Here is a 230,686-nt window from a genome sequence, read left to right as displayed (position 1 = left end):
CATTAACTAGATCCACGTTCTTTCTAGGTACCATCGCCTCAGTGCCAACTTCCGCCTCCATTTCATTTTGGGTTGAATTATCGAGCTTCCCCCTCTTTTCAATAGCTGCAAGCTCATTATACAAATTTTCTCCAGAGCAAAAATGTGAGATCTCGGCACTCAAGCTTTTTTCAACGTCTTCTAATCGTTTATTCTCTGCCTTTAATCGTTCTACGCTGCTCAATAATATAATCCTTTCTGACGTGAGTTCCTCAATTTGTTCTTCCATTATATCTATCTTTTCTATCAACTCTTGTTGTTCTATCTCTCCATGATGCTTACCATCTGATTGGGTAATTTCTCCAGATTTGCTTGTGTCCTCTGTTTGTATAGCAATACTTTTCGTTTCGTTTGCTCTTAAAATGTAGTCGTCACGCTTGTTTAACTCATCGTTTTCCCATTTTAATTGCTCGTTTTCTGCAATCAACTTATTTTTATCTTTCTCTCTTTCTTCTATCGAAGCATACAGCCTATCTCTTTCCTCGAGTACGCCACGTAGTTGATTCTCAATCAAATTGTTTCTATTGAGAAGAACTTTGTTCTTTTCTACAAGTTTAAGGTTTTCTTCGATCAATAATTCATTTCTTTGATCTAGAGAACAATTCATTTTTCCTTGTATTTCCAATTTAGATTTAAGTCTGCAAATTTGTTGTAAAAAATCCCCAGATGAATTTTCGAAATTGCCTCCGGGCTCATTCTTTAGGCATTTTTTGCCACTTTCACTGATAAGTTCTTCTACAACATTGAAAAAATCTTGAAAATACATCTTCAGCTCTGCTAACTCCCTACTTAATGACGTAAAATTTTGTTGTTTTAGTATTTCCTCCACTTTGTTCAACCTATCTACAATTAGTTTCATAGGTTCAACCATTCTACTTGCACCACTTAAATTCATCTTGCCACTAAGATCTGCTTCATTAAACGGATCTTCACCAGTAGAAGTGTGGTTAGATTGACCGATCTGTTTAATCGGAGTACTCGAATTAATCAAATTTATATCAAAGCCAGAAGGTACACTCATATCACTTAAAACATTAATTGAGCTATCCAGAGAAGATATGCCACTATTTTCAATTAATTCACTATTATTGGAAGCTTTCTGATCTTGTCTCTGATCAACAGCAGTGTCTGTTAGACTAGCACAATCTTTCTGATCTTCTTCACTGCTTTCGCTCATAAAGCGCTTCACTCCCATTACTGTTCTAACATTCTCTCCAAGTTCTCCTCTTTCAATTACAATATGAGATTCGTTTTTTTCGTAGTTAATTTTGTCATATAATTGTTCACATTCTTTGTAGGATAATATTGGTTGTAGCGTCTTCTTCTTTACTTCTTCATCGTAGAAAGCTCTAAGCTTATCATTTGATAATATTGCTATAGCTTCTTTTACATCAGGATGCAATTGAGAATGCCCATTTTTGCATGAATTAACACGGTTCAGTAGAAAAATCTTAACAGAGTGTTGCTTGTATTCCCTAAGCTTCTCTAATGTAATCCCCATAACTTTTTCTTGTGATTCTATGTATCTCAGAGCGTCTTCAAAGTCTTGCCTGTTAGAGGTAAGAGGTTGAGCTTTTTTAAATTTTTTAATCTCACTCTCTTTTGGGTGCACAACATCAACTTCAATAACAGGACTAACACTTGCAGAGTCAATTGCATTTAACACAATACCGCGATCATCTTGATTTTTTAGGAAAGCTTTTAGCTGTTTTTTAAAGTTCAATAAATTACTTAATTTATCTTCATTAGTTTTAGATTTTTTGATTTGATCATAAACGTTTCTGGCTGCTTGGTTGTTCTCTTTATCAGTCCTTATTTTACTTTCTAACTTACCAAGGAGTTTGCTCAGTGGTTTTCTAAGTTTCTTATAATCGTTAACAAGCAGCTCTCTTATCCGTCTTTCAAAATCTCCTTTTCCTTTGAATCTCAAAACAGTATATAGATCATCTTCAGCCCTCTGCTGATCGAATTTTGTATTTACAACCATACCCTTACCTAACCACAAATGGAACAGAGCAGATACTGCTGAACAGAACTTAATGGCGAAGTTAAAACCCACTTAGTTAAAGCCATCAGTACTTCTCCAATTAATCTTACTAATATTCTTCTGGAAAACAACATATCTACTGACCTTATTCTTGGGAATATAAATAGGGTAATGTTAAAAAGTGCATCACCTATAGTCTCCAGAAAACCTGGTGTTAGCTGTCAAATCAAGATTTCTAGAAAATACTCAATAATTCCAGACAGATTTCTCTAGGTAGTGTCGACATTTATTTCAACCAAAGAAAAATGCCAGCAATGTGAACAAAAGACAGAAAAGCTATGGCCAATTTGTCGTAGCGTGTAGCAACTCTGCGGAAGTGCTTGATTTTGTTGAACATCCTTTCGATTAAGTTTCTCTCTTTATACAATTCTTTGTCATATTCTCTTGGTGTTTTTCTATTGGAACGCGGTGGGATTACTGGCTCAGCATTTACAGCTTCTGCAGCCTCAATCATATAATTTGCGTCATACCCTTTATCGGCAATAAGTGCCTCCATGTTCTTGCCTTCTATCAGGTCTAAAGCTTTTACGTAATCCGATCTTTGCCCTGCAGTAACAAAAAATCTCAGTGGGTTGCCCAAAGCATCACAAGCAGCGTGTAATTTGCTTGAAAATCCTCCTTTGCACCGTCCCAGCTCTTGTTCTTGTCTACCAGTTTCCACATTTTTTTCTTGCACCAGCAGCATGTTGATGTGCCCTGATTATTGTTGAGTCTATCATGAGCCACTCTGTGTCTCCATTAACAGCTAATGTGTTGAAAATCATCTGCCAAACACCAGATTTTGCCCACCTTATAAAACGTTTATGTACACTTGACCATTTTCCATACTCAGCAGGCAATGCTCTCCATGTTGCTCCTGTTCTACCTATCCACATTATTGCAGCTACGAATCTCCTGTTATCTTTTGCGCTTCTTCCTCTATCTCCTTCCTTACCTGGCAGACTGTTTTTTATTCCATACGCGTCAAGTTAAGGAAATAAAGGTATGAAAGAGATAGAATAATAAGGTATAAGTTCTCCCAGATATACTTTTAGTGAGAGAACCAATGAATAAAATAACTTGCTTATCAAAAAAGCTCAAAGAATTTTTTAATGAAAAAGCAGACAAAATCTCAATTACAACAAGGTTTATAAAAAGAAAGAGAAAGCTAAAAGGCTCATCATTCGTAAAAGCCATAGTCTTGGGTAATATAGGGGTTGATAATTGTAGCGTAGAAACAATGTGTCAATTACTAAACGAGAGATATAACAAAACAAGGTTTGGATTTTAGATTTACTGAAGAAGCAGTGGAATTTATGAAAAGGATGTATAATGAATCTGTGGTTCTCTTTAAAAATATCTTGCAAGTTGATTGCAAAATCTTACAGCAATTTAATAGTGTTAAATTATTGGACAGTAGCTATATTACTCTACCTAACAGTATGGAAGAGATGTATAAAGGTTATGGTACTAGCTACAGTGGCTATGAAAGCAATACTAAGTCTGGAATAAAGTTACAATTAGTTTTCGATTACATGAATCAGATAATAGACCAACTTAATTTAACGGAGGGAATAAGATCAGACCAGGGATATAGGAAACATTTAAGTAATATATCAAGCAATGATTTGCTAATATCTGATCTCGGTTATTTTGTGCCAAGTTCTTTTAAACAAATCAATGAAATAGGAGCTTATTTCATAAGTCGTCGATACCAACGTATATGATGTAGAAACAAATCAAAAAATGGAGTTATTAGAATGTTTAGAGATTTTTAGAAAACGAGGTATTGTTAGGAAAAGAAGCAAAAATTAGAGTAAGAATTATATGTCAGAAACTAACTGAAGAACAGTCTATAGCCAGAAGAAGGAAAGCTAATAGATTAGCAAGATCGCAGGATCCTCTAAAAGAAATCAAAAATTGTTGAACTGGTCAATATTTATAACTAATGTTCCAGAAAATAAAATTAGTGCTGAGCAAGTATTAACGATTTACAGAGTAAGGTGGCAAATTATTTAAATTGTATAAAAGCCATATCAGACTTGATAAGCTAAAAGGAAAGCCATGCAGAGTATTATGTGAACTATATGCTAAATTGTGCGCAATTCTTATATTTCACGGCATAGTTGGTTGCACAGAAGTGAAAAAGAATACAGAACTTAGCTTAACAAAGGCATTTATTGAGCTAAAAAGACGGGTTAGAGAGTTATTTTTAGTATTAACCAAGATTAATAGTTTAAAAGCATTTCTTAAAAAACTCACTATAACTTGGTCGCGATTTTCATTAAAAGACAAACGTAGAAGGGCTAGAGTATCCACTTTAACCTCTCTAAATTTGCTCACAATCTCTTAACTTGACGCGTATGGTCTTTCAAATATTGCCATAAACGCTCTACTAGATTTAACTCTGGTGAATATGGAGGTAAATAGATTAAGGTAATATTTTGTGGTATTTTTAAACCTTTGGATCTATGCCATCCTGCACAATCCACAACAAGAAATGCTTCCCTTGTTCCTAAATATTGTGACATCTGCTCAAGGAATATATTCATACAATCAGTATTGACGTTTGAGCTAGAACTCTCTCCATTTCTAGGATTAACTGCACTATAGAGATAAAAGTTTTGCCTACCTAATTTTACCTTAACCTGTGTCCTAATGCCTTTTTTAAACCACCCGTTTTGAATGTGTGCCAAACCGCGACTCATCGAAGAAAAATAGCTCTTTTTCGGGATACGTGACAATAGTTTCATTAAGATTTTTTTTTAAACTCTTCTTGTTTATTTTTATCCTGTTTATTGTGCACAGGCCTTGGGGTAATATACGAAAAACCTAACTTTTGCATCAGTCTATGTGCTGTAGACTTACTTACCTCAATAGAAAATATTTTCTCAATTATGATTTTTAATTTCTTAGCCGTTAGGTTGGCTCCTTCTTCTGCTATGACATTTTTAATTTCTTCTTGCTGCTTGTAGCTCAACTTCGGCTTTACTCCACGTCCTGGTTATATTTTAAACGCATTGACTCCTCCTTCCTTAAATCTTGTAATCCACTTCATCAATTTAGTTCTAGTAATTCGGTATAAACTTTTGTTATTCGATATTCTTTTGCAGATATTATTGCCTGTAATCTTCTTCCTATCTCTCCTCTTATACCGTGCTTCTTTAATTCCAGGTTACACTTATTATATAATTCTTCTCCTATTGCTTTACTTTTTCCTGCCATAACTCCCCTCTCATTCTTAAATTATTCTATTTTAGAAATTTTTCTTTATTCGTCTATTTATTTTTAGGAATTGGTATTACTGAAACTTCTAGACAGGTCAAGCTGATGAAAGGCTTTAAAATAGTTTGACGTGAAGAAAAATTCTCCATACAATCTGGCAAGTTTGCACGCAATGGAGGTATGATAGTCTATGAATGAAGAGGAAAAAAAGTTTATAAATTCAGTTTCGGAAAGTGAAAAGAGCTATGCTGTAAAGCGCTTTCAGATTAGGGAGTGGTACAAGCCATTTGGGAGGAAGATCCTAACGAGTTCAGATCTCTCTTATATTTCTAAAGAGCTAAATAATTTCTCAGATGAAAAATATTGGACGAAAAGAGAATATGGGGACCCTATTCTTAATAGGGCATCTGTTTTAAAAGAATTACTTAGCATAAAAAAAGTAGGCGGTGAAAGTTTATTGAATGACTATAAGAGTTACAAAGTTAAATGTTGGCTTTGCTCAGAGGAAAGTATACGTGGCACTTTTTCATCGCTAGGTGAATACAAGGGTGATTCAGAGTCGGAAGAGGAGTTTATTACAGACACACTTAGTAGATACTCTAGACTTATGGAGTTCTGGTCACATTATATCCATGTTGTAGATGAGGAAGGTAAATATAAGGCCAAACCTAACAAGGGGGTTTTAGATAATCTTAAAGAGTTGATAGCAAAATATAATAAGAATTATCGTAAAAACTTAGACTGTGGAAGCCAAGTTGATTTATGGAAATATGGGTTTGAATGCGCAAAAGAGGAAGGGTGTATAGAAGCTCTTGAGTTCTTTTGTAATAAGTTAGAAGAAACAAAAGAAAGTGAACTTGCTCAAATCTTAATTGACACAGCGCTTTATGCTACTTCATCTGGTAGTTTCAGCCTCAGGCATAGCAATGCTAATGTCATAGATTTTTGTCTTGCTAACCTCAGTGTTGATAATTATGAGGTGCTTCTACAGAAGGATTTTGGGATTCATGGCTGTTATTCTATATTAGATAGGCTGGAAAATGGGTATTTGTTTGGGTATGTCGAGAAGTTAATTGATTGTTTGGAACCTGAGAGTATTTCACGTAAAGAATTTGAGAATCACCTTGTTTGTGGAATGGGTTCTAGGGTTGGTGCTGCACCTAGTAGGGAGTTGATGAGAATCGGAGCTGATTTTTTAGTCTGGGTCTGGGAAGCGGAAGGGTTTAAAAATCTTAGAGGGCTCTGTCTCGATGATTTGAGTAGAGGTAGGTCTGGATTAATCGATACGTTATTAGACCTTGCTATGGTAGGTGCATTTGAGCCTCTGGAGAAGATACTAAATTCTGCGAGTAAGATGGGGCGTGAGAAAATAGCTGAATCATTTCGTAATTCAAGCAAAGCATGTTGTGCTTTGTATATTCAAGGTGGAAAAGATCTGTTGATTAAGGTTCTTGGTGATACTAAGTACAGTAGCGATTTTGTAAGAGCTATAGAAGAGATTCTGAAGCACAATCCTTCCTACAAAGAGAAATGGAATGAAGCATCTGAGCTACACAAGGAATTTAGGATAAGGGAATCGATGATAAAAATTTCTGAATTATTGTCAGATGATGGTTTGCGTGATGATATAAAGAATAAAATAAATCAGTTTCAGCAATATGATCATGCTGAACCTAGAGCTAGGTCCAAGTCACTTTCCGACATTGTAGCTCCTATTAGAGAAGATCGACCTGGAACCAGAGCTTATGATGATTGTGCATTACCTTCCTTTAGTGGTGAGCGGTCTCCCGTCCAAAAACGTAGATCCAGGGCTATCGGGGCTTATGGTAGGTATGTACAGTCGTCTCTAAGTGGCATGAGTCATCTTACCAAGAAAGATGGAACTGAGATTACTAGTAAGGCTGCTGGTAATTTTGTACCATCGTCTTTGAGTGATATACAGTCTACTCGCTCTATTGAAAAAGAAGTATCTAAATAGGATCTGATGTGAAAGAAGAATTAATACAGTATCTGTTCAATGCAAGCAGTGGTGGTAGAAGTTTTCAAGAAAGATTTCAGTAGTTCTTAGATCAAATACCAAAACCGAGTGGGGCCTCTGCTGTGCCAGAAAAGGAAGGGTTTTTTATAAATTTCTTTGCTGGTATGTTTGCTAGCTTAAGAAGTACAGAACTTGCTGAAAAGCTTAAAATAAAAGATTTGCACTTTCGCTTACTTAAAAAGGAGTTACATATCATCGCAGAGATTGGAGAAGAAAAGAAAAAACATCTATTTATTTTTTCAGAAAGTGGAAACAAAAAGTCTAATGATGACTTGGAAGCAGAAATAAAGAATATAGGTAAAGGGTTAAGTGCAACTAAGGTTTTAATAGGTAGAGAGGAACTTGAAGGAGGGGATGGAAAATGGAAGTTTAAAGTCTTAGTAGAACATAAAACAGGTAACGATACACCTGAAATCAGAGGTTTCAAAACAATCGGTTGCAAAGTAGGTGAAAATTTAGAAAGCAGAGTAGCTGACTTAGCTACGGGTAATTTCGAAGATAGTAGAGGGGGTATTAAAGAAATAATCAAAGAGGCCAAAGGGCTTTACTCTGATCTTAAGGAAAAAAATCTCATACAAAATAGTGATAAAGAAGCAGCACAGCATGGGTTTATTAGTGGTATGTTGATGAACTTCCGTTATCGCTATAACTTAAGGTTATACTTGGAACTATTAACAGGGAGAGGTTATAGCGATATTGTGTTCCTTGTGAGAGGAGGAGGTCGCTCTTGGAAGGCTGTTCCGGTAATAATGGAATTGAAACCAAAGGGTAGTGTAGAAAATGCATTATCAGAAGCATCGAGTTATGCTAGAGGATTACTTCGTAACAAAATGCGCTTATTAACGAACTCCGAGCATGTTATTTGTATGGGTGTTAACCTTAATGATCAGGGAGATTCATATATAATTTCTGACCAGCCATCTCAAATAAAAAGAAATGAAAAGCCTGTTATGCAGTCCTTAATGCAGTCCTTACTTGATATAGTTTGTAGTAATGAAAAGTGCAAGGATAAGGAAAGTCAAGTAAAAGATCTGTTAGGGGAATTATACTATACATTTCCTTCAGAGCAATATACAAGAGATTACTTAAGTCGTTTTTTACTTGGTCAATTACCTTTATTAAACAAGCCTGAGGAAGCAAAAAGTATAAGTGTGTACTTATTTAACCATTCAGAAGAAAGGATAGGAGGAAAAGATATAAAGGGACATCTGACCACATATATAGTTGTTGTCGAGGGAAAAGATAATCGAAACAGGGTGCTTATTTTTCATATACAGGAAGCTGGTACAGACAAATTTCAGTATAACAAATATTCGTTTTGTAAAGAAGTATTAAGTGACATTGGCTTAACAAAAGTTAATGATCAAGATTTAATTGAGGTATATATAGATGGCTATAAAAAAGTTGGACCTGTTCAGTCAGCGCCTTCACCTGGTTCTTTTTTTAAGGATCAAGGCTTAGTAAATATTAGGAAAGGTTATATCCAACAGTTTAAAGGGCATTATGGTGAAATAGGAAGCACAGGATCTGATTCAACTGAAGAGAAGCAGTTCAAAGGAGAAGTGGAATCTATTGCTCTGGATGCTGGTTTGGCTGGTAAGTTTCAAAAAGTAATAAATTATCAACAGAAAGAGTTAAGAAAAAAAATTGAGGAAAAGAGAAAGAGTGGAGAGTTAAGAAGGGATACAAATAAACTCGAGCTAGGTGCATATAAAGACTTCTTCGATACGATCAAAGGGTTAATGTGTAATGAACGTGGGGAACCTAAGCAAGGCTTTGTGTCAATGATTAATAGTGAAAACAGGTTTAAAGCTTTTTTAGATGGGTTACTTACCGGATTGAGTGATTTAGATAAAGATAGGGTAATTGCTGTACTTACAGAGTTTCAAGTGGGAGAGGGTAAGAGAATTGATATTATGATACAGGTTGTGGATAACAATAATCCTAATGATGAAGACAAGATAAAAGAGTTAAAAGAATCTGTATCTATGGGGTTTGAGCTAAAATTCTCCAATACGACTAAGAATGAAGCTAGCAAAAAGCTAAGAGCAGCAGATAGTCAGATAGAAGGGTACGCAAGATGTAAAAATATCGGATCAATAACAGAGGGTGGTAATGTGGCGTTTATTGGTGTATCTTTTAATCAAGGCGTTGGCAGTAAAGATGAGTTGATACTATTAAGTGAAAATCTCATTGTTGCTGGTGTTCCACACAGCTCGACAGATGTCAGTATTAGCAGTAAACCGGGATTATCATTGCCATCAACATCAATACTATATCCTCAGCCAAGTACATCTAAAGGAGGAAATGGTTGTAGTCGGGTATAGGAATGTTAAAGATACACACTTTGATTGAATAATGGAGAAATATCCTTCTTTAACTATAAGGTGGCCGCGGATTTAATATAGTATTTCTTCCTATATCAAATAAATTCGTGCGGTATTACTTGCAGCGACTCTACGCTTTTTCTTAAAATTAAGGTAAATATGTCAATAAAAATGGAAGTGTGAGTAGGGTTATCCCTCTCTTAACGCGAATTCTGGATTAAGGAAGGAGGTATAGGAAATAGAAGGCTTTTTGGATTTGATGGAATAGGAAATGAGAGTAGAAAAGATATGAACCAAAAAATTAACAGGGGGTCTATGGCAAGTGTGTTCAATTTCTAGTCTATTTTTTAGGTAACCAAAAACAGTTTCAACGATAGACCTTTTTCTCAGTAAAATCTTCTCATTTAGAGAAATTAATGTATTTTTCATACCTTCTTCACCTTGGTAACAAGTTTCAAACCTCGGTCAAACAGCTTCTGAAAAAGCTCTTTTGCAATATAACCTTTATCGCCAACCTATTAATTTTTCTGTCAGAACTGATCGACATTAGACTTCTTTCAAAATTGTTAGAGGGAGTGTAAGATGAAGTATTTGAAAGCATGAAATATAAGGAAATAGAAAAATTAGAGGGAGAAAAGTTTCGACGTTTAACAGGGGTAAAAAAAGCAACATTTGAGCGAATGGTAGAAATTCTAGAAGTGGAGGATAAAAGAAAAAAAGCTAGAAGTGGAAGAAAAAGTAAACTTTGCATAGAAGAAAGGCTACTTATGGCACTGGAATATATAAGAGAATATCGTACATATTTTCATATTGGGCAAAGCTATGGCATGAGTGAAAGTAACAGTTTTAAAATAATAAGATGGGTAGAAGACATATTAATAAAACATCCAGATTTTGCATTACCAGGAAAAAAAGAGCTATCAAAGAGTGATGTAGAATATGAAGTTTTAGTAATAGATGGAACTGAAACGCCAGTAGAGAGACCAAAAAAAAGCAAAAGCCCTTCTACTCTGGAAAGAAAAAAAGGCATACTATAAAAACACAAATAGTAACAGAGAGGAAGAGTAAAAAAGTCATATGCACATCTTTCTCGAATGGTAGAAAACACGATTTTCGGATGTTTAGAGAATCAAAGGTAGCAGTATTGCCGCAAACTAAAATCTTAGCTGATGCCGGCTATAGGGGAATGCAGAAGATACACAAAAATGTTGTATTACCGCACAGGAAAACGAAAAAGAATCCGTTAAACAAAGAACAAAAAAAAGAGAACACATCACTTTTAATTAGACCCTTGTCTCTCAATGCATTCAGACCCTGAGCAACTGAATCAAAAAAGCAATCTCCCTTACCTATAGCTGCTCCTATCTTGAAATTCTTAGGAAGCTCTTTCCTTAATTTGCCTCAAAGTTCCTTATGTTTTTCCTTCTTATTCCCTTCTCTTATTTGTTTGAAAATGTGAACAGGATCACTAGTAAGTGAAACACTTTCACCAATTGCAGGTTCTGATAATCCATTTGAAGAATACCCTACCTTTGCCTCTAACATAAAACTCCTTGTTCCTGTTGTTTATGATTACCATTATAGTATATACGTTCAGAAAAGCAAGTCTATTACACATTTGAATATGATGCTTCTTTAATAGCCTAAAATTAACTCAATGCTGTAGTAAGAAATAATTGATTAAGATCTAGTTATATTAAAATTTTAGTCATTCTTTCTTTGTACGTTGTCTTTCATCACTCCATTCTCCTTTTCGATATCTTATATTTACAAAGAACTCTTATCACCACAACCAGGATAAGTAAAATAATACAAGCGTAAAAAAACTTTTCCATCTGGACTAAAGACACCTCATGCTGCCTTATATCCCCCCTTAATACGGAAGAATTTCCACATATTTCTACCTGCCTTCTTGTAAAGTATGATACATCATCTGGAAGATCAGTTAAAAGACCCTTTTTCTCCAAATACTCCATCTCTTCTAAAGCTCCCTCTAAATCAGACACAACACCCCCTCCACCAATACATAAAATAAAAATCGCAGTAATTAAAAGAGAAAAAATAATTATAAAAAAACTACTTATCCTTCTAATGATTATATACCTGTTGATTAACTTACACACTTTGATAACTCAATCTTTAGATTGCATTTTGTTTAACAGTTTATCCTTCTTGTATAGTATTCTTAATTTAAAAGTCATAGACCAAATAATCATTCTCTTTATAGGGATTATAACATTAATTCTAGTAAGCAACCCGAAATGCTCCAAAGAATTTGGGAAACACACTAGTCCACTAAAATCTTACTTGTTCCAGTCATTTCCTCTGTGCTTTGACCCTTCTTTAACCTACTAACCTCATAACGAAAGTCTAAGAGACACATCCTCATCGCGAGAAACACCACAGCTGATAATGACATTAGACCGAGCACTGACTTAACGAAGCTAGAAGACACACATAAAAGCCCCTCAAAAGAGTATCTTGGAGTGTAACACAAACGTGGTATATTTGCAAGCATGTGCGTAAATGGACTCTCTTGAATTTTGTCGCTATTTTAAAGTAAATCATTGCTTATTTAATAGTAAATTATATTAATAAATTAAATAATACAACCATTTCCAGCGCTCAAAATCAAGGAACGTGAGAAGTGTTTTTCTTGGGATGCGTTGGTCTACCGCTAGATCCGTGCGAACTTTTATTTATAATAATTTTACTATATCGCAAAGTCAGCTATTTTAGCCTACTTTTGCCACATTTAGGTACGAACTGATTTGCCTAACTTTGTTGTAACAATTTTACGCTTTTATTTTTGAAACACCCCTTTTACGTAAAAAGCTCTCACAAATATACGTACTATTTTATGTTTTTAGAAAAAGTCAATAATTAGATTTTTTGTGATGCTAATTGGCTTACATTTTTATTGAAAATATTTTTTAAAAAAGTGGTTGACTTATAGTTTAGCTGTCTTATGATAGCGTTAGCATTAGTATGTTTATTATGTAATGTTTATATGTTACATGATAGTATTAATATGGAGGGTAAAATGGACTTTTCTCAATATGTCGAAGGTGACGCTTTAGCATTATCTCACACCACAATAAATACAAGCGAATTGGTAATCTTTTTACGGAGTAGGACATACATTACAAAGCTTTCTTTACGGTATTGCAATATTGATGACACAGATGCAGAGGTCTTAGCTGGTGGGAATCTTTCACATCTTACTTTACTTAACTTAAGTAGTAACAATATTGGTGACAGAGGTGCAGAGAACTTAGCTAAAGATAATCTTTTAAATCTTACTTCACTTGACTTACAGTTTAACAAAATTAGTGACGGAGGTGCAGAGGCCTTAGCTGACGGTAATCTTTCAAATCTTACTTCACTTAACTTACAGTCTAACAATATTGGTGACGGAGGTGCAGAGGCCTTAGCTGATGGTAATCTTTCAAATCTTACTTCACTTAACTTACAGTCTAACAATATTGGTGACGGAGGTGCAGAGGCCTTAGCTGATGGTAATCTTTCAAATCTTACTTCACTTAACTTACAGTCTAACAATATTGGTGACGGAGGTGCAGAGGCCTTAGCTAATGGGAATCTTTCAAATCTTACTTCACTTAACTTAAGTGGTAACAATATTGGTGACGAAGGTGCAGAGGCCTTAGCTAACAGTAAGCTTTTAGGTTGTACTAAAATTAACTTAGATGGTAACAATATTGGTGACAAAGGTGTAGAGGCCTTAGCTAACAGTAAGCTTTTAGGTTATACTAAAATTAACTTAGATGGTAATATTGGTGGCCAAGGTCCAAATGGCTTAGTAGAGTTCTTAGCTGGCGGTAAGGCTTTAACTCTTGCTTTACTTAACTCAGATGGTAACAATATTAGTAACAATATGAAGGACTTAGTTAACGTACCAAGAAATAGACAGGGATGGACTTCTTTACATTATGCTGTTAAAAATGGCAATGTAGGTAAAATAAATGATCTAATAAAAGGAGGAAAAAATGTTGATGCACAAGATGAACAGGGAAGGACTCCTTTACATTTGGCTGCTACCGGAAGTTATACAAAGGTAGTAAATGCTCAAATGTACGGGGATGATATTCATGCTAGAGAAACCGGAAGTGAGGAACCTATATATATTAAAGCATGCAAAAATATTATAGAGTCTTTCCTAGACAAACTATTAAACATTAAAGTAGTAGGAGCTTTAATAAAAGGAAAAGCAGAGATTAATGCAAAAGATAATCAGGGAATGGCTCCTTTACATTGGGCTGTTAAAGTTGGTCATATAAATGTAGTAAATGGTCTAATAAAAGGAAAAGCAGAGATTAATGCAAAAGATAATCAGGGAAGGACTCCTTTACATTGGGCTGCTCTAATTGATCGTACAAGTGCAGTAAAAGCTCTAATAAAAGGAAAAGCAGAGATTAATGCAAAAGATAATCAGGAAAGGACTCCTTTACATTTGAGTATTCAAATTGGCAGGACAGATGTAGTAAATACTCTAATAGACAAAAAAGCAGAGATTAATGCAAAAGATAGACAGGGAAGGACTCCTTTACATTTGAGTGTTCAAATTGGCAGGACAGATGTAGTAAATACTCTAATAGACAAAAAAGCAGAGATTAATGCAAAAGATAATCAGGGAAGGACTCCTTTACATTTGAGTATTCAAATTGGCAGGACAGATGTAGTAAATACTCTAATAGACAAAAAAGCAGAGATTAATGCAAAAGATAATCAGGGAAGGACTCCTTTACATTTGAGTATTCAAATTGGCAGGACAGATGTAGTAAATACTCTAATAGACAAAAAAGCAGAGATTAATGCAAAAGATAGACAGGGAAGGACTCCTTTACATTGGGCTGCTAGCAAAGGTGGTATAGAGGTAGTAAATGCTCTAATAGAAAAAGGGGCAGATGTTAATGCAGTGAATAAGTATGGAGATGCACCTCTGCGTTTTGCTGCTCGAGATGGCCATATAGATATAGTGAAAGCTCTAATACAAGGAGGTGCTAATGTTAACGCAAGAAATAGTGACGGTACTCCATTACATACAGCTTATGGCCATGAAGAGATAGTAAAACTTCTAATAGAAAAAGGGGCAGATGTTAATGCAGTGAATAGTAATGGAGATACACCTCTGCGTTTTGCTGATCGAAATGGCCATATAGATACAGTGAAAGCTCTAATAAATTACGTAACAAAACTAGAAGCTGCTGATCTGTATGTTAGTCAAAAGAACTTAGAAGAAAAGAATAGATTGATAGGTGATTTGCACGATCTACACAGTAGTTATCCACAACATCTTCAAAACTGTAAAAAAGAAGTCAAAAAGATTGAAAAAGAAAGTCAGGAACTACATTCCTTTTTGAAAAAAAGTGATATTAATGAACTAATTAGTGTGTGGGAAAGGAATGCAGACATACAGAATCGGATTGATAATCACGATAACCTAAAAGAGCAATATCCAGAATACGCTCATATTTTAATTAATAAAGCTAATGAAGTGAAAAAAGAAATTTTTCTGCACAATCATAAGCCGCTAATTGATGCTTTATCAGCACATTATAAATGTGATATAAAAACAATGACATTTGCTGGTATAGAAAACTTTTTTAAAGTTGTTCACAGGGATGATTTTAAAGAAAAGCTAGGAAATGGAGGAATAACTCTGAAAAACTTTGTAGATTTAAAAAATGTTGAAAAGAGAGATGATGTTCCTAAGTTAGGAGTAATTGCATTTAAGCATGGGTGTCAATTAAGTGAACCAAGGGTAACAAGAGTAATTGATCAGGCTCTTTCTCTCTAATAGGATCATTGAGCAAACTGTGGGTTCATGGTAGGAAAAAATTGACCTTACCCAAGAGAAGAAGAAAGAAAAATTTTCATAATAAAAGTGTTTTTTTAGAAGGAGCAGTAATGACACAAGGAAATTGGGACTCTGACAAAAATTTTGCAGGGTAGCTTGTTATATAGCTAAAAAGAACCAAATAGCAGGTTCACAATGTCAGTGAAGTTTATGAAGTTAGAATGGGTATAGAAGGAAAGAAAACACAGATCTCTAAAAAATATCAAAGTTAGAAAAATTATTCTTGCATTAGTTTTTATTTGTGCTATGTGCTGTACATAATATCTTTGTAGAATGGGGGGAGTATGTTAACTAGAGATATTTCAAGGCCTGAGCAGGTTTTTAGTGGAGCAGAAATAAGCGAAAAAAAAGAGCTATTAAAAAAGCTAGAAGAGAAATCAAATACTCGACAAGGGCAGTCAGAAATAGGCGGATCGTTTGATGATCAATATGAGTTGATTATAGAATATCTGTTGCAGATTCCACCATCTAATGATCGGTTAGAAATTTTACGAAAGCAAGGACATTCACAGAGTGACATAGATGAAATGTTTAGTCAGGGGGATTCTTGGTATACTCAATCAACCATATCGTCATTTCGAAGTTATAATAGTCCACCGTCTTTAATGGATAGTAAATATTCACTGAGTAAACAGGTATCTGTTTGGTCCGCTTTAGATCATAATCTCACAGAAAGTCAAAAGAAGTTAAACATAGAGTTACTAAATGTTTTAAAGTATCTAGAATGGCATGATGAAGGTGCTCTTTTTGATTATGATAATGGTCAGGTCGATGAGCTTGAAGAATTTTTAAAAAATAATAGAGGCAATCCAGATCTAAAAGCCGTTCTAAATGTCAAAAGAGGAGAATCTGGGTCAACAGTATTGCATGCGATTGCGGGAGCTCATATAGGTGCATCTTACCGTCAAGAAGACCGACCTATAAATTTACTCTTAGAAGCAGGAGCCAGTCCAAATATACAGGATGATAAAGGAGAAACACCTTTGCATCGCGCTTCTGCTATGGGCTATGATAAAAATATATATTCTCTCTTAAGGGGAAATGCTGACCCCAATATATGTGATGGACAAGGGAAAACTCCACAACAAACTGCAGTTGATAATCATAATTACCATGTTGAAAGGTGTTTTTTTACTGACAATCAAAAAAAGTTGCGAAAAGAATTAAATAATATACTTAATGAACATCGCTACAAAGAAGGCAATTTAGGCTATATTGTTACACTCACTCTATTTCAGTTTCTCGAAGATCTAGAGGAGTTTTTACATGAACATAAGAATAATAAAGACCTAAAAGTAGTTTTAAATACTCGGGACATAGCAGGAAAGTCAGAAGTGCTGGAACATGTAAAAAATGCTTTTTCCGGCTTTCAAGCTGCTGATGAAATAAAGAAATTACTTTTGGAAGCGGGAGCAAAAGAGTTCACGTATGAAAGGAAAAAATGCTTACCTAAATCTGGGGTTTTGTGGGGTAATATAATACCAGCTCAGAAGGAAAAGCTAAGTAGATCCTTAGGTATTTTATCTGAAATTCAAGACATAAATCAATTGGAAAAATTCGTGAAGATAGCTATCAAGTCTGGAGTGCGACTTAATTATCGTTTCACCGTTCCTTCACCTTTTGAAGGTTATAGTTTCACAGATTATGTGATAAAAAGAATTAGTGAATTAGAAAAGTATCCTAAAGTTGCTAGTGGTATAATATGTCAATTGGTATCAAAAGGAGCAGTGTTTGGTAGCCCAGAGAGCATTGATGTAATTGATGAACTGGGATTAGAATGCAAAGATCACAAAGCCAATATGATAAAAGCTTTTGAAGGTTACATTAATGATGCCCATAGGTTTATTAAAGTTGCGAAAAGTGCAACCACTAGTAAATTGAATGATATAGCAATAGGTAATACTACTCTTTACTTAGAATATTCGGAGGAGAGCAAAATAGATATTGCAAAGATCACCGATGGAGCGAGAAGTTTATGGTTAACTCATGAAAATGCAGGATATGAAAGAAATATAGTAAAGATTGGTGAAAGTGAGGTGGAAATTATAACGCAAAATGGTAAAAGGCATTACACAGACCTTACAGCCAATAGTAATATAGCATTGATTTTCTGTACCTCTTTTGGAGAATTAGAAGTTAGATTGTATTCTGATAAGCAAAATGAAAACAGGATTAGGGTAGAAGCAAGAGATCAAGGGATGTTGAAAAAATTAAAAGATTGTGGAGAAGAAATAGGAAAAAATTGCTCACTTGGTTATCACTCAGTTTATGATGCTATTGAACGTGGGTACTTCGAAAAGCCTGCTCCATCTTCAAGAATTGTCCAGGAAGAAAAATTACAAAATGGTAAATGGGCAGATCAAGTACGATATACAAGAAAAAATGGAGCACAAATTGGATAGTACTAAGCTTTGTAGACAAAAACGTTGGTATGGTTTTTACTGCTTCAAAAAGGTTTTACTTTATTTTTTTTATTTTAATAATAATATTTTTAGGAGGGTTTATGCACACATCTAAACTTACTGCAGCAGAGAAAGATTTAAATAGCAAGCTATTTTATGCTGTAGAACAAAATAACCTTGATAAGGTTAAAGAGCTTATTAGAAATGGGGCTGATATTCATGCTAGAGAAATTAGTAGTAAAAAAGCTATACACATTGCTGTTAAGAAAGGGAACAAAAATATCGTAGAGTTTTTCTTAAATGAAGGGATAAGCGTTAACGATACCAATAACAGCGGTTGGACACCTCTACACTATGCTGCCTTTGGTGGTGAGTTGGAAATAGCAAAACTTTTGGTTGCTAATGGGGCTAATGTTCGTGCTGAAAACGCTTATGGTCAAAAGCCTATAGATTTAATTCATTATGGTAAAGATGATGGATATAAAGGCATTATGGAACTTCTTCTAAATAAAGGAGGAGGAAAGGTTAATGATATTGATAAAGAGGGTTGGACACTCCTACACTATGCTGCCTTTAATGGTAATTTGGAAACTGTAAAGTTTTTAATTGACAAAGGAGCTAGCATTCATACTAAAAACAATGGACGTGAAACGCCTTTAGATCTCGCTAGAGAAGGAGGAAGTACGGAAGTTGTAAATATGTTAAGCAGTATAAATACAAAAGTGACAGATGTATCGGTATCTCAACTCTCTATACCAAGAAAAAGGACTGTATGAATTGATATAAGCAAAAAAGGGAGGATGTTTCTATAGGTTATACACGTCAAGTTATTGTTAAAAATAGCAGCAGGACTAACGGAGGTAATTCTTAGTTAATAGTTTAAGAAATCTTCTAAAGAAGTTATCTTGTTGTTTATGATTTTTTGAGCATAGCCTTTTATGCTAGATTCAAAGAAGACTGAATAGGCTGCTCCACACTTTCCACTTTTTCTAGCTTTGTGCTGGGCTTTAGCACATTATACAACGCAAAGCTCAGACACACCAATCCAGCTATTCCCACAACCGCTGCTATTACAGGCATTTTCATGATATACAATGCAACACCGCTTGCCAATAACACTGCACCAACAACACCAGCTACAATTGGTTGAATTGCCTTTTTTGATGATTTTTCGTCTACAGAATTTCCTTTACTATCAAAATATAGTTCAGTTGGAGATGGGATATCAGGCTCTTCTTCTGTTAAAGCATTTTGAGCTTTCTCACTGGTTTCAAATATTAGCTCGCTATCTTTATTAATATCTCCACGCAATTGAGCTGTAGCTTTACTTTCCCATGTTAAATTATCTGTCAACTTCTCTCTTGATTCTGTATCAGTTTTGATTAATTTTCTTTTATGCTTTATTTCTGTTAATGATTTTCCGTTCTCAGCACTTCTAGATTTGCTATGAGAGCACGATTGCGTTTGATCTCTTTTCACAACTTCAGTAAAAGTGGTTGTAGAAATACTGGAACTTTGTGTCTGATCTATATCATCTTTTGTTAAAATATTTTTAGCTTCTTCACTGCTTGCAAGCATAGGTTCATGTATTTCAAGATCTTCACAGTCTTTATTGATATCTTCACAGCTAGTTTCAGCATTACCACTTACAGGTTTAACTTCTATATTAAGACTTTCTTTAAATTCCTTGAGAGTTGCTACAATTTCTTTACAATTTTGTTTATTAGCATAATCAATTAGTGTATAGCTTATCTTCTGGCTATTTGCTTTTTCTTTTATCATTTTCTGGTCGAGGATTTCTTTCAAAATACCGTTTTCTTTAGAAACTTCTAAAACTGCCCTAACAGCTTTGCTATTTTTCTCTGAAATACAGTATGCTAGTACCGTGTAGGTTGTTTTTTGAACACCCAGAATTTCTCCGGTTAATTCGTCATTCAGAAGATCTTTTAAAAATTTTCGTTTTGCTGCTTCTTGTAAAAACGTCTCAAAAGCTTGATTATTCTTAAGAGATATAGCATAACACGGTAGCGTAAATACTCCTTTCCTCCCTTCTTCACTATAAGGTATTTTTGTTGTTAAAATTTTCTGTAATGTATCATCATTAAATTTTTCAGCAATGCTATTCTCATTTTTCGTCCTTCTCCAGAACATAAAGGACTTTTTTTTTCCCTAGATTTTCTATTTCTTGCTTCAGAGTATCAAACTTACCTTTCTCTTTTTCTGTTAATCCACATAATTTATCAGTACGCTCTTTTTTCTTTACTGGCATAGTATTTCCCTTCGTATAATGTTTGTTTTATAAGTTAGTTGCGTTAATAACGTATTAATTGTGTGATTTTTAAGACGCTAATTTGTAAAATTTTTCCATTTGCTCACTCCATAGCATCGGTATTTCCCTTAAATCAACTAACCGCAAATTACTCGGTTGTCTCCCATTTACTATGTCTTCTTTGATCTTTGGTGCTAAATAATTTAATCTTAAAATTTGTTGTATACGTCTTGTACCTATATTAATTTTAATGCTCAGCTCTTTCACACTTCTATATTTTCCTTCCTCTAGTTGACGTTTCCAAAGATGGGCTCTTACCACTGCTTTCAGTAGCGCATTGTTTGTTTTTCCTTCTGGTTCCACTACTGTGCATTTGTTTCCTTTCTTCTTTAAATTCATTGGTATAAATTTTTCCTCTGACTCAGAACACACCTCTATTCCATCTTCTCTTACCCACACTGTTTTTATTAATTTCTTCACTGCTTCTTTCTGTTTTCCAAAACTTAAATTTTCCCATTTTTCTTTTTTTGCCCCTTTTTCCCAATTCTCATATAAGCATTCCGCTCTCTTCATTACTTCTTTTTCCACTTCTCCGGCTACTACTGTTCGGTTCATCGACTTGCAACCTTTTCCTCTTAAATGGTTATTGCATATATAATATCGATACCTTTTATTTTCTTTTTTTGAGTATGTCAGCGTCATGTTTACTTTGCAGCATCTGCATCTTATCATCCCCTTTAGTAGCGCCTCTTCATATTTTTTGCCTCGATATGGCTGATTCTTTATTAATTCCTGTGCCTTTTGCCATTTTTCTTCTTCTATTATTGCCTCATGCTTTCCTTTATACTGCTTCTCATAATGCCGTATTTTTCCCATATATATCGGATTTGTTATTATTCTCCTCACTGTGGCCTTTTTAAAGATATCTGATTTTGCTTTCGTTCGATATCCTTCTCTGTTTAACTCTCTTGCCAATTCTGCCATTGATCTCAGCTCCATATATCTCTCAAATATATGCTTTATTACTTTTGCTTCTTTTTCATTTATTATTAATTCCTTCTCTTTTACATCATACCCTAGTGGCACATTCCCTCCCATCCATAATCCTTCCTCTTTCGATGTTGCTATTTTATTTTTTACTCTCTCTACTATCATTTCTCTTTCTAGCTGTGCCGCTCCTGATAACACTGTTTGTACAAATTTTCCCATTGGTGTGTTGTTATCAAATATTTGCGTCACTGCTACAAAACTTATCCGGTGCCTTCTAAAAAATGACGTTACTTCTATGCAATCCTTCGTTTCCCTTGATAACCTGTCCAACGTGTATACTACCACGCAGTCTACCTCTCCGGCTTTTACATCTTCAAATAATTCCTTTATCGCTGGTCTATTTAAATTACTTCCTGAATAGCCTCCATCATCATACCTTTTGGCTAATGCTACCCACCCTTCTCGGCTTTTTATATATTTTTTACATGCTACTCGCTGTGCATCAAGACTATTAAACTTCTGCTCTAGCCCGTCTTCATTTGATTTTCTCGTATATATCGCACACCTTACCTCTTTTAGCATTCTCAACTTACCTTTTTATCACGCATCCCAAATAATAAAGGACCGTTGTAGCTCATTCCCATTATTTTTCCGGCTACCGCTGATAATGACGTAAAAAATTCTTCTCTGTAGATTAAACCCTTATCTGTTACCATCACTGCATGCGTTTCTTCACCTCTTTCTAATATCAACTCCGTTCCTACTGCTGGCAGTTTATCGCTACTTATCCTTTTTCCCTGTTCTAGCCGATCTGCCAGGTATTTTAGTCTTTTTGCTCCTTTTCTTGATATTTCTCCATACGCTTTCTCCTGCAACCTATACGCCAATCTTGGTATCAAATATTTCTTTGAGTTTCTAGGCGCTTCTTCCACAAAGACCTTCCTCCATATTTTTCTCAGCTCTTCCAACGCTTTTTTCTCTAAATTCAATACTTTCTTTTCTATTCCTTCCATCCTAGCTTCTGAATTTAAAAAAAAGTTGCGGCTCATAGCACTTTTTCATCCATAGTTTCTAGCTCTTTCACCTCTTCTTTTGCTACTATCACACCTGCTGCTGTACTTTCCGATACAACTCTTATTCTTTCTATAAATTCCCTCTGTTTATTTGCCATTTTTACGTTCTCTAACACTTCTTTTATCTCTTTATTATTTCTCACATAATCCATTGGGGTCTTGCCAAATTTATCTTTTTGTTCCACATTCCCTCCCGCTTTTACTAGCTCTTCTACTATTTTTATCTCTGCTACCATGCACGCAAGGTGTAACGCGGCAAATTTGCTACTTCGTTCCACTGCGTTTACATCGACTCCTGCCTTTATCAGCTCTTTTGTATTTTCTAGACGTTGCCCCATCACTGCTAGGTGTAGTGGTCTATATTTCCCGGCATCTGCTGCATCTACATCTGCTCCCTTTTTGATTAATAATTTCACTTTTTTCGGATCTGGCATTCCCACCGCGTAATGTAGTATCGTCCTTCCTTTTGTGTCTTTTTTGTTAATATTTTCTATTGAGTTATCTAATACTTCTTTCCACGACTTATTAAATTCTTCTCTTTCTTTCTTACTAAATTTTACCATAAGTTCCTCAGCTATTAATGCAATATAAAGTGGCTCCAATTTGGCTCACTTTAGCGCTTAGCAAACTTTGTTTGTTTACCAGCTACTTTTTCACTTAGGGCTGTTTTGGCATAAAAAGCAAGTTTTTTTTACAAAATATACACATTTTTTCAGCATATTATATTAAGATATAAATCTATATATTTAATCTGTTAAATAATAGCAATTCCTCTCCTGCTGTTGCCAGCTTTTCTCTTCTATTTTTTCCATATATTTAGCCTCTTATTTCCTCACAAAAAGTCTGCAAACATCTACAGCCCTTTCCTCCACATCATTTAGCTTCTTTCCACCATTTACCACCTGCTTTTCCGATACCTTACTTATTTTTTCCATTAACTCCCTCTGTTTGTTCACTATTTTTCCTCCTTTTTTCTTTAATACCTCCCTTGTCTCTTCATCACTTGCGTAATACATTGGGCTAAATCCTGATATACTTACCAGGTTTATTTCTGCCCCTGCTTTTATTAACTCTTCTACTATCTTTTTTCCACCTACCATACACGCTAGATGTAGTGCCGTATTTCCATCTTCTTCGGTTGCGTTTATATCTGCTCTGGCTTCTATTAATTCTTTTACGTTTTCCAGACGCATTCCAAGCGCTGCTGAGTGCAGTGGTGTATAACCTTCGTTATCTCTTGCATCTACATCTGCTCCTTCCCATATCAGCCAGTTTACTTTTTTTCTCGTCGACATTTTTGCTGCTCGGTGCAACATTGTTTCACCGTTTTCATTTTTTCTATTTATATGCTTTTTAGACAATTTGCCTGCAAGCAACTCTTGAAATAATTCATTAAAATCATCCCTTTCTTCTTGACTAATCCACATGATGTACCTCACTATAAAACTTCCTAACTTCTAGCGTTTGGTAAATCTTTTTTGTTTACCTACACCTACCTAATTTATAGCTGTTTTGGCATGGAAAAGCAACTTCTTTTTTTCAAAAAACACACATTTTTACCGAATATTAATGTAGTGTATGAAGATATAAGTATATGTATTTAACTCATTAAACATACGACCTGTTTTTCTTCCCAACTTCTGTTCAAATGTCGATGTTCGTGCCATGTTAGTACACCTGGGTAAAACACTAAAATGTACCTTTCTAACTCATGTATTGAATCCTTTTGCTCTGAATCTAAATCGCTTTCAAAATGAACATTGTGTTCTGCTAAACCAAATCTTATAACTTTCTGGTTGGTAAAATCTTCTACCTTGTAGTGGTGAGTAACGCTAAACCTTTCTAAAACTGGTTTATATTTTAAATTCCACAGTTGTTCAGATAGTTTGCTACTTCCCAATAAAAATTTATCCCCTTCCTCTTCTATACTAGTAACCGGAAAACATGCGTTTATTTCCCCTAAGTTCCAGCTATCTGATAATACTATTTGTGCCTTAGCAAACTTAATTGCCGGTAATAAGCTCTGTGGTAGCGGATATAGCGCTTTGAAGTTATACCACACATGATTCCTTTCATAAATACCGTTATAGTTCTTAGTATGAGGCTCGGTTTCTCCAAGTATTGCTACATCTAGGCGATATATATCATTGCTCAAAGCTTGTTCATAATGATTGCGTAGATAGTTCTCTATAATCCTAACAACTGGACCACTAGACCTGAAAAAATTTACTCTCCCAAATGATAACACTGGTCCATCTTTTTCGATCTTTGTACCAGAGTAGTCTGATAATAAGCTGCCAAAAAAGCTTTCATCTAAAATAAATCTTCCAATATTATAGTGGTCATTGAAAAGCCTCATTAGCCTCGATCTTGCTGGCAATGATAGTTTTGCTAGTTCTACTACTGCATCCACGAAGAAGTCGTTCGGAACATCTCTTATCCCTACCTGCAACTCAAAAAAGTGTTTACCGGGTGGCTCTTCAATGATCGTAATATCTTCTATATTTGCCCACTTTAATGCTATTTTCAGTGAGGCAGGTGTGCCACGCAGTCTTTGAAATTTTATTCCTTCTCTTATCGCCTTTCCTTTGTCTTTTACCCAACGCAGAATTTCCCCCAATCCATATTCTTCTATTATCCACGGTAGTATTTCATCTTTAGAATTAAACTTAAATCCTTTTATCCTGCTTGGATCAACTTTGTAATCGATAGCCTCTACTATGGCTCTTTCTTCTTTTGTGCTATTAGGTGGAAGTAACATTAGCTTTTGCCCATTAATTCGATTTCTAGCTTGCCTAAACAAACGCACTCATTCCCCAGTACCACAACATCTTTTCTTGGCTCTATTAATTCCACGTTTTCTACCCCTTCTACAAATAGATTTGCTATGATCCATGATTTTGTCACCTTCCATCCCAATCTTTTCGTTGCTTCAAATTTTTCGATAAATTTCTTCTTCACCGTTTCAATAATATCCGGTCTTTTAATGCTAATTTTGCTGTGGATATCTATTTCAATAATATTGCAACCAACTACTGTTATCGTATCTGTCAATACCCTTATATCATCCCTGGTGACTCGCTTTCTTACAATATCAAGTAGTTCTTCAGATGCTATGCCATTTGTGGATAACTCCGTGGATAAAATCGAGATCTCTACACTCCCTGGCACTTTTGATTCAACCAGCGCATCCTTTACTCTTCTATCTGCTGAGAGTGCATGATATCGATAATGTTCTTTACTTCCTCCAGTTGACCAGCCTTTTATTTTTGCCTTGATTCTTTTTCTAAATCGTTCATCTTCTTCTCCATCTTGCCTCTCTGCTCCATAAAACTCAGCTAAATTATCAAGTTCTTCCCCCCTTGCAAACTTCAGTAAGTTGCTCCTTGCCGCTTCGTTTATTCTTTCTCTCAGCAAAAGTTCTCGCCATGCTGCTACCTCTAAAATCTTTATTGCTGGGTCACTTTCTACTAATGCCGTAAAACTTTCATCACGACTTACTAATTCTTCTTTCATCCGGGAAAAAATCTCTTCAAAGTTCAGTGGTTCGATAATATTTGGCTGCTCCATCTCTATACCATAATCCCATCAAAATGAATATTTTTCCCATTTGGTAGATAAATACCATCTAATGAAATATTGACCTTTCCTTCTTTCACTTCTGTAATTTTTACTTTTTCTAACTTAAATCTTTGCTCCAACTTTTGTAGAGCTTCTGCTACTGCTGCATAGATTTCCAAAGTTAAATCCCTATTAATTGGCTTATCTACTAATTCAAGTAGTCTTGACCCATAATCCCTTCGCATAACACGTGATCCTATCGGCGTGGTCAGTATGTCAACTATCGATTGCTTTAGATGGTTTAATCCTTCCAATTCCTTTCCCGTGCTAGCATTCATGCCTCTCATTCTGCAAATACATTTTTGCTATCACCCATCACATGAAAACCACACGATACCAAGTCACCTGTTCTTGTTATGCCAATATCATTAACAAATACGCTATTTGATCCCTGAGTTAGTTTCTCCCCTAGAGTTAAGATATCTCCTTTTCGACACACAGATCTACCGTTTACAAAAACATCGCTGCTTCCACTCATACAAACATGTGCTGGTATTCCACTGCAATAATCCCCTATACAAACCACAGCTTTAGCCATACTTAATTAAGGTCGATTCTCTTTGCTTTGAGTTTTATGCCTCTCTTGGTAATCTTCATACTTGATTCTCCTACTTTCAACGTTATTTTATCCACTACATCTATCTTAAGATGGTGCTTTTCTTGCTCATATGATAACTTTGTCCCATCTTGAAATTTTACACTATTTATTTCCTTTTTATTCTCCGGAGGGGGATATTTCTCCTGATATATTGCTGGTAATACTACCCCTAATGACAACTCTCCATATGGCGATAATACTATTACTTGCTCATCAATATTCGGCGCAAACCAACTTCTATCTTCTCCTGCTCTTGCCGTTACCCACGGAAGCCAATCCGTTAAAAATTCCCCTATTTTTACCCGCACTCTTGCTTTTTCATAATCTACTTCTTTAACTAGACCTATACGAATAATGTTCGCTAACTTCCTATTCAGCTCTGAAATTGCAAAATTATGCTCTAACATTTTCGCCAACACTTATTGTATGTGGTATGATACCAGTTTCTAACCACATTGATTGACCTGTATGTAGCTCGTGAACCCATTCGACCAACCACACCAAATATGCATCCAACTCTGGTTTAAAATCATCCCCTCCTGCTGATATAAATTCACCTGCTGAAACATTTTCCACGTCCCAAGTATTCTTATTCACTACCCTTGCAATTTCCGCTGCCAGTGACCTTACCACTACCTGAGAATCCTCAACTGTTCCATCAACTACCACTCTTACCTCAAATCTTGCCCTCAACGCTAATTCCTCAGTCCCCGGATCTTTCCCTGGTTCTAAACTTGCAAGCTCTACAAATGCTGCTGGCGCTATTATTTCCCTACGTATTGCTGGATACACTTCGCACGTTTGTATTGCTGGGATTTCTTCTTTTAGCGTTTTACAAATCTTCTGATGTAGATCTCTCCAAAACATACGCTCTTAAATAAAATTAAGTTCATGGTCAAAATACTTCTCAAATACTCTCTCTACTTCATTAGAGACTAACTCTTTCATTGTTTCCCGAGCATGGGTATTTATTTTAATTTCATCTATTGGCAAAGACGTGGTATACCTTCGTCTGAAGATTCCTATATGACCATTTTTCATTGTTGCTATAAATGCTCCTTCATACGTACGGCTTCCTACTTTTGCTCCTATCTTTGTCTGTTTTATACTCCCAAGTTTTGCTACTCCTATCCACTGCGAACTGAGCTTTACTACTGACCATAAGCGCTTTCTATTTGCTTTATCCACACTTAACTTTTTTCTCATTGCTTTTTTTGGTATTTGTTTTTCTTCGCTAACTTGTTTGACAGTTTGTGACCTTACCCATAGTGCTGTTTTGTTTAGTGCCCTCACCGTTGCTTTTTCCACTTTTTTCCTTTCAGCATCTATACTTTGTATAATACTACCGGTGACTTCGATGTTAATACGCATCTACACCCCTGACGCTTGAATTTTCCATAGCATTCCCGAATTGTCCCTAAGTGGTGGTGAATATACTTTGTACTTACGCTTATCAATAATAAAGATATCTCCTTGTATCTTGTCAAAAGCATCTGATGTTTTAAGCTTAAGCATTAGGTGGAGAAGGGAAGAACTTTGAATATCTCCTTAGATATAAAATCTGTGTGGTAGACAAGAGTTCCCTTCTCAAAAGTATAGGCTGAACGGTATCGTAGAAAGACCTAAATGGTTATAATTCTGTATCCACAAGGTTAGCCTTACTTTTCATTTTAATAGTAACGTATGGAGTTATATATGATCAACAACTTTTTGGGTATAGACATATCAAAAGATCGCTTTGATGTTTCTCTTTCATTCATAAGCAACAAAGGAAAACGTGAAACCAGGAAAAGGAGTTTCAAGAATAATGATCATGGGTTTCAAGGTTTACTGAGCTTTCTACAAAAGCATAATGTAGAACAAGTAAAAGCCTGCATGGAAGCTACTGGTTGTTATAGTGAAGCCTTAGCTGAATTTCTACACAATACTGGACATTTTGTGAGTGTTGTTAATCCAGCTTGTATAAGATTTTATGCAAAAAGTAAGCTTATACGACAAAAGAATGATCAGACTGATGCAGAGATAATTGCCGATTATTGCCAAAGACAGGAACCTATTCGTTGGGCACCACCTTCTCCTGAGTTAAAGAAATTAAAGCATCTTTATCGTTGCTCGGCTGCGTTAAAAGATGAATTGACATTAGTAAATAACCACTTAGAAAAAAAAGAGAGACTGCCTAAAGAAGTTGCAAATGCTTGGGAAGACCTTGCAATGAACATAAAACAAAAAATAGAAAGAATAAAAAACTCCTTACGTGAACTATTAAATAAACACAAAGAATTGTTGGAAAATTTTCAACTTCTATTGACCATTCCAGGAATAGGAGAAGAATCAGCAGTAGCTATTTTGGCTGAAGTTCCTAACATAAAAGCTTTCAAGGATGCCAGGCAATTGGCAGCATATGCTGGAGCTATACCACGAAATATAACGTCAGGTACGTCTGTACATGCCAAGCCCAGATTAAGTAAATCCGGTTCACGAACATTATGTAAGGCAATGTACTTTCCTGCCATAGTAGCTAAGAATCATAATCCTACTATTATGACTTTTTGCAAAAGGTTAAAAGAGAAAGGCAAGCATAACATGGCCATTGTGGGAGCTGCAATGCGTAAGTTACTCCATATTGTTTTTGGTGTTTTAAGGTCAAAGAAGGCTTTTGATCCAGATCATATCAAAAACTACAGAGCTAGGAGTTTGGCTGAAAGTTTAGTGCTTTAAAATCAAAAAACGCTCCAATTATGTAAAATAGTATCTTACACAAATTTTGTAACTGGTTAGTGAATATGTTGATAAGTAAATTAATTTTATACGTACAAAAAAGCGGAAATTTACTTATCAACATATTCACTAACTATAATCTGTGTACCGTTACACAAAATGTGAATTGGAAGTATTTTTTAATTTTATGATACAGCTTGAACAATTTTTGTAATTTTTTTGTTGACTTGCAAGACGGTATCTACTACTGGCTGCAATACATCGAATATACTCACCTCCAAAATCAATATCTCCCCTACAAATTGTCCTTCACCAATCTCGTATAATTTATCTGGCTGTTGTTTTAATATTTGCACCATATATGACTTATCCTTTGATTCATACAACGCTTGCTGCCCTAGATGTGCAAAACAATCTGCAAATAATCTTTTAATATCTCTAAACATAATTTTTTAGTTGCTTTTTATTCTTTAGTTGATATAATGCTTCCTGTTCGGGGTATTAAAAACAATCTGCACTTAGCTTTACCTCACCTGTTATGCAGCAAGTTTTACAAGTATACCTGGGCGATGGCACATTGGTAGAGGGTTTGATTGGGTATGAAGGTCAGTCCCTCTATCAAATCTTCTTGGCTCTTGTTTTGCATAGAGCGGTTGTCCTAGTGTATTTACCGTTTCATTAAAGTCCGCTGGCGCAAAGTAAGTAGTAAATGTGCTTGCTGTACCAAGTGGAAAACAGTGACCTGTATCTTTCTCAATAAATCTTCTCACGGTTCCTTCAGGATCAGTTGCTTGTCCTCTGTATTCCTCAAATGTTATTCCACAAAACGTAAATCCTGATCTCATATCATTCCGAAGCGCTGCTCCTTCTTGCCATCTTTCATATGCTTCTTTTACTTTACTATGCGAAGTTAATGCATCAAAAAATTCAGGGCTTACCAAAGCATGTACTCCTGTCATATATTCACCACTTAGATTATCTTCTATATGCCGGAGTACTTCCATACACTTACGCTTTACATCTGTTGTTGCTATTCCCAGTGCAAAATTTACTACTTTTGGCGTAATTTCAAATTCGTTGTAAAGATTTAACAATTCACTGCCATCAGCGTCCAGAATAATCCCTTTCAACGCCCCCATTCGCAAATGTTCTAACGTTATCGCGTGCTTGTTCCTCATCAATTCCAGATGATCTGTTACCACGTTAGCCAACGCTTTCAGTTCATTCTCTGACCCAAATGCCCTTATCCCTTGCACTTCCTCAGGTAACACTACGTCATCATGGGGAATATGTGGTATCGTAAACGTTCTTATTTTTCGTTTTCCACGTTTTCCCACTGTTGCTGGTGCTCCGGGAACTTGCGTTGGTAATAGGCTCAAAACACCGTTTTGCTCTTCTATCGTAATATGTCGGAATCTTACCGATCTACTTGGAAATAAATTTAAGCTTTCTGTTCGACCATAATTTATCGGCAATATGTTTATTGCTTTAGTTAATTCCGTCATACTAAATGCTGAATTTGTAAATGGATTTTGCATGTTTTTTCCCCTTTAATGCTGTAGATGTTTGTTGGCTTTTAAGCCCTTTGCGAATGATTAAGATGTTTGCTGGGCTTCTAAACCCCTTTGCGGATAATGATGCCTCGTGCTTCAAGTTGCTTTATTGCTGCAGCTTTCTGCTCTTCTGTTATATTTGCTGGCCACACAACTGCATGATCTGCTAGCATTGCTATACGTGTAATGATTACTGCTTTGGTATTTTCTTTCACGTTTACATCACTTGCTATCACTCCTATAGCTGTTTGCGTACCATCTGTTGCAGTTGGATTGATAATCTTAATTACATTATCTTCAATATTACAGCCAACTACAGTACCCAAGCTTAGGTTTTGCCCCTTTGCTACTGTTATTTGGTCTCTTGAGTATAGATTTGATGCCTCATACTTTAATAGGTCACCAAGGTTATTTTGTTCGGTTATACAACTCATAAATGTTTCTCCTATGATTGTTGTCAATAAGAAATTTCATATTTTGTAAAATCTTTGAAAATCCAGTTGTTTTTAAGAGTATAGAAAATAGTTGTGAGAAACTTCCTAGCAGTAGCAATAATAGCCTTAGCAGAACCACGCTTTTTTTCACACGCTCGTAAAAACTTTTCAGATAAGGACTATAACGTATAGCAATCCAAGTACACTGTACTAAAGAAGTACGCCCAATTTTTGATCCACGTTTAGTAATTCTTCCAATTGTGCATTGTTGATTGGATTGAGAAACTCGCGGTACAACTCCAAAATAAGCTGTAAGTTTTTCAGGATTACTAAAATCATTAATATCACCAATTGTTGCAACAAAAACTGCTGCAGAAATCGCACCAATACCTTTAATGCTGATGAGATTATTAAATCCAGGAAGCTGCTGAGCAAAAGCTATAATTTCCTTTTCAAGTTTTTTGAGACTTTCTCGAATGACTTCCAGATTACTGCTAATCACTTCAATCTCAACCTTTTCCAAGTGACTCCAATCATGTTTACCAAGAGAGCATTCAAATCCCGCTTTGATTGTCAGTACTTCCTTTTTAATCTTTATTCCGTGGTAATTGAAAAGTCCATGTATTTTATTGATTAAAGATACCCGTGATTTTACTAACTGATCTCTTGTTTTAAGAAGAGAAGCTAACTGTTGGCATTGTTTGCTCTTGCATTTTGCTTCAGGCAACATATCTTTGCTGAGAAAAAAAGCAATAGCTCTTGCATCATGTTTATCTGTTTTGTTCACAGAACGACGAATAACTTCAAATTGCAAGGGAGCAACCACAACAACGCGCTTAACGTAAGGTGACACTTCATCATAAAAGAAACAGCTATTTCCCGTTGCCTCTAAGGCTACTTCATCTGTTTCTTGAAGATTTTTGATAAAATTACCTAAATCCTGTAAGCGAAACGTTTTAATATACTCTGGTTTTTCCTGTTCTAAGTAGCAAGCAGTGAAACTATTAGTATGTAAATCAACACCTATGTAACGCATAAATCTTCTCCCTTATTGAATACTCCAACATATCAGAGTAGAATATTACCGGTTGGTCCATTCTCCTATACGCGGTCACTAAATTTTATAGGCCGCACGATGGTTTTCGGTGGCAGGGGCGATTAATCTCCTTCACGAGGTCTTTTTCCTATACTGCAAAAAGCAGAAAGGGCCTCACAAACATTTTCAATCTGCCACCTATCCACTCTGAGAAGGTATTATCTTCTCATGCTTCCAACCAAGCAATAACTATTCATACCATCTCCTTAATTGTTTTACCGCCGCTTTTGTTAGTGTTATATACGGCGGTTACAAGATTTGTTTACCGCGGTGTTTAAAGTTGCTATACGTCGCGGTGAAAACTTTATAATTGGCTATTCTGGCGGACTTGTTTACCGCGGCATTTGTAATTGCTGGTACCTAAATTTCTCAAATGCCAGATTGCGCTCGAGTTCTTGCTACCTGCATCATTAAATCTTCTGATGAACTTTGTGGTATTGTGCTCAGTATCTCTGTCTTCTTCGTTCTCTCCGCCAGTATCGACATTAATATCTCTTGGGCTTGTTTTGCGTTTACATCCTGCTCAATAAATTCTCCTATCTTCTCTGGCATCTTTGACAAATTACACAATCTTATTACCTCTAATACTTCCTTGCGGCACCTCTCATAACCTATTCGTTTTGATTCTTCCATTAACTCATCAGCATCGATGGTGTGGCCCTTATAGTTAAATTCAGCTTTACTCATATTGTTTCTCCTATCTATAAATTCAGAATATGTTATCACTTCATCAGCAAGTCCAATCTCTATTGCTTTCTCACCAAAATATAGCCCTGCTTCCGTTGATTTGATTTTTTCCGTGGAAAGATTCCTATTTCTTGCTACAAGCTCGACAAACATCTCATATAGGCGGTCTACTTCATCTTGTAAGCTTTCCACACTTTCTGATGTTATCGGCTCATGCGGATTTAAATCGTTTTTTCTCTTTCCTGCAAATACTGTGGTATATTTTATCCCCTGTTTTTCATCAAACCCACTTTGATCTATATGACTTGCTATTACTCCTATGCTTCCAACTCCTGAAGTCCTCGTTACCAATACTTTTTCAGCACTTGACGCTATTGCATACGCCGCAGAATACGCATCATCATTTGCTATTGCTACGATCTTTTTTAATCCCCTTGCTTCGTAAATAAAATCAGAAAGGTCGAATAAACCGTTTACTTCCCCTCCAGGGCTGTCTATGTCCAAAATTATTGTTTCTACTTCTTCATCTATTAAAGCTTTTTCTATCTCTTCACGTATCTTCTCATATGATGTCATTCCCAACATGTCATCAAAAGCTCCTGGTTTCTTGGTCAAAATTCCATGTATTGGTATTATTGCTATTTTTTCTACGTTGTTTTCTGCAGTGTGTTTTATGTTTTTAAACGTAGGGTGTTTTCCAGCATGTAATGACAATAATTCAAAACTCCTTTGCTCTATCATCATCGGCTTATTCATCCAATTTATTTGTGTCGTCATATGTTTTTAAAATTTTTTATTTGTGTCTGGGGCAATAAAAACCCATTTGTCATAGAAATAGAATTTTATATCATTTCAGCATTAGAATTCACATCAGAATCAAAACTTAAGCCCAGTTCACTCGCACGTCTTTGATCCTCAGCAATTTCTTGGTCTATTTCTTCTACATCATAACCTAGTTCTGAAACCACTTCCGATCGACTCTTAAATCCATTTCTTACTGCCATTTGCTGTGCTTGCTGGTCTTTTAGTGGATCTACGTAAGCACACCCTTGCGGTATCCATTTTACCTCTTTTGCTGTTTCTTTTGCCCAATTTTCACCTATGTCCAGTTCTCCAGAGAGTAGTGCTAATTCTAGCCACCTATTCCATACTGGCCGGCAAAGCTGAAATACTACCACGTTATGCTGTAACATCGCGCACTTCCTACGAAACTCTATTAACCCAGCTCTTATTGATGAATAATTGACACCACTTAGATCTCCTGTTAGCTGCTCGTAAGTTATCCCTGTGCCTACTGCTATTGCCCTAAGCTGCTGTTTCATGAATGCTTCATAACTTCCCCCAACGTCTGATGGTTCCGAGAACTTAATATCTTCTCCGGGATCAAGTAATTGCATAGTCCCAGGTTCTAAGCCAGACAGCGCTACTCCATGTTCATTACTCTCTCCTTCTCCCATGATGTTTGCTTCAGGATCAAGTCTGGTAATAAATCCCGCAAACATTGCTGCAGTCTTTTTTCTGACTAATTCCGCATCATCGTATTGATCAAGTTCATAGAGCTTTAACAGTACACTGGACAACCATGGTACTCCTCGAATCTGCCCAGGTCTTAGTGGTCTATAGATATGTAAAACATCGTTTGCTGGCACTCTAACTGATTCTCCAAACGAGCCTTCACCCGGATGTTCTCGAAAAAGGTAATACGCTTCTCTTTGCCCAAGTCGGTTAAATTCAATCCCGTTTCTAATTACATTACCATTGGCAAGGGTTTGATTGCTCTTATTGTCTAAATGCTCTGACTCAAGTACTTGTAATTGCAACGGCACACAAAGACCATCTTCTCGTTTTCTTGTTCGAAGTCTTACAAAACATTCTCCTCCTTCTATCATGCTCCTACAAACCAAAGCTTGTAACCCATAAAATCACTTACTCCACTACTGTCTGCTTCATCTGTCCATCTCAGCCATAATTCTTGCACTTTTTTCCGAAATTCTCCATCCTTGGCTTTTGATTGCGGTTTTATTCCCGTTCCAACGCAATTACTCACTATCGTATCGATTATGTTTGCCGCATAGGAGTTCTTTCTTACCATGTCACGTGACCGACTACGCAGGTGTTCAAGGCTCTGGGAAAGTAAGCTATTTATACTTCCTACTTCTGGTTGAAAGTGCAATAATCTTCTTCCTGAGCCTGACGCATCCCAGGCTGAGCTCTTGATTTTTGGTTTGCGGAATAATTGTTTGAATGATTTGAGTAACATTTAGACTATTAATTGGGCAATAAATTGTTGCGCTATTTAAAATTACGTCAAGCTGCTGGAGAAAACAAGCTGTTGACATTTTCTATTTATGCAAGAGATTCCTGCACAAATGTCTTTTCTTAATGTTTTAGTAGATCTAATATTGCCTGCTTGTAAATGTTGTCCCTGTGTCCTATTGAAACAATAGTTACTTTACGTTCTGCAGTATTTACACGATAGACGACACGATAATCATCAACTCTTATTCTTCTGTGTCCTTTTAATCTATTACGTAGCAATACACCATTACCAATGGGATCAGTTGCAAGATACTCTCTTATTGCATCTTTAATTTTTGGCTTTATAGCTTCTGGTAAGGAGGGCAAATTCCTTTTAAGAACATGCTTAAGGTATTTTATAGTGTACCGCTTATTTCCAGATGTCTTCACTATCCTCTACTTCTTCTGAATCGTCAGCATCAAGCTCCCTAACAATTTTGGAAAACGCAATGTCTTCTGCTTCAAGCTCAATTGCTTCTTTGATTAGCTTTTCTGTTAATTTTTGAACAGACTGCTTAGTTGCTTTAGCTAGTTCAATAAGATGCTGTGAAGTTTTTGGATTGAAGGTTACATTAACTCTTGAGTTTACCATATGTTTAACCAAACCTAGATGTTACACTAATTATACAGTATCTCTTTTAATTTTTCAATAAGTATTTCTTTATACAATCCCTTTGTTCGTCGAAATCACAACTCTCCTCTTTACGTCCCGGATCTCCTTTAAATACTTAACAATTGGTTAACCAATTTCCTCAGCTTTTTTCCGTTAGGATAATTTTTTCCGCATTCAATTTAAACCATTAGATGTAGTCTCCCTGCCATAACATGCTCTATAGTAACGTCTGTTAAAAACGTACTCACTTGCTCATTAAAGCTTTCTCGATCATAAGGAATATCTTGTCTTCTACCCAATTCTTCTGATGTTCTTCCTCCAGCACTCCTAATAGCACCTTCTAATTCTCTAAATGCATTGTTATTTATTCTCGGCCTTTCATTTATTCTTGGATTATTACCTTGACTGTCAAACATAATTGCACAATCTAAAGCTGTAAACTGCCTGCCATCAAGAGTCATAATAGTATCATTAATGTGATCTTCTCCTAATTGATTGACAATCTCTAATGCCCTTGTATTACTACTCCCCAAAGAAATAGACCCCATTTCTTCAAGTAGTTCTCTTTGCAATCTTTCTACATTTCCTATCATGTTACCCCTATATTTATAAATTATCTAACGTACAGTATTACATTTTCACTTGTCAATTCCTTTATTCGTTGAAATAACAATCTTTCTCTTCACACCTGCAACTTTCAGCTCAGCTTTAATGCGTTGTCTTAAGCTCAAGAGGTCATTTATCTGCACTTCTCCGTACCTAACCACGTGATCGCCATATGCAATCGATACTACTCTTTCCCCGCTCTGTAGCTTCTTTATCGCTTCTTTTACTTGAGTTAAATATTCTTGGTTGTACATCAACTTTTCTCACTCAACCATTGACTTCTTCTCACTTTTTTTGACTTTTTAGCTTTTTCACCTACTAAACTCTCCCACTTACTCTCTGGCCAACGATCAATCCCCAGGGCAATAGACGCTGCTCTTGCGTAAACTCTGCAATCTAATACTTCATTTCGGTCTCTTATCTTTTGCCACTCTTGTTTGGTATATCCTTTTACTACTTTGGTAATTAGTTGCTCTGCGGTTAGCTGCTTAAAATATTCAGGTGGATATTCGGGAAAATGACAATATCCCGGCGCCCCTTCTGTTAAAACATTCAGCAACTGAAACAATTCTGACTTTAATATCGATACTCCAACTGGCCAGAGCTTTATTCCTCTTTTTAGCTTTTGTCCGCCAACTGTTACATCTACTCTACTTGGGCTGTTAAGCGGCACTAGGGCTTTGTTTACCCCTTTCACTGCCATTACTCTTCCCGATCCTTGATGACTTCTTACCCAATTGTATACCTCCTGTGTTGCATACCCAGCATCTACCGCCATCATACTTATCATGTATTCAAGCCCATTTTCACCGATAAAATGATGATTCAAGAGCTCTGACAGTTTCCCCCATACTTCTCCACTTCCAGTATCACCTTCTAATACCTGATAGTCTATTGACCAACTCTCACGACCCATACCCCATGCTACTACTTCTGCTTCTAAGCGGTCTTTTTGTACATCAACCCCTGCCGTTAACACTATTTTTCCACCTTTTGGCACCATGCCTATCGGAAAATTTTCTCGACGCTCAAATAGTTGCTTCCAGTCTGGTACTTCTCCCTTATCTACCCAGGTTTCTCCGAGTGTTGTATTTATCCAAACTTTTAGTAATTGTTCATTTTCCTTTGCATGCAGATAATCTTCCACTGCTTGTTTCCAACTATACCAACCAACTGGGCTATACAAGCTCGATAAATGAAACCCTATTTTTGCCTCTTTTTTTCCCTCCTCCCTAGTTGCTCTCCATTCACCTCTAGCTAGCATCTCTGTTTTTTGATGGTTTTCTATTTTGCCGCTGCATTCTATACACACATAATGGGCTGTTGAGGGATCTTTATCTTTCCACTTTATCTGTGGCCATTTCAGCACCTGATAGTGATCACAATGTGGACAAGGTACAAAAAAGTATCGTTTGTCTGAACTCTCAAATTCCTTCTCTATTCTGCTTATTCCGTGAACCGTTGGTGTTGAAACTAAGAATATTTTTCTCCGCGTAAATGTATTAGTTCGGGCTATGCTGAGTAAAACTGGATCTCCTTCTCCTCCTGAATCTCCTGGATATGCATCTACTTCATCTAAAAAAAGATATCTTACCGGCATTGAACGTAAACCCACTGGACTGTTGGCACCTGTTACTACTACCGTTCCTCCGGGAAATTCCTTACTTTGTACAGTGTTGCCTGAATCTCTCGACCTTGGGTCTTTTATTTTACTCCTTAAACATGGCGTATCTTCAATGAGCGGCGCAAATCTTCCCTTTGACCAACGCTTGCCCATTTCTACTGTTGGCTGTACTACCAGCATAGGGCCTGGTGTTTGGTCGATTATATATCCTATCCAGTTATTCCCAGCTTCTGTTCCGCCTATCTGCGCTCCTTTCATGAATACCACTTTTTCGGCCGGTGAAGACGAAGATAGTGAATCCATTATTTCCTTAAGGTACGGCGTTCTCTCTGTTCTCCATTTCCCCGGCTCTGATGATGCTATCGTTGAAAGTTGACGATTTCTATCTGCCCACTCTGATACTTTGAGCAGTGGATCTGGCTTTAACCCTGTATAAAAGCTACTGCTATATATCATAATGCCATCTGCTGCAATTTTTATACTTTTACACAGCTAAGAGAAAAAGGTATTTTCCCTCTACAATAAGTATCTGCTGACGCTTTACTTAAAATCATTATTGCAACTAATATGTGAATTAGGCTCACCAAGGCGATAAGACGCTTTTTCAGTAATTTATATGTAGTCATTAAAATACACTTTGTGTCAGCTCTTCTAAAGCTGTTCTGATTTCCTCAGTCAGTGTCTCATGGATCTTCTCTGTGTCATTTATCGATGCTAGTAACGCTGAAACCCTATCTGGAATGTTAAGCAAATTATTACGGACAACTCTTGCAACATTAAATGCTTCAGTCTTTACTTCTTCTACTGAGATAAGTTCACCAATCTCAGCTTTTGCTTTTGCCTCGAGCAGTCTTCCCCGCTCCATCTCATTTTTTATCCGCGTTTTTAGCAACATCATGGAAAGTTTATTATTTCCCACTTCTTCACCTTCTGGATTTTTTCTCCTCAGTGGTTGACTTGGATCTCGTATTGCTGCCACCGCTTCATTTGCTTGTTCTCGGTCAATCAAACCATCCTCCAGCTCAACTATTCCTTTCTTTACTAAGTAACAGACGTATTGCTTTGAAACTCCTAGTTCTCTTGCCCATTCCGTCTGCGTGATTTTTCCTCCTTCCACTTTTTTCTCCCTTCTTTTACCGTTTTTCTTCTTGAATTTGGGCAAAGGTTTTGCCAGTATTGGAAAGTATCGCTTCTCTTCCCGTGTATACTTGCCAACGTTTTATGGTCACATCTACAAACGTAGGATCTAGCTCTATCGTTCTACAGATTCTTCCTGTCCTCTCACATGCAATCAACGTACTCCCAGACCCGCTAAATGGATCAAGAACTATGTCCCCTGGTCTACTGCTGTTTACTATCGCTCTCTCCATTAACTCCACTGGTTTCATCGTTGGGTGCAGTGAGTTGTACGTTGGCTTATCGTAAAACCAGAGATCACTTTGATTACGTCCTCCATGCCACTCACGCTTATTGCCATTTTTCCAACCGTAGAGTATTGTTTCGTATTGTCTTTGATAATCAGATCTTCCTAGCGTAAAATGATTCTTTGCCCAAATTATAAATGTCGACCAACGACCACCTGCTTCTTCAAATACCTTTTGCAGCGTTGCCAGCTCGGATGATGATGCACAGATGTAAATTGCACCTTTGGTGTACGCTAAAACGTGAGAACAAATGTCATACAGAAAAAGTTCGTATTTTTCACCTTGATCATCGTTTAGTATTTTTTTGTCTTCTCTTTCCTGACTGTCACCATATGCTACGTTATACGGAGGGTCACACACGGTAATATCTGCCATTTTATCGTCTAATACCGCTTTAAATGATTCAACCAGACAACTATCACCACAGTAGATTCGATGACCACCTAAAATCCATAGATCCCCTGGTTTTGTTATTTTTACCTTTTTGCTATCACCGGCTAAGTCGGAAAAATCTTCTTTTTCACTGTTTTCTCCATCTAAATCATCAAGAAAACGTTGAACCTTTTCCAGCTCAAATCCAGTCATTTTTAGGTCAAACTGCAAATCTTCTAACTCTTGAATTTCCAACTTCAAAAGATCATCGTCCCACTTTGCCCAGTTAGCTGATTGATTTGCTAGTAACCGAAAAGCTTTGGTTTGGGCTTCACTTAAGTTATCACTGAGGACTACTGGAATACTTTCCATACCCAGTTTTCTTGCTGCTTTGAGGCGTAAATGACCATCAACCACAGTGCCATCGCTTTTTGCAACTATTGGAATACGAAACCCAAATTCCCGAATAGAGGCGCACATTCTGTTTACTACATCGTCATTCTTGCGAGGGTTGCGATCATATTCGACAAGATTTTCAATAGGATAGTAGTGTGTTGCTAAGTTCATATTAGTGTATTAAATTGCTATGTTTAAATTCTTAACAAAAAGTTAATAATTAAAAAACGTCTGACGCTGGAGAAGGTCCGGGGTTTCGCTCCCAAATCAGCCTTGCTGGCGGGAAGGACCCACTTCCTATGTGCTATCTAGCATGTTAAAATCTTTACTAAAATTATTAACATAGAACATCAACGCCAAAGCATCCCCCTCATTGTCATCTTGAGGAATAAACCCTTTTCCCTTCACAGCTTCAATAACTTCACTTTTACTTGCATTACCCTTACCGGTGATAAAGCGTTTTATCGTCTTGACAGGTACACCTTGATAAGGTATATTGTTTTCCTCGCACCAAGCTGTTAAATGAGCTAGAAAGCCTCCGTAGCAATGAGCAGCATCAGTTCCAAGGTGTCTTCTTACTTCTTCAAAATACACTGCTTCAATATCTGAAAATCTTTCCCTCATCTCATTGAGCCACCTACGAAAATTTAAGAAGTGCATTCCACCTGGCTTTGTTGCATCGCTAGCTATGATGGATTAAAGATAAAAAAGATAGGGAATATCAGTAGCTTATTATTCTGGTATTTATAACAAGAACGGTCAGTGAATACCTAAATTTGAGTAAAAGAAATTTCACTACCACTCACTAATCTGGCTAAAATTCAAGAATTTCAATGCTTTAGCTATTTTCAATAGAATTAAATTTATTAATATAAATAACAAATTACTATTCTTAAATTTGATCAGATTGATTGCAAAAAAACAAGATTTTCAATAGGTTGCTTATAATCCTAACTATAGTTAGCCTTTCATAAGTAGCGATGCAACAAAGCCATTCCACCTCCGCTGAAACGATTACCATGAAAACTTTCACTCCCACTTTGAATTACTCCATCTGTAAGAATAGCCCAGCCGGTTTGTTTGCCGAGGTCGAGTGTGAGGATTGACATTTGCTATTATTTAAAACTATAAGTAGCGCTAAATATCGTCTGGTTCCTTCAAAATACGCTATGAATGGGTTTTTGTTGGCCAATGACAAGAATCTTATGCTACCTACCTTAGTTAGGACTTGGTATTATATATATTCACCGATTTTACAAAAACTGTTCACTTTTTTTTAATTTTTCTTTGCAAAGCGTAAAAAACGTGCTAAACTCACCCGTGAGTTTGCTATACAATAATAGAATTGCTAAGAATGCCATTTATTCGAGTTCTAAGGGGTATTATATGCGTTCTTTGGTAATAGTAGTATTTGTACCCTAAAGTTGCATCTAGCCTTAAAACAAAGTTTTTACCTCATCTAAAAAAATACAAATTCTCAATTACGTAACTTACCAAAAGCCTAAATTTCTTTTGCTTCCTTCAATCTTTTCTACTCTGTTTATTTGCCGACTTTTGTGTTTGAAGCACATCTACACTCAATGCCCCTATACTCCGGATTTCTCACCACTTTTTCCGGGATTTTCTGAAAAAAAGTTAAAATAATTTGAATGCAGCTCAGAAATTAAAGAGAGCCTAAACTTTAAGAACCCGCTAAACGGAAGTCCGACCTCCTAGACACCTTACTATTTGAGTTGTTTCCATTTTGGAAATAACTGTTTACTGGAGCTGAGAAGAGGTCACATGAATTTTTGATAAAACAGATATTCCCCTCTATCCAGCTCATTAATAAGTTATAATAGCCCTCTAAAGACGTTTTAAAGAATTTAGTTGCAGTAGAGACAATTAATTGGTTAAATTCCTATTGATGATCAATGGTTTGTTTGTAAGTTATAGGAGATAGATAATGGATGAGAATAAGATTGTATTTTATACTACTCCAGGTGGAAATATAGAAATTGAAGTTTTATGCAGAGATGAAAATCTTTGGCTTACGCAAAAAAGGATGGCTGAATTATTTGATGTACAACTGCCAGCTATTAGTAAGCATATCAAGAACATATTTGAATCTGGTGAATTACAGGAAAAAGAAGTTGTTTCCACTTTTGAGGCAACCGCTGCAGACGGTAAAAATTACCCAACACAACTTTACAATTTAGATACAATTATAGCTGTTGGTTATCGAGTTAATTCTAAAAAAGCAACATTATTCAGAGTATGGGCTACAAAAGTTTTGAAGGATTTTATTATCAAAGGATTTGCTTTAGATAGTGAACGACTAAAAAACGGGAAAAAGTTTGGCAAAGACTACTTCAATGAATTACTTGAAAAAATCAGGGAAATACGAGCATCCGAACGTAGATTTTACCAGAAGATTACCGACATTTATGCCGAATGTTCTGCAGATTACGATCCAAATTCAGAAATAACAAAACAATTTTACGCAAAAGTACAAAACAAATTATATTGGGCAATTTATGGTTTAACTGCAGCAGAGTTGATATGTTCTCGGGTTGATCACAAAAAACCACATATGGGGCTAACTACATGGAAAGATGGTCCAGGTAAAAAAATTCACAAGAGTGATGTAAGTATTGCGAAAAATTACTTAACTGAAGAAGAACTAAGTGAACTAAACCACATTGTTTCGATGTATCTAGATTATGCAGAACTTCAAGCAAAAAAGAATCGGCTGATGAAAATGCAAGACTGGGCTGAAAAATTGGATGCATTTCTATTATTCAATGATTATGAAGTACTTAAAGATGCCGGTAAAGTTAGTGCTGAAGTTGCAAAAGCCCTGGCTGAAGGAGAATACGAAAAGTACAGAGTTATACAGGACAAATTACATGAATCTGATTTTGATGAATTAATTAAAGCAAGTAAAGAAAGTGAGAAAATAACTATCTAACTACAACAAAAACCAGCTTGTAGTTGAGTTATCTGTGTTTGACATCTTGTTTACCACCTTTTGTTTTAATTTTAAGGGGGGTGAAAAATTGTGTGCGCCAAGAAGTGCGTAAGGAACAGTTGGTGAAAATCCAACACGGGTAAAGCTTAGCCGGCAACCTGGAACAAACCATTATGCTGCGTAAGGTAACGAGCGTAGTAAAGCTAATGGAATGGACAACATAGGGTGCAACGAAAGTGAAGGTATTGAGTCCCGTAATTCACGCGTCATGGGGGCTGACACTTTACATTTGGTGGAAGGCAACATGGGTAATAACGCTAAGGCAAGATATTACTCACCTCATCGGGATCGAAGGCCGCGTCATGTGTTGAGATGGACCTTACGTGAACTTGGGAGATCCTTTGTATTCCTGTAAGGGTACTCTGGAACAAGTCAATAAAGGCGAGGACTGGAGGAAGATGCAAAGGAAGTCGGACTAACTGATAGTACTCGGAGTGTGGGAAAGCCACATACAAGGGGAAGCGGTTAGCAATATAGTGACTGGTATAGGGATTGCTATACCAATACAACAGAGATTGGAGGAGTATGCAAGGAAAACTAAACCAGATAGCAGTAAGGGCTAAGCAAGATAAGCGAGTAAAATTTACATCATTAGTTCATTTGATTAATGAAGAGAATCTTGCAGAGTGTTATAAGGAACTAAAACGCAACAAGGCTTGTGGTATAGATCGTGTGACAGTGGAAGCTTATGGAGAAAATCTAGAAGAGAAACTTAAAACACTAGTGGATAGTATGAAGAGAAAACAATATCAACCGCTACCAGTGAAAAGGGTATACATACCCAAAGCCGGGAGCAAAGAGAAGCGCGGTCTCGGAATACCATCAACGGAAGATAAGTTGGTACAGGTAATGCTAAAGAAGATATTAGAAAATATTTATGAAGCAAACTTTATGGACAGCTCGTATGGATTTCGACCAGGAAGAAATTGTCATCAGGCGATAAACGCTCTAGATAAAGCAGTTATGCACAAACCAATTAACTATATTGTAGAAGTGGATATCAAGAAGTTCTTTGATAATGTTCAACATAAATGGCTAATGAATTGTCTAAGGGAACGAATAGCTGACCCAAATTTATTGTGGTTAATAAAACGATTTCTAAAGGCAGGAATAGTCGAAGTTGGATGTTATAAAGCAACCGATCAAGGCACACCACAAGGTGGTATAGTAAGCCCTGTATTAGCTAATATATACTTACACTATGTGCTGGACTTATGGTTTGAAAAGAAATTTAAGCCAAAAGCCAGAGGATATTTACAGCTAATAAGGTTTTGCGACGATTTTGTAGTTGGCTGCGAGAGGGAAGAAGACGCAAAAGAATTTCTAGAATTACTGAAACAAAGACTAAGTAAATTTGGGTTGGAAATAGCTGAAAATAAAACAAAAATAGTAAAGTTTGGTAAGAAAGAATGGTATCAAGCAGAAAGAGAGAAACGTAGGACGGCTAGCTTCAACTTTCTAGGATTTACACATTATTGTGGAAAAAGTCGTAATGGTAAACTTATGATGAAGCAGAAAACTTCAAAAATAAGCCTAGCCAGAAAGATTAAAGAAATCAAAGAATGGTTGAAGATGGTACGAAGTCGTATCTGTCTCAAAGATTGGTGGCAGAAACTTAAAGCCAAACTAACAGGACACTATAGCTACTTCGGAGTTAGCGGAAATTATCGGTGTTTGATTCAATTCTATCGACCGGTAACAAAGTTAGCATTTAAGTGGATAAACCGACGTAGTCAAAAGAAAAGTATGGATTGGGAACAATTTATACACTATTTAAAAGTAAATCCATTACCAAAACCAAAGGTATATGTTTCTTTATACACAGGAGCACTAGTGTGAACGCTGTATTGTGGAGCCGTGTGCGGGAAATCCGCAAGCACGGTTCTTTTGGGGAGACTATGGTTATGAGACCAAATCGCTGGTTTCAAGGTCATGAGTCTCTACCAGACTACTACAATTAGTGCAGAAAACAGAATTTCAGGACTTTACATCAAGCTAATCCATAACTGAGGTATAAAGAACAAGGATATGAGTAAGTTTGTATGGAACTTCTATATTATAATCTATTACACTAATAAAAGGATTTGGATGCTGTTGAAAAAACATTACTCAGTAGTTTCTAGTGGCATTTTCACTATATACACAACATTCGAGCCGCAATTGCTGGGTTTTCATCTATTATAAAGGTTAATCTAGGTAGTGTCGACATTTATTTCAACCAAAGAAAAATGCCAGCAATGTGAACAAAAGACAGAAAAGCTATGGCCAATTTGTCGTAGCGTGTAGCAACTCTGCGGAAGTGCTTGATTTTGTTGAACATCCTTTCGATTAAGTTTCTCTCTTTATACAATTCTTTGTCATATTCTCTTGGTGTTTTTCTATTGGAACGCGGTGGGATTACTGGCTCAGCATTTACAGCTTCTGCAGCCTCAATCATATAATTTGCGTCATACCCTTTATCGGCAATAAGTGCCTCCATGTTCTTGCCTTCTATCAGGTCTAAAGCTTTTACGTAATCCGATCTTTGCCCTGCAGTAACAAAAAATCTCAGTGGGTTGCCCAAAGCATCACAAGCAGCGTGTAATTTGCTTGAAAATCCTCCTTTGCACCGTCCCAGCTCTTGTTCTTGTCTACCAGTTTCCACATTTTTTTCTTGCACCAGCAGCATGTTGATGTGCCCTGATTATTGTTGAGTCTATCATGAGCCACTCTGTGTCTCCATTAACAGCTAATGTGTTGAAAATCATCTGCCAAACACCAGATTTTGCCCACCTTATAAAACGTTTATGTACACTTGACCATTTTCCATACTCAGCAGGCAATGCTCTCCATGTTGCTCCTGTTCTACCTATCCACATTATTGCAGCTACGAATCTCCTGTTATCTTTTGCGCTTCTTCCTCTATCTCCTTCCTTACCTGGCAGACTGTTTTTTATTCTCTCCCATTGCTCATCTTTTAAATCATATAGCATTCTCTTTACCTATTAATAAAGAGTACTCTATATCACTATTTTTTTATGTCGACAAGACCTAGACACCCAAAGAGCTTAAGTCTTTGACTTCGTTAACTGTAAGACCGGTAGTTTCAGTTATGATATCAATAGAAACCCCTGCTTTAAGTAGATTCTTTGCGACTGCTATTTTAGCTTGCTTTTCTCCCTCTTTTCTGCCTTTTTCATGTCCGATTTTGATGCCTTCTTGCCTACCTTTTGCATGACCTAATCTAATACCTTCATCAAATTTTTCAGCAAAAGCCGCAATCTCATCCATTATACGTTTTTTCATTTGTTCATATGCTAGTAACTCTTCTTCTGACCAATTAAACTTATTCATCTCTTCATAAGCTCGTTTTATTATTACGTCACTACCAACTATCTTATCTAGATCCTCTTCCCTTGTTTCTGCTGCATATCGGAAAAAATAACACCATTTTTCTACTATATTTTCTAGTTGGTCTTCTTTTGTCTTTGTAAATTTAGGTAGTTCTATGAATACGAAGTAAAAATCCTTTAAGTCATGTTCAAAGCTATTTTGATCTAAAATGACATGATTAGATTTGTACTCAGTCTTATCTGGAAAAATAATACAATCAGCAACAGCTATGAAGATAATTTCCTTGAGATTATGATAATTATCACCTTGATCAGCTTGACTTGAGTAGGCTTTAGCAGCATAATATTGAGCACGTTTTTCGAAGCCTTTGGTCTTAGTGAACTGGTTAGGTAAGGAAGTAGTATTGCTACTACTCCCTCCCTTAGAAACGCAGCATGCAGGTTTCCCCACACTACGCTTGAGCCCCTTATCTAAGTCCTTCTTTTCTCGAACCGGCTTGTCCTTCATGATTCCTCAGAAAACATCATTCTTAATGGTGACACCAACAGTAGAGAACCTTCTCTTGAGAAAGAGCTTGCTAACATTTTTGTTTGTTTCACTCTTTCATCAAAATACTTTTTCCATTTTAAGTCAAGTGGATTTGCATCCGCCCTGATTTTAACATGTCGTCTGATAGGTATATCAATCAACCTAAGCAGTCTTAAATACCTTATCTCTTTCGGTTTGTTCTTGCATATGGGTGCAGCAAAGACCCATTGGCGTTGTTTCATTACCTTGAAGTAACGATTCTTTATCCAACGTAATCCTTTACGAGGATGTCTTTTCTTTGCCCATTTCCATAGAGCACACATAATTTCATGGTCTATTTTGTTAAAAGCTCTTTTCGCACACACATGGCTGTAGTAATTTCCCCATCCCCTTAATAGGGAATTGAGCAACTTGATTAGTACGGCCTGAGTGTTCGCTATGTTTGCCTTTATCAATGTACGTGCTTTATTAAGAAGTTTCTTAATACTTTCTTTTGAAGGTTTTATAATTAACTTCTTATTATACCTGCGTACATTACAACCAAGAAAGTCAAACCCTGTTGTAATAGATGTAATTTTTGTTTTCTCTTCGGAAAGGATAAGACCTCTCTCCTGAAGAAAGGACGATACTAGAGGTTTTACTTCATTTTCCAGTACTTCACGTGTGATTCCTGAAATGATAAAGTCATCTGCGTACCTGATTACATTTACTCCACTTCTGATTTTGCTTCTTCTTTTACTGCCAAGTTTACCAAATTGACTTTCCAATGATTTTTCAAGTCCATTTAGGGCTAGATTTGCTAGTATTGGAGAGATGATACTACCTTGTGGGGTACCTGCAGTTGTGGAATACAGAGTTTTTGATTCTAGGAAGCCAGCTTTTAACCAGCTATGAAGAATTTTCTTCTCCATAGGAATATGCTTCATGAGCCATTCATGGTTAATGTTATCAAAACACCCTTTAATATCACCTTCGAGTATCCATTGTAGTTGGTTACGGCTTGCCAGTAACAAGTGACAAGCCACAGTAGCGTCTGCGCAGGATCTTTTTGGTCTAAAACCATAAGAGTGACGATCACTGATCGTTTCAGCTATCGGTTCCAAAGCAAACAAGTATAATGCTTGCATGGCTCTATCTTTTATCGTAGGGATTCCAAGAGGTCTTCTTTTGCCATTAGACTTACTGATGTATATCCGTTTTAGCGGAGAAGGTTTGTATCCTCTTTGTTTTAATAGCTTTATTCCTTGAAATTTTGTGTTGCAAGTCGACCATATTTGACGATCTACACCTGCTGTGTTTTTTCCTTGGTTTTCAGTTACTCTCTTAACCGCCAAAGCTTTGCCGCTAAAAGAGCGTGTGAGAAGGTGTTGTAAAGTTTTCACCTTACCCCATCTGCCTTGTTGGACAGCCTTAACAATACGCCTCTGTAGCCTCATAACAACTTTTTGGCATTTCTTCCAGGGTAACTGGTTCCATGCTTCGGAGTTATTGGTAGGTGCACTTACAGTTGTACTTGTAATCATCTGCTTTCCTACCTTAAGTGGTTAACAAAGTTTCTTGTCATGAGGGACCAAATGGAAGTCTGCTCGTTTTCACGCGAATTAATGTTACAAATTCTATCCATTTCGTTACAAAATGGCATTCGCTTTCTCCATTATCCTTTACCTGCACATCCATCAGCATTCCTTGCGGGTTGCCTGCCATATAGGCGAAAATACAGGCTTATCCTGTTCCTTTTGTCATACAATAGTGGGTTAGGTGGCTTCTCTATACCGGTGGAATTATTATTTGCGTACATCCAGAAATGAAAAATGTAACTCATCCACATTACCTTTTGGTCGGAGCTTATCAGCATCTTTAGCTCTTTAATCGTTACGATACTTATGAAGCTTCACTTACGTTCACCATACCACTAAGCCTAGCCCTCCAACCACATGATGCTTGTAGTTTATGCTTTCTCTCACGATTGAGCATCTTCTTTATCAAGAGGAGGTTCATTGTCCGCGTCGCTCGGCACCAACTGGTTACCCAATTCGCACTGATGCGTAGACTCAGATGGCAAAACATCTGGTTCAATAAGCTTTAGAATCCTTTCAGTTTCTTTCTGAATGAATTCCTCTCCTTTTAAACAATATGACCGAAGGCTTTCAGGTCGCACCATTTCTGCTATATATCTATTTCCGTGAGAATCCTTGCAGAGAACATCAACAATACTTTGTTTATCAGAGGCAACTTCGGGATCCATAATAGTGCTAAGAAACTCAACTTCTTGTATTGCATTTATCTCAGTAAACCCTAAAATATCGTTCAAAAAGTGGATCAGGATATTCTTATTTTTTTCCGTTCCAAAGATTTTTTTGAAACACAAATCATTGCGAGGATCGAGAAATTTTGAAAGAGCCATGGCAAAAATGCTTGAAAATATTAATAATTATACACTATTATTAACAATTATTCAACCATATTTTTGAAGATAGCTAGTTTCTGTATTTATTTTAAATTGAAGAAAGCTCAAATGAAAGATCGTGCTTTGCTAAAAATCACAGAATGCAGTCTGGTTACAAATAAACTATTTTGACAGTTAATGGGGTCTAGTTTTGATGTATGGACTATCCAAAGAAAAGGGTGGTATCATAACTTCAAAAACTTTTATGCTTTCTTCATTCAGAAATTCATACTTACCCTGCATTATTCCTGACGGTACATTTAAGTATGTTCCACTTGTGTATTTAAATACCTCTCCAGATTTTATCACAGGCTGTTCTCCGATAACACCAACTCCGGCAATTTCATTTACTTTGCCCTTATAATCTATTATTTGCCAATGACGACTTAACAATTGAATAGTTGATTGGCTTTTGTTTTTTATCTTAACGTTATACATCCATACATAGCAATTTTCATAAGGAATGGATTGCTCTTCAATGTAAATTGGTAAAACTGTAACTTCAACAAAGTTGGTAGTCAATGTGTATTCTAGAATCATTATAGAATATTCATGATAAAAAGATAATATTCTAATTATATGCTTTTTTCATAGATTTTTCAAGTATACTTTAATTAGGAAATATCAATTTATAGTATGAACGAACCAGATGCGCTTAGCAAAAAAGTAATAGGAATAATAGGTGGTGGACAATTAGGTAAAATGACTGCTATCGCTGCAACAAAACTTGGACAAAAAACACATGTTTTTGCCAGTGCTAAAGACGATCCGGCTTGCTCTGTTGCTGATGATTTCACAATAGCAGATTTCTCTGATAAGAAAGCTCTTGAATCTTTTGCACAGAGTGTGGATTTAGTTACTATTGAGTCTGAAAATATTCCATGTAGTGCAATTGATATCGATGTAAATTTTTATCCGGGTAAAAAAGCGTTACACATTTCGCAGAACAGACTGAGAGAAAAGGATTTTATTAAAAACTTGGGTATAAAAACTGCTAACTATAAGAGTATACAAAATTATAATGAGCTACTGAAAAGCAGTAGAGCTTTTGGCTATCCAATAAGGCTGAAAACAACAGAAATGGGTTACGATGGAAAAGGACAATATGTGCTTGAGAATGATTCTGAAGTGAAGCAATTTGCTTCCTTTGATTGGAATACAGAGTACATTCTTGAAGCAAGTGTTGATTTACTGAAAGAGGTTTCAATAGTCGTTGCAAGAGATAAAAACTGTAAAGTAGCTTTTTTTCCTATAGCAGAAAATTACCACGTTGATGGAATACTTGATACTTCAACAGTGCCAGCTAAAATAGATAGCAAATTAACTCAAGAGGTACAACGAGCTGCAAAGAAAATAGCAAATGCGCTTGATGTAATAGGAATTCTGGCTATTGAATTTTTTGTTACTAAAGATAACGAATTGTTAGTTAATGAACTAGCTCCCAGACCTCACAATTCTTGCCACTGGAGCTTGGATGCATGTAACGTTAGTCAATTTGAACAGCTAGTTAGGATAATATGCGGGTTACCTATGCAGGAAGTAGTATTACGCTTTCCTTGTATGACGAAAAATATAATAGGTAATGATATATATGATTCTCATAAGTATTTGAGCAACGAAAAAGCTAGTTTAACCATATATGGGAAAAAAGAGGTTAGGGATAAGCGTAAAATGGGACATGTCAATATAGATTTAAGTTAACAGTTTTTCTACGTCATACCGCCACAACTGTACGAACATTGTGATATGATGAGATGTTACATAGTAAACGGTGTCATTCTAGCACCTCTTTTCCCGTCATCCCGCTGCTTGTTAGCGGGATCTCATTTCACTTTGTGAAGGTGTCATCCGAGTAGCCTGACTACTTGGATCCAGGAATTTTATTAAGTTGGTAAGCATAAAAGTGGCTGATCTTATGTTAAAACACAACGTTCTTGATGAGATTACAGCAAGGCTGGGTTCCAGCGTCAGCTACTTGAATGACAGCAGTCCTACGTCATGCCGCCGCGGTATCTCTAGATCCCGCTAACAAGTAGCGGGATGACGATTGTCGTTTAGCCATAAATATTAAGAAATTTACCAAATAAAAAAAAAGGCAAAAGAAGCCCCGTGGTGGTTGGCTATTTACTATGTACTAAAATATCGGCGTTTTTTTTATTCTAAAACGCTTGATTAAGAGCGATTTAGCTGCTTTTAACTTGCAACTAACCTACACCGCAAGTGTTTAAGAAATTTACTAAGCAGGAAAAAAGGCAAAGAAACCCCGTAGTAGCTAGCATTCAAATTCTCCCTTGTCAATTTGACGTTTTTTGCTGTCTTAAACGCTTTGTAAGCGCGTTTCGGCTTATATAGGTAAAAACCTAAAAATTTTTAAAGACATGCGATGCACGTAGTGCGAAAAATTAAACATGAGACGCCAAATACCCTAAGTTTTTTGTCATTAACCTGCACAGATTGCGAAGATAAATAAATAGCTTCAGTTTCATGATAAGGGGACTGGCGAAGGGTGTCAAGTAAGTTTTTTCGTTTCTATTCCCAATAAAAGTTTGTATGCAATAACACAGAAGCATGCACTGCTATTCCTTCATTTCTTCCAATATAACCTAATTTCTCTGCAGTGGTTGCTTTGATATTTACAAATTCATCATCAATTTCTAATGCTTTTGATATGAATTTCTTCATTTCTACTTTGTAAGGCGATATTTTAGGCTCTTCACAAACTATAGTAATATCTAAATTAGACACGCTGTACCCTTTTTCTTTTGCTTTTTTAGCAGCAAAGTCAAGAAAGTGAGATGAATTGCAATCTTTCCATTCAGAGGAACTAGGAGGAAAGTGCTCTCCTATGTCGCCACATCCCAGTGCTCCGAGTATTGCATCAACGATTGCATGTATTGCAACATCACCATCAGAGTGCGCTTCTATTGCCATGTTGTGTTCAATTTTCACACCGCAAATTTTTATAAAGCTTTCAGCACCATTTTGAACTTTAATGAACTTATGTATATCATAACCGGCTCCGACACGAAATTTTGGCTCTTCAAAAAGAAGCTTTGCCATATTGATATCCTCTTTTGTGGTTAACTTAAAATTGCTTTTCTCACCTTTAATAATCGCAACATGTTTTTTGTGCTCTACCATTAGTGATGAATCGTCAGTAAATTCTTTGACTGATTGATGGCATGATAATAATTCTTTGAAATTAAAAATTTGAGGGGTTTGTATGGCTCTGAGCTTTCCTCTTGAAATCGTAGATTCAATAAAACTATTACTCACCAATGACATAGTGTCTTCAACTTCTATTGCTGGAACTACTCCTGTATATTGATCATTAATCATAGATTCAACCAAGTTATCTATCAGAACATCTGACACAAAAGGCCTACAAGCATCGTGTATAACTACAAAATCTGGGTTAACTTTTTGTAAGCTTTCAAGCCCTAGTTTAACTGAACTTTGCCTGTTTTCTCCTCCGTATACAGGGCTTAGTAATTTAGTGTCTGTAATTAGTGATATAGCTTTCTCATAGAAACTTTCATGGTCTCTATTAATTGCTATTCTTATGTAATCTATATATTGGTTAGCCAGAAATCTTTTAATTGTATGAAATAAAACAGATTTACCTGCCAGTTTTATATATTGCTTAGGAATCGTAGAATTGCATCTACTGCCTACTCCCGCTGCAACTATTAATGCTGCTATTTTGTATTTCTTAGCGCACATATTTCTTTTTGTAGAAGCTTTCCTCTCTATCCAAGATTCTTTCCGAAAAATAAAATTTCTGACATCATATAAAAGTTACTTCCCCTATTAACTAGCATAATTATAATAGCAAAAGAGATATTTAGAGAGCTCAAAATCTATCTTTGCCTGCGGATTAAACAACTAAATTTTAGTAAAAAACGATAGTATTACAAATCGTAAAATACTTTCAACATAGGAAAAATAAATTGCATATTTTTCAGTAAATTAGCTATGCTAAACACATGCAAAAACGTCATATAACTATTTGTTTCATACTGCTTTTTATAATAGGGATGTTATTCCTGATGCGTACTATGATTTTTCCATGTTTAATATCTATTATTATTGCATATTTGTTTAATCCGCTAGTAATTAAGTTTGAAAAGTATAGAATACCACGTTCATGTTCTGTAATTTTTATAATACTTGTTTTATTAATAGCTTTTATACTAGTCATAACATTTGTTTTACCTATTATATATGTTCAAATTACTTCAATATTAAATTTCTTAGTGAGTAAAGTGCCTTCATTAGAGCTTAAAGTAATCCCCTCTGTATTAGAATTTCTTAATATAAAAATCGAGGATAGCTTATTTGATCACTTATCTAAAAATCTAGCAGAAAATTACAGCAACTATGTATCTTATTTCATGAATGCTCTTGATATTGCTAGTAACTTTATAATCCAAGTGTTAAGTTCAAGCTTTAACACGGTATCATTAATGGTGATTACTCCTGTAGTGTTTTTCTATATATTACGTGATTGGCCTTTAATTATAGAAAAAGCTAATAAATTAATCCCTATTCCTTACAGGGGAAAAATTGCAGATTATTTTTTCAAAGTGGATTTCATTATATCTAATTATCTAAAGGGGCAGGTAAATGTATGTATTGTCATGATGATCTTTTACTCTGTAAGCCTGAGCATAATCGGATTGAAACACTCTATTGTTATTGGAATTTTATCAGGAATGTTAACGTTCATACCTTACGTAGGGCCATTATTATATACCATTATTGGGTTTTTGAGCGCTATCACTCAATTTAGTGGATGGTTTGAAAGTGCTGCTGTTTTGCTATTATTTGGTGTTGGGCAATTAATAGATTCAAACATATTAGTTCCTTTATTAATAGGAAAAAAAGTTCATATACATCCAACTGTAATTATTCTGGGAATTACTATATGCGCTTCATATTTTGGATTTATAGGTATATTACTTTTTATTCCAATAATAGCAATGTTCAATGTATCAGTAGAATATGCAATCAATAAATATTTTAAAAGTGAGCTTTATAAAAACGGCTAACAGACCTTTTGCATAATCAATTTATGGTAAGAGGAGAAATGAGCCCAGAATACCTGACACATTTGAGGAGCGTAAGTAAATTTCTGCGCAAAAATTACTACCAGAAAGAGGTTACGTAAGAGGTTCAACGTGCAATTAAATTTATTTAACAACAATCAAGCTGATTATAGTCGGCAGAATTACATCGTCTTAGATGAAAATAAGCACGTGTATAATTCGGTAGTTAATGATTTATCTTGGAAATGTCTGATTCTTTTTGGACCTAAAAACTCCGGTAAAACTCATCTTGCTCATATTTGGCAATCAATAGACGATGCAATTTTTATCAATGTGAATAACTTCGTAAGCGAGATTAGGTATAGCGATGCTTTTATTTTAGAAGACGTACAAAACATTAAAGATGAAGCAATGTTATTACATTGTTACAATTACATGAAAGAAAGTGACAAGAGGCTGCTAATCACTTCTTCAATTTCACCAAAAAAGCTTAACTTCAAATTAAGAGATTTAAGTTCTCGAATATTATCAACTATCAGCGTAAAAATTTTGCCTGCAAGCGAGGAATTATTAAGAATTATGCTAATAAAACGATTTTCAGATAAACAGTTAAAAATTGATTTAAAAGTGATTAATTATATTTTAGCAAGAATAGAACGTTCTTTCTATAGCATTGATAAAATTATAGAGAAGATAGATAATGAATCTATAGGGTCGAATGTGACCGTTCCTTTTATTAGCACTTTATTAAAAAAAGATGCCATTTGATTTCTTCTTTTGTAAAGGTGTATATTAAAAATTTATTAACACCCATAACACTAACGTAATTGAAATCTCTATCTGTCCATGTTAGAATTATAATCAATGTTATGTTATAATAAATATAGATAGATACAGCTAAGAAGTATTCTATATTTATAGTAGAGCTCACTTTATAAGGTGTTTTTTATAGATTTAACGTTATAATTTAACTATGATAAGAGTAAGATTAAATTTAAGAAAAAGGTTAAAGCAAAAGTTTGTGATGTTCACTCTATTGATAAATGCTTTATTTGTCTCATATTTTCTCATAAGAAACACAGGGAACACTTCTAATCAAATTATAGCCAAAGAAATAAATATAGGAGCTGATAATGAAAAATAAACAGTCGCAAAATAAAAAAGAAAATCTTTACATAACATATTACATAGATGCTTTAGCTTCAGAGAGGTCCGCTACACAAAATACTCTGGAAAGTTATCGTTCGGATTTACACCAGTTTGAAGAATTTTTATTGGAAAGCGGCACTACCTTGGTTGGTGTAAACAAAACCAATATTAAAGATTATGTGAAATCTTTATGTACACAAAAAAAATATAAAAGTAGCTCTATATCAAGAAAAATATCCGCTATGAAAAATTTCTATAAGTGTCTATTTAATGACGGAATAATAGATTTTAATCCAGCGCCGGCTAATGATGCTGAATTAAAGAATCCAAAAGTTTCTCGTCCTTTGCCTAAGTATTTAAGTGTCGAAGAAATATTTTTGCTAATGGACGCAGTGAGAAAATCAGCAAGCGAATCGAATAAAGAGATAAGCAGTAAAAGGCTATGTGCGATTTTAGATATCCTTTACTCTTCTGGAATGCGTGTTTCTGAACTAATTAGTATGAAATTATGTGAAGTGTCGCATTTAATAAACAGTAATAACAAAGAATGCTATATAATAATAAAAGGAAAAAGTGGTAGAGAGAGGCAAATTCTTTTTAATGAACAAGCATTGCAGAGCCTTAGAAATTATTTATCAGTTCGTGACAATCTGCTCTCTAACAGAAAGGAGTCTGATTGGCTATTCCCAGGTGGTAAACCTAATAAACCAATTACAAGGCAGAGGGTCGGTCAATTAATGAAGGAGTTAGCAAGAAAATGCAATATTGATGAAAATAAGATCTTTCCACACGTGATTAGGCATTCTTTTGCTACCCATCTACTGGATAGCGGAGCAAATATTGTGTTGATACAGAAAGTTCTTGGCCATACTAACCTTTCTACAACACAAATATATACTCATATTGCTAACGAAAAGTTAAAGGACAAATTAGCTGATTCGCATCCTATTACTCAGATGATCAATAATTAAATTTATTGTTTTTAATTTGTAATAAAGTTAAATTTAAATAAATTTATGTGAGTTTGTGATTTCAAGTTTATTGTTTAATTTCTTTCTTATATTATGGGAGGTATTCTATACTTTCATTACTCTCCCTGTAATTTTCTTTTCTGAGTGTGTAATAACCATTTTCCTCGTCTGTTCGGTGAGAGTTGTATTATTCATGCTGCGTTTATTATGTGGCATTAAATATGAAGTGAGGGGAATGGAAAACATCCCTAAGCAACCTTTTATCATTGCATCTAAACACCAATCTCCATTTGAAACATTTATTTTTATACTACTATTTAGAAAAGCGGTTTTTATTTTAAAACGTGAATTGAAATGGATTCCATTCATTGGTTTGCATCTTATAGCGCTGAAAATGATTTTTATTAACCGTTCAGATGGTATCAGTTCTATACGCCATATAATCAAACTAGCAAAAATGCGTATAAAAGAAAATAGAAGCATAATAATATTTCCTGAAGGTACAAGAACAACTATAAACCAAAATATAAAATATCAACCAGGTATTGCTGCTTTATATAGCGTATTATCTGTTCCTGTGTTACCGGTTGCTTTAAACACTGGTTTGTTTTGGCCAAAAAGCATACTTTCTCTGAGAAAAAATCCCGGAAAGGCAGTAATAGAAATATTGCCCCCAATATATTCTGGGTTAAACAAAAATGAATTCTTGCAAAGTTTAGAAAAAATTATTGAAGAGAGAAGCAGTAGATTAACCATAGAAAAAACTGATATTGCAAATTAACAAAAAAACTTTATAATTAAAAGGAAAGTACAGTATTTTAGGTATTAATATATGGCAAATCATAAGAGTGCTAAAAAAATGATAAAGGTAATAGCAAAACGCACTTTAATAAATAAGATGCGGAAAAGTAAAACTCGCACCGCTATTAGAAAATTGGTTGATATAATCAAGTCTGGCGACAAAGAAAATGTTGTTCTGGCATTTCGGAATGCTGAATCTAATTTACACAAGTGTGTGAATAAAGGTGTTATTCATAGGAATACTGCTGCGCGTAAAATAAGTCGCTTAAATGCAAAAGTAAAAGCATTGATGACCGCTTAATACGGTTAATGTAAAGTTAACTGTATTAATATATACTCCTCAGTTTGTATATTCTGTATAAAATTTAAGTAGCTTAAGTGATGGATAAAAAAGTGCTATTAGAACTAAGTAATGGATTAAAAATCGAGCTACCTGTATTAAGCGGAACAACAGGTCCTGATGTGTTAAATATCAAGGATTTATATAAGATGACAGGATTATTCACTTACGATCCAGGGTTTGTTTCTACAGCTTCATGCTCTTCTACAATTACATTCATTGATGGAGATGAAGGAGTTCTTAAATATAGGGGACATAATATAGCTGATTTGGCAGAGAATAATAATTTTACTGCTGTGATTTATTTATTGCTCTATGGTGAATTACCCAGTTCAGAGCAACACAAAAAATTTCTTCTCAAAATACAAGAATCATCCAAAGTATCAGAGCAAGTTACAAATGTAATTAAAGCATTTCCAAAAACTGCTCACCCTATGTCAATCTTAGTTGCATGTTTTGCAAGTTTGTCAGCATCTTACCATGAAAAGCATGGCAACAATATCAATGGTGAAGATCTAGATTTTGGAATTTCTGCAATAGCGCAAGTTTCCACAATTATTGCAATGATTTATAGGCATATCAACAATCAGGAATTCATAAATGCTAACAATGAATTAAGTTACAGTGAAAATTTCTTAAAGATGATATTTGGCGATGCTGTTGATAATGATAAAAGCACCCTTTTTGCAAAAGCTCTGGATAAAATATTTACTCTCCATGCTGATCATGAACAGAATGCTTCTACGGCGGCTGTCAGATTGGTGGGATCGGCTGGTTCTAATCTGTTTGCAAGCCTCTCTGCAGGAGTTGCTACACTTTGGGGACCAGCACATGGTGGAGCTAATGAGGCAGTTATAAATATGCTAAAAGAGGTAGAGCAAAGTGGAGATATAGATAAATTCATCGAAAAAGCTAAAGATGATAAAGATCCATTTAAATTGATGGGATTTGGACATCGTGTTTATAAAAATTATGATCCGCGCGCGCGTATATTGAAAGGCGCTTGCCATGAGGTTCTAAGTAAACTAGAACAAAATAATGAACTGCTTAAAATTGCAAAAAAACTTGAAGAAATAGCTTTAAAGGATGAATATTTTATTGTGCGTAAGTTATATCCAAATGTTGATTTTTACTCAGGTATAATAATGAATGCTATCGATATTCCCTCAAATATGTTCACGCCTATTTTTGCACTTGCAAGAACCACTGGTTGGGTTACTCAGTGGTATGAAATGATAAATGATAAAGAAACTAAGATCTGTAGACCAAGGCAACTCTATTTTGGTAAATAAATTTATTTTCACTTCATTAGACTTCTTGCATAACCCAAACTAAGTAGAAAAAAGGTGTCATCCGAGTAGCTGACACTGGTTCCTTTACGACGGAAGTGTCCAGAGGTGTCATTCCAGTCTGGAATCCAAAAAAAAGGATGGTGTCATTCCGTATCCGTTCAGCCAATGGCGTCAACTTAAGAACTTTCATTAGCAAACTCTCCTAAAGACATGATGGCGTTTAGGCTTATCTACTTTATTGCGGCTGTCCCGGTCGGATTTTAACTTTAGCGCGTATACTTAAAAAGGGCTTGAAAGTTTTTTGGTGCAATAAGTACCTGATAGAGTTTCTGTCTCATTACACTAAATAAAACTGAAAAATTTAAACGATACTCAGAGGTTGTCCGGAAACTAGTAAATTCAAGCATATTCCCTCTTTAACATAACCCTACTCATAGCTAGGTATATGAAATTCTCAGTGGATGTTGTGAGTAAATCATACTCCTTCGATAGCCTTCTATTCCTATTAACCCAAGCAAAAGTCCTTTCTACAACCCATCTTCTTGGCTGTACTTTAAACCCTTGTTCTCTTGTTGGTAGTAGCTCAGGTGGCGTATCTTTGTGCACCCAAAATCTACATGGAGGCCTTGTAACAATTTCAATATCTATGTCATATTCTTCCTTTATGTGATTCTTTAAATTTCTTCCTTGGTATCCCATGTCAGCCCACATTTTTTTAACTTTAGTATATTTTGTTCTCATATTGTTTAATGCTATTTTAATACCATCTCTATCATTTTCGTTAGCAGCGCCTACGTAACAACCTAGTATAAAACCCTGAGTGTCTGTAATTATATGCCTTTTTCTACCCTTTACTTTTTTACTTCCATCATAGCCTTTGATCCCCCCTTTTCTGTAGTCTTTACAGATTGACTATCTACTATACAGGCACTCGGCTGCTCATTCCTTCCTATTTTTCTTCTACTATATTTTGTAATTTCATAATTCATTTTCTCAAAAATTCCCTGCTTCTTCCATTGCCTGAACTGCTCATACACAGTCTTCCATAGCGGAAAATCATTTGGTAAATACCGCCATTGACACCCTGTACGCAATACATAGAAAATTGCTTCTAATATTTCTCTTTTGCTATACTTTGGCGGCCTTCCTCCTTTCTTGTATGATACTCTGAAGTGTTTTTCTATTCTTGCCCATTCCCTTTCGCTTAGATCTGTTGGATACTTTTTTCTCATCTTTACCCCGTACTAAAATTTCAGATATTATAGCCTTTTACTTGTTTCCGGACAACCTCTGATACCAATTCCCATTACAGGGCAAACAGATGGACAATGATGGAAGAAAAGCCATACTGAAGTAAGTAAAATAGCGAGGTTTAAATGGCATTAAGATCAAAATTATTGGATGAAAAAGTAGTAGAATCAGCAAAAGAAATGCTGAAGAAAGTAAGGAATAATGCATATGTTTCAAAAAAACTAAATGCTGTAATTGCAGCAAAAAAGTACAGTATAACGGCTGTAGCAAAAATATATTGCATTTCAAGAAGCGCACTAACTTCGTGGGTAAAACTCTTGAAAATTGGCAGAGAAGAAAAACTGTTTGCTCCTTCACAACGTCGTAGAAAAACTAAATTAAATCAGGCTCAACTACAGCAAATTGAAGAGTGGATAGAAGAAAATCCTAATATCACCATTAAAGAAATGAGAATAAGAATCCAGGAAAAGTTCGGATTAAATATCAGCAAATCTACAGTACACCGCCATATGCAAAAGATGAAATTCTCATATATTACACCAAGACCAGTTCATAATGGACAAGATAAAAGCAAACAAGAGGAATTCAAAAAAAAATCTCAATGGAGCTATTAGCAAGTATCCAGAAAAAGAGCTATTTTTCTTTGATGAATCATGGTTTGGCACACATTCAAAAGTTGGACATGGGTGGTTTAAAAAGGGGATTAGAACACAGGTTAAAACAAAATTAGGTAGGCAAAATTTCTATCTCTATAGTGCAGTTAATCCTAGAAATCGAGAGAGTTCTAGCTTATTTGCACCAAATGTCAACACTGATTGCATGAACATATTTCTTGAGCAAATTTCGCAATATCTAGAAACACGAGAGGCTTTTCTCGTTATGGACTGTGCTAGTTGGCATAGGTCAAAAAATTTAAAGGTACCTAAAAATATCGACATTATATACCTACCTCCATACTCACCTGAGCTAAATCCTGTTGAGAGGCTTTGGTTATATATAAAACAGAACATTTTGCGCAATAAAATATACGATACAATTGCTCTACTTGAGGGTGCTTTGTGCAAATTTATTACTTCTCTTGCCAGCTCCACAATTAAACAACTCTGCAATGTTTCCTATTTGACTGGACAACAATGAGAATTGGTATCAGTAATTTGATCTGGGTTCCAAGGCCCTTGTGCATCACACATATGAAGCGATAATATATTGCACATGACCAAGTTTGCCCAAAATTCTTGTAATACAGCCTCTCCAGAAAAATTCTCTAACTCTGCTCCTACTTTGAGTCGTTTCCTCTATGTGCCACCTTAACACATAAGCTTTGCTCCAAAGTCTCGGTCAAAAACTCTGTTTCTCAGTTGGCTAATGTCAGCACTATAACTCTTACTTTCTGTCCTTTCATTTTATTTTTTAGCTTTTCATTTTCTAATATAAAATCAAAATCTAATTCGCCAGCGTTCCCATAGCTTAGAGGTTGTCCACAAACCAGTAAATCAAGCATATTCCCTACTTAACATAACTTTACTCATAGCCAGATATATGAAACTTTCAGTAGATGTTGTAAGTAAATCGTACTCCTTCGATAGCCTTCTATTCCTATTAACCCAAGCAAAAGTCCTCTCTACCACCCACCTTCTCGGCTGTACTGAAAATCCAGGATCCCGTTGTGGCAATAGTTCTAGTGGTGTATCTTTATGCACCCAAAACCTACATGGAGGCCTTTTGACAATTTCAATATCTATCCCATATTCTCTCTTTACGTAATCCTTTAAATCTTTTCCTTGGTATCCCATATCAGCCCACATTTTCTTAATATTGCTGTATTTTTCCTTCATATTGTCCAATGCCATCTTCACCCCATCTCTGTCATTTTCGCTTGCAGCTCCTACATAGCAACCAAGCACAAATCCTTGAGTATCTGTGATTATATGTCTTTTTCTCCCCTTTACCTTTTTCGCACCATCATAACCTTTGCCCCCCTTTTTCCGTGGTTTTTACCGATTGACTGTCCACTATGCATGCGCTCGGCTTCCCATTTTTGACCTACTATATTTAGTGATATCATAGTTCATTTTCTCAAAAATTCCCTGCTTTTTCCATCTTCTAAACTGCTCATACACAGTCTTCCATAGCGGAAAATCATTTGGTAAATACCGCCATTGACATCCTGTGCGCAGTATATAAAGAATTGCATTTACTATCTCACACTTACTGTATTTTGGTGGCCTTCCTCCTTTCTTGTATGATACTCTGAAGTGTTTTTCTATTCTTGCCCATTCCCTTTCGCTTAGATCTGTTGGATATTTTTTCCTCATCTCTTACCTCAATATTCTTTCTTTATATACTACGTATTCCTTGGTTTGTGGACAACCTCTTAGAGGTTGTCCGGAAACAAGTAAAAGGCTATAATATCTGAAATTTTAGTACGGGGTAAAGATGAGAAAAAAGTATCCAACAGATCTAAGCGAAAGGGAATGGGCAAGAATAGAAAAACACTTCAGAGTATCATACAAGAAAGGAGGAAGGCCGCCAAAGTATAGCAAAAGAGAAATATTAGAAGCAATTTTCTATGTATTGCGTACAGGGTGTCAATGGCGGTATTTACCAAATGATTTTCCGCTATGGAAGACTGTGTATGAGCAGTTCAGGCAATGGAAGAAGCAGGGAATTTTTGAGAAAATGAATTATGAAATTACAAAATATAGTAGAAGAAAAATAGGAAGGAATGAGCAGCCGAGTGCCTGTATAGTAGATAGTCAATCTGTAAAGACTACAGAAAAGGGGGGATCAAAGGCTATGATGGAAGTAAAAAAGTAAAGGGTAGAAAAAGGCATATAATTACAGACACTCAGGGTTTTATACTAGGTTGTTACGTAGGCGCTGCTAACGAAAATGATAGAGATGGTATTAAAATAGCATTAAACAATATGAGAACAAAATATACTAAAGTTAAAAAAATGTGGGCTGACATGGGATACCAAGGAAGAAATTTAAAGAATCACATAAAGGAAGAATATGACATAGATATTGAAATTGTTACAAGGCCTCCATGTAGATTTTGGGTGCACAAAGATACGCCACCTGAGCTACTACCAACAAGAGAACAAGGGTTTAAAGTACAGCCAAGAAGATGGGTTGTAGAAAGGACTTTTGCTTGGGTTAATAGGAATAGAAGGCTATCGAAGGAGTATGATTTACTCACAACATCCACTGAGAATTTCATATACCTAGCTATGAGTAGGGTTATGTTAAAGAGGGAATATGCTTGAATTTACTAGTTTCCGGACAACCTCTAAGCAACTTATTGAAAATCTTGTTTTTTTTGCAATCAATCTGATCAAATTTAAGAATAGTAATTTGTTATTTATATTAATAAATTTAATTCTATTGAAAATAGCTAAAGCATTGAAATTCTTGAATTTTAGCCGGATTAGTGAGTGGTAGTGAAATTTCTTTTACTCAAATTTAGGTATTCACTGACCGTTCTTGTTATAAATACCAGAATAATAAGCTACTGATATTCTCCACCTTTTTTATCTTTAATCCATCATAGCTAGCGATGCAACAAAGCCCACTGGGATGGCTTTGTTGCATCGCTCTTCGGATAGTAGGTAACGTACAATAAATTCATGAAGCTATCTCAAACTTAGCCATGCCTATTTCAGTAAATTTGTTAAGCAAATAACACTTGAGTAGCAGTTCCTTCTCACGATTAATTTCAGATTTGCTCCTAAAACTAAACCCAAATATTCGCTTCAACCTTGAGAAAAATCCTTCAATATACGATCTTTTTCCGTAATTTACTTCTTCTTTCCATCTTTTTATACCATTCTCACCATGTAATTTCATTAACTGAATAGCGGCATTTCTATCAAGCATATAATCCAATTTTGGATGCTCTGCTGCGTTGTTTTTCGGAGGAATTTTCGTTTTTATACCATATTGATTACACAGCTTATAGAGCTTTTCTCTGTCATATGCCCTATCTGCATATAGTACTTTTATGACATACTGAAAATCGACTTCTTTTAGCAAATCACAAGCTCCATAGTGATCAGACCGTTACTGTATTTTACAGCTATGGCTTTTTTGCTGTTTGTATTCAACATTACATGCAATTTTCTTGTCTGTTCATAGCTGCGATACTTTCTATCTTCGCTATTTTCTTTGCTATGACCAGGAGTGTTGTTGTATATACTAATTCCTGTACTGTCTATAGCAATTTCGATATCTTCCATATTATTTTTATCAATTCTGCAATCATTGATCTTAATATTGAGTTTCTTAAACCTTCTTGATGATTGTGAATAGCTGATAACTTGCAAATTTTTCCCAATTTGCTCAAGGTATCCTGCTATAAACCCAACTGTTTGCCTCAGGCCTATTCTAAATAAACAAGTTATTATGTGCACCAAAATTACAACTTTATCGCTATAAATATTGTTGCCACCTGGTATTTTTGGACCATTCTCGTACCACTTTTCTATGGCTTCGTTGATATAATGAAAAATATTTCCTCTTTTTTCTAGAAATTTGTTATATTCGCTATGGTTACTGACCCTCATTTTTTGTGGCATATTTTTTCTTTCAAGGTTAAATGGCTATTTTATAATGAATTTTGTCAGTAGCCACCAGATTTTTCAGTTGCTATGCAACAAAGCCATCCCAGTGTCAAGCACTGGGATGACAAGAGGGGAGCTACTTGAATGACAAGAAAATGGTACTGGCATAATAAGAAAGAAACACTGAGATGGTGAAAGAAAGAATATACGCGAGCAGCACCCATAGGGTAGCGCGTGACGCTGGAATCCAGTTTTTTCCTATTACCACAAACCGTAGCTTCATTAGTTAGAATAGCATAACTAGCGAGTACGAAACGGAGAAGTTTTAATTTGAACTACAGTTTCAGTGCTATTTAACATATATGCCTTCATACGCAAAAATGCCAGTATATGATATTATGCCAATCAATATATAATTGAATTATGGTAGAAAAGCTCTCTAATATTAAAGGCTCAAATACTCCTTTGCTTGGTCAGTTAAAACGCGTCCTCTTGGTGTGCGCTTTACAAAACTAATTTTGATTAAATAAGGTTCTACTGTTTCTTCAATATTGCCAACATCCTCAGATAGTGCAATAGATATAGTGTCAATTCCAACAGGTCCTGAGGTGTTGAATAAAAATCTTAGATAATTCATATCAAGTTTATTGAGTCCCATTTTATCTACACCCAATTTTAGTAATACAGAATCAGCGACTTCATAAGTGATTTTTTTATCATCTTTCACTTCAACAAAATCCCTTATTCTTCTGAGTAACCTCAAAGCAATTCTTGGAGTGCCGCGCGCACGGCAGGCAATTTCCCGTGCTGCATCCTCTTCAATTTCAGCAGAAAGAACTCTTGCGCCTCTTTTTATAATATTAACCAGCTCCTCAAAGGAATAAAACTCAAGATGCAAAGGAATGCCAAAACGATCTCTGAGTGGCGCAGAAAGTAATCCAAGCCGTGTTGTTGCTCCAATTAGCGTAAATGGTGGTAGATCTATCCTTAAAGTGCGAGTAGATGGGCCTTCACCTACTAATATGTCCAGGCAGAAATCTTCCATAGCAGTATATAAAACTTCTTCAATGCTGCGATTTAATCTATGGATTTCGTCGATAAATAGGACATCTTTTGCATTTAAAGTGGTAAGCACTGCGGCCAAGTCTCCAGCTTTACTAAGTAAAGGACCAGAAGTTGCGCGAAAGCTAACTCTTAATTCTTTAGAAACAATTTGTGCTAAAGTTGTTTTGCCAAGCCCTGGAGGACCGTACAATAAGACGTGATCTAAAGCTTCAGTTCTCGTCTGTGCAGCGTTTATAAACACTTTTAAATTTTGTATTAAGTCTTTTTGTCCGACAAAATCATCAAGTTGTTCAGGTCTGATGTTGATATTGCGCGCATCTTCAGTATATTCTTTACCGCACGATATTGATTTCATAATGTTGAGAGCTCCTTAAGCGCCATGCGAATAATATCCTTAGTGTCCAGATTTGGCCTGTATTTTTTTATCGTATCATAAGCTTTCATTTTTTCATACCCAAGATTGATCAATGCTGAAAGGGCATCTTCATTGATTGGATGAAAATTATTGTTATTTATTTCTAGTTTACTCACTTTGCCACTCAATTCAGTGATGATTCGATTTATGAGTTTCAGGCCAAGTCCACTCATCTTGAGTGTTACTTTATCCTCATTCATAATTGCCAAAAATAGCTGTTCTGGAGTTAATTTGCCCAAAATTGACATTGCAGTTTTATAGCTAACGCCGCTTACTTTGACAAGCAACCTCAAGCACTGCTGTTCTTCTTCGCTTATAAAACCATATAGCTGAGCGACATTTTCTCTGTTATTTGCATAGGTTTCGATAAGTAATTTAACTCTACTTCCGATGGAACATGCATTTAAAGTTTTGGCAGAAAGGTGCACTATATAGCCAACATCATTCACGTTCAGGATTATGTGATCACTGCGCACTTCATCAACTATTCCGCTTAGATTTCCTATCATTTTTAGCACTGTATAGGGTTCAGTTTAAATACTCCTGGATCTTAGGTCAAGCAAACGAACATTATAACAGGGAAACGTGGCTAAAAAACCACTTGACAAACTCCGCCAGCCCCCTTATCATAAACACTGAAGCTATTTATTTATCTTCTCTGTACAGATTAAATGACAAAAAAACTCACGTATCTGGCGTATCATGTTTAATTTTTTGCACTATGTGCACCTTATGTCTTATAAAATTTCTACCTACATAAGCTGAAACGCGCTTATAAAGCGTTTAAAACATAAAAAAACGCCAACTTAAAAAATGGATAGTGAATAACTAGCTACCCTAGGGTTTCTTTTGCCTTTTTTTCTGTTTAGTAAATTTCTTAACGTTTATAATTTAGATTAGTTGCGGTTTAAAAGTAGCTGAATCGCGGTTATTAAGTGTTTAGAATAAAAAAACGCCATACTTGAAAGTATAATGTAAGTAATTAGCCAATCATGGGGCTTTTTTTGCCTTTTTTTTCGTTTGGTAAATTTCTTAATGTTTATAGCTAAACGACAACCGTCATCCCGCTGCTTGTTAGCGGGATCTATGCTAAGAGATACCGCGGATGAATCGCGCGGTATGACGGTTCGTGGTGGCATCTCGTCATCCCGCTACGTGTTAGCGGCTAATACCAATTCCCATTACAGGGCAAACAGATGGACAATGATGGAAGAAAAGCCATACTGAAGTAAGTAAAATAGCGAGGTTTAAATGGCATTAAGATCAAAATTATTGGATGAAAAAGTAGTAGAATCAGCAAAAGAAATGCTGAAGAAAGTAAGGAATAATGCATATGTTTCAAAAAAACTAAATGCTGTAATTGCAGCAAAAAAGTACAGTATAACGGCTGTAGCAAAAATATATTGCATTTCAAGAAGCGCACTAACTTCGTGGGTAAAACTCTTGAAAATTGGCAGAGAAGAAAAACTGTTTGCTCCTTCACAACGTCGTAGAAAAACTAAATTAAATCAGGCTCAACTACAGCAAATTGAAGAGTGGATAGAAGAAAATCCTAATATCACCATTAAAGAAATGAGAATAAGAATCCAGGAAAAGTTCGGATTAAATATCAGCAAATCTACAGTACACCGCCATATGCAAAAGATGAAATTCTCATATATTACACCAAGACCAGTTCATAATGGACAAGATAAAAGCAAACAAGAGGAATTCAAAAAAAAATCTCAATGGAGCTATTAGCAAGTATCCAGAAAAAGAGCTATTTTTCTTTGATGAATCATGGTTTGGCACACATTCAAAAGTTGGACATGGGTGGTTTAAAAAGGGGATTAGAACACAGGTTAAAACAAAATTAGGTAGGCAAAATTTCTATCTCTATAGTGCAGTTAATCCTAGAAATCGAGAGAGTTCTAGCTTATTTGCACCAAATGTCAACACTGATTGCATGAACATATTTCTTGAGCAAATTTCGCAATATCTAGAAACACGAGAGGCTTTTCTCGTTATGGACTGTGCTAGTTGGCATAGGTCAAAAAATTTAAAGGTACCTAAAAATATCGACATTATATACCTACCTCCATACTCACCTGAGCTAAATCCTGTTGAGAGGCTTTGGTTATATATAAAACAGAACATTTTGCGCAATAAAATATACGATACAATTGCTCTACTTGAGGGTGCTTTGTGCAAATTTATTACTTCTCTTGCCAGCTCCACAATTAAACAACTCTGCAATGTTTCCTATTTGACTGGACAACAATGAGAATTGGTATTATAATCCTAATTATAGTTAGCCTTTCATAAGTAGCGATGCAACAAAGCCCACTGGGATCCAGAAATTCTTAAACTGAATTCTATATAGAACCTCAGAACAAAAATAAAAAATGGGTAGCACAATACTGCCAAGAAATTTCTACGAACGCCCAACTTTGGTTGTAGCCGGGGAGTTACTAGGAAAGATGCTGAAATTTTCTAACTTTAGTGGAATAATAACCGAAGTTGAAGCCTATATAGGAATGAATGACCCAGCTTGTCATGCGGCAAGAGGCTATACTAATCGAACCTCAGTAATGTTTGGTGTGCCGGGGTTTTCGTACGTATATTTTATATATGGAATGTACTACTGTTTAAACATTGTAACAGAAGCAGAAGGGTTCCCAGCAGCAGTGTTAATACGGGGATTAAAGCTTATTGAACCACTTGAAGCAAATTTAGGTGGACCAGGAATATTGTGCAAAAGATTAAATATTACAAAAGAACATAACAAACAGGACCTTACTATAAGCCACGAATTTTGTGTTTATGAATCCCACCTCAAACCAGGTTATATTTGCACTCCGAGAATCGGAATTAGTAAAGGCCAAGAGAAATTTTGGCGGTTTAAGATTTTCTAAACTTAAGACCTTGCGTAGACTATTTGCCAATCGGATAATCACCAGTGAAACAAGCATCACAATATTGTGGTGTAGCATTGTTACGCACCTCTCCTTTAACAGCCTGATATAGTCCATCAATACTCAAGAAGGCTAGGCTATCTACTCCTATAATTTCCTTAATTTCCTCTACAGATTTATTTGCAGCAATTAAATCTTTGCACTCTGGCGTATCTATTCCATAAAAACAAGAATGCTTAATTGGTGGGCTTGAAATTTTGAGGTGAATCTCTTTTACTCCTGCATCCTTTAGCATAACTATTATATTTGTTAACGTACTACCACGCACTATACTATCATCTATTAAAATTATGTTTTTACCTTTCAAAGTGTGCTTATTAGCATTGAATTTTAATTTTATTCTAACTTTACGTACTTCAGCGGTTGGTTGTATAAAAGTTCTTCCTATGTAATGATTACGAATTATTCCCAGTTCCATAGGTAACCCTGAATGCTTTGCATATCCAATAGCTGCAGGTATTCCAGAATCAGGTATTGGTACAATCATATCCACATTGTTTTTTGGTGGACTTTCCTTCGCAAGTATTCTTCCTATTTCTTTTCTTGTATCGTATATAGACCTATTCTCCATTATGCTGTCTGGTCTCGAAAAGTAAACGTATTCAAAAATACAAAAACTTGATTTTTGCTGTGGGAAAGGAAACATTGAGGCTAGCTTACTATCCAAACTGATGGTAACTAATTCGCCTGGTTCTATTTCTCTAACAAACTCTGCATTTACTATATCAAGAGCACAAGTTTCAGATGCAAGAACGTAAGAACCGTTTAACTTTCCTAAAACAAGAGGCCTGATTCCAGATGGATCACGTACTCCAATAACTACTTCTTGATTGATTGCCACAAAAGAATAAGCACCTTGTATTTGCTTTAATGCATATATAAAACTCTCTAAGAAGCTATCTTTTTCACCGCTTGCTGTCAGATGTACTACTACTTCTGTGTCAATATCTGACTGAAAAACACACTCTTGTTTAATTAATTGTTCGCGTATCGGAGAAATATTAATTAAATTACCATTATGTGCTATGGCAAAATCCCCAAATTTGCCACTTTTGCCAAACATGGGCTGCACTCCAAATTTACTACCACTTGTTGAGTATCGAACATGACCTATTGCACAATCTCCAGGTAAGGATTTCTTTATTTCATCTATATCATCAAATACGCTGCTCACTTGACCTTGAAAGTGATAAGAGTGCAGCTTATCGTTGTTACTGGTTGCTACGCCAAAAGACTCTTGACCTCTATGCTGCAAAGCGTGGAGAGCAAGTATAGAGTTAAAAGCAGCACTTTGGTTGCAACTTATACCAAATACCCCACACTCCTCACGCATTTCATCTAGCATAAAAACTATTAAGTAAAATTTAATTTTACTTTAGCATAGGTAAAATACAAGCATTTTGTTGTTCATCTGCTTTTATTGCCAGCAATAATCCTATGCATATTAAGCTTGCGGCAGTTGTACTTCCTCCATAGGACAGAAATGGCAATGGGTCGCCTATCACAGGTAAGAGGCCCATTGTCATTCCGATGTTTATAAAGAAATGAGCACTAAAAAAGGAGAAAATGCCGATAGATACCGACTTAGAAAAATAATTTTTCGACCTATAAGCGATAGAGAAAATTATTCCAAGTAATGAGGTATAAAGCAAAATTAAAGCCATGCTACCTAAAAAGCCCCACTCCTCACTCAGCACTGCAAAAGCAAAATCCGTACGTTTCTCCGGCAAAAATCCAAGTTGAGTTTGACTTCCGTTAACAAAGCCCTTACCAAGTAAACCTCCTGAACCAATAGCTATCTGAGATTGCTGCGCATTATAACCTATTCCAAGTGGATCCACTGATGAATCCAAAAATGACAATATCCTTTGCTTGTGATAAGGACGTAAAAAAGGCCAAATAGCTGGTACTGCAAAAATGCCAAGCGTTCCACATATTATCGAATGAGATCTTTTTATTATTGCTGTGAATATAATTGACATCCCTATAAATAACATTATCATAGCTGTGCCTAAATTAGGTTGCTTTAACACCAAGAACACGGGTAAGAAAATAATTATAAGTGCCTTAAGCAATCTTTTAAATTCCATCATTTTATATACACTCTGCTTATCAAAATAGCGAGCAAGCGCAAGTATTAAGCCTACTTTTGCAAATTCTGATGGTTGCAAACTAATTGATCCAATTCTTATCCACCTTGTTGCACCCATTATGTGTGAGCCAAAAAAATTTACTGCTAATAGTGAAATCGCTGCTGCTATATAAAAAAAGTAGGCGTACTTCAAATAAAAATCTAGCTCTATGAATGACATAGCTATAGCGAGTAGGAAAAAGAAGGAAAATATGACCAGTTGGTGAATCGCAAATGGCACCCACTTTCCTCCAGCAGAAGAGTATTGAACAACAATGCCAACGCAAAACAGCGCTATCACGTTAATGACTAATAACCAATGAATCTTCTTCAGCCTACCCACAATAAAGACCTTATAACCTTAAAGTATAGTAAAATATGAAACAAAGATAAAAATCAAAAAACCAACTTCTCAACTACTAACCGAATTGGAGTGCTATATATTCCAGTTACTACTGTTAAAGCTGCCATAAACAATAGACAGAAAAGCATAGGAAATGGCACATCATTAATTTTGCCTAGTGTCATTCTAGTGCGTGACGTTGCATCATTTTCAAAATACATTTTCTCTACCATCTTCCACATGTATATTAGTGCAAGAAAAGAACCGGCAGCAAAAGCTATCAGGGAAATCCACGCGCGAGATTCGATAATTGCTTTCATTATATACCACTTGCTTACAAAGCCATTTGTTAAAGGCACACCGATTAATGCTAAACTGAGTAGAGTGAACGCAAGTGCTGTATAAGGCATTGATTTCTTGAGTCCCGATAAATTCTCTATTTTTGTTGTATCAAATTTGTAAGAAATACATCCTGCAGCCATAAATAAAGATGTTTTTATTATGCTGTGGTTTACTATGTGAAGAATTGCTGCAAATACACCTGTTTTTGAGTTAAAACTCAGTGCTAAAATTATATAACCAATTTGGCTAATACTAGAGTGAGCAAGCAGTCTTTTTATGTCTTTTGCGGTTATTGCAAATATCGACCCAAATACAATAGCGCAAAGTGCGAGGATAATTATCACATTGTCCAGTAGCGGCTTAAACAAGAAAAAATTTTGATGAAAAACAGTATAAAAGATTCTGATGAAAACATATATCATCACTTTTGTCACTGTGCCTGAAAAGAATATGCTAATGAAACTTGGCGCCTCACTATATGCATTAACCAGCCACCTGCTTAATGGAAACAGTGCCATTTTGATTGAGAGACCAACAAAAATGAACAACGTGCCAAGTTTTATGATGTTGTTATCGTATAATGGAACTATTCTTTCAGCCATGTCAGACATATTGAGCGTTCCAGTCATTGAATACAAGAGCCCGATGCCAAATAAATAAAATGTTGCACCTATTGTTCCACTAATTAGATATTCAAATGCTGCAACCAAGGCTTTTTTATCCCTTCCCATTGAAACTAATACATAAGAAGAAAGAGATGAAATTTCCAAGAAAACGTAAAGGTTAAATATGTCGTTTGTTACTAGAATCCCGAGCAGTCCGCTTAAGCACAGTAGAAATAGAGAGTAAAAACCAGTGATTTTGTTTTTGCTAATCTCTTTTTCGTTAATATAAAAGCTATAAAGCACACTAATCAGCGCTATAAAATTCACTAGGGTTAGAATTAAGGAATTTAACACGTCGATTCTTAACTCTATTCCATACGGAGGAGCCCAATTTCCAAGGTGATAAGTTATAATTTCACCTTTATATGTTTTAATGAGTAGTATTGATGAAATGATAAGAGTGATTGTTGTTGCAATAAAAGAAATAAACCAAGATACCTTGTGTTTCTTGGCAAGAAAGCAAAACATTGATGCAATTATTGGGATAATAACTTGTAAGATTGGTAATTGCATTAAATTGTTGTTAATATATCGTTAAAGTATTAGTATATATAATACTTTTTGTTTTAATACCCTTATGTTGTCTAAAATTTGTAATGCAATAAAACGCCTATTACGAAGAGAAGATAAATTTGTAGGAAGAGATGAAAATGGAAATTCTTACTATGAATCAAGTAAAGGAAAAAGGTGGGTTATGTATAGCAGTGTTTCTGAGCCTACAACAGTGCCTCCGGAATGGCATATATGGCTTCACTATACTGATAATGTAGTACCAGTTAATAATAAAAAAAGAAAAGTAAAACATACTCCTAATTTAACGGGTACAAAAAATGCATACTATCCAAACCAAAAAGTGAAAAATTACTATAAAAGCTGGAGTCCTGATAACTAAAGATGCGAAGGTCAAATATACTTGAAATAACCGCTGGATTATTTGTATTAATTTTTACTATTTTTCTGATTTTCTTTGCTATTGATAAGCTATCTTACATAAAGAAAAACTATAAGGATTGCTATAAAATATATGGTCTTTTTGCTAACGCTAACGGTATAGGAGTTGGTGATAGTGTCAAGATCTCTGGTGTAGATGTTGGAAGCATAACTGGTGTATCACTTGACAAAGCTACCTACGTAGCACGAATCGATATGTGTATAAGCAAAGACATAAAATTGCCAATTGATAGTTCAGCTCTGATCACTAGCAGTGGAGTTGTTGGCAGTAAATTTGTTAATATATCACCTGGATCAGATATTAAACTAATCTTGCATGGTGGTAAAATAGAGTATACTCAAGCTGAAGCAAATATGGGTGGAATAATGGACAGAATTCTTGGTATGTTTATAAAGTGAAAATGGCAGGATTCCAAGTATATCCGTTCAGGTAAAGCCTCCTGTAGTTCTAAAGTATTTAAGGAGTTTGCCTTATTTCTTGCCTTTTCTACCGCTTGCTTTGGGGTTTATAGTATAGAAAGTGCCTTAACAGTTGCAGTGCATGTCTATTAATGATAAAATGAAGATTAATTCATTTTGATATTATGATTGGTTTACTGTTTGCCGTACTATTGTTCCTCTGTGGTAGTGATGCACTTGCAAAACAGGAGCCACGTTCAATAGCTGGAGATAATCACATAAAGGTAATAAATTATAACCCACAGGCTATACATAAGTATACGGGTTTTTATGGTTATCAGTCCAGTATATTGTTTGAACCAGGGGAGGTAATACAAAACCTTTCAATGGGTGATTCAACTGGTTGGCAACTCCTTCCTCAAGGTAACAGATTGTTTATTAAGCCTATAGATGATATTGCCGATACCAACGCAACTATAATTACCAATAAAAGAGTTTATTACTTTGAACTTCATGCTGAAGAAGCAACTGGACTAGATGATCCAAGATTAGCATATGAAGTAAGGTTTCTTTATCCACTATTTAGCAGTGATGAGATTTACACAACAAATAACGGTGATATCCTCGAACAAGCTAGTCATACCATTATTCCTGATATAAACGATATTGAAGTTGTAAAGAAGGGTTTAAATTTTAATTATTCCATCTCGCACGTTAAAGGCAGTCAGTCAATAATACCAATCAAGGTTTTTGATGATGGAAAATTTACATATCTACAATTCAATAAAATAAACTCTGATTTCCCGGCAGTTTTTATGGTTGATTCTGCAGGATATGAGTCTTTAGTAAATTTCCGTACAGTTGACACCTATCTGATAATCGAAAGGGTAAGTTCAGTATTTACCTTAAGGAATGGATCGAGTACAGTTTGCCTATTTAATGAAAACATGCCTTTCAAAAAAGGTAAGTGATTACTATCTAAAGGCTATAATGCCCGAGATATGGGTGCAAAGTTTTTTCTATGATGTTCTGTAATTCCATAAAGGCCAATAGCGTTAAGGTGCTCTTTTGTCCCATATCCTTTATTTTTATACCAATTATATTCAGGATGCTTATTGTGCAATTCTTGCATAAGCCGATCTCTCATAACTTTTGCAACGATTGAAGCTGCTGCAATTGATGTACTCAAATTATCACCATTTACTATGGATTTCACTTGCCATTTCACTTCAGGTGGTTGATTACCATCAACTAGCACATAATCTAACTCTAGGTCCAAGTCTATCAACGCACGTTTCATTGAAAGTTTTGTTGCTTGCAAGATATTGTATGAATTTATTTCTTCTACGCTTGCCATTCCTATACCAAATTTTGCAACGGATATTATTTTTTCATATAGGACTTGCCTACATTGAGGAGTCAACTTTTTCGAGTCGTTGATTCCATCAATAATTGTATTTCTATCAATAAACACTACGGCTGCGGATATTACTGGACCAGCTAGCGGACCTCTTCCAACTTCATCCACTCCTGCTATCACTCCTGATAATTTATTTTCTAATGTAAAGTCTGGGTATTTCATAGGTTTTTATAATAAGAAAGTTATAGTAAAAACTGAACAGATAATAGAAATTATCCAAAATTTCATAACGATTGCATTTTCTGACCATCCCTTCTTCTCAAAGTGATGATGTATTGGTGCCATAAGAAAAACTCTTTTTCCTTCTCCATATTTAAACTTTGTATATTTAAAATATGATATCTGAATAATAACAGATAGAGTCTCTATTACAAAGATTATTCCAATAATGGCAAAAAGCATTTCTCTTTTAATTAGGACACTAGTTAACCCTAAAGCCGCACCTACCGACAAGCTACCAACATCACCCATAAATATTTTTGCTGGATGTGTGTTAAACCACAAGAAACTTAGAATAGCTCCTATAAATGCAATGCAGAATAAAGTAATATTCATATCTGCCTGAGTTATATATGCAATTAGCCCCAAAAAAGCAAAGGAAGTGATAACTTGAGTTGCAGCAAGGCCATCCAAACCATCTGTGAGATTCACAGCATTAGAAGAGCCGACAATTACAAACGCAGCAAACGGAACATATAGATAGCCAAAATCTATTATTACTCCTTTAAATAGGGACGTTTTTGTAAAACCTTCAGCAGAGTATAGCTTAAGTATAAACACACCAACCAGAGCAACAATAAACTGAATAAGTATTTTGGTTTTTGCACTTAAACCTCGATAGTGATTTGTCTTCAATTTTAAATAATCATCAATAAATCCAAGTAGAGCAAAAAATAGAGTTATCAATATCAGCAGCAAAATTTCTGGTGTTAACTGAGCCCAGAGTAAAATTGGTAATAAAGAAGAAATCAGTATTATTATTCCGCCCATAGGTGGTACATTCTTTTTTGTTATTAAATGACTTTCTGGTCCACATGATCTAATTGGTTGCCCATCTTTGCTTATTTTTTTTAGAAGCTTTATAAAATAGGGAAAAAGAATAAACCCAAAAACAAATGAGGTAAAAAATACTTTTGTAGCTAAGATCATCTGCTTACTTAAATTGACTAAGTGTCATACCACCTATAGCTAATAAAGTCAACTTCTGTCATCCTATAGCCTGACCCACAACTGTACGAACATTGTGATTTGGGCCCATCAGTAGGGTGTCATCCCAGTCTGGAATCCACAACTGTACGAACGTTGTAGTTTGGACCACCAGTGGGGTGTCATCCCAGTGCCCAGACACTGTTTCTATGCAACTTAATTAAAAACGTTTGTTTTAGTGTAAGACAATTACCTTTAGCTTATCAGCTCAGTTATAAGCAAAATTTCTGGATTACAGACTGGAATGACACCATTTGCTGTGCAATTTACCTTCAAAAATGAATGTTCGTACAGTTGTGAACCTGTGGCAGGTATTACATAAGAGCATTTCCCTCTTCTAAATTAAAACGCACTTTTGCCTCCTTTGCAGTCTATACTTTAGATGTATTTAATTTACAAATACTAATTATTTATTAATAATGGTGATATGTAAATATAGTTATAAAATAATTGTTACACTTGAATTCCTTCCTGGTTTCTGTTGTTATCAGAACATTTAAAACACTTTAAGAAAGCTGCTTAGTTAAATTAACTTAGACAAGTAAATAGCAGTTTTGCAGCCTGTTTTTATGAATGATGATAAAATGTTGTAGCCAAATGCGCTTTCAGCATTGTGCTGAATTGCAATATCTTTGTGCTCTAACTCCTCGTCGCGAAATTTACTTATAGTTTCTCTTAATTCCCCATCTTCTAAATGTGAAACTTGCTCTTTGTAGTGCTCCCCGATAACTTCTTCAACTGCAGCAGTGCAAGCCATAGCAGCTTTTTTGCCCATAATGGCAGTTGCAACGCCAAGCGACACTCCTAAAACACGCCAAACAGGCAACAAAACAGTAGGACGAACTTTTTGCTCTTTGATTTTCTCATTAAAATAGTGAAAATGCTTTTTTTCCTGCTCTTCCATTTCAATTATTTCATTGATTATAGAAGATTTCTTAAGAATAAATTTTTGACCAGAATAAATGCAAATAGCTCCATATTCTCCAGCGTGATCTACTCTAATTGCCTGTTGCAAGAACTGATTGTTGCTGTACCTTAAATTATTTAGATTTCTTTCTTTCTCCACAATACACCTTACCTGATACGAACAGAGCTACTATGAGATAAATTAGATTCCATGTTGCTAAGGAAACACCTAGAACGTAATGAGGTCTGTCACAAGATGGAGAGTAATTAGGATTTAGTAGATTATTTCTGAGCTCTTCTATACTAACGTTACCACTTGCTTGCTCTGTACAACCTAAAACATCATGAAATAAGTGGAGTTCAAGACCTACATGATAAAAAGATATTACTGCACCTATGAGGTAGCTGCAAAACATTGCATAGATTAGAATTTTGTTGTCTTTAAGCATGCACGCTACTGCAAGTAATCCGGCGATATAGTAAACTATTCGCTCGTATGTACATAACTTGCATGGCAGCATGTTGAAAAAATATTCTAGCACATATGCAAAAATTAGAGCAGCGGCACTCGACAGCAGAAAGATTGCAGGAATTCTGGAATTATTACACATAACTTTAAGTAAATTACCCCTGAAAGTATAAAGCAGAGTATTCATTTTACATAGGGATTTTTATTTTTTTTCAAAAGCAATCTAACTGGCACACCGTCTGCAAAGAAATTTTTTCTGAGATCGTTAATTAAATAGCGTTTGTAACTTTCATCAACACTTTCAGGTATGTTACATATCAAAGAAAAAGCTGGAGGTTTAGTACCAATTTGAGCGATATACTTCATTTTAACTGCTTTGCCTTTTACAAGAGGGTGAGAATGTTTTCCTACAGCATCTATGAGCCACTTATTCAGTTTTGCAGTGCTGATCTTCTTGTTCAAGGATTCACTCACTTCAAGACACTTATCTATCACATCACCGCAGCGCATGCCTTTTAACGCAGAAATTGTTATAGTTGACACTTCCAAGAATAACCTGGTTACTTCCTGTTGTTTGACAAATTTTATTAACCTGCTTCTGTCATCCTTACCTATTAAATCCCACTTATTTAAAACAACAATAATCCCTTTCCCTCCCTTAATTGCAGCTTCACCAATTGATAAATCCTGCTGCTCAATACCAACTAGGGAGTCTAGCATTAAAACTACCACATGAGAGCGCTTGATTGATTCCATGCTTTTCTCAACAAATCTTGATTCTAAGCCATCTACAACATTCGCCTTTCTGCGGATTCCGGCAGTGTCAATTAGAGTAATTAACTCTCCATCATGATCATATGTAATATCCACAGAATCACGTGTGGTACCTGGCTCTGAACTTGTTATTAGTCTGTTTTCTGCAAGTAAACCATTTAAAAAAGTTGATTTTCCAACATTCGGACGGCCGATGATCGCGATCCTCAGCCTACTCAGTTCATTGTTAGGTAACTCAGTGTTCTCGTTAAAATTTTCAATAACACCAGCTAATGCATCATAAAGATCAACCATGCCAAGATTATGCTCGGCAGAGATATACACCGGGCCAAGAAAATCAAAAAACTGCAAATAATCAACATTTTCGGATTTATGACTCTCGCATTTATTTGCTACTAGTATTACAGGTTTATTTATTTTTCTCTTCAGCCACTTTGCAAACTCTTCATTTCGCTCATTTTGCACTTTTGCATCAACAAGAAAGAAAATTATGTTTGAATTGGATAAAGAAAATTCGATTTGTTCAATAACTTGTAGTGAAAAATTAGTTTGGTCGTTCCATCCTCCTGTATCTATAACTTTAAACTCCAAATCGCTAATTCTCCCCATTCCCTCTCGCCTATCCCTTGTCACTCCTGGAATGTTACTCACTACTGCTGCTTTTCTTCCTACTAATCTGTTGAATAGGGTCGATTTTCCAGCATTTGGTAGGCCTACTATGGCGATTTTTAGCATAATTCAAGGGCATGTTCTATATGAAGTAAATTATAACCGAAACTTTTCAATTTAACTATTGACTTCGTAGATTATATAAGCATACTACAGTTAGAATTTTTTATTTCGTTATGTAAAATATGGGGTAGTTATGCTAGTGTCAGAGCAAATAGAGAGTGTAGATAGAGAAGAATTAAAGCAACAAAATCATATACATAAAGATACAGAGTGTTCGGAAGAGACGACAATATATGGGCATATTAATCAACATATGGAAAAAAACATCTCAAATACATTGCATGAAATATATGATGCTCTTATGTCATATAACGAATCGGAACAGTCAATGACGTCAACTTAAGAACTTTCATTAGCAAACTCTCCTAAAGACATGATGGCGTTTAGGCTTATCTACTTTATTGCGGCTGTCCCGGTCGGATTTTAACTTTAGCGCGTATACTTAAAAAGGGCTTGAAAGTTTTTTGGTGCAATAAGTACCTGATAGAGTTTCTGTCTCATTACACTAAATAAAACTGAAAAATTTAAACGATACTCAGTAATTTGATCTGGGTTCCAAGGCCCTTGTGCATCACATATATGAAGCGATAATATATTGCACATGACCAAGTTTGCCCAAAATTCTTGTAATACAGCCTCTCCAGAAAAATTCTCTAACTCTGCTCCTACTTTGAGTCGTTTCCTCTATGTGCCACCTTAACACATAAGCTTTGCTCCAAAGTCTCGGTCAAAAACTCTGTTTCTCAGTTGGCTAATGTCAGCACTATAACTCTTACTTTCTGTCCTTTCATTTTATTTTTTAGCTTTTCATTTTCTAATATAAAATCAAAATCTAATTCGCCAGCGTTCCCATAGCTTACTATAATTTCTTTTTTGCAAGCGAAAAATAAAATCTACTTCCAAATCATAATGCTGCTGAATGAATTTTACTGAAGACGATCATAGATAAATAATAATTTCTCTTGATTTAATAAACGCATTTGAGTGATAACTTCGGGTAATTGCTCTGCCGCCAACGTTTGTTCACCTATATTCCAAGCTGCAAGACGAGCACTACAAATCAGCGAAGTACACAAATCAACAAACAAATTGCCAATGGTGCCTGTTGTTCCATTTGGTTCAAACTCGGATACAATTTCCCCAGAGCTGGGTAATCTCATACCAGAACCATCTGCTGCAATAAGTCTATAGCCTCTCCAACTCAGGTTCATCCTGATAGGCTGTTTGGATGCTTAAATTCTTGAAAGCCTGTATGGCAAATCTTATACCTTGCTTTAGAAAAAGCTTGCTTTGAGGGTACATGTCAATGGCTCCATAAGTTCACATTCTATTCCCAAACTTTTTTTAACTAAGAGGTTGTCCGGAAACTAGTAAATTCAAGCATATTCCCTCTTTAACATAACCCTACTCATAGCTAGGTATATGAAATTCTCAGTGGATGTTGTGAGTAAATCATACTCCTTCGATAGCCTTCTATTCCTATTAACCCAAGCAAAAGTCCTTTCTACAACCCATCTTCTTGGCTGTACTTTAAACCCTTGTTCTCTTGTTGGTAGTAGCTCAGGTGGCGTATCTTTGTGCACCCAAAATCTACATGGAGGCCTTGTAACAATTTCAATATCTATGTCATATTCTTCCTTTATGTGATTCTTTAAATTTCTTCCTTGGTATCCCATGTCAGCCCACATTTTTTTAACTTTAGTATATTTTGTTCTCATATTGTTTAATGCTATTTTAATACCATCTCTATCATTTTCGTTAGCAGCGCCTACGTAACAACCTAGTATAAAACCCTGAGTGTCTGTAATTATATGCCTTTTTCTACCCTTTACTTTTTTACTTCCATCATAGCCTTTGATCCCCCCTTTTCTGTAGTCTTTACAGATTGACTATCTACTATACAGGCACTCGGCTGCTCATTCCTTCCTATTTTTCTTCTACTATATTTTGTAATTTCATAATTCATTTTCTCAAAAATTCCCTGCTTCTTCCATTGCCTGAACTGCTCATACACAGTCTTCCATAGCGGAAAATCATTTGGTAAATACCGCCATTGACACCCTGTACGCAATACATAGAAAATTGCTTCTAATATTTCTCTTTTGCTATACTTTGGCGGCCTTCCTCCTTTCTTGTATGATACTCTGAAGTGTTTTTCTATTCTTGCCCATTCCCTTTCGCTTAGATCTGTTGGATACTTTTTTCTCATCTTTACCCCGTACTAAAATTTCAGATATTATAGCCTTTTACTTGTTTCCGGACAACCTCTAATACCAATTCTCATTGTTGTCCAGTCAAATAGGAAACATTGCAGAGTTGTTTAATTGTGGAGCTGGCAAGAGAAGTAATAAATTTGCACAAAGCACCCTCAAGTAGAGCAATTGTATCGTATATTTTATTGCGCAAAATGTTCTGTTTTATATATAACCAAAGCCTCTCAACAGGATTTAGCTCAGGTGAGTATGGAGGTAGGTATATAATGTCGATATTTTTAGGTACCTTTAAATTTTTTGACCTATGCCAACTAGCACAGTCCATAACGAGAAAAGCCTCTCGTGTTTCTAGATATTGCGAAATTTGCTCAAGAAATATGTTCATGCAATCAGTGTTGACATTTGGTGCAAATAAGCTAGAACTCTCTCGATTTCTAGGATTAACTGCACTATAGAGATAGAAATTTTGCCTACCTAATTTTGTTTTAACCTGTGTTCTAATCCCCTTTTTAAACCACCCATGTCCAACTTTTGAATGTGTGCCAAACCATGATTCATCAAAGAAAAATAGCTCTTTTTCTGGATACTTGCTAATAGCTCCATTGAGATTTTTTTTTGAATTCCTCTTGTTTGCTTTTATCTTGTCCATTATGAACTGGTCTTGGTGTAATATATGAGAATTTCATCTTTTGCATATGGCGGTGTACTGTAGATTTGCTGATATTTAATCCGAACTTTTCCTGGATTCTTATTCTCATTTCTTTAATGGTGATATTAGGATTTTCTTCTATCCACTCTTCAATTTGCTGTAGTTGAGCCTGATTTAATTTAGTTTTTCTACGACGTTGTGAAGGAGCAAACAGTTTTTCTTCTCTGCCAATTTTCAAGAGTTTTACCCACGAAGTTAGTGCGCTTCTTGAAATGCAATATATTTTTGCTACAGCCGTTATACTGTACTTTTTTGCTGCAATTACAGCATTTAGTTTTTTTGAAACATATGCATTATTCCTTACTTTCTTCAGCATTTCTTTTGCTGATTCTACTACTTTTTCATCCAATAATTTTGATCTTAATGCCATTTAAACCTCGCTATTTTACTTACTTCAGTATGGCTTTTCTTCCATCATTGTCCATCTGTTTGCCCTGTAATGGGAATTGGTATTAGGTTCTCTAATTGCACATAAGTCAACAATAATTTTCACACAAATCAAAACAGCATATCTTCTCCATAATCCTTGGTAATTTTACATAAGTTAAAAGTAGCATATGGTTCTCTCCGCGGTCTGAGATGACAATAAATTTGTCAAGCCGCATTATACTTGTTAGGCGGAAGTGGACGGCAACATATTTACCACGAAGTCTAACTAAGTTCTTGCTTGTCCCTTCCATCGGCATTGCTATCTTTATTTTCAATAAAATTATTGTCCTATGCTCTTTTGATGTTTATTGATAATAAAATTCTGTTTTATCAACCAACATCCTATGCATAATTATAGCTCTTTTTACAATAATCCGAACAGACCGTAATATGCTACTGGCCTGCTATAGCCATAAACACATATCTTATCGCATTCGGACTATTATAAGAAAGGCTATACAGCTAATTTTCTTGCTACTGCTACAATTGCTTTTTTCATTCCTTTTTTCTTCGCAACCCCAGTTTTTTAATTTAAATGTCCTCTTGGTAACTGTAAGCATTGTTTGTGCAGCTTCATATAACATACTTCTACATTCCGCTGGTCCCATCTTTGATATGCTGCCATGCCGATCAACTTCTCCAGAAGAATATTGCCTTGGTGTCAACCCTATATACCCCAGTTGCGGATTAGCCAACGAAGTAAAGCTTAGAAATGCAGCGGCTGCATGGAATATGAAACAAGCGTAGAAAAAATGTGTACCAAAAAATTTATCGGTGATCTGTGGCGAGTATGCTCAATCTCAAATTTGTTTTTCAGAGAGCCAAAAACTGTCTCAATAATCGATCTTTTTCTTAACAAAATCTTCTCATTTAGCGCCATTAATGAGTTTTTCATACCCTTTTTTATACTGGTTACAAGCTTTAACCCTCTATCGAATAATTCGTGAAAAAGATCTTTTTTGATATATCCTTTATCTCCAAACAATAATCCAGTCAATTTCTTAGTTAAATTTGGCACAGGTATCAACGTTGCCTTTTATCACCGTAACCCCTTGAATTTCGCCAGTTTCATTGATTACTAGATGTACCGAAAAACCACCCATAAGTAGTCTTTCCAATCTTTGCCAACCCTTTGAAAACTTTGTTTCTCGAGGTCCTTTTTGGATGGCAAACAGCGATAGATGTTGCATCTATGTACGAAATCCCTGTCACTTTTGACTGTTCGCAAAACCATTGCATTAAGAGCGCTAAATACCATAAAACCCGCGATTTTAGCCTGATAAACCTACTATAGGATGGCAATTTTGGAAACGCTGATTCGTATAATAATTTCAAATAATGCACATAGAAAATTTTAAAATTGTCGCACTTGATATAGCAATATTATGGTAAAAATCTCTGAATGCGTAATCTCTGGCGTCCTGGTTGGTTTTTTGCCACTTGGTAGAAGTTTTTCTGCAAAATTTTCATCGACTGTATTGCAAAAATCATCGACTATACAAAAGATTTCTGTTACTTTCTCTTTCATTGGTAACCTCCTATTTTAGGAATGAATATCAAATACCTCGGAGTTTACCCTATTTCCTTACCTTTTCTATTTTTTCTAATTTACAACTGGGGTTAGCAGTGCTGTGAGAATGGTTGAAAGCGCAAAAGAAAACCTCTCGGAAGTTAAAAATATACTGGTCGATGCAGGTTATACAGGAGAAAATTTTGCAACTCAAATAAAAACGATTATTGGAGCAACTGTAGAAGTAATAAAACGAAGTGAATTACATTCCTTTGCTGTATTGCCACAAAGATGGGTTGTAGAGCGATCTTTCGCTTGGTTAGAAAAATGCAGACGATTGTGGAAAAATTGCGAGCGAAAACTTAACACTAGCCTACAAATGGTCGTTCTTTCCTTCATTTCTCTTCTATTGAGAAGATTTTAAACAGGTTCTAAATCTTTATTTTAAAAATGTCATATTGACCACCGGTACCTGAAAATACTATTCCAATTGATCAGAGCTATCCATTTCCTTAATTTTTGTAACGTTGTCATAGGAGTACTATAACTTTAGTATCAACTATGTTTTATTGTTTTTGCATCTAAAAAAATTTAGCTTATTCAAGCAGCATTTTGCCTTTTTTTGGATGTAGGGATTTTTTAGGAATTGTCTTCTTGAATTCTATGGTATTTTGTTTAACATTGAAACAAGATTCCAGTGTCAGCTACTTGCATGACATTGTTGGTTAATGTTTTATGGCTTTACGATAGCTATACAACTTATCTTAAAAGCAATATAGTGTTTACTATACAATGAATCAAAGATAGTAAGTAAAGTCTATGGAATTTCAAATCGCTACACATTTTCAACCGGCTGGGGATCAACCACAGGCAATCGATAGCTTAATTGCAGGGCTAAATAGCAATAAAAGAGATCAGGTTTTGCTTGGAGTTACTGGTTCTGGGAAAACTTTTACTATGGCAAATGTTATTGCAAGGACAAACAGGCCTGCATTAATTATGGCACACAATAAAACTTTAGCAGCACAGCTTTATGAGGAAATGAAAGGATTGTTTCCCCATAATGCTGTTGAATACTTCATTTCTTATTATGATTATTATCAACCTGAAGCCTATTTACCACAAACTGATACTTATATCGAAAAAGATTCTGCAATTAACGAAAGAATTGAGATGCTGCGTTATTCCACCGTCTGCTCCCTTTTGGAGCGCAGGGATACGATCGTAGTTGCCAGTGTTTCCTGCATATACGGTCTTGGTTCGCCTGAGAGCTACCGCAGCATGATCATACCGCTTAGTGTTGGAAATAAAATTCGTATTAATGATTTCCTGAGCAACTTAACTGATCTTCAATACAAGCGCTCTGATGCCAGGTTTGAGAGAGGATATTTCAGAGTGCGCGGCGATATTGTTGATATATTTCCTTCCCATTATGAAAATAAAGCTTGGCGTTTATCGTTATTTGGCGATGAAATAGAAGAAATTTCTGAAGTTGATGCTATAACGGGCAATGTTACCAAAGGCGTAAATAAAATCACCATTTTTCCAAATAGCTATTACATAACCCCGCGTGAGGCTTTGTTGCAGGCAATTGAACTAGTCAAAAAAGAGCTGCATGAACGCTTGGATTATTACTACTCGCAAAACAAGATTGTTGAAGCAAAGCGCCTCGAGCAACGCACTAATTTTGATATCGAAATGATGAGAACAACAGGAATATGTAAAGGTATTGAAAATTATTCGCGTTATCTCTATGGAATGGAAGCTGGGGATCCACCGCCTACTTTGTTTGAATATTTACCCAAAGAAGTAATTTTATTTGTTGATGAGAGTCATGTCACCGTTCCTCAGGTTGGTGCGATGTACAGTGGTAATGAGGCGCGTAAAAAGAAATTGATTGACTATGGCTTCAGGCTCCCTTCCGCTTTTGATAATCGTCCATTAAAATTTGAAGAGTGGGAGGGAGTTAGGCCGCAGACTGTTTACATTTCAGCCACTCCAGGAAAGTATGAGTTGGCAAAGACCAGTAATGTATTTATAGAGCAAGTTATCCGTCCAACAGGGCTTACGGACCCAATCTGCATTGTAAAACCAATAGAGAGTCAAATTGATGATGTAATTCATGAGGCACAAGTGACAATAGGGAAGGGATTTTGTGTTTTAATCACTACATTGACGAAAAAAATGGCTGAAAATTTAGCTGAATATATGAGTGAATTGAATATGAAAGTGAGTTATTTGCATTCTGATATTGGTGCGCTGGAGAGAATAGAAATTATATGTAAATTAAGATCTAAAGAAATCGATGTTTTAGTAGGTGTTAACTTGCTGAGGGAAGGTCTTGATATTCCAGAGTGTGGGTTGGTTGCAATTTTGGATGCTGATAAAGAAGGATTTTTGCGATCGGAAACTTCATTAATTCAAACGATCGGTCGTGCTGCGCGTAATGCTGAAGGTAGAGTAATTTTGTATGCAGATAAAATCACTGGTTCTCTGGATCGTGCGTTAAAAGAGACCGAAAGAAGAAGAAAAAAACAAGAAGAACATAATATATTGCACAATATTGTCCCAAAGACTATAATAAAACCTATATCAAACACCTTACAGGAGAGGGCAATAGCAGAACCGAAAGTAAATACTAATAAGGATGATTTGAGAAAGCAAATGATAGAGCATGCTGAAAATTTAGAATTTGAAGAAGCAGCAAGAATAAAAAAATTATTGTAAGGTTAAATAACACATGATGTAATGTGCATAGTATAAAAATGTAAATAATTTGTATCCGTTCAGGAGAGTGGTTTAAGAAACAATAGATAGGAGATTTTGGAAAGGATTGAGACCCCTTTGTTTCCAAGTTAAGTATAATGAAATTATCCGCTCAAGGAATGTATTTCCCCGCTTTGATTGTGTAAAATATGAGTTTTTGCGATAAACGACATAATGCCGAATTTGCCGTTCAGCGTGGTTATTTGTCAGCGGAATATTTTCTGGGTCATCTAAAAATTTCCACATCATTCTTTCAGATCTCAGAACATTTTTTGCAACTCGAGAGGCTCCAATTGCTTCAGGTAAACGAGATATCTCCTTCAAGTAATACTTTGTACGTTTTCTTAATTTTCTGGCACGTCTGACAAACCTCAAAACATCTATCTCACTTTTTAGTAAAGCTTTTTTTAGTGCAAATAATTCAGTGGCCACGTTTCTCAAGTAACAACCCAGAACTTTAACTTCAATATTCCAACTATGTGCTAATCTTTCAAAATCTCTTGATAAATGTGCCCAACAGATTTGCCTGTTTTTATCGGCAAAATAATTGTATGCTGCATACCTGTCAGTTATTACCAAGCTATTGCGATTGCAGAATTTACTATTTTGTAAAACTTTCATTCCTCTTGACTCTGTAAATTTTACAAAACTTGCCGTATTGCTTGCAAACATCCAACACCAAGCGAGTTTACCTTTGTTATAATGGCTCGTTTCATCAATATGTAGAACTTTACTCCTACTTATCTCTTGTTCGATCTGCTCATACATTTTTTTGCATTTTGAAGCAACTCTATGTTCACTATTTGATATGCTACCGACGCTTATGTTCAAATTGAAGATATCATTTACGACACTCGCTATTTCGCGTTTTGAATTTTTGTAGAATCCGCTGAACGCTGCAATTATTGACTTAACCCTTGGACCAAATGTATCTGGCGTAACACCTTCCGGTAACTTGCTACTTCTTCTCTTTCCGCATCTCCGACAACGGCCATGTTCTAACTGATATTCCACTACATAAGGCTTGATTTCTGGAAGATCAACTTTCTGATGAATATATGGTTTTTCACATATTGCAATTTCTCCTCCGCATTCGCAAGTATTAGGCAACTCTATCTTTACTACTTTATCTGCATCCATGTTGGCGCGAAAACTTCCTTTATGACCAACCTGACCGCCAATATTCCTTTCGCTTTTCGGCTTATTCTTTTTTATTTTATACAACTCTTTGGAACTTGGTATTGATGAATTTTTTGAGCTTAAACCGAGTCTTTCTCTTAACTCAGCATTTTCTATCTTTAAAGCCTTATTTTCTGCTTTTAAACTTTCATTCTCTTTTTCCAATCTTTCTATTTTTGCTTCTAACCTTTCTATTTTTTGCTGTAAATTTTTGCAAAGTTCTAAAAGGTTTACCATATTATTTCACTTTTGCTCTATGATTATCTTTTTAGATCACCTTGTCTACCTTATTCTGCCACTCCGCTGAACGGATACAATAATTTTATTGATATCTTTATATTAATACTTTTTAAATATTTAGTACCGTGCAATATCTGCAATGGATGAGAAAAATTAACACCAGTGCTTTCAGGGTCAGGGATTTTGGCTCCAACCCTAATAAAACACTTGGGTGGATATCTAAAAACCTAAATTTATTTTCTCAAAGCCTCTGATACAGGCTCTACCTCACACTCTTTAACCTCTGAAGGGACACTTTCCTTTGAAGGGACACTTCCCTTATGTTGCGCAGCAGGAGAACCCATAGAACAAAAACCACTATCTCTATCAACTTTTTTAGAACTAGAGTTATCAGGTGACGATAACTGTGCTTCTGCAAGTCGCCGTAACTGTGATTCTTCACTCTCACATAGAGATCTGCTTAGCTCCCTTTTCCCCTCAGGAGTACGCGTCAAATATAAATGCTGCTCCTTCCCAGGGGAGAAAGAGTTGGAGTCTAGCTTCTTTTGTTCCTCAGGAGAAAGAAATGGGTGTAGTTCCTCTCTCTGATCAGGATTAAGACGTTGTTGCCACTCTGATCCACCTTCATGCGTAGGAGAAGTCACTTCTGAGGGTGGATTACTTTCTGCTCTTATTCTACCTGGGAATGAAGAAGATGACTTAGACACAGGTGGTTTTTCAGTTACAGGAGTTACAGGAGCACTTACACTCGAAGATATCGAACACACCGAACTACGTTCTCTGTTATTTCGCTCAAGAGAAGGTAGCACATTGCCTTTTAGTTTTGACCACACACTACCTATAAACGAATTACTACACAAAGGACCACCCCCATGTTTCTTCTCCGGAGATTCACTCTCTTGTGACTTTGCTTCAGAACACTCATCACTACTTTTTCGATCACTTTTATCAGTAACTTGCTGTTTTTCAGGTTCCTCATTAGAAACCCCAGGATTTAAGAATATTGAATTATCCCATGCTCTAGGAGAAGGAATCGATGATGGCCTATATCTCACTTGCTGACCCCGAATCTCTATTAGCATACTTTCATAAGCACCTAAAGATAGCTGTGATTGATCACAAGTGGATTGACTTGGATCTATTTCCCCCAGCACCCCCCGAAAAGGCTCTGTTTCTTCCTCTTTTTTTGATCTTCGCCTGGGATGCTTCTCTAACCCTTCACCACGACTTCGCTTGGGAAACTCCCGTGTCGGTGATGCTTCAGCTAATAGCGTTCGAGGAAGCTCATGGTCAATGGACAGTTCATGTTTTGCATTGATTACAGAGCTTTCTATAATTTTAGTTATCATACAGTGAGAAATTTCTTTATTAGAAAAGTCTATGCCATATACCCCACTGCTTCCATTTACTTTGAATGTTGCTTGAGTTTTATCACTCATATCATCAAGTACAGGATTATTAAATTTATGATTTATATCACGTGCTTCTTCCTTTGTTAAAAACCTAGTTCCTCTATTACTTAGTATAACAGGTATAAGAATTGAGGTTTCCTCTCTATTCAAAGGAGAGGCACACAAAAAGGCACTTGTCACCACACGTGTTGATGGATCAAGAACTTCTATTATCAAATCTTTAAATGCCCTTACATCACTACGACTTTTGCTATCAGCTTGAAGATCACGGCCTATAAGCCATGCGGCACGCCGTGTTACACTATCAATAAAACGAGCGTCATCAAAAACGTCCCTGATATATACACTATTGTCTCCACCCCCCAGAGGGTTCTTAGGAGCATTCTCATATCTTTCCCTCATCCTTGATAAAAACTCACGCTCAAATTCCTTGCGTAATTTTTTATTAGGAAATTTAGAATGACACAAATATTTTTCCTTGTTGAATGAGTTAGTAACTATGCTACAAGTTGGCATATCTTCTAAAACATCCTTTACAAGTGAAGAAGCCAAATGAGACTTCAAATTAAAAATTACACCTTGATCTATAGGTGCTACAAACTCAATCCTACCTTGTTTACCTACAGACCAGTCTCCTTTATAGTCGTTAAATGGAAAAGATTTAACATCAAAAATTAACTTGGCTGTATTTAACACTACCTCATCCGTATCTCCTTCTTCAATACCGTAGAACTCACCTACTATCTTCCTTTTTATATTGTAAAGATATTCGCTACACTGATAATCCTCCATACCTTTATCAAATGAGACTACGATACAGTCCTTCCCGTACCTGCTTTGCAGCGTAAAATTAGTTTTAACTGTATTACGAGCATAATTATGTACATTAAAAGCACTAACCAATGCTCTTACTGTTTTTGTATTAGGCATACCAACCTCCCCATTTTTAAATTACAACAGCTACTCTTTACTTAACGTCTAGGACCACCGGGATTATTTTTTTGCTCAGACTGACGCCTCCTTTCTTCTATCTCCTTGGCTTTTTCACGATGATCATCAAGCCTTGCTCCTTTAACTCCCAGCAATTGTCCACCACCTGGTCCCTTATTCCGCTCATCCCATTCTTTTTCTCCCTTGAACCTTTCCTTACCATTATCATTTAGCATATTGCCCTCCAGTAAAAATATTATGTAATTAATATACTAAAAATAAAATTAAGTGCAAGCACTTTTTTATATTTTTTTTTAAAAAATTTTATTCACTCTTTTTCATAAAATTCAGTTTTCTAGATTCCAGCGTCACGCGCTGGAATGACAAGAAAGAGGTACCAAAAAGAGTAAAATTCCTTTTTCTTGTCGCCTTAGTAGCCATTCTAACATAGAATGGCATCCCAACTAAGAAGGGTGTCATCCCAGTGCCCAGACACTGGGATCTAGTCTTTTTGTCATCTAAAGCTACACTAGTATCCCCTTGATGGTGCTCTTTCTGGTGCCTTTCCCATTGAATCCACATGATTATTAACTTTTACATTACTACATTCGCTTGCTGGCTGAGCATTACTTACAGAACCTTCATTCTCAGCATCATTCCAAACACCAACTGTAAAATCGTATTCATAATCAGCAACAGAACTTTTGACAGATTGATTCGGAGCTCTTCTGTTAGCTTGATTAGATTGCTCTGGGACTTCTCTGTTAGAAGCAGATTCCCGAGCAGATTGTCCTGAAGCACTTCCGCTAGGAATAGAACTCTCAGCAGATTGATTCGAAGCTTCTTTGCTGGAAATAGAGCTTTGAGCAGGCCGGCTTGGAGTGCTTCCGTGGGTCTCTAGGTTTTTTCTTATTTGCCAATCACTATCGCATCTTTGCACTCTCCGATTTTGTACCTTCCCCGTCGTATTCGTTGCAGTCTTTGGATCAGGTGGACACACCCCTTTCTTCGGCTTCGCTTTTTTGTCTTCTTTATTTACTTCTTGTTTTGGCAAATTCTCAATATCCTCCTTACCTCTATCATGTGTTTGCACAAAAGGCACTCGATCTTTCAGAGAATTCGACAAAAGATCAAGCTCTGGTTTGCTCAGAGGAATTGGCCTTACAAATCCTGGTGAAATTTCAAAAAGGAAAACTGGCACTTTAGGCTTTTCTCTTTCATCTACCTTGATTTCTACGTCTTTATGAACTTCTTTAATTGCTTCTTCCTTTAATGATGTTTTTTCTGCTTTTTTATCTTCTTTTTCTGTAGATGCCTCTACCGCAGCCGCCAACTCAACTCCAAACATTTCTGCGAACATTGTAACAATCCATCCGACAACAGCCATTTGTAACCTGAGTTTCAGATCTTGCAATGCAGTTAATCTTTCTAACGCCCTTGCAAACTCTTCTTCTGATAACTCACCACTGCCTAATTTCTCTTGTAATTCTTTTATCTCTTTGTCCAACCTCTGATCGAAACTTAAATCGCGTGCAAAAATCTTCTTGATTAACTCCTTAAGCTTATCACGCAAAAACTTAATTATCGAAAGAAGCCAATTTTTTTCTTTCTTCTCCTTGAGCATTTGGTAGATTTTCGGATCATCTACATCTACTTCAAAAAGGTTGAAGAGAGATTCAAAGAAATTCCAGAAATCTCCGAGTACTCTTCCTTTTTCACCAGTGAAGTAATCCTCATCATCACCTTTTCCGATATGTAGCTCTGCTTGAGATGATATTTCATCGATACAACTAGAAGCCTGACGCTCACACTCGAGCCTCCTGAGCAAATCTTGTATGGTGAGCTCCTCTATGGCTGCTTTTAGTTCATTTGACTTCTGCTCTGCAGAGAAATCTTGCTCCCTGATTTTTCCTTGGAAGATCGAGCTACCGTTTCCGTTATTATCTGAAAAATTTTCCATTATTTTTGCTCCCTCAATAAAATTACTATCTTTATTATTATCTGAAAAGCTTTCCACCATTTTTACTTCCTTCATAAAACTTAATAATTTAATTCTACAGTACTAAATATTTAAGAACTATTAATGTAAAGATGTCAATAAAATTATTTACATTTTTACACTATATATATATTATATCATGTGCTATTTAACCTTTCAATAATATTTTTTATTTTTACTGCTTCTTCAAACTCTAGCATGCGCTTTTCTTAAATTATCCTTATTAATATTTGCTTTTGCCTCTATCCCACTTTTTCTTGTAAAGTATTTGATATAGATTTTATTATACTCTTTGGCATAACATTTGCAACATACTTTACCTATAAATGGAAATTATTATACTTGCAGCTAGACACAATTTGAAATAATTTACACTATAAAGTTAAGGAACGAGATCCCAGATACAAGATACAAGTGTCTGGGCACTGGGATGACAGGAGGGGGGGTTGGAATGACACCAGTATGGTTATTAATTGAATAAATAACCTCCTTATTTTCAGAAATCATTGGCAAACAAATGTGATGCCATATGTTTTTTGGCTTAGATAAGAGGTGCCCAGTTAAGTCTTCCAGGTGGAGCCTATGCATCACAAGCACAATTACTCCTTTTTTTCTATCGTTGAGTCTCGTTACTAAAGTCTGATCGAACCAGTTTGTGGCACGTTTTCTAAATGTTTCACTCAAAGTTTGAGCAGGGTTAAGCGGATCATCCACAATAATAAAGTCACCACCTTCACCGGTTAATGTTCCTCCAACTGATGTTGCGATTCTAAATCCTCTCTGCACTGTTTGGAATTTATATTTAGTGTTCTGGTCTTTGGATAGTTCTACCTCTGGAAATAGTTCTTTATACCAATCAGATTGCATTATGCACCTGGTATCGAGCGAATGTTTTTCACTAAGCAACTTAGAATAACTTGCAACTATTATTCTTGCAGTTGGCTGATTTCCCAGTATCCATGCGGGCCACGCAACACTCATACATATGGACTTCATTGAACGCGGAGGCATATTGAATATTATGCGCCTTACTTCGCCAGCATTCGCTGCTTCCAGCCTGTCTGCTATGACTTTTATGTACTGATAATCATTATACTCACATCCCGGCACCACTGTTTGAAAGCACAGTTCAATGAATTTTAGAAAGTTCATGTTAGACCTCCTATAGTATCACCCAAGTAACCCCTATGGTGTTATCCAAGTGGCCGACACTGGTTCCTTTATGACGGCGTCATGCAAGTAGCTGACACTGGAATGACATCCTTTGATTTTTTATATGGTTATGCAAGAAATCTAGTGTAGATTTTTATTTATTTTATAAGATTGAAGTGTTACAGTAGCGAGCTTACAACACTACTGTTTTGTAAATTTAGTGAATAAAATTACTTCTTTAACTTTATTGAAGCGAAAAATTGATTTCCATTGCGGTAAATGAGCAACATTATTGAATCTTTACCGTTTTTCTTTACTGCTAAATCAACTTGTTTTTGAAAATCGTTAGTATTTTCTATATCAGTTCCATCCAATTGGATAATGATGTCCCCTTTTTTAATACCACGCAGCGTGGCATTACTGTTACTATCTACATTGGTAACTATCACACCTTTTGTAGGTACATTATTTTTACTTTCTTTTGATTCTTTTGGCAGATTTGAAACAGTTAAACCGGTTACATAATCAGATGTTGATTTATTTTCTTCTTGATTGTTATCTTGGCCATCATTTGTAGATTCTCCGATCACAACTTTAATATTAACCTCTTTGCTCTTTCTAAGTAACTTAACTTGCACTTTTTTCTCAGGTCCAGCTCTTGAAACCATTTGAGGTAATTGTGTCATTCTATCGATTTTTTTACCGTCAAATTCTAATAATATATCACCTACTTTAATCCCACCTTTTTCTGCAGGACTATCCTTTACTATACTTGCAACCAATGCGCCTTTTATATCTTTTAAACCCAAGGACTCAGCAAATTCTTTCGTTATAGGCTGAACTTGCACACCAAGCCAACCATGTTTTATTTTTTTGCCACTTTTTAATGTGTCAATAATTGACATAGCTAAATTAGATGGTATGGCAAAACCTATACCCACGTTGCCGCCAGACTCAGATGGAGAATAGATAGCAGTATTAATACCTATAACTTTTCCATTTAAATCAAATAACGGTCCTCCAGAGTTACCCCTATTAATTGCAGCATCAGTTTGAATAAATTCATTCATAGTGCCAATACTAATGTCCCTGGACCTTGCAGATATAATTCCTGTGCTTACAGAGCCACCCAAACCAAATGGGTTACCTATTGCCATAACCGTATCACCAACCCTTGCTTTATCAGAATCACCAAATGCAACAGAAGAAAGATCTTTATCAGAATTAATCTTAAGCACAGCAAGATCAGTTCTTGCATCATAGCCTAAAACTTCTGCTTTGAAATAAGTATTATCGTTCATAGTAACTGTGATATCTTTGGCGTTTTTAATAACGTGATAATTGGTTACTATAGTTCCACCTTTATCTATAATAAACCCAGAACCAAGCAACACCACCTCTTTGTTAACACTAGGGCCCCTATCCATAAAAAACTGATCAAAATGCTCAAAAAACTCTCTAAAATCATCAAAAAAATTATTTCCTGGCATAGATGGAACTCTAGTTCTGCTGTTATTTTCTTGTTTGATGATTTGTTCGCTTGAAATATTTACAACCGCAGGAATGAGTTCTTCCACTAAATCGGCAAGTCCTTGATTACAGTTGCATGCAGTAGTGCTAGCATCAACGACCTTTTTTGCATTCCAATCAAACATATTAGCATACGAAGAAAACGCAATTAGAAAATATGCAAATATAGATAAAATAAATGCCTTACTTTTCATAAATTATTTCCATCCTTTATTTAAAATATCTAAAAAGTTATTGTTTGGTGAAAGTACAAATTTAGTATTATTTTCGGCAAATGATTTACTGTAAGCGCTCATAGAGCGATAAAAGTTAAAGAACTCTTCATCAACCTTAAATGCCTCATTATAAATTCTAGTTGCTTCAGCATAACCACGGCCCCTTATTTCGTACGATTCTTTTACTGCACTGGAGATAATTTCCCTTTTTAATTTATCAGCTTTTGATCTAACTTCCTGCCCAGCTTGCTCTCCTTCTGCTCTGATTTCTTTTGCTTCTTTTTCCCTTTCAGTTTGCATACGGCGAAATATTGCAGAACTATTTTCTTCTGGTAAATCTGCTCTCTTAATTCTTACGTCTATTATTTCTATGCCAAATTTTTCAGCTTCAGAATAAACTCCACGCTGAATCAATTGCATAACCTCTGATCTTTTTTCATTCAACAAGCTAATCAACGAAAATCTGCCTATATTTTCTCTTATGTGAGCTTCTATAACCGGATATAATCTTCTAACCAGACCTGATTCATTCCTCACAGCCTGGTAAAAAGTAACAGGATTTGTTATTTTATATTTTGCATACGCATCTACTATAATACGTTTTTGATCCGCTGTTATCACTTCCCTTGGGATCTTATCAGGACTTAAATCTAAAACTCTTTTATCAAGAAACTCTACACTATTTATGAATGGTAACTTAAAATATAAGCCACTTTCCCTAACATCCCTTACAACTTTACCCAGTTGTATAACTATTGCTTGCTTTGTTTCTTGCACAACAAATATTGAATTAGATAAAACAATCAATAAAACAACAAATACAGAAACAAAAACAATTTTAATATTACTACTCATGGTTATTTTCCTAAATTTGTAAGAGGTAAATAAGAAAACATACCTTTCAGATCATCAGTTACAACAACTTTGTCTACCTTACTGAAAATATTTTCCATAGTTTCAAGATAAATACGATTCTTAACGAGAGAAGGATTCTGTCTATATTCCTCATAAAGAGATAAAAAGCGATTTGCATTACCTTTTGCTTCATTTATTACTTCATTTTCATATGCTTGTGCATCTAATTTTATCTTTATCGCTTCACCCTTTGCTCGAGGTATAATATCATTATTATAAGCATATGCTTCGTTTATAGTACGCTCTTTGTCTGCACGAGCACTTTGTACATCTCTAAACGAACTGATTACTTTTTCTGGTGGATCAATTTTTTTCATTTGAACAGATAAAATCTCTATGCCCATTTGGTATCCATCAAGAATCTGCTGCAATAGAATTCTAGTATCTCTAGAAATTTCTGGTCTGCCTTGACCAAGTGCAAAAGAGATCGTGTTTTTACCTATTATTTCTCTCATGGCACTTTCAGCAGCATTTTTAACACTGAAACCGGGTTTGTAATCCCGCACTTTGAATAAATAGTCCTTAGCATCTCTAACGCGCCATTGAACCTCGAAGTTAACGTTGACTATATTTTCATCTCCAGTTAGCATCACGCCTTCACCGCGATCTGTATCTCGCCCATAAGAACTACTTACCCCAATTTCTTCACGATTTACTTCCTTAACGTTCACTTTAAAAACCTTGCCAATAGGGTAGGGGAAGTGATAACGCAAACCAGGTGTTTCTGTATTAGAATATTTACCAAAGGTAAGTTCTATACTTTCTTCACTAGGATGGACAATATAAAAGCCAGTGCAAGCATAGAACAGCAAAATAATGAAAATGATGAAATAAGGTTTTTTGCCCCTGTTTCTGGTTAATCCATTAAGAAAGAACCTTATATCAGATACAGCTTTACTTAAAATATCTTCATTATTAGGAGTTTTGTTCCCTACCGGTTTCTTTCCCAGATTCCAAGGATTATTATCATCAAACATAATGATTGATTCTATAATTAATACGCTAATATTACTTCTTTAATAAGAAAATGCAAACATAAATTGCTATTTTATTTACAAATTAATCATCAGGATGGAAAACATGATCGTACACTTCCTTTTCTCTATGTAATATGGTCGACTCTATGGAATTTTCTGGCTTTTTTTTGAATTCTTTGTTGTCACTCTTTAAGTGCACTACGTCTTTGTGAAAATGGGAATTATACCTAAATAGTAAAGCTATTATTATTAAAGTTATAACAGCCAAAAAGATGAGTGTTCTTTTTCTATACTTCATAAATGCTGCAGCTTCTTGACCTAATTTTCCACACTATCAAAAAACACGTCAAGCGAAATTATTTGAAGACAAATAAATACTGGCAATCAATTTAACACTAACTTAAGAATCAAGGAATACAATTATAATATATTTAATTAATAGTGAGGTTAAAAATGTTACCTAATAAAAAAAGTTTAAATTCTGTTGAAACTGAAATAGGCCTACAACAAGAAGGTAGTCTTGATTTGAATAAAACTATGCAAAATCTATCAAATTCAGATATTGCTAATGATCACAAGAAGCTAAAAGAAAGAATGACTGACCTGTTAAAAGGAGATACAGAATTCTCTAAGATGAAACAAGGAGATAAGATTCTTGTAGTAAGTACAGCAAGTGGGTTATTTACGGCAGTACTACCACTTTTGGCAGTTGGTGCAACACTTGCTATACCGGGTGCTATAGTTGGTCTTGCTTTATATTTCGCTGTAAAAGTCGCTGTAAAAGCAGTTCAATCTGGATATAAAGGGCTCAAGTGGTCAGCAGAAAAAACAGTTGATGGGGCGAAATATACTGCTGGGAAAGTTAAGGACGCATCAACATACGCTGCCGGAAAAGTTAGAGATGGTGCTATGCATGTTAAAGATAAGGTGAAAGAAGGTTATGAACATTCAGTAGATTCACTGAAAAAAGGCGCTAGTTTTGTAGGCGAAGGAGTGGCAAATAAGTTCCATAAGGCATCTGGTGAGACGGACTATTTAGATAAGGTAAAAAGGTTTACTCCAGATGCAATTAAGAAATCTGACGAAATAAGAAATGATATGAAAGCAATTTTTGCTGATAAAGGAAATAATTCTGGGTTAGTGAAAAATATACTTTCTGGAATATCGTCAGAAATTGATTTAAAAATGGCAGAGAAGGCAAAATCAGGGGAGATTGAACATACTTCTGGATGGCAAGTACAGAAAGAATTCATTAATAATTTAAATGAAAAAAGCTTGCATAACTTGTTAACACAAAGGTCATTACCTAAAGGTAGTTATTTCATCGACAGTGTTTTCTCTGAACATCACGATGAAATTAAGAAGGTTATTAAAGAATGTAGAGAAAATCATTTGTACTCAAGCGTAAGCAATATGTTTGACAGAGCAGAGAAAAAAGCTAACAGGCCTTCTGTCAAAAGTTTAACTAGGTCTGTGTCATCATCATTCTCTTCACTGGGAAGAAAAGGCTCTGAACAATCTAACAGCTTGTCAAAAAGCAATTCACTAAATTCTATAGGAACTGAAAGTACTGCTACTGTCTCTGATTCAGATTCTCAGAACTTTGCAACAGTCCGTAGAAGCAATTCATCTAGTAGCTTAACTCCTAAGCTTACTCCAGTTGCTCCACCAGAACTACCTAGAAGCGCCTCATTGACTAACTTAAATGGACAAAGTTCTTTCAGTGAAGATGTTCTCAGTGATCCTATTGTGGAGCAAAACCTGGATAGTTTGAGTAACAGAACTCTCACTCACAGTAATTCTACTGATAGTGGAATGGGTTCTGGTTCTTCTACGCTAACAAGAAAACAAGTTCTTCCTTTAAAAGAAGAATTTGACAGAGAACTCGAAGAAAAGTTGGCAAAACGACGCGCATCTCTAGATCAACCTAGTGCAGAACCTGTCAACTCAAGAGCTACAGCAACTCCAGGAACAGTGTAATAAGTAAAACTTCTACCTTCTCCAAAAGGATGTTACTCAATGAGTAACGTCCTTTTTTTGTTTTTAAACTATAGAAAAATCCTAGATCCCAGCGGTATGCGTACAACCGTATGAACATTGTGATTTCTCTGCTAGGAAAGGTGTCATCCGAGTAGCTGACACTGGGATGGCTTTGTTGCATCGCTACTTATGAAAGGCTAACTATAATTAGGATTATAAGCAACTTATTGAAAATCTTGTTTTTTTGCAATCAATCTGATCAAATTTAAGAATAGTAATTTGTTATTTATATTAATAAATTTAATTCTATTGAAAATAGCTAAAGCATTGAAATTCTTGAATTTTAGCCGGATTGGTAAATGGTAGTGAAATTTCTTTTACTCAAATTTAGGTATTCATTGACCGTTCTTGTTATAAATACCAGAATAATAAGCTACTGATATTCCCTATCTTTTTTATCTTTAATCCATCATAGCTAGCGATGCAACAAAGCCCACTGGGATCCAGGAAAGTTTGCTTGTTTACAAGCAAACTAGCATAGAAAGTGGTTACAACGTTTTCGATGAGATTATATGGAAAACTGGATTCCAGTGTCAAGCACTGGAATGACATCACAGGGGCACTGGGATGACACCTTTACGTTTGAGGCAAACTAGCTATAACACTTAACATACTACCTTTGCAAACAAATGTTCATACAGTACGCGCTGGCGTTATTTTCTCTTGATGAATAAATCTCGGTAGAGTATAGTAGCAATGCATTTATGTAGCTACTAATGAATAATTTAGTTTTGGTTTATACAACTTTTTCAAATTTTGAGGAGGCTAAAACTGTTTCTGAAGAATTGTTAAACGAGAAATTAATTGTATGTGTAAATATATTTCCCGAAGTGAATTCTCTGTATTTATGGGAAGGTAAAATTAGTAATAGTTGTGAAGTAGTGGCAATTATGAAGAGCAGGAATGATCAAGTTGATAAAATTGTAGAAAAAATCGAAGCAATGCATTCTTATGATCAGCCAGCTATTGCTGTGATGCCCATAGAACAAGCAAATAAATCTTTTACTAATTGGGCTAATAGTGTTATTGATGTAAGTAGTATTGGGGTGTAGCCAAGTGGTAAGGCAGCGGTTTTTGATACCGCCACGCGAAGGTTCGAATCCTTCCACCCCAGCCATATTGAAGTGGGTGTGAAATGATATCACTTTTCTATAAATTAAGATTATTGAATTATATATTAGGTAGTCTCAAAGATATAATTGTGAAACTGTTTCTCTTCACAATGTATCTTTACACATTCAGCATTGTGCTCATGTTTCTCAGCAATGGTTTTTGGTATGCTGTAGAATTTTGCTCTTTCAAAAATGCGTTTTACCGTTTGTTTCAATATTGCAAGTGGTATTATGAAAATAGGGAAGATCTCGGTTACGGAATTTCTATTCGAATATTAGTGGCGTTTCTTACTCCGCATTTTCTCTATAAATTATTACTTGGCACAGGCTGGAAGTCCTTTTTAAAGGAAAAGATAATACAGATACTCAACACAAGAAGAAAAAAGGGTAGTGAGTTCAGTAACAGTAGCAAACCAAGTGGCAGTAGTTATAGTGATAAGAATAATTACAGCAATAACAGTGGTAACAATGAGCGTCAAGCTCAAGATGCAAAGCGAAAAGTAAACATGATAAAGCAGCTATTAATCAAAGATATAGAGGCAACTATAGATAGGAGATTGAATTATATTTTTTTCGGTAAAAGGAGTAAACCTCATTAAGTATATAAAAAGGCTTTATCTAGTAAGGCTTTTTAAGGTTGGCTGTATTTTATTTTTTACGTATACCGGATCACAATCAGCCAATATACATGTGTGCACAAAATCTTGACTAAAGTCTGATAACCAAGAAATTGCCTTACGTTTTTCTACCAAGCTTTCTGTTTTTTTGCAGTGACTTGCTGCATCAATCATTGCCTGCGCTATTACTGATTTCCACAGCAAATAATACCTTTGTATATCATCTGACGTACTATTTGTTTCATAGTGGTTAAAAAATTCTTTAAAATTGAAGTTGTTTGACATAATGATACCTCTTTGGATTGAAATTTGAAATGATTTGAGTTTATGTCGCCACAGCAGATTCCGCTAACAAGCAGCGGGATGACGAGCTTATCGTCATCCCGCCACGAACCGTCATACCGCGATTCATTCGCGGTATCTCTAGATCCCGCTAACAAGCAGCGGGATGACGGTTGTCAGGCCAGCGCCCCTATGATGTCATTCAAGTAGCTGACACTGGTTCCTTTATGACGGCAGTGCCCCTATGGTGTCATCCCAGTGCTTGACACTGGGATCCAGGAATTTTGATTGGACACTGGGTTGGTAAGCATAAAAGTGTTATGTAAAATACAACGTTCTTGATGGGATTGCATGAAATGCTGGATCCCAGTGTCAAGCACTGGGATGACACCATAGGAGGCTGCTTGGATGACAAAAAAAGGAGCACTGGAATGACAGCAATCTACGTCATACCGCGATTCATTCGCGGTATCTCAGCCGCTAACAAGAGATCCCGCTAACAAGCAGCGGGATGACGGTTGTCGTTTAGCCATAAACATTAAGAAATTTACCAAATGAAAAAAAAGGCAAAAGAAGCCCTGGGGTTATTATCCGCTTTAAAATATTGGCGTTTTTTATGTTTTAAACGCTTGACAAGCAAGATTAAGCTGCTTTTAATTGCAACTAACTTACGCTGCAAATGTTTAAGAAGTTTACTAAGCAGAAAAAAAGACAAAGAATCCCCGAGTTAGCTAGTCTTTTACTATCTCTGTCGAGTATTGGCATTTTTTGATGTCTTGTAACGCTTTATAAGCGCGTTCAGCTTATTTAGATAAAAATCTAGATGTAGATGAAGTTTTGTAAAGACATACAGTATCTATATACTGCAAAAAATTGAACATAAGACGCCGATACATTAAGTAATCCTTACCTTTTAATCTGCAGATTGGCGAAAGCAAATACAATAGCTTCAGTTTCATGATAAGGGGGTTGGCGAAGGGTGTCAAGTAAGTTTTTTTGTTTCTGCGGGCTACCTGGTTTTTCTACTGAAATTTTGAAAAATGTAATCTACTCCTATATTCAAATATATCAAGCAGTAATTCAAAATCAGCCATTGCGCCTTTTGCGTTATTATACGCGAGATTGAGCAGCTCTTTGTCCTGATATAAATCAGCAAATTTAAATTCCATACATCCTGATTGTTTTGTGCCTAAAATATCTCCACTGCCTCTTAGCATCATATCCCTTTCAGCAATGTAAAATCCATCTTGTGACTCACACATGATCTTTAACTTTGAAGATGAGCTTTTACTTAAATTATCGTATAATAATACACAAAAAGATGGCTTGTTTCCTCGCCCTACTCTGCCTCTTAACTGATGCAATTGTGATAACCCAAATTGCTCTGCATTTTCTATAATCATGATGGTTGCATCTGGCACATCTATACCAACTTCTATCACAGTGGTTGCAACAAGCAGAGAAAATTCATTCCTTTTGAAGGAAAACATAACTTGATCTTTCTGCTCCTGAGTCAATTTTCCGTGTATTATCCCGACTTTATCAAGAAATGTTTTTTGTAATTCCTGAAAACGCATCTCTGCTGCAGCAATATTGGTCTCTTCGTTTTCTTCTATATATGGACAAATCCAATATGCTTTTTCGCCCCTGTTTATAGCACCTTTTAGCTTTTCAATAACATCTGGCACCCTACTAATGTTCATAGTTACAGTTTTTATTGGCAATCTGGATTTTGGTTTTTCTTTCAAAATTGAACATTCAACATCACCATACATAGCTTGCTGCAAGGTTCTTGGAATGGGAGTTGCAGTAACGAAAAGTATATCGGCATTTTCTCCTTTTCCTACCAAGCGATTTCTCTGCATCACTCCAAATCGCTGTTGCTCGTCTATGACTGCAAGCCCTAAATTTTTAAATGTAACGTTAGCTTGAAATAGTGCATGAGTGCCAATCACTATATTTAAAACACCACTTGCAAGTTCGTTCATGATAATCTTTCTTTCCTTGCGCGAAGTTTTACCAGTAAGCAGCGCAACTTTTATATCGGTACAGGATAAAACTTCCTCAATCCAATTATAATGTTGCTCCGCCAAGATAGTAGTCGGTGCCATTAGAGCTGCCTGCATGTTGTTTTCTACCACATTTATCATTGCAAAAAGTGCAACTACGGTTTTGCCACTACCAACATCACCTTGCAGCAAGCTTATCATGCGATACTTGGATTTTTGTCTCTCTGAGATCTCATCTATTGCACGAGTTTGATCATTTGTTAATTGAAACGACAATTCATTTAAAACTTGCTCTTTGTATTTACTCAATATTATAAATTCTCTTCCCCTTTCTTTCACATGATTTTTTCTTGCAAGTTTCAGCGCTAGCTGATACGCAAACAATTCATCATAAGCAAGCCTTTTTCTACAAACCTCAGCTTCCGCCAATGAGCTTGGTCTGTGCAACTTTATGATGCTTTCCCTCCAACTTAACCATTTTTTTTGCTTGATTAATGTATCATCTATCCACTCTGGTAAATCAGGCAATTCCTTTAGATTAGAGCTTATTATGTTCCCAATGCGCTTATTGGTAATGCCACGGCATAATTGGTAAACTGGCTCTATGCAAGCTATTTCTTTAAATTGGTTGATGTCAAGCGACACGTAATCTGGATGAGTAATTTGCCAATGTTCAGCAAATTTTTCGAGTTTGCCACTGATGATCACATTCGCTCCAATTGGAAATAGTTTATATAAATACTTAACTGAGTAATTAAAAAAGACTATGAATATATACTGACTCTCACTTTCAACGACTATTTTATATGGTCTACCTCTAAAAGTGGGCGACTGATGTTCATAAACTTTTGCAATGAAAGTTGTAAATTCTCCAACTCGAGCATCAGATAGTAACTTGCTTCTATCCACATAACTAAGTGGCTTATAAAACAGCAGATCCACCACCTTGTCCCCACCACAAAGTTTAGGTAATATTGCGGAATGAAATTTAGGTATATTCTCCAGCCTGCTATTTAGAAAAATCTGATTGCTCATTGAGATTCATACATGTGTAAAACTGTTATAGAGCCTTTTTAAAATCTTGTCACCTTATGGTCAGGTATGCACTATAGCTAGCACAGCTCTCTAACGTTATACCGCGATTCATTCGCGGTATCTCAGCCGCTAACACGTAACGGAATGACGAATTTGTTGTTTTTAAAATCGTCGGTAAGCCTAAGTTACCCCTAACTATATTTGCTATCATAGGGCTTATAGTAGGTATTTTATTAACTTATTAATCATTTTTATGTGTTATTATACCATTAGCAGTCTATATCAAGGTATTAATGATGAACAGCTCTACACCAAAAGAAAAGGAAAACCCAGTAGTTACATTAAGAGCTCAAGCAGAAAAGTTTGGTTTTAGCAAGTTAAGAGCTGGTAAAGACAATGCTGAAGCGAATTCTGGTAATACAGCGTTCTTAGATTTTCAGAGAATGGATTTTGTTATTAACGGCAAAAGTATAAGTAGAGATTTGATTGCCGAGCTATACAAAGAACATGATAGTTTACTGCCAAAAAGTGAAGGTAAAAATGAAGACTACCGCCCATTTGCAAGAAAAGTTTTTAAGGAGATGTTCAAATACGCTAAGGCAGAAGTTCCAAGTGACTCTATCTTGGAAGAATTAGTTATCAATTGTAATCAAGCAGGATATGAAGCTGGTGTACATATAGAGTTTCAAGGTGCACTTAGCCAGCATTCATTCATAATAGAAAGCCCTGAAAAAGTGATAAGTATTGACTGTGTTAGCCAAAATAATGTGAGTGTTAAATCTGATATGACATTACCAATATTTTTCCAAAGGAGTGACGGTACATTCGGTGACAAGGTGTGTGATCTATCCAGCTCACTAGAATTCACGCTTAAGTCTCAAGATGATAAAAATGTAACATACACAAATGGTAACTTGTCACTTACTGTTCCTGAGAGACTGAAGGACTATAATATAGGTGATAAAAGCTTATTTGACATTATAAAAGAATACTTTCAGAAATTGTGCGAGAGGCTTGGATTTTTTAAAATAAAAATAGAGCATGGTTTAGGCGATCCACTAGAAGTAAGCGACCATCTGGAAAATATGGAACCCCCTATTCGTAGTAATGAGCACGGCCTGAATTAAAATATCTTGAGCTTGTTTGCACAATCAATCACTTCAGCATTTAGAAATTGTTTTTTAAACCAGGTATACTGACGTTTCGCGTAGTGTCTTGTGTTTGTTTGAGCAATTTGTATCGCTTCGTCTAAAGTAATCTCACCTTTCAAGTACTTTATAATTTCTGGCACTCCGTGTGCTTTCATAGCTGGCAAATGTGGGGCTAGGTTCATGCTAAGTAGCTTTTTTACTTCATCAATTGCTCCATTTTCAATCATTGTAATGAAACGAGAATTTATTTTTCGGTATACATCTTCACGTTTAGGCAGAATTGTATATATCTTAAAATTATTGAATAAAGGAGGCTGTCTATTCTCTTGCCATACAAAAATTGACTTGCCAGTTTCAGTGATAACTTCAAGTGCCCTTGAAAGGCGGTGCGAGTCATTCATGAACACTTTACCTTGAATCCTTGGATCTTTGCTTAGCGCTAATTTGTAAAACTCCTCTTTACTTAAATTTTTCCTGAGCTCACTTACGTTTTTTCTCACTTTCTGACTTATTTGTGGCATTGATGATAAGCCTTTGATTAAACTGCTGATGTAAAGCCCGCTTCCTCCAGTGATGATAGGTATTTGAGCATTTTCTAATGCGTGATTAACTTCTTTTTCTAAATCTTCTAACCATAGACCCACGGAATAATTTTCTTTTGCTGAAACATAACCATATAGTTTATAAAATACTTCTTGCTTTGGTGGTTGAGCAGTAATTATGGGAATTTCTTCATATACCTGCTTTGAATCACAATTTATTATACTAATATTTCCATATTTTTCTATCAGGTTATCGCATAATTCTGATTTACCTGAGGCCGTAATTCCTGTAATAATTACTATATTATTTTTCATTTATATTAATTTAATTAACATATGATAAAGTGTAGTAAAAGCTTGGATTCTACAATCTAAAGTTTGGAGATTTTTATGGCAGAAAACAACGACAATAATTCATTTACTAAGCGTTTCACAAACAGGACTCCTGGCGGTACAGGGGAAGGTTTTTCCAGTAAGTATTCGTCTCAAAACACCAAAGAACGGGCATTAGGGGAAAAAGGAAAAATTTCTGAATTAGCAGGCAAAAAAACCGAATCCAAGGAAGCTTTTTCTGAAAGTGGCGGCATAAAAAGTAAAAGCAGAACTGTCAATGAAAGATCTTTTGCTGATGCAACAAAAAGAAGTAGGTCAGATCTTATATACTTAGTCCGTGGTAAAGATCGTGGAAAATCAGCGTGGCATTATGTATTAGTTGATAAAGAGAAAAGAGAAATGTTTCTAGCAAAAAGCAGAACTGGCTCTATAGATGTTGCAGACTATGGAGAGATTTTGTATTCAGGATGGGGAGAGGATCCACCACAGGCAATAATTGATAAAGTCAATGAAGAGTTTGGGTTGTAGCAAATCTGCATAACAAATGGTAAGCTGCGTTGCATTACGTTTACAAAAACTAGCAGTTACTATATAAGATACAGTGCAACAAAACTGATCTAGTTGTTATGAATAAGTTTTTAGCTATATGGTATCTAAAATAATAAATGCAATACAGAACAATTTATTAGTGTGTTTTCCAACAGAAACAGTGTATGCTCTTGCTTGTAATGCACTAGATAATGAATCTATAGGAAAAATATATCAGATAAAGAAACGCTCTCAAAATAAACCACTGTCTATATTTGTTAGTGATATTTACAATTTGACAAAAATAGCAAAGGTAAAGGAAAGATATATTGATTTAATAAACCACTTTTCTCCTGGACCAATTACCTATATTTTACCACTTAAAAACAACAACATATTGCCAAACGAATTCTTTAAAGATAGTATAGGTATCAGAATTCCTGAGCATCCTATTGCAATTTCAATACTAAACAAACTGAAAGTTCCAATAGTTGCAACTAGTACAAATATTTCAGGAAAAGAAAGTGTATGTAAGGCAAACGATATACCACAATCCATTAAGCAACATTTATCTGTAGTGATTGAAGATGACGAACTAGTTTCTGGTATAGAATCTACTATTATTGACTTAACCGAAGATAAGATTAAGGTTTTAAGGGAAGGTGCAATTTCATTACAAACAGTAAACAACGCATTTTCAAACTAAAATCTATAGGAGAAAGAATGAAAAAAGTAATAGGCCACAACCAAGCCAAAAAAAAAATAATGAACAACTTATCTGTTCAGTCTTGGCTGATCTGTGGTAAAAAAGGTATAGGAAAAGCAACACTTGCAAAATCCTTCTCCAATTGGTTACTCATAAAAAACTATAATGAAGTAGCATTGGACTTACACATTGTTGAAGGTGATACTATCGGAATAGAAAAAGTCAGAGAAATGAAAAACTTTCTACACTTAAGTCCCATTCAATCAGAACACAAAATAGCTATAATAGATAGCTTAGAGGCAATGACTAATAACGCTAAAAACGCAATATTGAAAATATTAGAAGAGCCGCCAAAAAATTCTAAGATATTTATAATTAGCCATAAGCCATATGATATACAAACCACTATCTTGTGTAGGTGCTTTCAGCTAAATTTACTCCCATTAACTTATGATGAAACAAAGCAAGTTGCTTCATCTCAATGTAAATTTGATAATCAAACGTTTGACGAAATGATTACTTTATTTCCTGGAATGCCAGGAATGATAATAAATACAATAAGTAGTGATGCTTATGAAGCATACAAATGCTTTTATAAATTTCTTCATGATTTAAAGAATCCCAATATGATTAATAAAGTAATTAATAGCGAAATCGAACTAGAACTAGCATCATATATAATTCAGGCCTTCATTTTAGAAAGCATAAAGAGAGAGGTAAATGGTGTTGAAATTCTGCTAAGTCAGTGGAAAAAAATAGATGAACTTTTCGTTGTTGCTAAGCAACTTCACTTAGATAAAAAGCATGTTTTAGCTAATGTAGTTAATATCATGACATAAGTTTACGAAGTATAATACTTTTAACATAAATTCATGATAAAATTCTGTTAATTTAATACTCGAAGTATATAATTTGACTGATAATAAATTAACTGTATGGCAATCAATAGAAGTTTTGACGAAAGCCATATTGAACATGCAGAAAAAATTAAGCTTAATTAAGAATATAGCTTCAGATCAAGACGTAACCCTAGAAAAAGGAAAGGAGTTGTTAAGTGGCATTTATGAAGCAAATTTTAAGCTAAACAAGACAATCAATATAGCTACTTTGCCAAAAATTGGCTATCATATGCTAAATGGTGAGCTTGTTGTACGTAATCATATTACGGAAGAGGAAGTAAAGATTCCTGGAGATTTTCATTACCTTAAAGTCGTTAAATCCGATCATGATAATTATAAATTAACGTTTTGTAATTTTTTAGGTAATGAGTTTTTTGAATATAAAAAGTATGATCCACAATATTCTGGCGTTTCAGATGAATATAAATTTGTGGATTTTGGTAGTGTAAAAAAGACTCATAATCTAAAATTTAAGGAATATGTTGGTCATGCACCTAAGTTTTTTGCTGCAGAAGGTCCTATTGAGCCTGGATCTCAAAACCATGCAATTGATCTATTTAGGCTAGTCAAAGATGGTAAAGGTAGCAAAGTGGGAACCCTCGCTGATGAATTTGGTTATTTTGATGATCAAAATAAATTACATTATTATAATTATCACAAAAGTGCTGAAAGTAATATTTACAATCCTGAAAATTTCAGTATAAAAATGATAAATATAGATGTGAGCAAAATCGACAAATTCTACCTTATTGCGGAACAAGGTGATATAATCATTCATCCTATTTTGGAAAATTTAGACATATTTTAAAGTTTTTTAGAGTATCTAATCTTGTTGTTATTATAATTGGATTTGGTAGCATTGTGTTATGGAAGATAAATTGCTTGAATCAGTAAAAAACAAAAGTTATTTCAGTAAAGCAGTCGAATGGTACTGCCATAGGTATCTGTTTTGTGTAGCAGAAAGATCTTGGATGGCATTAATAGTATCGCTTCTCCTAGTATGCTTATGTTTATTAACATTAAACATATACCTGTTATTTCCTATTAAAAAAGATTTAAATTTTGTGAAGTATATGAACCACACAGAAGATGAGTTCTCTGCAATGCATAAGCTTAGTTTCAGTAAAAAGGAAGATGAATACACTTCCACAGCGAGGTACTTAATAAGTAAATACATTGAAATATACGAGTCCATTAAGATCGTTGAACCGAAGTACCAAGAAAATTTTATAAGAAACAATTCTATACATAAAATCTATCAATGCTTTCAGGAAAAAACGAATAATGAAGCTGGTAATTTGTCTTTATCTAAAAGAAAAATCGCCAACATAAATGTAATAACATTATCTATTGATCGATCGACCAAGGACTTAGTTACATTTGCTGGAAATGCTACTGTAGTTTTTACAACCGAGCAAAATAAGGAGGATACTGTGGAGATTAGCTTCACTTTGTCGAATATAAAAGCAACTCTGGCTGGTATAATACCATTTAAATTTATTGTTAATGGTTATAAATACAGATTTTAAAATATTACTTGGTAGCTAAAAAAAATAACCAAAGTGCACATAGCAGTAATAACTAGAGGTAAAACTAGAAGAATTGGTGTTTTTTTAATAAAGTAATTCTGAGAAGGTTTTAAGAAAAAGGCATTGTAAATTATCGGTAAAAAGTACAGAGCGTTGAGTATAGTACTAACAATTAACACTAGAGTTACAAACACAGAAAGTATTACATTGCCAGAGTTGAAAACAGCTTGAAAAATGAGAAATTTACCCCAAAAAGTCGGAGCAGGCGGCACCCCTATCATAGACAATGCACCTATAGCAAATGCTGTCATGCTAATTGGCATACTGCGTCCTATACCGTAAATCTTATCTATATATTTCTCACCTGCTCTCGTTATTATTGCTCCGGCAACGAAAAACAAAGTGATTTTTGCAAATGCGTGGCAAACTAATTGAAAAATTGCAACCCTCATGCTGAGATCACTAAAAATTGAAGCGAATAATATAATATACGACAATTGAGAGATGGTAGAGTAAGCAAGCAACTTCTTTAATTTTTTTTGCTTTAGTGCAATCAATGATGCAGTAATAATAGTAAATCCAGCAGCGTACGGAAGCCACCCTCCAGCAAACCAATTTTGCTGCACAAAACGTTGCATATTATCGACGCCGAAAGTGTATAATATAACTTTTATGATGATGAAAACTCCGGATTTCACAACAGCAACAGCATGCAGTAGTGCACTCACAGGAGTTGGTGCAACCATTGCTTTTGGTAACCAAAAATGCATTGGCATTAATGCAGCTTTTCCTATTCCGTAAATTAGCATAGCAAAACACACTGCAATAAAAGTGATGAGTGAAGTATCAAATTTGAATATTCCACCACTTACAAAGTCTAAAGTATGAAATTCATTATATAAAAGGCCTATTGCAGGAAAAAATAATACCAAAGAAGAGAAAAATAGCACGCCAAAGTAATAGCGTCCTGCAATCATTGATTCATTTGTTGAGTTGTAAGTAACCAGAGGGTATGTACTAATAGTTAGAAGCTCATAAAAGACAAATGTAGTGAGCAAATCTCCAGAAAAAGCAATAAACATTGCACAGCTAATCGATATTGAAAAAAAGCATAGAAAACTTGAGTGATTGCTATCAGCATAGTTATTCTGCATATAACATATTGCATATACACTGGTTAGTATCCATAAAAACGATATCAATAAACTGAATATTACTCCGGTAGACTCTAGCTTTAAACTAATGTGCAAATTATTACCAAAATCCATGAGGATAAATTGAGAATGATCACCGTACACCCAATATAAAGTGCACAGACACGTATACGCAAATAGAAGTACAGAAGAAGTGACAGTGATACTATTGTTCACTCTGGGCCATTTACCAGTAAAAAAAATAACTAACGCACTTAAAAGTGGAATCAACGCAGTAATTAATAAATAATTCTCGGTAATTGAAAATGGTAAGGAAAGAGACGTTAAAACACAGTCCATTAAATAATTCATCTTTTTGTTTAGGTAAAGCTAGAATTATACTAAAATCATAGAAAAACCGCTATGTTTTTTTAGTTGTTTGTGTATGCTATAGCTATACTGCGATTCATTCCACAACTGTACGAACATTTGTTTTTGTTAAACACAACAAAGATGTCATCCCAGTGCCCTGACTACTTGGATCCAGGAAAGTTTGCTTGTGAGCAAGCAAACTAGCATAGAAAAACGTTTTCGATGAGATTGCAGAAAGCCAGTGTCTGGGCACTGGGATGACAAAGGAGGACAGTGTCAAGCACTGACCATTTGCTGTGCAGTTTACCTTTAAAAATGAATGTTCATACAGTAAGCCATAGGATGACAAAAGAGTAAACTTTATCTGTGTGAGCTATAGACGCAAATTACAACAAATGCAGTAGCGTAATCTCCATCGTCACTTAGAGAAAGATGAATTTTGGAGATAAAATCCTTGCTAACGGTAAGATATGGCTTGCCTCTTACATCATTGTATATTTCTATATCTTTCATTATAATACCCTGACCACTACCTCGTGCTTTAACAAAAGCCTCCTTTGCTGCAAAGCGTTTAGCAAAATACCTTGCTCGCATTTCTTGACTATTATACTTTCTACTTAGCTCTATTTCTTTTTCAGTGTAGATTCTATTGAGAAATTTTTCCCCGTATTTTTGTAATATCCTCGATACTCTTGGTATATATACTATGTCAGTGCCGATACCGTGTATCATTTTGTGCTAAAGTGATTTATTGCTTCTTCAATCTGCATTTCCTTTACCTCTCCAGTTGCTCTATTTTTTACTTCAACTATCTTTTCATCTATTGCCTTTTTTCCGACAATTATTTGCCACGGCAAGCCTATCAGATCCATTCTAGAAAATTTTACTCCTACACTCCCTTCCGTATCATCGTAAAGCACTTCATCGCTTTTCAAAGCTTTATATATTTTATCTGCAGCCTCCGTTACTTTCGGTTGTAAATTGATTAAACCAATTCTGAAAGGAGCTACCGATTCTGGCCAGATAATTCCTTTATCATCATGAAAAGCTTCTATTATTGCACCAACAAGTCTTGAAACCCCAATGCCATACGAACCCATATGTATATTGACATTTTTTCCATCTTGAGAAGTAACACTTGCCTTCATAGGCTTCGAATATTTATCACCAAAATAAAAAATATGCCCTATTTCAATACCCTTACTAACATTTAACTGTTCTTGTGATATAGGGCAAGTCTCAGGATCATGCATATCATCTGCAACTGCATATATACTCTTTAAACTTTCAATATCTTCACTCTCTAGTAGTTCAGAAAATTTATTGTCATAATATAAAGTGCTCTCACCAGTGTTTGCCAATATATGAAACTCGTGGCTCAAATTTCCTCCAATTGGCCCCGTATCAGCTCGAACTCCAATTGGAGTAAATCCCATGCGTTTGAAGATTTTTATGTAAGTTTTGTACATCAAATTATATGAATTCAGTGCACCTTCGTAATCTACATCAAAACTGTATGCATCCTTCATCAAAAATTCCCTGCCCCTCATAACACCATAACGTGGTCTTACCTCATCACGGAATTTCCATTGAATTTGGTATAAACAAAGTGGCAAATCTTTGTAACTTTTTACCACATCTCTAATTAAATCAGTTGCTATCTCCTCATGCGTTGGACCAAAAAGCATATCTTCCTCATGCCTATCCTTTATGCGTAGCATTTCCTTACCGTAATCATCGTAACGCCCTGATTCTCGCCAAAGACTTGCTGGTTGCACACAAGGCATTAATGCTTCAATAGCACCGGATTTGTTCATTTCATCTCTGATAATATCTTCAATATTCTTAAGCACTAAGAGACCAAGTGGTAACCACGTATAGATGCCAGATGCTATCTGCTTTATTAAACCTGCACGCAAAGAATATTGATGGGAGATAATTTTAGCATGGGCAGGCTTTTCCTTTAGAGTTGGCAGGTAATATTTGGATAAACGCATATAATAGATCTGATTGTATTAAGTAATCTTAATACAATCAGACCTGTAGGTAAACTTATTTTGAAAAGGAAGGAAAGTGCATGGCTGACCATTTCATAGTTATCATAGTCCTTGTACAACATTTTCCTTTTGGCATCGCAACGCTTTTCCACCAAACTGTGCTATGCGATCCTCAACAGAAAGAGGAGGTGAATCTTGCACCTCATTATCCACTGAGTCAACATTATTTACTTGTGGTGAATCAACACACGAACTTGGCGGTACCGGTGACTCCTCTGTTTCTTGTTCAGGATGTATCGGAGATGTGGCTCTAGATCCTATACCACTGTCAAGACCCCCGCTTCCTTCTTCCTTGCTTGATGGGGAATTTGTGTGTTTTGTCTGCTCCTCTTTTTCCTGCTCTATCTCTTTTTGTTTGTCTTTGCTTTCATCTGTAGTCCAATCTGAATCGCTAATAGAATCAGAATGCTCACTTTCACTATCTGAGAATTGCATGACTGCTACTCTCTCCTTAAGTCTCTTTGTCTAATCTGAATCATTATCATCCGACTTCTTTCTCTCTGCTTGCTCCCTATCTATTCTTGCAGCAAACTCTTCTGGTGTTTCTTTTTTGTCAGTGCCCCCACTACTTTCTAATTTTGCTTTCAATTCATTTGTAAAATTTTGTTGCTGCCCACTCTTTTTAACGTAGTACCTCCTCTTATCTGTTCAAACAGAGTAGAATGATTATTATTCTCAGGTTCACCAGCCTTCTTCGGTGCATCATTCTTAGGTTGCTCCGTACGCTTGGAAGCTGTAAAAAAATGCGGAGGCGGAGGTGGTAGTGCAGCATCTTGTGGCAATGGAGGAGGTGGCGGCGGTGGTACACTGACACTTGGATTTGGTTGTGTTCCAAACGTTACTGGAGGTGATTGAGGAGTAGGTACATTTGATTTATTCTCCAGATTAGTACAATTTTTACACACAAATTTTTGTGGTTCTTGAGATGGAGTATGGCCGAATTTCTGTCCATTAAGACCTACTTCTTTCTTATTATCATCTCTAGAAATAGCCAGTTTAACAAGATATGTCACTGAAATAAGTGCAACAACCGTAGAAACAGCAAAAATTGCTAAAGGAACTGCTGCAATAGGACCAGAACCAGAAACTGCTATAATAACATAAGGAAGATATTGACCAGATATGAAACTAAGAGGTTGTCCGGAAACAAGTAAAAGGCTATAATATCTGAAATTTTAGTACGGGGTAAAGATGAGAAAAAAGTATCCAACAGATCTAAGCGAAAGGGAATGGGCAAGAATAGAAAAACACTTCAGAGTATCATACAAGAAAGGAGGAAGGCCGCCAAAGTATAGCAAAAGAGAAATATTAGAAGCAATTTTCTATGTATTGCGTACAGGGTGTCAATGGCGGTATTTACCAAATGATTTTCCGCTATGGAAGACTGTGTATGAGCAGTTCAGGCAATGGAAGAAGCAGGGAATTTTTGAGAAAATGAACTATGATATCACTAAATATAGTAGGTCAAAAATGGGAAGCCGAGCGCATGCATAGTGGACAGTCAATCGGTAAAAACCACGGAAAAAGGGGGGGCAAAGGTTATGATGGTGCGAAAAAGGTAAAGGGGAGAAAAAGACATATAATCACAGATACTCAAGGATTTGTGCTTGGTTGCTATGTAGGAGCTGCAAGCGAAAATGACAGAGATGGGGTGAAGATGGCATTGGACAATATGAAGGAAAAATACAGCAATATTAAGAAAATGTGGGCTGATATGGGATACCAAGGAAAAGATTTAAAGGATTACGTAAAGAGAGAATATGGGATAGATATTGAAATTGTCAAAAGGCCTCCATGTAGGTTTTGGGTGCATAAAGATACACCACCTGAGCTACTACCAACAAGAGAACAAGGGTTTAAAGTACAGCCAAGAAGATGGGTTGTAGAAAGGACTTTTGCTTGGGTTAATAGGAATAGAAGGCTATCGAAGGAGTATGATTTACTCACAACATCCACTGAGAATTTCATATACCTAGCTATGAGTAGGGTTATGTTAAAGAGGGAATATGCTTGAATTTACTAGTTTCCGGACAACCTCTAAATATAGATAATAATGAAACAGCAATTAAAGGTTTCCATATAGTCTGCTTAGTTTTAGTAAGCTCCTGACTATCTTTTAGCAATGAAGAATTATTGGATATCATCATTTCTTTGCCTCACTTGTTAACGATAATTTAATAATAACCCAATTAATAATTTCTGTCAATAATTAATTATGAAAAACAAAGTTGCAATTTGAATAGATAAGCTATAAGTAATATACGACCAGCAATAGCCATACAATAGACTTCTTGTATAACCCACACTAAGTAGAAAAAAGGTGTCATCCAAGTAGCTGACACTGCTCTCCTTTGTCATTCCAGTGCTTGACACTGGTTTCCATCCAAAATGGTGTCATTCCAGTGCTTGACACTGGAATGACACCGAAGGGGCTACTGCCGTCTTGGATGGAAACCAGCGTCAGAACTAGTTAACCATGGGGCTTCTTTTGCCTTTTTTTCCATTTGGTAAATTTCTTAAATATTTATGGCTAACATGAAGCTAAGTACGAACTTTGTTAAACATAACAAATGGTGCCATTCCAGTGCTCCTTTTTTTGTCATCCCAGTGCTTGACACTGGGATCCAGTTTTCCATATAATCTCATCGAAAATGTTGTAACCACTTTCTGTGCTAGTTTGCTTGCTTACAAGCAAACTTTCCTGGATCCCAGTGTCTGGGCACTGGGATGACATCATAGGGACACTGGGATTACACCCTGACAATCGTCATCCAGCTACTTGTTAGCGGCTAAGAGATACCGCGAATGAATCGCGGTATGACGGTTCGTGGCGGCATGACGATAACCTCGTCTCACTGCCATTAAGTTAAGGAAAAAAGATAGATTTTATGGGATAATGATGTATACCAATAAGTTTAAAGGTAGTATGAGTAAAAAAGGCAGTAATAAAATTTATTCAAAATGAATTTGCAAGTCTAGAATTTATAGAATCCCATAAATCATCTTCAAAAGATTTTATGAGAAAGAGGAAGTTATCTTTTATTGACATATTTATCTTAATTTTAAGAAAAAGTGTAAAGTCGCTGCAAGTAATACTAAACGAATTTATTTTATATAGGAAAAAAGACTATACCGTTACTGCTAGTGCTTTTAGTCAAGCAAGAAAAAAAATGAAACACAGTGCATTTTCAGAAATTAACGAAGGTGTGGTTTCCTTGTACTACCAAGACCAAAAATTTAAAACTTGTTTTGGCTTTAGAGTGTTAGCTCTTGATGCCTCCAAAATCATTTTACCAACAAGCGTTGAAATAAAAAATGAATTTGGCTCAAGAAAAATACGTAACCAAAAACCAAAAGATTTAGGTGATTATGCAAGTGCAACCTTTGCGGTTTGTTAAGATGTGCTAAATAATGTTGCCATAAGGTCAGTGTTAGATAGAGGTAACACTCATGAAATTAACTTAGCAGATGAAATGCTTAAAGTTGTAAATACTAATGACTTACTGATTTGTATATTTATCTTATAAATTTCTTTCTAGCCTTACAAAAAGAAAAATTGCTTATGTCATTCGATGTCCCAGATCATCTTTTAATGAAGTGAATGCTATGTTTGAAGAAAAAAGCCCATCTAGTGTTGAGGTTACCATATGTGCTCAGCGTAAGATAAAACAAGAAAATAGTGGAATAACGCTTCAAAGTGGTACTGCCATCTGGTGAAATTGAAGTGTTAGCTACATCATTAATGGATGAACAAAAGTTTCAAACTGGAGGATTTAAGGAGTTATATTTTTTACGCTGGGGAGTTGAGACATTTTTTGCAAAACTCAAAGGAAGACTAAGTCTAGAAAATTTTACAGGAAAAAGTGTTGAGTCTGTTAAACAGGATTTTTGGTCAGCTATCTTTATTAGCAACCTAGAAAGTGTTATGACAGAAGATGTAGAAGAAGCGTTGAATATGGACTTAACCGATGATAAGCTTAAGAGGAGCATTAACAAATCTGTCTCATTTAACGCGATCAAAAACTTGGCTTTCGACATTTTTGCTACGGAATCAGATACTGACTGCATTATGGATCAATTATCAAAGCTATTTTTGATGAACACTTTGGCGGTAAGAAAGGGAAGGAAAGTTGATCGTCATAAGGTACCTTATCTTCGTTCGTTCAATTACCAAAAAAGGGTTAGAAAACACATATTTTGACTAGAGGTAGTATTCATATCTTCTGATAATAACTGGGTAGCTTATTGCCATAGCTCCTGTAAAATGACTTCTAAACAAACTATTTCTTAAGTAATTTACACTTCAGAGTTTATCTGCTTTAAAGTTTACTCTATTCTGTTTCAGTATTTGTCATAAATCCTTAATTATTTCTGACTTTTTAGTTCAGTTTTTAACCATTCTTTCCTTAACTTAATGGCAGTGAACCTCGTCATCCCGCTACTTGTTAGCGGGATCTCTTGTTAGCGGCTGAGATACCGCGAATGAATCGCGGTATGACGGTTCGCGGCGGTATGGACGTAGGAAAACCTTTCTTGGGTCAGCTATAGAGACTCTCATCTTTAGCGAGCTTCAAGGTAATTGGTTGCTATTTGCGAAAATATTCGCATAATTTAAGTAACATTACTTAATAAAAATTAACTATGGAGCTTAATAAGATTGCAGCATCGATTTTACTTTCTGGGCTAATCATTATGATAGTTAGTAATGTAGTTGATATGCTTTACAGTCCAGAAGAATATAAGATTGAACACCAAACGATAGTAGCTGCTGGCAGCAATGAGTTCCAGCAAAAAATCGAGCAAGTGGCGCTTGATATTGGAGCGCTCATGCAGAATGCTAGCTTTGAGAAAGGTAAATCAGCAGCAAAAAAATGTATAGCCTGCCATAGTTTTGAGAAAGGTGGAATGAATAAAGTAGGACCAAACTTATGGAACATAGTTGGAAATAAAAAGGCCCATCTTGGTAACTCATTCAATTACTCAAAAGCAGTGCTTGAAAGAGGTGGAAAATGGGGGTATGAGGAGCTATTTGCCTTTTTAAAGAACCCAAAAGCCTATATAAAAGGTACACGTATGGCATTTGCAGGTATTTCCAATCCACAAGAAATTGCAGATCTAGTTAGTTATTTGCATCAATTGAGTGATAGCCCGGTTGCTTTGCCAAAGTAGTATGGATTATTGTAAATTGTTTGATGGAAATAATGGTCACATAGCATATCGAAAGCTACAAGGAAAGAAAGCTTCTGTAGTTTTTTTCGGTGGATTTGCATCCAATATGGATGGAACTAAAGCAACTGCTATTTACAAATTTTGCCAAGAAAATGACGTAGCACTTGTGCTATTTGATTATTTTGGTCACGGTCATTCAAGTGGTAATTTTATTGATTACACGATAAGTGATTGGCAAAAAAATTGTGCTAAAGTAATGAGTGAATTAACTAGCGATAAACAAATAATTATAGGTTCAAGTATGGGAGGATGGCTGATGTTGCTCACTGCCCTTCAATTTCCAGAAAAAATTGCAGCACTAATTGGTATATCGTCTGCTCCCGATTTTACTGAAGATTTGATATTCAAGCAATTGTCAGGCAAGCAAAAAGAAGAACTAGATTCTAAAGGTGTAATAGATTTTACTTCAGAGCATTGTACATACAAAATAACTAAAAATTTGATCGAAGATGGCAGAAAGAACCTTCTTTTAAACAAAAAGACAATAGAGATAAACTGTCCTGTGCGCTTGCTGCATAGCATTAATGATAAAGATGTTCCTTATCAAACTTCATTGAATTTAGCTGAAAAAATTAAGTCAACCGATGTTGAAGTACACTTAATAAAATCAGCAGAGCACAATATGTCTGACAATCATTCACTGGAAGTTTTATTTAAGACCATTAGAGAATTTTGTAACCAGACTGCATTCTGTGATTTTTAGCAAAACACGATTTTTCATTTGAGCTTTCTTCAACTTAAAATAAATACAGAAAATTGCTGCCTATAGCTAAACTGACTTAGATTTACCGACAATTTGAAAAACCGTCATCCCGCTACGTGTTAGCGGCTGAGATACCGCGGCGGTATGACGGTTCGCACCATCACACTTTGGAACCTTACAGATATTGAGCAAATCCAATAATATCCTTGATTTCTTTTATATTATGGGTTGCAATTTCTGCTGCTTTCTTTGTGCCTTTTTTTAATATTTCATGTAAATGGAATTGGTCTTTTAAAAGATCATTCATTTTCTCACGTATGGGTGATATAACACTGATAATTAAATCAGCTAACTCTTTTTTGAAGTGCTTCATGTCATGTTTGTTCACTTCTTCACATACTTTTTCCGCATTTACATTACTAAGCACTGAATAAATGTTTATCAAATTGCTTATTTCTGGTCGGCACTTTAAAGTAGCAAAGCCTAGAATTGAATCTGTTTTTGCTTTTTCTATTTTTTTGACAATTAAGTCATCCGTATCATCAAGGTTAATGCACGAATGTTCTGAAGGATCAGATTTACTCATCTTGCTTGTGCCATCCCTTAAGCTCATTATCCTTGATGTGCAATCCAAAGTTAAGATTTCAGGTACGATGAAATAATCCAGCTTATAATGATTGTTAAAAGCTGATGCAATATCACGTGCAAGCTCCAAATGCTGTTTTTGATCATCACCAACAGGAACGTATTTAGTTTGATACAACAATATATCTGCAGCCATAAGTACTGGATAACTATATAATCCAAGAGAGGCTTTTTGTTTATCGCTGCCAGCTTTATCTTTAAATTGAGTCATGCGATTAAGCCAACCAATTGGTGTATAGCATCCAAGCAGCCAGCCCAGTTCTGCATGACCACTAACTGTGGACTGACTAAAAATAATGGACTTTTCTGGATCTATTCCGCATGCAATATAAGCTGCTGCTGTTTTGAAAATATTACTTTTTAATTCACTTGCGGGAAGCTTATTTGCTGTGATTGCGTGTAGGTCGACAATACAAAAAAGAGATTTGTATTTATCCTGTAAGTCTATCCACTGTTTGATTGCACCAAGATAATTACCTAAATGTAGTACGCCACTTGGCTGGATACCTGAAAAGACAATACTTGTCATTATACATTTACCTCATGCTAATCGCTTCCACAATCAGCAGATTTCTTAGAAAGAATAACCATTGCAGGACGGAGCAACCTATTTTTGATAGTATAACCAGTTTGTAGTACTTCTACAATGGTGCCAGGCTTTTTTTCATTGTCTTCTCTTTCCACAACAGCTTGGTGTAAATTACTATCAAAAAGCTCACCAAGTGGATCTACTTCCTCTATTCCATGTTTTTTTAGATCATTTATAATTTTTTGATAAGCTACTTTAATCCCCTCATGAACAGGATCACCGTCTTTCAAAATTTCCATTACTCTTTTTAAATTGTCGCACGAGTCGATCATATCACGTGCAAGTTTTGTGACTGCGTAGTCACTTGCATCGCTAATTTGCTTTTGCATTATACGTTTGACGTTTTCATTATCTGCAACAGCACGGCGTAAATGATCTTCAAGCTGAACTGCACGTTCTTTTAATGTATTGAGATCTTCATTTAAATCATCAGTTTGCTTATGGTTATCACTTTGTTGGTCGTCACCTTTCTGCCTACTTACCATATCAGCAAACTTCTTCTTTTTCTCCTTACTGCTATCTGACATATCATTACCCTTAAGAATCTAATAAATATATAACAATTAATCTGAAAATATCAAGCGCCAGCTACATTCGTCTTTCTATGCTCGCATTTAAAAAGTTAATTAAAGTAGTTTTATAAAAAGAATCAGAAAAAGTACTAATATCATTTTGTGCCATATTAATGTAGTGTCTAGCTTTTTCCATAGAAAGCTGAATGGCATTATGGTGATTAATATAGTGTAATGCTTGGTCAAAATTGTGTCTAGCTGAAGAAAAGCATTTTTCCCAGAATGTTTGCTCTGCTGGACTGCCCTTTTCGTATGCTATAATAGCAGGTAAGGTGACTTTACCTTCGAAAAAGTCTTTTCCGACTTGTTTTCCAGAAGTGCCTTGATTAGCAGTATAATCGAGCATATCATCAACTATTTGAAATGCCATACCAAAATTAAAACCAAAATTCTTTAGCCTCTCTGTTTCGTCATTTGTTGCACCAGATACTGTTGATGCAGCTTCACAGCATGCAGAAAATAAAGATGCTGTCTTTTCTCCAATGATATCAAAATAATTTTCCCTGACTGTGTGGGGGTCAAAGCGTGCTGTCATCTGCTTTATTTCACCCTTCACAAGTAAATGCGATGCTTTAGATAAAATAGAGAGAATATTTAAATTTCCACACTCTATAAGCCATCTAAATGCTAGAGTCAACAATAGATCACCAACTAAAATGCTTGATTTATTTCCCCAAATCTTATTCGCTGTTTTAACTCCATGGCGTGCCTCACTTTCATCGAGCACATCATCATGAAGTAAAGTAGCATTGTGTATAAACTCTACCGATGCAGCAACGTTGATCCTATTCTCCCCAGAATAGTTTAGCATTTTACATATAATAAAAACTAGTTTAGGCCTTATTTTTTTTCCACCTGACCTAACAAGATGAGATATAATATCAGTAGCAAGCTTAGCATCTTCATCATTGACATTTTTGAAGACAAAGTCATTCATAGCTGACAAATCAGAAGATACAATATCGTCTAATTTATCGCTGTTTGTTAAATCAGTATTTAGCATTTTAAGAGACTTATGCCTCTTGCCCTTGTGCTTTCTCGTTCTCTACTTTCTTCTTTTCTGTTTTCTTTGGTTCTGTTTCTAAAGTTACTATGCCTTTTTTGATAAACCACAGTACTCTTTCAGTTGCCTGCGCGCCTACACTTAGCCAATGTTTTAATCTATCAGCTTTCACCACAACACGATTTTTATTGTCTTTTGGTAACATTGGATCATATTGTCCTATTTTCTCAATAAAACGCCCATCTCTTGGTGCTCGTGAATCAGCTACAACTATCCTATAAAAAGGGCGTTTCTTTGCGCCAAACCTCGCCAACCTTATTTTAACTGCCATGTTAACCTTTATTCATATATTAGCCACAATTTTATACAATGAGCCGTTTTAAGTCAAATGAATTATACAACTTTTGCACCTTATAATATAATTACCAATAATGTAGGGCAGTGCCGGGTGTACAGCTATACGAACATTCATTTGTGAAGGTAAATTGCACAGCAAATGGTGTCATTCCAGTGCTTGACACTGGAATCCAGCCTTTTTTTAATCATTAAAACGTTGTATTTTAACATAAAACGGCTACTTTTATGCTTACCAACTTAATAAAATTCCTGGATCCCAGTGTCTGGGCACTGGGATGACATCCTTTCTAGTGAAGATTGCTCTCAAATCGCAATGTTCGTACAGTTGTGTGTCTGGGCACTGGATGCGTTTGAAGCAACTTATAAGATTTTTGATTATATATCATCAAGTATAGCGTGATTAACTTCGACTTTATACTTTGATTCCAGATAGCTAATTAATTGCTCTTTTAGCGATATCATCACACGTTTTCCGGTGTCAAGCATGTTTAATTTGCCATTTGATGAATGCATTTCTTTTAGAACACCTATTATAATTTCATTATTGTATTGAATAGGATCTGTCACTGAACCAGTTGTTTTCATATTGAAAATCTCTTCTACAAAAGAAAAGGGGTAGTTTTGTTGATCCACTTTATTGCGGTGCATCTGCTGACCTTTAACTAATTCCACACCTTGAATTTCTTCCAAATCTGTTTTTTCTCTTAGTTGAACTGCAACCTCTTGCCCGAATTTAAACATTCTTTCTTTTATAAACTCACTACGCCAAAGCTCTACCGCTAATGCCTTGCCTTCTTCAAAACTTTGCAATTTGGGTGGAACGATATCGACGATTTTTACACTAACAACAGCGTCCCCAACGCCCTTAAAATAACCTTTCTGATCCTTTTCTCGCGAAAAAATGAAAGAAATCAAATCACCAGAATCTCCTACGTTATTACCGCTTTGATCTTTTCCACTCGCATCTACTGGACCAATAGTTTGTATAGGTAAATTATATTCACTCAATATTTCTTCAATTTCTGAACCATTGTATATCTTATAGTTCACTTGGTTTATGAAATCATTGACTCTTTCAAAAGACTTTTGGTTAGTTAGAACTGACTTTATGTCTTTTTTTAAATCAACTAAGTCTTCATCAGAGATTTGATGCGCACTTTCCACTTTTACTATGTGCCAACCAAAACTGCTTGCTAAAACTTCACTTACTTCACCTACTTTAAGAGCAAATACCTTCTCTCTCACGTCTTCTGGTAAAAAATCCTTAGTTATATTATTTACTCTAGTTTCCTCAAGTTTTGCTTTGCCAAACTCTTCTACTATCTGTTCAAAGCTTGTTTTACCCTCCTCAAATGCTCTTCTTGCTGTCTCAGCTTCTTCTTTGGTAGAAAATATTGCATTGAATATATCTCTTTGATTTTTAAGTTCTTGTTGTTCTATTATACCATCAACTTCTTCATCTGAGATCTTGATTTGATCTTCAAAATACTTTTGGCCTAGGGAAATATATTGCGCAGTTCGATACTCAGGATAATAAAAATGGGATTTATTTCTTTCGTACAAATCAAGTAAGGCTTGATCATCTGGTTCAGGAATGTTTGTAACTGCATCTTCAGTTATTTTAACAATATCAACTACTCTAGTTTGGTAGCGACTTTTGTATATCTGCTCATCAATTTTCTCGCCAAAAGTTACTGGATAATTATCTTTAAATAATGAAGTCATGAACATCATTGCAGGCAGGACTTTCTCTAGCTTTGCTATATACTCTTTCTCTGTCATATGCAGGTCATTTAGCGTTTCATAGAATTTATTTTTGTCAAATTCACCTTTATCATTTTGAAAGTATTTGGTGTTTTTAATATGGTTTTTTATAGATTCTTCTCCAACTGTCAACCCCAGCTCACTAGTTAGGTTAAACAATAGTTTTTGCTCTATAAGTGCGTTAAGCAAATCATATTTCAGCTTTTTTACTTGTTCTCTACTCGCATCAGATCCAGAAATTTGCTTTTCATAATTTTGATATAGTGATTTATACTCATCTGACGTTATAACTTCTTTTCCAACCCTAGCTACCTCTTCTTTTTCATCATCACCTGATAAAAGGTTGCCAATTCCCATGAAGATTAACAAGCAAGCTAAAAGGACAACGGTTACTTTAGTGAAAAAATTTTTAACATTCATTTTAAACCCAGTTAATTAATGATTAATTATAGAATAGTGATAATTTAATGCTTGTAAACCTGTTGCTTTATTAGCTAATATATATAATATTACAATATATTAACTTAAAATTTAACTCTCTAATCTTAAATAGGAACATATGTTTAACTGAGTTATACTATACCTTAGGAAGGGGAAATATTTTGTTTGAAATATGCTTAAAGGTAAGCGCATTTAATTAACTTAAGAGGTGGGAAGTGACAAACAAAAAGTTATTGAATGACAAAATTAATGCTTTTTTAGTTTTAATAGTTTATATTTTAGCTCTGTATAACAGTAAGGGATACTTTAAATGGGAGATGCTTTTTTGATGTCAATGGAATCTTCTAAGGGCAATAACGATAGAAATAAACAGTTTCTAGTGCAAATAGCTGCTTGGTTAGTAGACAACACTGGTTTAACTTTTAATCAAATAGCACAATGTTGCAGATTGGCCCTTGAAGAAGTACAAGACATAGCTGATGAGGAAATAGAAGTAGAAAAATATAACCCTATTATTTCTGGAATAATTACTGAAAAAGAAATCGATGATTGCAAAAAAAATCCAAATCGTGTACCAAATTTGATTATAAAAAATATAAAAAAAAGGAGTAAAGCGATTGGTAGCATTCTTGGCTTTGCCTCTACGGCAAGACGTAGAGATAAACCTGATGCGATTTATTATTTAGTAAAAAAATTTCCTATCTTGGACGATAACGTTATAGCTAAATTAATTAGTACAACAAATTACACAGTTGAGCAGGTAAGAGATGGATCTCATCATAACATGCAAAATATAAAACCCCAAGATCCTGTACTACTCGGCTTATGTAGTCAAGAAAATTTAGAAGCAGAAGTGGAAAAAGCAAAAGTAGAAGAGGAGAAGCAAGAAAGGTTAAAAAAATATAAAGAATAGCTATTGAAAATCCTCAAATTTTTGTGTTTTGTTAACATTAAATTAACTTGACTTGCTAGTGTTTATTAGTATAATGTAAGTAAAGTACGGGGTTTAATGATAATTAAGCTTAATACGCACTGAAACTAACTCAGCCTAATTTATTATCTTATAGTCACATTTTAGGTTAGTAAGCATCAATTAAAATTTTTGGAGGATTATGACAACAATCAATGAAGATGTTTTGGCAAAAGGAAAGGTTACAGCTCAACCTGAAAAAAGTGAGCAAATTTACAATAACGATACAGTAAAACAGATGGTTAATGAAGGTACTGAGAAAAACAGAAAAACATTAGATCTGAGCGAATTAAAAGAGAAAACAGCAGAAGAATTGTTAGAGTTAGCTGAAGAAAGAAAAATTTCAACTAACGGTAAAAGCAATGGTAGAATGCTAAAGCAGGAAATAATATTCAGCTTAATGAAAAAAATGAGTGAAGAAGGAGGCATAACCACAGGGAGTGGAATAGTGGAAATATTGCCTGATGGTTTTGGTTTCTTACGTTCAGCAAGTGCAAATTATGCCCCAAGTACCGATGATGTTTATATTTCTAACGGGCAAATAAAGAAGTTTAATTTACGTACAGGAGATATGGCATATGGAGAAATAAGGCCACCTGGTGATAAAGAGAGATATTTTACTTTAACTAAGGTTCAAAGTATAAACTCTACTGAAGTAAGTGAATTAAGAAAGTACGTCCATTTTGATAATTTGCTTCCTCTTTATCCTGAGGAAAGCATAGTACTTGAGTGTAATAATGGTGATGATAAAAAAGGCTTAAGCATGCGTGCTATAGATATAGTAGCTCCTCTTGGAAAAGGGCAAAGAGCGTTAGTAGTTGCTCCACCTCGCACAGGAAAAACTGTATTGCTTCAGCAAATGGCTAACTCTATAGCTATAAATCACCCTGAAGTAGAATTAATAGTGTTACTTATAGATGAAAGACCTGAAGAAGTAACAGATATGATACGTTCTGTAAAAGGTGAGGTAGTAAGTTCTACGTTCGATGAGCCTGCTTACCGTCACGTACAGCTTGCTGAAATAGTAATAGAAAAAGCTAAAAGAATGGTTGAGCATAAAAAAGATGTGGTAATTCTACTTGACAATATTACTAGACTTGCACGTGCTTATAATGCGGTTATTCCTTCGTCTGGGAAAGTTCTAACTGGTGGTGTAGATTCAAACGCACTGCAGAGACCAAAACGCTTTTTTGGAGCAGCTCGTAATATTGAGAATGGGGGTTCTTTAACTATAATCGCCACAGCTCTTATAGAGACTGGTTCAAAAATGGATGAAGTTATTTTTGAAGAGTTTAAAGGTACAGGAAATGCTGAGATCATACTTGATAGAAAACTTTCTGATAAACGTATATTTCCAGCTATTGATATTACAAAATCCGGAACAAGGAAGGAAGAGCTATTAGTTGATAAGGCTATACTAAATAAAATATGGGTGGTGCGTAGGATACTCAATCCTATGGGACCCGTTGAAGCAATGGAATTTTTACGTGACAAACTACTTTTAACAAAGAGCAATGCTGACTTTTTTAACTCCATGAATCACTAAAAGTAAGCCAGTTATGATGGATATGCTGAGCAAAAAGTAAAACGCTCTTATAGCTAAAATAATTTGGATTTACCAAAATATATTTATAGTTAAGTTGGCAATTTACCTTAAGTTAGCGCGTGAAACTGGAATGACACCCTTGGTGGCAGACAGCTAAAGGAAAATATCAACTAGGTTTATAATCTATCACTACCGTGTTTGCGTATCCGTTCAGCGGAGTGGCAGAATAAGGTAGACAAGGTGATCTAAAAAGATAATCATAGAGCAAAAGTGAAATAATATGGTAAACCTTTTAGAACTTTGCAAAAATTTACAGCAAAAAATAGAAAGGTTAGAAGCAAAAATAGAAAGATTGGAAAAAGAGAATGAAAGTTTAAAAGCAGAAAATAAGGCTTTAAAGATAGAAAATGCTGAGTTAAGAGAAAGACTCGGTTTAAGCTCAAAAAATTCATCAATACCAAGTTCCAAAGAGTTGTATAAAATAAAAAAGAATAAGCCGAAAAGCGAAAGGAATATTGGCGGTCAGGTTGGTCATAAAGGAAGTTTTCGCGCCAACATGGATGCAGATAAAGTAGTAAAGATAGAGTTGCCTAATACTTGCGAATGCGGAGGAGAAATTGCAATATGTGAAAAACCATATATTCATCAGAAAGTTGATCTTCCAGAAATCAAGCCTTATGTAGTGGAATATCAGTTAGAACATGGCCGTTGTCGGAGATGCGGAAAGAGAAGAAGTAGCAAGTTACCGGAAGGTGTTACGCCAGATACATTTGGTCCAAGGGTTAAGTCAATAATTGCAGCGTTCAGCGGATTCTACAAAAATTCAAAACGCGAAATAGCGAGTGTCGTAAATGATATCTTCAATTTGAACATAAGCGTCGGTAGCATATCAAATAGTGAACATAGAGTTGCTTCAAAATGCAAAAAAATGTATGAGCAGATCGAACAAGAGATAAGTAGGAGTAAAGTTCTACATATTGATGAAACGAGCCATTATAACAAAGGTAAACTCGCTTGGTGTTGGATGTTTGCAAGCAATACGGCAAGTTTTGTAAAATTTACAGAGTCAAGAGGAATGAAAGTTTTACAAAATAGTAAATTCTGCAATCGCAATAGCTTGGTAATAACTGACAGGTATGCAGCATACAATTATTTTGCCGATAAAAACAGGCAAATCTGTTGGGCACATTTATCAAGAGATTTTGAAAGATTAGCACATAGTTGGAATATTGAAGTTAAAGTTCTGGGTTGTTACTTGAGAAACGTGGCCACTGAATTATTTGCACTAAAAAAAGCTTTACTAAAAAGTGAGATAGATGTTTTGAGGTTTGTCAGACGTGCCAGAAAATTAAGAAAACGTACAAAGTATTACTTGAAGGAGATATCTCGTTTACCTGAAGCAATTGGAGCCTCTCGAGTTGCAAAAAATGTTCTGAGATCTGAAAGAATGATGTGGAAGTTTTTAGATGACCCAGAAAATATTCCGCTGACAAATAACCACGCTGAACGGCAAATTCGGCATTATGTCGTTTATCGCAAAAACTCATATTTTACACAATCAAAGCGGGGAAATACATTCCTTGAGCGGATAATTTCATTATACTTAACTTGGAAACAAAGGGGTCTCAATCCTTTCCAAAATCTCCTATCTATTGTTTCTTAAACCACTCTCCTGAACGGATACGTGTTTGCAATTTTGTCGTGAAAAGCTTGTTTATGTTCATCACCTACTGCACATACTAAAACTAAGATTAGTATAGCTAAGAATAAAATGGGATTACAAAGTGATATGCAATAAATTATAAAAAGAGCTATAGTCCTTTTCATTGCTTGCATTGTAGTGATTGACTCAAATGTATCTTTGTCTTTTACGCGCATGCTAAATAACAAGTGTCCTGGAGTGCCGCCAAATTTTACTAGCATGAATATATGAAATATACATGGTATCATTAAAAATAAAGAAAATACAATCGTGGTGATTACAATTATTGCACCCATGATCCCTTGTATTGCGTGTGTAAGTGAGAAACCCACCGCCATTAAACCAAATGGTATTGCGATAAATAAAATACAATCAACTATAAATGCTAGAGTACGTCTTGTCATCGTTGAGTAGTTTACTTTTTTATCCATGTACTACCTATAAAGAAAAATATCAACTAGATTTATAGTCTATCACTACTGTTTTTGCAATTTTATCGTAAAAAGTCTGTTTGCGTTGATCAAATACTGCAAACAAAAATAAAATTAGCACAATTAAAAGATATAGAAAAGTATAACCATGATAATGCAGATGAGGCAAAAAGCGAAAAATAATCCAGATGCTTCCCTTAGAAATACATCTTATTGTTGCTTGCATAAGGGTAACATTTGTAAATGTATTAGCATCTTTAATATGCATACCACACAATAGTTTTCCTGGGGTACCACCAAGTTTTGTTACCATTAATATTTTGGATATTGTTAGTACTAATGTTGCGACCACTGCAGAAACTATAAATGGTATTTCTGTTGCTAGTTGTGCAATTTCCTGAAAAGAGTCTTTATCTTGATCTTGTAATGATACGATGAATACACCATAGATAAAACCGAAGATAAAATGAGGGGAAAATATGATGAGGTCAAGTATTTCTGCTACAATACGCCTTGTAAATCCTACATAATTTACTTTAACATTTATTTCAGTATTCATAACCCCACCTATATTTCATAATATCATCATATAATATAAAAATACGTTATTAAATAACCGTAAATATACTAACTTGGGTAATATTAGCTACTTGTGCCACTCTATTATTTAAATTAATATTAAATCATTTATAACTAGGGAAGTTATGTCAACACCAATCACAGTTGCATATGGCGACGGTATCGGACCAGAAATCATGGAAGCGGTGCTGTCGATATTGCGCGAAGCAGAAGCGAAAATCTCAATAGATATTATTGAAATAGGGGAGCGTGTTTATAGTAAAGAATGGTCTCACGGAATTTCTCCAAGTGGTTGGGAATCAATTGAAAGGACAAAAATATTATTAAAATCTCCGACAACAACTCCTCAAGGTAAAGGCCACAAAAGCTTAAACGTTGCACTCAGAAAAAATCTAGGGTTGTATGCAAATATCAGACCATGCATTTCATATCATCCTGTTATAGAAAATAAATTCGATAAGTTTGATATCGTAGTAATACGTGAAAATGAAGAGGACGTTTACACCGGAATAGAGCACAGGCTCACTGGTGACTCTTACCAATGCACTAAAATTATTACTAGATCCGGCTCAGAAAAAATATGCAGGTACGCTTTTGAATATGCAAAAAAACATAGTAGAAAGAAGGTAACTTGTCTTACTAAAGATAACATAATGAAAATGACTGACGGAACTTTCCATGCGGCGTTTGATCGTATTGCAAAGGAATACCCGGACATAAAGGCAGAACATTATATAGTCGATATTGGGATGGCACGTGTTGCCACAGAACCGGAGAATTTCGATGTTATAGTAACCGAGAACTTATATGGCGATATATTATCGGACATTGTGGCGCAAACCTCTGGATCTGTTGGACTCGCTGGAAGTAGCAATATAGGTAATGAATATGCAATGTTTGAAGCAGTGCACGGTTCTGCTCCTGATATTGCAGGAAAAAACATAGCTAATCCTTCTGGACTTTTGAATGCTGCAGTGCATATGTTGGTCTACATCAGTCAAGTGAGTACTGCAAAACTAATTTACGATGCATGGCTCAAGACTTTGGAGGATGGAATACATACCGCCGATTTATATAAAGAGAAAAAGAGTAAACAGAAAATTGGTACCAAAGAATTTGCAGAAGCCGTTATAGATAATCTAGGAAAAAAACCGAAAACATTATCTGAGCTTACAGTCGGTAGCAGTACAAATAGCAAAATAAGTGAAATACAAAATAGCTATGAACAGGACTATAAAACCAAAAAGCTAGTAGGTAGTGATATAGCGCTTGCTTGGGACAAATCCAGCAACTTTGACCAAATAGTTAGGTTATTTGAATCGAGTAATCTGCAAATGATAGCAATATACTCAAAAGGTCTTGCGATTTGGCCAGGAAACTCAAAACCTTCAAGTGATCAAATAACCTGTAGGTTTATCGCAAATAATGAAAAGCAAGCTATTACAAATAGTGATGTGAATAACTTGCTAATCAAACTTGAAGAACACAATTTTGACGTGGTGAGAATGGACAAATTGTATTTGTATGATGGGAAAGAGGGGTTCTTTGTTTAAATATTTAAAAGAGGTGTGGTAAATGAAATGGACTCAAAAAAAGTAGAACTAATATTTGAAAAGTTTCAACAATCAAATCCTGCGCCAAAAATAGAGCTAAATTATACCAATCATTTTACGTTACTGGTTGCGATAGTTTTATCAGCGCGGACAACTGATGTAAGCGTTAATAAAATTACAAGAGAACTATTTAATATCGCTGATACGCCAGAAAAAATGCTGAGCTTTGGGCAGAGTGAGCTGAAAAAATGCATAAGCAGTATTGGTTTATATAATTCCAAAGCAAAAAATATAATCGGGCTTAGTAAAATATTGGTAGAACGATACAACAGCAAAGTACCTACTAATTTTGATGATTTGGTGTCTTTGCCTGGAGTGGGGAGAAAGAGCGCTAATGTGTTCTTAAATTCGGGGCTGGGCATTCCAACATTGGCAGTTGATACTCACGTTTTTAGAGTGAGCAATAGAATTGGGCTTGTGAAAGAAAAAGATGTGTTTAAAACAGAGCAATCTCTTTTAAATGTGGTTCCCAAAAAATACCTGCTTTATGCTCATCATTGGCTAGTTTTGCATGGTAGATATGTTTGCAAAGCACAGAAACCTTCGTGTGAAACGTGCATAATTCATGATTTATGTGAATTTGAGTGCAAAAGGTATAAAGTCTAGTATTTCTTCTTTTGTCATCCAAGTAGCTATAGAAACGAAAAAACTGTATCCGTTCAGCGGAGTGGCAGAATAAGGTAGACAAGGTGATCTAAAAAGATAATCATAGAGCAAAAGTGAAATAATATGGTAAACCTTTTAGAACTTTGCAAAAATTTACAGCAAAAAATAGAAAGGTTAGAAGCAAAAATAGAAAGATTGGAAAAAGAGAATGAAAGTTTAAAAGCAGAAAATAAGGCTTTAAAGATAGAAAATGCTGAGTTAAGAGAAAGACTCGGTTTAAGCTCAAAAAATTCATCAATACCAAGTTCCAAAGAGTTGTATAAAATAAAAAAGAATAAGCCGAAAAGCGAAAGGAATATTGGCGGTCAGGTTGGTCATAAAGGAAGTTTTCGCGCCAACATGGATGCAGATAAAGTAGTAAAGATAGAGTTGCCTAATACTTGCGAATGCGGAGGAGAAATTGCAATATGTGAAAAACCATATATTCATCAGAAAGTTGATCTTCCAGAAATCAAGCCTTATGTAGTGGAATATCAGTTAGAACATGGCCGTTGTCGGAGATGCGGAAAGAGAAGAAGTAGCAAGTTACCGGAAGGTGTTACGCCAGATACATTTGGTCCAAGGGTTAAGTCAATAATTGCAGCGTTCAGCGGATTCTACAAAAATTCAAAACGCGAAATAGCGAGTGTCGTAAATGATATCTTCAATTTGAACATAAGCGTCGGTAGCATATCAAATAGTGAACATAGAGTTGCTTCAAAATGCAAAAAAATGTATGAGCAGATCGAACAAGAGATAAGTAGGAGTAAAGTTCTACATATTGATGAAACGAGCCATTATAACAAAGGTAAACTCGCTTGGTGTTGGATGTTTGCAAGCAATACGGCAAGTTTTGTAAAATTTACAGAGTCAAGAGGAATGAAAGTTTTACAAAATAGTAAATTCTGCAATCGCAATAGCTTGGTAATAACTGACAGGTATGCAGCATACAATTATTTTGCCGATAAAAACAGGCAAATCTGTTGGGCACATTTATCAAGAGATTTTGAAAGATTAGCACATAGTTGAAGTTAAAGTTCTGGGCTGTTACTTGAGAAACGTGGCCACTGAATTATTTGCACTAAAAAAAGCTTTACTAAAAAGTGAGATAGATGTTTTGAGGTTTGTCAGACGTGCCAGAAAATTAAGAAAACGTACAAAGTATTACTTGAAGGAGATATCTCGTTTACCTGAAGCAATTGGAGCCTCTCGAGTTGCAAAAAATGTTCTGAGATCTGAAAGAATGATGTGGAAATTTTTAGATGACCCAGAAAATATTCCGCTGACAAATAACCACGCTGAACGGCAAATTCGGCATTATGTCGTTTATCGCAAAAACTCATATTTTACACAATCAAAGCGGGGAAATACATTCCTTGAGCGGATAATTTCATTATACTTAACTTGGAAACAAAGGGGTCTCAATCCTTTCCAAAATCTCCTATCTATTGTTTCTTAAACCACTCTCCTGAACGGATACAAAAAACTTACTTGACACATTTTGCTGGAATGATACAAGTTATTATTCAAACAACAGTTATGCAAGAGATCTGATTACATCTAAGCTAACAATGGACCACTAGATATATTACTAACCACGTTGACCTGATTCAATATTTTATTAGTGGGATTGAAATAATTTTCTATAAATTCCTTATATATAGCTGTTAACTTGTGTATATCGTTTACTGATACGCATTCGTTTATCTGATGTGCAGTTTTGTTGATTATACCAAATTCAATCACTGGACAAACATCTTTGATAAACGCAGCGTCAGATGTGCCACCACTTGTGCTCAACGCAGCATCAATACTGGTAACTTTATTTATTGCATCAAGCATAATATCAGTATTCCTATCGGGAGTAGAGAGGAAAACGTCCCTGCTGCTATGCATAAAAAGCTTATAATCGTTAGTTACACTAGAGCATATTTCATCAATCAGCTTATATAAGCCACCCGGTGTTTGTTCATTGTTATATCGAATGTTAAAACGTGTAGTTGCTGAGCCAGGTATTAGATTGCTAGTATTATTTCCAACATCGATAGTAGTAACTTCGCAATGTGAAGGCTGAAAATATTTATTACCATGATCAAAAGTAGTATTTTTTACCTTACTCAATATCGATATTACCTTATATATTGGATTGTCTGCTAGGTCTGGGTAGGCAACGTGCCCTTGTTTTCCATGGCAAATTAATTCAAATGTTACAGAACCTCTTCTGCCTATTTTTATGGTATCACCTAATTTCTTACTACTGGTTGGTTCGCCAACCACACAAAAATCTATCTTTTTCTGCTTATTTTTCATCCATTCCAAAACTGCCTTTGTTCCATATTCTTCCATGCTTTCTTCAGCACTGGTAATCAATGCACTTATCGAACCATTAAATTGAAACTTCTCTGCAATCAAATTTACCATAGCAGCAATAAATGCAGCTACTCCGCTTTTCATATCAGCGGCCCCTCTTCCATATAGCATTCCATCCCTCACTTCTGGATTAAATGGACCAAATGCCCAATCTTTTAACTGACCCGGTGGTACAACATCAACGTGCCCAGCAAAGCACAAATTTGGTACTCCATTTATATATTTCGCATAAAGATTTTTAACTTTATCACCAAATTCTAAAATCTCACAATCAAAGCCGCTCTTCTTGAAGATTGTTGCTATATACTCTATTGCCCCGCTGTCTTCTGGTGTTATACTCTCAAAAGAGATCAATTTCCTAGTTAGCTCTACAGGGTCAATTTTCATGTCAATCTTAAAATACTTATACTGCTATATTGTAAACACTCTATGCACTATTTAAAACAAATATTACATCAAACCGAACAAACTTTTCTAAGGGAAGTAATAACAGATTACTACCTTGCTGATGATATCTATGAAATATGCACACGACACGGAAATGACGTCTTTCTAGTTGCAGATAAAAATACAGCAAAACTTTTAAACAAAAACGTACTTAATAAAATTCCTAACTTAATTATTCCAGCTCCACCTGTCATTCCAGCGCGTGACACTGGAATCCATAAGTTGTTTTCCTGGATCCCAGTGTCAGCTACTTGCATGACACCAAGCAGAGCTGCCTCTCTTGAAACCGTAAATCTAGTTAGAAACAAAGCAAAAGACAGTGACTTAATAGTTGCATTTGGTAGCGGCACTGTTAACGATATCTGCAAATATGCAAGCTACCTCGAGAAAAAAGATTATATATCGTTCCCAACAGCCGCTTCTATGAATGGATATACCTCTGCAAATGCTTCAATATTAGTAAATGGATATAAAAAATCGTTCAAAGCACATCTTCCAAGAGCAGTATATATAGATATAGACATACTTGCCAATGCACCACTGCGTCTCACATTAAGCGGATTTGCAGATTTCATTTGTCGTTCAACAGTTCAGGCTGACTGGCTACTATCTCATTTGTTGCTTGGCACAGAATACAATGAATTACCTTTTACACTTGTTCGCGATTTGGAGCAAATTTTGCTAAGAAAGTATACGGCGCTTACTAAAAGAAGTAGAAAAGTGGTCCTATTACTTATGGAAGTTCTACTAATTTCAGGACTTGGAATGGTAATATCAAAAGGCAGCTATTCTGCAAGCCAAGGAGAGCATATGATAGCTCACGCAATGGAAATGGTAACAAGAGATCATTCCTTACTACATGGCGAAAAAATTGCTGTTACGACGATTACCATGGCTAATTTGCAGGAAAAGATATTATCAATACAAAACCCGATTATCAAACCGACCACTTTAGATGTAAAACATATAACTCAGTGCTTTGATAATATCGAATTTGTAAGAACTTTTGAACAGAAGCAAATTATGCAGCAAAAAATCCAAGAGATTATTTGTAAAGAATGGCATAATATTTCCAGTTTAATTAAGCAAAATTTACTACCTGCAAAACACCTGCAAAAAATATTTGAAGATCTATCAATTCCACACTTACCAGAGCACCTCAGTTGGAATAAAGAACAATATTGTAAAGTGGTCGATCTTGCGTTTACAACAAGAGATAGATTCACCTTTCTTGACTTAGCTAACTGCATAGAAGAAAGTTAAGTTTTGTAGTGAAATTCTGTCATTTAAAGAGATCATAGGCCAAAAGCTAAACCCTTTTCACAATCTCTTATCCATTGTCTCCTCACCTGAGTGGATATACAACTCATTCCAAGTAACTGACACTGGGTTTCACCAATAGCACTGCTTTGCTAAACATAGTTTAGTTCGAGTGGCTGAGGAGGGACTTGAACCCCCGACCAAGAGATTATGATCCTCCTGCTCTACCAACTGAGCTACTCAGCCTAATTAAAAACCTTATTATATACACGATCTATATGTTTCGTATAATACTTCAAATCAAACAAAGATTCAAGTTTTTCCGAGTTAATAACCTTAAGTAAGGGTTTATCTTGTTTCAATTCGGCCAGAAAATCACTGTTGTTTTGTTTCACTTTCATTGCATTGCTCTGAACAATTTTATACGCCTCTTCCCTCGCCAAACCACTATTTACTAACTCAAGCAATACACGCTGTGAGAAAACTAAACCTTTTGAAGAATTTAAGTTCTTTTCAATGTTTTCCTTATTGATCACCAATTTATCTATCAAATCTGTTAATCGCACTAAAGCAAAATCCATTGTTATACAAGCATCAGGAGCAATGCATCTTTCCACAGACGAGTGTGATATATCACGTTCGTGCCACAATGCAACATTTTCTAACGCAGGAAAAACATAACTGCGTATTAAACGTGAGAGTCCAGTCAGATTTTCACTTAAAATAGGATTACATTTGTGTGGCATAGCAGAGCTTCCCTTCTGCCCAGTGGAAAAATGCTCAGAAATTTCGCCGATTTCAGTTCTTTGCAAATGACGAATTTCAACAGCAACATTTTCTATTGAGCTTGCAATCACTCCCAAAACTGAAAAGAACATAGCATGTCTATCACGAGGAATGACTTGAGACGATATGATTTCAGGTATGAGTCCTATTTCTTTCGCTACATATTCTTCAACAAACGGATCAACATTTGCAAAATTGCCTACTGCACCTGATATTTTACAAATTGAGATCTCTTTTTGCGCGCTAATTAATCTCTGATAATTGCGTTTAAATTCAGCATAAAATCTGGCAAATTTTATTCCAAGAGTTGTTGGTTCTGCATGCATTCCGTGACTGCGTCCAACACAAACAATATCTTTATAGTCCTCAGCTTTTTTTTTCAATGCTGCAAGTAAATTTTTTAGATTCTCGAGCAAAATATCACAGGACTCTTTCAGTTGCACCGCAAGGCATGTATCCAAAACATCAGAACTTGTCATTCCATAATGAAGATAACGAACATCAACTCCCGCTTTTTTAGCAATATATGTCAGAAAAGCTATAACATCATGTTTTACAATGGATTCAATTTCGTTGATACATTCAACATCAAATTCAATAGCACCAGAGAGGTTCTCAGCAATATTATTCGGAATCACTCCTAACTTTGCTTGAGCTTCACACGCTAATTTTTCTATTTTAAGCCATATATTAAATTTATTATTTTCCTCCCAAATGGAAGACATTTCTTTTCTGCTATAGCGGGGAATCATTTTTGATTTATTCCAATAATGGTGTCATTCCAGTGCGTGACACTGGAATCCAGGTATAAAAGTATTTGCAAATTATTCAATGGACAACGGATTCTAGAAGCATAAAATAATGTCCATGATGAAATAAACTGGATCCCAGTGTCACGCACTGGGATGACATGAGGGAAGCACTGGGATGACACCAGCTTAGCCATGGCAGACATTTCTTTACGACTATAACAAGGGATCATCTTTGATCAGCTATCATCACCATCAGTAGCTTCTTTATTCGCATCTTGCTCTGCCTCTTGTTGCTCAGACTTCTGATTTTGCAATTTTACTTGCCTTAGCTCATTTGCATCTGTTTCGGATTTCACGACGTATATAGTAATTGGTACTACTACTTCACTATGTAATTCTACGTTTACTTGGTATTCACCCAAGTTTTTGATGCTTACTCCACCAAAAGATAAACTACGGTGATCTATCACATGTCCTTCTTGTAGTAAAATTTTCGCAATTTCACGTGTTGTTACAGAACCAAAAATTTTACCATCCTCTGAAGCTTGCTTTATCAATACCACAAACTTATCATGTAGTGACAATGCAAGCTCTTTTGCTACATTTAATCTTTTTATATTCTCTTCTTCCAGTAATAAACGTTGCTCCTCTAGCTTTGTTAAATTTTCCTTGGTAGCTTTCACCGCTTTTCTTTGTGGAAAAAGAAAATTACGTGCATAACCTGGTTTAACTTTGACAACTTCACCAAGCTTACCTAAAGTCCTTATATTTTCCTTTAAAATTATCAACATAAATTACCTAAACTTTTTTAGTACAGTAAGGAATAAGAGCTAAAAAACGTGCCCTTATGATCGCTAAGCGTAACTTCCTTTGTTTTTTTGCACATACGCCTGTTAATCTTCTAGGTAATATCCTACCATAGTCAGAGGTAAACTTGGATAATAAATCTATATTCTTATAATCTATGTCTTCATCTTTAGACGCAGCAAGAGGGCAAACTTTAGAACGCCTAAAGCCAGTCCTATTATTTACAGATACGTATGAATTATTAAAACTATTTCGTCTTTTCATCATTATGCGCTTTGCTCCTCAATTTGTTTATTCATCATATGAGATTTACCTTCAAAAATTTTATCAACCTGCACAGGAAAGTGGCGAATAACGTTCTCATTAAGTTTCATTCTACGCATAAATTCATCCAGAATGCTTGCAGTAGAACTTATGCACATTATACAATAATGACCGCTCTTCATTTTATTTTTGTGATATGCAAAATCCAAAAGACCCCAATGTTCATACTTGATTAATCCTGATGCTTCAATGTTTTTCAAAAGCATTTCCAACGCTTTGCTCGATTGAGTTGGACCGTTTATTCTAAAATCTTTCAAAATATCTTGAAAAATCTTTATTAGATGTTCTGAAATATTTCTCTTCAAAGCATTTACTGCGTTATGGATAAACGCACTTTTAGTACTGCCTCCTAGAAATTTTGTAAAATCTTGCGTTATTCCTAAATCTTTTAGGTCATCTTTCAACTCTTTATCGATTTTTGACTTCACTTCTTTCAAATTTGAAAGATCTTCTTCCAATTCAACCCATAAAATTTTTGTAAGATCTTCCAAGAAATCAGAGTAAGCAACTAGACCTTCTTTAATGTTTTCAGCACGCACTTCTAACTCTTGTGTTGTAAGCTTGTCATTTCCTTTTTTCAGAATATCCCTGATTTGCTGGAACATAACATCTGCTTTAATATTTTTCAATGAAACAGCTAGCTCTTGGACCATCTCCTCTACTTCTTGCTGTAATAATCCTTGTTGTGTTATAAAAGTAAATTCATAAAGATTCACTATATCTTCCTTTAATACCGATTAAATATTTCATTATATAAAGCTTTTTTATATAAGCAAGTTATTTGTATTAATTTCTACGCCTTTAATCCAGCTTAAGTTAGATATTTCATAAATTACTTGAGGAGCAATTGAGTATGCACCTGGTAATAAGATGCTCACTTTATGTTTTTCGAGAAGAAGTTTTAGCATTATTTTGGTTCTGCCTTCATCTTTCAATATTGCGTTTAATTCCATAGCGGCTTTTTGCGAATCCGTGCACTCAGTGGTGAGAACTAATTCTTTTATTGTAGAAGTGATTCTTTTTGTAAACTCAGATATATCTTTGCCTGCTAATCTTGTTGTATTTTCCGAAGCTTCAAGATCAATTATCACAAATGTTCCTGGTGAAAATAAATCTCTTTTTTCTTCTATTATTTCATTATTATAGAATGCTATTTCAGAAACGTTATGGGGATCAGAAAGTGTGAGGATAACAAACCTTCCACGCTCTGAAGTTCTCATACGTGCATTTAATATTACCCCAGCAGTTTTTGCTGTTCTATTTTCTCCGATAAACCCAATATTTAACTTTTCCAGAAGAGTTCTAAATTTTTCAAGCGGATGATTAGTTAAATAAAATCCTAGTGAAAATAACTCATGTTCTAATTTTTCCTCTTCATCAAAATCTTCCACATTCTCAAGTTTCGGTTTGAGGACATCAAGACTACCAAACAAAGCAGCTTGACTTGATTCTCTATCCTGTTTGTTTTTATTTGCAAAGTAAATCAGCGTGTCCATTGACTCATATAGCTGCTTTCTGTTCTTATGCACGCTATCGAATGCTCCGGATTTAATCAGGCTTTCTAGCGCTCTCTTATTTATTGTATGACCTGAATTTTGAATGAATTCCCATATGTCCTTACAAGCGCTTGAATGTACGTTCACTATTCCTTCCGCTATAGAAAAACCAACATTCCTCAAGGCAGCAATACCATAACGTATGCGTTCATCCTCTATTGAGAATTCAGCTTGAGACTTGTTTATATCAGGTGAAAGAACGGTAACGCCACTAAACTTTGCTGCATGATAAAATAAATTCAGTTTATCTCTATCATCAATATTCAGATTCATTAGTGCTGTAAAAAATTCTAATGGATAATTAGCTTTAAGGTAAGCCGTTTGATAAGATATCACCGCATATGCTGCAGCATGAGATTTATTGAACCCATAACCAGCAAATTTTGCAACAAGGTCAAAAATATAACTTGCCCTGTCATAATCAACGCCATTCTTCGTTGCCCCTTGGATGAAAAGTTCACGTTGTTTATCCATCTCTTCCTTGATTTTCTTACCCATGGCACGTCTCAGCAGATCTGCTTCCGCTAAGCTATACCCGGAAAGAATACGGGCTATTTCCATCACTTGTTCTTGGTAAATTATTACCCCAAATGTCTCTTTTAATACTTCCTCAAGTAACGGATGAATATAATCTGGCTTTTCAAGTCCGTGTTTTCTTGCAACATAAGTTGGAATGTTATCCATAGGTCCTGGACGATAAAGGGAAATTAAAGCGATAATATCTTCAATGCAGTCCGGTTTTAGTTTAATTAAAGCTTCTCTCATTCCCGAACTTTCAAGCTGAAACACTCCAATTGAATCACCGCTTGAGAGTATCTCATAGGTTTTTTGGTCATTTAAAGGAACTGAAGAAATATCAATCTTTTTTCCATCACGATTAATTAAACGACATACATGATCTATTAGCGTTAGCGTACCAAGCCCAAGAAAATCAAATTTTATTAGCCCAGCTTTCTCCACATATTTCATGCTGTATTGAGTGATTGGCAAAGCTGAATTTGGATCATAATACACAGGAACAAAATTTTCCAACTTTTGATCACATATTACAATTCCAGCAGCATGGGTTGAAACGTGACGATATATTCCTTCAAGCTTAAGAGATATATCAAGAAGCTTTGCAATTACCTCATCACTATCCCGCTCTTTCTGCAGGTTTTGATCAAACTCTATCGCTTGTGATAAAGTTACAGGATTTACTGGATTAAATGGAACCATTTTAGATATTTTATCCACTTGAGAGTAAGGCATTTGCAATACTCTACCAACATCACGCAATACTGCCCTTGCCTGCAATTTACCAAAAGTGATTATTTGAGCAACATAACCGTACTTTTTCTGAACATAATCAATAACCAGGTCCCTTTTCTCTTGGCAGAAATCGATATCAAAGTCAGGCATCGATACACGATCAGGATTCAAAAATCTTTCAAATATTAGGCCAAACTTTATTGGATCAAGGTCTGTAATCTGCAAGCCCCAAGCAACAATTGATCCAGCACCAGAGCCTCTTCCTGGACCAACTGGAATGCCATTTGCTTTGCTCCAACGAATGAAATCAGAAACTATCAAAAAGTAGCCAGCGTAGTTCATCGAAGTTATCACACTCAGTTCGTAATTCAGCCGATCGTAGTATTGTTTAAGGTCTATGTCTGTCTCATTCGCAATACGGAATTCTAATCCTGCAACTGCCTGCTCCCTCAGTTCTTCATTCTCAGTTTTATTTTCTCGACAAGGAAATTTAGGCAAAATAGGCTGCCTGCTTCTTGGCATGTAAGAGCACCGCTTAGCTATCACTAAAGTGTTATGAATTGCTTCGGGAATGTCGCTGAACAGCTCCTCCATTTCTGCCACAGACTTGAAGTAATGCTCGGTAGTTAACTTCTTTCTGTTATTCTCCAGGGCATAACTCCCCTCCGATATACACGTTAATATATCATAAGCCTCATAGTCAGACCTATTTGGAAAAAACACATCGTTCGTTGCAACTAGTGGTATATTGCGCTGATAAGCAAAGTCTATCAAAGCTTCTTCAAGCTCTAGCTCTTTATTCAACCCATGACGCTGCAATTCAACATATAAATGACCATTGAATGCTGAAAGCAGTTTTTCAACCGTTTCTTTATCTTGCCCCAACAATAGTTGAGCCAAACATCCACCGGTTAAAGCGATCAGACCCGTACTTAAATTCAATAGCTCATCAAAATCAACGTAAGGAATATCGCTGTTATTCTTGCGCTTTCTAAAAGACTCACTCACCAAAGTGACTAAATTAGTGTACCCTTGCTCATTTTTTGCAAGCAATAATATAGGTAAATTTTGTTCTGAATGTTTAACTATAATATTGCATCCTATTATTAGCTGTATTCCCCTACTTGCCGCATATTCTGCAAATTCAAGTGAGCCAAACAAGTTACCTGAATCAGTAATTGCAACCGCTGGCATTTTATTTCGCAAACAAAGGCCGATCAGCTCCTCAATTTTAACCGAGCTTTCAAGCAGCGAATAAACACTATGAACACGTAAGTGTATGAACATAAGAAACTTCAGATCAACAAAAAAGGATAACATTAATTTACTCATGAGAACATAATTTTCATGAGAACAAAAGCCTATAAAATTCTAAAATTAAAATACAAAAACTTACTTGACAAACTCCGCCAGCTCCCTTATCATGATAGTGAAGCTATTGTATTTGCTTTCGCCAATCTGCAGATTAAAAGGTAAGGATTACTTAATGTATCGGCGTCTTATGTTCAATTTTTTGCAGTATATAGATACTGTATGTCTTTACAAAACTTCATCTACATCTAGATTTTTATCTAAATAAGCTGAACGCGCTTATAAAGCGTTACAAGACATCAAAAAATGCCAATACTCGACAGAGATAGTAAAAGACTAGCTAACTCGGGGATTCTTTGTCTTTTTTTCTGCTTAGTAAATTTCTTAAACATTTGCAGCGTAAGTTAGTTGCAATTAAAAGCGGCTGAATCTCGCTTGTCAAGCGTTTAAAACATAAAAAACGCCAATATTTTAAAGCGGATAATAACCCCAGGGCTTCTTTTGCCTTTTTTTTCATTTAGTAAATTTCTTAATATTTATAGCTAAACAACAACCGTCATCCCTAAGTATCCCGCTGCTTGTTAGCGGGATCTCTTGTTAGCGCCGCGGTGGTATGACGTAGGATTGTTGTCATTCCGCTACTTGTTAGCGGCTGAGATACCGCGAATGAATCGCGGTATGGCGGTGTAGATGATGGTTAAGTAATTCGTCATCCCGCTGCTTGTTAGCGGCTAAGGGATACCGCGAATGAATCGCGGTATGACGTAGGGATTGCATTAGCTATAATTCTTTAGTTTTCACTTTTCTTTTAACCTTGCAATGATATTTTCTTTGCCGATAAAAATTAATAGTTTAGCGAGCTCTGGGCCTGTTTCTGTTCCTGTTAAAGCTAAGCGCAACTGCGTAAATAGGTCTTTTGCCTTTATATCCACTGTTTGTCGAATAGTTTTGACCCATTCTGACAACGTGTTTTCATTACAATCACCTTGGGGCAATGCATTGAACGCAATTTTTATAAGCTCCTTATCAAGAATCACAGGCTCTATATCGGATTTGCATATTTTCCACCACTTGGCCACCTCAGAAAACCTTTCTATATTGTTCCTTATAAAATACCAAAACTCTGAGGAGTCCACTCCAATTTGACTTAAACGGTCTTGCACCATTTCAAATGGCATTTGTTGCAGCACTTTGCTATTTAGCTTGTATGCTTCACTCAAGCTAAATTGCGTACATGCTGAGCTAAATTTTTTAATGTCGAATGAATCAATCAAAGATTGCATACAGGCGCAAGCTTCAATTGGATTGGATGTTCCAAGCTTCACTAAATAACTAACTAGTGCCATCGGTTCAATTTCATCTTCTTTTATAGATTTGATATCCAGCCCACCGACTCGCTTGGATATCTTGCTATCATCAAAATGTAGCAGAGAAAGGTGAGCAAATGTAGGGATTTTCGCTTTTAATGCTTTAATCATTTGAATTTGCACTGCGGTATTAGTTACATGATCTTCCCCGCGTACAATATGGGTTACATTAAAGTCAACATCATCGATAGCAGAAGGTAACATGTATGTGTACATTCCATCTTCTCTCTTTACCACGGGGTCACTTATGCTACTGGTTGCAATATTTATTTCACCTTTAACTTCATCATTCCATTTAACAACTTCATTTCTATCCAACTTAAATCTAAAATGTGGTCTTCTTCCTTCTTGCTCATAACGAATTTTCTCTTGCTCAGTTAGAAGTAACGCGCTTCTGTTATATACCGGGGGAAGTCCTTGTTTTAACTGCAATTTTCGTTTAATTTCTAACTCTTCTCTTGTTTCATAGCATGCATAAATATGCCCTTCTTTTATTAACTGCAAAAACACCTCATTGTAACGCTCAAAGCGCTCTGATTGCTTGAAACTTGCATTCCAATTGATACCAATCCATTTCAAATCTTGTATGATATCATTTATATATTTGACATCTGAACGCTGAAGGTCAGTATCATCAAAACGGAGTAAAAATTTTCCATTTTGATTGCGTGTGTACATCCAACAAACCAAGGCAGTTCGTACGTTTCCTACGTGGAGGTAGCCAGTTGGGCTTGGAGCGAATCTTGTTAGCATTTAAATAGCAATATTGTTTACTCTAATTTATTTTAATTTTATATAAATATATGGCTAGAGCAAGCGAGATCTGCTAATACAATTGAGCAAGAGAAGAATAAGTATGGCTATAGCATTGTGGCACCTTTGATATTTGATGGATTAAGACCATATGATAAATTCAAGAAAATTCACAGCTTGACGACAAAGGCTAATGTAGCATTATATTGGTATCATGACTAACTTAGAAAAGATGAGAGAAAAACTGCAAGATCAAATAAATTATCATAATGTTTTGTATCACCAAAAAAATAAGCCAGAAATAAGTGATGCTGAATATGATGAACTGAAGAAAAAGTTAGCTGAAATAGAGCCAGAAATTTATGCAACACAAGATAGTGTTGGTGCTCCACCTGATGAGAGGTTTTCTAAGGTGGAACATCAAGAACCTATGCTTTCCCTTGAGAATGCTTATGATGAACAAGGTGTAGAGAAATTTTTGTCTAAAATAAAGAGGTTTTTAATTGAGGACAAAATAGAGATATTATGTGAACCAAAAATTGATGGGTTGTCGTTTTCTGCAATTTATGAGGATGGAAGATTTGTTAAAGCTGCAACTCGAGGTGATGGTTTTGTAGGGGAAGATGTCACTCACAATGTTGCAACAATAAAAGGCTTTCCTAAGTTTTTGCAAGGTGTGCAAGGAAGACTAGAAGTAAGAGGTGAAATATACATCAGTAACAGCGACTTTTTAAAGTTAAATGAAAACGATGAATTTGCCAATCCTCGAAATGCAGCCGCTGGTTCTCTAAAGCAATTGGATGCAAACATTACAGCAAGCAGACCTCTTAGATATTTTGCTTATTCTTTGATTGGTGGAGCAGAGAAAAGTCAAAGTGAGGTACTAAATAAGCTTGAGGCACTTGGTTTTTGCGTAAATGAGCATCAGTCCTTAACGAGTAGTTTAGATGGAATGCTGAAGTTCTATAATGAAGTCTATAACTGTCGCTATAACTTGGATTATGATATTGATGGAATAGTCTATAAAGTAAATGATTTGGTACTACAAAATCGTCTAGGGAATACTCACAAAGCACCGCGCTCAGCACTTGCATACAAGTTTTCTGCGGTTTATGCAAAAACAAAGTTAAACAAGATATTTATACAGGTGGGCAGAACAGGGGTTTTAACTCCAGTTGCAGATTTAGTGCCAGTCAATGTTGGTGGGGTGCTAGTTAGTAGAGCAAGTCTGCATAACCAAGATGAGATAAAACGTAAAGACATAAGAGAGGGAGATATTGTAACAATCAAAAGGGCAGGGGATGTAATTCCCCAGATCGTTGAAGTAAGCAGAGATTCTCGTCTTCCAAATACACCTGAATTTGTGTTTCCTGAAGTATGCCCTGAATGTGGTAGTAAAGTACGTCAGGTTGAGGGAGAGGCTGCAGTAAGATGTCCTGAGGAATTTGCCTGTAAAGCTCAAATAATAGAAAAACTAAAGCATTTTGTATCGAAAGATGCATTTGACATTGTTGGCCTTGGTGATAAGCAGATAGAGTTTTTTTACGACCTTGGTCTGATAAAACAAATTCCCGATATTTTTACTTTAGAAGAAAGATTGGATGAATTTAATCTGGAAGAACAGTCTGGTTGGGGCAAGAAATCAATAGCTCATTTATTAAATGCTATACAAAGCAGAAGGGTAATAACTCTAGATAGGTTTATATTTTCTTTAGGTATTAGATTTATTGGCCAAGTTGCAGCAGAATTGCTTGCAGATTATTATGTTTCTTATGATAATTGGTATAATTCGATGATTGAACTGTCATCAGATAATACTGAGCTAGTAGGTATAGACGGCATAGGAAAAAAAGTAGCTGAATCTTTGGAATCATTTTTTTCTAAGGAACATAACATCAAAATGTTAAATGATCTTACTGCTTGTCTTCAAATTCTTCCTGTGAGCTCCAACTCTAGTAACTCTGTTTTAAATAATAAAATTATAGTGTTTACTGGTAAGCTACTTGCTATGAGTAGAGGAGAGGCAAAAGTAAGAGCCAAAACTCTAGGAGCAAAGGTCAGCTCACATCTTTCTGCTAAAACTGACTACCTAATTGCAGGAGAAAAACCAGGATCCAAATATAAAAAGGCAGTGGAATTAGGTGTAGAAATTTTAGATGAAGACCAGTGGCATAAAGTGATAAGTTTGGGAGTGTTCAAATGAAACTTGGATTGTATATTAAATCAAAGTTGCAAGACTATTTAGAGAGTAGCCAATTCTTTCCATCCAAGAATCATTTTATTGACTTGCCTCAATTTTTCAACAGAAGGCAAGTCTTCTGTGCTGAGCGGTAGGCGGACAGTTTGATGTTCTATAAGACCAATATCATGCAAAAGTGCTTTAGTAGGTATTGGGTTGCTGGCAGTAAATAACGCTTCGCAAGCCTGTTGCCAGATATCTGCCTGAGGGTTCCTGCCATTGAGGCACTTCTTAACATATTCATGTGCTACATATGGCCAAACATTGGAAGCAACGGAAACCAGGCCAGCCGCACCATAAGCGGCCATATCGGATATCATATTATCATCTCCACAAAAGACCTCAATATTTGGTGCAACTTTCTTGTACTGAGCTAAAGTATCAACAGTGCCACTTGAATCTTTGATAGCCCAAAATTTTTCGTGGCTGGATAAGTTGCGTACAGTTTCAGCGTGAAGATTTATTCCTGCTCTTGATGGAATATTGTAAAACATAACCGGCACATGTGCTTTCTCAAGCAGCTTTTCAAACCATAAAGTCTGCCCCATAATTCCGGGCTTTGCATAAATGGGAGTTGTCATTAGATAGCCATGAATAGGCATACCCTTGCAAAAATCAAGCCATTCAAGAGTCTGATATAGATTCACTCCTGGTACGCCAATTATAATTTTCGTATTTAATTTTAGCTTACATACGAATTCAACTAATGTACGCTTTTCAGAATCAGTAAGCGATAGGCTCTCACCTGTACTACCCAGCAACACTACGCCATTTTCAGCTTTAACTTGCATTGTCAGTAAACGCTGCAAACTGCTATAATCTATACTATCTCCATTGCAATTAAAAGGAGTAACACAAGCAGTCCATAAAAATGTAGATTTCAATTTAAATTGTTAAAATGGTATTTCATCGTCGAGTAGTTCATCTTTTATATCGTTGTCAAAACTTTCGTGTTTATCTTTTTGTCCTGTTTCACCTTGTTTGTATTCACTCGGCTTGTAATCAGAGTTTGGTCGTGAATCGAGGAGAGTAAGAGCGCTATTAAAATTATATAGAACCACCTCTGTTGTGTATCTTTCACCACCGTTTTGGTCAGTCCATTTTCTAGTTCTCAAAGAACCTTCAACATAAACTTTACTGCCTTTGCGTGCAAAATCTTTGACGATTTTTACTAATCCTTCACTAAAAATTACGATATTATGCCACTCTGTCTTTTCAGAGCGCATACCGGAAAGTTTGTCAGTCCAACTTTCAGACGTGGCTATTGAAAAACTTGCCATTTCTTTTCCATTTTGTGTAGTCCTAATTTCAGGATCTTTTCCTAAATTACCAACTAGTATGACTTTGTTTATGGTACCACCAGACATAATTATGCTCTAAATAAATCCTTTTATTATCTTATGTGAAAATACTATTGTCAAATTTAATTAAAAGTGCGCTTGGAGGGATTCGAACCCACGGCCTTTGCCTCCGGAGGGCAACGCTCTATCCAACTGAGCTACAAGCGCATATATATTTAAGTTATTTAATAGATAAGCCATCCAAGTCAAATTTTTGTTTTGGATAAAGCGTAAACATAATACTCCCATATCCAAAATATACATTTTGAGAATCATTCGCATGCTTTTTTATTGCTTTTTGATCTACGGTCCATACAAAAGTTACATAATTTTCAGTGACTGAGTGCACTTTTAAATCCTTGGTATTTATAAACAGTTTTCCATTTACCCATATTTTCCATGTATCGGGAGAAAGATATAAAATTGAGTCTAAACTCACTACCTTACAGTTGAAATTATCTGATACCTCCTCTTTTACAGCTCTTGAAGATCGTAAATTGAACTTTTCCATTTCATTGACCATTCTATTAACTGGCTCTTCATCAAAAAAAATGCTTTTTACGTTACTATATTGTGACAAAACGTCAAAGTCACTTTCCACTGCTTCTCTTATTATATCGTCCCGATCTGTATAGCTTAGTTTTTGATTGTTGATAAAGAAACACTCTTTTGCACGCAAATTTGCTATATCAATAAAATCGTCGATTTCTTGATTGCCAACTTTAAGAATACTTTCAAAATATCTTTTTTCTATCATCATTCCATACTGAGAATGATGACAAACCATTTCATCATTACCTTGTTTTTCTATATATACGCATAAATTTCCACTATTTAATCCTAATATTTTATGCTCAATAAAATCTTCATTGCCAATATATTGTCGGCAAGAATACTCCTTACAAATTTCTATGCTTTCTATGATATCTTCACAACTGCAATATGCATTAACATTGGAAATGAGTAGCGTAAAAATAAAAAACAGCTTTATGTTCATCACCTTATCTACTTAATATAGTATACCAATCAAAGACTATATTAGCTCTCACTATCTCTATCATATTACCATTCAAAATCTGATTCATAGTTGCAGCATCAATATTTCTCTGCTTATTTAAAATAAGAGATTTGATCATAACATAACCGGGCAGATTTGGAATAGACTGTAGAAATAAAAAAATATGCTTATCGCTGATTGAGCTTAAATTTAGGACCACTTCACTTTTTATTACTTTTGTGCGTTCACTTTTGTTGTGGAGCTCAACTTCTTCGGGTATAGAAATTGATATTTCAGGTTCTAATATATAGTGCTTTTTATATAACTTGCTAAGCTCGAAATTTAAATTTGCAATGTATCTGCTACTATGTAAATTTGAAGAAGAAATTTTTTTCCATAAATCTAGGTTTTTATTTAGAACAACTTCCTTTTTTTGAATTCCAGTAATCTGTAAATTAATAGAACGTATTTTATCAATCGCAATTTGGTTTTTATTATAAATCTTTTCGTTATAGATAACAACATATGTTAATAACCCTATTAATCCAACAGATAATAACAAATACGATATAAACTGAATTGTAGCTTTTCTTTTTAATTGAGAGATAGTCATTAATCTACATTGCCTCTCCTATTTCAACATCAATAGATAGATTTTGCTCTTTAGCAGCAGGTAAGCTAGAAATATTAATGTCATAGGTACGAAAATTATCGTTTAAATTTTTTCGTAGTTTCTCGTATTGATGAGAAATATTTTTACCGGATTGAAAATTAAACTTTAAAGTTGTGGTAATATAACTTTTTGCCTCATTATAATTCCATTCAAATGATCGAAGCTCTATACCTGGTATTTTTAACTTTTCTACATACTTAACTTGTGTAAGAGGAGAGTATTCTATTTTTGATAAAATATTATTGATATTAATAAAATCATAAATTTCATCTATTTTTTTTACATTATAGCTTTGGCTAAGTTTTGTTAATTGGTTATTTAAGGTGTTCTGCTTTGCTGATAAATTATCAGCGACATTGAAATTTGAATACAAATTTAGCAAACAAAGGGTGTTTGTTATAACTAAAACCAGGGCGAAGTATAGAAAAATTCGAGGAGAGTTTAAATAAAGGTAATTGAATAGATAAAATTCTTTAGTTTCCTTTGTATTAAAAATAGCTGCTAATTTATTCTTAAAGCTATGAAACAAAATTATGGTATCGCAAAAGTTATCTTTTTCACTTATAGCTAGTTCTGCTCCTAATAGTTTGCCTAACTCATATGGAGTTAATATGTTCACACTGTTCTCTGAAAAATTTATGACTGATAAACTAGCTTTGATATCTTCTGACACTATGATACAAAGGTCGATAGGGTTATTTTTTTCAAACCCAAACTTAGTTAAGGATCGAATAGTATCTTGCACTTCCTGATATATTCCACCAGCGATAATTCCTGGTAAATTATCATTAGTAAATGATGTTAAGCGCGTAAATACCATTTTATTCTCTTTAAGAACCACTTGTCTATAGCCTCCCGTTTTAGTTGCAGCAACTATAATTTTCCAATTATTAGGATCTTTATGTAGAATCTTTTTTGTTATATTACTTATTTCTATAGGAAACATTAATATTCCCTTAAAGTTGGAGCCTATCTCAATAAACACATTCAACCAATATTCTACTAAATGCTTTGCTTTTGATGAAACAAGAAGATAGCACCAGTTTTGATTGAATTTGTTTGGCTTCTCAACCAAAAAAACTGAACTTATGTCATTATTACGAGAAAAATGCTCCATCTTTGTTTTTGCTGATAGATAGGCACTAATCTTGTTTGCCCTTGTAATAAACTGTAGCGAGTAATTTTGATCTGCATGATTAAGCACCAGGTATAAAGGTGCTTTTTTATCTGACGAAAGACATGAAATTAAATCGGAAACTGCTTTATCGTTTTTGCCCTTAACAAAATACCTTTTATTTAAAGTATTATTTTTAAAATATAGTAACATTATGCCTTCTTCTCCAATAGAAAGCATAAACTTACTTTTGGATTTTGAACTAAACATATTAACAAAGCATATACTTATCTAGAATTAAAAAGGCAATTTATTGAAATTCATTAAACGTTAGAGGGAAATATTGTTATAAATTTTCGCAGCAACATTATTTATATTATAATTTTTTTATAAAATTACCACTAATATTAAGTTGTTTAGATAACAAATTAAGAAAATTCATTAAGACGAATTTGTTGTTTTTCAAATTGTAGGTAAACCTAAGCCACTTTAGCTATATCTGCCGATTGACTTTAATTAATAAGAGTTATTAATCTATTTACTATTCTTGTAATATTATTTCTAATGGTAAAGAAATATATATTTTTCTGGAACAGTTGTTATTTCAGATACAGAATTTATTGTAAGTAAACTAACCATTTGCTGAAGAGCGCTCATCTTCTGTGGTACTTGATGATGGAGCAACTAATTTGCTCAAAATCTCATCTTTTGGTCCCATAGCGTAAATGACACCATCTGACATGAGGATCACCTTATCAACTACGGACAATAACGGTAGCTTGTGAGTGATGATAACAGTAGTAGTATTTTGTTTTCTTGCAATGCCAATTGCATTAATTAAGCATGCCTCTCCATTGCTATCTAAGTTAGCGTTTGGTTCATCAAGTACTAAAAGTTTTGTGTGACCATAAAAAGCTCTGGCAAGTCCAAGAAGCTGTTTTTGGCCGCCAGAGAGCGTTACTCCTCCAGGACCTCCTATTGTTGTATCATATCCATTTGGTAAGCTTAGTATTAGTTCATGTATTCCTGCAATTTTTGCTGCTTTGATTATTTCTTCAGGATTTGGATCTGGCCTCATGCGAGCAATATTAGCTTTGACACTAGTGTTAAATAACTCAATATCCTGAGGTAAGTAGCCAACATAATTACCAAAATTTTCTCGATTCCAAGTATATACATCAGCGCCATCTAGTCTGACTACACCAGATATTGGCTTCCATACACCAACAGTTAATTTTGCGATAGTGGATTTACCAGAAGCACTTGCACCAATAACACCAACTACATCTCCAGGATCTATAATGAATGATATTCCTTTTACTGTCGGCTTATTGCTTCCATAAGGAGTAAAAAATACTCTATCAAATTCCAATTTTCCTTCAGGTTCTGGTAGAGCCATCGTTTGCTCTCTTTTTGGCGATGTTAATATAAGTCTTTGTAGCCTTCCATATGACATTCTAGCCTGATTTAAAAACTTCCAAGTATGAACCGCAGCATCAAATGGTGCTAATACTCTACCCATTAAAATTGAAGCAGCGATGATGCTACCGGCAGTCTTATGAGCTGTGATTGCAAGTAATGCACCTGTTCCAATCACTGATATTTGCAGAGTTGAGCGCAAAAATTTAGTGATTCCAGTAATTACATTAGAGCGATTTTGTGCTTTAATTTGCATTGCTCGGTTCTGATCATTTCGTTTACACCAATCAGAGACTATGAATTCTGACATGCCCATAGCTTCAACCACTTCTGCATTTCTTGTTGCAACATCTATAGCATTGATATTCCGTATAGTTTCTTCGTTGGTTTCTTGTAATATTCGTTTAGTGGCAAGTTCATTCCATATTGCCATAGAGACTAATATAATAATTCCAGTAATAGCTATAAACCCCGTGGAGGTATGTATCATGAAAATCACAACAAGGTAAATTAACGACCATGGAGTATCAAACAGTGAGAATATACCATTTCCTGTAATGAAATTTTTTATCACTCCGAGATCTCGTATTGCTTCACCACTTGAAGTTGAGCTCTGCACTGACGTTAGCCTGATTGACCTTACTATCAGATCTGGTGTTGCAGTTTTATCGATCCAATCACCTATTTTTGCCATGGCTAAATATCGACAAGTTTCAAGCATTGCAGAACATGCAAATGCAGATAAAGTGATAATTGTCAGCATAGTTAGTGTTGATACACTTTCGCTCGATATCACCCGATCAAGCACTTGAGAGGTATAAAGTGGTAGGAATAACATTAATAAATTGATTCCCGCACTAAACCAAAAGATAAACCAAAATGCACTTTTGCATTTTTCTAGGCAAATATATAGAGTACTTTGCTTCAATTCTTTTTTTATTGATGGCGTAATTTCCACAATCTTCCTCTTAATTTGATTACATGCACCATATACAATTTTTATTACAAAAATATTAATAACGGTAGTTAGCTTACTTTAAGTGAGTAAAATATTAATATATGTGAATAGGAAATATAAACAATGGTAAAAAGAAGTATAGTTAATATTTCCTTCATTGCCTATAGCGAAGCTACGTCATACCGCGATTCATTCCATAGCTGTACGAACATTCATTTTTGAAGGTAAACTGCACAGCAAATGGTGTCATGAAAGTAGCTGACACTGGGATGGCTTTGTTGCATCGCTACTTATGAAAGGCTAACTATAATTAGGATTATAAGCAACTTATTGAAAATCTTGTTTTTTTTGCAATCAATCTGATCAAATTTAAGAATAGTAATTTGTTATTTATATTAATAAATTTAATTCTATTGAAAATAGCTAAAGCATTGAAATTCTTGAATTTTAGCCGGATTAGTGAGTGGTAGTGAAATTTCTTTTACTCAAATTTAGGTATTCACTGACCGTTCTTGTTGTAAATACCAGAATAATAAGCTACTGATATTCTCCACCTTTTTTATCTTTAATCCATCATAGCTAGCGATGCAACAAAGCCCACCGATTCATTCTACTGCAACGCAGAAAATTCGTACAATTGTGCATAATGTGGGGCTTCTGGCTACATTTTTCTATTGAACTCACCTTTTCTCTATGTGACAGATTTCGTATTAAATTTTAAATTTAATGCGCCTAGATATACAAGCATTCCTAGCAAAACCATAGGTATAGAAAGCAACTGCCCCATAGTTAAATCAAGCCACAAATAGCCAATTTGATAGTCTGGTTCGCGAAAAAACTCAACGAAAAAACGTGCTATTCCATACCACATAACTGCAATACCAGTTAACGCACCGTGATACAGTCTTATTCTAGTTAAGAAAAACAGTGAATTTGCAACTGCAAAAAGTAGCAGTCCTTCAAAAAGTGCCTCATAAAGCTGGCTTGGATGATGCAGCAAATTATCACCACTCTCTGGAAATACCATACCCCATGGCATAGTTGTAACTCTGCCAAATAACTCTCCGTTTATAAAATTGCCTATGCGACCTAAAAATAAACCTATGGGAACTCCGCAAGAAACTAGGTCCAGTGCATAAAATGTAGGGATATTATGTCTTTTACACGAAATTATTACTGCAAGCAAAACTCCTATAGCACCACCATGAAATGACATCCCTCCTTCCCAGGTCTTCAATATCTCAATAGGGTTGCTTATATAAAGAACTGGATCATATATCAATACGTAGCCAAGTCTACCTCCAAGGATAATACCTACAATAGTGGCTGTTAATAACGAATCGTAAAAATTCTTAGTAAATATTTTTTGGTCATCTAGCTTATGTAAATACCAATATGCAAACACTATACCCAAAACGTAGGCTAAGGAATACCAATATATAGAAACAGGACCGATGCTGAAAATTACTGGATTTAAAGACATATTTTGCTATAAATTATTCTTAGACAATCTACTTTTTTCACGATCCCACTCTCTCTGTTTTATGGTTGCTCTCTTATCGTAGAGTTTTTTTCCTTTTACAATGGCAATTTTAGTTTTTGCAAATCCTTTATCGTTAAAATAGACCGAAAGCGGCACAACAGTTATCCCAGCAGTCTTGATTTGACCAATTAGTTTATTTATCTCCTGTTTATGCAAGAGTAATTTACGTTCCCTTTTTGGTTTATGATTTTTTCGGTTCGCAGCTTTATATTCTGCAATATGCATATTGTGCAGCCATACTTCGCTATTCTTTTCAACAACATAGGCGTCGGAAATATTTACTTTTCTTTCTCTTAGCGATTTAACTTCACTGCTTAATAAGACCATACCCGCTTCAAATTCTTCTAAGATGAAATATTCAAACCTTGCTTTCCTATTTTCTGCAATAACTTCCATATTTAAAGATATCTTTAAGCTTCAATATATTACAGAGTTTTTGACTTAATTCATAATAAAACAGTTATCCCAATAAATATAAGGTGCCAGGCTAGTCTGATAGCAACAGGATAACAAAAATCAAGTAAGTACTTCTTTTGCCTTTCCAGATACAAGTTCCTGCTTTACTCCTTTCATTTCAGTTTTAGGCTTTGACATTATATATTGACCAGCACCAACTATGAGCGCAGATCCTGCAGCTAGTCCAATTATTGCTGGTACAGATAGGGCAGTAGCAAATGCAAGTGCAACACCAACTATCACTGCAGTTACAAAACACACAATAACACCTTTTACAATTGCATTTTTTGCAGATTGTTCTTTTTCTTTCACAATTGCATTTTTTCCAACCTGTTTTTCTTCCTTTTTCTCTGGAAGCTGCATTACATCTTTATTTTCAGTAAGATCCTTTGGCGTTTTTTTATTCTCATTTTTTAACGTTTGCTTTTTTTCCGCTTCCTCTAAAAGCTGAATTATACCTTGATATTTAGTAAGGTCTCTTGGCGTTTTTCCATCAACATCTTTTAATGAAGGGTCTGCTTCAGTGTGTAGCAGAACTTCCACCACTTTTATTTTGCCATTTTCAGCAGCAAGATGTAAAGGAGTACGTCTATCACCATTGTTTGCATTAACCTCTGCTCCTTTTGCGATTAGAGTTTTTACTACATCTTCGTGGCCATTTTTAGCAGCAAGATGTAAAGGAGTACGTCTATCACCATTTTTTGCCTTAACCTTTGCTCCTTTTGCGATTAGAGTTTTTACTATATCTTCGTGGCCATTTTCAGCAGCAACATGCAAAGGAGTCCATCTATCAGCATCCTTTATATTAACATCTGCTTTCTCAACTAGAATTTTTACTACCTCTATGTGGTTATTTTCAGCAGCAAGATGTAAAGGAGTACATCCATCATCATCTTTTGCATTAACATTTGCTCCTTTTGCAATGAGAATTTTTACTACATCTTCGCAGCCCTCTCTGGCAGCAAGATGTAAAGGAGTACATCCATCATCATCTTTTGCATTAACGTTTACTCCTTTATTTAATAGGTTTTTCACCTCCTCCTCATTATTATGTTTAACAGCTGAAAGCAAAGCTTTGATGTTCTCTTGTGCCTTTAATAGAGCTCCTTTTACCACTTCATGGCCTTTTTGAGAAGCAAATGTTAAAGGAGTCCATTTATAATGATCTTTCGCATTAACATCTGCTCCTTTTTCAATTAGAGTTTCTACTATATCTTCGCGGCCATTTGCAGCAGCAAGATGTAAAGGAGTCCACCCATCACTATTTTTTGCATCAACGTTGATTCCTTCTGCTTTTGATAGAACTTGTACTATCTCTTTGTGGCCATTTGTAATAGCAAGATGTAAAGGAGCCCATCCTTTATCATTTTCTGCATTAACATTTGCTCCTTTTCCAATTAGAGTGTTTACTACATTTTCGTGGTTCTTTTCAACAGCAAAATGTAAAGAAGTCCATCCATCACCATTTTTTGCATCAACAATTGCTCCTTTTCCAGTTAGAATGGTTACTACATCTTTGTGGCCATAGTGAGCAGCAATATGTAAAGGAGTAATTTTATTATCATGTTCTGCATTAATATCTGCCCCGTTTTCAATCAGAGCTTTTGCTACATTTGCATAGTTCCAATAAGAAGCAAGATGTAACAATTTGACTTTCTTAGAATTTTGACCACAAGATATAGTAAATATGTAATTTATGTCAGATCCACTATCGTTGTCAGGTTTACTCTTTTCCCACTCTTGACATAAATCTGGATCTTCTTCTTGTAACTTAGCTTTTATTTTTTCAACTATATTGTCCTTGCTCAAATCTGAAAGGTCATTTATTTTTTTTAATATTTCCATAAATTTGTCATATTTCATAACTTCCTCACTTAAAAAACATAACTTAGTTGTTATATCTTTCAACATAGAAGTCAAGAACCTAAATATTCGTTATTATCTTTCCTTAAAGAGTCATTTAAGTTATATTACAGACTATGAAAAACCTCAACTTTAGGAAGGAAATCAAGTTTTTTTCTCTGTCATTTATAATTTTATTTGTTCTATGGACTGTATTGTCTGGTTATTTTGAGCCGTTTTTTATTTTTTGTGGAGTGTTTTCCTCTATATTCACATCGTTTATCTTTAGAAGGTTGATAAACGCTGAAAGAGCTCTTAGCCAGATTTTAAATAGTACGAGTAGACTATCGTTTTATAAGTTAGTAAGTTATATACCGTGGTTAATGTACCAAATCATTTTATCAAGTGTTTATGTAACAAAAAAGGTGCTACAACTCAAATCTAAGCTTGAACCGATTATTATCCTAAGAAAATGCAAAGGGCATAATGACGAAAGCATTGCGTTATTTGCCAATTCAGTCACAATCACTCCCGGAACTTTAACTATCAATGTTGAAAGCAAGCAAAAAACGTATTTGTCTACCATATGCTTGATAGATAAAAACCTTGAAAGCGGCATTTCTGAAATAGAAAACAAAATCTTAAAAATACTACGTTCAGTTAAGTAATTGCTTTAAATAAGTTAACAGCATCCTTATATTCCCTTACAAGACTTTCAAGCATTTCTTTTGGAAGGCTATTATTAACAATAGAACATAAATAATTATATAAATCTTCTAACCTTAATATGTTATTTCTCTTCTTGCTGTTAAATTTATACGGAAAAATACCTTCCATAACTTCAATAGTAGTAGCCTTGTTTAAAAATACATTTTCACTTGTCACGCTTATTCTTGCTAAAACAGTGTTAATTTCAGGTTCGTCACTCGTATAAAAATCTGATAGCTGAGTTATTCTAATAACGTACAAAGTTACTATTTTTGACAAGCAATTATCAGCATATTCACAATTTTTTATTACCTCCCACTGAGTAACCTGAGATTTACCTATTTTTGCATTGTTCGGTAATTTACTCATTGAACTTTCTCCATTTAATCCAGTGTAATAAATTATACTAATACTTTGTTAAATAAATAATAACGCGATTACAAAAATATATACTTATAGTGGTATATTATACAAAAATAGCACAATATCTAAGCATTAAAGCTAGTTTTAGCTGGATACATGGGGCTATTCGTTATTTTGTGTTGTCCAGTGAGGTCCAAAATTAGAGGTCCACTTATATAAAGAGTTTAGTCTGCCTTCTTTGCTATAAAATAAGTTTTCCTTTTGAGCTGTTTTGTTAGTATTAACTAAATTCTAAACTAACTGTGCTATAATGAAAAAGATAAAACTCGGAATACTAATTTCAGGTAGGGGGTCGAATATGCAGGCCTTAATAGAAGCATGTCAAGATCAGAATTTTTCCGCAGAAGTTGCATGTGTTATCACAAATAATAGCGAAGCTGCTGGTCTGAAAATAGCAGAGCAAGCAGGAATCTCAGCGTTTATTGTTAAAGATAAACCGCTTGATGCTGGTAAAATTCACGAAATACTTGTTCAACATAAGGTTGATTTAATTTGCCTTGCAGGGTTTATGAGAATTCTCAAAGCTGATTTTCTGAGTAAATGGCATAACAAGGTGATAAATATTCATCCCTCTTTACTTCCGTCTTTTAAAGGCCTAAACGCTCAAGAGCAAGCTCTAAAAGCAGGTGTAAAAATTACAGGTTGTACTGTACATTATGTCACTCCTGAAGTTGATGCTGGAGCCATAATTGCTCAAGTTGCTGTGCCAGTGTTACTAGCTGATGATATTCAAAGCCTCTCAGAACGCATTCTAGCTGAGGAGCATAAGTGCTATGTAAAAGCAGTAAGATCAATAGCAGAAAGTATTAATTATTGACCCTGAGCGTTTTTTCCAACTTCAACGAAAAATAAATTTTCGGGTTCCAGTAAAGAACTTGCCAGCTCGTTTACTTTTTCTAGCTTTACGTCATTAATGAGACTTACAAAATTATTTAGACGATTAATATCGCGATTACGTACCTGCATACTAGCCAAGAACACTGCTGTGTTTGCGTTATTAGATAGGGAAAAGATAAAATTATTTACCATACTAATTTTTGTATCTTTAAATAATTGTTCATCAATTCCTTCCTTTTTTATCCTGCTCAATGTATCTCTTATTGCAGATATGGATTGACTGGCAGTAGAGCTATCAGTACTTAAACCTCCGGCTATAATATTTGCATGCGTATAACTAGCCATAGAGGCACTAATACCATAAGTAATTCCAAGATTTTGCCTTAGCTCTTTCATCAGCACTGAATTCAGCCCCATACCACCAAGCGCATTAACCAAAACTTGAGCATTATAGTAGTCTGGATCTTCATAAGCTATACCTTTTTGAGCAAAAAGTATCACACTTTGTGGTATATCCATAAAAATGTTCTTACTTTCTGCAGAACCAAAATCATTTTTCACAGGTATTTTTCTCACTTTTGATCTTTTTGACGGCAATTTAGATAAATATTTATCTAATAGCGTAATAATTTCTTCTTTTTTTGCACAACCAGCAACACTGATAACTATGTTATCTTTAGCAAAATTACGCTTTATGTATGTTAAAACATCGTCTCTAGTAATGCTCATTATAGTATCAAGAGTACCGTACACACTTTTTGAGTAAGGATGTTTTTTAAACAATAACGTATCTAATTCTTTTCCAGCAACAAAATAAGGATTTTTTTCAAGATTATTAAAATCAACTTTGGCTTTCTCGAAAACTCTATTCAACCCTTCAGGGTCAACTTTAGGACGTATTATAGCATCGCTAAGTAGTGAAATACTTTCTTCTAAATTTTCAGACAAAGTTTCTAATGACACTCCGAAACTTTCTAAATCGGGGTAAAAAAGTAAATTTATTCCTTTGATCTTCAGTTTTTTTGCAAAATCCTTAGCGTCATTTTCTCCTGCCCCTTCTTGGATTACAAGAGAAGTAAACCAAGCAAGCCCCTGTTTTTCTGCACTCTCATACACATAACCTGCATCTTTAAATGATATATTCAGTGAAACTTTTGGTAAAGCACAGTTTTCGACAAATAAAAACTTAAATCCTTTACGGGTAGTGACCTCCTCTATATTTAAGCTACCACTTGCTTGTAAATTAAAGCTTAGGCAGAAAAAAAACAGAAGTACAAATTTACTTATTCTCATTGTTATCTCCTTTTGGTAATAAACGACCAATTAACTTATTGGAAGAAAAGATAGTACGAATTTTGTTATTTACATCCTCTAAATTAACATCATCTATTTTGCTATATGAAATATCTATTTCATCAAGTGGAATACCAAGTGCAAGGTGTGGCACATAGAACATCGCTATATGAGTTAAGTCAGATAGATTATCAAACTGTGCTGCTTTGTATCTATATTTCGAGCTTTGCAACTCCTCATCCGTTATTCTTTTAGACATGAAGTTATTAATAGCATTATCTAACTCTCTTTCAACAATATCTAAATTAACTCCGCTTTTTGGAATGACCTGAATATCAATGTAGCCATCACTAAAAGCTAGGCTATTATAATAAGCAAACACTGATACTGCCACATCTTCATCTAAAACCAGATCATTATACAGTTTGCTGGATTTGCCGCCACCTAAAATTTCAACCGCTAAATGAGCAGCGGAAGCTTCATTTATATGCTCAAATAAGGGTACACGATAACGAAAATATAAAACTGGTTCTTTTACTTCAGTGCTCTCTAAGGTCACCGATAGACCTGCATTATGCACTGGATCCTGATTTGGGTAATTTCTCATTACAGGCTTAGCTTTAATTTCGCCATATTTTTCTTCTGCTAATTTCACTACTTCATCAAGTTCCACATCACCCACAATCAGCAATATTGCATTACCAGGGTGATAATAACTATCGTGAAACCTCACTATGTCATCCTGATTGTAAGTTTTGATATCGCTCTCCCAGCCAATAACAGATCTACCATAGCCATTACGGTAAAATGCACTATCCATTTCTTCCCACAACAAGTTATGAGGTTGGTTATCAAATCTCATTTTTCTTTCTTCCAGTACAATGTTTTTTTCTCTATCTATTTTGTCTTGAGTAACATTAAAGCTGCCCATTCTATCTGCTTCAACTTCCATTGCCAGTGGTAAATCTTTTTTGGGGACTAACTCATAATAACAAGTATACTCTTTAGTGGTAAACGCGTTAAATTGAGCCCCAATGCTACTCATAGTGGCTTCTATATCTGTGAACTTTCCTGTAGTTTCAAACATTAAATGTTCAAAGTAGTGAGCCAATCCTGCTTTGCCGATTGGATCATCCATTCCCCCAACTTTGTATATTACTGCATGTAAAACGGCTGGAATCCGATGATTAGAAACAACATAAACATCTAGTCCGTTACTGAGTTTAGTATATTTTATGTTGTGCTCTATGTTTAAAGCATTCGAAGAAATTGGGTAAGTAAAAAAAAGTACAGGTAGTATAAGAAAACTAAAAAACTTATGAAGCATTATTTCGACCTAATATAAAAACAATTATTTTATTCCTCATTTTGTTTAGAAATAAGCATATCGTATATATACCACTTATATAACAATGTAAACATTCCACAAACTATAGATAAATCTGCTAAATTAAAGGCTGGCCAATACCAATCATCAATATGAAAATATATGAAATCATATACAGCTCCCCAATAGATCCTATCAACTACGTTTCCGATTGCTCCACCAATCATCAGAGAAAAACCAAGGTAAGTTGACTGATCGTCAGACTTGTATATCAAATATGCAAGTATACCAATTATTAGTATTGAAAATGCTGAAAAAAAGAAACCGCCATGTGGTAAAGCGCTACACATTCCAAAACTAATACCTGAATTCCAAACTTCAACTAGTTTTATAAAACTAGCGATCTCAATTGATTCTCCTTCATCAATCAATGAGTTTATGTACAATTTGCTCGTTTGGTCAATCAATACTATAATTAATATAACAACTAAGCATAACTTTTTCATAAATTTGCCTTTAACCTATAAACTTTAAGTATATCATAATTTATCTGTTTTGTTAACTCCTCAATACTATGGAATTTTTTTTCTGACCTTATGAATTTTAAAAGTTGTATATTGACTTTATGACTATATACGTCTTCATCAAAATCGAATATGTGCATTTCTATTATAGGCTTTTTCAGATCCTTAAAAGTAGGTCTCATACCAATATTGACTACTCCATATAACCAATTTGGATTACTATCAGGAAAAGTCACTCTAGCGTAATATGTGCCAAACTTAGGTTTTATCATGCAATCTTCTATAGGAATATTTATGGTTGGAAATCCTATTTCTCTACCTCTACATGCACCTTTTGTCACAACACCAGAAACTTGATAAGGCCTGCCGAGCAATTTATTAGCAATTTCTATTTCGCCCCTTTGTACATACTCCCTTATTGAAGAAGAAGAGCAAATTTTGCCGTCAATTGTTAATGGCTCTAATTTAGTCAAAGAGTATCCATATATTTCAGAATATTTCTCTAGAGTTAATATATTACCCAATCGTTTATGACCAAAAGTGCAATTTTCTCCGACAATTATGTGTTTAGCGCCATATTTATCTATTAAAATCTCACTGATAAAGTCATCGCAGCTAACCTCAGAAAAACCTCTATTAAAATTAATAATATATAAGTAATCTATACCATAGCTGCTGATTAGTTCCTTTTTTTGTTCTTGGTCTATTAACCTAAAATTGTTTCTACCAAATAAAACAGTTGATGGGTGAGGCTCAAAAGTTAAAACTGCAGAGGGTAATCCTCTTTCTTGTGCTACCTTCTTTAGAGTAGAAATTGCAAACTCGTGTCCTAAATGAATGCCATCGAAATTTCCGAAGGTTAGTGCTATATTATTTTCTATCCCTTGCTCACAATTATAAATAATTTTCATACAATTTGATGTTTTTACATGTTTCTTATATATAATAACTATATTTTAGTAAGCTACGGAGATAAATTGTGAAAAATGTTGTGATATATGTAAAGAAGGGCTGTCCATACTGCATAAGGGCAAAGGATTTACTAGATAAAAAAGGTGTGAAGTATGAAGAAATTGATGTGCTCAAAAACTCAGATCTATTTAACGACATAAAATCAAAGTATAACGTTAGAACAGTTCCACAGATTTTTATCAACGATAAGCACATTGGGGGGTGTGACAAATTGATGGATCTTGAAAAAGAAGGAAAGTTGGATGATATGCTAAATAATAATGACAATCACACTGATGTCACAACCTACACAAACAGCAATGATGAATGTGGAGAGTGTGTTATACCACATGATGATTTTATGTAACTTTTTATCTTGTTTTGTCGTGTAATACGTAAATGAAAACTAGTATGCTCACTTTAAACAATTCTTAATGAATTAAAAATACAATTCATTCAGTGAGTTTTTTTAGTGGGAAAAAATGACAAAAAATATTTCAATTATTAGCAGAAACTTAATTAGTATCGAATTAGTTAACAAACAAGATTTAGAGAATTTCATCAAGATTTTCACAGTGCTTGATAAACATATAGCAGCTAAAACACTTTTTACAGAAGAAGTGAGAATAGAGTATAAACAACACAACGGCATAGAAGTTGTTGAATTGCTAAAAGATACAGACTTTACATATCATGAGGTTGAAAATGTATTGAACCACCTGAGTAAACATGGAATGAAGGTGCCCAGCAGTGTTATAGCACACACCCTTTTTGCTGCATACAATCATGCACTTGAATTTAAGGATGTAGCATTTTCCTTTTCTGAAGGCTCTCCACAATTTAACATCAGAGTGAGTAAGAACACCTTCATAATAACTCCTATGAGTGAGGAGAATTTGGAATTGAATTCACAAAGTAGCAAGAAATTAATAGAGTCGTTACAGAGCGAAAAAAATATTTATGATTGTATAGTAGAAGAAAATACCATTAAAGTTATAGTGCATTCTGAAATACATCAAGCTATAAATTTGATTATAAAATCACTGATAAAGTCTCGCCTTTTAGCAAAAGAGGAAGAAGGAAAATTCAAAGAGAAATTGAGACAACTTGCTTTTAAGGATCAAGCTTTTGTTGAGTATTCCAGTATCAAAACCATCAGTAGGTATCCACATAATCATCCTCTGAGAAAGCATGAAAGTGTTACTAAGGATATAGAAAATATTTTATGTGATTTCATAGCAAATGAGAATAGCGAGTTCGCTATAGAGCGGTTAAATAGGCTGAGCTCAGCAGTTTCTCCGGATACTCCAAGAATCATCACTAAAACTATAGATAAACTTGTTAAGTTTCACTAAGATATACGAGAGCCAATAGATTTCTTGTATTACCTTTTGTCATCCAAGTAGCCTTGGCTACTTGGTTCTTTTTTTGGGTTCCAGCTATGTACATAGCTGTATGAACATTGTAGCCGTTATTCAAGTAGCCCGCAGAAGCGAAAAACTTACTTGACAAACTCCGCCAACTCCCTTATCATGAAACTGAAGCTATTTATTTATCTTCTCTGTACAGATTAAATGACAAAAAAACTCACGTATCTGGCGTCTCATGTTTAATTTTTTGCACTATGTGCACCTTATGTCTTTATAAAACTTCTAGGTTTTTACCTAATATAAGCTAAAATGCGCTTATAAAGCATTTAAAACATAAAAAAACGCCAACTTAAAAAATGGATAGTGAATAACTAGCTACCCTAGGGTTTCTTTTGCCTTTTTTTCTGTTTAGTAAATTTCTTAATGTTTATAATTTAGATTAGTTGCGGCTTAAAAGCAACTGAATCGCGGTTATTAAACGTTTAGAATAAAAAAACGCCATACTTGAAAGTATAATGTAAGTAATTAGCCAACCACGGGGCTTCTTTTGCCTTTTTTTTGTTTGGTAAATTTTTTAACATTTATAGCTAAACGACAACCGTCATCCCACTACTTGTTAGCGGGATCTAGAGATACCGCGAATGAATCGTGGTATGACGGTTCGTGGCGGTATGACGGTTCGCGGTGGCATGACGTAGAATTTTATACTCACCAACTCAGTATTCCAACCTGGATTGTATCTTATCGGTAAAAAAGAAGAGCTATTTTAGGAAGTTTTTATAGGACTAAAACCAAAGAAAACTTGCATATAAGTTTATCAAGATGTAAAATTGAAGTTATTTTAAAAGAATAGGTTAATTATGAATCTTGTAACAAAATCTGCTATCGATTTTACTGCTTCATCTGTTCTCTCTGACGGAGAAATTGTTGATGATTTCTGTCTGAGTAAGCGCATAAAAAATAAGTATGCTGTCCTTTTTTTCTATCCACTTGATTTTACTTTTGTTTGCCCAACTGAATTGATATCGCTCAATAATAGAATAAATGAGTTTGCAAAGCGTGGTGTTGAAGTGATAGGAATAAGTGTAGATTCAAAATTTTCACATTATAAATGGCGAAACACTCCAGTTAATGATGGTGGTATTGGAGAGATTAGCTACACTTTAGTGTCTGATATCAAAAAGTCTATATCAAGAGACTATGGGGTCTTATATGATGACTCAATTGCGCTGAGAGCAACTTTCGTTATTGATGATAAATTTATTGTACGTCATCAATCGATAAATGATTTGCCTTTAGGGCGTAATATCGATGAATTCGTTAGAATCGTTGATGCAATTAAACATAATGAAGAGCATGGTGAAGTATGTCCAGCAGGGTGGAAAAAAGGTAAGCCAGCAATGCAGGCAAGCGATGAAGGAGTAGCTGATTATCTAAACTCATACAGTGAAGAATTATAAATTTAGTACAAAAGTTCTTATTATTGGATCTGGGGCAGCGGGTTATGCTGCCGCTATATATGCAGCACGTGCAAACTTAGAGCCAATTGTAGTAACGGGAATGCAGCCTGGTGGTCAGCTTACAATTACTACAGATGTTGAAAATTATCCTGGTTTTGTTTCAATACAGGGTCCAGAACTAATGGAGCAGATGAGGTTGCATGCAGAAAAGGTTGGAGCAAAAATAATAGATGATGAGATAAAAAGCGTTGAACAACTTGAGGATTCTAATGAGTATAGATTTAGATCTTCGGGTAATATCAATGACTACTACTCGGATGCAATTATAATTGCATCCGGTGCGCAAGCAAAATGGCTTGGTCTCAAGAGTGAAAAGGAATTTCAAGGTTACGGAGTTTCGGCTTGTGCAACTTGTGATGGTGCATTTTTTAGGAATAAAGTTGTAGCCGTGATTGGTGGTGGAAATACTGCTGTTGAAGAAGCAATATTTTTAACTCGATTTGCCAAAGAAGTGATATTAATACACAGGCGTGATAAATTAAGAGCGGAAAAAGTAATGCAAGATAGACTCTTTAAAAATGATAAAATAAAAGTAATGTGGAACCATACCGTAGAGCAGATTCTTGGAGAAGAAAATCCGAAGAAAGTTACTGGTATTATAGTTAAATCAACGGAAGCTCAAGAATTGAAAGTCGATGGAGTGTTCATTGCAATTGGGCATGCACCAAATACGGGTATTTTTAAAGGCTTTGTTGAAATGGGTGAACAGGGTTACATAATTACAAAACCTGGAACAACTTTAACTAGTAAAGCAGGAGTGTTTGCTGCAGGTGATGTTCAAGATAAGGTATATCGTCAGGCAGTAGTTGCAGCAGGAACAGGATGCATGGCTGCGCTTGATGCAGAAAAGTTTTTGGAGTCGTAGTTAATTCTAGGATTTTAGATAAATTGCTTGCAATTTTCCTTTTCTTTTACATAATTATGTTAGTAAATTATTAGATGGGTTTAATATGCTTTATGGAGAGAATAGGACAAATACTAATGGTTACAGATATCAGAGAACTCTAGATGCACCGACACAAAAGTTATTTAAAGCTATTGATGATGAAAATCTAGAAGATTTTAGACAAGCTTTGGAAGGAGATGCGGATGTTAATGCGTTTGATGAGGGATATACACCACTAATGACTATTATCATGAATGGTGATGACAGCCCTATATGCTTAAAAATGATGATGTTGCTTTTACAACATCAAAGTTTAAATATTAATGCTCAAGAAACTAAAGAACGCAATACAGCTCTACATCTAGCCTTTCGCATGGAAAATAGGAATTTTGTACAGATGTTACTTAGACATCCTGAATTAGGTCTAGGCACTGAAAATTCTTATGGAGATCGTTATGGGACACACAGAAGTTATACTCCTAAAGAATATATTGAACAAATTGGGAGAGAGCAGAGGAAAGATTTTTCGCATCTTACAATGGAAATAACAAAAGCACGAAAAGGAAAAGAATTATTAGATGCTCTTTCTAGCGGAAATATTTACCAAGCGAAAAGACTATTAAATCAAGAGCTTAACCCTAATTGCTGGAAAAGAACCTACAATGAAGAAATAGAAACACCGCTTAGCTTAATTATCGAATCGTGTTTACGAGGAATAACACAAGATAACGAAGAAGTATTGACTAAACTTTTAAAACATAAAGACCTAGATTTTAGTCAAATAAAGCCAATACAAGATATAGAGAAAAATCCATGGGTGAAGCAAATAATTGAACAAGCCATTAAAGAGCGATTAACCGGTACTATTAATAGAAAAGATCTAGATGATGTAAAAGAATTGGTAAAGGATAATTGCTTCATAAATCGTGCAATTGTTACTGCTGCATTGAGAAATGTTGATAATCCAATCGAGTCCATTAAAAATTATCTAAATGAAAAATTTCCTGCAAGTGTGGAACAACCTGTGGCAAATACGAATAATATACCAGCAGGTTTTGAGCGGGCTTTTCAAGAAGTTGTAATTGAGCTTGAAAAAATAAAAGCTCAACTTGCAGAAACAGAGCAAGAGCTGGATAGTGCAAAGCAAGAGAAATTAAGTCAGCAAGCAAGGATTAGCGCTCTTACTAATCAAGTAGCTCGACTGACTGAAGAAAGAGATAGGCTTTCATCAGAAAATAGACGGCTCTGTACTGAAAGTCTGAGTAATAAAAACGAAAAACCCTCGCAAGCAATTTCTCCTGGTAAAAAACAAAGCAACTACGCTTCTGCTGCTTTTGTATTATCTGGAGCGTTTGCTGTTGGTGCATGTTTAGCAGTTTTATACGATTATCCAGTAATAGGTGCTTGTCTTACAGCAGTTGCACTGGTTCTTCTTTTAGTAGGATATTTTTTATACAAAGGAGATGAAAAAGACATAGGACCTGGTAGTGCCACAGATAATCCTCGAGTTACAAGGGTTTTGGCTTCTTCTCCAAACTTTGTTGGAAATTCTTATACATATTAAAAACATCTTGATAATTGAGGTGAGTGTAAACTTGAGTGGTCTCAAGACTCGAATGACCAAGCAGTTGTTGTATTGATCTTATGTCAATATCTTCCTGAAGCAAATGAGTAGCAAAACTATGACGAAATGCATGTGGAGATAAGATTTCTGGCAGATTTAATATTCTCCTTATTTTCTGCAAACGATTAGCCACATAAGTTCTTCCCAATTTTTTTCCTCTTACTCCTAAAAAAAGATATTGTGCTTCATCATTAATGCCAAGATAAGGACAGGTTTTTACATATTCCTGTATACATTTTTTTACTACCGGAAGAATGAATACCTGCCTTTGTTTATCTCCCTTACCTGTTACTATTAAACTTTCATTGTTAATATCACTAACCCTAAGGTTCAACGCTTCACTGATTCTTAAGCCTGTACTATATAGCAGGACGATAATCGCAATTTCTCTTTTTACCACCCAAGATTCGCCCAGATCGGATAGTTTCATTTCTTTCAATAAAGTTTTTATATTAGGTATTGATAATGCTTTGGGCAAAGTTCTTCTCTGAATTGGCCTTGATAAGGAAAATACAGCTTCATTGTCTATATTGTAGTTGTTTTTTATGTACTTGAAAAAATTTCTGATTACTGACAATGCACGAGCGTTAGATCTTGCATTCACACCTCTTGCGTAACGAGAGGTAAGCCAACTTCTTAACTCAGGTACGCTCAATTTTTCCAAAGTGCCGACATTTACTTCTCCACCAATGTGAGTATTTAGGAAACTTATAAGATCCTTCAAGTCCCTCATGTATGACTCTAAAGTGTTTGGTGAATAAGATCTGTTGCACCTCAGCCACTCATACCATTTTTCAATGATTGAACCGAGGTCCACAATTATTTTTTAAAGAAAGCATCGATGCACGCATCTCGAAAGGCTTCATTTATATCAGGATGAGAGTGACAAATTCTGTATATATCCTCTGCTGCTGCGCCATATGCCATTGCAACCGCTGCTTCGTTGATTAGCGTATCAGCGTATGCTCCTATGATATGCACACCTAGTATTGTATCTGCTCTGCTACAAGTCAGCACTTTCACGAATCCTTCAGCATCATCAGTGATTTTTGCTCTGCCATTTGCAGCAAATTGACACTTACCCACTTTGTATTCACGGCCAGCATTTTTGAGTTCCTCTTCGGTTTTACCAATCGAAGAAACCGCAGGGTGAGTGTAAATGACAGATGGTATGATTCCATAATCAACGTGAGGTACTTGCCCAGCGATTATCTCTGCAACTGCTACCCCTTCTTCCTCTGCTTTATGAGCAAGCATTGCTCCACCGATCACATCACCAATAGCAAATATTCCTTTCACATTAGTTTCATATCTGTTGTTAACTTGAACGAAACCGCGATTATCTTTTTCTATTTTTTCATCAATACCAAGATTCTCAGTGCATGGTTTGCGACCTACTGCAACCAGCACCTTATCTGCTTCTATAGTATTTGTTTGGTTATCTTGAGCAGAGCAAACTTTCACACTCAAAGAGTTACTACTTTGTTTTATCTCCTCAACTTTAGTGCTAAGTAAAAATTTTATTCCTTGTTTTTGTAGACTAGAAAATAGAGACTTACTTAATTCTCCATCCATTGCTGCAGCGATTCTGTCAAAAAATTCTACTACAGTGACTTCAGACCCTAGCCTCCTCCATACAGAAGACATTTCAAGCCCTATTGCCCCGGCTCCGATTACGACAAGTTTTTTTGGTACTTCAGTTAAAGATAGTGCACCGGTGGAAGAAATAATACTTTTCTCATCGATATTAATTCCTGGCAAAGAAATAACGTCAGAACCGGTTGCAATTACTATATTTTTTGTCTTCAGCACCTTACCTTCAACTGAAACTTCAAGATTACCTTGGTCAAAAGAAGTAATTTCCCCAAGCCCATTGACTTTAGTGATTTTGTGAAGGTTAAACAGATATTCTATACCTTTTCCAAGTTCCTGAACTCTGGCATCCTTATAGCCTAGCATTTCTTTTAAGTCGAAACTTGCGTCCTTAATTTTTATGCCAAACTTCGACAGATCATTTTTCGTGTGAGCATACTGATAGGAAGAATGGAGCAATGCTTTGGAGGGTATGCACCCAACCCGCAGGCACGTACCACCAAAAATGCTATTTTTATCTATGCAGGCAACTTTCAATCCAAGTTTTGCAGCAGCGATAGCACACTTATAACCACCTGGACCACCACCTATAACAATCAGGTCATAATCAATCATAAAGAACAAACCTATTTTCTAAAGAATAAACACCTTTTCCCTCAGTTGTTACATATATTTTATCGTGAGTAAACACTGGAGTGTGAAACACATTGCCAGGTACTTTGACTACCTTTCCTGCATTTTCAGATCCCGGAAAAGCAAACATTGAACCTTTATTGCTTGTCACCCACAGTGTATGGGCATGCATAATTGGAGCAAACAATTGCGTATTTTCTATTAAATCAGATGCCCAGACTGTTTCTCCATTTTTTATATCCAGGCCAATTATTTTATCGTCTTTAGTAACTATAAAAATTCTTCCGCCTTCTTTTTGCTCCTTTGGAGGAATAAGAGGACTGTAATATGATTCAATGTCTGATACACTTTTTACTTGCAGTGACTTTGACCATAAAATATTCCCTGATTTTACGTCAATACCATAAATATAAGAATTGTTTGTAGCTATTAAAGTATCGCCAAGCACTCTCGGTGTAGTAGTTACATCTGTGAGCTGTGTATCCAAAAGGTTTGTAGCCAATTTTTGGCTCCACAATTTTTTACCGTCTTCATTAAAAGCTATTAACTCACCATTTGAAAATGGCGCTATTATTTTATCGTTAGAAATTGCTGGCGATATGGAATACAAACCTCGAACCTCATTGATACCGTTTTGATAAGCCCAAACGAAGCTGCCATCTTTTATATCAAACACGTACAGATAATTATCAATAGTCAATACTACCAATTTATTGTTTATTACTGCTGCTTTCTCTCTTACTGGAGCTCTCAATTCTTTTTCCCACTGAATCTTGCCGGTTTTTGCATCTATTGTGTGTAGAACGTTATCCACTATAAAGAAAACGTTTCCTCTGTGACGCAATAGGCTCATGTTACTAATTTTTTTTCTGTGTGAGAGGTGTAATTTCCAATTCATAGCCTTTGAGTTATCAATATCAAAGGAATATAAAGCGCCGTGCTTGTCTGATAAAATAACGCTATTTTCTGTAAGCACTGGAGCTACATATCCTTGAGATAGTTTTTTATCCACTAGACTTATTCTCTCGCTTGCCATTGTGTAACTGCTACACAATAACATTATCATGACAATTATTACTTTCATTATTTATTGAAAACAAGATTCATTAATATACATCTTAAGAACCTTAATTACAACGGAAATGTTCTTGCTGCATGTTAAAAACGTTGATTTATGAACGAAATATTATATTATTATGTGAGATAATGTATACTCTTAGAGGTAGTACACCTCATCCACTATGCGGCAACGTGCATAGCTGTACGAACGTATCCGTTCAGGAGAGTGGTTTAAGAAACAATAGATAGGAGATTTTGGAAAGGATTGAGACTCCTTTGTTTCCAAGTTAAGTATAATGAAATTATCCGCTCAAGGAATGTATTTCCCCGCTTTGATTGTGTAAAATATGAGTTTTTGCGATAAACGACATAATGCCGAATTTGCCGTTCAGCGTGGTTATTTGTCAGCGGAATATTTTCTGGGTCATCTAAAAATTTCCACATCATTCTTTCAGATCTCAGAACATTTTTTGCAACTCGAGAGGCTCCAATTGCTTCAGGTAAACGAGATATCTCCTTCAAGTAATACTTTGTACGTTTTCTTAATTTTCTGGCACGTCTGACAAACCTCAAAACATCTATCTCACTTTTTAGTAAAGCTTTTTTTAGTGCAAATAATTCAGTGGCCACGTTTCTCAAGTAACAACCCAGAACTTTAACTTCAATATTCCAACTATGTGCTAATCTTTCAAAATCTCTTGATAAATGTGCCCAACAGATTTGCCTGTTTTTATCGGCAAAATAATTGTATGCTGCATACCTGTCAGTTATTACCAAGCTATTGCGATTGCAGAATTTACTATTTTGTAAAACTTTCATTCCTCTTGACTCTGTAAATTTTACAAAACTTGCCGTATTGCTTGCAAACATCCAACACCAAGCGAGTTTACCTTTGTTATAATGGCTCGTTTCATCAATATGTAGAACTTTACTCCTACTTATCTCTTGTTCGATCTGCTCATACATTTTTTTGCATTTTGAAGCAACTCTATGTTCACTATTTGATATGCTACCGACGCTTATGTTCAAATTGAAGATATCATTTACGACACTCGCTATTTCGCGTTTTGAATTTTTGTAGAATCCGCTGAACGCTGCAATTATTGACTTAACCCTTGGACCAAATGTATCTGGCGTAACACCTTCCGGTAACTTGCTACTTCTTCTCTTTCCGCATCTCCGACAACGGCCATGTTCTAACTGATATTCCACTACATAAGGCTTGATTTCTGGAAGATCAACTTTCTGATGAATATATGGTTTTTCACATATTGCAATTTCTCCTCCGCATTCGCAAGTATTAGGCAACTCTATCTTTACTACTTTATCTGCATCCATGTTGGCGCGAAAACTTCCTTTATGACCAACCTGACCGCCAATATTCCTTTCGCTTTTCGGCTTATTCTTTTTTATTTTATACAACTCTTTGGAACTTGGTATTGATGAATTTTTTGAGCTTAAACCGAGTCTTTCTCTTAACTCAGCATTTTCTATCTTTAAAGCCTTATTTTCTGCTTTTAAACTTTCATTCTCTTTTTCCAATCTTTCTATTTTTGCTTCTAACCTTTCTATTTTTTGCTGTAAATTTTTGCAAAGTTCTAAAAGGTTTACCATATTATTTCACTTTTGCTCTATGATTATCTTTTTAGATCACCTTGTCTACCTTATTCTGCCACTCCGCTGAACGGATACGTACGAACATTGAGATATAAAAGTAATTTATACCAAGAAGAAAGATGTCATCCAAATAGCCTCTTTTCCTGTCATCCCAGTGCTTGACACTGGGATGGCTCTGTTGCATCGCAACTGAAAAAATCTGGTGGCTACTGACAAAATTCATTATAAAATAGCCATTTAACCGCTTAAGGAAAAATATGCCACAAAAAATGAGAGTTAGTAACTGCCATGAATATAACAAATTTCTAGAAAAAAGAGGAAATATTTTTCGTTACATCGATAAAGCTATCGAAAATTGGTATGAAAATAGTCCAAAAATGCAGGGCGGCAACTATATTTATAGTGATAAAGTTGTGATTTTAGTGCATATAATCGTTAATCTTTTTAGAATTGGCTTAAGACAAACAGTCGGGTTTATAAAAGGATATTTGCAACAAATAGGAAGAGATTTGGCAGTTATCAGCTATTCGTAAGCTTCAAAAAAAACTTAATATTAAGATCAATGATTGCAGAATTGATAAAAATAATATGGAAGATATCGAAATTGCCATAGATAGCACAAGCATCAGCATTTATAACAACACACAGCAAGGAAAATAGCGCTGACAGAAAATATCGTGGCTATGAACAGACAAGAAAATTGCATGTAATGTTGAATATAAACAGCAAAAAAGCCATAGCTGCAGAATACAGTAACGGTCTGATCACTATGGAGCTTGCGATTTACTTAAAGGAGTTAATTTTCAGCATGCCATAAAAGCACTATATGCAGACAGAGCATATGACAGACATAAACTCTATAAATTGTGTGATGAATGCGGCATAAAGACAAAAATTCCTCCAAAAAAACAATGCAGCAGAGCATCCAAAGTATGGCAGAGAGAAATGCTGCAATTAGACTAATAAAGTCATACAGCGAAGATGGAATGAAGAGGTGGAAAAGGCAAACAAACTACGGAAAAAGATCTTATGTAGAAAGTTTTTTCTCGCGACTGAAACAAACATTCGGGTTTAATTTTCGGAACAAATCTGAAATTAATCGTGGGAAGGAACTGCTACTCAAGTGTTATTTGCTTAATCAATTTACTGACATTGGTATGGCTAAATTTGAAATGGCTACATGAATTTATCGTAAATTACCACCGCATAGTTGTAACATTGTACCATATTACAATGTTCGTACAGTTGTGTGCGCGACCGGGGGTTTTATACTATTCTAGAAGTAACATACGGAAAAGGGGGGATTCGAACCCCCGACATATTTTCATATGTGCACGCTTTCCAAGCGTGTGCTTTAGACCACTCAGCCACCTTTCCATGCTTATTCATAATATTGAAAATTGTACTGCTAAACAATATAAAAACCTGGTATATAGGGTTCACCACGAAAATTCACAGTATTGTTAAACTTGCTTCTGCAAGTTGGAAATGTTTTATCGCAACCTGCGAGTATTGAATATTTATCTCCAGCAAAAATTTGGTATGGAGGCGAAGTAAACAACGTAACTACTTTATTTTTATATTCTTTTACTACACCTTCAAACGCTATTGAGCCAAAGAATTTTACTACTCCGTGCTTATAATATTCATCACTCTCAGTTAAATTCGTGTCTTCAAATCTTCTTTCGTCTATTACTTTAGTGATTGTACTTATTTTACTAAATTTTTTAGTATCGGCTTTACATTTATCATCGCAAAATTGTGCTCTGCATGCAGGAGAGTATAATTCTGCTATGCTTCTCTCAAGCTTTGCTGAAAGCCCTCTAATTTCAACAATAAATCTTCCACTACTTAATGTCACTTTACCAAAAATTCCTGAATGTAGATTCATTGTTCCCTGGGTCAAGTCTTTATAATTCACAAGAAATATTTCAATATTTGCAAAGTCGTACTTTCCTGATAAAACATCTTCTTCTTTAATATCAGCACTATTTAATATCCCTTCAATTTCTAGATTATCAGTTTTTAAATCGCTGTTTAATATTATACTACTGGCTGTAAATCCACTTGAAGATTTATAGAGTATATTATCAATATTTAAATCTTCATCATAGTCAGTGAATCCCATTACTTCTCCACCTGCGAGCTTTAATTTCTAGCACGTAGCGGTGGTAAGTAATTCTCCAGCTAAATGATTTTTTAGTGTGGTTTGCATAGGGGCCTCTTGCTTAATTGATTAAATTTGAAAGTAGCTATACGGCCAGTAGAATAAGGGCAGTGTGTTCTTTTCTCATCATCTAAGTAGCCATAAAGCGTCATTCCGGTGACCATAGGGTGTCATTCCAGTGCTTGACACTGGAATCCAGGAAATTTTGCTTGTAAGTAAGCAAACTGATTTGGTGAGCATAAAAAGTGGCTGATCTTATGCTGAATAAACGCTTTTGATGAAGTTGCATGGAAAGCTGGACCCCAGTGTCTGGGCACTGGGATGACATCCTTCTTGGTGGAGTGTCCTCAAATCACAATGTTCGTACAGTTGTGTGTCACGCACTGGGATGACAGGAGAGAGGACACCATATGTTTATTTGATCGACAAATAAACACTAACAGACAAGAATACACCACAGTTAACTGTGGTGTGTACTGGCTGGTTAGAAAGAAAACTTCACACCAGTAAGAAGGAGAATTCCTTGGTTAGAAGGTACATCAGCATCAGACTCATCTTTCAGCTTACCTGTTTCGTTAGTCATAAAATAATGGAGAGCTGCGTAAGGAACAAATTTGCTCTTACTGCATGCAGGAGACAGATCATATTGAACGCCAAGTGCACCATCATGAAGCATATCTTTGTCATTCATTCTGCTGCCAAAATACGTCAAACTTGTGTAGATATTCTCATGTTGATACCCAGCTCCTACAGTCCAATACATGGTATCTATACTATCTTTACCAAATTGAGCTTTCAGCCCTTCCACTCTTTTGCCATCAGTAGCATCTTTACTATCAATTTCCGTATAGGTATCACCAATTAATTTTTTAATACCCTTCGGTTGACCAGATTTGCCCAAGTATGCAAAAGAGGCAGCAAATTTTACGCCTTGATCTTCATTAATCTTATAATCAGCGCTTACACCCAAATTAACACCCATAAGGTCATTGTACTCTACATATTCATTATAAACATGCTTATCTTTATTTAGTTTTTTTGCTTGACCATACTCACCAACTGCAGAAGTTTTAACTTTTACATTATATTTATCAAAGTCATATTCATATGATGCACCAGCACTTACTATGTGCTCATAGTCTGGACCGACATGCCTTATCTTATCTTTTACCTTACCGTTTTTCTCTTCTTTTTCTTTCACAATAAACAAGCTACTATCATAACGAGGTGCATAACTGATGCCAAACCTTGCGCCCATATAATTTGGTGAGTAGTAAGCAACTCTAAATGGCAGTGTAGTCATAACGCCTTTGTTATATTTCCCTGCCATACGGAAAGAGAATTTTTCACTTTCACTCGAAAAACTTTCAGTGTAAAGACGTGGTGTTACATAAAATGGAAAGCTAGCAGCGCTTCCTTCTAAGTTCACTTTTCTGAACCAGTCACTATCTGCAGCTCCGTCAACAGTCGCAATTCTTGTTGCATCAAGCCTCATCAGAGCCTCAGGACCAAATTGGTAACCAAGCTTCACGTCACCATATTTTGAGTTAACAAACACATGCGCACTTCTGCCTTTTGCAGCATAAACACCCTGTGAAGCTCCCTTACCTTCGGTCACTGGGACATGAAACTGCACGTCAGCACCATAAAGAAGACCTAAATCTTCATTCTTATTTTCTGCTCTGAGGTGCAATATTGCATCAGCAATCATACCCATATCGTTGCTGTAATCACCAATATTTCCTATTCCTTCATAGAATATTGGATTTGCTCCTTTTGTTATATCTGGAGTGGCATTATAATACTCTGTAGATCTGTTTGGCATAACGTTATAACGTTTATAATCTGCGCCACTTGGTCCAGCTTTGCCATAACCTTGAGCATCAACAACACCACCAAAAGTTATTCTTAAATTACTTTGCCCTTGATTGGTATCGATAATATCAACTCCACCAACTGAAACAACAGGACTTGCCTTACCTTTTTCCTCTGTATTTTTGTTAACAACTTTTATATCCTTCTTTACATCTTTAGCTTCAACTTTAGCATTCTTAGTTTTAGAACGCTTAGTTTTTGAAACTTTACCTTTTTCTATATTAGAATTCTTAGCGTTTAGAGCTTTCGCTTTTGAATCCTCTATAAGCTTTGCTTTTTTCTCATTTGCTAGCCTGATCTCCTCTTTTTTCTTCTGCTCGGCTGCTAATCTCATCTCTTCCTTTTTCTTAAGCTCTTCAGCTTTTTTTCTTGGATCAGCATTACATATTCTGTCCATCTTTTCTTTCAGTTTTTTATTTGATGTTTTCATAACTTCTGTTTTTCCAGAAGTTTTTGTGCTCTCTTGCTTTTTTATTTCCTTCATACTCTCATCAGGAAAGTCAGCTGCAAAACTGCTGAAAGAACATAAAGTTAATAAAGAAACTATAGCAGTTCTAGTATACATAGACTTTTTCATGAAGTGCCCCCAAAAAATTTCGAAATCATATCTTAAATGTAAATAGTATAAAAATGTTGAAAATTCAACTTAAAGCAACCTTATAACGAAAATAAAAGTAAAATGCAATACCTTAAAAGCAACTTTCTTAATATGCTCAACGTGTATATTAACCAAAATTTAGTACAGAGGTTCGCTTGTTAGTGCATTATAACTCGACTATTTATTCTATGGAAGTAAAATTTTTCCACCACAAGTTATTTGCCATTCTTCTTTAAATTTCTTTAGGTATTCTTTTTTTTCGCACTCTAAAAGCAGCTCTTCCACACTTTTGTTGTAGCTTTCAGTAGTAATCCGTCCCTGATGATGCATGAACCTTAAGTAAATCAAATAAGTGTTAATTACATCTGTTTCACAATAATCTCGAATCTCTTGTATCTTGCCGCTATCGTATAAGTCCATAACTTGTGACCCATCAACTCCAATCTTACCAGGAAGATTAAATGCTGCGCAAACTTCGTTCATTTTTACTCTCGCAGAAGCTCCAAAATCAGAGAGGGATTCAAGCAAATCACAATGCCAATCACTGCTATATCTCTGATTGTAACTATTCCACTTATCGCCAGCTTTATGAAAATATTCTGCTTGAATGCCATGGACCATAGCACGATACTTCAGCACTGGTATATCAAAAGTGCGTCCGTTGAACGAAACTAATCTTGGCTTTTTCTCTGATATGTAGTTAAAAAATCCTTTCACTAGCTCCTTTTCACTGGAATTTAGTGTGCCTCCAGATCTTATTTCTTGCAGTGTGAACACCTCATAACCACTCTGGTAGCTTATATTGCAAAGTAAAAAACTAATAACTACAACAAGGTGAAAAGGCTGACGCAGAAAAGAGTTTTGCCCGTTTGTTATTTCAAGATGATATTTTGTTAATGCATCCCTCTTCTCTTCTACACTACTATCATCACTAATATTGAGTAAATTTTTGCAGGAATTTACATCTGGTATAGTTTCAATATCAAATACCAATAAAGAATTAAGCATTGCCTATATACTCCTCCGGACGGTCGATCCAAGGTCGCACTTTCACAAATAAAAAGAGGTGTACCTTGCACTCAAATAATTTTTCTAGTTCAGCACGCGCTTCGATATTAATTTTTTTAATATTACTGCCATCTTTTCCTAGTACTATTTTTTTATGATTATCTTTCAACACAAATATGATCTGTTTGATGACTAAACTCTTATCTTTTTTTTCCTCAAATTGTTCAGTTATAACAGCTGTAGAGTATGGCAATTCTTCACGCAAGTTCAAGAATAATTTTTCTCTCGTAATTTCTGCTGATAAAAAATTTGTCGAGGAATCGGTTATTTGATCTTCTTCATAAAACCAGGGGCTCACCGATGCAACTTCAGACAAGTAATTCATCAAATCAGAAAGTCCATCATTCTTTAATGCTGATATCATAAAAACCTTTTCAAATTTATAAAGCAAATTCAGATGCTCATGCGCCATCTTTAATTCAGGCCTTTTTACCAAATCAGTTTTATTGATAACCAAAATGCATCTGCCTTTTGTGCGCTGCAGCCGCATAAATATAGTCTTAATTCTTTCTATATTTTTCAAATAATTGCTTACATCAACAAGCAACAAAGTGATGTCACTATCCTTAACTGCCGACCATGCAGATTTGACTAAAGCTTTTTCAAGTTTTGTTTCTGCTGAGAAAATTCCTGGGGAGTCAGTAAAGACAACTTGTGTGTTGTTGCATGTTGCAACACCCCTTATTTGCGTCCTTGTTGTTTGCACTTTAGGGGTGACAATTGCAATTTTCTTGCCTATGATGCTGTTAATTAATGTAGACTTCCCAGCATTTGGTAAGCCAGCTATGGTTACAAATAAGCATTTTTGTTCTTTCACAAAGAAAATTATAAAGAAAACTGAATGCCCGCGTCAAGCTACTTATATGACAAGAAGGATGACAGAACCCTTTTTGGTTAGCATGCAAAAAGGAAAAAAACTTATTCTACAAATTAAAAATACAATATACTCAAAAACTTTTCAGAAAATCCATAGGAGGGTTTGCTAATGAAGGTTCTTGAGTTGACGCCATTGCCAGAACGACTGCTTGATTTAAGGGTAACGTTTTAACCATAAGGTCACTAACTCCTTAATATGTGTGTTCATAATTTGATTTTCCACGAAAGACATAATAGCAATAACCAGTGTAAGTTAAAATGATTGGTAAAAGCGGTATTATAACAATGAGCATTAAAGATAAACTTGGCCCAGAAGCAGCTGCATCCAGAATGGTATATTGAAAAGGTATAATCCATGGGTAGATACTAATTCCTAAACCTAAATATCCCATAAAAAAAATAGCAATACTGAGAAAGAATGGACGGTACTCCCGTTTAGTATTCTGAAGATCAAACCACAGCATGAAAAATAGCCAAGATGTGAGTAATGGAATAGAAAATAAATAATAAAAATTTGGCATACTAAACCAAAAGTTTTTAATACGTTCATTTAAAAATGGTGTCACTACACTCACTAGTCCCATGAAAATACCTACAAAACCAAGCGTATAAGAAGCAACCTTGCGTGCCCATTCTTGTGTTATATTTTCTGTCTTCATTATGAGCCATGTAGAACCTAAAAGTGCATATCCAAATATCACAGCAATGCCTGTCATTACACTAAAAGCACTTGCCCAATCAAATTGGCCACCAGAAAAGTTGCGTCCGTTTACTTCTACACCATGTATAAATGCACCTAAAATCATGCCTTGGCAAAATGCAGCACCAAGTGACCCAAAATGAAAGGCATAATCCCATAATCGCCTGTATTTTCCTTCTGCCTTAAAACGAAACTCAAAGGATACTCCGCGCACTATAAGGCCAAGCAGCATAATAATGATTGGAATATAAAAAGCAGGCATTAATATTGAATATGCAAGAGGAAAAGCAGCAAACAACCCTCCACCACCCAATACCAACCATGTTTCGTTTCCATCCCAAAATGGTGCAATTGAGCTTATCATGTGATCACGGCATTTATCTGACGGTGCAAAAGGAAGTAAAATACCAATACCTAAATCAAACCCATCCATTAAAATATACAGTAAAACAGCTATGGCAATTAGTAATCCCCAGATTAGGGGTAAATTAATTAAGGAAGAAAAATCAAACATGATTGTTGTCCTTTCCAGATGTACCAGCATCAATCACTGAAGCTCCAATACCGTGTTTATAAAATTGCTCTTCTTCTTTAATGACAGGAATTCCTTTGTATATAAGTTTCAGAATATAGTAACTACCTGCTCCAAATATAAGGGTATACATAACGATAAATGCAATCAAAGACCATGCAACCTGAGGACCGGTAATCGCAGATGAAAATGATTCAATTGTGCGCATAATTCCATATACAGTGTAAGGTTGACGGCCAATTTCAGTAGTAAACCAACCTGCAAGTAACGCTATGAACCCAGACGGCATCATTGATATCCACCATCCATGTAAGAAACAACTTTGGAATAATTTGCCACGAAGATACTGTATAACACTTACTGACCCAATTATGATCATTAAAATTCCAACTCCAACCATTATACGGAAGGACCAGAATACCCATACTACAGGTGGTCTATCTTCTTTTTTCCATTCCTTTAATCCTTTTACTTCTCCTAAAAAATCATGTGTTAAGATCAAGCTGGCAAGATTAGGAATTTTTATCTCGTAGTGATTAATTTCATTTTGCTGATCCGGATAAGCAAATAAAAGTAAGCCAGCCCCTTTTTCGGTTTCCCATATACCTTCCATTGCAGCAATCTTAGCAGGTTGATGCTTTAGTGTATTTAATCCATGCCTATCTCCCATGAACAGCTGAAATGGTGCAGCTAAAGCTACCATAATGGTTGCCATACCAAGCATAATTCTTGCTTGAGGAGCATGTCGTTTTCTCCAAAGATAAAATGCTCCTACACCACCAACCACAAAAGCTGTTGTAAGATAGGCTGCTGTTACCATATGAATAAAGCGATAAGGGAAAGAAGGATTAAAAATAATCTCTAACCAATTGGTTGGATATAGGAGACCATTCTCACCAATCGTGAATCCAGCGGGTGTTTGCATCCAACTGTTGGCCGCAATAATCCAAAAAGCTGAAATAAGCGTTCCCACTGCAACAATACAAGTAGAAGCAAAGTGCATACGAGAACTTACTCTATTCCATCCAAATAGCATAATACTCAAAAAAGATGCCTCCAGAAAAAAGGCTGTTAAAACCTCAAAGGAAAATAGAGGGCCGAGAACATTGGCTATGCGGTCAGAAAAAATCGACCAATTGGTACCAAGTTGATATGACATTACAACTCCAGATACCACTCCCATGCCAAAAGCAACGGCAAAAATCTTGATCCAGAATTTATAAACATCACGGAAACGTGTATCACCAGTCTTAAGCCAACACCATTCCAAAAAGGCTAGAAAACTTGCAAGCCCGATCGTGAAAGCAGGAAATATAATGTGAAAGCCTATTGTGAAGGCAAACTGAATTCGAGCTAATAATAAAGGATCAAATTTAAACATTTTACCTAATACCCATGTATTACAAATAATAGCCAAATCTGCCTATAATTCAATCCATTTTTTCACAAAATTGACCTTATCCAGAAAAAGTAGAGAGAAAGTTAAGACGTTTTTGTCATGAGAATAAATTGTGCAGGAATACAACTGTTCTCCCTTGTCATACCGTCACGGTATCTCTAGATCCCGCTAACACGTAGCGGAATGACGATTGTCAGGCCAGCGCCCCTATGATGTCATCCCAGTGCTCCTTTTTTTGTCATCCCAGTGTCAGCTACTCGGATGACATCATCCTTTTTTTGGGATTCCAGCGTCACGCGCTGGAATGACACCTTCCGTATAAACATTAAGGAATTTACCAAACGAAAAAAAAGGCAAAAGAAGCCCCGTGGTTGGCTAATTACTTACATTATACTTTCAAGTATGGCGTTTTTTTATTCTAAACGCTTAATAACCGCGATTTAGTTGCTTTTAAACCGCAACTAATCTAAATTATAAACGTTAAGAAATTTACTAAACAGAAAAAAAGGCAAAAGAAACCCTAGGGTAGCTAGTTATTCACTATCCATTTTTTAAGTTGGCGTTTTTTTATGTTTTAAACGCTTTATAAGCGCGTTTCAGCTTATGTAGGTAGAAATTTTATAAGACATAAGGTGCACATAGTGCAAAAAATTAAACATGAGACGCCAGATACGTGAGTTTTTTTGTCATTTAATCTGTACAGAGAAGATAAATAAATAGCTTCACTTTCATGATAAGGGGGTTGGCGAAGGGTGTCAAGTAACTTTTGCATTTAATCCATTTCTATGGCTTATATGATAATCGTTATTGTAGTATAATTTAGAATAATGCAATAGATACCTAAATGTTTTAGCTATTAATTATATGTTGCACAAAAGCATATATTGCCCTACCATCCAAGTAGGTTAGAAATAAAGAGGTTTTTATGAGTTTTACTTTACCTGAATTACCATACGATAAAACAGCTTTGGAGCCTTATATATCTGCAAAAACCTTAGATTTTCATTATGATAAGCACCATAAAGGATATTTAAATAAACTCAACGAGCTAGTTGAAAATACGGATTATCAACATGTAAAAATTGAGGAATTAATAACAAAAGTGCATGGTAATAGCGGCAACTTGCCTATATTTAATAATGCAGCACAAGTTTGGAATCACACTTTTTATTGGAATTCAATGAAAAAAAATGGTGGTGGTAAGCCTAAAGATGGTAGTCTTCTAGCAAAAAAAATTCAAGACGATATCGGTGGCTTTGATAAATTTTATGAAGAATTTTCGAGTCATGGAGTAAGCCAGTTTGGCAGTGGATGGGTATGGTTAGTGCTCGAAAAAGGTAGGTTAGGAAAGCTCAAAATCACCAAGACTCCAAATGCAGATTTGCCAATAATTTATGGCCAAGTGCCACTACTCACTATGGATGTGTGGGAGCACGCCTATTATTTAGATTGTCAAAACCGTAGAATTGACTACATAAAAGTTTTCCTTGACCATTTAATTAATTGGGATTTTGCAGAAGAGAATTTAAAAAAGAACACATAAGATGAATGTACCCCAGGTAACAAAATTAGATAATGGTCTGCGCATAATAACTGAGCAGGTGCGTGATGTTGATTCCGTAGCTTTAAGCATACGAGTTGGTGTTGGCAGTAGAGCGGAAAGTGCAAATCAAAATGGAATATCCCATTTTCTAGAACACATGGCTTTCAAAGGGACGAAGACAAGAACTGCATTTGAAATTGCAAAAGCTTTTGATGACATAGGTGGGGTTTTCAACGCCAGCACTGGTAGGGAAAGCACCACCTATTATGCAAAAGTCCTCAAGAAAGACATAAAAACTGGTATTGATATATTAATAGATATATTGATGAATTCCACGTTTCCAGAAGATGAATTGGAACGTGAGAAGGGTGTTGTAATACAAGAGATTTTTCAAACTAATGATTCACCAAGTGACATTATTTTCGACAAATATTTTGAGGCAGCTTATAAAGACCAACCATTTGGTAGGTCAATCTTAGGCACGCAAAATACTGTAAAATCTTTTACTCGAGGAGATCTAGATAATTACATAAATGAGCATTACTTTGGTGAGAATATGCTATTTGCCGTTGCAGGAAATGTTGAACATGAAGAAGTTGTTGCATTAACCAAAGATTTTCTCTCAAAGATTCATTCTAAAAAGCTGAAAAAAAGCCAAAATGCGAGCTGTACTGGTGGTGAGTATTTAGAACATCGTAAATTAGATCAGGTACACTTGCTAATTGGTCTACCTAGTGTTTCTCGCCATGACGATAAATATCACACGTTTCAAGTGCTTGATTCTATATTAGGGAGCGGAATGTCATCACGTTTATTCCAGGAAGTAAGGGAAAAGCAGGGATTAGCTTACTCTGTTTATTCATTTAATTCCAGCTATACTAATACAGGAATGTTTTCCATTTTTGCTGGTACAGACAGTAGTAACTTAGATAAGCTTTTAAAATCTATAACGACAGAGTTGAAGAAGTTGTCTACAGATGATCTGAAGGAAGAAGAAGTAAATAGAGTGAAAGAGCGAGTAAAATCCCAAATTTTAATGTCACGCGAAAGTGTTAGCTCACGTGCTGAAACATTGGGACACTACTACGGTAACTATAATAGGTACATCAGTAAAAATGAATTAATAGAAAAAATTAGTGCAGTTACCACTGCTAACGTAAAAAAAGCAGCAGAAGAATTGTTATCTCAGCATGAAAAAACCACTCTAGCTGCAATTGGAGAAATTGAATCATTGCCAAGTTACGATAAAGTGGTTTCTATGCTTAAAGCTTAGTGTACTTTAATTATGTTGCTTAAGCTCACTAAAAAGTTCAATGAACGGTTGCAAAATCCTTTCTATAAAAAGTTTGCTTTCTGGTTCATCGCGTATATTACTTATCAGTTTATTCAAAGTTTTCTCGCTGTTTCGTAAAAATAAATAGCTTTCTACTGCTTGCACACCAGACAAGACAGTCAAAATTCCTCCTATCACTAGACAAGCAGCTATAGCAGGTACGGTACCCACTGCAATTGCAGTTGCGATTAATGATAACCCAGCTAAGAATGTAACGGCTGAAACGCAAAACGCTATTTGATGTTTTTCTTTATTGTTAACCATAAATACCTCACAAAAACTATATTTTTAACATACCAGTGTTGTCATGTATTGTCAAGTTTTTAAAGAAGATTAAAAAATGCAACGCACATGTGCAAAAAACGCTAACTATGGATTAGCCAAGGAAGAAAGAGTAGGAAGAGGAAGGCTTTTTCTGTTTTAGGGAATATAAAATAAGCGTAGAAAAATATGAACTAGGTGTATAATTCACAGTGTAGTGGTGTCTCACTAATCCAATTATTTTTCTCCCGATCTAGCCTATCATCTAATATAGCCTGCCTTATTGATGCCATTAACTTATTCATAAAGAAAATATTATGAATGGTAACGAGCGTGTAAGCCAGGAGCTCTTTAGCTTTCAGTAAATGGTGTATATAAGCTCTTGAATGTTTTCTGCAGGTAAAACATAAACAGTCACTTTCAATTGGGTTGTTGTCCAGCTCAAATCGTTGATTCCGCAAATTAATATGCTCTTTGCACTTTGAAGAAATAGAATTTCTGTTTTTTACTTTAACAAGTGCGCCACCATGCCTTGCTAAGCGGGTTGGATGCACGCAATCAAACGTGTCAATTCCAAGCTCTACTCCGCGAAAGATGTCCACAATTCCACCAATACCAAGCAAATGAGTAGGCCTGTCTTTTTTCAGGTGGTCCATAGTGAAAGAAACTACATCATGCATCTGCTCTTTACTTTGACCAAGTGATCCACCTATTGCTTGACCAAAAAATGGCAAATCGTTGATAAAATCACAACTTTCTCTACGTAAATCTTGATACACTCCGCCTTGACTAATTCCATACAGTGCCTGCTTGCCATTATTGTTTTTTCCAAATTCATTTAAAGAACGTTCAGCCCATCTGTGGCTCATGAGCATTGATTTTGCTGTGTATTCTTTGCTTACGTGAAATGGAGTGCATTCATCTAAAACTAGGATTAAATCTGCACCTAATTTCTGTTGAATTTGTACAGATTTTTCAGGAGTTAAGCAATAAATTTTACCATTAATGTAAGAACGAAAAATTGCCCCATCCTCATTAATTTTGATCAAAGTTTTTTGTTTTTTTCTTATTCCTTTTATCTCTTCCGAAACTGATCCGTGGCCTAAGCTAAATATCTGATATCCACCTGAGTCAGTTAGCATTGGCCCATTCCATCCTATCATCTTGCGCAAACCACCAAGTTTTGCAACAGTATTCTCTCCTGGTTGAAGCATTAGGTGATAGGTGTTGGAAAGTATGATTTGGGTACCAGCTTCACTTATTCTTTCAATATCTGCAGCTTTAATTGCAGCTTTTGTTGCGCAGAATATAAAAGCGGGGGTTTCTACGCTTCCATTTGGAGTTTTAATTGTTCCAACTCTTGCAGAACCTGATTGCTTGATTCTCTTGAATGAAAATTCTTCTTTCATCTATTTGCCTGAAAGTTCTGTTATGATGTTTTCTACTTTCTCAGGAGTAAGATTTTCATAGAAGTCATTATTGATCTGCACAACGGGAGCATTAACGCATGCACCTAGGCATTCAACTTCTTTTAAAGTGAACAAATTATCTTTAGTAGTCTCACCGATATTGATTCCAAGTTTTTTTTTAAAGGTATTTAAAACTTCTTCACTATTGCACAACCAGCAAGGAGTTGTTCTACAAATTTGTATTAGATATTTGCCTACTGGTTTTAAATTATACATGGTGTAAAAATTTGCCACTTCATATACACGAATATGTGGAATATGCAGCATATCAGCAACATAACGCATAGCAGATTCAGAAACCCATCCGCATTGCTCTTGAACCAGATATAGTAAAGGCATAACAGCACTACCTTCTCTACCTTTGGGATACATCTCTATAAACTTTCCCGCTTTCTTGAGGTTTTCTGATGTAAAACTAAACTGCTCTTCTTTTTCTATCATTCATGAGACTCGTGTAAACTTTAACAGATTATACCTGTAGAACCAATGATTGCAATTGTTGGTTTTTTGAGAAATAGCATAAAGCTTCTTAGCCCTCTTCAAGCTTATATTTACCTTTTAGTATAAAATATTATATTAATTTTTTAATTTTAGTTAAAATTTTCATTGACATTAACACACAGGAGTAATCATAATAGCATTTTATTAATATTTTAAATAAAATTATGTCTATATTAAGAAGATTACTCGGATCAACTCAAATACACCGGAAATTAAAGAAGCGATAGGTTTTAATCCAACAAACGTAGAATTAATTGAGGGGAATGGAGTTGCTTACGGACTCAGCTATCAAGATAATGGTAATGGGAGCAGTAAAGTAAAATTACTTATTAGTCCATTATATCAATCAAAAACATACGAATGTGGTACAAATATCAGCGTAGCAAATGAATTCAAAGATCAATTATCTCTCACATTAATAGAAGATTCAGCTGAAATAGATAAAGTTGGAGTTATCTTTCCTGAAGAAGGAATTAGCGAAGAAGGAGAAAAATGCGTTAAAGGCTTATCTTTTAACACTTACGGAATTAAACAATCAGTTAATACTCCTTCAGTTGAACATTTAGATAAAAGAAAATTACAAAAGAATATTGATAATAATAGTCTTGCAAATGTGGGCAATAGTTACTTTCAACCAAGAGCAGTGAAAGTTGGTAATGGTGACGTAATTGTAATCGCCCATAACTTAAAGGATCAAACTTTAGTTTCTTGGTACTTAAAGTCAAGCGAGAGCGGAAAATTTAAGGTATTGACTGGAGAAAAAGGTGTTACAGAAAGAAAATTGTTCAATTTTGATAATCAGGGGCAATTGGCATTAAATGGAAACACGATGCTTTATTCGCAAGTGAGCAAAAGGATTACTAAGGAAAATCAAGAGGTGAGAAAAACACGTATTTTTAAATTTGATATGGCTAAAGTGATTCAGGGTCTGAAGGATGGAGTTAATGGCTTTTTACTTGGTAATCGAAAAGGTCAAATAGATAATAAAGCACTATCTCTTTCTAGAGAACATGAAATAAGCTTTTTGCAGTATGTTGAACAAACGGAAGGAAATGATCTAGTTGCTTTTCTTGAAAATGACCAATCAGCTAATGAGCAGAGGTTACATATAGCAACTCTACTTAAAAATGGATCAGTGTCAGATTTTCCTATCTATCAATTTACAGATCCTATAGAGCAATTATATATTAAAGGCAACGGTCAGGGTGGTTTTATCGTAACTGCGGTAAGTGGAGAAAATATTGTAACTTTTAATCAAAACGGCTCTGGAAAATCTTCTGAAGCAACAATAATACCGGCAAATAGCATCAAAACTCTCAGTGATTTTGTTAATATCATTAACGGTCGATTAACGCCAGATATTATTTCTAGTAGTACCATGGCTCCTATAACTGTTGCAGAAACGGTTGTGACTTCTAAGAAAACGCCGACTGCTGCAATTACTAGCACAGCAGAAACCGACGCTGTGAAGACTACTAAATTGACAACGGAAGCCGTTGCACCTACTTCTACAATAAGTAAACCTTCAACGGAGTCAACGACAGTAGCAAAAACAACTACTACTTCACAAGCGACCACGGTTGCTACAACGTCAACTAGTGTGCCGATAGTAACTTCAGGGACTGAGACAAGTACTGTAAAACCTACAGCAGCGACTGGTGCGTCGACTTCTACGATGAGTAAACCTTCAACAGAGTCAACGACTCAAACAAGTACAGTAACAGTGAAGCCAACAACAGAAGCCGTTGCACCTACTTCTACAACGAATAAACCTTCAACAGAGTCAACGACTCAAACAAGCACAGTAACAGTGGAACCAACTGCGCCAACAACAAGCTCAGAGAAAACTACACAAACAGTATTTAGTATACCAAGTACTAGAACAAAAGAGTCAACAACTCCTATATTCACCACGACTTTACTTCCTCAGTCTACTTCTTCACCACAACCTACTCAACTTGCTATAGGGTCTAATAAGGCAGGAATGATAGGGGGATCTTTGGTTGGAGCAATAGGTATTGTTGGAATTATAGGATTCATAGCATATAGATATGTTAAGGGTCGTAATGCTGCTCCTGTATTAGAACTAACTGATTTGGGTTATAGAAGGCGATCATCTTCAAGTAGCGATGAAGAAATTTTTACCACTGGTAACAGAATGCGAACTATATATCAATCTGAAACAGTGCTAAATAGTATATCAGTAGAAAGTAGTAGTCGATCAAGAAGTAGCTCATCGTCTTCAAGCGGTGGACCAGGCTCTTGACTAACTGAAGCGGAGTCTAAAAGTGAAAAAAGCTTATCTTGGGATAGTGATGATGTGCCGGAATATCACCTTTAGCTATTTGTCTAAATGTTTTTAATATGTAGACTGTTAGGAAATTGTCTTTTGCTTTTGTGATTTTCATGTTAAAGTATAATTCCTAGGTGAAATAAGTAGCTGCTGTTGTGTGATAAACATAGCAGAGGAAAGTCCGGGCTCCAAGGAAAAATAGTGACGGGTAATGCCCGCCGGAGGTAACTCCAGTTATAGGGCTACAGAAAATTACCGCCTAAAATATTTTTAGGTAAGGGTGAAAAGGTGTGGTAAGAGCACACCATGGCAATGGCAACATTGGTAGTCGAGTAACCAACACTAGGAGCAAGATTAAATAGAAGTAGATTTTATGTTTTCCTCATATCTACTCGGGTAAATCGCATGCGGTAAATGGTAACACTTACTCCAGATAAATAGCTACATAAACAGAACTCGGCTTATATTTCACCTAGGCGTTCACATGATACGTGCGATATAAGCCATGCTATATTTAAATGTGTAGGCATTTCATGCGTTGTCCTTCACTTGTTCTGCTTGATAGCCATCACTACTTTCGCCTACATTAACATTAGAATATTCATCATCATCAATATACTCTTTCAGAACATACCCTCTGCCCCAAACGGTTTCTATGTGGCTTTTTCCATCATTTGCACTTTCAAGTTTCTTACGTAATTTGCACATAAAAACATCAACTATCTTGTTATCTGAAGGTTCATCTAAGCCATTGTAAAGATGATTTAAGAACATTTCTTTTGTTAATACTGTTCCTTTACGCAGTGCTAGCAATTCTATCATAGAATACTCTTTATTAGTAAGGTGAACCGTTTTACCTTTCACCTCAACAATCCTGTGATCAAAATTGATATTTATATTACCAATCTTTATCACCGATTCAGGATGGCCTTTAGTACGACGCACTATGGCCTTAATTCGAGCTAATAACTCACTTTTATGAAATGGTTTGGTTAAGTAATCATCGGCACCATACCCGAGTCCTTTAGCTTTGTGATTGACAGCGGATATACATGAAAGTATTAAGACAGGAACTTTGATTTTTGCACTTCTTAGTCTTAGCAATATATCATATCCGTCAATATCACCAGGCAAGTGTATATCTAAAATAACTAGGTCATAGTAATCTCCGTTTGAGGAAACCATATTATTGTTATAATCTTGTGCAGAAGTAACAACGTCACAGAAATGTCCATCAGAAGTTAAGGCGTTAACCACAGTCTTTGCACTTACTTGATCATCTTCAATTAATAATATACGCATATTTTACACCCCATAAATAATTTATAATTTTAGTAATATATATAACTAAGGAAAGTAATAAATCAAATTTTTATTAACAAATGATCAAAATTACACTTATTAATTAATAGTAAATATATTGTTCCAAAGTTATATAAATAGATCTAAAATATAATAGACATACCATGATAGTAATAATATTTTTAGTAAATATTGAATTAAAGTTACTATTATTAAAAGAATACTTCGGTTAATAAATATTTAACTATTCTATATGTCTGTGTTATATTTTTAATTTACTTATCCTACTATTTTAAAGTATAAGTAATATTTTCAGGAATATTGTGTGGCAATATCAATTTTAGGTGCTGGTGCATGGGGTACAGCAATCGCAATTTCATTAGGTAGTAAGAAAGATGTGATTTTGTGGACTCGCAATGAAACTACATTTGAATCAATCAACGGGAAAAGAGAAAGTGACAAGCTACCCGGTTGTCGAATTTCTGATAATGTGTCAGTAAAATTGGCTATTGAAGACACAATTAATGCTTCAGTAACAATCCTCGCTGTTCCCACTCAGTCTCTGAGGAAGGTATGTCAGCAATTGCATAATTGTAATCTGAAAAAAGATGTAGCAATAATTTTAGCTTGTAAGGGAATAGAAAAGTCTACATTAAAATTACCTAGTGAAATAGTAAATGAAATTTTACCTAACAATCCTATTGCTATTTTTTCAGGTCCTAGCTTTGCTGTAGAAGTTGCAAGAAAATTACCCTATTCAATGGTTCTTGCATGCCAAAATAACACATTAGGTTCAAAGCTAGTATCAGAGCTGCAACAAGAAAATGTTAAATTGGAGTTTAGTAACGACATTATAGGAGTACAGATTTGTGCAGCGTTAAAGAACGTTTTTGCTATAGCGTGTGGGATTGTTCTAGGTAGTAAACTTGGGTTTAATGCTCATGCAGCATTGATTACGAAAAGTATGAGCGAAATTAAGGCTTTATACTCAGCAAAAATTGGTGACGGTAGTGTGGATATAAATACACTACTTGGGCCAGCATGTCTCGGTGACCTAATTATGACATGCACATCCTTGAATTCAAGAAACTTATCTTTTGGGTTTAAAATAGGTAATAGTGACAATGGCTTTAATGTTCAGCAGATTTTGTCAGAAGGCAAGTCAGTGATTGAAGGTTTTAGCACTGCTGAGTCCATATTTAATTTAGCAGGAAAGCTAAAGATAAAAATGCCTATATGTGAAGCGGTCTATAGATTATTGTATGAAAGCGCCTCTATAGAGGATACTATTTCTGTTCTTATAAGTTAATTTTGTATTTGGATATATTGTGAAATTTTTATATAAATTAATATCAACGTGGTGGCTGTCTGGAACAGTAAAAAAAATGCCAGGTACTGTGGGTAGTTTGGCTTCTTTTCCGCTTGTTCCTGTAATCCTGAGCAACAAAATTTTAGGTGCAGCAATTATTTCTTTTTTATTCTTAATTGGATTATGGTCTACAGGTAATTATATAAAACATTACAAGACTTCATGTGATCCAAAAGAGGTAGTAATTGACGAAGTGGTTGGTCAATTGCTGACGATACTTTTAGTTTCGATATTGTTAAGCCAAGAGATGAATTGTTCTTCATTGTTGTTGTGCTTTTTTTCTTTTAGGTTTTTTGATATAATAAAAACGTGGCCTATAAATTTAATCGATAAAAATACCAAAGGTCCTTTAGGTATTATGCTAGATGACGTTATAGCTGCAATTTTAGCCTGTGTTCTTATAGGAGCCTTTTATTGTTTATTGTTGGTGTATGCAGGATAAAAAAATTTATTATTCAAGCTTAATTGTTCAAAATCTAAAGGATTATATACTGTACACAGCGAATTTATCTGAGTGGGAAGTACACGATGAATTTGATAACATCATATTTACAATAAATGGTACCAGGGAGTCATTATTTAATTTTGTGTTCTGTGGAGATCAATGTACCGAGCTTTCTATACAAAAAACTCTAGATTATCTCAGAACAAGAGATATAGAAGCAACATGGGTAATAAATTCACATATGAAAATAAGAGATATTTTAGAAAAGTGTGAAATAAAACACGTTAGCACACCAAAAAAAGCTTTACTTAATATGAAAAATTACTTTTTACCTGCTGATGTTATTCCAAACTTGAGGTTAAATGCTGTGAATGGTAGCAACCTCTTAGAACAGTTAGATCTACACACTTCTAAAATTTTTTATCATGGCGTTGGAATTGTCAGCACATTTTTTCGCGGATTATCAAATTATGATGATAAGAACTCAAGATTAAGATTTTTTCTTGTAACACTAAATAATGAAATTATTGGGACATGCGGTCTTTATGTTCAAGATAGCGTAGCTGGTTTTTATAGTGATGGAGTTTTACCAATTTACAGGAATCGTGGAATAGGTACCCAAATGGTTTTAGAAAGAATAAAGATAGCTAAACAGCTTGAATGCAAATATATAGTAGCACATTGTATGAAATCTTCTGTGAACCTTTATAAGAGATTGGGCTTTCAAATGTTAGGCAATCTTTACTTATATACCTCTTCAGCATAATTCTGAGCGGTTACAAATTTTTACATTTGTTTTAAAAGTGCTATGTTTTTTTTGTATGAAGTGGTTTTAATATTGATTCTAATATTATTCTTTCTCTCTTATTCTAAATTAAAAATTAGTAATAAGATTAAGAACTTACAGCATCAAAATGTTATCATAAATAATTTAATTGATACTGTGAATGATGGGTTTTATATTTGGGATGCAAAAAAACGTATAGAAAAGTTCTCTCCCAATTTACTAATTTTGCTTAATACTGTTTTTTACTCATTTAATGAGTTTGTGAATTTTTTTGAGCAATCAGAAAGCTTAATCAAAAATTTTGTTGAGGCAAAGGAAATAAATAAATCTTTTACTCTAGATTTAAAGTCAAAAGACAGTGAGGTTTATTGCATATGTTACGGTAGAAGCATAATAGATGATTCTAACAATGTGATAGGTGTGCTGTTATGGATAAGGAATGTCTCAGACTGTAAGATAAAGGCTAACGGACTTGAGTTAGAAAATAGTAAGCTTACACAGGAAGTGGAGAGCTATAAAAACGTTTTCAACTCTTTACCATTTCCAATACTAAGATATAACAAGAGTAGAAAGGTGGAATTTTATAACTTGTTTTATGATAAATATGTAGATGGTTCTAAGAAATTTGCTATTACCGGTAGCGCTCATAGCACAAAACCAGGAAGACATGTCATAACTTATAAGAACGAACCTAAGGTTTTCGATTTTGTTAAAATTCCAATACAAGGTTCTGGTAGCATAGTAATGTATGGGAAAGATGTTAGTGATGCAGAGAAATTATATACTGAATTAAACAGTTATTTAGCTACACAGAAAAATTTGCTTGAGAGGTTACCGGTTGCTATAGTAATATATAGTAAGAATCAAAAGCTAAAATTTTATAATAATGCTTTTATAAAAACCTTTCAATTTGACCCAAAATTTTTGGCATCTTACCCAACTTATCATGAAGTTATGCTTTACCTCTGCGAATCTAAAAAGCTTTTAGAAAAAGAGGATTTTCAAACTATTAGTAATCAAAGACATGAGTTGTTCAAAAAATTATTTGAATCGTATGATGATACGATGCATTTCACGAATGGAAAAGCGTTCAGGGTATTAACAATACCCTACGCTTCGGAAGGTTTGCTGTTCTCTTACGAAGAATGCAAAAGATAATACTTAAACTCCTTCTCTCTCTACCATGAGCTGTTTTACTTTCGCTATTGCTCTTGCTGGATTAAGTCCTTTAGGACAAGTTTTTGTGCAATTCATTATTGTATGACAACGATACAACTTGAATGGGTCGTTTAAAACATCAAGTCTTTCACCTGTCTTATTATCACGGCTGTCAGCAATCCATCTGTAAGCTTGTAATAGTATTGCTGGTCCTAAAAATTTATCACTATTCCACCAGTAGCTTGGGCAACCAGTCGAACAGCAAGCACATAATATACAGTCGGACAAGCCATCTAATTTTTTTCTATCTTCAGAAGATTGAGAGTATTCTTTATTTGGTAGGGCAGGCTTATCTGCTTGTAACCAAGGTTTAATTGATTTGTATTGCTCATAAAATTGGCTCAAATCCGAGACTAGGTCCTTTATTACATACATGTGAGGTAATGGATATATTTTTACGTCACCTTTTATATCATGTATAGATCTAGTACATGCAAGAGTATTGGTTCCGTCAATATTCATGGCACAAGATCCACATATGCCTTCTCTACAAGAACGTCTGAAAGTTAAAGTCGAATCTATTTCATCCTTTATTTTTATTAATGCATCAAGTACCATAGGGCCACAACTATCCATATCAATAAAAAATGTGTCTATTCTAGGGTTTTTCTCGTCATCAGCAGACCAACGGTAAATTTGAAATCTTCTGATGTTTTTTGCTCTAGCAGGAATAGGATAAATTTTGCCCTTTTGATTAATTTTAGAATTCTTTGGCAAAGAAAACTGAACCATATCACTTACCTTTTATTGTTTATAGCTAAAACCCTTTGTAGATAACATATTTTATTATCATCTACTATATTTTTATTAAATTCCTTTTAAATCGCACACATATTGTAGCCAAGCGAAGCTAAAATCTCTCTTTCTAGATTTTTCATTATAATTTCTTCATCTTTTTTTTGGTGATCATAACCAAGTAAATGCAGTAATCCATGCACTAACATGTGTGCAATGTGAGCAAGAATGGGTATATAATACTCATGCGATTCTCTTTTTATTGTGTCTATTGAAATTGCTATGTCTCCTAAATCGCACTCATTAGACAATTGTTCATACGGAAATGATAGTACGTTAGTTGGCTTATCCATTTCTCTAAATTTTAAATTAAGTTGATGTAGCAAGTCATCATCAGCCAGAGCTATTGATATATTTGGTTTATAGTGGTCTATTTTTAATTCTTTTAGAGAAGCATTGATGACACCTAATACAAAATTTTTAGGATTTTCTATAATGCTGCACCATTTCTTGTCAAGAATATTTACTTCTAACATGAGTGACACATCAGTAAGGGTGTCATGCAAATAGCTGACACTGGAATCCAAAAAAGAAGAGTTATAGACCCTTGTGTCATGTACACAACTGTACGAATATTGTACACTAGAAGGATGTCATCCCAGTGCCTAGACACTGGGATCCAGGAATTTCGATTAGACATCAAGTTAGTGAATATAAAAGTAGCTAATCTTATATTAAAACACAACGGCTTTAATGTGGTTGCATTAAGGCTGGATTCCAGTGTCAAGCACTGGAATGACACCTTTGTGTTTGATGCAAAATCGGCTATAACGTTTAATGCACTGCCTTCGAGACAAATATTCATACAGCTGTGCGTTGTGTGCTGAGATGACATCATTTAGGAACTGAAATGACAGGTATTACACATCACTCATCCTTATTATTTCATTCCATTCAATTTCCGAAACTGGGGCAATTGATAAACGTGGTTGTTTTAATATAGTCATATTTTTCAAAAGTGGGTTTTGTTTTATATTATTTAACGTTACTTGGTTATTTAAAGGTTTCAAAAACTTTACATTCACTAATCCGAACTTGGGATCATTAACATGATAATACTCTTTAAATACTTCAACGATTCCAAGTATTGCTTTCTCTTTACCTGTATGATAAAAAAACGCAAGATCGCTTGCTTTCATAATTTTCATGTAATTTTGAGCTTGATAATTGCGCACACCATCCCACTCAACTACCTGATCCTTTTCCATTTTTTGCCATGAGTATTCACTTGGCTCTGACTTGAGTAGCCAAAATTGCATTATTTTTTTCTTCTTAAGTAAGCTGGTATATCATAGATATTGCTGCCCCACTTAGCTCCTTCGCTTACCTGTTCAGCTGGTTTTGTTTCCAGTGTTTTGTCTTGCGTACTTTCACTTTGACTATATGGCCACTTAAATTTCTCTTTCTCTGAGTCTTCGCTCTGACTTATAGGTGAAGTTTCTGATTTATTATTGCGACCATCAATGCCAGTTGCAAGAACAGAAACTCTAACTCTTCCCTCCATCGCTTGATCAAAAGTAGCACCAAATATTATATTTGCATTTTCATCTACTTCTTCACGCACTCTATTGGCTGCAGCATCAACTTCAAACAGAGTCATATCTCCGCCACCAGTAATGTTAATTAATATTCCTTGCGCACCTTTCATTGATACATTATCAAGCAATGGATTAGATATTGCAGCCTCTGCAGCGCTAATTGCTCTATCTTCTCCTTCTGCCTCTCCGGTGCCGATCATCGCTTTGCCCATCTCGCTCATTACTGTTTCTATATCAGCGAAGTCAAGATTGATAAGCCCTGGCATGACCATCAAGTCAGTTACTCCTCTGATGCCAATGTGCAGAACATTATCAGCAAGTTTAAATGCATCAGAAAATGTAGTTTTTTCATTTGCAATTCTAAATAAATTCTGATTTGGAATGACAATAAGTGTATCCACGTATTTTTGCAGTTCTTCAAGTCCAAGCTCTGCAATGCGCATACGGCGCACACCTTCAAAACCGAACGGTTTAGTTACAACTCCAACAGTCAATATCTTTTTTTCTTTTGGCGCTCTATCCTTAACTGCGGCTCTTGCTTCTCTGGCTGCTTTTGCAATTACCGGTGCTGCACCGGTTCCAGTACCACCGCCCATTCCTGCTGTGATGAAAAGCATATGACTATCTTTTATATGCTCCATAATCTCATCAATTGACTCTTCTGCTGCACCTTTGCCAACATCAGGCAAAGCACCAGCACCAAGCCCCTTAGTTAAATTAATGCCAAGCTGAATTTTTTTATCACATAACGACTTTTCTAGTGCTTGAGCATCGGTATTTGCGACAACAAAATTCACTCCTTGCAAATTAGATTGGATCATGTTATTCACAGCATTTCCACCAGCACCACCCACTCCCACAACGGTAATCCTTGGGTGTAATATAGGCAACTCCGGCAGACTAAGATCAATAGACATTTAAATTACTCAAATTTAGCGAATTCACTTGATAATAAGTTACCGCTTTTTTAATAATATGCAAATACTTTTCACTTCTATAGGCGTAAACAGTAAACGGGACTTACTTATTCTTAACATTTATACTAATAAGTGCCGTTAATTATAATAACTAGATTCTTAAATGACATCACTTAACCGATGCAAAAAATAGAAAATGTTTATAAAAAGGGACAGAAACCTATCCCTTTTTATTTTGTTGAAGATTATTATAATCCCTTATCTTTCTCTTTCGATGCTTCAACTGCAACATCTTTTAATTTTGAGGCAACTTGATATGTTCCATAAACAGCAGCAACTGCAGCAACTGCAGCAATTGCCATTATGGCACCCGCAACTATCTGACCAGCAACACCTGTTCCGATAAATCCAGGTAATGAAGCAGCTATTGCTTGATTTGTTCCAACAAAGTAACTGGCAGTCTTAGCAAGAAACCCAGAAGCTTCTGCTGCACTAACAAAGCCTGCTTTCATATGCATTGCTGTAAAGACAACACTTGCAACTGCAAGCGGAAATAATGCTGTTCTCCCTTTATTATGCATAGCGTACTGACCAGCTCCACCAGCAGCACCAGGAATTCCCCAGTATTTTTCAGCTTGTATATATCCTTTTGAAATAGCATGAAAAATGCCATCCCCTTTTGCATACTCATAATTTGTTAATGCCATAACTCTACTCCTTAAATAGAATGTTAAAATTTCATTAAGGAAGCATATAGTAAAAAAAATTGCCTGTCAAGTAAACTAATTTTTTAATATACCTTTATTCTGTAATTGAGCGCTTCAGCAATGTGTGCTCTTTTTACTTCTTCACTTTTTGCAAGATCTGCAATAGTTCTTGCAACTTTTAATACGCGTGTGTAGCCTCGATTGGAAATGTAATTTTCTTTCAGTACGTATTTTAGCAATTCTAACCCTGCCTGATCTGGTTCAGTAAATTTATTAAATGCTTCACCGCTTACTTCTGAATTGCAACGAATATTTAATTCACTATAGCGCTCAGTTTGAACTTTTCTTGCTGCTATCACTCTTTCTCTTATGATTTTAGTACTTTCTCCCTCCACAGAGATTTCAGGAGAGAGTATGCTAACGTTTGGCATTTCAATGCATATGTCTATTCTATCAAGCAATGGGCCTGATATTTTGTTTTTGTAATCTGTGCCACACTTTGGAGCTTTGTTGCACGATCTGCTTGCATCACCTAAATAACCGCACCTGCAAGGGTTCATTGCAGCAATCAGTTGAAAATTTGCAGGGTAGGTTATGTGAGCATTTGCCCTTGCAACGGTAACTTTTCTATCTTCAAGTGGTTGGCGCAGAGAATCAAGCACAAGTCTTGGAAATTCTGGCAACTCATCAAGGAATAACACGCCATTGTGAGCCATGGTAATTTCTCCAGGTTTTGCATTCTTTCCTCCCCCTATCATCGCTGGCATAGAGCATGAATGATGAGGTTCACGAAAGGGACGAGTTACTTTGAATATTTCATTACCAGTTTTTGTTATGCTGGAAATAATATTAACATCAATCATCTCCTGTTCGGTTAAATCAGGCAGCAATCCTATAAAGCGCTTAGCAAGCATTGATTTTCCAGTACCAGGAGGGCCAACAAGAAGCATATTATGCCCACCTGCTGCTGCAATTTCAGCTGCTCTTTTTGCAACAACTTGGCCTTTGATATCCTTCATATCGGGAACCAATCTTTTTTCTTTGGGTGCATCACTATAATTAAAAATTACTGGCTGAATTAATTGCTCACCCTTAAAGTGTCTGATAATATCAGTTAATTTCTCTATAGCCAGAATTGAAACATTCTTCACCCATACAGCTTCTACACCATTTCCTCTCGGGCAAATTACTCCTTTATTGTCCTTTTTTGCATTAATTGCTGTTGGCAGCACTCCTGAAACTGGAATAACTCTGCCATCAAGGGCAAGCTCACCCATAATGATATAAGACTGAACTTTTTCAACTGGTATCACATTCATTACAACAAGTAGTCCAATAGCAATAGCCAAGTCATAATGACTGCCTTCTTTCAGCAAATCCGCAGGGGAGAGATTAACTGTAATTCTTTTTGGAGGTAGTAGTAGATTGATTGAATTTAACGCTGCTCTGATGCGCTCTCTGGATTCTGCAACAGTTTTATCCGGCAAGCCAACAATATTGACTGCTAGTACAACATTGCATAATTCTATTATGGCTATTTTGATCAAAATTTGCAAGATTTTTTATGCGAAATACTATATACAAGTGATTGTGATTGATTTCAATTTGATGAATCAACATTCTAATAATATTTTGTTTAGTCTGCCAATCCACTTGATCAAGCTTTGACTCAACGCTTGAGGAAAAGTTTTTCAAGCTATCTGTAACAAGGCTCAATTCTTGTTGTAACTTCTTTTGATCGAGTGTTCTTTCTTTCTCTTCTTCAATTTCTTTCAAATGTTGTTTCATTGTTGTGATTCTTGGTTCAAATTCTTCTTGGCTTATAAACCCTTTGGCATAGCTATCAATAAATTTTTTGATACTTAATCTTAGCTTACTTTCTTGCTTTTCACGTGTTTGATTATGTAAAGGTTTTTTGTTCTCTGACAATCTACGTTGATATTCATTTGCAATCCTATCTGGCTCTTTCAAGATACTCTTGACTTCTTTCCATATAACTCCATCTAATACATCAGTGCGTATTGATTTATTATCACAGATTTTATTGCCATTAAATTTGCTAGAGTTTGTACCAGAGCAACGATAGTAATAATATGTCGACTTTTTATGAACGTGGTTTGTACCACAATAAGTATATTGACAACGTTGACATACCATTAAACCTTGCAATAAATATGTTTCTCTTCTTTGCCGTACTCTTGCTCTTTGTCTATTTTCAGCTAATTGTGTTTGCACTGAATCAAATAAATTTTCATTGATTATTTTTGGTACTGGAATATAAGTCCAGTTCTCTTTATCACTATTAAAGCGACCACTTTTAAGTTTACCACAAGTTCCTTTTTTTGACTTTTTTACTTGTGGTTTTGAGCATGTCTTAGTTTTACCATAAGCTGCTTGTCCTATATAAGCAGGATTTTTTAACATGTTCCAAATAGTGCTCCTTTTCCAATACCTTTTTCCTGTTCGTGTTATTACCGGTATCTTATTCAGTTCATGTACAACTTCTCCTATGCTTGCTCTTTCTTGGCCAACCCGACTAAATATTTTACGCACTATATTTGCCTCTTCTTCATCAACCTCAAATTGAGCACTTCCTTCACCTACATGTTTTGCTATGTAGCGATAACCGTAAGGCGCCCTACCCATCACACTTATACACCCAGCTTTGGCCGCATGAAGTTTACCTCTACGGTTTCGTTCCATAATCTTTGCACGTTCATATTCTGCTATTGCTCCCTGAATCTGTAGAAATAAATGGGAATCAGGATTATCATCAAACTTATGATTCAAAAATACTATTTCAGATCCAGCCTTTTTAAACTCTTCGAGTAAGATCATTTGATATGAAAATTTCCGTGATAGCCGATCAGGTGAATGAATGTATATCTTATCAATCTTACCTTCTGCTACTCTATCACGTAAACTCTCTAAGCCAGGACGTTCTAAGTTTGATCCACTGTAACCATTATCAACAAACCTATGCTCATCTAATAATTCATGTCCATCGCTACTAATGCGACGCTCCAATTCTACAATCTGACTCTCTATCGTATTCTCCTGTGCCTGTTGTCTTGATGAAACTCTTGCATACAAGCTTACGGTTGTCATTTTCTTCTACCTCCTTTATTTTATATTTCAATAATTGTTCATAAGCATCTGCCAAATATGTACCTGCCAACCGACTGGGCTCATAACGGCAATAAATAGTTAAATCCCCTTTTTGCATGTTTTTCTTCCTGTGAATTTTCTTATAGGTTAGGAGACTTCTATTGCCATAGCTAAAAGAAAACGTTTACCATTTTAAACTAAACACCTTATTTAAAAAAGCTGTCTAGTTTGCGCAAACAAGAAATTCTCCCTAATAAATATACAAGATTTGAAAAAATTATGTCCAAAAAATCTTTGCTTAAATTATCATATTATGTATGATATAGCTTATTTAATCTGTTATGAATGTTTATCCAAGTAATGAATTCTGGGAGAGTGATTTAGAAGTTCCCGTTAATCTTTTACTAGATCGCTTTCAAGATTTAGAATTACGTAAACTATGGCTTGATTCTCTTTCTGGTAGACAATTGAGTATCATTTTTCAGCATTGCTTTAAAAATCATTTAAATGGACAGCTTTTTCAGGACGGAGATTATGACGATAGATCCACTCAACAAAAACGTAAGATACTTACCAGTTACTCTGACTCTCTTTTTGACTATTATCTAATTAGCTACTTTGATCGTACGAAACTTGAGGCTACGGTCAGTGAAGTGGCAAGATTTGCTCTGACTGAGAAGTTAATGAGATCGTACCTGGTAAAAAATAATACTAAGTATGATAAAAGATCCTTATTGTTTTTACTATTTCACATAAATTGCGAACTTCTAAAATCTGTTTATCACTTTGATAAAGTACAAAAGAAAGGTTTCGTATCATTTGCTCTACAGAAATCACCAAGACAAATAAATACTTCATTTAAGGCATTTATGTCACAAGAAACTGTAGAGCAGATACTTAAGGATGATGACCAGTTGCAGGGTTTTTTCCATCACCAAGATCGAATATATATGTTTGTACGTCGAGGAAGTGACATGGATTTACTGCTTAATTCAAACAAAGTTGTTCATGGTCATAAACCTGAGTGGATGATTTTAGATTTTTCTCTTGATGGCACTCAGGTTAATCTCTGTGCTAAAAATACTAACAAGGCTGTGGAAATAGCAAATAGCATTGTAAGTGGGTATTTTGACTGCGAATGTACTTTTGTAAATATACAAGATAAGAACTTTCCATTACAAGTGCACAAATTTCTTCAAGCATGTATAGATGGTTCTGACTCTGACATTTGTATATTTGAGTTAAATTTTAAGTCAGATTATTTTAAAAATAGTAATACATATCTTACTTTAAGTGTAAAGCCGTATGATCCTATTGCACCAGAGTTACATATTTTAAAGCCAGCTATTGGCAACATACTACAATCTATTCAATCAGCTAAAGTAATGTTCCAAAACAAAAAGGTAACATTTTCTTTCAAAATAAGTGGGGAAATTTATTATTCAGAGCATCCACTCAATAAAAAAGAAAGAGAGGACCTGAAGAAACATATGGAACAATCTTATGGTCTTAAAATCCTTTCACGAGCAAATTGCTGATCTTTTAAGTTCAAATAGTTCTTGGGTTGATCCAAGTCGAAATCACATTCAAACAGCAAGATACTTATTCGACCTTGGATTGATAAAAATGCAAGAAAGGTACTATATTGTTTGTTCCCGTGAAGAAGATCATCTTGATTGGCCAAATGTAGTTGATCCAAATTGTAGCAATGAGATTTTCATTGATCCAGACTTTGATGAAGCATGTGATGACGCTATTTGTGAAAACTGTTCTCGTCATATTCTGCCTAATACTTATCAAAAACAGAGATTTCATCTCTTATCCATATACTTAAATACAGAGAGAATCATAGAATGGTTTGAAACTAAGTTGAATGATTCAAGACTTATGTGGGAAAAAGTGGAAAAAGGAGTTTATTATATTTGTAATCGAGGTCGTATTGTAAATCTAATAATTCTTGATTTTTGTACTGATGCAATATTTCTCACTATAGATAAACTTAGAGTCCATCCGACAGTTCTAATTACTCTAAAAAAAGATATACCGAATCTATTACTGAATCTATACGTAGTGCCAATGGTGAAACTGTTTTGTCAGCTTAAGACTTTAACTGAGATATTTCAAGAAGCAGCTAAAAGAGAAGTACCAGAGGTAGTAGAAAATACTTCTTTGCAAGTTTTACCAGCTTCATATATTTCGCTTAAACGTGTTGAACCAATTGTGCCAACAAAGCTTTTGGAGTTACAGGTAGTTAAAGGTATGGTATATGTTAATAGCGTTGAAGTTATAAATAAAAAAGCTGCATCATGCCTTAATATTTTTCGAATATTGTTCAAGCAATTTTTACATGACTGTGAGAAAGAGTTACCACCTGAAAAACATACACTTCTCAATATTAATCAGTTAGAAAAACTATTGGGACTTAGTTTAGAAGCAGATTTAGAACATCAAATCAGAAAACCATTAAACAAGATGCAAAAAACGATCAAAGCTACATTGGCTGAGAAATTAGGATTAAGTATTGAACGTGATGATGTAATACAAACCCTTGGTTGGCAAAGATCATCACATGGTTATCGTATTAACCCTTTTACTTTGACTATAAAAAAATAGAGTTTTTTGTTATCAAAAATAGTTTTTTTCAGCTCCATGAATAAATTTTCCCACTCCACGTGCAAATGGTCCTGTTTTAATATCAAGCCATTTATCCTCTTTTGAACCATTAGCCATTCCTTTAACTATTTGCTTTGCCTGTAAAAGCTCTTGCACTATACGCTCTAATCTATCTCTTCCCATACTATGAAAAACTTCAGGCAGTCTATGTCGTTGTTTATGTATTCCTGCACTTCCTGTATGAGTAAATGGATGTCCTGAAATAGCAGCTCGCGCAATTGAGTCAATAAGATATATTTTTAGATCTTTATCGCTAATATTTTGAGCTTTTAATTGTTCAGTAATGTCTTCCAATAGTCCTGTTTCTTCATTTCTCAGATAAGTACGTACAGTACGATCAGCCAGGCCATTTGCCTTAACAACAGCTCCATAAAATAAGGCATTTTGTCTTGGGATTTTTCCAATTGATCTAAAAATCATTGGTTTAGTTATATCCTCAACAGGCCAAAAAGCAAAAGAACACCTGACTCCATTTACGAGAGCAGAAGTACCTCGAATAGCATCTCGTGCTTGCTCTACTGTTGATATAGGCTTTTCTCCCTTCAGCTTTCTCATATGATGGGCAGTAATTATTGAAGCTCCAGTGCTACATGCTAAATCAGATAATAAACACATGAGATAATCCCCTACTGCTGGGTCAGCATTTAAATCTGCATGAATGAAAGAAGCAAGGGGATCAAATATAATGAGCTTTAAATCCTTTATTCTGCTCAGCTGCTTCATTACCGACTCAAATTCTGGAGATATTTCTACAACTTTACCGCGAACATTCTTAAGTATGGCAAAAGATCCTCCTATATTTGGCAGTGGTACAATAAATAGCCTATCTTTATATTTTAATCTTTCACATTTGGGATCAAGTCGTTCTAAGCGACGATGTATTTCATTTGTATCATCTTCTGCAGAAAATACCACCACAGATCCATGTTCAGTAACAAGTGGACCAAATCCGCATACCTGATCTATGCTACCCGCAACCTTGAGGGCTAGGTCAAGAAGTAGCATACCTTTACCAGTATCACCCATTGCAGCCAAAATAGATGTTACACCCAAAGGAAATAACCCTTCAACAAGAAATCTTTGCTTTGGTACTGGACCTACAAAACGCTCTACACTCCAGCTGAAAATATCAAGTGGTGGTTTAATAATTATTTTTCTTGAGTTTTTTTCGATGAAGTCAAAAATATCTATATTCTCTTGTACAGCATCAGCAGCATCCCAACTCCTTGGTTTATTCGGTGGAATCTTAAGCGTAGCAAGTGATGCAACACCAAGTTCTAAAAGCTTCTTTTCAGCGTTTTTGGCATATTTATTACCTGCTTCATCGTTGTCTGGCCAAATAATAATATGCTTGCCCTTAAGCGGAGTCCAATCTGTTTTATCAATAGGCGCATTTGCTCCAAACATCGCAGTTGTAGCTGTAATTCCTTTCTCTATAAGTGCTTCTGCGCATTTTTCTCCTTCTACAAGAACAACTTTATCGGACCTTAAAATACCCGGAATGTTGTAGAGTGGCCTTATCTCTGGCTCTTTGAATCTTTGTTTTTTAACATCAAATGGTTTAAACTGTTTTTTCTCTAAAGGAGGATCATAACGGTAGACTATTACAATCAATTGGTTACTTTCATCGTAGTAGTTCCAACTACAAGTCAGGTATTGTTCTAGATTTCTAATATTATTTTTTTCTTTGATGCCAAGCCATTCACTTATTGAGAGCATTACTTCAGAAAACTCTGTTTTTGCATTCTTCCCGTGTACTGTTGCCCAAAGGTCAATAATGTCACCACCTTCTCCTGTTGCAAAATCTTTCCATAATCCAGCTCTTTCACCTGTTAACTCTATTACAGTGCTTTTGCCTTTGTTACCCTGTACGTCACCTACATAAAACTTATCACCACGAAATGTCCCTCTTGGTAGTAGATGAAAAAGACAAGATCTGATATTTTGCAAAAGCTGAGTCTTTAGCTCTACCATAGTATCCGTTTTTTGCGGACAAGTTAAGCCGTAGCTATAATTTTAGAATTCTGCCAACGCCCATTTACCCTGCTAATGAATTTTGCTGGTATTGATTTACCGTTTCTTAGTTCATATACTACTTGCAAGACATTTGCACGTTTACTTGGTTGAAACATTACAATACCAGATGTATAAAAGCTTCTTAAAGCATTAGCACCAATTAAAGCTTGAAAAGGGCTTTTTGCGAGTGTAGCTGTCGATACTTTTCTGGTGTGACGTGTAATAATGATTCCAGCCATAGGATTAATTATAGAACGTAGTTTTTCTACTCTGCTTTGCAGGCCAGAAAACATATTTTCATAGTCAAGAGAATCCAAGACGATAAGGTCTATTGTTTTAAATTTTTCTCCTATGATCTCTTTTATTCTCTCTATACCTTCATCGTTTAAAGTTAATCTCATCTTTGTAGTAACAATCAAGTTTTCTTCTGCTAGATTTGGCAGCCTTTGATTGGTTATGATTTGTTGTATTCGTTCCCTGATGTAATTGTACTCCATCTCATTTTGCAGATAGATTATTTTTAGTGGCCTTGCTGATTTCATCTTAAGAAACGACACTCCTGCTGCAAGATGTGCAAGCAAAGAGAGAAGAAAATAACTTTTGCCAACCTTTGGAGTACCACCAATGACTAAAAGACCACCTGGAGTGAGAATTCGTGGAGCTATTATGTCTTCTGGTATTGGTGATTGATCACTTAAGTACTGCTTTACAGAAAATATTTTTTCTTCTCTTTTCCCCCCTTTTTTTTCTCCACTCTTTGATTTTTTATTGAGCCACTTTCTAGCAGAATATATATCACCCTTAATTAAAATCCAAAGATCAATAATATCACCACCAGTTCCTTCAGTAAAATTACGCCAATCACCAGCTTCCTTACCTACTATTTTAACTGTAATTGTATTTCCATTTAAGTTTCCAATATAAGTTTTATCTCGGTAAAATTCACCATTTGGAAGTAGGTAAGAAAGGCACTCCTTGATATTATCAATTAATAATGCTTTTATCTTTTCTTGCTTTTTAGACATAAAACTCCCATACATATTTTTTATACGTTTAAAGTTGAGATTAGCTAGCTCGCAAACAGTTTCAAAAGATTTTGAATTCAGCCAATGAATTGCTTCTTCTCTTAGCTTTGGGTTTTTTCCTACTGCATCCTGAATACCTCTAGTAACGACAGCAGACCAAAGCTTTTCCTCGTCGTACTTCAAAATGGTACTCTGTCAATTTCATAATTTTTACGGTATTCCGGAGTAACTATTGAAGCAATTTTGTTCTTTTCTCCATATTCATCAGTTATAACACCTACCTTTACTGTAAACTCTAACCCATTTAATTCTGCAACTGAATTTAGCTTACGAGCAAGGATTGCACCTTCTGAGTTATCATGTGGATGAATGTCACGTGCTGATTCCAAGATACTGCGAAGCATAGAGCGACCCATTTCTCCCCAAGTATCTTCTGCTTTATTACTTTTAATACCAATTATTTGGTAAATCTTGTGCTTTTCATATAGACCTTCAATAACGGTAAATTCTGTATTTAAATAAATGCTACCGGTAGTGGGGCTTTTAGTAAACCAATGCTCATAACCTCCAGGCTTGATTGTCATTTTTACCTTTACTATTGTACCTTTTGGTATCAGTCTACTTTGCGGTTTTACAGTGTTAAAATCAGTTAATAGGTTTTGTAACATATATCACTCTCCATGTTTAAATTTTAAAACTTGCTTTTAATCTTTGTAAGCAGCTTGCCTAAATGCGGTTCTTCAACCATACTCAGGCGTCCACTGCGGTCTTTAGCTGGGTATCCCCAAGGGTTTAAAGTGTGGCAAACAAAAGAGCGCTTCTCCGTTCCATCATCTTTCTTGATTCCAACCATACTGATTACTTCGTCAACTATCCCAGGAATTTCACTGGCAGTTTTAGTTCCTTCGCATTGAGGTAGCCAAGTTGGACGATTGCAGTCATCGAGATATTGACCTAAAGTGCCAACTATGATGATGTCTTTGTCTCTGATGTGTTGAAATTGATTGAGCCAAGCCATCATTTCTTGAGCAAGTAATCCATACGCAGCTCTCATATCCTGCTTTCCCGATCTCTCAGAAAAAGCTTCAGGTTGCATTTTTGCCCATAATAGACATAAACGTGAAGCAACGGTTATACTATCTACAAAGATGCATCGGTATTTAGAAAACTCAGAGAAAAGATCTTTGTACTTACCAGATACATGTTCATGGTGTCTTTGGCTATATGCTTGATCAGACTTCAGCGCAGGATTAGACCCCCCTATAAGACAAGCAATATCTCTAGCTTCATTCTAAGTGCGAAGACTAATTGAATCTCCTTGCCAGTCTTGAACGGCAAGAAGCCCTGCTTCAAAATCAAGGCAAAGTGTTGGTTCATCTATAGTCTTTAGTAGACTTGTTTTACCAATACCATAAGGACCAAAGATGACCATCTTTACACTTGATATTGTTTGCAATCTTTCATTATTATTCAAAATTTTAAGAATCATTATTTATCCATGCTGCAATGTATATATACAAGAAAGGCAAAAATTTTGTTCAATTTTTCTTTTTGCCTTCGTAGTAAATAGGAGAAAGTTTGGCACGTATCTTCTTGATAATATTGTTTAAAGTGGTTCTTGAAACGTTGTTCATTTTGGCAACTTCATGTAAGTTGAAAAACTTAAGTTGCTCACATATATTTTGCCATTCCTTTGGTAAAACCGAGATCATATAGTCTACATCAATGCGTTTTGTTATTTCACTCTCAAGTAGCTCTGTTACATCGATACTAATATAGTTATTGATATCGCGTTTTGCACATCGCTGTTTCTTTAGCAAGTTAATAGCTTTGTTTTCAGTTAGTCTTGCTACAAAAGTGTTAAAGCTACTTTTATCTTCATTATACTGATCAAGACATGGCCAAATTTCACAGAAGAGTTCTTGCTCAAGATCTTCGTGAGCTTCATTAATAAAGCACTTAGCAAGTTTCAGTCTATAAGCTTGATATTTTACATTTTTAATAACTATATGGTAGTTTTGTAATTTCATAACTTTCCTTAAAAACAAATTGATGCTTTTAAGGATGAGAGTTATTAATGCTGTTATGTAGGACAGGAGCAAAAATAAATAATACTGATGCGATTTTTAATCTATTGATATTCTGTTATTTTTTTTTGAGAATAATACCGGTGCAATTTAAAATAATACAATTCAGGTTTTTGGAACCTATTTTGAATGGATTTCAATATTTTTAAGAATGGGTAGCTCAGGCTTCCTAAAGTTATATTAAAAATATATAAGAATTTCATATTTTGAAATTCAATATCACCTAAAGAGCTAAAAATGTGGATTTCGCTATTAAAAGAATAGCTTAAATTTTTAAGAGGAAAATAGTTGAAAAGTATGCTCTCTATAACCTTAAGTTCCGTTCCTAATTACTGGCTTCCTAAATCAGGAATTAGGAATCAGGAATCTAGAACTAGCCTATATGGAGGGATTTCACCATGCGTTCCTAAAACCGTTCCTAGGAACGGCATATCTGAAGTCCGCCAATATGGAGGATTCTAGCTTCCTGAAACCCTTATATATAATATATATATATAATACATATATAAAAATATACACATATATAAAAACATATAAAATATAAGAGTAGAATAATAAAAACCTCTAAAAGTAGAGAAACCCGTTTGAAAGGTCTTCAAATTCAAGAATTATAAAAAAAAATTCCTAAAAATTTGAAGATTTTTTGGACGAAAATTTTTCAAATCTTGTATATATATGTACACAACAATTGAAAGGCTTGGTAAACAAACTGGCTGTAAAAGAGTTTTTATGTTAGTTGTTAAATTTCGAAAATTAAAGATTTTTTGGACGTAATTTTTTCAAATCTTGTATATATATGTACTCGGCAATTGAAAGGAAATGCTCACCCTAGATCTTGGCAAACAAACCGGCTGGACTATTTTAAATGATGGAATAGTGCAAAGTGGAAGTAAGAGTTTTCATGTTAGCAGGTTTAGTGGTGGTGGAATGCAGTTTTTAAATTTTCGTAATTGGCTTAATTCACTTAAGTATAAATTTCCAGGCATTGAAGTTGTATACTTTGAAGAAGTGAGAAGACACTTGGGAACTGATGCTGCACATATCTATGGAGGGTTTTTAGCACACCTTTCTGCTTGGTGTGAAGAAAGTAATATTCCCTATCAAGGTGTTTCGGTTAAGACTATTAAACGTTTTATAACTGGCAAGGGCAATGCAAGTAAAGCTGATGTAATTGAAGCAGTGCAGGAAAAGGGTTTTTGTCCAACAGATGATAATGAAGCAGATTCTTTAGCATTAATGTTCTATGTTATGAATTTTAGTAAAGATTTTAATACGTTGGAAATATCATAAAAAGTGGGTCCTTTTGGCCAAGCTGGAGGGTTTGGTGGTCCTGACCTCGGACCTTCTTTAGCGTTAGACATATTTCAAATGTTAACTACTTACGAAATTATAGCTGAGCAGTGCTAAAATAAGGAGAAAAAAAAGGTGAGAATTACGCAAGCAGAATGGGCAAGGGAAAAAGGGTTTTCGAGGCAATATGTCTGTTCTTTAGTAAAAAAAGGAATAGTTGAGCTGGAAGATGGACTTATTGACCGAGAACAAGCAAATGAAGCGGTAGCAGCAATAAGAGATCCAAGTCAACCACTGAGGAGAAAAGAGTGCGGAGAAACACTTTCAACGATATTGCTAAAAACGCGAATAAAAAATGAAACCGAACGTGGTAAACTTTTGGAAGCTAAAGTGAAAGCTGAAATAGGCAAATTTGTGTCAATTGAAGAGGTAAAAACTGAAGCATTTAACGTAGCAAGAGTTGTCCGTAATAATTTGCTTAATATTCCAAATAGAGTTTCAGCATTGCTTGCATCACTGAGTGACACTGAAAAGATTCATATGGTGCTAACTGAAGAGATTACAAACTCATTACAAGAATTATCTAATACTAAATTTCAAATATAAGAAAGATTTTGAATATAAAATGGCTGATAACTTAAGTTTAGAGTTAATAAAGTGTCTCATTAATCAACCTGGATTAGATGTAAATGTTAGAGGATTAAACGGAAAAACCCCACTACATTGCGCTATAGAGTTTGATGAATTAAGTATGGTGGATTTGTTACTCACGAAGAAGAACATTAATCCTTTTGTGGAAGATAATGAAGGTAAAACATCTCTTGATTACGCCAAAGAAGAGAAAAAAGCAGAAATATTGAAAGCGTTAATTAGTAACAAATACGGGTCAGAACAAGATAGTTTACTTCATTTAGCTGCAATGATAGGTGAAGTTAATGCAGTCAGATATTTGATAGGAAAAGGTATTGACGTTAATGTACGAAATGCTCTGCATCATACGCCATTACATCTAGCAGCAGGAATAGGACATGCAGAAGTTGTAAAGATTTTGATAAGAGAAGGAAAAGCTGAAATAGATGTCTTTGATGCGCGAAATCAGACACCAATGCACTATGCAGTTAATAATAAAAAGTTAGAGATAGTAAAGTTACTGCTGAAACTTGGAGCAGATGTAAATAGTGCACGTATGGGACAAAACTCAATGAAATTGTCGCCTGTTCATATAGCTGTAAGTAATACTAATTACGATGAAAGAGACTTATGTCTTGATATTCTCAAATGCTTAATAAGGGAGCCTAATGCTCAAGTCAATTTACAAGATTACGAAAATAAAACGCCACTACATTACGCTGAAAGACTTAAAACAATAGAGGTTTTACTAACACGAGAAGATATAGACCCTCTGGTAAAAGACGATAGCGGCAAGACACCATTTGATTACGCTAAACCTGAGATAAAGAAGGCTTTGATGAGTAATAAATACGGTTCTGAAAAGAATAGTCTACTCCATTTAGCTGCACAAAGAGGAGAAATTGAGATTGTAGAGTCTATCTTAAAAGAAGAAATTGATATTGATATTTCAAATAATAAAGGTCTATCACCGATTTACCTTGCTGCAGAAAAAAGGCATTTACATGTAGTAAAGTTATTGCTGACAAAAGGAGCAAATTATACACCTGTTCTGCACTTAGCAATCAAGTCAAATAATTTAGAGTTGCTAAAAACTTTATTTAAAGAAAAGAGCATCAAATTACCAGACGAGATAGGCAAGTCTGTACCAGTTTATTATAGGTGTATAGAACATAGAGATGCAAAAGTAAGAAAATACAACAATGTGATCTGTGTTTTTACCTCAGTAAGTGCAGTAGCAATAGCGGTATGTATAGGGTTAACAGCAACAACAATAAGCAGTGCAATCATTTTTGCAACAATAACAGGGATATTTGCGCTTATTATAGCACTAATGATAAGTGAGATGAGCAAAAGATATATAGAAAACGAATTTCAGAAAAAGATGTTTATGGAATTGGAGGAGTGTGGAGGAATAAACTCTACTGTTAACAATATTGAGATAGAACCAATTATGAGTAGATGCAGACAATGATATACGCTAGAGCTTTTTCTGAAGGTTTAAGACCATATCCAGAGCTTAAAGTATCAGAGTGGGCGAATGAGTATCGAGTTTTAGCGCCAACTGCAGCATCAGAGCCAGGTAAATGGAGAACAGAAAGAACTCCTTATTTAAAAGAAATAATGGATTCACTATCTCCATCTTCGTCAGCGGAGAAAGTAGTATTCATGAAAGGAGCGCAGATTGGGGGAACAGAAGCTGGCAACAATTGGATTGGCTATATCATCGATCAAACACCGGGACCAATGCTAGTAGTACAGCCAACAGTCGAAATGGGAAAACGTTGGTCGAAGGGAAGATTTGCACCGTTGATAGAGAGTACACCATGTTTAAAGAGTAAAGTAAAAGACCCAAGATCAAGAGACTCAGGCAATACTGTACAAAGTAAGGAGTTTCCAGGTGGAATAGTAGTAATAACTGGAGCGAATAGCAGTGTAGGACTTAGATCCATGCCAGTAAAATATCTCTTTCTTGATGAAATAGATGCCTATCCAGGAGATTCAGGAGGAGAAGGTGATCCAGTACTGCTCAGTATTGCTCGAACTAATACATTTGCACGTCGAAAGATTTTTTTAGTATCAACACCAACGATTCATGGAATAAGCAGAATTGAGAAGGAGTTTGAAGCAACAGATAAGAGATATTTTTTTGTACCATGTCCGCATTGTAATTACTATCAAGTTCTAAAATGGTCACAAATAAAATGGGAAAATAACGACTCAAGAACAGCACATTATGTCTGCACTGAATGTAGCGGCAAAATAGAAAATCATCAAAAGACAGAGATGCTAGAACGTGGAGAATGGAGAGCTACAGAGGCAAAAGAAGGTGAGAAAAAAGGATTTCATCTTTCAAGTCTTTATAGTCCAGTTGGCTGGTATAGTTGGCAACAAGCAGTAGAGGACTTTCTCCATGCAAAGGAAAGTGAACAATTACTGAAAGTTTGGATAAATACCACGCTTGGAGAAACTTGGGTAGATAAAGGAGAAGTACCAGACTGGAAGCAATTATTTAATAGAAGAGAATTTTATCAAATTGGCACAGTACCAAAAGGCGAAGTAGTTCTCACAGCAGGTGTTGATGTACAAAAAGATCGTTTAGAAGTAGAAGTCGTAGCATGGGGAAAAAGCCGTGAAAGTTGGTCAATAGACTACCGAGTATTTGAAGGAGATACAGGAAGTGGAGAAGTATGGAAAAAGCTTTCAGAGCTGTTAAATCATCATTTTATCGGTGAAAATGGGCTTGAATATATGATAAGCATGATGGCGGTTGATGCAGGGTATGCAACACAGGAAGTATACAACTGGGTGAGAGGTCATCAAGGATCTGGAAGAGTAATGGCAGTGAAAGGTGTAAATAAAGCACTAGTACCACTTAGCAGTCCAAGTAGAGTAGATATAACAGTTGGTGGGCAAAAGCTGAAAAGAGGAATAAAGCTCTGGCCAGTAGGAGTATCAATATTAAAGTCAGAACTTTTTCAATTACTTAATGTTTTAAAAGAAGAAGAGAAAGTGCCAGCAGGGTATTGTCATTTTCCCGAGTATGCACCTGAGTATTTTAAGCAGCTAACGGCAGAGCAGTTAGTCAGCAAGGTAGTAAAGGGATACACCAAACAGGAGTGGCAAAAGGTAAGAGAAAGAAATGAAGTGCTAGATTGCCGAATTTATGCGAGAGCTGCATCTATTGCGCTTGGAATTGATAGGTGGCAAGAAAATAAATGGAATAGTTTAAGTGAAAAACCAGAAAGTAAAAAATCAAAGAAAATAGTGAAAAGTAAGTGGATCAGCAAGTAGTAAATGTATAACGAAGAGTATTTAGTTCAAATTGAAGAAGCGATAAAGAAGCTGCAAAACGGAGAGCGAGTGGTATCAATTGCATATGGTGACCATGTGGTGAGATATGCAGAAGTAGATATAAATGATTTACTAAGCTTAAGACAACGTATTAAGGCTGAACTAAAGATTGTTGGAATGAAGCCGAAGAGGAAAATTATTTTTGCTACTAACAAGGGAGTTTTGTAATGTTACTAAAATCATTCAAACAACTATTTAGCAAGCCAAAAATCAAAAGCTCAGCCTGGGATGCATCTGGCTCAGGAAGAAGGGTAATGTATTGGCAAGGAGAAACGGGAAGCATAAATAATTTACTCTCTCAAAGCCTTGAGCACTTGCGTAGCCGCTCTCGTGATATGGTAAGAAAAAATCCATATGCAGCAAATATCATTGATACAATAGTAAGTAACTCGATTGGAACAGGAATAAAACCGCAATCAAAAGCTAAAGATCCAGAGTTTCGGAAAAGAGTGCAAGAGTTATGGCTGAGATGGACAGATGAAGCAGACAGTAGTGGAGTAAATGATTTTTATGGACTGCAAGCACTGGTTTGTAGGAGCATGATAGAAGGCGGGGAATGTTTCATACGGTTAAGAACAAGAAAACCTGGAGATGGTCTGTGTGTACCGTTGCAATTACAAGTGCTTGAATCTGAACACTTAGATAATAAAACAAATCAAACTTTAGCAAATGGTAATGTAATAAGAAACGGGATTGAGTTCAATAGACTTGGGCAAAGGGAAGCATACTACCTATTTAAAGAACACCCTGGTGAAAGTACGTTTGGAGAATCAGTAAGAGTACCAGCAAACGATGTTTTACATATCTATAGACCACTAAGACCTGGGCAAATTAGGGGAGAGCCATGGCTTTCTAATATACTGCTAAAGCTCTATGAGCTTGATCAATACGATGATGCAGAGCTAGTGAGAAAAAAGACAGCGGCGATGTTTGCAGGATTTATTACGAGACTCGATCCAGAAGCAAATATTTTAGGAGAAGGTGAAAGTAATGAGCAAGGAGTAGCACTATCTGGTTTAGAGCCTGGAACAATGCAGCTTTTAGACCCAGGAGAAGATATAAAATTTTCAGAACCATCGGATGTTGGAGGAAGTTATGAAGCATTCATGAGACAGCAGCTGAGAGCAATAGCAATAGGTACAGGAATAACATATGAGCAACTAACTGGGGATCTAAGTGGCGTTAATTATTCATCAATCAGAGCAGGATTAATAGAGTTTCGTAGGAGATGTACAATGTTACAGCATAACATAATGGTATTTCAGTTTTGCCGTCCTGTATGGGATAGATGGTTAGAGTTAGCACTACTTTCTGGAGAACTAGACATAGGTGAAGAATGGACAAAGGGAAAAGAAGGAGCAAAAAAAGAAGTAAAATGGATACCACAGGGATTTGATTGGGTCGATCCGCTAAAAGATCAGCAAGCACAGCAAATGGCAGTAAGAAATGGATTTAAGAGTCGATCAGAAGTAGTATCAGAAATGGGTTACGATGTAGAAGAAATTGAGCAGGAAATTGCTGAAGATCAAAGACGTGCAAGTGAACTGGGCTTAAGTTTTGATTCTGACGTTACGGCCAATCAAGAGGTGATATGAAACAACAATGGCTAAACAGATGTGTAATGGTAGAACCAAGGAGTTTTGAATTACTGTCACTACAAACAGGAAAGCAGCCTATCTTTAAAAATATAAAACATGCAGTAAGAAATAGTGAAAGAGGAATAATACCGATACATGGAATCTTGACAAAAAAGTCAGAAACTTTTGATGATATTTTTGGAATGACTTCCTATAATCAAATAGAAGCACAAATTACACAAGCAATAGAAGATAGTGATATAGAAACAATCCTGTTGGATATAGACAGTCCTGGAGGAGAGGTCAATGGAGTGTTTGACCTTGCTGATTTTATTTACAGTGCAAGGGGAAAAAAGAGGATAATAGCGATAGCAAATGATGATGCATATTCTGCAGCGTACGCTATAGCTTCTAGCGCTGAAAAGGTATTTGTGAGTAGAACTTCAGGAGTAGGAAGCATAGGAGTAATAGCAAGTCATATAGATCAAAGTGGGTTTGATGAAAAACAGGGAATAAAATATACGACAGTATTTGCAGGAAGTAGAAAAAATGATTTAAATCCACATGAGCCAATAACTTCTGAGAGTTTAGAAAACCTAAAAAGCGAAGTGAATCGTTTATATGGAATGCTGGTTGAGCTAATAGCACGCAATAGAAACCTTTCTGTAGAGGCAATCAAATCAACAGAAGCAGGGCTATATTTTGGCGAGAAAGCAGTAGAAATAGGTCTTGCAGATGGAATTACAATTCTTTCAGAGTTTAAATATATTAATAAAAACAGGAGTATTACTATGAACGAACAAACTATAACTGACCTAAAAGAAGAAACTAATAATTTAACTAAGTATCGTACTGAAGTTCTTGAATTAATACGTTTATGTAATATATCAAAGATGCCAGAGAAAATAGGAGAATTTATTGAGCAGAGTGTAAGTGTTGAGCAAGCAAGGGAAGTTTTAATGGAATTACTTGCAGAAAGAACAAAGAAGACAGAGATAATAAGTACAATACCACAGAATTCAGGAGAAGAGTTGATGATGCAGGTAGCGAAAAGTCGTAGGCATTTAAAATATATAACAAAAGGAGAAAAGCAAAATGAGTAGTATAACAGAACAAAATAACCTTGGTGATCTTCTAAAATATGAAGCATCAAATTTATATTCACGAGATCAAATAACTGTTGCCAAAGGACAGAATCTCAAGCTTGGTGCAGTAGTTGCTAAAAAGACTGAAGATGGTTTTATTAGGGTCTTAAATCTAACAGCAACCGATGGCACACAAACGGCAATAGGAGTAATTTCAAGTGATGTAAACGCAAAGGAAAATGCTAAAGGAGTAATTATTGCTCGCGGTGCAATGCTAGCAGATCATGCAGTTGTATGGCCAGCAAATATCACTGAAGAGCAGAAAAATGCAGCAATAAAGCAACTTGAAACACGAGGGATCATTATCCGTAAAGCAGTCTAAAGCTATATTAAACAATAAAAAACACAAAGGGGGAAAAGAAAAAATGCAAAATCCATTTACAAATACAGCATTTAGTATGACGGCACTAACTAATGCGATGAATATATTGCCGATAAATTATGGACGGGTTGAAAATTTAAATTTATTTCCAAGTAGGTCAGTAAGATTTAGACATATTACCATAGAAGAGCAAAATGGAGTATTAAGTTTACTACCAACGCAAGTACCCGGAGCACCAGCAACAGTAGGAAAAAGAGGAAAAAGAAAGGTAAGAACATTTACGATTCCACATATTCCGCATGATGATGTAGTGTTACCAGAAGAAGTACAGGGAATAAGAGCATTTGGATCAGAAAGTGAACTTAAAGCGCTGGCAGATGTAATAACTGACCATTTGCAGCTAATGAGAAATAAACATGCAATAACGTTGGAGCATTTGCGTATGGGAGCGCTGAAAGGAATAATTCTGGACGCAGATGGCAGTGAATTGTTAAATCTGTACAACGAATTTGAAATAACACCAAAAGTAGTAAATTTTGCACTGGGAGCAGCGATAACTGATGTAAAACGTAAGTGTCTGGAAGTATTGAGGCACATAGAAGATAATCTAAGTGGTGAATATATGACAGGAATTCATGCTTTAGTAAGCCCTGAGTTTTTTGATGCACTTACTTCTCATGCTAAAGTGAAAGAAGCATATGAGAGATGGCAAGAAGGAGCAGCGCTAAGAAATGATATGAGGTCAGGATTTACGTTCTGTGGAATAACGTTTGAGGAATATAGAGGACAAGCAACTGATCCTGAAGGAACCGTGAGAAGATTTATAGAAAGGGATACGGGGCACTGTTTTCCAGTAGGAACAGCAAGCACATTTACAACATATTTTGCACCAGCAGATTTTAATGAAACAGTGAATACTCTTGGACAGCCACTCTATGCAAAACAAGAGCCAAGAAGATTTGATAGAGGGACTGATTTGCATACGCAGTCAAACCCTCTGCCAATGTGCCACCGTCCAGCAATACTAGTCAAGATCGTTGCAACATAGGTAGAGCAAATATAAAGCGGTGTGAGGCAGAAGAATGCTTTACCTCTTCTTAGCATATAAATGTTAGTATATAGCGGAGAAATGTGCAAGAGAATATTAAGAGATTATTTAAAGATTGTTTTGCTCATTTAGGAAAAGTAGCTTTGTATGAATCAAAGGATAAGTCATATATGGTACAAGTACTAAAGCAACAGCCAGATAAATTATACGAGATTGGTGAAGGACAATTTGTGGGAGAGATGCTTTTTCTTGAGGTAAGCGTTTTTGATGTACTCAGGCCAATGGTGGGAGATATTTTTGTTATTGATGGTTGTAAATATAAAGTATATTCTCCGCCACTGCGAGGTAATTCAGGAATAGTTTGGAATATAAACTGTACAGTACTTGGAGAGAAAGATGTTTAAAATTGAAGTTAATGAAAACATTGAGAGAATTACTCACGACATTGATGCTAACAAAGCTAAAGTAGAGTTGGCAGCGGTAAGAGCGCTAAACAAAACGGCACTATGGTTAAAATCTCAGGCTGTCCGAGAAATCAGTGAAGAAAAGCAAATTAGGCTGAAAGTAATTAGAAAAAGACTAAGAATCATCAAGTCAAGAAAAAGCACTTTGAAAGTTTTAATTAGAGCATATCTGTATGATATAAATATAAAACAAGCAAAAATAAGAACAGCATTTAATGATGAATTTATGGCAACAATGCCAAGAGGCTATCGTGGTATTTTTAAACGTGTAGGAAGAACAGCACTACCGATACAGGAGGTTAAACTACCACTTGAACCTGAGGCTTCAAGGATAATAGAAAATCTTGTTAATTATGAAGTTGAAAGGATATTTGAAAAATATTTTACACATGAGTTATTTTATGACGGCATTTTGGACTAATTTACATGAGGCAATTTGTAATACGCTAAAGGCAGAGATACCAGCAATTCAAACTTGTGAGGTTTATCCAGCAATCAGGAAAGAATTGATAGCACCAGCAGTATTTATAGAACTTAGTGGCTTTGAAAAAGGACATGATCCAGGAACAGAAGAATTAGCGCTGAGAGCAAAATTTGAAGCACGAATTGTGATTGATAGCACAATAGAAAATGCACCTATTATTGTCAGAGCATTGGCGGCAGAAGTAGCAAGAGTGGTAAATAAAAACACTTGGAAAGTGGAGAAAATTTCACCAGGAGAATTTATCTCAGGAGGAGGAGATGATTTTAGGCCAGAGCTCGATGCATATTTAGTGTGGATGGTAGAGTGGGTGCATGAAGTACATCTTGGTGATTCAGTATGGGCAGAGAGTAGTATTCCGCCGAGTACTGTTTACATTGGGTTTACGCCTGATATTGGAGTTGCTAATAAGCATAAATATGTAAAGGTTGGCAAAAATGATGAATAGTTTTGAAGATGCGAACTTACTAATAAAACTTAATAACTTGATTAGAGTTGGCACAGTCGAAGAAGTAGGCTGTGGAACGGCTAAGGTACGTGTAAAAATGATAGGTAATATATTAACAGACTGGTTGCCATGGGTAACAGCAAGAGCTGGAGAAGACAGAAGTTGGTCTGCACCAAGTATTGGAGAACAGGTGATAGTACTTTCGCCATCTGGTGAAATTGCCAAAGGGATTGTCTTACCTGCAATTTATTATAAAAAATATCCTATTCCAGAAGGAAGTAAGGAAGAAGTAAGCGGTTTTGTTTTTAAAGATGGAACAGTTATTTACTATGACCGAAATGGTCATAAGTTTACAATTTCTGTCAAAGAAGAAGGAGCTCTTGTTTTTGCAGTGAAAGAAACGCAAATGGAAGTAACTAGTAAGGAAGTTATTTTAAAAACGGGAAAATCAAGTTCAAATATAACTGATGAAAAGATTGTCTTACAGGTTGGGAACTCAAGTCTAGAGATTACTGAGAGTGGCATTAAGTTAAATGCGAAAAAAATAGATTTAAACTAGCCGGAGAAAAATGTTAGAGCTAATAATGATAAGGGTATTATGATTGGTGATATTGAGTATACCTCTCAAACATCAGAATTAAGTGGATATGAATCAGGATGTGAAGATGAGTCAAGAAGAGAGGAGGAAACAAGAGGTTCATTGTTAGGGCAAAAACGACTTTCAGAATCAGACAAAGATTTAAGTTTGGCAAAACAGGGAAAAGTTGTTCGTTTTGGTGATATGTGTAACCAACATGGAGATTATTTACAAAGCCCTGGCATAGGAGGAAGCAGTAATGTGTTTGTAAATGGTAGGCCTGTGCATCGTCAAGGAGATGAATGGTCACAACATGCATCAACAGACCCTTATAAACCACCACATACTAGTCAATCCCTTCTTGAGGGGTCAGATTCAGTGTTTGTAAATGGCAAAGCCATTGCTCGTACTGGTGACCTAATTTCCTGTGGAGCAGTGGCAGAACAAGGAAGCAATGATGTCTTTGCAGGGTAAGTGATATGCGTGGTATGAATTCTGAAACTGGTAAAACAATAAGTGGTATAGAGCATTTAAAACAATCAATAGTTGATATTTTAACTACACCAATTGGTGCTCGTGTTATGCGCCGAGATTATGGATCAAGGTTATTTGAGCTGATTGATCATCCAATTGTACCTGGTTTTGCACAAGAGCTTTATGCAGCAGTTGCAGAAGCATTAGAAAAGTGGGAGCGTCGATTTAAGCTTAAACGTGTACAAATAACAGAAATAAAAGAAGGTAAAGTAACTCTCATTTTAGAAGGAATCTATCTGCCAAATGGAAAGCCGATCCGCCTTGATGGTATTATAGTATAAGGTAGTAGGATGAAAACACCAAATATTGTCGAAACATTAAAATTTGAGGAAATCTTTTCGCGAATGAAAGAAGAGTTAGTGCGTCGGAATGCAAGTTTTTCTGCACTAACTGAGAGTGATCCAGCAATAAAGATACTGGAAGTAGCAGCCTGGCGTGAACTTTTGCTTAGGCAAAGGATTAATGATGCAGCACAGGCAAATTTACTTGCTTTTGCAAGAGGTAATGACCTTGATCACTTGGCTGAATTTTATGGTGTGCTGAGAAAGGAGTCAGAGAATGATGAATCCTTAAGGAAGCGGGTAAAAGCCAAAATTGTTGGTTGGTCAACAGCAGGGAGTAAAGAGCATTATCGCTATCATGCATTATCTGCTGACACGAGAGTAAAAGATGCGCAAGTGGTATCACCTATACCAGGAAGTGTACAGATTTCAATACTTTCCACAGAAAATGGTGGAGTACCTTCAGAAGAATTGCTAGAGATCGTCAGAAATCACGTTATTCGCGATGATATTCGTGTATTAACAGATACGCTTACAGTTATTGGCTGTGGTATTATTCCCATTACTATTCATGCTAAAGTGCATATTTACCCTACTGCATCAAAAGATGTTATCGAAGCTGCAAAGGAACAATTTATCAAAGGTCTTGAGTCTACTAAAGGTTTAGGGTGGAATGTAACCAGGTCCTGGATTATTGCTCATCTTTTTACAGAAGGTATACAAAATATAGAGCTTACAGAGCCAATAGAAGACATAATTGTACAAAATAATGAATGCGTTGCTTTAAGTGATTTAAGTGTTAGGTAAAAATTGGTGATACTTCCTCCAAATGCTTCAAAGCAAGAGCAAATACTTACAGACATAATTAATTATTCTCTTGATGCAAATTCTCTACGGGGATTTAAATTTAACCCACAGACTGAAATGTTGCCGTGGCTAGTAGCGGAATACGGCTTGGGAGAAATTTTATCCTGGGGTAAGAAAGCTACTAAGAGTGCATTAAAAGAATGGGTCTTAGCTAAGCAAAACGGAATAAGATTTCAACGTTTGCGCGGTACACCACAGTCACTGAAGATGGCGCTGAAATGGGCAAACATTGATAATATTACCATTCAAGAAGAACCACCAGGAGAGCATTTTGCTGAATTTCAAATTGGCATCTCTGATGTTCCTAATGACTTTTTTGTCGATAGTGTAATTGCTCTGGCAAAACTTTCTGCACCGGCAAGATCTCGATTAATGCGAATATTCAATGATTATTACAATGCTCAGCGGTTTATGTTAGATGAAAGTATTTTTGGAGATCTTCTTTCAGACTACTCGGGTGTAAGAATAGCAAAAGAAGGGCCAGTATTATCGTTTGGAAGAAAAAACTCATTTGAGCTAAAAATAGGAAATCCAAGATTTAAATTTAGCACTTTTAGATCACATTATGATAGAAGTTACAGTAATGATTTATATAGGTTGGATGTTGCAGTATTAGGAGAGACAGAGCCTCACACCAAGAATTACAACGGTATATATGAAAGAAGTCACGAGTGGTATAACTTAAAAGCACTATATCCTCTACCACAGGGTTTATTGCCAGAAATTAAGTTTGCTAAAGCGTTGATAGTATTATCAGATAGTTGGAATTTGGGAGATATCAATGCTTGTTTTGCACCAACTGCTTATAAAGAAATAGAGCATACATTTTACTTAAGTGAAGATAAACTCTCTGAGCAGATTTGGAATTTTCGACGTACACCAATTTTAGAGCGGTTTAGTATAACTTATTACTACGAAGCAAAGAGTTTTACTGATCAAAGAATAATAGAGTCTAATTTAAGGGAATATCATATTGATTGTCAAAATGACTCAGATTTAAAACAGAAAGATCCTATTCATGAGCTAGAAAATTACGTAGCAGTATTTTACCCAGGTATGGTCACTTGGCATGAACATCGCCACTTAAATCGCCCTTGGAAAAATTTTGAGCCCATTATTACAAAAAAATTGGACGTTTTTTCTACGAATCTTGTATATATATAATATCAATCACGCAATCAGACATGTCAATACTGACACAATCAGGCAGAGCAGCTATTGCTGCGAGCATAAAAGAGCAACCAATACATCTTGCTTGGGGATCTGGAGATTCTACCTGGGAAAGCAGCTACAAAGTTGAAAAAACTTTTACAGCAGGCGGCAAGATAAGTTTAGATCACCACACTATTAAAGATGTAAAAGTTTATACAGGGCAAACAATTTATCAGTCAAGCATAGATTATATAGTTGATGGTAGCTCAGGCGCTATTGAGCGTGTAGAAAATGGTGCAATTATAGCAGATAGCGTAATCACTATAGAGTATACTCAAGACACACCACCGGAACTAATTACTTCTGCAACATTAATTAAGGAAGTTGGACGTCGTGTTGTTGATGAGGTGCTCTTTTGCAGTGGTGATGAGAATGGAGAACTTGTGACTCCATCTGGAAGGTTTAAACCATCGAATGTACCAATCAATAATCTGTATCTTAAATTTACTTTCGATTTCACGGACGCAGCAAATCAAGTAATAAGAGAGCTTGGAGTTATGGTTGGTACAAAGGTGGTAGAAAAATTGCCTCCTGGACAGAGATATTTTGAACCAAAAGATATAGAAGACCATGGAATCTTGCTGATTTTAGAACACACTGTACCACTTATCAGAACTGCTGCCACAAGAGAGACTTTTTCATTTGTTGTAACCTTTTAGAATAAAATGACTTTAAACACCTATTATAACCGCTTTAATCCTGACAAAGAATACGAAAAAAGCTTATTTCTTGCTGGAAGAGGTTTGCAATCTGCAGAATTAAACGAGACTCAGGAGTATGCTCTCTCTAAGCTTAAAGGCATAGGCGATGCAATATTTCGTGATGGTGATGTTATAATAGGAAGCAATTGTATTATAGATAGAGAAACTGGTAAAGTTACGCTTGAATCAGGAAAAATCTATCTTCGTGGAGCGGTTAGAAAAGTTGAAAAAGAAGAGTTTGTTATTCCACTGAGTACCACAGTGCGTATAGGTGTTTATTACGTAGAATCTACCATTACAGAACTTGAGGATGAAAACCTTCGTGATCCTGCTGTTGGTACACGTAACTATCAAGAAGTAGGGGCTGCAAGGCTTAAAGTTTCCACCACTTGGAGTTATCAAGCTGAGGGTGTGACTACTAATGCTTCAGGAGAATTTTATCCAATTTATAACATTGAAAATGGAGTATTGATAGAACATTCACCGCCACCACAAGCAAATATAGTAACTACTGCTCTTGCTCGTTATGACAAAGAAGCAAATGGTTCCTATGTCGTAAATGGTCTTGAAGTAATGTTCCTGCAAAAGGAAGAGGGAGAAGGAGGAAAAAAAATATTTGTGATTAATGAGGGCAAAGCTCATGTTGATGGCTATGAGATTGAGCTACCTCACAGTATTCGTGTTTCTTTTGATGAAGATCCAGATATAAAAGCAGTTGAATCAGAACCACATACTTTTCAGCCAAATAGCCAAAGAGTAATGGAACTTAAAGTTAATGATTTTCCAATAAGTGAAATTAAAAAAGTAGATATAACTGTTCAAAAAACCATTACCGTTACTCATGGTTCATACTCAGGAGCTGTTGATCCAATACCTGACTCTGCAGTACTTGAGATTATTCAAGTTAAACAAGGCAATGTTATTTATGAAAATAGTATAGATTACAAATTAAACGCAGGAAACGTTGATTGGTCATTACCAGGTAAAGAACCAGCTCCTGGAAGTAGTTATCAAATAACTTACCGCTGTCGTACTCATGTAAGTCCTGAAGATATAAGTGAAGAGGGATGCAAAGTAAAAGGAGCAGTTGATAACAGCTTGGTTCTGATTGATTACACCTGGAAAATGCCCCGCTATGATTTAATTACTATCGATAGCAAAGGAGCAGTAAGGAGAATAAAAGGTATAGCTCACCCTTGGCGACCATCAATGCCTAGAGCGCCTAGTGGACAACTTTTGCTCTGCTACATTCATCAGACGTGGAAAAAAGGCGAAGGGGTAAAAATAGTGAATAATGCTATTCATGCTGTACCGATGAATGAGCTTGAAGCAATGAAAAAAGGAATAAATGATCTTTATGCGCTGGTTGCAGAGGAACGTCTACGCAATGATGCAAATTCAAGAGAACCTACCACCAAAAAAGGAGTATTTGTTGATTCATTCTTTGATGATGATATGCGCGATCAAGGAATTTTGCAGTCTGCAGCAATAGTAAATAAGGAACTAATTTTACCAATAGATGTAACGATTGCTGATATTGATGGAGGAGAAAAAACTTATTTGTTGCCATATGAACTTGAACCGGTACTGGAGCAGCTTTTACAGACTAAAGGAGAAAAGATCAATCCATATCAAGCTTTTGATCCAGTCCCGGCACAAATTACTCTAAATAAAAATATAGATCACTGGACGGAGGTTACCACGAATTGGAAAAGTCCAGTAACCAGAGTGTTTAATGTTAAAGAAACAACAGAGCTGCTGTCAAGTACCTCATACGAAACTGAATTTATGCGAGAAGCAACTCAAAATTTTGAGATTGAAGGTTTTGCAACTGGTGAAAAGCTTAAGGAAGTAAAATTTGATGGCATAAGCATTCAACCTCAAGCATAGAAAATATTTGAAAGAAAAACATGATCGCAACATTTATTGCTGATAACAGAGGAAAAATAAAAGGAAGATTTACTGTACCAAGAAACATTCCTGCTGGGACTAAGTTAGTACAGTTCTTCGGTGATAAAGGAAGTTATGGAGAAGCAACGTATACTGGTAAAAAAACAATTACCATAGAGGAAAGAAGAAGAGTTATCGCAGCAAGAAGAGTTGATCCTTTAGCGCAAACATTTACTCTAAATGAAAGTAGGCACATAGGAGGCGTGGAACTATGGTTTGTAAATAAAGGCAAAAAACGTGTTGTTGTGCAGATTAGAGAAACAGCAGTGGGAGTGCCCTCGCAAACTGTCATTGCTGAAAGCTATATTGAGCCAAAAGATATAAAGATAGATGGCACAGCAACACGTATAGAGTGGTCACCAGTGTTTTGCCATGCAGGAGAGGAGTATGCAATAGTACTACTTACTGATGATGCAGATACTGCAGTAAAAATAGCAGAACTTGGCAAATATGATGCAGTAAATAGCCGTTGGGTAACAAGCCAGCCATATCAAGTAGGAGTATTACTGTCATCAAGCAATGCAAGCACCTGGACTCCACATCAAAATTTAGATTTAACGTTTCGGCTTTTGGCTGCAAAATTTAGCGAAAATTCTCACGTTATTGATCTGGGAAAAGTTACAGCAACCAATACTTCAGATTTAATTGTTTTGACGAACGTCGAAAAAGTAGCATTTGATACCAATGTGGAATTTATCTTAACAGATGAAGAGGGAAAAGAGAACTTTTTGTCTGATAATTTGCCACTTGCACTGCGTGAAAGACTATCTGGAGAGCTAACAGTAAAGGCAAGCCTAAAAGGAGGGCGAGAAAAAAGTCCAGTGCTATATCCTGGGTTACAGCTAGTTATGGGTAATATAGGGGAAAAAGGAGATTATGTTACAAGAAGTATTACAGCAGGAGCTAATACTAAAATCACCATAACGTACGATGCGCTGATACCTGGCACTGCAGATGTTAAAGCTTATGTACAAAAAAGCAACAGTGATTGGCAATTAGTAAATTTAACATCAGGAAAACCAATTGGAGAAAATTGGGTAGAGAGAACTCATGTGCTGACAAATTTTAATGCTAATGAGACAAGGATAAAATTAGTTTTAAGTGGAACGGTTATTTATCGTCCTAAAGTCAAAAATCTCAGAGTAATAGTAACATAAAATTTAAATGACTTTTGATCAAACCAAACGAGGATATCCTTTGCCGCATCCAGAGAACATAGCTGTAGAAGATGTAGTACGTATTCGCAGAGCCATAGAAAAGATAGATGAAGATATGAGTGAAAGAGAAGATGAACTTAAAAATAATTTTGAACGATTTAGATTTGAAACTTTTTTGAATTTTTGGGAATGAAAGAAGCAATAGAAGCATTACAGCAAAGGATAAAGGATTTAGCAGCAAATAGCACGGCTGATCAACTGGCATATCTTGCAAAATCGCTGGAATTGATAGCAGATAAAAAAGCTATTGCTGACATTGTACAAATAACTGAAGTAAAAGAGATAATTGATGCACTACAGAGAAGGCTTAAAGATTTAGCAGGAAGTAGTACACCAGATCAACTAGCATATCTTGCTAAAGCACTGGAATCAATAATCGACAAAAGTGCGGTTTCTGAAATTGTACAGATGACAGATGGTAAGTTAAAAGAACTCTTGAGCGCTGCAAGGACGCACTTAAGTGACATAAATAGCAATAAGGAAAATTCAATATCTGCAATAACTGAAGCGAAAACAGATTCTGTCAATGAAATTAACAAGCTTAGGGATAATTCCTTAAATACTTTAAAAGCATCATCAGATTCGCATATATCGCTACTTGATACGAGAAAGAATGCCAATATTGCAGCAATAAATAGCATTAGTAACAGTCATAAAGATGGTCTTAAAGGTTTAGTAGAAGATTTTCGTGCTGTTAATAATGTACCATCTGGCTCATCAATTATTAGGGAAATAGAAACTCGAATTAAAAACATCCCTGATAAATGAGGTAAAAACTCGGGATGAACAGTTAAAAGTGTCTCTTATAAATGAAATAAGAAAGCGCAACATGGTTGAACCAGGGTCATTACCTTTCTTATTTGGTGTACTTGGCAGAAAAAATAATTATTTTGGCCACGGAACTTTTACGACAGAGCTTGGAAAGTGGAGTAGTGA

The 230,686-nt window shown here is 35.4% G+C and carries 210 protein-coding genes, 4 tRNA genes, 1 other RNA gene and 22 pseudogenes (2 of these 237 running past the window's edge); 93 read left to right on the top strand and 144 right to left on the bottom strand.

Annotated features, from left to right (window positions below; all coding sequences use genetic code 11):
• Both AAGD51_RS07005 and AAGD51_RS07000 read right to left on the bottom strand, forming a co-directional pair.
• Window positions 1-2,026, bottom strand: partial view of a hypothetical protein gene (locus tag AAGD51_RS07005; protein WP_341810455.1) — the 5' portion only. 338 nt of this gene lie to the left of the window's left edge; the window shows 2,026 of its 2,364 coding nt (coding positions 1-2,026); its start codon is at window positions 2,024-2,026; its stop codon lies beyond the left edge, outside the window.
• Between the two features lie 286 nt (window positions 2,027-2,312).
• A pseudogene (locus tag AAGD51_RS07000) lies at window positions 2,313-3,039 on the bottom strand (IS5 family transposase).
• Window positions 3,040-3,131: 92 nt separating this feature from the next.
• On the opposite strand from AAGD51_RS07000, the pseudogene AAGD51_RS06995 reads away from it, so the two are divergent.
• Window positions 3,132-4,418, top strand: a pseudogene (locus tag AAGD51_RS06995) (IS4 family transposase).
• Here AAGD51_RS06995 and AAGD51_RS06990 read toward each other — a convergent pair.
• From AAGD51_RS06990 to AAGD51_RS06980, 3 genes are all read right to left on the bottom strand, one after another.
• On the bottom strand, window positions 4,405-4,761 hold the full coding sequence (locus AAGD51_RS06990; RefSeq protein WP_394356214.1) for an IS630 family transposase: 357 nt from the start codon (window positions 4,759-4,761) through the stop codon (window positions 4,405-4,407). The pseudogene AAGD51_RS06995 and the gene AAGD51_RS06990 sit on opposite strands and share 14 nt — an antisense overlap.
• 56 nt (window positions 4,762-4,817) lie before the next feature.
• Window positions 4,818-5,045 carry a helix-turn-helix domain-containing protein gene (locus tag AAGD51_RS06985; RefSeq protein ID WP_151808077.1) on the bottom strand — a complete coding sequence of 76 codons (228 nt, stop codon included), beginning with the start codon at window positions 5,043-5,045 and terminating at the stop codon, window positions 4,818-4,820.
• Window positions 5,046-5,122: 77 nt separating this feature from the next.
• The gene (locus AAGD51_RS06980; protein WP_153296813.1) at window positions 5,123-5,290 is read right to left on the bottom strand and encodes a hypothetical protein; all 168 of its coding nucleotides are present in this window, start codon (window positions 5,288-5,290) and stop codon (window positions 5,123-5,125) included.
• A 190-nt stretch (window positions 5,291-5,480) separates the two neighbouring features.
• Between AAGD51_RS06980 and AAGD51_RS06975 the strand changes: the two genes are divergently transcribed.
• On the top strand, window positions 5,481-7,268 hold the full coding sequence (locus AAGD51_RS06975) for a hypothetical protein (protein WP_341810454.1): 1,788 nt from the start codon (window positions 5,481-5,483) through the stop codon (window positions 7,266-7,268).
• Window positions 7,269-7,390: 122 nt separating this feature from the next.
• Window positions 7,391-9,655, top strand: coding sequence for a hypothetical protein (locus AAGD51_RS06970; protein WP_341810453.1), 2,265 nt, complete (start codon window positions 7,391-7,393; stop codon window positions 9,653-9,655).
• A gap of 189 nt (window positions 9,656-9,844) precedes the next feature.
• Here the strand turns inward: AAGD51_RS06970 and AAGD51_RS06965 are convergent.
• A pseudogene (locus AAGD51_RS06965) lies at window positions 9,845-10,167 on the bottom strand (transposase); the annotation flags it as partial.
• Window positions 10,168-10,254: 87 nt separating this feature from the next.
• Between AAGD51_RS06965 and AAGD51_RS06960 the strand changes: the two are divergent.
• A pseudogene (locus tag AAGD51_RS06960) lies at window positions 10,255-10,934 on the top strand (IS5 family transposase); the annotation flags it as partial.
• Between the two features lie 122 nt (window positions 10,935-11,056).
• Here the strand turns inward: AAGD51_RS06960 and AAGD51_RS06955 are convergent.
• Both AAGD51_RS06955 and AAGD51_RS06950 read right to left on the bottom strand, forming a co-directional pair.
• A complete protein-coding gene (locus AAGD51_RS06955) occupies window positions 11,057-11,200 on the bottom strand; it encodes a hypothetical protein (protein WP_316658848.1) in 144 nt (47 codons plus the stop codon).
• A 191-nt stretch (window positions 11,201-11,391) separates the two neighbouring features.
• Window positions 11,392-11,661 carry a hypothetical protein gene (locus AAGD51_RS06950; protein WP_265016527.1) on the bottom strand — a complete coding sequence of 90 codons (270 nt, stop codon included), beginning with the start codon at window positions 11,659-11,661 and terminating at the stop codon, window positions 11,392-11,394.
• A 1,037-nt stretch (window positions 11,662-12,698) separates the two neighbouring features.
• On the opposite strand from AAGD51_RS06950, the gene AAGD51_RS06945 reads away from it, so the two are divergent.
• The 3 genes from AAGD51_RS06945 (at window position 12,699) to AAGD51_RS06935 (ending at window position 18,711) form a co-directional block, all read left to right on the top strand.
• Complete coding sequence (locus AAGD51_RS06945) at window positions 12,699-15,473, top strand: ankyrin repeat domain-containing protein (RefSeq protein ID WP_341810452.1); 2,775 nt, start codon at window positions 12,699-12,701, stop codon at window positions 15,471-15,473.
• 344 nt (window positions 15,474-15,817) lie between these two features.
• A complete protein-coding gene (locus AAGD51_RS06940; RefSeq protein ID WP_015588928.1) occupies window positions 15,818-17,935 on the top strand; it encodes an ankyrin repeat domain-containing protein in 2,118 nt (705 codons plus the stop codon).
• 101 nt (window positions 17,936-18,036) lie between these two features.
• A complete protein-coding gene (locus tag AAGD51_RS06935) occupies window positions 18,037-18,711 on the top strand; it encodes an ankyrin repeat domain-containing protein (RefSeq protein WP_244226857.1) in 675 nt (224 codons plus the stop codon).
• Window positions 18,712-18,871: 160 nt separating this feature from the next.
• Here the strand turns inward: AAGD51_RS06935 and AAGD51_RS06930 are convergent, their stop codons facing one another.
• The 13 genes from AAGD51_RS06930 to AAGD51_RS06870 form a co-directional block, all read right to left on the bottom strand.
• Window positions 18,872-20,086: a hypothetical protein gene (locus AAGD51_RS06930; RefSeq protein ID WP_070356780.1), complete on the bottom strand. Its 1,215-nt coding sequence runs from the start codon at window positions 20,084-20,086 to the stop codon at window positions 18,872-18,874.
• Entirely contained in the window at window positions 20,061-20,204 is a 144-nt protein-coding gene (locus AAGD51_RS06925; protein WP_010962488.1) for a hypothetical protein, read from the bottom strand. Before AAGD51_RS06925 ends, AAGD51_RS06930 begins: the two co-directional genes overlap by 26 nt.
• A 69-nt stretch (window positions 20,205-20,273) precedes the next feature.
• The gene (locus AAGD51_RS06920) at window positions 20,274-21,776 is read right to left on the bottom strand and encodes a recombinase family protein (protein ID WP_010962487.1); all 1,503 of its coding nucleotides are present in this window, start codon (window positions 21,774-21,776) and stop codon (window positions 20,274-20,276) included.
• Window positions 21,777-21,778: 2 nt separating this feature from the next.
• The gene (locus AAGD51_RS06915; RefSeq protein WP_015588926.1) at window positions 21,779-22,207 is read right to left on the bottom strand and encodes a DUF2924 domain-containing protein; all 429 of its coding nucleotides are present in this window, start codon (window positions 22,205-22,207) and stop codon (window positions 21,779-21,781) included.
• A gap of 32 nt (window positions 22,208-22,239) precedes the next feature.
• On the bottom strand, window positions 22,240-22,830 hold the full coding sequence (locus tag AAGD51_RS06910; protein WP_010962485.1) for an ankyrin repeat domain-containing protein: 591 nt from the start codon (window positions 22,828-22,830) through the stop codon (window positions 22,240-22,242).
• A gap of 261 nt (window positions 22,831-23,091) precedes the next feature.
• Entirely contained in the window at window positions 23,092-23,694 is a 603-nt protein-coding gene (locus AAGD51_RS06905; RefSeq protein ID WP_010962484.1) for an ankyrin repeat domain-containing protein, read from the bottom strand.
• A 173-nt stretch (window positions 23,695-23,867) separates the two neighbouring features.
• Window positions 23,868-25,028, bottom strand: coding sequence for a phage tail protein (locus tag AAGD51_RS06900; protein WP_015588924.1), 1,161 nt, complete (start codon window positions 25,026-25,028; stop codon window positions 23,868-23,870).
• Complete coding sequence (locus tag AAGD51_RS06895) at window positions 25,028-25,837, bottom strand: baseplate J/gp47 family protein (protein ID WP_010962482.1); 810 nt, start codon at window positions 25,835-25,837, stop codon at window positions 25,028-25,030. Before AAGD51_RS06895 ends, AAGD51_RS06900 begins: the two co-directional genes overlap by 1 nt.
• A 2-nt stretch (window positions 25,838-25,839) precedes the next feature.
• On the bottom strand, window positions 25,840-26,175 hold the full coding sequence (locus AAGD51_RS06890; RefSeq protein WP_015588922.1) for a GPW/gp25 family protein: 336 nt from the start codon (window positions 26,173-26,175) through the stop codon (window positions 25,840-25,842).
• On the bottom strand, window positions 26,172-26,426 hold the full coding sequence (locus tag AAGD51_RS06885) for a PAAR domain-containing protein (RefSeq protein ID WP_010082109.1): 255 nt from the start codon (window positions 26,424-26,426) through the stop codon (window positions 26,172-26,174). Before AAGD51_RS06885 ends, AAGD51_RS06890 begins: the two co-directional genes overlap by 4 nt.
• 2 nt (window positions 26,427-26,428) lie before the next feature.
• Window positions 26,429-26,893 (bottom strand): phage baseplate assembly protein V, encoded by a 465-nt coding sequence (locus AAGD51_RS06880; protein WP_015588920.1) that lies wholly within the window; start codon window positions 26,891-26,893, stop codon window positions 26,429-26,431.
• Window positions 26,880-27,353, bottom strand: a complete 474-nt coding sequence (locus AAGD51_RS06875; protein WP_015588919.1) for a hypothetical protein — start codon at window positions 27,351-27,353, stop codon at window positions 26,880-26,882. Before AAGD51_RS06875 ends, AAGD51_RS06880 begins: the two co-directional genes overlap by 14 nt.
• A gap of 6 nt (window positions 27,354-27,359) precedes the next feature.
• Window positions 27,360-27,857, bottom strand: a complete 498-nt coding sequence (locus AAGD51_RS06870) for a phage tail protein (RefSeq protein ID WP_010962479.1) — start codon at window positions 27,855-27,857, stop codon at window positions 27,360-27,362.
• A gap of 324 nt (window positions 27,858-28,181) precedes the next feature.
• On the opposite strand from AAGD51_RS06870, the gene AAGD51_RS06865 reads away from it, so the two are divergent.
• Window positions 28,182-29,204 carry an IS110 family transposase gene (locus AAGD51_RS06865; protein ID WP_070357039.1) on the top strand — a complete coding sequence of 341 codons (1,023 nt, stop codon included), beginning with the start codon at window positions 28,182-28,184 and terminating at the stop codon, window positions 29,202-29,204.
• Window positions 29,205-29,389: 185 nt separating this feature from the next.
• On the opposite strand, the gene AAGD51_RS06860 is transcribed toward AAGD51_RS06865, so the two are convergent.
• From AAGD51_RS06860 to AAGD51_RS06795, 14 genes and pseudogenes are all read right to left on the bottom strand, one after another.
• Entirely contained in the window at window positions 29,390-29,650 is a 261-nt protein-coding gene (locus tag AAGD51_RS06860) for a hypothetical protein (RefSeq protein WP_010082171.1), read from the bottom strand.
• A gap of 90 nt (window positions 29,651-29,740) precedes the next feature.
• Window positions 29,741-30,742: a major capsid protein gene (locus tag AAGD51_RS06855; RefSeq protein ID WP_010962476.1), complete on the bottom strand. Its 1,002-nt coding sequence runs from the start codon at window positions 30,740-30,742 to the stop codon at window positions 29,741-29,743.
• Window positions 30,743-30,819: 77 nt separating this feature from the next.
• Window positions 30,820-31,191 carry a head decoration protein gene (locus AAGD51_RS06850; protein ID WP_070356777.1) on the bottom strand — a complete coding sequence of 124 codons (372 nt, stop codon included), beginning with the start codon at window positions 31,189-31,191 and terminating at the stop codon, window positions 30,820-30,822.
• A gap of 23 nt (window positions 31,192-31,214) precedes the next feature.
• Window positions 31,215-32,227, bottom strand: a protein-coding gene (locus tag AAGD51_RS06845) for an IS110-like element ISWpi14 family transposase (protein ID WP_076611893.1) whose coding sequence is annotated in 2 segments (ribosomal slippage) — window positions 31,215-31,339 and window positions 31,339-32,227 — 1,014 coding nt in all. Because the reading frame shifts where the segments join, the coding sequence is not laid out codon by codon here.
• 429 nt (window positions 32,228-32,656) lie between these two features.
• A complete protein-coding gene (locus AAGD51_RS06840; protein ID WP_015588915.1) occupies window positions 32,657-33,751 on the bottom strand; it encodes a S49 family peptidase in 1,095 nt (364 codons plus the stop codon).
• Between the two features lie 65 nt (window positions 33,752-33,816).
• A pseudogene (locus tag AAGD51_RS06835) lies at window positions 33,817-35,234 on the bottom strand (phage portal protein).
• A 119-nt stretch (window positions 35,235-35,353) separates the two neighbouring features.
• Complete coding sequence (locus AAGD51_RS06830; RefSeq protein ID WP_010082196.1) at window positions 35,354-35,662, bottom strand: type II toxin-antitoxin system RelE family toxin; 309 nt, start codon at window positions 35,660-35,662, stop codon at window positions 35,354-35,356.
• Window positions 35,643-35,864: a hypothetical protein gene (locus tag AAGD51_RS06825; RefSeq protein ID WP_010082195.1), complete on the bottom strand. Its 222-nt coding sequence runs from the start codon at window positions 35,862-35,864 to the stop codon at window positions 35,643-35,645. Before AAGD51_RS06825 ends, AAGD51_RS06830 begins: the two co-directional genes overlap by 20 nt.
• A gap of 200 nt (window positions 35,865-36,064) precedes the next feature.
• A complete protein-coding gene (locus tag AAGD51_RS06820; protein ID WP_010082194.1) occupies window positions 36,065-36,478 on the bottom strand; it encodes a hypothetical protein in 414 nt (137 codons plus the stop codon).
• 45 nt (window positions 36,479-36,523) lie between these two features.
• Window positions 36,524-36,745, bottom strand: a complete 222-nt coding sequence (locus AAGD51_RS06815) for a gpW family head-tail joining protein (RefSeq protein WP_010082193.1) — start codon at window positions 36,743-36,745, stop codon at window positions 36,524-36,526.
• Window positions 36,745-38,571 (bottom strand): phage terminase large subunit family protein, encoded by a 1,827-nt coding sequence (locus AAGD51_RS06810; RefSeq protein ID WP_015588914.1) that lies wholly within the window; start codon window positions 38,569-38,571, stop codon window positions 36,745-36,747. Before AAGD51_RS06810 ends, AAGD51_RS06815 begins: the two co-directional genes overlap by 1 nt.
• Window positions 38,572-38,740: 169 nt before the next feature.
• Window positions 38,741-39,232, bottom strand: coding sequence for a MarR family transcriptional regulator (locus tag AAGD51_RS06805; RefSeq protein WP_010962472.1), 492 nt, complete (start codon window positions 39,230-39,232; stop codon window positions 38,741-38,743).
• Window positions 39,233-39,248: 16 nt separating this feature from the next.
• Entirely contained in the window at window positions 39,249-40,478 is a 1,230-nt protein-coding gene (locus AAGD51_RS06800; RefSeq protein ID WP_095742730.1) for a DNA modification methylase, read from the bottom strand.
• 126 nt (window positions 40,479-40,604) lie between these two features.
• A pseudogene (locus AAGD51_RS06795) lies at window positions 40,605-40,973 on the bottom strand (Holliday junction resolvase); the annotation flags it as partial.
• Between the two features lie 1,279 nt (window positions 40,974-42,252).
• On the opposite strand from AAGD51_RS06795, the gene AAGD51_RS06785 reads away from it, so the two are divergent.
• The 3 genes from AAGD51_RS06785 to ltrA (AAGD51_RS06775) all read left to right on the top strand — a co-directional run bounded on the left by AAGD51_RS06785 (window position 42,253) and on the right by ltrA (AAGD51_RS06775) (window position 45,156).
• The gene (locus AAGD51_RS06785) at window positions 42,253-43,257 is read left to right on the top strand and encodes a virulence RhuM family protein (protein ID WP_410542058.1); all 1,005 of its coding nucleotides are present in this window, start codon (window positions 42,253-42,255) and stop codon (window positions 43,255-43,257) included.
• 494 nt (window positions 43,258-43,751) lie between these two features.
• Entirely contained in the window at window positions 43,752-43,880 is a 129-nt protein-coding gene (locus AAGD51_RS06780) for a hypothetical protein (protein WP_255324786.1), read from the top strand.
• Window positions 43,843-45,156: a group II intron reverse transcriptase/maturase gene (ltrA, locus tag AAGD51_RS06775; RefSeq protein ID WP_006280268.1), complete on the top strand. Its 1,314-nt coding sequence runs from the start codon at window positions 43,843-43,845 to the stop codon at window positions 45,154-45,156. The genes AAGD51_RS06780 and ltrA (AAGD51_RS06775) overlap by 38 nt, the downstream gene beginning before the upstream one ends.
• Before the next feature lie 370 nt (window positions 45,157-45,526).
• Here ltrA (AAGD51_RS06775) and AAGD51_RS06770 read toward each other — a convergent pair.
• The 6 genes and pseudogenes from AAGD51_RS06770 to apaG form a co-directional block, all read right to left on the bottom strand.
• Window positions 45,527-46,289, bottom strand: a pseudogene (locus AAGD51_RS06770) (IS5 family transposase).
• Between the two features lie 58 nt (window positions 46,290-46,347).
• Window positions 46,348-47,157 carry an Rpn family recombination-promoting nuclease/putative transposase gene (locus AAGD51_RS06765; RefSeq protein ID WP_341810451.1) on the bottom strand — a complete coding sequence of 270 codons (810 nt, stop codon included), beginning with the start codon at window positions 47,155-47,157 and terminating at the stop codon, window positions 46,348-46,350.
• On the bottom strand, window positions 47,154-48,701 hold the full coding sequence (ltrA, locus tag AAGD51_RS06760; protein WP_006280223.1) for a group II intron reverse transcriptase/maturase: 1,548 nt from the start codon (window positions 48,699-48,701) through the stop codon (window positions 47,154-47,156). Before ltrA (AAGD51_RS06760) ends, AAGD51_RS06765 begins: the two co-directional genes overlap by 4 nt.
• A 37-nt stretch (window positions 48,702-48,738) precedes the next feature.
• Complete coding sequence (locus AAGD51_RS06755; RefSeq protein WP_173862902.1) at window positions 48,739-48,882, bottom strand: hypothetical protein; 144 nt, start codon at window positions 48,880-48,882, stop codon at window positions 48,739-48,741.
• A gap of 454 nt (window positions 48,883-49,336) precedes the next feature.
• Window positions 49,337-49,582 (bottom strand): annotated as a pseudogene (locus tag AAGD51_RS06750) (PD-(D/E)XK nuclease family transposase); the annotation flags it as partial.
• A gap of 177 nt (window positions 49,583-49,759) precedes the next feature.
• Window positions 49,760-50,161, bottom strand: coding sequence for a Co2+/Mg2+ efflux protein ApaG (gene apaG / locus AAGD51_RS06745; protein ID WP_179951370.1), 402 nt, complete (start codon window positions 50,159-50,161; stop codon window positions 49,760-49,762).
• 99 nt (window positions 50,162-50,260) lie between these two features.
• Between apaG and AAGD51_RS06740 the strand changes: the two genes are divergently transcribed.
• Window positions 50,261-51,325, top strand: a complete 1,065-nt coding sequence (locus tag AAGD51_RS06740) for a 5-(carboxyamino)imidazole ribonucleotide synthase (protein WP_006279559.1) — start codon at window positions 50,261-50,263, stop codon at window positions 51,323-51,325.
• A gap of 828 nt (window positions 51,326-52,153) precedes the next feature.
• Here AAGD51_RS06740 and AAGD51_RS06735 read toward each other — a convergent pair.
• Window positions 52,154-53,347, bottom strand: a complete 1,194-nt coding sequence (locus tag AAGD51_RS06735) for a bifunctional 2-C-methyl-D-erythritol 4-phosphate cytidylyltransferase/2-C-methyl-D-erythritol 2,4-cyclodiphosphate synthase (protein ID WP_077188604.1) — start codon at window positions 53,345-53,347, stop codon at window positions 52,154-52,156.
• A gap of 263 nt (window positions 53,348-53,610) precedes the next feature.
• Between AAGD51_RS06735 and AAGD51_RS06730 the strand changes: the two genes are divergently transcribed.
• From AAGD51_RS06730 to AAGD51_RS06705, 6 genes are all read left to right on the top strand, one after another.
• Window positions 53,611-54,675, top strand: a complete 1,065-nt coding sequence (locus AAGD51_RS06730) for an AI-2E family transporter (protein ID WP_077188603.1) — start codon at window positions 53,611-53,613, stop codon at window positions 54,673-54,675.
• A gap of 129 nt (window positions 54,676-54,804) precedes the next feature.
• The gene (locus AAGD51_RS06725) at window positions 54,805-55,440 is read left to right on the top strand and encodes a DnaA ATPase domain-containing protein (protein WP_341810450.1); all 636 of its coding nucleotides are present in this window, start codon (window positions 54,805-54,807) and stop codon (window positions 55,438-55,440) included.
• Between the two features lie 365 nt (window positions 55,441-55,805).
• Entirely contained in the window at window positions 55,806-56,792 is a 987-nt protein-coding gene (locus AAGD51_RS06720) for a tyrosine-type recombinase/integrase (protein WP_236514347.1), read from the top strand.
• A gap of 55 nt (window positions 56,793-56,847) precedes the next feature.
• Window positions 56,848-57,573, top strand: coding sequence for a lysophospholipid acyltransferase family protein (locus tag AAGD51_RS06715; RefSeq protein ID WP_006279235.1), 726 nt, complete (start codon window positions 56,848-56,850; stop codon window positions 57,571-57,573).
• A gap of 51 nt (window positions 57,574-57,624) precedes the next feature.
• Entirely contained in the window at window positions 57,625-57,894 is a 270-nt protein-coding gene (rpsT, locus tag AAGD51_RS06710) for a 30S ribosomal protein S20 (protein ID WP_006279236.1), read from the top strand.
• Between the two features lie 80 nt (window positions 57,895-57,974).
• Window positions 57,975-59,225: a citrate synthase gene (locus AAGD51_RS06705; protein WP_236514345.1), complete on the top strand. Its 1,251-nt coding sequence runs from the start codon at window positions 57,975-57,977 to the stop codon at window positions 59,223-59,225.
• Window positions 59,226-59,414: 189 nt separating this feature from the next.
• On the opposite strand, the pseudogene AAGD51_RS06700 reads toward AAGD51_RS06705, so the two are convergent.
• Window positions 59,415-59,602: pseudogene (locus AAGD51_RS06700) on the bottom strand (IS4 family transposase); the annotation flags it as partial.
• 22 nt (window positions 59,603-59,624) lie between these two features.
• A pseudogene (locus AAGD51_RS06695) lies at window positions 59,625-60,457 on the bottom strand (IS5 family transposase).
• Window positions 60,458-60,601: 144 nt separating this feature from the next.
• Between AAGD51_RS06695 and AAGD51_RS06690 the strand changes: the two are divergent.
• Window positions 60,602-61,613, top strand: a protein-coding gene (locus AAGD51_RS06690; RefSeq protein ID WP_236514338.1) for an IS630 family transposase whose coding sequence is annotated in 2 segments (ribosomal slippage) — window positions 60,602-61,063 and window positions 61,065-61,613 — 1,011 coding nt in all. Because the reading frame shifts where the segments join, the coding sequence is not laid out codon by codon here.
• A gap of 8 nt (window positions 61,614-61,621) precedes the next feature.
• Here AAGD51_RS06690 and AAGD51_RS06685 read toward each other — a convergent pair.
• Together AAGD51_RS06685 and AAGD51_RS06680 are read right to left on the bottom strand one after the other, a co-directional pair.
• A pseudogene (locus AAGD51_RS06685) lies at window positions 61,622-61,932 on the bottom strand (IS4 family transposase); the annotation flags it as partial.
• A gap of 37 nt (window positions 61,933-61,969) precedes the next feature.
• A pseudogene (locus AAGD51_RS06680) lies at window positions 61,970-62,791 on the bottom strand (IS5 family transposase).
• Window positions 62,792-62,912: 121 nt separating this feature from the next.
• Here AAGD51_RS06680 and AAGD51_RS06675 point away from each other — a divergent pair.
• A protein-coding gene (locus AAGD51_RS06675; protein WP_236514306.1) for an IS5-like element ISWpi1 family transposase occupies window positions 62,913-63,745 on the top strand; the annotation gives its coding sequence in 2 pieces (ribosomal slippage) (window positions 62,913-63,282 and window positions 63,282-63,745; 834 coding nt in all).
• Window positions 63,746-64,103: 358 nt separating this feature from the next.
• Here the strand turns inward: AAGD51_RS06675 and AAGD51_RS06670 are convergent.
• The 4 genes from AAGD51_RS06670 to ruvA all read right to left on the bottom strand — a co-directional run bounded on the left by AAGD51_RS06670 (window position 64,104) and on the right by ruvA (window position 67,027).
• Window positions 64,104-64,511 carry a transposase gene (locus AAGD51_RS06670; protein WP_049973602.1) on the bottom strand — a complete coding sequence of 136 codons (408 nt, stop codon included), beginning with the start codon at window positions 64,509-64,511 and terminating at the stop codon, window positions 64,104-64,106.
• The gene (locus AAGD51_RS06665; protein ID WP_236514710.1) at window positions 64,505-65,053 is read right to left on the bottom strand and encodes a transposase; all 549 of its coding nucleotides are present in this window, start codon (window positions 65,051-65,053) and stop codon (window positions 64,505-64,507) included. The genes AAGD51_RS06670 and AAGD51_RS06665 overlap by 7 nt, the downstream gene beginning before the upstream one ends.
• Before the next feature lie 430 nt (window positions 65,054-65,483).
• A complete protein-coding gene (ruvB, locus tag AAGD51_RS06660; protein ID WP_077188597.1) occupies window positions 65,484-66,458 on the bottom strand; it encodes a Holliday junction branch migration DNA helicase RuvB in 975 nt (324 codons plus the stop codon).
• Complete coding sequence (ruvA, locus tag AAGD51_RS06655) at window positions 66,455-67,027, bottom strand: Holliday junction branch migration protein RuvA (RefSeq protein WP_077188598.1); 573 nt, start codon at window positions 67,025-67,027, stop codon at window positions 66,455-66,457. Before ruvA ends, ruvB begins: the two co-directional genes overlap by 4 nt.
• Window positions 67,028-67,769: 742 nt before the next feature.
• Here ruvA and AAGD51_RS06650 point away from each other — a divergent pair.
• Window positions 67,770-68,781, top strand: a protein-coding gene (locus AAGD51_RS06650) for an IS630 family transposase (protein WP_236514338.1) whose coding sequence is annotated in 2 segments (ribosomal slippage) — window positions 67,770-68,231 and window positions 68,233-68,781 — 1,011 coding nt in all. Because the reading frame shifts where the segments join, the coding sequence is not laid out codon by codon here.
• Between the two features lie 121 nt (window positions 68,782-68,902).
• On the top strand, window positions 68,903-69,412 hold the full coding sequence (locus AAGD51_RS06645) for a DNA-3-methyladenine glycosylase (protein ID WP_236515117.1): 510 nt from the start codon (window positions 68,903-68,905) through the stop codon (window positions 69,410-69,412).
• A gap of 19 nt (window positions 69,413-69,431) precedes the next feature.
• On the opposite strand, the gene purF is transcribed toward AAGD51_RS06645, so the two are convergent.
• From purF to AAGD51_RS06630, 3 genes are read right to left on the bottom strand one after another with little or no spacing between them, the layout of a single operon-like run.
• On the bottom strand, window positions 69,432-70,817 hold the full coding sequence (gene purF, locus AAGD51_RS06640) for an amidophosphoribosyltransferase (RefSeq protein ID WP_077188367.1): 1,386 nt from the start codon (window positions 70,815-70,817) through the stop codon (window positions 69,432-69,434).
• A 25-nt stretch (window positions 70,818-70,842) separates the two neighbouring features.
• The gene (rodA, locus tag AAGD51_RS06635) at window positions 70,843-71,946 is read right to left on the bottom strand and encodes a rod shape-determining protein RodA (protein WP_236515121.1); all 1,104 of its coding nucleotides are present in this window, start codon (window positions 71,944-71,946) and stop codon (window positions 70,843-70,845) included.
• A 53-nt stretch (window positions 71,947-71,999) separates the two neighbouring features.
• Window positions 72,000-73,466: a proton-conducting transporter membrane subunit gene (locus AAGD51_RS06630; RefSeq protein ID WP_065094850.1), complete on the bottom strand. Its 1,467-nt coding sequence runs from the start codon at window positions 73,464-73,466 to the stop codon at window positions 72,000-72,002.
• 64 nt (window positions 73,467-73,530) lie between these two features.
• Here AAGD51_RS06630 and AAGD51_RS06625 point away from each other — a divergent pair, with 64 nt between their 5' ends.
• From AAGD51_RS06625 to virB9, 3 genes are all read left to right on the top strand, one after another.
• Window positions 73,531-73,845 (top strand): NADH-ubiquinone oxidoreductase subunit NDUFA12 family protein, encoded by a 315-nt coding sequence (locus AAGD51_RS06625; RefSeq protein WP_006280055.1) that lies wholly within the window; start codon window positions 73,531-73,533, stop codon window positions 73,843-73,845.
• A gap of 2 nt (window positions 73,846-73,847) precedes the next feature.
• Window positions 73,848-74,303 carry an outer membrane lipid asymmetry maintenance protein MlaD gene (gene mlaD / locus AAGD51_RS06620; RefSeq protein ID WP_006280054.1) on the top strand — a complete coding sequence of 152 codons (456 nt, stop codon included), beginning with the start codon at window positions 73,848-73,850 and terminating at the stop codon, window positions 74,301-74,303.
• A gap of 185 nt (window positions 74,304-74,488) precedes the next feature.
• On the top strand, window positions 74,489-75,274 hold the full coding sequence (virB9, locus tag AAGD51_RS06615) for a P-type conjugative transfer protein VirB9 (RefSeq protein ID WP_006280053.1): 786 nt from the start codon (window positions 74,489-74,491) through the stop codon (window positions 75,272-75,274).
• A gap of 14 nt (window positions 75,275-75,288) precedes the next feature.
• On the opposite strand, the gene AAGD51_RS06610 is transcribed toward virB9, so the two are convergent.
• The 5 genes from AAGD51_RS06610 to der form a co-directional block, all read right to left on the bottom strand.
• A complete protein-coding gene (locus tag AAGD51_RS06610; RefSeq protein WP_341810449.1) occupies window positions 75,289-75,885 on the bottom strand; it encodes a ribonuclease HII in 597 nt (198 codons plus the stop codon).
• A 6-nt stretch (window positions 75,886-75,891) separates the two neighbouring features.
• Window positions 75,892-76,872 (bottom strand): phospho-N-acetylmuramoyl-pentapeptide-transferase, encoded by a 981-nt coding sequence (mraY, locus tag AAGD51_RS06605; RefSeq protein WP_065094848.1) that lies wholly within the window; start codon window positions 76,870-76,872, stop codon window positions 75,892-75,894.
• Window positions 76,873-77,452: 580 nt separating this feature from the next.
• Window positions 77,453-77,995, bottom strand: coding sequence for a demethoxyubiquinone hydroxylase family protein (locus tag AAGD51_RS06600; RefSeq protein ID WP_006279362.1), 543 nt, complete (start codon window positions 77,993-77,995; stop codon window positions 77,453-77,455).
• Window positions 77,970-78,491 (bottom strand): disulfide bond formation protein B, encoded by a 522-nt coding sequence (locus AAGD51_RS06595; protein WP_077188363.1) that lies wholly within the window; start codon window positions 78,489-78,491, stop codon window positions 77,970-77,972. Before AAGD51_RS06595 ends, AAGD51_RS06600 begins: the two co-directional genes overlap by 26 nt.
• Window positions 78,488-79,813, bottom strand: a complete 1,326-nt coding sequence (gene der / locus AAGD51_RS06590) for a ribosome biogenesis GTPase Der (RefSeq protein WP_236515125.1) — start codon at window positions 79,811-79,813, stop codon at window positions 78,488-78,490. Before der ends, AAGD51_RS06595 begins: the two co-directional genes overlap by 4 nt.
• A 130-nt stretch (window positions 79,814-79,943) precedes the next feature.
• On the opposite strand from der, the gene AAGD51_RS06585 reads away from it, so the two are divergent.
• Complete coding sequence (locus AAGD51_RS06585; protein ID WP_015589377.1) at window positions 79,944-80,153, top strand: hypothetical protein; 210 nt, start codon at window positions 79,944-79,946, stop codon at window positions 80,151-80,153.
• Between the two features lie 9 nt (window positions 80,154-80,162).
• Here the strand turns inward: AAGD51_RS06585 and AAGD51_RS06580 are convergent.
• From AAGD51_RS06580 to AAGD51_RS06560, 5 genes and pseudogenes are all read right to left on the bottom strand, one after another.
• Window positions 80,163-81,162, bottom strand: a pseudogene (locus tag AAGD51_RS06580) (transposase); the annotation flags it as partial.
• Window positions 81,163-81,186: 24 nt separating this feature from the next.
• A pseudogene (locus tag AAGD51_RS06575) lies at window positions 81,187-82,019 on the bottom strand (IS5 family transposase).
• A gap of 71 nt (window positions 82,020-82,090) precedes the next feature.
• Window positions 82,091-83,102, bottom strand: a protein-coding gene (locus AAGD51_RS06570; protein ID WP_236514338.1) for an IS630 family transposase whose coding sequence is annotated in 2 segments (ribosomal slippage) — window positions 82,091-82,639 and window positions 82,641-83,102 — 1,011 coding nt in all. Because the reading frame shifts where the segments join, the coding sequence is not laid out codon by codon here.
• A 484-nt stretch (window positions 83,103-83,586) separates the two neighbouring features.
• Window positions 83,587-83,826 (bottom strand): IS110 family transposase, encoded by a 240-nt coding sequence (locus AAGD51_RS06565; protein WP_265040772.1) that lies wholly within the window; start codon window positions 83,824-83,826, stop codon window positions 83,587-83,589.
• Between the two features lie 41 nt (window positions 83,827-83,867).
• Window positions 83,868-84,689 (bottom strand): annotated as a pseudogene (locus AAGD51_RS06560) (IS982 family transposase).
• Window positions 84,690-84,822: 133 nt separating this feature from the next.
• Here AAGD51_RS06560 and AAGD51_RS06555 point away from each other — a divergent pair.
• Window positions 84,823-85,095, top strand: a pseudogene (locus tag AAGD51_RS06555) (transposase); the annotation flags it as partial.
• Between the two features lie 395 nt (window positions 85,096-85,490).
• On the top strand, window positions 85,491-87,398 hold the full coding sequence (gene uvrB / locus AAGD51_RS06550) for an excinuclease ABC subunit UvrB (RefSeq protein ID WP_236515154.1): 1,908 nt from the start codon (window positions 85,491-85,493) through the stop codon (window positions 87,396-87,398).
• A 72-nt stretch (window positions 87,399-87,470) separates the two neighbouring features.
• Here uvrB and AAGD51_RS06545 read toward each other — a convergent pair whose 3' ends face one another.
• The 9 genes and pseudogenes from AAGD51_RS06545 to AAGD51_RS06505 form a co-directional block, all read right to left on the bottom strand.
• The gene (locus AAGD51_RS06545; RefSeq protein WP_007548562.1) at window positions 87,471-88,853 is read right to left on the bottom strand and encodes an IS66-like element ISWen3 family transposase; all 1,383 of its coding nucleotides are present in this window, start codon (window positions 88,851-88,853) and stop codon (window positions 87,471-87,473) included.
• Between the two features lie 236 nt (window positions 88,854-89,089).
• Entirely contained in the window at window positions 89,090-91,198 is a 2,109-nt protein-coding gene (locus AAGD51_RS06540) for a hypothetical protein (RefSeq protein ID WP_341810448.1), read from the bottom strand.
• Between the two features lie 41 nt (window positions 91,199-91,239).
• Complete coding sequence (locus AAGD51_RS06535; protein ID WP_341810447.1) at window positions 91,240-91,434, bottom strand: hypothetical protein; 195 nt, start codon at window positions 91,432-91,434, stop codon at window positions 91,240-91,242.
• Window positions 91,435-91,727: 293 nt separating this feature from the next.
• The gene (locus AAGD51_RS06530; protein ID WP_341810446.1) at window positions 91,728-93,233 is read right to left on the bottom strand and encodes a hypothetical protein; all 1,506 of its coding nucleotides are present in this window, start codon (window positions 93,231-93,233) and stop codon (window positions 91,728-91,730) included.
• A 387-nt stretch (window positions 93,234-93,620) separates the two neighbouring features.
• A pseudogene (locus AAGD51_RS06525) lies at window positions 93,621-94,349 on the bottom strand (hypothetical protein); the annotation flags it as partial.
• Window positions 94,350-94,579: 230 nt separating this feature from the next.
• Window positions 94,580-96,073 (bottom strand): DegQ family serine endoprotease, encoded by a 1,494-nt coding sequence (locus AAGD51_RS06520; RefSeq protein WP_077188355.1) that lies wholly within the window; start codon window positions 96,071-96,073, stop codon window positions 94,580-94,582.
• Between the two features lie 3 nt (window positions 96,074-96,076).
• Window positions 96,077-96,949, bottom strand: coding sequence for a protease modulator HflC (hflC, locus tag AAGD51_RS06515; RefSeq protein ID WP_012673275.1), 873 nt, complete (start codon window positions 96,947-96,949; stop codon window positions 96,077-96,079).
• A 2-nt stretch (window positions 96,950-96,951) separates the two neighbouring features.
• Complete coding sequence (gene hflK / locus AAGD51_RS06510; RefSeq protein WP_006279849.1) at window positions 96,952-97,986, bottom strand: FtsH protease activity modulator HflK; 1,035 nt, start codon at window positions 97,984-97,986, stop codon at window positions 96,952-96,954.
• Between the two features lie 82 nt (window positions 97,987-98,068).
• A complete protein-coding gene (locus tag AAGD51_RS06505) occupies window positions 98,069-98,284 on the bottom strand; it encodes a hypothetical protein (protein ID WP_006279848.1) in 216 nt (71 codons plus the stop codon).
• Between the two features lie 155 nt (window positions 98,285-98,439).
• Between AAGD51_RS06505 and walE1 the strand changes: the two genes are divergently transcribed.
• The 4 genes from walE1 to AAGD51_RS06485 all read left to right on the top strand — a co-directional run bounded on the left by walE1 (window position 98,440) and on the right by AAGD51_RS06485 (window position 101,737).
• Window positions 98,440-99,966: an actin bundler gene (gene walE1 / locus AAGD51_RS06500; protein ID WP_236515162.1), complete on the top strand. Its 1,527-nt coding sequence runs from the start codon at window positions 98,440-98,442 to the stop codon at window positions 99,964-99,966.
• A gap of 776 nt (window positions 99,967-100,742) precedes the next feature.
• Complete coding sequence (gene cutA, locus AAGD51_RS06495) at window positions 100,743-101,078, top strand: divalent-cation tolerance protein CutA (protein WP_236514290.1); 336 nt, start codon at window positions 100,743-100,745, stop codon at window positions 101,076-101,078.
• Window positions 101,069-101,143, top strand: a tRNA-Gln gene (locus AAGD51_RS06490). The genes cutA and AAGD51_RS06490 overlap by 10 nt, the downstream gene beginning before the upstream one ends.
• Before the next feature lie 135 nt (window positions 101,144-101,278).
• Complete coding sequence (locus tag AAGD51_RS06485) at window positions 101,279-101,737, top strand: hypothetical protein (RefSeq protein ID WP_022626355.1); 459 nt, start codon at window positions 101,279-101,281, stop codon at window positions 101,735-101,737.
• 15 nt (window positions 101,738-101,752) lie between these two features.
• Here the strand turns inward: AAGD51_RS06485 and AAGD51_RS06480 are convergent, their stop codons facing one another.
• The 3 genes from AAGD51_RS06480 to recG form a co-directional block, all read right to left on the bottom strand.
• On the bottom strand, window positions 101,753-102,040 hold the full coding sequence (locus AAGD51_RS06480; RefSeq protein ID WP_007549783.1) for a hypothetical protein: 288 nt from the start codon (window positions 102,038-102,040) through the stop codon (window positions 101,753-101,755).
• Window positions 102,041-102,287: 247 nt separating this feature from the next.
• Window positions 102,288-102,464, bottom strand: a complete 177-nt coding sequence (locus AAGD51_RS06475; RefSeq protein WP_341810445.1) for a hypothetical protein — start codon at window positions 102,462-102,464, stop codon at window positions 102,288-102,290.
• A 595-nt stretch (window positions 102,465-103,059) separates the two neighbouring features.
• Window positions 103,060-105,081 (bottom strand): ATP-dependent DNA helicase RecG, encoded by a 2,022-nt coding sequence (gene recG, locus AAGD51_RS06470; RefSeq protein ID WP_209472617.1) that lies wholly within the window; start codon window positions 105,079-105,081, stop codon window positions 103,060-103,062.
• A 296-nt stretch (window positions 105,082-105,377) separates the two neighbouring features.
• Between recG and AAGD51_RS06465 the strand changes: the two genes are divergently transcribed.
• The gene (locus AAGD51_RS06465; protein ID WP_236515191.1) at window positions 105,378-106,208 is read left to right on the top strand and encodes a hypothetical protein; all 831 of its coding nucleotides are present in this window, start codon (window positions 105,378-105,380) and stop codon (window positions 106,206-106,208) included.
• On the opposite strand, the gene miaA is transcribed toward AAGD51_RS06465, so the two are convergent.
• Window positions 106,205-107,089 (bottom strand): tRNA (adenosine(37)-N6)-dimethylallyltransferase MiaA, encoded by an 885-nt coding sequence (miaA, locus tag AAGD51_RS06460; RefSeq protein WP_006280293.1) that lies wholly within the window; start codon window positions 107,087-107,089, stop codon window positions 106,205-106,207. The two genes, AAGD51_RS06465 and miaA, sit on opposite strands and share 4 nt — an antisense overlap.
• A gap of 75 nt (window positions 107,090-107,164) precedes the next feature.
• Here miaA and AAGD51_RS06455 point away from each other — a divergent pair, with 75 nt between their 5' ends.
• From AAGD51_RS06455 to AAGD51_RS06435, 5 genes are all read left to right on the top strand, one after another.
• Window positions 107,165-107,635 (top strand): hypothetical protein, encoded by a 471-nt coding sequence (locus AAGD51_RS06455; RefSeq protein WP_010082479.1) that lies wholly within the window; start codon window positions 107,165-107,167, stop codon window positions 107,633-107,635.
• A gap of 118 nt (window positions 107,636-107,753) precedes the next feature.
• Window positions 107,754-108,341, top strand: coding sequence for an L-threonylcarbamoyladenylate synthase (locus tag AAGD51_RS06450; protein ID WP_006280292.1), 588 nt, complete (start codon window positions 107,754-107,756; stop codon window positions 108,339-108,341).
• Window positions 108,342-108,358: 17 nt separating this feature from the next.
• Window positions 108,359-109,180: an AAA family ATPase gene (locus AAGD51_RS06445; protein WP_077188393.1), complete on the top strand. Its 822-nt coding sequence runs from the start codon at window positions 108,359-108,361 to the stop codon at window positions 109,178-109,180.
• 73 nt (window positions 109,181-109,253) lie between these two features.
• Window positions 109,254-110,048: a hypothetical protein gene (locus AAGD51_RS06440; protein ID WP_236514295.1), complete on the top strand. Its 795-nt coding sequence runs from the start codon at window positions 109,254-109,256 to the stop codon at window positions 110,046-110,048.
• A gap of 58 nt (window positions 110,049-110,106) precedes the next feature.
• Complete coding sequence (locus AAGD51_RS06435) at window positions 110,107-110,769, top strand: conjugal transfer protein TraJ (RefSeq protein ID WP_236514296.1); 663 nt, start codon at window positions 110,107-110,109, stop codon at window positions 110,767-110,769.
• On the opposite strand, the gene AAGD51_RS06430 is transcribed toward AAGD51_RS06435, so the two are convergent.
• The 7 genes from AAGD51_RS06430 to AAGD51_RS06400 form a co-directional block, all read right to left on the bottom strand.
• Window positions 110,766-112,262 (bottom strand): proton-conducting transporter membrane subunit, encoded by a 1,497-nt coding sequence (locus AAGD51_RS06430; RefSeq protein ID WP_341810444.1) that lies wholly within the window; start codon window positions 112,260-112,262, stop codon window positions 110,766-110,768. The genes AAGD51_RS06435 and AAGD51_RS06430 overlap by 4 nt on opposite strands.
• Window positions 112,263-112,368: 106 nt before the next feature.
• Window positions 112,369-112,554 (bottom strand): hypothetical protein, encoded by a 186-nt coding sequence (locus AAGD51_RS06425; RefSeq protein ID WP_265040751.1) that lies wholly within the window; start codon window positions 112,552-112,554, stop codon window positions 112,369-112,371.
• A gap of 80 nt (window positions 112,555-112,634) precedes the next feature.
• The gene (locus AAGD51_RS06420) at window positions 112,635-113,006 is read right to left on the bottom strand and encodes a holo-[acyl-carrier-protein] synthase (RefSeq protein WP_006279473.1); all 372 of its coding nucleotides are present in this window, start codon (window positions 113,004-113,006) and stop codon (window positions 112,635-112,637) included.
• Window positions 113,003-114,271, bottom strand: a complete 1,269-nt coding sequence (gene proS, locus AAGD51_RS06415; protein WP_236514297.1) for a proline--tRNA ligase — start codon at window positions 114,269-114,271, stop codon at window positions 113,003-113,005. Before proS ends, AAGD51_RS06420 begins: the two co-directional genes overlap by 4 nt.
• 102 nt (window positions 114,272-114,373) lie before the next feature.
• Entirely contained in the window at window positions 114,374-114,766 is a 393-nt protein-coding gene (locus tag AAGD51_RS06410) for a hypothetical protein (RefSeq protein ID WP_236514298.1), read from the bottom strand.
• Between the two features lie 30 nt (window positions 114,767-114,796).
• Window positions 114,797-114,919, bottom strand: a complete 123-nt coding sequence (locus AAGD51_RS06405; RefSeq protein ID WP_255324038.1) for a hypothetical protein — start codon at window positions 114,917-114,919, stop codon at window positions 114,797-114,799.
• The gene (locus AAGD51_RS06400; RefSeq protein ID WP_236515224.1) at window positions 114,916-115,344 is read right to left on the bottom strand and encodes a hypothetical protein; all 429 of its coding nucleotides are present in this window, start codon (window positions 115,342-115,344) and stop codon (window positions 114,916-114,918) included. Before AAGD51_RS06400 ends, AAGD51_RS06405 begins: the two co-directional genes overlap by 4 nt.
• Window positions 115,345-115,522: 178 nt before the next feature.
• Between AAGD51_RS06400 and AAGD51_RS06395 the strand changes: the two are divergent.
• Window positions 115,523-116,345: pseudogene (locus AAGD51_RS06395) on the top strand (IS5 family transposase).
• Between the two features lie 188 nt (window positions 116,346-116,533).
• On the opposite strand, the gene AAGD51_RS06390 reads toward AAGD51_RS06395, so the two are convergent.
• Entirely contained in the window at window positions 116,534-116,704 is a 171-nt protein-coding gene (locus AAGD51_RS06390) for a hypothetical protein (RefSeq protein WP_156768664.1), read from the bottom strand.
• 226 nt (window positions 116,705-116,930) lie between these two features.
• A complete protein-coding gene (locus tag AAGD51_RS06385) occupies window positions 116,931-117,095 on the bottom strand; it encodes a hypothetical protein (RefSeq protein WP_162829040.1) in 165 nt (54 codons plus the stop codon).
• A gap of 181 nt (window positions 117,096-117,276) precedes the next feature.
• Here AAGD51_RS06385 and AAGD51_RS06380 point away from each other — a divergent pair.
• The 3 genes and pseudogenes from AAGD51_RS06380 (at window position 117,277) to AAGD51_RS06370 (ending at window position 120,263) form a co-directional block, all read left to right on the top strand.
• A pseudogene (locus AAGD51_RS06380) lies at window positions 117,277-118,532 on the top strand (IS4 family transposase).
• Between the two features lie 440 nt (window positions 118,533-118,972).
• Complete coding sequence (locus AAGD51_RS06375; RefSeq protein WP_010082469.1) at window positions 118,973-119,500, top strand: c-type cytochrome; 528 nt, start codon at window positions 118,973-118,975, stop codon at window positions 119,498-119,500.
• Between the two features lies 1 nt (window position 119,501).
• On the top strand, window positions 119,502-120,263 hold the full coding sequence (locus AAGD51_RS06370; protein WP_236514540.1) for an alpha/beta hydrolase: 762 nt from the start codon (window positions 119,502-119,504) through the stop codon (window positions 120,261-120,263).
• 175 nt (window positions 120,264-120,438) lie between these two features.
• On the opposite strand, the gene trpS is transcribed toward AAGD51_RS06370, so the two are convergent.
• The 5 genes from trpS to AAGD51_RS06345 all read right to left on the bottom strand — a co-directional run bounded on the left by trpS (window position 120,439) and on the right by AAGD51_RS06345 (window position 125,613).
• A complete protein-coding gene (gene trpS, locus AAGD51_RS06365) occupies window positions 120,439-121,437 on the bottom strand; it encodes a tryptophan--tRNA ligase (protein WP_182320709.1) in 999 nt (332 codons plus the stop codon).
• A gap of 17 nt (window positions 121,438-121,454) precedes the next feature.
• A complete protein-coding gene (locus tag AAGD51_RS06360; protein WP_012673267.1) occupies window positions 121,455-122,024 on the bottom strand; it encodes a nucleotide exchange factor GrpE in 570 nt (189 codons plus the stop codon).
• A gap of 61 nt (window positions 122,025-122,085) precedes the next feature.
• A complete protein-coding gene (locus AAGD51_RS06355) occupies window positions 122,086-123,072 on the bottom strand; it encodes a polyprenyl synthetase family protein (RefSeq protein WP_182320705.1) in 987 nt (328 codons plus the stop codon).
• A gap of 10 nt (window positions 123,073-123,082) precedes the next feature.
• Entirely contained in the window at window positions 123,083-123,403 is a 321-nt protein-coding gene (gene rpsP / locus AAGD51_RS06350; protein ID WP_006279266.1) for a 30S ribosomal protein S16, read from the bottom strand.
• Window positions 123,404-123,804: 401 nt separating this feature from the next.
• On the bottom strand, window positions 123,805-125,613 hold the full coding sequence (locus tag AAGD51_RS06345) for a peptidylprolyl isomerase (RefSeq protein ID WP_236514542.1): 1,809 nt from the start codon (window positions 125,611-125,613) through the stop codon (window positions 123,805-123,807).
• A 331-nt stretch (window positions 125,614-125,944) separates the two neighbouring features.
• On the opposite strand from AAGD51_RS06345, the gene AAGD51_RS06340 reads away from it, so the two are divergent.
• The 3 genes from AAGD51_RS06340 to AAGD51_RS06330 all read left to right on the top strand — a co-directional run bounded on the left by AAGD51_RS06340 (window position 125,945) and on the right by AAGD51_RS06330 (window position 129,813).
• A complete protein-coding gene (locus tag AAGD51_RS06340) occupies window positions 125,945-126,547 on the top strand; it encodes a cell cycle transcriptional regulator TrcR (RefSeq protein WP_006279803.1) in 603 nt (200 codons plus the stop codon).
• Between the two features lie 199 nt (window positions 126,548-126,746).
• Window positions 126,747-128,150, top strand: a complete 1,404-nt coding sequence (gene rho, locus AAGD51_RS06335; protein ID WP_007549497.1) for a transcription termination factor Rho — start codon at window positions 126,747-126,749, stop codon at window positions 128,148-128,150.
• A 280-nt stretch (window positions 128,151-128,430) separates the two neighbouring features.
• The gene (locus AAGD51_RS06330; RefSeq protein WP_007548562.1) at window positions 128,431-129,813 is read left to right on the top strand and encodes an IS66-like element ISWen3 family transposase; all 1,383 of its coding nucleotides are present in this window, start codon (window positions 128,431-128,433) and stop codon (window positions 129,811-129,813) included.
• Here the strand turns inward: AAGD51_RS06330 and AAGD51_RS06325 are convergent.
• Complete coding sequence (locus AAGD51_RS06325; protein ID WP_341810442.1) at window positions 129,810-130,283, bottom strand: RDD family protein; 474 nt, start codon at window positions 130,281-130,283, stop codon at window positions 129,810-129,812. The genes AAGD51_RS06330 and AAGD51_RS06325 overlap by 4 nt on opposite strands.
• Before the next feature lie 22 nt (window positions 130,284-130,305).
• Window positions 130,306-130,842: an RDD family protein gene (locus tag AAGD51_RS06320; RefSeq protein ID WP_236514544.1), complete on the bottom strand. Its 537-nt coding sequence runs from the start codon at window positions 130,840-130,842 to the stop codon at window positions 130,306-130,308.
• Between the two features lie 145 nt (window positions 130,843-130,987).
• Here AAGD51_RS06320 and icd point away from each other — a divergent pair, with 145 nt between their 5' ends.
• From icd to AAGD51_RS06305, 3 genes and pseudogenes are all read left to right on the top strand, one after another.
• Window positions 130,988-132,415 (top strand): isocitrate dehydrogenase, encoded by a 1,428-nt coding sequence (gene icd / locus AAGD51_RS06315; protein WP_006279798.1) that lies wholly within the window; start codon window positions 130,988-130,990, stop codon window positions 132,413-132,415.
• A 27-nt stretch (window positions 132,416-132,442) separates the two neighbouring features.
• Window positions 132,443-133,081, top strand: a complete 639-nt coding sequence (gene nth, locus AAGD51_RS06310) for an endonuclease III (protein WP_006279797.1) — start codon at window positions 132,443-132,445, stop codon at window positions 133,079-133,081.
• Between the two features lie 123 nt (window positions 133,082-133,204).
• A pseudogene (locus AAGD51_RS06305) lies at window positions 133,205-134,579 on the top strand (IS66-like element ISWen3 family transposase).
• 101 nt (window positions 134,580-134,680) lie between these two features.
• Here AAGD51_RS06305 and dapE read toward each other — a convergent pair.
• The gene (dapE, locus tag AAGD51_RS06300; protein ID WP_182320691.1) at window positions 134,681-135,877 is read right to left on the bottom strand and encodes a succinyl-diaminopimelate desuccinylase; all 1,197 of its coding nucleotides are present in this window, start codon (window positions 135,875-135,877) and stop codon (window positions 134,681-134,683) included.
• 42 nt (window positions 135,878-135,919) lie between these two features.
• Between dapE and AAGD51_RS06295 the strand changes: the two genes are divergently transcribed.
• Entirely contained in the window at window positions 135,920-137,200 is a 1,281-nt protein-coding gene (locus AAGD51_RS06295; protein WP_341810440.1) for an iron-containing alcohol dehydrogenase, read from the top strand.
• Between the two features lie 170 nt (window positions 137,201-137,370).
• On the opposite strand, the gene AAGD51_RS06290 is transcribed toward AAGD51_RS06295, so the two are convergent.
• From AAGD51_RS06290 to gltX, 9 genes are all read right to left on the bottom strand, one after another.
• Window positions 137,371-137,443 (bottom strand) — tRNA-Met (locus AAGD51_RS06290).
• Window positions 137,443-138,735: an adenylosuccinate lyase gene (gene purB, locus AAGD51_RS06285; RefSeq protein ID WP_012673216.1), complete on the bottom strand. Its 1,293-nt coding sequence runs from the start codon at window positions 138,733-138,735 to the stop codon at window positions 137,443-137,445. The genes AAGD51_RS06290 and purB overlap by 1 nt, the downstream gene beginning before the upstream one ends.
• Entirely contained in the window at window positions 138,732-138,965 is a 234-nt protein-coding gene (locus tag AAGD51_RS06280; protein WP_077188215.1) for a hypothetical protein, read from the bottom strand. Before AAGD51_RS06280 ends, purB begins: the two co-directional genes overlap by 4 nt.
• Before the next feature lie 6 nt (window positions 138,966-138,971).
• Window positions 138,972-139,526: a 50S ribosomal protein L9 gene (gene rplI / locus AAGD51_RS06275; protein ID WP_006279792.1), complete on the bottom strand. Its 555-nt coding sequence runs from the start codon at window positions 139,524-139,526 to the stop codon at window positions 138,972-138,974.
• A gap of 7 nt (window positions 139,527-139,533) precedes the next feature.
• The gene (rpsR, locus tag AAGD51_RS06270; protein ID WP_007548890.1) at window positions 139,534-139,809 is read right to left on the bottom strand and encodes a 30S ribosomal protein S18; all 276 of its coding nucleotides are present in this window, start codon (window positions 139,807-139,809) and stop codon (window positions 139,534-139,536) included.
• Window positions 139,809-140,582: a 30S ribosomal protein S6 gene (locus AAGD51_RS06265; RefSeq protein WP_065094495.1), complete on the bottom strand. Its 774-nt coding sequence runs from the start codon at window positions 140,580-140,582 to the stop codon at window positions 139,809-139,811. The genes rpsR and AAGD51_RS06265 overlap by 1 nt, the downstream gene beginning before the upstream one ends.
• A 48-nt stretch (window positions 140,583-140,630) precedes the next feature.
• Complete coding sequence (dnaE, locus tag AAGD51_RS06260; protein ID WP_077188217.1) at window positions 140,631-143,960, bottom strand: DNA polymerase III subunit alpha; 3,330 nt, start codon at window positions 143,958-143,960, stop codon at window positions 140,631-140,633.
• Window positions 143,961-144,324: 364 nt separating this feature from the next.
• Window positions 144,325-144,501 (bottom strand): hypothetical protein, encoded by a 177-nt coding sequence (locus AAGD51_RS06255; RefSeq protein ID WP_179945710.1) that lies wholly within the window; start codon window positions 144,499-144,501, stop codon window positions 144,325-144,327.
• A 280-nt stretch (window positions 144,502-144,781) separates the two neighbouring features.
• Window positions 144,782-146,104 (bottom strand): glutamate--tRNA ligase, encoded by a 1,323-nt coding sequence (gene gltX, locus AAGD51_RS06250; RefSeq protein ID WP_077188218.1) that lies wholly within the window; start codon window positions 146,102-146,104, stop codon window positions 144,782-144,784.
• Between the two features lie 214 nt (window positions 146,105-146,318).
• On the opposite strand from gltX, the gene ligA reads away from it, so the two are divergent.
• Entirely contained in the window at window positions 146,319-148,307 is a 1,989-nt protein-coding gene (gene ligA, locus AAGD51_RS06245; RefSeq protein ID WP_077188219.1) for an NAD-dependent DNA ligase LigA, read from the top strand.
• A 38-nt stretch (window positions 148,308-148,345) separates the two neighbouring features.
• On the opposite strand, the gene dapA is transcribed toward ligA, so the two are convergent.
• The 10 genes from dapA to AAGD51_RS06195 form a co-directional block, all read right to left on the bottom strand.
• Entirely contained in the window at window positions 148,346-149,227 is an 882-nt protein-coding gene (gene dapA / locus AAGD51_RS06240) for a 4-hydroxy-tetrahydrodipicolinate synthase (protein WP_077188220.1), read from the bottom strand.
• Between the two features lie 9 nt (window positions 149,228-149,236).
• Window positions 149,237-149,710, bottom strand: a complete 474-nt coding sequence (gene ssb, locus AAGD51_RS06235) for a single-stranded DNA-binding protein (protein WP_006279368.1) — start codon at window positions 149,708-149,710, stop codon at window positions 149,237-149,239.
• A 67-nt stretch (window positions 149,711-149,777) separates the two neighbouring features.
• Window positions 149,778-149,851, bottom strand: a tRNA-Arg gene (locus AAGD51_RS06230).
• Between the two features lie 13 nt (window positions 149,852-149,864).
• Window positions 149,865-150,680: a hypothetical protein gene (locus AAGD51_RS06225; RefSeq protein ID WP_065094808.1), complete on the bottom strand. Its 816-nt coding sequence runs from the start codon at window positions 150,678-150,680 to the stop codon at window positions 149,865-149,867.
• A 4-nt stretch (window positions 150,681-150,684) separates the two neighbouring features.
• Window positions 150,685-151,293: a hypothetical protein gene (locus AAGD51_RS06220; RefSeq protein ID WP_015589194.1), complete on the bottom strand. Its 609-nt coding sequence runs from the start codon at window positions 151,291-151,293 to the stop codon at window positions 150,685-150,687.
• 4 nt (window positions 151,294-151,297) lie between these two features.
• Window positions 151,298-152,737: a hypothetical protein gene (locus tag AAGD51_RS06215; RefSeq protein WP_015589193.1), complete on the bottom strand. Its 1,440-nt coding sequence runs from the start codon at window positions 152,735-152,737 to the stop codon at window positions 151,298-151,300.
• A 361-nt stretch (window positions 152,738-153,098) separates the two neighbouring features.
• A complete protein-coding gene (locus AAGD51_RS06210) occupies window positions 153,099-154,844 on the bottom strand; it encodes a type I secretion system permease/ATPase (RefSeq protein WP_065094799.1) in 1,746 nt (581 codons plus the stop codon).
• A gap of 691 nt (window positions 154,845-155,535) precedes the next feature.
• Window positions 155,536-156,327: a prolipoprotein diacylglyceryl transferase gene (gene lgt / locus AAGD51_RS06205; protein ID WP_010962823.1), complete on the bottom strand. Its 792-nt coding sequence runs from the start codon at window positions 156,325-156,327 to the stop codon at window positions 155,536-155,538.
• Between the two features lie 6 nt (window positions 156,328-156,333).
• Window positions 156,334-156,783: an SsrA-binding protein SmpB gene (gene smpB, locus AAGD51_RS06200; protein ID WP_006279384.1), complete on the bottom strand. Its 450-nt coding sequence runs from the start codon at window positions 156,781-156,783 to the stop codon at window positions 156,334-156,336.
• A 120-nt stretch (window positions 156,784-156,903) separates the two neighbouring features.
• Window positions 156,904-158,706 (bottom strand): ankyrin repeat domain-containing protein, encoded by a 1,803-nt coding sequence (locus AAGD51_RS06195; RefSeq protein ID WP_236514547.1) that lies wholly within the window; start codon window positions 158,704-158,706, stop codon window positions 156,904-156,906.
• 116 nt (window positions 158,707-158,822) lie between these two features.
• Between AAGD51_RS06195 and AAGD51_RS06190 the strand changes: the two genes are divergently transcribed.
• A complete protein-coding gene (locus AAGD51_RS06190) occupies window positions 158,823-159,353 on the top strand; it encodes a Na+/H+ antiporter subunit E (protein ID WP_077188223.1) in 531 nt (176 codons plus the stop codon).
• On the opposite strand, the gene AAGD51_RS06185 is transcribed toward AAGD51_RS06190, so the two are convergent.
• A complete protein-coding gene (locus AAGD51_RS06185) occupies window positions 159,346-159,762 on the bottom strand; it encodes a hypothetical protein (RefSeq protein WP_006279382.1) in 417 nt (138 codons plus the stop codon). The genes AAGD51_RS06190 and AAGD51_RS06185 overlap by 8 nt on opposite strands.
• A gap of 304 nt (window positions 159,763-160,066) precedes the next feature.
• On the opposite strand from AAGD51_RS06185, the gene purN reads away from it, so the two are divergent.
• Complete coding sequence (purN, locus tag AAGD51_RS06180; protein ID WP_077188224.1) at window positions 160,067-160,633, top strand: phosphoribosylglycinamide formyltransferase; 567 nt, start codon at window positions 160,067-160,069, stop codon at window positions 160,631-160,633.
• Here purN and AAGD51_RS06175 read toward each other — a convergent pair.
• Genes AAGD51_RS06175 through ribF form a run of 4 tightly spaced genes read right to left on the bottom strand, consistent with a single transcriptional unit; the run spans window position 160,627 to window position 164,708 of the window.
• Window positions 160,627-161,946 carry a M16 family metallopeptidase gene (locus AAGD51_RS06175; RefSeq protein ID WP_236514549.1) on the bottom strand — a complete coding sequence of 440 codons (1,320 nt, stop codon included), beginning with the start codon at window positions 161,944-161,946 and terminating at the stop codon, window positions 160,627-160,629. The two genes, purN and AAGD51_RS06175, sit on opposite strands and share 7 nt — an antisense overlap.
• The gene (locus tag AAGD51_RS06170) at window positions 161,933-163,273 is read right to left on the bottom strand and encodes a pitrilysin family protein (protein ID WP_341810437.1); all 1,341 of its coding nucleotides are present in this window, start codon (window positions 163,271-163,273) and stop codon (window positions 161,933-161,935) included. The genes AAGD51_RS06175 and AAGD51_RS06170 overlap by 14 nt, the downstream gene beginning before the upstream one ends.
• 29 nt (window positions 163,274-163,302) lie before the next feature.
• Entirely contained in the window at window positions 163,303-163,779 is a 477-nt protein-coding gene (lspA, locus tag AAGD51_RS06165) for a signal peptidase II (RefSeq protein WP_006279329.1), read from the bottom strand.
• Entirely contained in the window at window positions 163,776-164,708 is a 933-nt protein-coding gene (gene ribF / locus AAGD51_RS06160) for a riboflavin biosynthesis protein RibF (protein WP_010082493.1), read from the bottom strand. The genes lspA and ribF overlap by 4 nt, the downstream gene beginning before the upstream one ends.
• Before the next feature lie 68 nt (window positions 164,709-164,776).
• Between ribF and grxC the strand changes: the two genes are divergently transcribed.
• The 5 genes from grxC (at window position 164,777) to AAGD51_RS06135 (ending at window position 170,088) form a co-directional block, all read left to right on the top strand.
• Window positions 164,777-165,115: a glutaredoxin 3 gene (grxC, locus tag AAGD51_RS06155; protein WP_007550037.1), complete on the top strand. Its 339-nt coding sequence runs from the start codon at window positions 164,777-164,779 to the stop codon at window positions 165,113-165,115.
• Window positions 165,116-165,230: 115 nt separating this feature from the next.
• Window positions 165,231-166,103, top strand: a complete 873-nt coding sequence (locus tag AAGD51_RS06150) for a hypothetical protein (RefSeq protein WP_007550039.1) — start codon at window positions 165,231-165,233, stop codon at window positions 166,101-166,103.
• A gap of 875 nt (window positions 166,104-166,978) precedes the next feature.
• Window positions 166,979-167,578 (top strand): peroxiredoxin, encoded by a 600-nt coding sequence (locus tag AAGD51_RS06145; RefSeq protein ID WP_012673206.1) that lies wholly within the window; start codon window positions 166,979-166,981, stop codon window positions 167,576-167,578.
• Window positions 167,565-168,503 carry a thioredoxin-disulfide reductase gene (gene trxB / locus AAGD51_RS06140; RefSeq protein WP_077188227.1) on the top strand — a complete coding sequence of 313 codons (939 nt, stop codon included), beginning with the start codon at window positions 167,565-167,567 and terminating at the stop codon, window positions 168,501-168,503. The genes AAGD51_RS06145 and trxB overlap by 14 nt, the downstream gene beginning before the upstream one ends.
• Window positions 168,504-168,588: 85 nt before the next feature.
• Window positions 168,589-170,088, top strand: coding sequence for an ankyrin repeat domain-containing protein (locus AAGD51_RS06135; RefSeq protein ID WP_077188228.1), 1,500 nt, complete (start codon window positions 168,589-168,591; stop codon window positions 170,086-170,088).
• Here AAGD51_RS06135 and AAGD51_RS06130 read toward each other — a convergent pair.
• The 4 genes from AAGD51_RS06130 to AAGD51_RS06115 form a co-directional block, all read right to left on the bottom strand.
• On the bottom strand, window positions 170,033-170,965 hold the full coding sequence (locus tag AAGD51_RS06130; RefSeq protein WP_006279615.1) for a tyrosine recombinase XerC: 933 nt from the start codon (window positions 170,963-170,965) through the stop codon (window positions 170,033-170,035). The two genes, AAGD51_RS06135 and AAGD51_RS06130, sit on opposite strands and share 56 nt — an antisense overlap.
• 2 nt (window positions 170,966-170,967) lie before the next feature.
• Window positions 170,968-172,356: a dihydrolipoyl dehydrogenase gene (gene lpdA, locus AAGD51_RS06125; RefSeq protein ID WP_236514553.1), complete on the bottom strand. Its 1,389-nt coding sequence runs from the start codon at window positions 172,354-172,356 to the stop codon at window positions 170,968-170,970.
• Window positions 172,349-173,458, bottom strand: a complete 1,110-nt coding sequence (locus AAGD51_RS06120) for a PQQ-binding-like beta-propeller repeat protein (RefSeq protein WP_077188230.1) — start codon at window positions 173,456-173,458, stop codon at window positions 172,349-172,351. Before AAGD51_RS06120 ends, lpdA begins: the two co-directional genes overlap by 8 nt.
• Before the next feature lie 206 nt (window positions 173,459-173,664).
• Entirely contained in the window at window positions 173,665-175,047 is a 1,383-nt protein-coding gene (locus AAGD51_RS06115) for an IS66-like element ISWen3 family transposase (RefSeq protein ID WP_341810389.1), read from the bottom strand.
• Between the two features lie 260 nt (window positions 175,048-175,307).
• Here AAGD51_RS06115 and AAGD51_RS06110 point away from each other — a divergent pair, with 260 nt between their 5' ends.
• The 3 genes from AAGD51_RS06110 to AAGD51_RS06100 all read left to right on the top strand — a co-directional run bounded on the left by AAGD51_RS06110 (window position 175,308) and on the right by AAGD51_RS06100 (window position 176,234).
• On the top strand, window positions 175,308-175,583 hold the full coding sequence (locus tag AAGD51_RS06110) for a transposase (protein ID WP_236514554.1): 276 nt from the start codon (window positions 175,308-175,310) through the stop codon (window positions 175,581-175,583).
• A gap of 280 nt (window positions 175,584-175,863) precedes the next feature.
• Window positions 175,864-176,013 (top strand): hypothetical protein, encoded by a 150-nt coding sequence (locus AAGD51_RS06105; RefSeq protein WP_285520262.1) that lies wholly within the window; start codon window positions 175,864-175,866, stop codon window positions 176,011-176,013.
• On the top strand, window positions 175,983-176,234 hold the full coding sequence (locus AAGD51_RS06100; RefSeq protein ID WP_022626339.1) for a hypothetical protein: 252 nt from the start codon (window positions 175,983-175,985) through the stop codon (window positions 176,232-176,234). Before AAGD51_RS06105 ends, AAGD51_RS06100 begins: the two co-directional genes overlap by 31 nt.
• Before the next feature lie 106 nt (window positions 176,235-176,340).
• On the opposite strand, the gene AAGD51_RS06095 is transcribed toward AAGD51_RS06100, so the two are convergent.
• The 7 genes from AAGD51_RS06095 to AAGD51_RS06065 all read right to left on the bottom strand — a co-directional run bounded on the left by AAGD51_RS06095 (window position 176,341) and on the right by AAGD51_RS06065 (window position 184,247).
• A tRNA-Ser gene (locus AAGD51_RS06095) sits at window positions 176,341-176,427 on the bottom strand.
• 31 nt (window positions 176,428-176,458) lie between these two features.
• On the bottom strand, window positions 176,459-177,178 hold the full coding sequence (locus tag AAGD51_RS06090; RefSeq protein ID WP_236718472.1) for a DUF2163 domain-containing protein: 720 nt from the start codon (window positions 177,176-177,178) through the stop codon (window positions 176,459-176,461).
• Window positions 177,179-177,701: 523 nt separating this feature from the next.
• Window positions 177,702-179,669 (bottom strand): porin, encoded by a 1,968-nt coding sequence (locus tag AAGD51_RS06085; protein ID WP_236514555.1) that lies wholly within the window; start codon window positions 179,667-179,669, stop codon window positions 177,702-177,704.
• 207 nt (window positions 179,670-179,876) lie between these two features.
• Complete coding sequence (locus AAGD51_RS06080; RefSeq protein ID WP_006279435.1) at window positions 179,877-180,698, bottom strand: 3'-5' exonuclease; 822 nt, start codon at window positions 180,696-180,698, stop codon at window positions 179,877-179,879.
• On the bottom strand, window positions 180,691-181,575 hold the full coding sequence (gene era / locus AAGD51_RS06075; RefSeq protein ID WP_077188232.1) for a GTPase Era: 885 nt from the start codon (window positions 181,573-181,575) through the stop codon (window positions 180,691-180,693). The genes AAGD51_RS06080 and era overlap by 8 nt, the downstream gene beginning before the upstream one ends.
• 250 nt (window positions 181,576-181,825) lie before the next feature.
• A complete protein-coding gene (gene cydB, locus AAGD51_RS06070; RefSeq protein WP_010962802.1) occupies window positions 181,826-182,848 on the bottom strand; it encodes a cytochrome d ubiquinol oxidase subunit II in 1,023 nt (340 codons plus the stop codon).
• Window positions 182,841-184,247: a cytochrome ubiquinol oxidase subunit I gene (locus tag AAGD51_RS06065; RefSeq protein WP_006280502.1), complete on the bottom strand. Its 1,407-nt coding sequence runs from the start codon at window positions 184,245-184,247 to the stop codon at window positions 182,841-182,843. Before AAGD51_RS06065 ends, cydB begins: the two co-directional genes overlap by 8 nt.
• Before the next feature lie 943 nt (window positions 184,248-185,190).
• Here AAGD51_RS06065 and AAGD51_RS06060 point away from each other — a divergent pair.
• Both AAGD51_RS06060 and AAGD51_RS06055 read left to right on the top strand, forming a co-directional pair.
• Complete coding sequence (locus tag AAGD51_RS06060; RefSeq protein WP_151807956.1) at window positions 185,191-185,808, top strand: superoxide dismutase; 618 nt, start codon at window positions 185,191-185,193, stop codon at window positions 185,806-185,808.
• Between the two features lies 1 nt (window position 185,809).
• Complete coding sequence (locus tag AAGD51_RS06055) at window positions 185,810-187,081, top strand: M16 family metallopeptidase (RefSeq protein ID WP_236514557.1); 1,272 nt, start codon at window positions 185,810-185,812, stop codon at window positions 187,079-187,081.
• A 6-nt stretch (window positions 187,082-187,087) separates the two neighbouring features.
• Here the strand turns inward: AAGD51_RS06055 and AAGD51_RS06050 are convergent, their stop codons facing one another.
• From AAGD51_RS06050 to nuoE, 3 genes are all read right to left on the bottom strand, one after another.
• A complete protein-coding gene (locus AAGD51_RS06050) occupies window positions 187,088-187,405 on the bottom strand; it encodes a hypothetical protein (RefSeq protein ID WP_010082444.1) in 318 nt (105 codons plus the stop codon).
• A 191-nt stretch (window positions 187,406-187,596) separates the two neighbouring features.
• Window positions 187,597-188,811, bottom strand: a complete 1,215-nt coding sequence (gene tgt / locus AAGD51_RS06045) for a tRNA guanosine(34) transglycosylase Tgt (protein WP_236514558.1) — start codon at window positions 188,809-188,811, stop codon at window positions 187,597-187,599.
• Complete coding sequence (gene nuoE / locus AAGD51_RS06040; protein ID WP_010962799.1) at window positions 188,812-189,312, bottom strand: NADH-quinone oxidoreductase subunit NuoE; 501 nt, start codon at window positions 189,310-189,312, stop codon at window positions 188,812-188,814.
• Window positions 189,313-189,985: 673 nt separating this feature from the next.
• On the opposite strand from nuoE, the gene AAGD51_RS06035 reads away from it, so the two are divergent.
• Both AAGD51_RS06035 and rnpB read left to right on the top strand, forming a co-directional pair.
• Window positions 189,986-191,638: a hypothetical protein gene (locus AAGD51_RS06035; RefSeq protein WP_341810436.1), complete on the top strand. Its 1,653-nt coding sequence runs from the start codon at window positions 189,986-189,988 to the stop codon at window positions 191,636-191,638.
• Window positions 191,639-191,795: 157 nt separating this feature from the next.
• Window positions 191,796-192,145, top strand: an RNA gene (rnpB, locus tag AAGD51_RS06030) — RNase P RNA component class A.
• 51 nt (window positions 192,146-192,196) lie between these two features.
• Here rnpB and AAGD51_RS06025 read toward each other — a convergent pair.
• Complete coding sequence (locus tag AAGD51_RS06025; protein ID WP_006280099.1) at window positions 192,197-192,967, bottom strand: response regulator transcription factor; 771 nt, start codon at window positions 192,965-192,967, stop codon at window positions 192,197-192,199.
• Between the two features lie 325 nt (window positions 192,968-193,292).
• Between AAGD51_RS06025 and AAGD51_RS06020 the strand changes: the two genes are divergently transcribed.
• From AAGD51_RS06020 to AAGD51_RS06005, 4 genes are read left to right on the top strand one after another with little or no spacing between them, the layout of a single operon-like run.
• Window positions 193,293-194,276, top strand: a complete 984-nt coding sequence (locus AAGD51_RS06020) for an NAD(P)H-dependent glycerol-3-phosphate dehydrogenase (protein WP_006280098.1) — start codon at window positions 193,293-193,295, stop codon at window positions 194,274-194,276.
• 19 nt (window positions 194,277-194,295) lie between these two features.
• Window positions 194,296-194,778: a phosphatidylglycerophosphatase A gene (locus AAGD51_RS06015; RefSeq protein ID WP_006279290.1), complete on the top strand. Its 483-nt coding sequence runs from the start codon at window positions 194,296-194,298 to the stop codon at window positions 194,776-194,778.
• Window positions 194,768-195,547 carry a GNAT family N-acetyltransferase gene (locus AAGD51_RS06010; RefSeq protein WP_006280097.1) on the top strand — a complete coding sequence of 260 codons (780 nt, stop codon included), beginning with the start codon at window positions 194,768-194,770 and terminating at the stop codon, window positions 195,545-195,547. The genes AAGD51_RS06015 and AAGD51_RS06010 overlap by 11 nt, the downstream gene beginning before the upstream one ends.
• 42 nt (window positions 195,548-195,589) lie before the next feature.
• On the top strand, window positions 195,590-196,726 hold the full coding sequence (locus AAGD51_RS06005) for a hypothetical protein (RefSeq protein ID WP_236514561.1): 1,137 nt from the start codon (window positions 195,590-195,592) through the stop codon (window positions 196,724-196,726).
• Between the two features lie 3 nt (window positions 196,727-196,729).
• Here AAGD51_RS06005 and AAGD51_RS06000 read toward each other — a convergent pair whose 3' ends face one another.
• Complete coding sequence (locus AAGD51_RS06000) at window positions 196,730-197,518, bottom strand: succinate dehydrogenase iron-sulfur subunit (protein WP_010082472.1); 789 nt, start codon at window positions 197,516-197,518, stop codon at window positions 196,730-196,732.
• A gap of 86 nt (window positions 197,519-197,604) precedes the next feature.
• Window positions 197,605-198,057 carry an rRNA maturation RNase YbeY gene (ybeY, locus tag AAGD51_RS05995; RefSeq protein ID WP_010082473.1) on the bottom strand — a complete coding sequence of 151 codons (453 nt, stop codon included), beginning with the start codon at window positions 198,055-198,057 and terminating at the stop codon, window positions 197,605-197,607.
• Between the two features lie 24 nt (window positions 198,058-198,081).
• On the opposite strand from ybeY, the gene AAGD51_RS05990 reads away from it, so the two are divergent.
• Window positions 198,082-198,408: a hypothetical protein gene (locus AAGD51_RS05990; protein WP_236514572.1), complete on the top strand. Its 327-nt coding sequence runs from the start codon at window positions 198,082-198,084 to the stop codon at window positions 198,406-198,408.
• A 33-nt stretch (window positions 198,409-198,441) separates the two neighbouring features.
• Here the strand turns inward: AAGD51_RS05990 and AAGD51_RS05985 are convergent, their stop codons facing one another.
• From AAGD51_RS05985 to AAGD51_RS05965, 5 genes are all read right to left on the bottom strand, one after another.
• Window positions 198,442-198,840, bottom strand: coding sequence for an EVE domain-containing protein (locus AAGD51_RS05985; protein WP_077188253.1), 399 nt, complete (start codon window positions 198,838-198,840; stop codon window positions 198,442-198,444).
• Window positions 198,840-200,036, bottom strand: coding sequence for a cell division protein FtsZ (ftsZ, locus tag AAGD51_RS05980; RefSeq protein ID WP_010962790.1), 1,197 nt, complete (start codon window positions 200,034-200,036; stop codon window positions 198,840-198,842). The genes AAGD51_RS05985 and ftsZ overlap by 1 nt, the downstream gene beginning before the upstream one ends.
• A gap of 248 nt (window positions 200,037-200,284) precedes the next feature.
• On the bottom strand, window positions 200,285-200,743 hold the full coding sequence (locus tag AAGD51_RS05975; protein WP_341810435.1) for a hypothetical protein: 459 nt from the start codon (window positions 200,741-200,743) through the stop codon (window positions 200,285-200,287).
• Window positions 200,744-200,826: 83 nt separating this feature from the next.
• Entirely contained in the window at window positions 200,827-202,290 is a 1,464-nt protein-coding gene (locus tag AAGD51_RS05970) for a YifB family Mg chelatase-like AAA ATPase (protein ID WP_236717748.1), read from the bottom strand.
• Entirely contained in the window at window positions 202,220-203,851 is a 1,632-nt protein-coding gene (locus AAGD51_RS05965; protein WP_341810434.1) for a recombinase family protein, read from the bottom strand. Before AAGD51_RS05965 ends, AAGD51_RS05970 begins: the two co-directional genes overlap by 71 nt.
• A gap of 341 nt (window positions 203,852-204,192) precedes the next feature.
• Between AAGD51_RS05965 and AAGD51_RS05960 the strand changes: the two genes are divergently transcribed.
• Window positions 204,193-205,389: a hypothetical protein gene (locus AAGD51_RS05960; RefSeq protein WP_341810433.1), complete on the top strand. Its 1,197-nt coding sequence runs from the start codon at window positions 204,193-204,195 to the stop codon at window positions 205,387-205,389.
• Window positions 205,355-206,464 (top strand): hypothetical protein, encoded by a 1,110-nt coding sequence (locus AAGD51_RS05955; RefSeq protein ID WP_265027866.1) that lies wholly within the window; start codon window positions 205,355-205,357, stop codon window positions 206,462-206,464. Before AAGD51_RS05960 ends, AAGD51_RS05955 begins: the two co-directional genes overlap by 35 nt.
• 12 nt (window positions 206,465-206,476) lie before the next feature.
• Here the strand turns inward: AAGD51_RS05955 and AAGD51_RS05950 are convergent, their stop codons facing one another.
• The 5 genes and pseudogenes from AAGD51_RS05950 to AAGD51_RS05930 form a co-directional block, all read right to left on the bottom strand.
• On the bottom strand, window positions 206,477-208,498 hold the full coding sequence (locus tag AAGD51_RS05950; RefSeq protein WP_341810432.1) for an AAA family ATPase: 2,022 nt from the start codon (window positions 208,496-208,498) through the stop codon (window positions 206,477-206,479).
• A gap of 23 nt (window positions 208,499-208,521) precedes the next feature.
• Window positions 208,522-209,748, bottom strand: coding sequence for an AAA family ATPase (locus tag AAGD51_RS05945; protein WP_341810431.1), 1,227 nt, complete (start codon window positions 209,746-209,748; stop codon window positions 208,522-208,524).
• Window positions 209,745-210,233 carry a hypothetical protein gene (locus AAGD51_RS05940; RefSeq protein ID WP_006012339.1) on the bottom strand — a complete coding sequence of 163 codons (489 nt, stop codon included), beginning with the start codon at window positions 210,231-210,233 and terminating at the stop codon, window positions 209,745-209,747. Before AAGD51_RS05940 ends, AAGD51_RS05945 begins: the two co-directional genes overlap by 4 nt.
• A gap of 23 nt (window positions 210,234-210,256) precedes the next feature.
• A pseudogene (locus AAGD51_RS05935) lies at window positions 210,257-211,054 on the bottom strand (ATP-binding protein).
• 49 nt (window positions 211,055-211,103) lie between these two features.
• The gene (locus tag AAGD51_RS05930; RefSeq protein WP_264376794.1) at window positions 211,104-211,595 is read right to left on the bottom strand and encodes a sigma-70 family RNA polymerase sigma factor; all 492 of its coding nucleotides are present in this window, start codon (window positions 211,593-211,595) and stop codon (window positions 211,104-211,106) included.
• 876 nt (window positions 211,596-212,471) lie between these two features.
• Here AAGD51_RS05930 and AAGD51_RS05925 point away from each other — a divergent pair.
• The 22 genes and pseudogenes from AAGD51_RS05925 to AAGD51_RS07305 form a co-directional block, all read left to right on the top strand.
• Entirely contained in the window at window positions 212,472-212,942 is a 471-nt protein-coding gene (locus AAGD51_RS05925) for a hypothetical protein (RefSeq protein ID WP_015587746.1), read from the top strand.
• Between the two features lie 135 nt (window positions 212,943-213,077).
• The gene (locus AAGD51_RS05920; RefSeq protein ID WP_265027864.1) at window positions 213,078-213,548 is read left to right on the top strand and encodes a hypothetical protein; all 471 of its coding nucleotides are present in this window, start codon (window positions 213,078-213,080) and stop codon (window positions 213,546-213,548) included.
• 19 nt (window positions 213,549-213,567) lie between these two features.
• Complete coding sequence (locus tag AAGD51_RS05915) at window positions 213,568-215,046, top strand: ankyrin repeat domain-containing protein (protein ID WP_341810429.1); 1,479 nt, start codon at window positions 213,568-213,570, stop codon at window positions 215,044-215,046.
• Window positions 215,043-216,866 carry a phage terminase large subunit family protein gene (locus AAGD51_RS05910; protein ID WP_341810428.1) on the top strand — a complete coding sequence of 608 codons (1,824 nt, stop codon included), beginning with the start codon at window positions 215,043-215,045 and terminating at the stop codon, window positions 216,864-216,866. The genes AAGD51_RS05915 and AAGD51_RS05910 overlap by 4 nt, the downstream gene beginning before the upstream one ends.
• A 3-nt stretch (window positions 216,867-216,869) precedes the next feature.
• Complete coding sequence (locus tag AAGD51_RS05905) at window positions 216,870-217,094, top strand: gpW family head-tail joining protein (protein WP_187297528.1); 225 nt, start codon at window positions 216,870-216,872, stop codon at window positions 217,092-217,094.
• Window positions 217,094-218,521, top strand: a complete 1,428-nt coding sequence (locus tag AAGD51_RS05900; RefSeq protein ID WP_264337665.1) for a phage portal protein — start codon at window positions 217,094-217,096, stop codon at window positions 218,519-218,521. Before AAGD51_RS05905 ends, AAGD51_RS05900 begins: the two co-directional genes overlap by 1 nt.
• A complete protein-coding gene (locus tag AAGD51_RS05895; protein WP_236515170.1) occupies window positions 218,518-219,606 on the top strand; it encodes a S49 family peptidase in 1,089 nt (362 codons plus the stop codon). The genes AAGD51_RS05900 and AAGD51_RS05895 overlap by 4 nt, the downstream gene beginning before the upstream one ends.
• Window positions 219,599-219,970 carry a head decoration protein gene (locus tag AAGD51_RS05890; protein WP_164224825.1) on the top strand — a complete coding sequence of 124 codons (372 nt, stop codon included), beginning with the start codon at window positions 219,599-219,601 and terminating at the stop codon, window positions 219,968-219,970. Before AAGD51_RS05895 ends, AAGD51_RS05890 begins: the two co-directional genes overlap by 8 nt.
• A 43-nt stretch (window positions 219,971-220,013) precedes the next feature.
• A complete protein-coding gene (locus AAGD51_RS05885) occupies window positions 220,014-221,018 on the top strand; it encodes a major capsid protein (protein WP_164224824.1) in 1,005 nt (334 codons plus the stop codon).
• A gap of 83 nt (window positions 221,019-221,101) precedes the next feature.
• Window positions 221,102-221,422: a hypothetical protein gene (locus AAGD51_RS05880; protein WP_174516711.1), complete on the top strand. Its 321-nt coding sequence runs from the start codon at window positions 221,102-221,104 to the stop codon at window positions 221,420-221,422.
• The gene (locus AAGD51_RS05875) at window positions 221,415-221,903 is read left to right on the top strand and encodes a phage tail protein (protein WP_164224822.1); all 489 of its coding nucleotides are present in this window, start codon (window positions 221,415-221,417) and stop codon (window positions 221,901-221,903) included. The genes AAGD51_RS05880 and AAGD51_RS05875 overlap by 8 nt, the downstream gene beginning before the upstream one ends.
• Window positions 221,884-222,411, top strand: a complete 528-nt coding sequence (locus AAGD51_RS05870; RefSeq protein WP_224721422.1) for a hypothetical protein — start codon at window positions 221,884-221,886, stop codon at window positions 222,409-222,411. Before AAGD51_RS05875 ends, AAGD51_RS05870 begins: the two co-directional genes overlap by 20 nt.
• The gene (locus AAGD51_RS05865; protein WP_205517798.1) at window positions 222,401-222,970 is read left to right on the top strand and encodes a phage baseplate assembly protein V; all 570 of its coding nucleotides are present in this window, start codon (window positions 222,401-222,403) and stop codon (window positions 222,968-222,970) included. Before AAGD51_RS05870 ends, AAGD51_RS05865 begins: the two co-directional genes overlap by 11 nt.
• Window positions 222,971-223,009: 39 nt before the next feature.
• The gene (locus AAGD51_RS05860) at window positions 223,010-223,462 is read left to right on the top strand and encodes a PAAR domain-containing protein (RefSeq protein ID WP_318010167.1); all 453 of its coding nucleotides are present in this window, start codon (window positions 223,010-223,012) and stop codon (window positions 223,460-223,462) included.
• Between the two features lie 5 nt (window positions 223,463-223,467).
• Window positions 223,468-223,803: a GPW/gp25 family protein gene (locus AAGD51_RS05855; RefSeq protein WP_015588498.1), complete on the top strand. Its 336-nt coding sequence runs from the start codon at window positions 223,468-223,470 to the stop codon at window positions 223,801-223,803.
• A 9-nt stretch (window positions 223,804-223,812) separates the two neighbouring features.
• Window positions 223,813-224,610 carry a baseplate J/gp47 family protein gene (locus AAGD51_RS05850; RefSeq protein WP_015588499.1) on the top strand — a complete coding sequence of 266 codons (798 nt, stop codon included), beginning with the start codon at window positions 223,813-223,815 and terminating at the stop codon, window positions 224,608-224,610.
• Window positions 224,611-224,616: 6 nt separating this feature from the next.
• The gene (locus AAGD51_RS05845) at window positions 224,617-225,834 is read left to right on the top strand and encodes a phage tail protein (RefSeq protein ID WP_012673240.1); all 1,218 of its coding nucleotides are present in this window, start codon (window positions 224,617-224,619) and stop codon (window positions 225,832-225,834) included.
• Window positions 225,835-225,854: 20 nt separating this feature from the next.
• Window positions 225,855-226,541 carry a hypothetical protein gene (locus AAGD51_RS05840; protein WP_208571636.1) on the top strand — a complete coding sequence of 229 codons (687 nt, stop codon included), beginning with the start codon at window positions 225,855-225,857 and terminating at the stop codon, window positions 226,539-226,541.
• A 6-nt stretch (window positions 226,542-226,547) separates the two neighbouring features.
• Window positions 226,548-228,473, top strand: a complete 1,926-nt coding sequence (locus AAGD51_RS05835) for a DUF4815 domain-containing protein (RefSeq protein ID WP_341810426.1) — start codon at window positions 226,548-226,550, stop codon at window positions 228,471-228,473.
• Between the two features lie 20 nt (window positions 228,474-228,493).
• Window positions 228,494-229,690: a hypothetical protein gene (locus AAGD51_RS05830; RefSeq protein WP_264336323.1), complete on the top strand. Its 1,197-nt coding sequence runs from the start codon at window positions 228,494-228,496 to the stop codon at window positions 229,688-229,690.
• 7 nt (window positions 229,691-229,697) lie between these two features.
• Entirely contained in the window at window positions 229,698-229,883 is a 186-nt protein-coding gene (locus tag AAGD51_RS05825; protein WP_174517025.1) for a hypothetical protein, read from the top strand.
• Window positions 229,880-230,686, top strand: a pseudogene (locus AAGD51_RS07305) (hypothetical protein) (it continues 661 nt past the right edge of the window). Before AAGD51_RS05825 ends, AAGD51_RS07305 begins: the two are co-directional and overlap by 4 nt.

The sequence above is a fragment of the Wolbachia endosymbiont (group A) of Volucella bombylans genome, assembly GCF_964026965.1.
GTDB lineage: Bacteria > Pseudomonadota > Alphaproteobacteria > Rickettsiales > Anaplasmataceae > Wolbachia > Wolbachia pipientis.
The sequence above is the reverse complement of the archived record's forward strand: the minus strand, read 5'-3'. Positions and strand labels throughout refer to the sequence as shown.

What these genes read in the sequence shown, in the direction of transcription:
- AAGD51_RS06980 (WP_153296813.1), bottom strand. Translation starts at nt 5,290, where the DNA reads ATGGCAGGAAAAAGTAAAGCAATAGGAGAAGAATTATATAATAAGTGT.
- AAGD51_RS06975 (WP_341810454.1), top strand. Translation starts at nt 5,481, where the DNA reads ATGAATGAAGAGGAAAAAAAGTTTATAAATTCAGTTTCGGAAAGTGAA.
- AAGD51_RS06955 (WP_316658848.1), bottom strand. Translation starts at nt 11,200, where the DNA reads ATGTTAGAGGCAAAGGTAGGGTATTCTTCAAATGGATTATCAGAACCT.
- AAGD51_RS06945 (WP_341810452.1), top strand. Translation starts at nt 12,699, where the DNA reads ATGGACTTTTCTCAATATGTCGAAGGTGACGCTTTAGCATTATCTCAC.
- AAGD51_RS06940 (WP_015588928.1), top strand. Translation starts at nt 15,818, where the DNA reads ATGTTAACTAGAGATATTTCAAGGCCTGAGCAGGTTTTTAGTGGAGCA.
- AAGD51_RS06935 (WP_244226857.1), top strand. Translation starts at nt 18,037, where the DNA reads ATGCACACATCTAAACTTACTGCAGCAGAGAAAGATTTAAATAGCAAG.
- AAGD51_RS06930 (WP_070356780.1), bottom strand. Translation starts at nt 20,086, where the DNA reads ATGTTCTGGAGAAGGACGAAAAATGAGAATAGCATTGCTGAAAAATTT.
- AAGD51_RS06925 (WP_010962488.1), bottom strand. Translation starts at nt 20,204, where the DNA reads ATGCCAGTAAAGAAAAAAGAGCGTACTGATAAATTATGTGGATTAACA.
- AAGD51_RS06920 (WP_010962487.1), bottom strand. Translation starts at nt 21,776, where the DNA reads ATGCTAAAAGAGGTAAGGTGTGCGATATATACGAGAAAATCAAATGAA.
- AAGD51_RS06915 (WP_015588926.1), bottom strand. Translation starts at nt 22,207, where the DNA reads ATGGAAGGAATAGAAAAGAAAGTATTGAATTTAGAGAAAAAAGCGTTG.
- AAGD51_RS06910 (WP_010962485.1), bottom strand. Translation starts at nt 22,830, where the DNA reads ATGGTAAAATTTAGTAAGAAAGAAAGAGAAGAATTTAATAAGTCGTGG.
- AAGD51_RS06905 (WP_010962484.1), bottom strand. Translation starts at nt 23,694, where the DNA reads ATGTGGATTAGTCAAGAAGAAAGGGATGATTTTAATGAATTATTTCAA.
- AAGD51_RS06900 (WP_015588924.1), bottom strand. Translation starts at nt 25,028, where the DNA reads ATGTTACTTCCACCTAATAGCACAAAAGAAGAAAGAGCCATAGTAGAG.
- AAGD51_RS06895 (WP_010962482.1), bottom strand. Translation starts at nt 25,837, where the DNA reads ATGGAGCAGCCAAATATTATCGAACCACTGAACTTTGAAGAGATTTTT.
- AAGD51_RS06890 (WP_015588922.1), bottom strand. Translation starts at nt 26,175, where the DNA reads ATGAGAGGCATGAATGCTAGCACGGGAAAGGAATTGGAAGGATTAAAC.
- AAGD51_RS06885 (WP_010082109.1), bottom strand. Translation starts at nt 26,426, where the DNA reads ATGGCTAAAGCTGTGGTTTGTATAGGGGATTATTGCAGTGGAATACCA.
- AAGD51_RS06880 (WP_015588920.1), bottom strand. Translation starts at nt 26,893, where the DNA reads ATGTTAGAGCATAATTTTGCAATTTCAGAGCTGAATAGGAAGTTAGCG.
- AAGD51_RS06875 (WP_015588919.1), bottom strand. Translation starts at nt 27,353, where the DNA reads ATGTTTTGGAGAGATCTACATCAGAAGATTTGTAAAACGCTAAAAGAA.
- AAGD51_RS06870 (WP_010962479.1), bottom strand. Translation starts at nt 27,857, where the DNA reads ATGCGTATTAACATCGAAGTCACCGGTAGTATTATACAAAGTATAGAT.
- AAGD51_RS06865 (WP_070357039.1), top strand. Translation starts at nt 28,182, where the DNA reads ATGATCAACAACTTTTTGGGTATAGACATATCAAAAGATCGCTTTGAT.
- AAGD51_RS06860 (WP_010082171.1), bottom strand. Translation starts at nt 29,650, where the DNA reads ATGTTTAGAGATATTAAAAGATTATTTGCAGATTGTTTTGCACATCTA.
- AAGD51_RS06855 (WP_010962476.1), bottom strand. Translation starts at nt 30,742, where the DNA reads ATGCAAAATCCATTTACAAATTCAGCATTTAGTATGACGGAATTAACT.
- AAGD51_RS06850 (WP_070356777.1), bottom strand. Translation starts at nt 31,191, where the DNA reads ATGAGTTGTATAACCGAACAAAATAACCTTGGTGACCTATTAAAGTAT.
- AAGD51_RS06840 (WP_015588915.1), bottom strand. Translation starts at nt 33,751, where the DNA reads ATGACGACACAAATAAATTGGATGAATAAGCCGATGATGATAGAGCAA.
- AAGD51_RS06825 (WP_010082195.1), bottom strand. Translation starts at nt 35,864, where the DNA reads ATGGTAAACTCAAGAGTTAATGTAACCTTCAATCCAAAAACTTCACAG.
- AAGD51_RS06820 (WP_010082194.1), bottom strand. Translation starts at nt 36,478, where the DNA reads ATGATAGGAAATGTAGAAAGATTGCAAAGAGAACTACTTGAAGAAATG.
- AAGD51_RS06815 (WP_010082193.1), bottom strand. Translation starts at nt 36,745, where the DNA reads ATGTACAACCAAGAATATTTAACTCAAGTAAAAGAAGCGATAAAGAAG.
- AAGD51_RS06810 (WP_015588914.1), bottom strand. Translation starts at nt 38,571, where the DNA reads ATGATATATAGCAGTAGCTTTTATACAGGGTTAAAGCCAGATCCACTG.
- AAGD51_RS06800 (WP_095742730.1), bottom strand. Translation starts at nt 40,478, where the DNA reads ATGAACTTAGCAACACACTACTATCCTATTGAAAATCTTGTCGAATAT.
- AAGD51_RS06785 (WP_410542058.1), top strand. Translation starts at nt 42,253, where the DNA reads ATGGATGAGAATAAGATTGTATTTTATACTACTCCAGGTGGAAATATA.
- ltrA (WP_006280268.1), top strand. Translation starts at nt 43,843, where the DNA reads ATGCAAGGAAAACTAAACCAGATAGCAGTAAGGGCTAAGCAAGATAAG.
- AAGD51_RS06765 (WP_341810451.1), bottom strand. Translation starts at nt 47,157, where the DNA reads ATGAAGGACAAGCCGGTTCGAGAAAAGAAGGACTTAGATAAGGGGCTC.
- ltrA (WP_006280223.1), bottom strand. Translation starts at nt 48,701, where the DNA reads ATGATTACAAGTACAACTGTAAGTGCACCTACCAATAACTCCGAAGCA.
- AAGD51_RS06755 (WP_173862902.1), bottom strand. Translation starts at nt 48,882, where the DNA reads ATGGCAGGCAACCCGCAAGGAATGCTGATGGATGTGCAGGTAAAGGAT.
- AAGD51_RS06740 (WP_006279559.1), top strand. Translation starts at nt 50,261, where the DNA reads ATGAACGAACCAGATGCGCTTAGCAAAAAAGTAATAGGAATAATAGGT.
- AAGD51_RS06735 (WP_077188604.1), bottom strand. Translation starts at nt 53,347, where the DNA reads ATGTGCGCTAAGAAATACAAAATAGCAGCATTAATAGTTGCAGCGGGA.
- AAGD51_RS06730 (WP_077188603.1), top strand. Translation starts at nt 53,611, where the DNA reads ATGCAAAAACGTCATATAACTATTTGTTTCATACTGCTTTTTATAATA.
- AAGD51_RS06720 (WP_236514347.1), top strand. Translation starts at nt 55,806, where the DNA reads ATGAAAAATAAACAGTCGCAAAATAAAAAAGAAAATCTTTACATAACA.
- rpsT (WP_006279236.1), top strand. Translation starts at nt 57,625, where the DNA reads ATGGCAAATCATAAGAGTGCTAAAAAAATGATAAAGGTAATAGCAAAA.
- AAGD51_RS06705 (WP_236514345.1), top strand. Translation starts at nt 57,975, where the DNA reads ATGGATAAAAAAGTGCTATTAGAACTAAGTAATGGATTAAAAATCGAG.
- AAGD51_RS06665 (WP_236514710.1), bottom strand. Translation starts at nt 65,053, where the DNA reads ATGCCACAAAAAATGAGGGTCAGTAACCATAGCGAATATAACAAATTT.
- ruvB (WP_077188597.1), bottom strand. Translation starts at nt 66,458, where the DNA reads ATGAAATCAATATCGTGCGGTAAAGAATATACTGAAGATGCGCGCAAT.
- ruvA (WP_077188598.1), bottom strand. Translation starts at nt 67,027, where the DNA reads ATGATAGGAAATCTAAGCGGAATAGTTGATGAAGTGCGCAGTGATCAC.
- AAGD51_RS06645 (WP_236515117.1), top strand. Translation starts at nt 68,903, where the DNA reads ATGGGTAGCACAATACTGCCAAGAAATTTCTACGAACGCCCAACTTTG.
- purF (WP_077188367.1), bottom strand. Translation starts at nt 70,817, where the DNA reads ATGCTAGATGAAATGCGTGAGGAGTGTGGGGTATTTGGTATAAGTTGC.
- AAGD51_RS06630 (WP_065094850.1), bottom strand. Translation starts at nt 73,466, where the DNA reads ATGCAATTACCAATCTTACAAGTTATTATCCCAATAATTGCATCAATG.
- AAGD51_RS06625 (WP_006280055.1), top strand. Translation starts at nt 73,531, where the DNA reads ATGTTGTCTAAAATTTGTAATGCAATAAAACGCCTATTACGAAGAGAA.
- mlaD (WP_006280054.1), top strand. Translation starts at nt 73,848, where the DNA reads ATGCGAAGGTCAAATATACTTGAAATAACCGCTGGATTATTTGTATTA.
- virB9 (WP_006280053.1), top strand. Translation starts at nt 74,489, where the DNA reads ATGATTGGTTTACTGTTTGCCGTACTATTGTTCCTCTGTGGTAGTGAT.
- AAGD51_RS06610 (WP_341810449.1), bottom strand. Translation starts at nt 75,885, where the DNA reads ATGAAATACCCAGACTTTACATTAGAAAATAAATTATCAGGAGTGATA.
- mraY (WP_065094848.1), bottom strand. Translation starts at nt 76,872, where the DNA reads ATGATCTTAGCTACAAAAGTATTTTTTACCTCATTTGTTTTTGGGTTT.
- AAGD51_RS06595 (WP_077188363.1), bottom strand. Translation starts at nt 78,491, where the DNA reads ATGAATACTCTGCTTTATACTTTCAGGGGTAATTTACTTAAAGTTATG.
- der (WP_236515125.1), bottom strand. Translation starts at nt 79,813, where the DNA reads ATGCTAAAAATCGCCATAGTAGGCCTACCAAATGCTGGAAAATCGACC.
- AAGD51_RS06585 (WP_015589377.1), top strand. Translation starts at nt 79,944, where the DNA reads ATGCTAGTGTCAGAGCAAATAGAGAGTGTAGATAGAGAAGAATTAAAG.
- uvrB (WP_236515154.1), top strand. Translation starts at nt 85,491, where the DNA reads ATGGAATTTCAAATCGCTACACATTTTCAACCGGCTGGGGATCAACCA.
- AAGD51_RS06545 (WP_007548562.1), bottom strand. Translation starts at nt 88,853, where the DNA reads ATGGTAAACCTTTTAGAACTTTGCAAAAATTTACAGCAAAAAATAGAA.
- AAGD51_RS06540 (WP_341810448.1), bottom strand. Translation starts at nt 91,198, where the DNA reads ATGCCTAATACAAAAACAGTAAGAGCATTGGTTAGTGCTTTTAATGTA.
- AAGD51_RS06535 (WP_341810447.1), bottom strand. Translation starts at nt 91,434, where the DNA reads ATGCTAAATGATAATGGTAAGGAAAGGTTCAAGGGAGAAAAAGAATGG.
- AAGD51_RS06530 (WP_341810446.1), bottom strand. Translation starts at nt 93,233, where the DNA reads ATGAAGGAAGTAAAAATGGTGGAAAGCTTTTCAGATAATAATAAAGAT.
- AAGD51_RS06520 (WP_077188355.1), bottom strand. Translation starts at nt 96,073, where the DNA reads ATGAAAAGTAAGGCATTTATTTTATCTATATTTGCATATTTTCTAATT.
- hflC (WP_012673275.1), bottom strand. Translation starts at nt 96,949, where the DNA reads ATGAGTAGTAATATTAAAATTGTTTTTGTTTCTGTATTTGTTGTTTTA.
- hflK (WP_006279849.1), bottom strand. Translation starts at nt 97,986, where the DNA reads ATGTTTGATGATAATAATCCTTGGAATCTGGGAAAGAAACCGGTAGGG.
- AAGD51_RS06505 (WP_006279848.1), bottom strand. Translation starts at nt 98,284, where the DNA reads ATGAAGTATAGAAAAAGAACACTCATCTTTTTGGCTGTTATAACTTTA.
- walE1 (WP_236515162.1), top strand. Translation starts at nt 98,440, where the DNA reads ATGTTACCTAATAAAAAAAGTTTAAATTCTGTTGAAACTGAAATAGGC.
- cutA (WP_236514290.1), top strand. Translation starts at nt 100,743, where the DNA reads ATGAATAATTTAGTTTTGGTTTATACAACTTTTTCAAATTTTGAGGAG.
- AAGD51_RS06485 (WP_022626355.1), top strand. Translation starts at nt 101,279, where the DNA reads ATGTTTCTCAGCAATGGTTTTTGGTATGCTGTAGAATTTTGCTCTTTC.
- AAGD51_RS06480 (WP_007549783.1), bottom strand. Translation starts at nt 102,040, where the DNA reads ATGTCAAACAACTTCAATTTTAAAGAATTTTTTAACCACTATGAAACA.
- recG (WP_209472617.1), bottom strand. Translation starts at nt 105,081, where the DNA reads ATGAGCAATCAGATTTTTCTAAATAGCAGGCTGGAGAATATACCTAAA.
- AAGD51_RS06465 (WP_236515191.1), top strand. Translation starts at nt 105,378, where the DNA reads ATGAACAGCTCTACACCAAAAGAAAAGGAAAACCCAGTAGTTACATTA.
- miaA (WP_006280293.1), bottom strand. Translation starts at nt 107,089, where the DNA reads ATGAAAAATAATATAGTAATTATTACAGGAATTACGGCCTCAGGTAAA.
- AAGD51_RS06455 (WP_010082479.1), top strand. Translation starts at nt 107,165, where the DNA reads ATGGCAGAAAACAACGACAATAATTCATTTACTAAGCGTTTCACAAAC.
- AAGD51_RS06450 (WP_006280292.1), top strand. Translation starts at nt 107,754, where the DNA reads ATGGTATCTAAAATAATAAATGCAATACAGAACAATTTATTAGTGTGT.
- AAGD51_RS06445 (WP_077188393.1), top strand. Translation starts at nt 108,359, where the DNA reads ATGAAAAAAGTAATAGGCCACAACCAAGCCAAAAAAAAAATAATGAAC.
- AAGD51_RS06435 (WP_236514296.1), top strand. Translation starts at nt 110,107, where the DNA reads ATGGAAGATAAATTGCTTGAATCAGTAAAAAACAAAAGTTATTTCAGT.
- AAGD51_RS06430 (WP_341810444.1), bottom strand. Translation starts at nt 112,262, where the DNA reads ATGGACTGTGTTTTAACGTCTCTTTCCTTACCATTTTCAATTACCGAG.
- AAGD51_RS06420 (WP_006279473.1), bottom strand. Translation starts at nt 113,006, where the DNA reads ATGATACACGGTATCGGCACTGACATAGTATATATACCAAGAGTATCG.
- proS (WP_236514297.1), bottom strand. Translation starts at nt 114,271, where the DNA reads ATGCGTTTATCCAAATATTACCTGCCAACTCTAAAGGAAAAGCCTGCC.
- AAGD51_RS06410 (WP_236514298.1), bottom strand. Translation starts at nt 114,766, where the DNA reads ATGCAATTCTCAGATAGTGAAAGTGAGCATTCTGATTCTATTAGCGAT.
- AAGD51_RS06375 (WP_010082469.1), top strand. Translation starts at nt 118,973, where the DNA reads ATGGAGCTTAATAAGATTGCAGCATCGATTTTACTTTCTGGGCTAATC.
- AAGD51_RS06370 (WP_236514540.1), top strand. Translation starts at nt 119,502, where the DNA reads ATGGATTATTGTAAATTGTTTGATGGAAATAATGGTCACATAGCATAT.
- trpS (WP_182320709.1), bottom strand. Translation starts at nt 121,437, where the DNA reads ATGACAAGTATTGTCTTTTCAGGTATCCAGCCAAGTGGCGTACTACAT.
- AAGD51_RS06360 (WP_012673267.1), bottom strand. Translation starts at nt 122,024, where the DNA reads ATGTCAGATAGCAGTAAGGAGAAAAAGAAGAAGTTTGCTGATATGGTA.
- AAGD51_RS06355 (WP_182320705.1), bottom strand. Translation starts at nt 123,072, where the DNA reads ATGCTAAATACTGATTTAACAAACAGCGATAAATTAGACGATATTGTA.
- rpsP (WP_006279266.1), bottom strand. Translation starts at nt 123,403, where the DNA reads ATGGCAGTTAAAATAAGGTTGGCGAGGTTTGGCGCAAAGAAACGCCCT.
- AAGD51_RS06345 (WP_236514542.1), bottom strand. Translation starts at nt 125,613, where the DNA reads ATGAATGTTAAAAATTTTTTCACTAAAGTAACCGTTGTCCTTTTAGCT.
- AAGD51_RS06340 (WP_006279803.1), top strand. Translation starts at nt 125,945, where the DNA reads ATGGGAGATGCTTTTTTGATGTCAATGGAATCTTCTAAGGGCAATAAC.
- rho (WP_007549497.1), top strand. Translation starts at nt 126,747, where the DNA reads ATGACAACAATCAATGAAGATGTTTTGGCAAAAGGAAAGGTTACAGCT.
- AAGD51_RS06330 (WP_007548562.1), top strand. Translation starts at nt 128,431, where the DNA reads ATGGTAAACCTTTTAGAACTTTGCAAAAATTTACAGCAAAAAATAGAA.
- AAGD51_RS06325 (WP_341810442.1), bottom strand. Translation starts at nt 130,283, where the DNA reads ATGGATAAAAAAGTAAACTACTCAACGATGACAAGACGTACTCTAGCA.
- AAGD51_RS06320 (WP_236514544.1), bottom strand. Translation starts at nt 130,842, where the DNA reads ATGAATACTGAAATAAATGTTAAAGTAAATTATGTAGGATTTACAAGG.
- icd (WP_006279798.1), top strand. Translation starts at nt 130,988, where the DNA reads ATGTCAACACCAATCACAGTTGCATATGGCGACGGTATCGGACCAGAA.
- nth (WP_006279797.1), top strand. Translation starts at nt 132,443, where the DNA reads ATGGACTCAAAAAAAGTAGAACTAATATTTGAAAAGTTTCAACAATCA.
- dapE (WP_182320691.1), bottom strand. Translation starts at nt 135,877, where the DNA reads ATGAAAATTGACCCTGTAGAGCTAACTAGGAAATTGATCTCTTTTGAG.
- AAGD51_RS06295 (WP_341810440.1), top strand. Translation starts at nt 135,920, where the DNA reads ATGCACTATTTAAAACAAATATTACATCAAACCGAACAAACTTTTCTA.
- purB (WP_012673216.1), bottom strand. Translation starts at nt 138,735, where the DNA reads ATGATTCCCCGCTATAGCAGAAAAGAAATGTCTTCCATTTGGGAGGAA.
- AAGD51_RS06280 (WP_077188215.1), bottom strand. Translation starts at nt 138,965, where the DNA reads ATGATCCCTTGTTATAGTCGTAAAGAAATGTCTGCCATGGCTAAGCTG.
- rplI (WP_006279792.1), bottom strand. Translation starts at nt 139,526, where the DNA reads ATGTTGATAATTTTAAAGGAAAATATAAGGACTTTAGGTAAGCTTGGT.
- rpsR (WP_007548890.1), bottom strand. Translation starts at nt 139,809, where the DNA reads ATGATGAAAAGACGAAATAGTTTTAATAATTCATACGTATCTGTAAAT.
- dnaE (WP_077188217.1), bottom strand. Translation starts at nt 143,960, where the DNA reads ATGTTCATACACTTACGTGTTCATAGTGTTTATTCGCTGCTTGAAAGC.
- AAGD51_RS06255 (WP_179945710.1), bottom strand. Translation starts at nt 144,501, where the DNA reads ATGAAAAAAAAGGCAAAAGAAGCCCTGGGGTTATTATCCGCTTTAAAA.
- gltX (WP_077188218.1), bottom strand. Translation starts at nt 146,104, where the DNA reads ATGCTAACAAGATTCGCTCCAAGCCCAACTGGCTACCTCCACGTAGGA.
- ligA (WP_077188219.1), top strand. Translation starts at nt 146,319, where the DNA reads ATGACTAACTTAGAAAAGATGAGAGAAAAACTGCAAGATCAAATAAAT.
- ssb (WP_006279368.1), bottom strand. Translation starts at nt 149,710, where the DNA reads ATGTCTGGTGGTACCATAAACAAAGTCATACTAGTTGGTAATTTAGGA.
- AAGD51_RS06225 (WP_065094808.1), bottom strand. Translation starts at nt 150,680, where the DNA reads ATGAACATAAAGCTGTTTTTTATTTTTACGCTACTCATTTCCAATGTT.
- AAGD51_RS06220 (WP_015589194.1), bottom strand. Translation starts at nt 151,293, where the DNA reads ATGACTATCTCTCAATTAAAAAGAAAAGCTACAATTCAGTTTATATCG.
- AAGD51_RS06215 (WP_015589193.1), bottom strand. Translation starts at nt 152,737, where the DNA reads ATGTTTAGTTCAAAATCCAAAAGTAAGTTTATGCTTTCTATTGGAGAA.
- lgt (WP_010962823.1), bottom strand. Translation starts at nt 156,327, where the DNA reads ATGTCTTTAAATCCAGTAATTTTCAGCATCGGTCCTGTTTCTATATAT.
- smpB (WP_006279384.1), bottom strand. Translation starts at nt 156,783, where the DNA reads ATGGAAGTTATTGCAGAAAATAGGAAAGCAAGGTTTGAATATTTCATC.
- AAGD51_RS06195 (WP_236514547.1), bottom strand. Translation starts at nt 158,706, where the DNA reads ATGAAATATGACAAATTTATGGAAATATTAAAAAAAATAAATGACCTT.
- AAGD51_RS06190 (WP_077188223.1), top strand. Translation starts at nt 158,823, where the DNA reads ATGAAAAACCTCAACTTTAGGAAGGAAATCAAGTTTTTTTCTCTGTCA.
- AAGD51_RS06185 (WP_006279382.1), bottom strand. Translation starts at nt 159,762, where the DNA reads ATGAGTAAATTACCGAACAATGCAAAAATAGGTAAATCTCAGGTTACT.
- purN (WP_077188224.1), top strand. Translation starts at nt 160,067, where the DNA reads ATGAAAAAGATAAAACTCGGAATACTAATTTCAGGTAGGGGGTCGAAT.
- AAGD51_RS06175 (WP_236514549.1), bottom strand. Translation starts at nt 161,946, where the DNA reads ATGAGAATAAGTAAATTTGTACTTCTGTTTTTTTTCTGCCTAAGCTTT.
- AAGD51_RS06170 (WP_341810437.1), bottom strand. Translation starts at nt 163,273, where the DNA reads ATGCTTCATAAGTTTTTTAGTTTTCTTATACTACCTGTACTTTTTTTT.
- lspA (WP_006279329.1), bottom strand. Translation starts at nt 163,779, where the DNA reads ATGAAAAAGTTATGCTTAGTTGTTATATTAATTATAGTATTGATTGAC.
- ribF (WP_010082493.1), bottom strand. Translation starts at nt 164,708, where the DNA reads ATGAAAATTATTTATAATTGTGAGCAAGGGATAGAAAATAATATAGCA.
- AAGD51_RS06150 (WP_007550039.1), top strand. Translation starts at nt 165,231, where the DNA reads ATGACAAAAAATATTTCAATTATTAGCAGAAACTTAATTAGTATCGAA.
- AAGD51_RS06145 (WP_012673206.1), top strand. Translation starts at nt 166,979, where the DNA reads ATGAATCTTGTAACAAAATCTGCTATCGATTTTACTGCTTCATCTGTT.
- AAGD51_RS06135 (WP_077188228.1), top strand. Translation starts at nt 168,589, where the DNA reads ATGCTTTATGGAGAGAATAGGACAAATACTAATGGTTACAGATATCAG.
- lpdA (WP_236514553.1), bottom strand. Translation starts at nt 172,356, where the DNA reads ATGATTGATTATGACCTGATTGTTATAGGTGGTGGTCCAGGTGGTTAT.
- AAGD51_RS06120 (WP_077188230.1), bottom strand. Translation starts at nt 173,458, where the DNA reads ATGAAAGTAATAATTGTCATGATAATGTTATTGTGTAGCAGTTACACA.
- AAGD51_RS06115 (WP_341810389.1), bottom strand. Translation starts at nt 175,047, where the DNA reads ATGGTAAACCTTTTAGAACTTTGCAAAAATTTACAGCAAAAAATAGAA.
- AAGD51_RS06110 (WP_236514554.1), top strand. Translation starts at nt 175,308, where the DNA reads ATGCCACAAAAAATGAGAGTTAGTAACTGCCATGAATATAACAAATTT.
- AAGD51_RS06100 (WP_022626339.1), top strand. Translation starts at nt 175,983, where the DNA reads ATGGCAGAGAGAAATGCTGCAATTAGACTAATAAAGTCATACAGCGAA.
- AAGD51_RS06090 (WP_236718472.1), bottom strand. Translation starts at nt 177,178, where the DNA reads ATGGGATTCACTGACTATGATGAAGATTTAAATATTGATAATATACTC.
- AAGD51_RS06085 (WP_236514555.1), bottom strand. Translation starts at nt 179,669, where the DNA reads ATGAAAAAGTCTATGTATACTAGAACTGCTATAGTTTCTTTATTAACT.
- AAGD51_RS06080 (WP_006279435.1), bottom strand. Translation starts at nt 180,698, where the DNA reads ATGCTTAATTCTTTATTGGTATTTGATATTGAAACTATACCAGATGTA.
- cydB (WP_010962802.1), bottom strand. Translation starts at nt 182,848, where the DNA reads ATGTTTGATTTTTCTTCCTTAATTAATTTACCCCTAATCTGGGGATTA.
- AAGD51_RS06065 (WP_006280502.1), bottom strand. Translation starts at nt 184,247, where the DNA reads ATGTTTAAATTTGATCCTTTATTATTAGCTCGAATTCAGTTTGCCTTC.
- AAGD51_RS06060 (WP_151807956.1), top strand. Translation starts at nt 185,191, where the DNA reads ATGAGTTTTACTTTACCTGAATTACCATACGATAAAACAGCTTTGGAG.
- AAGD51_RS06055 (WP_236514557.1), top strand. Translation starts at nt 185,810, where the DNA reads ATGAATGTACCCCAGGTAACAAAATTAGATAATGGTCTGCGCATAATA.
- AAGD51_RS06050 (WP_010082444.1), bottom strand. Translation starts at nt 187,405, where the DNA reads ATGGTTAACAATAAAGAAAAACATCAAATAGCGTTTTGCGTTTCAGCC.
- tgt (WP_236514558.1), bottom strand. Translation starts at nt 188,811, where the DNA reads ATGAAAGAAGAATTTTCATTCAAGAGAATCAAGCAATCAGGTTCTGCA.
- nuoE (WP_010962799.1), bottom strand. Translation starts at nt 189,312, where the DNA reads ATGATAGAAAAAGAAGAGCAGTTTAGTTTTACATCAGAAAACCTCAAG.
- AAGD51_RS06025 (WP_006280099.1), bottom strand. Translation starts at nt 192,967, where the DNA reads ATGCGTATATTATTAATTGAAGATGATCAAGTAAGTGCAAAGACTGTG.
- AAGD51_RS06010 (WP_006280097.1), top strand. Translation starts at nt 194,768, where the DNA reads ATGCAGGATAAAAAAATTTATTATTCAAGCTTAATTGTTCAAAATCTA.
- AAGD51_RS06005 (WP_236514561.1), top strand. Translation starts at nt 195,590, where the DNA reads ATGTTTTTTTTGTATGAAGTGGTTTTAATATTGATTCTAATATTATTC.
- AAGD51_RS06000 (WP_010082472.1), bottom strand. Translation starts at nt 197,518, where the DNA reads ATGGTTCAGTTTTCTTTGCCAAAGAATTCTAAAATTAATCAAAAGGGC.
- ybeY (WP_010082473.1), bottom strand. Translation starts at nt 198,057, where the DNA reads ATGTTAGAAGTAAATATTCTTGACAAGAAATGGTGCAGCATTATAGAA.
- AAGD51_RS05990 (WP_236514572.1), top strand. Translation starts at nt 198,082, where the DNA reads ATGCAAATAGCTGACACTGGAATCCAAAAAAGAAGAGTTATAGACCCT.
- AAGD51_RS05985 (WP_077188253.1), bottom strand. Translation starts at nt 198,840, where the DNA reads ATGCAATTTTGGCTACTCAAGTCAGAGCCAAGTGAATACTCATGGCAA.
- ftsZ (WP_010962790.1), bottom strand. Translation starts at nt 200,036, where the DNA reads ATGTCTATTGATCTTAGTCTGCCGGAGTTGCCTATATTACACCCAAGG.
- AAGD51_RS05975 (WP_341810435.1), bottom strand. Translation starts at nt 200,743, where the DNA reads ATGGCATTAACAAATTATGAGTATGCAAAAGGGGATGGCATTTTTCAT.
- AAGD51_RS05965 (WP_341810434.1), bottom strand. Translation starts at nt 203,851, where the DNA reads ATGACAACCGTAAGCTTGTATGCAAGAGTTTCATCAAGACAACAGGCA.
- AAGD51_RS05960 (WP_341810433.1), top strand. Translation starts at nt 204,193, where the DNA reads ATGAATGTTTATCCAAGTAATGAATTCTGGGAGAGTGATTTAGAAGTT.
- AAGD51_RS05955 (WP_265027866.1), top strand. Translation starts at nt 205,355, where the DNA reads ATGGTCTTAAAATCCTTTCACGAGCAAATTGCTGATCTTTTAAGTTCA.
- AAGD51_RS05950 (WP_341810432.1), bottom strand. Translation starts at nt 208,498, where the DNA reads ATGGTAGAGCTAAAGACTCAGCTTTTGCAAAATATCAGATCTTGTCTT.
- AAGD51_RS05940 (WP_006012339.1), bottom strand. Translation starts at nt 210,233, where the DNA reads ATGTTACAAAACCTATTAACTGATTTTAACACTGTAAAACCGCAAAGT.
- AAGD51_RS05930 (WP_264376794.1), bottom strand. Translation starts at nt 211,595, where the DNA reads ATGAAATTACAAAACTACCATATAGTTATTAAAAATGTAAAATATCAA.
- AAGD51_RS05925 (WP_015587746.1), top strand. Translation starts at nt 212,472, where the DNA reads ATGCTCACCCTAGATCTTGGCAAACAAACCGGCTGGACTATTTTAAAT.
- AAGD51_RS05915 (WP_341810429.1), top strand. Translation starts at nt 213,568, where the DNA reads ATGGCTGATAACTTAAGTTTAGAGTTAATAAAGTGTCTCATTAATCAA.
- AAGD51_RS05910 (WP_341810428.1), top strand. Translation starts at nt 215,043, where the DNA reads ATGATATACGCTAGAGCTTTTTCTGAAGGTTTAAGACCATATCCAGAG.
- AAGD51_RS05905 (WP_187297528.1), top strand. Translation starts at nt 216,870, where the DNA reads ATGTATAACGAAGAGTATTTAGTTCAAATTGAAGAAGCGATAAAGAAG.
- AAGD51_RS05900 (WP_264337665.1), top strand. Translation starts at nt 217,094, where the DNA reads ATGTTACTAAAATCATTCAAACAACTATTTAGCAAGCCAAAAATCAAA.
- AAGD51_RS05895 (WP_236515170.1), top strand. Translation starts at nt 218,518, where the DNA reads ATGAAACAACAATGGCTAAACAGATGTGTAATGGTAGAACCAAGGAGT.
- AAGD51_RS05890 (WP_164224825.1), top strand. Translation starts at nt 219,599, where the DNA reads ATGAGTAGTATAACAGAACAAAATAACCTTGGTGATCTTCTAAAATAT.
- AAGD51_RS05885 (WP_164224824.1), top strand. Translation starts at nt 220,014, where the DNA reads ATGCAAAATCCATTTACAAATACAGCATTTAGTATGACGGCACTAACT.
- AAGD51_RS05875 (WP_164224822.1), top strand. Translation starts at nt 221,415, where the DNA reads ATGTTTAAAATTGAAGTTAATGAAAACATTGAGAGAATTACTCACGAC.
- AAGD51_RS05870 (WP_224721422.1), top strand. Translation starts at nt 221,884, where the DNA reads ATGACGGCATTTTGGACTAATTTACATGAGGCAATTTGTAATACGCTA.
- AAGD51_RS05865 (WP_205517798.1), top strand. Translation starts at nt 222,401, where the DNA reads ATGATGAATAGTTTTGAAGATGCGAACTTACTAATAAAACTTAATAAC.
- AAGD51_RS05860 (WP_318010167.1), top strand. Translation starts at nt 223,010, where the DNA reads ATGATTGGTGATATTGAGTATACCTCTCAAACATCAGAATTAAGTGGA.
- AAGD51_RS05855 (WP_015588498.1), top strand. Translation starts at nt 223,468, where the DNA reads ATGCGTGGTATGAATTCTGAAACTGGTAAAACAATAAGTGGTATAGAG.
- AAGD51_RS05850 (WP_015588499.1), top strand. Translation starts at nt 223,813, where the DNA reads ATGAAAACACCAAATATTGTCGAAACATTAAAATTTGAGGAAATCTTT.
- AAGD51_RS05840 (WP_208571636.1), top strand. Translation starts at nt 225,855, where the DNA reads ATGTCAATACTGACACAATCAGGCAGAGCAGCTATTGCTGCGAGCATA.
- AAGD51_RS05835 (WP_341810426.1), top strand. Translation starts at nt 226,548, where the DNA reads ATGACTTTAAACACCTATTATAACCGCTTTAATCCTGACAAAGAATAC.
- AAGD51_RS05830 (WP_264336323.1), top strand. Translation starts at nt 228,494, where the DNA reads ATGATCGCAACATTTATTGCTGATAACAGAGGAAAAATAAAAGGAAGA.
- AAGD51_RS05825 (WP_174517025.1), top strand. Translation starts at nt 229,698, where the DNA reads ATGACTTTTGATCAAACCAAACGAGGATATCCTTTGCCGCATCCAGAG.